This is a genomic window from Variovorax rhizosphaerae (genome assembly GCF_037889975.1).
Taxonomy (GTDB): Bacteria; Pseudomonadota; Gammaproteobacteria; order Burkholderiales; family Burkholderiaceae_C; genus Variovorax; species Variovorax rhizosphaerae.
The window spans coordinates 281588-510254 of record NZ_JBBKZT010000003.1 but is presented as its reverse complement, the minus strand read 5'-3'; the positions used below and the strand labels follow the sequence as shown (position 1 = coordinate 510254).

The window sequence follows — 228667 nt, the reverse complement described above, 5'->3', positions numbered from 1 at the left end:
GCCGGAGGCCGAGGAACGCGCGATCCAGCACATCACGCTGGCCGCGTACCACACGCTCGGCTGCCGCGGTTGGGGCCGTGCCGACCTGATGATCCGCGCCAGCGACCGCAAGCCGTTCCTGCTGGAGATGAACACCTCGCCGGGCATGACCAGCCACTCGCTGGTGCCGATGTCGGCGCGCGCAGCGGGCACGAGTTACGAGGACCTGTGCCTGCGTGTGCTGGCTTCGGCGGCACTGGACGCCACGGCGCAGCGGAGTGGCACGGAGTCGAGCGACGCCGGGCCGTCCCAAGGCGCGAGCGCCCCCTCGGGGGGCAGCGACGACGCGGCAGCGCGGAGCGTGGGGGCATAGGAAATCATGGCCGACAGCATCCCCGTTCCCTTCGACGTCAGGCTCATGAACATCACCGCGAACCTGGTGTTCGTGGTGTGTGCGCTCGTGCTGCTGGCGGCGGGAGCCTGGTGGGTCTTGCGCCAGCCCTTCTTCCCGTTGGCCGTGATCCGCGTGGATGGCCAGGTCACGCACAACAACGAGATCACCTTGCGCGCGAATGTCGCGCCGCAGCTGTCGGGCAACTTCTTCACTGTCGACCTGGGCAAGGCGCGCGCGGCCTTCGAGTCGGTGCCGTGGGTGCGCAAGGCCGTGGTGCGGCGCGAGTTCCCGAACCGCCTGCGCGCCACGCTGACCGAGCAGGTGCCGGTGGCGCACTGGGGTGACGAGGCATCGTCCAAGCTGGTCAACAACTTCGGCGAAGTCTTCGAAGCCAACGTGGCCGAGGTCGACGACGACCTGCCGCGGCTCGACGGCCCGATCGACCAGGCCGGGCAGGTGCTGGGCATGTACCGCGTGCTGGCGCCGATCTTCCAGCCCTACGAACTGCAGGTCGACGAACTGGAACTGTCGGGGCGCGGCAGCTGGAAGGCCGTGCTCAGCACCGGCGCCATCATCGAACTCGGCCGCGGCAATGCCGACCAGGTTGCGTTGCGCCTGCAGGTGTTCCTGAAATCCGTGACAGCCGTGGCCCAGCAATACGGCCGCAACCTGTCCTATGTCGAAGCCGCGGACCTGCGGCATCGGGATGCATATGCGCTGCGCATGCGCGGCGTCACCACGGTCGTCAACGATCCCAAGAAGACCGACCCCAAGAAGAAATAGGGAACCCGAGGACTATCCCATGCCCAAAGAATACAAAGACCTTGTCGTCGGACTCGATATCGGCACCGCGAAGGTGATGGTGGTCGTGGCCGAGGTGCTGCCCAATGGCGAACTGAAGCTGGCCGGCCTCGGCGTCGCGCCAAGCAATGGCCTGAAGCGCGGCGTGGTGGTGAACATCGACGCCACCGTGCAGAGCATCCAGCAGGCGCTGAAAGAAGCCGAGCTGATGGCCGACTGCAAGATCGCCCGTGTCTATACCGGCATCACCGGCAGCCACATCCGCGGCATCAATTCGAGCGGCATGGTGGCGGTGAAGGACAAGGAAGTCACGCCAGCCGACGTGGCCCGCGTGGTCGAGACGGCGCGCGCCATCAACATCTCCAGCGACCAACGCCTCCTGCTCGTGGAGCCGCAGGAATTCGTCATCGACGGCCAGGACGTGAAGGAGCCGATCGGCATGAGCGGCATGCGCCTGGAGGCGAAGGTGCACATCGTCACCGGCGCGCAGAGCGCGGCCGAGAACATCATCAAGTGCGTGCGCCGCTGCGGCCTGGAAGTGGACCAGCTCATGCTGAACCCCCTGGCCTCGGCGCAGGCGGTGCTGAGCGAGGACGAGCGCGAACTGGGCGTGTGCCTGGTCGACATCGGCGCCGGCACCACCGACGTGGCCATCTTCACCAACGGCGCGATCCGTCACACGGCCGTGATCCCGATCGCCGGCGACCTCATCACCAGCGACATCGCGATGGCCCTGCGCACGCCGACCAAGGACGCGGAAGACATCAAGGTCGAGAACGGTTTTGCCAAGCAACTGTTGGCAGACCCCGACACGCAGGTCGAAGTGCCCGGCCTCGGCGACCGCGGCCCGCGCATGCTGAGCAAGCAGGCGCTGGCCGGCGTGATCGAGCCGCGCATCGAGGAGATCTTCTCGCTGGTGCAGCAGGTGGTGCGGGAGTCGGGCTTCGAGGAGGTGCTGTCCTCCGGCGTGGTGCTGACCGGTGGCAGCGCCGTCATGCCCGGCATGGTCGAACTGGGCGAGGACATCTTCCTCAAGCCGGTGCGGCGCGGCATCCCCAAGTATTCGAGCGCGCTGTCGGACATGGTGGCCCAGCCCCGTGCCGCGACGGTGATGGGCCTGCTGGAAGAGGCCCGCTTCGCACGCATGCGCGGCTTCAAGGTCGCCCAGAAGAACGGGTCCGTCAAGACCGCGTTCGGGCGCTTCAAGGACTTCATCGTGGGGAACTTCTGATCATGTCCAAATGCACATTCAAGTCGAGGTGGCCATGCCAGCTCGACTTGATCGCCCGCGAGGGCCGCGCCGGGCGTGGCCCGCCATCGGGGGCCCTGAGCGCCGCGGGACGGCAGTTCCACCACGCACGCGCCGGGCCTCCTCGCCACTACAACGAGCGGTGGCGACGCACCGGCCCACCGCCTTAGGGAGTCAACCGGTCACTGTGTCAGTCATAAGAAATTCATTCACATAAACGGCAGCTGCAAACTTGAAGGAGTCAGAGATGACCATCGAAATGATCGAAATGGAAGAGTTCAACCAGGGCACGCAGATCAAGGTGATCGGCGTGGGAGGCGGCGGCGGCAACGCGGTCGCGCACATGATCGAACGCGGTGTGCAGGGCGTGCAGTTTTCCTGCGCCAACACCGATGCGCAGGCGCTGTCGCGCAGCAATGCGCCCAAGCTGATCCAGCTCGGCAACAACGGCCTGGGTGCGGGCGGCAAGCCGGACAAGGGCCGTGACGCGGCCGAGGCGGCCATCGACGAGATCCGCGCGGCCATCGATGGCGCGCACATGCTGTTCATCACCGCCGGCATGGGCGGCGGCACCGGCACCGGCGCGGCCCCGGTGATCGCACGCGTGGCCAAGGAGATGGGCATCCTGACCGTGGGCGTGGTCACCAAGCCCTTCGACTGGGAAGGCGGCAAGCGCATGAGCAACGCCGACACCGGTTTGGCCGAGCTGGAAGCGAACGTCGACTCGCTGATCGTCATCCTCAACGAGAAGCTGCTCGAGGTGCTGGGCGACGATGTGACTCAGGCCGAAGCGTTTGCGCATGCCAACGATGTGCTGAAGAACGCCGTCGGCGGCATCTCGGAAATCATCAACGAATACGGCGGCGTGAACGTCGACTTCGAAGACGTGCGCACCGTGATGGGCGAGCCCGGCAAGGCCATGATGGGCACGGCTGCGGCCAGCGGCCCGGACCGCGCCCGCATCGCCGCGGAACAAGCGGTGGCTTGCCCGCTGCTGGAAGGCATCGACCTGTCGGGCGCCAAGGGCGTGCTGGTGCTGGTGACGGCATCGAAGGCCTCGCTGAAGCTGGCCGAATCGAAGCTGGCGATGAACACCATCCGCGCCTACGCCTCGGCTGACGCGCACGTGATCTACGGCGCAGCCTACGACGAGAACCTCGGCGACGAGATGCGCGTGACCGTGGTCGCCACCGGCCTGTCGCGTCACGGTGTCAGCCGCAAGCCGGAACTCGTGGTGCACCGCACCGGCACCGACAACGTGGGCTTCAGCCTGCCGACGCTCGGCACGGGCGCGACCGGGCATGGCGGCCAACACGGCAACTCGAAGTACGACAACATGTCGGTGCCGAGCGTATGGCGCACCAACCGCACGATGGCGACGGCGAAGGTGGATGCACTGTCGTCGGGCGGCATGGAAGACATCGAGATCCCCGCCTTCCTCCGCCGCCAAGCTGATTGATGCGGCATAAAGCTACTGCGCGACCCGATCTCGCGCCTGTGCTGCTCGCCGTACCTGAGTACGGCTGCGCTGCTCGGCGCGACCTCGGGGCGCTCGCTACGCTTTCTCCCACATCAATCGGGCCGGGGTGGTTCCAGGCGGATCAGAAGCTCGGCCCGACCATGGGGCGCTCGCTACGCTCACTGCCACATCAGTCGGGCCGGGGTGTTGCCATGCTGATTTGCGGCTGCGCTGCTCGGCGCGACTTCGGGGCGCTCGCTGCGCTTTCTGCCGCATCAATCGGGTCGGGGTGGTGCCGTCAGTCCCGGGAGGGCGCATGTGGGCTATTGGCGCAATAGCTTGGCGGGTGGTGCGCGCGGCGCCGCCCGCTCCTAGAATCACGGGTGTGCTGCAACAACGAACTCTCAAGGCCATCACGCGCGCGGTCGGCGTGGGGCTTCACAGCGGGCAACGCGTCGAGCTGACGTTGCGTCCGGCGCCGGTGGACACCGGCATTGTTTTCCGTCGCGTCGACCTGCCCGAGCCGGTCGACATCGCGATGACGCCGGAGGCGGTGACCGACACGCGCCTGGCCTCGACCATTTCATCCGGTGGCGCCAAGGTGCAGACCATCGAACATCTGATGTCAGCCTGCGCCGGGCTTGGTATCGACAACCTGCGCATCGACATCACCGCAGATGAGGTGCCGATCCTCGACGGGTCGGCTTCTTCATTTGTTTTCCTTTTGCAAAGCGCGGGCATCGTGCTGCAGGCTGCGCCGCGGCGTTTCATCCGGGTGCTCAGCCCGATCGAGGTGCATGAGGGCAAGGACCACGATGCCAAGTGGGCGCGGCTCGATCCGTACCACGGCTACAAGCTCAGCTTCGAGATTGACTTCGACCACCGCGTGGTGAGTTCGACCGGGCAGCGCTTCGAGTTCGATCTGGGCAGCGGTTCCTACAGCCGCGACATCGCGAGGGCGCGGACTTTCGGCTTCACCAAGGAAGTCGAGTACATGCGCAGCAAGGGGCTCGCGCTGGGCGGCGGGCTCGACAACGCCGTGGTCATGGACGACACGAAAGTGCTCAACGCCGGCGGGCTGCGCTATGACGATGAGTTCGTCAAGCACAAGATCCTCGACGCGATGGGTGACCTCTACGTGGTCGGGCGCCCGCTGCTGGCCGCATACAGCGCATTCCGGTCGGGGCACGGCCTGAACAACAAGCTGCTGCGCGCTCTGATGGAGCAGCCCCACGCGTGGGAAATCGCGACCTTCGATGACGAACGGCGAGCCCCTGCCGGTTTCGCCGAGGTCGCGCGCGCCTGGTAGCGCCCGCTGCCAAACGATGCTTCTCTTTCGCTGGGCCATCCTGCTGTTGCTGCTGGTGGCTGGCGTGTCTTTCGCCTTCTATGCTGGCACGGGGCAGCTCAAGTACCGGCGCTTCGGCTGGATCGTCCTCAAGTGGACGCTGCTTGCGGCGTTCGGCTTCTTCGCGGTGCTGATTGCGGAGCGCGGGTTCTGATTCTTGCGTTGATCGATGGCCGTCGAATGCGGGCTTGACCGTGAGCGAAGGTCGCGAAGGTTCCGCGAAGCACGCGAAAGAAAACCGGAAGAGGGTCGAGGAAGCCAAAGGGCATCTTTCCCTTCTTTGCATTTTTTCGCGTCCTTCGCGAAACCTTCGCGTCCTCTGCGCACGGCCAAGTCCGATTCCGCATTCGACGACCGCCGCCCCGCGAAGGCCCGACTCCTATCAGGTTTCCACCACGCTATTCGCGTGACCGGCGACGCATGAAACCCGGGCGAGCAATGCCTGTTCGTGGGCACCCACGGAACCGGCTTTGCCGGGCCGTGGGGTGCGGCCGCCTTGAGGGGCTGAGGGCCGCGGCTCCAAGCCTGCCTGCGCAGGCTTGGACGGCCCGCAAGAGCAGCCGCCTCTGGCGGCCGCGCGGGCGCCGCAGGCGCGTTCGGGGGTGGGTGTCATTTCAGCGCGTGCGCCCCTGCCGGTATCCCCCGCCAGAGCCCTTCGTCACAGCCGCCCCCAGCCGCTCCATCGACTTCCCGACGTGCGCATGCGTGATCGCGATGCCGAGCGCATCGGCCGCATCGGCGCCGGGCAGTCCGGGCAGGTTCAACAGCCGCTTCACCATTTCCTGCACCTGTGCCTTGGCCGCGTTGCCGTGGCCGGCGACGGCCTGCTTCATCTGCAGCGCGGTGTATTCGGCCACGCTGAGCTTGTTGACCACCAGCGCCGTCAGGCAAGCGCCCCGTGCCTGGCCCAGCATCAGCGTGGACTGGGGATTGACGTTGACGAAGACGATCTCGACCGCCGCGGCGGTCGGCTGGTAGCGCTCGGCAATCTCGCCGATGCCGTCGAACAGCACCTTGAGCCGCAAGGCCAGTTCGCCGCCGACCATGTGCCTGGTGCTGATGGTGCCGCTGGCCACATAGTGCAGCGCATGGCCGTCTGCGTCGATCACGCCGAAGCCCGTGGTCTGCAAGCCGGGGTCGATGCCGAGGATTCTCATGCTATTGCCGGGCCGCAACCACGAAGACTGCGCTCCCTAGAACACACGAGACAAGGAGCCAGGAGACCGGCATGCCGTCAGACCCCGAAATACCAACGCACCGAATGAAAGAAGATCGGCGCCGCAAAACACAGCGCATCCACGCGGTCCAGCAAGCCAGCCGCCCCGGTCACGCCCACGCCCTTCTGGCCCCAATGCGGTATGCCGCGATCGCGCTTGAGCGCCTTCATCACCAGGTGCCCCATCGAGCCGGCCACGCAAGCGATCAAGGACATGGCCAGCGCCTGTCCGTACTTGAAGGGCGTGATGAAGGACATCAGGCCGCCCACCACGGTGCCGATGGCCATGCCGGCGCTCCAGCTGGCCCAGTTGAAGCTTCGGCTCACGTTCGGGGCAAAGGGTGGGCGCGACAGCCAGCGCTGCAACTTGCTGCTGCCTTCGGCCGGCGGATAGATGAAGTGCCGAGCGATCAGGTGCTGCGCCACCATGCAGCCCTGCACCACGAACACCAGGAAGAACACGAGGAAGGCGCTCTTGCCCTCGAAGCCCGGGAATGACAGCAGCAGCAAGGCCGGCACGTGGCTCATCCCGTAGACGCACACCATGATGCCCCATTGCAGCTTGGCATTGCGCTCGAGGAACTGGTTCGGGTCGTTGGCCAGCGCGCTGGCCGTGGGAATGGCCAGGAACACATAGACCGGGATGAACACGGTGAAGAGGTCGAAGCGCGCTGTGCCCACCAAGATGAATTGCAGCGGCAGCACCACGAAGAAGGCCAGGATCAGGCTGCGGTGGTCGCCGCGCCGCGTCGGCGACAGCGTGATGAACTCGCGCAGCGCAAGGAAGGCGAGCAATCCGAACAGGACGGTCGCGACGCCCGGTCCCAGCACCCAGCCGGTCCAGAACATGACTGCCATGCCCCAGCCAGTACGCAACAGCCGGCGGAAGTCGTTGAAGTCCTGCAGCCATGCTTCGCCGCGGGCATGGTTGCGGCGCTCCCGCAGGCCGATGATGAGGGTGCCGATGCTGACGATGGTCAGGAGGCCGAAGACGATGAGGAACAGGGCACCGACCTGTTGCCCCGGAGTCAGGCTGCGCAAGAAATGGTTCATTAACGGGGCTTCTCAAACATCGCGCAGCGCGAGCACGGCAGCACGGGCGCGTTCCAGGAACGGCCGGCGTTGCTCGCCGTCCTGCACCTGCATCGGCGCGCCGAAGGTGACGGAGCAGAGGATCGGCACCGGCACCACTTCGCCCTTTGGCATGACGCGCTGGATGTTGTCGATCCAGGCCGGGACCAGCACCACATCGGGGAACATCTTCGCGAGCGCATAGAGGCCCGACTTGAATTTCTGAGGCTCGCCGGTGTTGCCGCGCGTGCCTTCCGGAAAGATGATGATCGAGTCGCCGCTCTTCAACGCTTCGACGAGCGGCGCCAAGGGGTCGCTGCTGTCCAGCCCTGCGGCAGGCGCCGCGGCTGCTGCAGGTTCGGGGACTTGGGGCTCGGGCTCTGCCGGCACCAGCGGCAACTGGATCGCGGCGACAGGCTCCATCGATGGTTCGATCCGTTCGGGTGGTGGAGGAGGCGGCGAAGGTGGGGGAGGTGCGGCCGCCTGGCCGCGGTCCACATACACCGCATGAAACACCTCGGTCGTGATCCAGCGCTTGACCGGTGTGTTGGCCCAATAGTCGCGCGCGGCGATCGGCCGGGTGATCACGCGCAGCTCCTCGGGAAGCGCCGCCCAGATCATGACGATGTCGGCATGGCTCTGGTGATTGGCGAAGTAGATGCGCTGCTCCGCCTTGGGCGGACAACCATACCAACGTGCTTGCGAGCCGGTGAGCAAGCGCACCACGCCGAGCAATATCCATCCCACTATTTTTGCCAACATGGCTTCGATGATAAGCGGCGATGGCATGGACGACGACAGGGTTGATGCTGGCACGGGCTGTGAGATCATCTGACAATGAGTTCCGAAAAATAAATAGAAGTTCCGAAAAATGGAACTTCTCTGAAAGGCCCCCCATGCCACGCTTCCAACTCGCCTTGCTCACCATCGGCCAATCACCGCGTCCTGACATGACGCAGGCCATCCGCGACGCGTTGCCCGCGCATGTGGCGGTGAGCGAGCGCGGCTTGCTCGATGGGATGACGCGTGTCGAAGTCGAACAGCGCTTTGCGCCGCTCATCGGCAGCGCGCCGCTCATCACGCGGCTGCGCGACGGCAGCACGGTCGCGCTCGGCGCGGGGGCGGTCGAGTCGGCGCTTCAGTCGGCCATCGACGCGTGCGAGCTTGAAGGTGCCGACGCCATCGTGATCCTGTGCACCGGGCGGTTTCCTGCGTTGCGCGCGCGACGGGCGTGGCTGGTCGAGCCTGATCTCCTGGTGCCCGCCGTGGTCGCCAGCCTCGTCGGAGAAAAGATGCTGGGCATCCTGGCGCCGCTGCAGGAGCAGATCGGCATGGTCATGGAGAAGTGGGCGGAGCTGCCCGGTCGTTGCACCGCCGATGCGGCCTCGCCATACGGCCCGGACCAGGCCCTCGTCGAAGCGGCCATCCGCCTGCGCGAGCAGGGTGCCAGTGCGCTCGTGCTCGACTGCATGGGCTACAACGCCGCGCACAAGGCCACGCTGGAGCGGCACGAAATCGGACTGCCCGTGTTCGTGTCAGCCAGCGTGCTGGCCTCCGCGCTGGCCGTGCCTTTCTAGCCTTTCAACTGGCTGCGGCGTCGAAGCCGAGCCAATACGGATCACCCACCTGCTTGCCGACGCCGCATGCGGCATCGCGCACGATGACGCCGAAGCGCGCGATCAGCGCATCCGTCAGGTCGGCCACCGGCAGCGCGATGCCGATGCCGTAGACCTGCCCATGGGCCGAGTCGATCACCGCCGATGAGATGCCCGCCACGTTGTCGACGTATTCACCGCGAGACAGCGCCCAGCCCGTCGCACGCACTTGCGCCAAGCGCTCCAGCAGGTCCTTGCGCGTGCGCGGCACGTTGCCGCGGCGCAGTTCCATGCGCGGGCCGATCAGTGCGACCACCTCGGCGTCGCTGAGCCGGGCCAGCATCGCGCGGCCGATCGAACTCGCATAGGCCGGTGCGCGCGTGCCGGGCGGCGTGTAGATCTGCAGCACGCCGGAACCGGTGGAGGTGCGCATCTGGATGACCACGGAATCGGCCTGGTCCATCACGTTGAGGTAGCCCGTGTAGCCGGTCTTGGCCACCAGCGCCAGCAGGGCTTCTTCCAGCAGCGAGGCCGCGTTGCGCGAGGCGCGGAAGTGGTAGGACGCTTCCATGATCACGCTGCCCGGCCGGTAGGCGCGCGTCAGGGCGTCACGCTCGAGGAAGCCGTAGCTGGCCATCATGCTCAGCGTGCGCGAGGCCGAACTCTTCGGTTGGCCCAGTTCGTTGGCGACGTCCATCACCGTGATGTCGCGGCGCAGCCGCGCGATCAGCTTCAGGACGTCCATGGCATTGGCAAGGGTGCTCATCGTTCGCTTCCGTTTGGGTGCATCTTAGGGCCGGTTGCGGGCCAGCCCTCTTGACAGCCGCTCTGTGCATCCTATCATTCAGTTCTAGATTTTATATACAATTTCCAAAATATGGAACTACCTGGAAAAAGCCCATCATGCGGTCGAACAGCGTGACCGGGCTCAACGGCTCGTCGTTCGACAAGACAAGAGGAAACAAGCCATGGCCCTCGACATCACCGCGCCGGCCCGCGCGATTCACGACACTGAGCACGCGTCGGCTCACCCGAAGGCGTTGGCGCCCGCCAACCTGATCCTGACGGTGGTGCTGAGCATCTTCGGCGCCATCGTCGGCATCCAGATGCTGGCGAGCCTGGGCATCACGCCCAGCACGTCGCTGATCGGCGCGCTGGCCGCCATGACGCTGGCGCGCGTGCCGCTCGCGATGTTCCGCGGCTTCCGTTCGGTGCATTCGCAGAACCTGGCGCAGACCAGCATTTCGTCAGCCACCTTCGGCGCGGCCAACAGCCTGTTCCTGCCGATCGGCATTCCTTTCCTTTTCGGGCTGCCGAACATGGTGGTGCCGATGCTCATCGGCGTGAGCCTGGCGATGCTGCTCGATGCCTGGCTGCTCTATCGCATGTTCGATACGCCGGCCTTCCCGGCGAAGAACCCGTGGCCACTCGGCATCGCGGCGGCGGAAGCGATCAAGGCCGGCGACAGCGGCGGCAAGCAGGCCTGGCTGCTGCTCGGCGGACTGGGCACCGGCGTCGCGGGCGCGGTGTTCTCGCTGCCGATGTCGGCTTTCGGCGTGGCGCTGATCGGCGGCATGGGCGCGATGATCGCCTTCGGTCTCGGCCTGCTCACGCGTGGCTATTCGATGCCGATGACCGGCATCGACATTGCCAAGCTCTACGTGCCGCACGGCATGATGATCGGTGCCGGCATCGTCGCGCTGATCCAGGTGGGGCGCGTGGTCATGCAGAAGCGCAGTGCCGCGGCGAGCGCCTCGGAAGAACGGGATGCTGAGGGCGCCACCGCGCTCGGCCGCTCCCTGCGCCTGGGCAGCGTCGGCTACTTCGCCATCATGGCGCTGCTGACCTTCGGCACCGGCGTCTACACCGGCATGTCGCCGACGATGCTCGTGTGCTTCATGCTGTACGGCACCTTCGCGGCCTTCGTGCACGAGCTCATCGTCGGCATCGCGGCCATGCATTCGGGCTGGTTCCCGGCCTTCGCGGTGGCGTTGATCTCGCTGCTGATCGGCATCCTGATCGGCTTCCCGCCCGAGGCGCTGGTGGTGCTGGCCGGCTTCTCCGCCGCCACCGGCCCGGCCTTTGCCGACATGGGCTACGACCTCAAGGCCGGGCACCTGCTGCGCGGCGAGCATTCGGGCTCGGCCTTTGAACTGGAGGGCCGTCGCCAGCAGATGATCGCCGGCATGATCGGCTTCGTCGTCGCGATCGTGGTTGTGCTGTTCACCTACCAGATGTTCTTCGACAACCACCAGACGGCGCCGATCAACGCGGCCTACGTGGCGGCGATCAAGGCCGGCATCTCCTCCGAGACCGCGCGCAACCTGGTCCTCTGGGCCATTCCCGGCGCCATCCTGCAAACCATCGGCGGCTCGCGCCAGCAACTGGGCGTGCTGTTCGCCACCGGCCTGCTCATCGCGAGCCCGATGGCCGGCTGGATGGTTGCCATCGGCATTGCGTGCCGCCTGGCCGCACAGCGCCTGCTCGGCGCCAGCGCGCGCGAACAACTCGAGGTGTTCTCCGGCGGCGTGATTGCCGGTGACGCGCTCTACAGCTTCTTCTCCGGCGCGATCAAGAGCGTCCGCAAGTAACCCAAACCATCAAGGACACACGACCATGAAACGCAAGCTCAACAGCGAAGACCTCCACGCAGCCGTCTGGGGTGGCGCCATCCTCGGCGGCGGCGGCGGCGGCTTCATCGAGTCCGGTATGCGCAATGCGCGCTTGGCCCTGGAAGTCGGCACGCCCGAACTCTGGAGCGTCGACGAGTTCGGCGACGACGCGTACACCGCCACCGTCGCGATGGTCGGCGCGCCGGCCGCGCCGCATCCGCACGTGCGACCGGCCATGCTGCTGCGCGTGCTGGAGTTGCTGCAGGGTGCATTGCCCGCCGGCCGGCCGCTGGTCGCGCTGCACACCAACGAGAACGGTGCGGAGACCACGGTCAACGGCTGGTTCCAGGCGGCCATCACGGGCCTGCCGGTGATCGACCTGGCCTGCAACGGCCGCGCGCATCCCACCAGCCAGATGGGCGCGCTGGGCCTGCATGCCGAGTCGGGCTACCTGTCGGTGCAAGGCTACGCAGGCGGCGATGACAGCCGCTATGTCGAGGGCGTGGTCAGCGGCCGGCTCGACAAGACATCGGCCATGGTGCGCCGCGCCTCCGTCGAAGCCGGCGGCCTCGTGGCCGTCGCGCGCAACCCGGTCAGCGTCGGCTATGCGAAGCAGCATGGCGCGCCGGGTGCCATCAGCCATGCGATCGTGCTGGGCCGCCAGTACCTGGCCGGCGGCCTCGAAGCTGTCGCGGATTTCCTGGGTGGCCGCGTCGTCGCCGAAGGCACGGTGGTCGAGTACGGCTGCGAGCAGCAGGAAGGGCTGGACCTGGGTGTCGTGCGCCTCGACGACGCCGACGGCACCATGCTGCGCTTCATCAACGAGTACATGCTGCTCGACCAGGATGGCCAGCGCGTGGCCAGCTTCCCCGACCTGCTCATGACCTTCAACGAGGCCGGCGAGCCGATCGTGTCCGCGCATGTGCGCAAGGGTATGCGCATCCGCGTGCTGCTCGCGCCGGCCGCGCGCCTGCTGCTGTCGCGCACGATGTTCATGCCGGAGTTGTATCGGCCGCTGGAAGCCTCGCTCGGCGAGTCATTCGCGCCCGGTGCGCGGGAACCAGCGATCGCCTGAGCGATCAGGGCAAATCAGCCGATGGCATGCGCGCAACGATGGTGGCGCTGCGGCTCATGATGTAGGCGGAAGTCGGCCGGCGCTCGAAGAACTTCGGACTCGGCAGCATCACCGCCAGGCGCGCCGCTTCGTTGGCATTCAGCCGCGAGGCCGGCTTGTTGAAGTAGTGCCGTGATGCCGCCTCGGCGCCGAACACGCCTTCGCCCCATTCAACGTTGTTGAGGTAGATCTCGAGGATGCGCTGCTTGCTCAGCAGCAGTTCCAGCAGCGTCGCCAACACCAGCTCCTGGCCCTTGCGCAGCAGCGTGCGTTCGCCCGACAGCAACAGGTTCTTCGCGAGTTGCTGCGTGATGGTCGAGCCGCCGCGCAGCTTCGGCGGGCGCACCGGCTTGCCGCTGGCTGCCGCCTGTGCCGCGCGCTTGGCGGCGATCTCCTCGGCCTTGGCATTTCGCTGGCGGGCCTTCTCGATCGCCTCCCATTCCACGCCCTGGTGGTAGATGAACTCGCCATCTTCACTGGCGATGACGGCGCGTTTGAGCGTCTCGGAGATTTGCGCGTAGGGCACCCATTCCTGCTGCCACGCCTGCCCGCCGTTGGCGCGGCCATGCGTGGCAATCTGCCAGGCTTCGGAGCGCTGGAAGGCGGTCGATTCAGGGTTGATCACGGCCATGGCCGCGATGCGTGCGATGAAGAAGAGTTGCAGCGCAAGCCCTGCCGTCAACAGGCACAGCACCCAGCGGAACACGACGCGCATCGCCGGTCGTCAGCCCGAAACCAGCGCGCGCAACTCGGCCAGCACCTGCGCGGAAGGCGGCTGAACGCCGCGCCAGGTCGAGAAGGCTTCAGCCGCCTGCTCGACCAGCATGCCGAGGCCGTCGCGCGGCACGGCGCCGTTCTCGCGTGCCCAGTCCAGGAAACCTTGCGCAGCAGGCCCGTACATCATGTCGACCGCCAGCGCACCGGGCTTCAGCACGCTCGAAGCCACGGGCACGCCGCCGCCGCTGAGGCTCGACGCCGTGGCATTGACGACCACGTCGAAATTGCCGCTGACCGTGTCGAGTTCCTGCGCCTCGATCTCCGCATGGTGCGACAGGGCCAGCGCCGCATGCCGCTGCACCAGCGTCACCGCCTTGCCCAGCGTGCGATTGGCCACGACCACGCGCCGCGCACCGGCTTCGAGGAACGGCCCGAGCACGCCCGATGCACCGCCACCCGCACCGACCAACAACACGTCGCGGCCCTGCAGTTCGACGCCCGCATTGCGCGTGATGTCGTTCACCAGCCCGGCGCCGTCGGTGTTGTCGCCATGGATGCCGTCGTCGCGAAAGCTCAACAGGTTCACCGCTTGCGCCAGCGCGGCCCGCGGCGTCACATGCTGCGCCAGCGAAGCCGCATCGAACTTGAAGGGGACCGTGACATTGCAGCCGCGCGCCGTGCCCGCGGGATCGGCGCGGAAAGCGGCCACCGCCGCGGCAAAGCCGCCCAGCGGCACCAGGCGCTTGCCATAGTCCAGCACCTGGCTGGTCAGCTCGGCGAAGCGCATGTGAATCCACGGCGAGCGGCTGTGCTCGATCGGGTTGCCCATCACGCAGTACAGGTCCATGGCCTTCTCCCTTTGTCTCTTTTCGAAGTCGCGATGAGAAGCGCCGTCAGGGTGCCGAGGGCCGCGCCTCGAGCGTCTCGTCGCGGGTGAAACGAAAGCGCGAGGGCAGCACGATCTGGTCGGCCTGCCGGCGCATCGCGTCGGTGAACTTGCCGAAGTTGCCGATGCTGCGCACGATCGCCTGGGCACGCTTGTCGAGCACAGTGTTGCCCGAAGTCTCGACGATCTCGGCGCCGACCACGCTGCCGTCGAAGTTGATGGTGACCAGCATGGTCAGCGCGCCGTACAGCTTCTTGCCTGCCGCCTCGGGGAAGTTCTCGGTGCCGCGCGCCTCGATGCGCCGGCGCAGGGCATCGACATACATCGCATAGGCGGCCTCGCGCGTCGCGGGGCTGATGTAGCGTTTCTTGGGCCGCGCGTTCTCTTCATTGACGCGCTTCTCGATCTCGGCCAGCAGGATCAGCAACTGGCGGCGCTGTTCCTCGCGGTCGATGCTCTGGGCCGGGTCGCCCGAGTTGCGCGGATCGGGCAGGGGCATGGTGGCGAGTTGCTGCCGGATCTTCGCCAGCAGGAGCTGCTGCTGCGCCTGCATGGATTCGACCTGGCGCTGCGAATCCTCGGACGCGTCGCCCACCGCGGTGAAGGCCGAGGGTGGCAGCGGGCTGGTGGCCCGGCCCCGTTCAGCATCGCCGCCGCCGGCCAGCGAGCGCTGCGCGATGGCCTGCGCCTTGTCCGGCTTTTCATTGGTCGCCGCATTGACCAGGATGACTTCGAGCGCGGTCTCCTTGAATGCGCGGTCGAAGGCCTCGGGGTCGGCAAATCGCACCGCCAGCAACACCCCGTGGGCCAGGATCGAAATCCCCAGCGCAATCTGCAGGACGCTGAAGTCGCGCAGGTTCATGCGGGCACGTTGTCCGGCGTGGCCTCGCTGTCCGCCAGGTCCACGGCGATGGCGATCGGGCCGGCGACTTCCTCTTCGTCGCCGCCGTCATCCTCGATGGCTGCTGTATCGGGCGCGGCATCCAGGCGCGCCAGCACGGTGCCGTGCACGTCGAGCGCGATCTCGTCGATCTCGCCGAGCTTCACCCGTACATGCGCACCACGCTCCTGCTGCCCGGCCACCGGGAACACCAGCGGCAGGTTGTCGGCGCGCACCAGGGCACCGTTCGGAAAGTCCTTCATCACGGTCGCGTCCAGCTCGGTGATGCCGTTCTGCTGCAGGTACTTGAGCGTCCAGAAGCGCTCCATGCCGGCCTGGTAGCTGTTGTAGGTGCTATAGGCCGCGTCGAACCCGGAGAGGATCGAGAACAGGTCGGCGTCCTTCGGCTTGAAGGGCGCGGCCAGCGCGGCGGTCTTTCCGTGGCGCGCCGCCGCGATGATCTGCCACTGGTTGACCAGGTCGGTGTAGCGGCGCAGCGGCGAGGTGCTCCACGCATAGCTCTTGACGCCGATGCCCGCATGCGGCGCCGGCTTGGTACCCATGCGGACCTTGACGCCTGGCGCCAGGCTGGCCTGGCTGCGATAGAGGCCGGGCACGCCGAATTCGCCGAGCCAGCTGCCCCAGGTGCTGTTGGCCAGGATCATGGCCTCGGCCACGATCAGGTCCAGGGGGGCGCCGCGGCGGCGGGTGCTGATGCTGACCTTCTCTTCGCCGGAGGGCTCGCCGACGTTCCCCTCCAGACGGAAGTTGTAGTCGGGCCGGTTGAAGTTCTCGGGCTTGCCGCGCACGACTTCGCGCTGCGCCTTGAGGCTGCGCGCCAAACGGAACAGGAAGCTCAGCGGCTCGCGCAGTTGCGTCGCGACGGTCGGTGCATCGCCATTCGGCACGCTCGGGTCGGTCAGCCACTCCTCGCTGACGAAGGCATCGAGCTGGTCGTGGCGCAGGTTGGCGACGATCGGCACGCGCTCCAGCCTGGTCTCGGTGCCCTTCAGTGCCAGCGAAGCTTCATCGAAGGTCGCGTAGAGCGAGACGGCAGGGCAGTCGCGCCCTTCCTGCAAGGTGTACGCGTTGACGATGTCATCCGGCAGCATCGTGATCTTGTAGCCCGGCATGTAGACCGTCGACATGCGGTTGCGTGCCACCTGGTCGATCGCGCTGCCGGGCACCAGCGCCAGGCCGGGTGCCGCGATGTGGATGCCGACGACGACGGTGCCGCTGCCCAGGCCGCGCACGGACAGTGCGTCGTCGATCTCGGTGGTCTGCGAATCGTCGATCGAGAACGCCTGCACGCCTTCGGCCAGCGGCAGCGCATCGGTGATGGCGGGCGCCTGCAGGGCGGGGAAGGCCGTGCCCTTGGGGAAGTTCTCGAACAGGAAACGCTTCCAGTGGAACTGGTAGGCCGAATCGATCGCACCGGCGCGTTCCAGCAGTTCCAGCGGCGGGCGCTGCGAGGCGCGAGAGGCGTCGACCACGGCGCGGTACTCGGCAGCGTTCTTGTCGGGCTTGAAGAGAATCTTGTAGAGCTGGTCGCGCACCGGCGCCGGGCAGGTGCCTTCGACCAGTTGCTTTGCCCAATCTGCGATCTGCGCGGCGACCTGCTTCTTCTTCTCGATGGCAACCAGCGCCTGCTGCACGATCTCGGCGGGCGCCTTCTTGAACCGGCCCTTGCCGGCGCGGCGGAAGTAGTGGGGCGCCTCAAACAGCCCGAACAGCGCGGCGGCCTGCTGCGCCAGCGAGGGCCTGGCCTGGAAATAGTCGGCGGCCAGGTCGCCGAAGCCGAATTCGCCCTCGGGCGAAAACTCCCACGCCAAGTCGAGGTCCATGGTCGCAGCCAGGGCGCGCGCCTCGGCGATCAACTCGGAGGGGCTGGGCTTCTCGAAGCGCAGCACGATGTTGGCGGCCTTGACCTTGACGCGCTTCCCGGTGTCAAGTTCGACCTGTGCCGAGGCTTCCGCCTCCGACAGCACGCGTCCGCCAAGGTACTTGCCGGCTTCTTCAAACAATACAAACATGGTGACGATTGTCCCATGGGCCTGGGGCGTGAAAACCGAGGGCTTGTGCGCGGGGGACGGCGCAACCGGGAGGGTCGAGCCGCCGTGTTGTCCCGGGACGAGGTCGACTCGCAACGTCGTGGATTCCGGGCTGCCAGGGTTCCGAACTTTCGACCCGGGACCCTACAGGTTCAGGAACGCCATCACCTCGTCCAGGTGCGCCCGCTCGAAATCCGAGAGCGCATGGTCGCCCTTGCTCAGCAGCTTGACGCGGCTGCCGCTGTAGCGCGCCGACATCTCGCGCCAGTCCAGCACCTCGTCACCCTTTGCCACGATCGCGAAGCAGCGCTCGGGCCGCGGCAGCGCCCCCACCTCCAGTGCCTTCAGTTCGCCGATGTATTCGGGGCGGAAATGGAACTGCTGCGCCGGGTCATGCCACTGCGACTGCGTGCCGATGTGGCGCGCCAAGTCGCGCGCGGGGTCCACCGCGGGGTTCAGCAGAACGGTCGGACAGCGGGTCATCCCGGCCACGTAGGTCGCATAGAAGCCGCCGAGCGAGGAGCCCACCACCGCCATCGACTCGCGCGGCCAGGACGCGATGCCGCGCATGACCATGTCGATGGCCTCGCGCGGCGAGGGCGGCAGCTGTGGGCACCACCAGTGAACTTCCGGATGCGACGCGGCGATGCGGCGCGCCATCACTTGCGCCTTGGTCGAATTCGGAGACGAGCGGAAACCGTGCAAATACAGCAGGTGGGTCGTAGGGGGATGTCGCATGCTATTGAATTGATAGCGAATGTTGCAGGCTGTACGGCACTTCTGGCCGCTTCGTTCTTGAGGAGATGCCATCGTAGGGCGGTCGGGCTGATCCGGCAGGGACCGGCCTGGGGAGTTTGTAACAAGTGTCGAGGCACCCATTGCCACGAAGCATCCCTTGAATTTGCCATTCAACAATGTGTATTAACTGTTACTCGATTTATGCTCACTGCATGCCCGCCACCGAAACGACCCCGCCCTCGCCCCCGCCCTGGGGCGTCCTGGTCGTGGAAGACGATGCCCATGCCCGTGCCTTCTTCGAGGCGAGCGTGCGGCGAAGCCCCGGCCTGCAATGGCTGGGCGGCGCGCGCTCGGTGCGGGAGGCGCTGGATTGGCTCGATGGCGACGCCGTCGCCCCGGACGTGCTGCTGGTCGACCTCGGCCTGCCCGACGGCAGCGGACTCGACGTGATTTCGGCCGCCGTGGCCCGCTATCCGCACTGCGAGCCCCTGGTGATCTCGGTTTTTGGCGACGAGGACAGCGTGCTCGCGAGCATCGAGGCCGGCGCACTTGGTTACATCCACAAGGACGCCGCGCCCGAGGACATCGCCCTCACCATCCTCGAGATGAAGGCCGGCGCCTCGCCGATCTCGCCGATGATCGCGCGGCGGGTGCTGGCCCGCTACCGGCTGTTGCAGTCGAGCGGCCGACCTGAGCCTTGGGCGGCGCCCGCCACGACCGCGCAAGCCCCGACCGACGCCGCGCGTTCCCTGCTGTCGCGCCGCGAGCAGGAAGTGCTGACGCTGATCGCCCGCGGCTTCTCCTACGCGGAGATCGCGCGCCTGCAAGGCCTCAGCGTGCACACGGTGCAAACCCACATCAAGCACCTCTACGGCAAGCTGGCCGTGCATTCGAAGAACGAGGCGGTCTTCGAGGCGATGCGCCTTGGCCTGCTGCAGCACCCGGGCGCGGCCTGATGCGCGGCTGGCACGCCGCGGTCATCGGGCTGCTGCTGTGCTGGGCCTGCGTCTTCCCGGCCGCCGCGGCCGGCGCCGATGTCCTGGAACTGCGGCAGGGCAGCGTCATCACCACGGTCCATGGCCAGACCACGACGGCACCGTTGGAGCTTCCCTACAACTGGGACCACGAGCAGCGTGCGCAGCCCGGCATGGCCCGTTTCGAACTGCCGTTCACGCTGCCGCAACGACCCGACGGTCCCTGGGCGGTGTACATGCAGCGCGTCGGCAATACTTTCGAATTGCGCGTCAACGGCGAATCGCTGCGCGTGCACGGCGACCTGTCGCAGGGCAATGGTGCGGATTACGCGAAGTCGCCGAGGTCGCTGATGATCCCGGCCCAGTTGCTGCGCGCCGGCAGCAACGTCCTCGAAGTCCGCCTGCGGGCCGACACGGGCCGCCGCGCAGGCCTGTCGCCGATCCTGATCGGCCCCGCCGCCGACGTGCTGGCGGTCTTCAATGCCGCCTACGCCTCGCGTTTCACGGGTTCGGTCCTGCTCGTGGGCTTCAGCGTCGTCGTCGGGGCGATTGCGCTGGCCTTGTGGCTGACCCAATCCGACTACGCGGTGGCCGGTGGGCGCCGGCGCGAGGCGGTCTACTTCTGGGCCGCGCTGGCCGAATTCTGCTGGGCCCTGCGCGTCGCCGATGCCGCCATCGTCACGCCGCCGATCGGCTGGGTGGCATGGGGCACGTTGATGACCGCCTGTTATTCGGGCTGGGCCGTGGCGGCGATGCTGTTCTGCCACCATGTCGCGGGCTGGGACCGGCACCCTCGAATGCATTGGATGTGGCGCGCCATGGCCTTCATGTTCCTCGGCTCCATCGCCTGCTGCTGGTTCTCGCTGAGCCAGGCCGATCCGCGCTGGCTGACCGGGTGGCTGGCGCTGGAACTGGTCGGGGTGTTCGGCTACATCGGCGTGTTTGCCGCGGCCACGGTGCGACGTCCCGACACGGCACGGGTGCTGGTCGCTGCGGCTGCGGTGCTCACCGTGCTGGTCGCGCTGCGCGACTGGGCCGTGATCCGGCTCAGCGATACGTACGGCGAAACCACCTGGGTGCGCTATACCTCCGTGTTCTTCGGCATCGCATTGCTGGCGATCGTGCTCCAGCGCTTTCATGCGGCCAGCAAGCAGGCCAGGGAACTGCTCGGCACCCTGGCCGCCCGCGTGGCCGACCGCGAGCGCGAACTGGCCTCGACCTATGCCAAGCTCGAAGCGGCCAGCCGCGAACAGGCGCGCACGCACGAGCGCGAGCGCATCCTGCGCGACATGCACGACGGTGTCGGCTCGCACATCAGCGCGGCCATCCACCAACTGCAATCGGGTCAGGCTCGGCCGACAGAGTTGCTGCGCACGCTGCGCGATTCGCTGGACCAGCTCAAGCTGTCGATGGATGCCATCCACATGCCGCCCGGCGACGTGGGGGCGCTGCTGGCGGCCCTGCGTTACCGCCTCGAGCCGCGTCTGGCCGCGTCCAGCGTGGGACTGGAGTGGGCGGTGGACGAGATCGAGCCGGTGGCGCGGCTCGATGGGCCTGCCATGCGGCAACTGCAGTTCCTGCTGTTCGAGGTCATATCGAACGTCCTGCAGCACGCCGGCGCCTCAGTGTTGCGGATCGAGGCGGCGATGCACGAGGGTGTGCTGCGATTGCGTGCCGTCGACAACGGCCGCGGCTTCGACGCCAGCCAGCCGCCGCGCGCCTTGCGCCAGCGGGCGCAGGCCATTGGGGCGCAGCTGGCGCTGGAGAGCCAGCCGGGGCGGACGGTGGTGCAGTTGGTGTTTGTGTGAGGAAGGGCGAGCCGAATCGCCAGGAACTGGTCATGGCAGGCAGCTTTCCACGCTCGGTGTTTGCGGAGTCATTGGGAATGGAGAACAGGTCGAGAACAAGTTCCGCCAAAGACACAAGGAGATCAGCCATTGGCGCTCCGGCAAGCGAACTGATTCGCGAGGAAGTTGCACGTGCCTGCTACTGGTGCAGACTGTCTGTCAGGTGAACAGCGCGAGGAGTGCATAGAGGCCCGTCAGGAACCATCCGACAGTTCGCGCGGCCTCAGCACTCTCTTCGGGAATGGGGAACATCTCCGCTCGTCTCCACGCCCACATATTGAAGACCACCGAGAGGCACATCGCCCCAGCGACGGCGAGAAACGGTGTCGCCGTGGCGCCGAATGTTGCAATCAAGGCGATGGTGAATGTCAGGATGCCGCCCACGAGGATCCCGTTCGAAGTGCTCGCCAGCACATGGGACATGCCGCCACAAAGCTCGCATCGGGCAGGGGCGGCGCGACCCGACCAGCGCTTCGCCAACCCTGAAATGCCGGCGCTCCGGCAATGTGGACATGCATGCTTCATGGGAGAAAGATTTCCTGGAGTCGTTGCGTGCCGCAGCAGGGGGCAGGTTACCCGACCCTTCAGGATTGCTTGTAGAACAGCACCGTACGTTGCACACCCAAGCCCCGCGCACTGAACGCTTCCATGCCGAAGAAGTGCAAGCGCGACCCCGCAGCGTACTGCAGCTCGGGGCTGCTGACGCAATGCCTGTCGGTGGCCGACTCCGGCGAACAAGTGATCGTCACCTTGCGTGCTGTTGCAGCGACCGTCGTGCCGTCGTTGAAGCGCGCGCCCGGTCTGTTGTTGGCGACGTCAAAGGGCTCGAAGCCATAGGCGGTCACCGAACTTGGCGCGACGGCGCCCTGCGGCACCACCCATCCGTCCTGCCCGCCCGCGCTCAGGTCGAACACATTGGGTTGCGTCGCACTCGGTGCGCCGAACACCAGGCCGCCGTTGGCCGAAGTGCTGGCTGCCAGCTTCGAGCGCATCGCCGGCGTCAGGTCGACGATGGCGCTCTGGCGGATCTCGCCGATGGTTTGCGCCCGCGACAAGGTGCGCTCGTACTGGACGACGTTGGGCAGCGATGTGTCCGCATGGAAGAACTCGAACTTCCAGACGCCCTGGTCCGCCAGCTTGCTGATCTGCTCGTCGGTGTAGGCCGGGGTGACCTGGCCCAGGTCGGGCTCGCGCGTTTCGAGCTTGCCCGGCGTCGAGGGGTTCTCGTACACGCCGCGCAACTGGATCATGTTGTTGAGGACCGGCGTGCCGTCCGCCCGGGTCAGCACGAGGATGCTCAGCCCGGCCTGCGGCACCAGCGTCTGGGTGCTGCCCAGCGGCGAGGTCACGATCACTTTGGAGAACACCGACTTCCCGTTGACGACCCGGTTGCGGATCGGGAAGGCGTAGCCAGTGGTCAGGGCATTGAAGGCCGGCGAATTGAGGTAGTCGCGATAGGTCGTCTGCGGGCGCACGCTGGCCGTGTAGGCATGGCCATCGCCCACGAGCTTGAAGGTACCGTCCACCGCGCGCACGGTCAGGGTGCCGGTGCCGACGGCGCCCGAGACGTCGGTGCTGCGATAGCTCAGCGTGATGTCGCCGTTGGCGCGGAAGTATTCGAAGTTGCCGCGGTCCCACTTGCGGCCGGTCAGGTCGCCCCGGAACAGTGTCGTGAAGGTGCCGTTGCCGCTGGCATCGCGCCCCACGCGCAGGCCGCTGTTGAGGTAGTCGGCCGGGTTGTCGTTCAAGAACAGCGTGCGGCAGGCGCTGGCCACCACATCGGCGGGTCCGCCGGTGGCGGTGTCGGTGTCGTTGGCGGCGCGCAGGCGCTGTGACAGCGGCAGGCTGTAGCAGGCGTCCAGGCGCGCCATGAAGGCGTTGATCGACGCGGGCGTCGGCATCCCTGCAAAGGATGGCGCTGCGATGCCGGTGGAGAGCGTGGGAATCGTCGCGTCGTCGCTGCGGAACGCGACCGACACGGGTGCGTTTCCGGCGGATGACGGCCGGGTCTTGATGGTGAGTTCGATGTTGGCGCCCGTCGTGTCCGGACGCACGCTGACGGCGATTGCGTCCAGCACCTTGTCTTGCCTGGTGCCGTCGGCCTCGAAGGCGGTGCCGATCGGATCGAGGGTGCCTTCGCCCAGCGCAGCCAGGACAGGCTTCAGCGTCTCATTGAGCGCGCTGACTTGCTGTGCGATGCGCGCATCGGTGACCGCGTCGGCATTGGCCTGGATGGCAGCGGCGAGGTGGGTGGGGTTGCCATCCGGCGAAAGGCGCGACGCGATGACGGTGGTCAGCGGGGTGATGTTGGCAACGCCCCTGGTGCGGGCCGTGGTGCTCGCCAGTGTGGATTCGTCGCGCGAGGCCGTGATCGCCAGGGGTGCACGGGTGGCGTCGGGCAGTTCGCAGCGGTAGTTGCCGCCAGCGTTGGTCTTCGTGGTGCAAACGGTCGCGCCGGTCGCATCCACGATGGTGACCGTTGCGCCGTCGAAAGCGGCGCCAGTGGCGGCGGTTCCGGTGAGGGTGTTCGCGGTGTGCGTCACCGTGGTGGTCGGGGTGTCGCCGGTGGTGGTGGTCCCACCGGTGGACGTGCCTGCATTCGTGCCAGCGTTCGTGCCAGCGTTCGTGCCAGCGTTCGTACCCGTGTGGGTGCCTGAACTGGCGTCCCCGGTCGTGCCGGCGTTGGGGCCTGAATTCGCGCCCTCGATCGTGCCAGCGGTGGGGCCTGCATTCGTGCCCTCGAAAGTGCCCGCGTTGGTGCCTGCATTCGTGTCCTCGGCGGCGCCAGTCGGCGTGCTTGCCGTGGTTCCCTGTACAGGCAGGGCGAATCCGCTGCCTCCGCCACCACCGCCACCGCAGGCGGTCACTGAAACGGCCAAGGCCAAGGCGGACAAGTGTCCAATCGTTTTGTGGTTCATTATTCAACTCCCTTTTGACAAATGTATATTGGAGTTTCCTGAAGGTGAAGGGCCTTGGCCGGGCTTGCTTCGCCGTGGCGCGGCATCCGTCACGCACCCGCTCGCAAATTGATGGAGGCGCGGGATGCAACCCGTGCTGCGTTGCGGACTATTTGGCAGGTGGCCGGGGCGATAATCGGCGCCCCATGTCGGCCGTCTTCCAGCAACCCTCTCTCGCGCGCCGCATCGCGCCCATCTTCCAGGGCTTTGATGGCTACCTGGCCTTCGCCGTGCTGCTGCTGGGCGGCGCCGGGCTGGTGACGATGTATTCGTCCGGCTTCGACCACGGGTCGCGCTTCATGGACCACTCCCGCAACATGCTCCTGGCGGCGTTCATCATGTTCGTGGTGGCCCAGGTGCCGCCGCAGCGGCTCATGTCGTTTGCAGTGCCGCTCTACACGGTGGGCGTCGCGCTGCTGATCGCCGTGGCGGTATTCGGTATCACCAAGAAGGGCGCGAGGCGCTGGATCAACGTGGGTGTGGTCATCCAGCCGAGCGAAATCCTCAAGATCGCCATGCCGCTGATGCTGGCCTGGTGGTTCCAGCGCCGCGAAGGCCAGTTGCGGCCGCTCGATTTCATCGTGGCCACCGTGCTGCTGGGGATCCCGGTCGGCCTGATCATGAAGCAGCCCGACCTCGGCACCGCGCTGCTGGTTCTGGCGGCGGGTATGTCGGTGATCTTCTTCGCGGGACTGTCCTGGAAGCTCATCGTGCCGCCGGTGTTGATCGGCCTGATCGCGGTGGGGCTGATCGTCGGCTACGAATCGGCGCTGTGCGCCGACGGCTTCGACTGGCGCGTGCTGCATGACTACCAGAAGCAGCGAATATGCACGCTGCTCGACCCGACCAAGGACCCGCTCGGCAAGGGCTTCCACATCATCCAGGGGATGATCGCCATCGGCTCGGGCGGCATCGGCGGCAAGGGCTTCATGCAGGGCACGCAGACGCACCTGGAGTTCGTGCCGGAGCGCACCACCGACTTCATCTTCGCGGCCTATTCCGAGGAATTCGGCCTGGTCGGCAACGTGTTCCTGATCGTTTCCTTCGTCTTCCTGATCTTCCGCGGGCTGGCCATCGCGATGGACGCGCCCACGCTGTTTTCGCGCCTGCTGGCCGGCTCGGTGACCATGATCTTCTTCACCTATGCCTTCGTGAACATGGGCATGGTGAGCGGCATCCTGCCGGTGGTGGGCGTGCCCTTGCCCTTCATCAGCTATGGCGGCACCGCGATGGTCACGCTGGGCCTGGCGCTGGGCATCCTGATGTCGATCTCGCGGGCGCGGCGGCTCATGCAGTCCTGATGTCCCCGGCGCGATAGCCTCGGGCTCCGGCACCGGCTTCAATCGGTGCGCACGACAACGAATCCACGGAGACAAGACATGGCGTTCCTCATCGCCCGTGCCAGCGCGGGCATCGCACTGGCTGCGGCCACCGCATTCAGCATGGCCCAGACACCCCCCGCGCCGCTTTCGGCCATCGACAGCGACCCCGTCAAGCTCGGCTGGATGCAGGGCTCGCCGCCGCCGGCCGACAAGCAGGTCACCTTCCAGAACGGCGGCCAGTTCCCGCAGATCCGCTGGACCTTGCAGCACATGCGCGAGATCGTGCCCAGCCGCAACGTCTGGCGCGGCTCGGGCGCGGCCTTCGAGCTGCCGCGCGCCGAGCGCGACTGGTCCGGCTTCACTTTCACCGACGACCGCGGCCAGAAGGTCAACATCGACGCCTATGCCGAACGCAGCTACACCGATGCCATCGTCGTGCTGCACAAGGGCCGCGTGGTGCTGGAGCGCTACTGGAGCGGCATGACGCCGAACACGCCGCATGCGGTGTTCTCGGTGACCAAGTCGCTCACCGGCGTGCTCGCCTCGCAACTCATCGCCGAAGGCAAGCTCGACCCGAACGCGAAGGTGTCGAGCTACATCCGCGAACTGGCAGGCACCGCCTGGGACGACGCCACCGTGCAGCAGACGCTCGACATGACGGCCGGCGTCACGTTCCGCGAGGACTATGCCGACCCGACCTCCGAAGTCATCCAGTACGCGATGTCCTCCGGCCTGGTTCCGACACCGCCGACCTGGACCGGCCCACGCGACACCATCACCTTTCTGAAGACCCTGAAAAAGGAAGGCGAGCATGGCGCCGCCTTCTCGTACAAAACCGTGCATTCCGAGATCGTCGGTTGGCTGGTGCACCGCGTCACCGGCAAGCCCTTCTCGCAGAACCTCAGCGAGCGCATCTGGACGCGCATGGGCGCCGAGAACGATGCGTCGATCAACATCGACCGCCTCGGCTTCGAGTCGATGGGTTCCGGCTTCAACGCCACTGCGCGCGACCTCGCCCGCTTCGGCGAGATGCTGCGCAACGACGGGCAGGTCGGCGGCATTTTCAGCCGGCAGCAACTGGTCTCGAAAGCAGCCGTCGACATGATCCGCGCCGGCGGCGACCGCGAGAAGTTCAAGGCCGGCAACCAGGCGGCGCGGCCGGGCTACTCGTACCGCAACCAGTGGTGGATCCTGCACAACGCCGACGGCGCCTTCGAGGCCTCGGGCATCCACGGCCAGTACATCCACGTGAATCCGAAGGCCGAGGTGGTGATCGTGCGACTCGGCTCGACGCCCACTGCGGGGAACGGCCCGCTGCACGGCCTGCACATGCGCGCCTTCCAGGCCATCGCCGACACGGTGCGCTGACCCCACACCTCCACGGTGATCATCCGGGCGAGCAATAATCCCCCGATGATCTCCCGCGAACCCACCATCGAGCGCCTCGCCACGGCGCAAAGCCTCCTGCTCACGCCCTTCGGACTCGACGAGTCCCATCTGGCGCGCGCGCTGGCCGAGATCGCGGCGCACAAGGTCGACGACGCCGACCTCTACTTCCAGTACACGCGCAGCGAAGGCTGGAGCCTGGAAGAGGGCATCGTCAAGACGGGCAGCTTCAGCATCGACCAGGGCGTCGGCGTTCGCGCGGTCAGCGGCGAGAAGACGGCGTTTGCCTATTCGGACGACATTTCCGAGGCCTCGCTGCTGGATGCGGCGCGCACGGTCCGCTCGATTTCATCGGCGGGACGCTCGGCCCGCATCAAGGCGCCGACGCGCAAGATCGCGTCGAGCCGCTCGCTGTACAACGGCGTCGACCCGATCACCACGCTCGACAGCACCGCCAAGGTCGAACTGCTCGGCCGCGTCGAAAAGCTGGCCCGGGCGCGGGATCCGCTCGTGTCGCAAGTGATGGCCGGCCTCGCGAGCGAATACGACGTCGTACTGGTCGCTCGCGCGGATGGCACGCTGGCTGCAGACGTTCGCCCGCTGGTGCGCCTCTCCGTCACCGTCATCGCCGAACAGAATGGTCGCCGTGAAATGGGCTCCGGCGGCGGCGGCGGTCGCTTCGGCCTCGCGTACTTCGACGACGCCCACATCGCCGAATACGTCGAGCAGGCCGTCAGCGCCGCGCTCGTCAACCTCGAATCTCGCCCCGCGCCCGCCGGCGAGATGACCGTGGTCCTCGGCCCGGGTTGGCCCGGCATCCTGCTGCACGAAGCCATCGGTCACGGCCTCGAAGGCGACTTCAACCGCAAGGGTTCGAGCGCCTTCTCCGGCCGCATCGGCCAGCGCGTCGCGGCCAAGGGCGTGACGGTGCTCGACGACGGCACCATCGCCGACCGCCGCGGCTCTCTCAACGTCGACGACGAGGGCAATGCCAGCCAGCGCAACGTGCTCATCGAGGACGGCATCCTCAAGGGCTACATCCAGGACTCGCTCAATGCGCGTCTCATGAAGGTCAAGCCCACCGGCAACGGCCGCCGCGAAAGCTATGCCCACGTTCCGATGCCGCGCATGACCAACACCTACATGCTCGGCGGCGACAAGGACCCGAAGGAGATCGTCGCCAGCATCAAGAAGGGCCTCTACGCCACCAACTTCGGCGGCGGCCAGGTCGACATCACCAGCGGCAAGTTCGTGTTCTCGGCGAGCGAGGCCTACTGGGTGGAGAACGGCAAGATCCAGTACCCGGTCAAGGGCGCGACCATCGTCGGCAACGGCCCGGATGCGCTCACGCGCGTGACCATGATCGGCAACGACATGGCGCTGGACTCGGGCGTCGGCACCTGCGGCAAGGAAGGGCAGAGCGTGCCTGTCGGCGTGGGGCAACCGACGCTGCGCATCGATGGCCTCACGGTCGGCGGTACGGCCTGAACTGGCTCACCCCCAGGATGCACGCACTTCGTGTCGCTCCTCCAACCCCCTCGCCGGGGGCGATACCAGCGGCCTGGCAGAGCCAGATCCGCGGTATCCCACGAACAACTCTTGTGCTACATTCGCCACCCATGTCTTTGCGCGCAGCTTTCTTTTTTTCGTACTTTTGGTTCCGGATGTCCGGCGGCCCAGAGGCGAGCGCGTAGAACAAACGCACACCCCCCAAAGACCGCCGGCGCTCACGCCCCGGCGGTTTTTTTATGCCCATTCGATTTCAAACCAGGAGCTACACGATGACCTCTTCCAACGCCCCGTATGCCAACGTCGAAAAGACCAGCCAGACCGACGACGAACGCATCAAGGACATCAACGTGTTGCCCCCTCCTGAACATCTGATCCGCTTCTTCCCGATCCGCGGAACGCCGGTCGAGAAGCTGATCACCGGCACGCGTCGCGCGATCCACAACATCATGGCCGGCAAGGACGATCGGCTGCTGGTCATCATGGGCCCGTGCTCCATTCACGACCCGGCCGCAGCGCTCGACTACGCGCGCCGCCTCAAGGCCGAGCGAGAGAAGTACGCCGATTCTCTGGAAATCGTCATGCGCGTCTACTTCGAGAAGCCCCGTACCACCGTCGGCTGGAAGGGCCTGATCAACGACCCGTACCTCGACGAGAGCTTCCGCATCGACGAAGGCCTGCGCATCGCGCGCCAGTTGCTCATCGACATCAACCGCCTCGGCCTGCCGGCGGGCAGCGAATTCCTCGACGTGATCTCGCCGCAGTACATCGGCGACCTGATCGCCTGGGGCGCCATCGGCGCGCGCACCACCGAAAGCCAGGTGCACCGCGAACTGGCCTCGGGCCTGTCGGCGCCGATCGGCTTCAAGAACGGCACCGACGGCAACATCCGCATCGCCACCGACGCGATCCAGGCAGCGGCGCGCGGGCATCACTTCCTCTCGGTGCACAAGAACGGCCAGGTCGCGATCGTGCAGACCAACGGCAACAAGGACTGCCACGTCATCCTGCGTGGCGGCAAGGCGCCCAACTACGACGCGGCCAGCGTCGCCGAAGCCTGCAAGGATCTCGCAGCGGCCAAGCTGCCGCCCACGCTGATGGTCGACTGCAGCCATGCCAACAGTTCCAAGCAGCACCAGAAGCAGATCGACGTGGCAAAGGACATCGCCGCGCAGATCACCGGCGGCAGCAAGAGCGTGTTCGGCGTGATGATCGAGAGCCACCTGAATGCCGGCGCGCAGAAGTTCACGCCGGGCAAGGACAAGATCGCCGGTCTCGAATACGGCAAGAGCATCACCGATGCGTGCATCGGCTGGGACGATTCGGCGTCGGTGCTTGAAACGCTGTCGCAAGCTGTCAAGCAGCGCCGAGGCTGACGATCGCTAGGCCCACCAAAGTCATCCCCCGCTGACCGACGTCCGGGAGTTCAGATCAGGCCGGTGAATTCCGGCCCATGCTGGGCAAGCCGGGCGGCCTCCGCGCTCTCCGGCGGCATCAAGGCGAAGTCCGCGAAGTCGAAGCCGGGCGCGACCATGCAGGCGGCGAGGCTGTAGGCGGAAGTGCCGTCCGCAGCCAGTGGCCGGGCCGCCTGCCACTCGCCTGCGCGCACCACGTGTTGCGGGCGCCTGCCGTGGTCATCGACCGGCCCGACGTGCGTGCAGACCGGTGCCGTGCCGAGCGCCGAATCGCAGGTCCACAGGGCCAGCGTGGCGCCTTCGAGATGCACCCACACTTCATCCGACAGCACCCGGTGCCAGCGTGAGTGCTGGCCCGCCTCGAGCAGGAAGTAGATGCTGGTCAGCGCATGGCGCGGCGCGCGGCCGTCCGCTGGTGACACGCGATCGGACGAACGGAACACTTCGCGGTACCAGCCACCTTCGGGATGCGGCTGCAGCCCGAGCGCGTCGATCAGCTGCTGTGCGCGCACGACACGGCTTTCGCAAGCTGCAGCGCATCCAGAAGCTTTTCATGGATGCCGCCGAAGCCGCCGTTGCTCATGCACACGACATGGTCGCCCGGCCGTGCGGCGGCGATGACCTGGTCGACCAGGGACGCGATGGCGCCAGCCGTGTGCGCCCGCTCACCCATCGGCGCGAGCGCGGCAACAGCATCCCAACCGAGGCCGGCCGTATGGCAGAACGCGAGGTCGGCGTGCTCCAGGCTCCATGGCAATTGCGCGGCCATCGCGCCGAGCTTCATCGTGTTGCTGCGCGGCTCGAACACGGCCAGGATGCGGTCGGCGCTGCGGCCCCGAGCGTCGAGTTGGCGCCGCAAGCCATCGATGGTCGTGTGAATCGCGGTCGGATGGTGGGCGAAGTCATCGTAGACGGTGATCTCGCCGCCGTCGCGTCCGACGGTGCCCCGCAGTTCCATGCGCCGCCGCACGTTCCAAAACGAGGCCAGCGCCGCCGCGGACTCGGCCGGCGGCACGCCCAGGTGGTCGGCCGCTGCGATGGCTGCCAGGGCGTTCATCTGGTTGTGCAGGCCCGACAGTGCCCATCCCACGCGGCCGACGACCCGGCCTTGCCGCAGCACGTCAAAGGCGTCGTGCGTGCCGACGGCCTGCCATTCGCCGCCCGTGCCAAACCGCGCGAGTTCGCTCCAGCAGCCCTGGGCCAGCACGCGTCCCAGGCTTTCCTCAGTGGCATTGGCGACGACTCGGCCGGTGGACGGCACGGTGCGCAGCAGGTGATGGAACTGCCGTTCGATGGCGGCCAGGTCATCGAAGATGTCGGCGTGGTCGAACTCGAGGTTGTTGAGGACCGCGGTTCGCGGCCGGTAGTGGACGAATTTGCTGCGTTTGTCGAAGAAAGCGGTGTCGTACTCGTCTGCCTCGATCACGAAGGGGGCCCTGGCGCCCGCCCCACCCGCTCCGAGCCGCGCCGACACGCCAAAGTTCAGCGGCACGCCGCCGACAAGGAATCCGGGCGACCGCCCCGTGGCTTCGAGCACCCAGGCCAGCATCGAGGTCGTCGTGGTCTTGCCGTGCGTGCCGGCCACGGCCAGCACATGACGGCCCTGCAGCACGTGCTCGGCCAGCCACTGCGGACCGCTGGTGTAGGGCAGGCCGGCATCGAGGATCGCTTCCATGAGCGGGAACTTTGCGCCGCCGTTGTCCAGCCGCGCGCGGGAAACCACGTTGCCGACGACGAACATGTCTGGCCGCAGCGAGAGCTGGTCCGCGCCGAAGCCTTCGATCAGGTCGATGCCCAGAGCGCGCAACTGGTCGCTCATCGGCGGATAAACGCCGGCGTCGCAGCCGGTCACCTTGTGGCCGGCTTCGCGCGCGAGGGCTGCAACGCCACCCATGAACGTGCCGCAGATGCCGAGGATGTGAATGTGCATCGGTTGATTCTAGGGATGCGTCGAAGGGGCACTCCTGCGATGCCGCCTTCCGGGCAGAATGCCGTGATGGACATGTCCAAGCGTGAAATCGCCGCCGCCGCAGCGCGTCTCGTGGTCGAGGAGGGGCTCGAATACGGGCCCGCGAAGCGCCGCGCGCTGCGCGACCTCGGACTCCCGAATCGCACCGCATTGCCCAACAACGACGAGGTCGAGGCTGAAGTTCGCGACTACATCGCCCTTTACTGTGCCGACACCCAGCCCGGCGAGTTGCGTGCGCTGCGCGAACTGGCCCTCCTGTGGATGGAGCGGATGGCCCCCTTCAGGCCGCATGTGGGTGGCGCGGTGTGGCACGGTACTGCAACCCGGTTGTCCGATATCTACATCCAGCTTTTTTGCGACGATTCCAAGTCCGCCGAGATTTCGCTGATCGACCACCATGTCGACTACGAGCCGCGCATGGTCACTGGCTTCCATGGCGAGCAGGTCGAGGCCTTGAGCGTGCATGCACTCAGTCGCGCGCTCGGCGAAGAAATCGGCGTCCATCTGCTGGTCTACGACCTGGATGATTTGCGCGGCGCGCTCAAGCCCGACGCGCAAGGGCGAGCGCCGCGTGGTGATCTGACAGCGTTGCGCCGCCTCATCGAACAAGAAAGAGCGAGCAGGGAATGAGCGACAGTGCGAATCCGGTCCGTCGTCGATGGATCATCGGTGGCGTGGCGGTGGTGGCCGCAGCGGCCGGCGCCGGCGGTGCCTGGTGGAAAGAGCGTGCCGGTGCGTCAGGCACAAGCGTCCCGGTGGATGCGACGTTCTGGACCCGGCGTTTCGAGCGCCCGGAGGGTGGGGAAGTGGATTTCGCGACATTGCGCGGCAAACCGGTGCTGATCAATTTCTGGGCAACATGGTGTCCGCCCTGCGTCGAAGAGTTACCAATGGTTGATCGTTTCTTTCGCGATCAAGCTGCAAACGGCTGGCAAGTGATCGGCTTGGCCATCGATCAACCCAGTGCGGTGCGGAAGTTCCTGGCCCGCACGCCGGTTTCGTTCCCGATCGGCCTGGCCGGGCTGGAGGGTACGGAGCTCCTGCGCGAACTTGGCAACACGGGCGGTGGTCTTCCGTTCACAATGGTCGTCAATGCCGAGGGTGCGGTGGTGGCACGTAAGATGGGAAAACTCGAGCCAGCCGATCTCGATGCTTGGCGGCAGGCGCTGGTTCGCGGCTAGAATCCGGCCTAGAACGCGGCATTTGGCACTAAAAAGCTAATAATCGCCGATTTTCAGGCGAGTTGATACCTATGACCAGCACAGCTGGCGCTTGGAGGCCCATGGATCTTCGCAAACTAAAGACACTGATCGATCTCGTGTCTGAATCCAATATTTCCGAACTTGAGATCACCGAAGCCGAAGGCAAGGTTCGTATCGTCAAGGCTGGCACGTCGGCGCCGATGCAATACGTGCAGGCGCTTGCGGCTCCCCAGCAGGCCGCTTCCGCGCCGCCGCCCACCCAAGCTGTGGAAACGTCCGCACCGGCCGCCGTACCGACCTCGGCGCCGACGGGTCACACGGTCAAGTCTCCGATGGTGGGCACCTTCTACCGTTCGTCGAGCCCCGGCGCCCCGGCGTTCGTCGAGGTTGGCAGCCAGGTCAAGGAAGGCGAAACGATCTGCATCATCGAGGCCATGAAGATCCTCAACGAGATCGAGGCCGACAAGTCCGGCACGATCACGCAGATCCTCGGCGAGAACGGCCAGGCCGTCGAGTACGGCCAACCGCTGTTCATCATCGAGTAATCATGTTCAAGAAGATCCTGGTCGCCAATCGCGGCGTTCGCGCCTCGGCGCGGACGGCCGAAGGCCGGCAAATTGCCGTTGCACGCGCAGCGTGCGGGCGATGCAGCCGCGAGGTCAGCCATGTTTAAGAAGATCCTGGTCGCCAATCGCGGCGAAATCGCCCTGCGGATTCAGCGCGCCTGCAGCGAGATGGGCATCAAGGCCGTGATGGTCTATTCGGAAGCCGACCGCGAAGCCAAGTACGTCAAGCTGGCCCAGGAAGCGGTTTGCATCGGTCCGGCGCCGTCGTCGCAGAGCTACCTCAACATGCCGGCCATCATCTCGGCGGCCGAGGTGACGGATGCCGAGGCGATCCACCCGGGCTACGGCTTCCTGAGCGAGAACGCCAACTTTGCCGAGCGTGTCGAGCAGAGTGGCTTCCAGTTCATCGGACCCACGCCCGAGAACATCCGCACGATGGGCGACAAGGTCTCGGCCAAGCAGGCCATGATCAAGGCCGGCGTGCCTTGCGTGCCCGGCTCCGAGGGTGAACTTTCGGACGACGCCGCCACCAACAAGCGCATTGCGCGGGCGATCGGCTACCCGGTCATCATCAAGGCGGCCGGCGGTGGGGGCGGGCGCGGCATGCGCGTGGTCCATACCGAGGCGGCGCTGGTCAACGCGATCCAGATGACCAAGGCGGAGGCCGGCGCGGCGTTCAACAACGCGGCCGTCTACATGGAGAAGTTCCTCCAGAACCCGCGCCACATCGAAATCCAGGTTCTTGCCGACAAGTTCAAGAATGCGGTGTACCTTGGCGAACGCGACTGCTCGATGCAGCGCCGCCACCAGAAAGTGATCGAGGAGTCGCCCGCGCCTGGCATTCCGCGCAAGTTGATCGAGAAGATCGGCGAGCGTTGCGCCGCCGCCTGCAAGAAGATCGGCTACCGAGGCGCCGGCACCTTCGAGTTCCTTTATGAAGATGGCGAGTTCTATTTCATCGAGATGAACACGCGGGTGCAGGTCGAGCATCCGGTGACCGAATTCACCACCGGCATCGACATCGTCAAGACGCAGATCATGGTCGCGGCCGGGGAAAAGCTCCCCTTCACACAGCGCCAGATCGAAATGCGCGGTCATGCGATCGAGTGCCGCATCAACGCCGAGGACGCGTGGAAGTTCACCCCTTCGCCCGGTCGCATCACGATGTGGCATCCGCCCGGCGGTCCTGGGGTGCGCGTCGATTCGCACGTCTACACCAACTACTTCGTGCCGCCCAACTATGACTCGATGATTGGCAAGATCATCTGCTACGGCGACACACGTGAGCAGGCCATGGCACGGGTACGTACCGCCCTGAACGAGACGGTGGTCGAGGGCATCCAGACCAACATCCCGCTGCACCGCGAACTGATGGTGGACGCCAAGTTCATGGCAGGCGGAACCAACATCCACTATCTCGAAGAGTGGTTGGCAACGCACAAGCGCTGAGCGGCCCGGCCAGTGTTTGAACTTCGGTTGCTGGTTCCGGAAGACGGCGTCGAGAACGTCAGCGATGCGCTGGACGCGCTGGATGCGCTGAGCGTTTCCGTCGAGGACGCAGACGCGCAGACCGATGCGGAGCAGGCGCTGTTTGGCGAACCGGGTATGCCGCCGCCGAAAGACGGTTGGCTGCGCTCGCGCGTGATTGCGCTGTTCCTCAACGAGGCGGCGGCGCGGGAGGCTGCCGCCGTGCTGGAACTGCAGGACTTCTTCGAAGGTTGCAGCATCCTCGGCGTGGCGGACGTGCCGGAGCAAGACTGGGTGCGACTGACGCAATCGCAATTCGCGCCGGTCGAGATCACGCCCACATTCTGGATCGTGCCGACCTGGCATGAGCCGCCCGCGCAAGCGAAGCAAGTGATCCGCCTCGACCCGGGTCTGGCCTTCGGCACGGGTACGCATCCGACCACGCGCATGTGCCTGCGCTGGATCGCGGTCCACGGTCTCGCTGGCCAGCGTGTGCTGGACTATGGCTGCGGTTCCGGCATCCTCGCGATTGGCGCAGCCAAGTTCGGCGCGGCGCGCATCGACGCGGTCGACATCGACGAATCCGCCGTTGAATCGACGCGCCTCAATGCCGAGGCCAACGCCGTTCAGTTGAATGCGGGCCTTCCCGACACGGCTGAAGGACGCTACCAGACCGTGCTGGCCAATATCCTGGCGACACCGCTCAAGCTCTTGGCCCCCCTGCTGTGCAGTCATATCGCGCCCGGTGGCTCGCTGGTGCTGGCCGGTATTCTGGAGCGCCAGGCCGAGGAGTTGAAGGAAGCCTACGCGCCGTATGCGCGCTTGCAGGTCAGTGACAGCGAGGACGGCTGGATCCTGATGACCGCCACCGTCTAGTGCCTGCTCCACTGTGCAGCAGGCCAGGAGCGGTGTTGAACTGGCCTTGGCGCCTTGCCCCTGTCTGACGGGCCTGCCACCTACAATGCCCGCCCAATGAGTCTTGTCACCCGCTGTCCTTCCTGTGAAACCACCTTCAAAGTGGTTCGCGACCAGCTTCGAATATCGGATGGATGGGTGCGATGCGGTCGCTGCAGCCAGGTGTTCGATGCGACCCTCGACCTGCGCGACGCGCCGGATGCGGTCAGCTCACAGCCAGCCGCGGCCGGGGAAGTTGCGGCACCAGCGGCGATTGAAGCGCATGACGAACCGCTGGAGATCGACCTTCCGATCAAGGGGCTGGAGTTGCAGTTCGCGCGTATGGAACTGGCGCAGAAGAGTTTGGAAGCCAGGGTCGAATCAAGTCTGGAGCCAGACCGCGACTCTGGTACAGAGCCAGAGCCAGAGCCAGAGCCAGAGCCAGAGCCAGAGCAAGAGCAAGAGCAAGAGCAAGAGCAAGAGCAAGAGCCAGAGCAAGAGCAAGAGCAAGAGCAAGAGCAAGAGCAAGAGCAAGTTCCGGGGCCCAAGTCCCCCGATGCTGCAGCGCTCGCGCCGCACCCGGAGTGGCCGTCACTGGACCTGATCTCCGATCCACCATGGCCCGAGCCGATCTCCGCGCTGCCGACCGCTGATCCGCCGACTGCCGCGCCGCCGATCGAGCCCGTGCACGCATTGGCGCAGCACTCGCTCACCCGTTCCATCGAGGCCTTGGACGACTTCTCGGCCTTCGTCGGTCAATCCAGCAATGCGCAGCTGCAAAAGGCCTTGCGACAGGCTCGGATCGACGCCGTGCGCAATGCCCGCGCGCGTCGGGCAGCCGCAACGGCAACCCCCTTGGAAGAGGTGCCGCTTTCCTCGCCCATGGTGACCTCCGCCAGCATCATCGAAGCGCCTTGCGATCCGGCAGCGGCCCTGCCGCCGTTCGCGCGAACGCCCGCGGCGGCCCGAAGCGAGCGCGGGTCGGGTCGCTTTGTCAGCGTCGCGCTGATCCTCCTTGTCGCCGCGCTCCCGCTGCAATGGGCGCGCCACGAACGCGATGCGCTGGTCGCGCGCGAGCCTTCGCTGCGGCCTGCGCTTGAAGTGCTGTGCAAGCTCATGGCCTGCCAGATATCGCCGCTCCGACAGATCAGCGCGATCACCATCGACGGTGCCTCATTTGCCCAAGACAAGACCGGCGACGGCTATCGCCTCGACTTCACCCTCCGCAACAGCGCGACGATGCCGCTGGCCATGCCGGCGGTCGAACTGTCATTGCTCGACACGCAGGAGCGCACCACGTTGCGGCGCGTGCTGATGCCGGCCGACTTCGGCGCGCCCGCGGTGCTCGGCGCCAAGGCGGAGCACGCCGCATCATTGCCGCTTGCGCTCACCCGCCCCGACGCTGCCGGGCTGTCGCCGGTTGCCGGCTACCGGGTGCTGGCCTTCTATCCTTGAGAGGCTGAGCGTCTTTCCATCATGCCTGCTCATCGCGCCAAAAGGCCTCTGCTCGTCATTGCAAATGCTCGCCATGGCCCGAACCATGGCTGTGCCTTGCGCCTGAAGCGGATACCCTTTGGCGCACTGCACGGGCACCCTCGAAAAGCCCCAGCTTCTGATCTGAGCGCATCGCGCTTGTCGTTCCAACCCTTCCAACACCTTGGGGCTCCTACATGGCAGCAGTGATTTGCGGTTCCCTCGCGTTCGACACGATCATGAATTTCGAGGGACGGTTCGCCGACCAGATCCTCCCCGATCAGTTGCACATCCTGAACGTGTCCTTTCTCGTGCCCGGCCTGCGGCGCGACTTCGGCGGCTGCGCCGGCAACATCGCGTACAGCCTCAATGCGCTCGGCGGCAAGGCACTGCCGATGGCGACGGTGGGAAGCGATGGCGCCGCCTATGTCGCGCGGCTCGATGAATTGGGCGTCGGCACCGAGTTCATCCGCGCCGTTGACGATGCCTACACGGCGCAGGCGATGATCATGACCGACCGCGACAACAACCAGATCACGGCCTTCCATCCAGGCGCCATGCAGCAGGCGCACATCACGCACATCGCGGCACGCCCGGACCTGAAGATCGGCATCATCTCGCCCGATGGGCGCGACGGGATGCTGCAGCATGCCGAGCAGTTCAAGGTCGCCGGCATTCCCTTCGTCTTCGATCCGGGGCAAGGCTTGCCGATGTTCAATGGCGACGAACTGTCGCACTTCATCGAACAAGCCGACTGGGTCACGGTGAATGACTACGAAGGCAAGATGCTGAGCGAGCGCACTGGGTGGAGCAGTGCGGACATTTCGCGCCGCGTGCAAGGTCTGGTCGTCACGCTGGGCGCCGATGGATGCGAGGTCTGGATCGATGGGGTCATGTCGCATGTCCCGGCGGTCAAGCCGGCGGTCGTGGTGGATCCCACGGGCTGCGGCGATGCATGGCGTGGCGCGCTCCTGTTCGGCCTGGAGCAGGGTTGGCCGCTGGCCAAGTGCGCGGTGCTGGGCAACCAGATCGGCGCGCTCAAGGTTGCGCAGCGCGGCCCGCAGAACTACACGGTGGACCGCCAGCAGCTCGGCCTCTGACCGGCGGCGTCCCTCCCTGCCGGGAGCGGCACAGCATCGCCAGCAGTGCGGGGCCATGGGTGCTGCAGTGCGAGGGCCCTCCCGGTTTTTTCATGCACGACTATCTCATGCGACATTGCCTTCAAGCGCGCAGCGGCGTTGGATGGGCTTGTCATGCGACAGCACTGCCGCACTGCCGAACTGCCGAACTACCTATGGCGCTCCGCGTCGTACCGCGCTTGATTGCAAAGTCGTCTCAAGCACGAGAGAAATAGAAAAGCCCGACACCTCGCGATGCCGGGCTTCGCCGATCAGGGCCTCTGAATGACTCAGGGCTTGCTGGCCGTCGGGAACGGCCAGGCAGCTTGAGGATTCAGCGTCGTCTGTGCCGAAGGGGCAGGGGCGACGGCGGCCTTGGCGGGTGCTTTCGCAGCCTTCTTGGCGGCAGGCTTCTTCGCGGCTTTCTTGGCCGCAGCCTTCTTTGCAGGTGCCTTCTTGGCAGCGGCCTTCTTCGCCGGCGCCTTCTTCGCGGCGGCCTTCTTCGCAGGTGCCTTCTTGGCAGCGGCCTTCTTCGCCGGGGCCGCCTTCTTCGCGACGACCTTCTTTGCCGGTGCCTTCTTCGCGACGACCTTCTTGGCCGCGACCTTCTTTGCCGGTGCCTTCTTGGCCGCGACCTTCTTCGCCGGAGCCTTCTTCGCAGCGGCCTTCTTGGCCGGCGCTTTCTTTGCAGTTGCCATTTCTTTCTCCTTGATCAAGTTGAAAAATCAACCTCTTGAAGCACTCCGCGTCCGCTTGTGAACGTGAAGCGATTCATGGTGTTGGATATCAAGCTCCAGCACCATGAACACCGTCGCCTGTCAGTCGCCGCACTCTCTGGTGCGATGTGCGCCGATGGCAATTCTTGAATGCATTGTTGTTCTGTGAACGTCTCAATCCCAGGAAAGAGCACCACCCGACTGGTATTCGATCACGCGGGTTTCAAAGAAATTTCGCTCTTTCTTCAGGTCGATCATTTCGCTCATCCACGGGAACGGATTCTCTTCGTTCGGGAAGAGTGTCTCAAGGCCAATTTGCTGTGCACGCCGATTGGCGATGTAGCGCAGGTAGCCCTTGAACATGGATGCGTTCATGCCGAGCACGCCGCGGGGCATGGTGTCTTCGGCGTAGCGGTATTCGAGTTCGACGGCCTTGAGGAACAGGGCCTTGATCTCGGCCTTGAACTCTGCGGTCCAGAGGCCGGGGTTCTCGAGCTTCAACTGGTTGATCAGGTCGATGCCGAAGTTGCAGTGCATCGACTCGTCGCGCAGGATGTACTGGTACTGCTCGGCAGCACCGGTCATCTTGTTCTGGCGACCGAGCGCGAGGATCTGCGTGAAGCCGACGTAGAAGAACAGGCCTTCCATGAGGCAGGCGAAGACGATCAGCGACTTGAGCAGCGTCTGGTCGGTCTCGTGCGTGCCGGTGTGGAAGTGCGGGTCGCTGATGGCCTCGATGAAGGGGATCAGGAACTGGTCCTTCTCGCGGATCGACGGTACTTCGTTGTACGCGTTGAAGATCTCGCTTTCGTCCAGGCCCAACGACTCGACGATGTACTGGTAGGCGTGCGTGTGGATCGCTTCTTCAAAGGCCTGGCGCAGCAGGAACTGGCGGCACTCGGGTGCTGTGATGTGACGATAGGTGCCCAGCACGATGTTGTTGGCGGCCAGCGAGTCGGCGGTCACGAAGAAGCCGAGGTTGCGCTTGACGATGCGGCGCTCGTCTTCGGTGAGGCCGTTCGGGTCCTTCCACAACGCGATGTCGCGCGTCATGTTCACCTCTTGCGGCATCCAGTGGTTGGCACAGGTGGCGAGGTACTTTTCCCAGGCCCACTTGTACTTGAAGGGCACCAGCTGGTTGACGTCGGTCTGGCCGTTGATGATGCGCTTGTCTGCGGCACGAACGCGGCGGGCGGCGGGCACCGGGGTGGCAACAGTTGCTGCTGTCATGCGTGCCGGAATGCTTGCGCCGTCATCAAGCTTGCGTGATGCCGTCGCGGTGTGGACAGCGGCTTGGGGAATTTGCGGAGTCGGGACTTCCATCGAGCGGCCGGTTGGTGCGCCGTGATTCGTGGAGTGCTGCAAACCTTGTTGCATGTCCTTCGATGAGGAGGGCTTGACTTCTTCGTCCCAGGTCAACATAGAAAAATCCAGTGCTCAAATTATGTGAGCAACGATGTGATATGCAAAGTGCTCGTTCGCATCGCGCTTCAATTATCTTGTTCTTATGTTGCTCGCGAGCATCGACTTTTGTGAGTCGATGCCGCGCGTTTCACACAACGATTACTGACACGCTTCGCATGTCGGGTCATCGACACCGCAGAACGCGATGTCGGTGGCAGGGATCGCATTCATCTGCGCTTGCGCTGCGAGTGCCGCGGCTTCGAGTGCGCTCATCTTCGGCGTGGCATCGCCACCCGATGACACGGCGTTCAGGCGGCCCGATTGCACCGTCGATTTCTCGGCATGCGTGGCGCTCTGCGTGCGCAGGTAGTACGTGGTCTTGAGACCGCGCAGCCATGCGAGCTTGTACGTGTCGTCGAGCTTCTTGCCCGAGGCGCCGGCCATGTAGATGTTGAGCGACTGCGCCTGGTCGATCCACTTCTGGCGACGCGATGCAGCCTCGACCAACCACGTGGTCTCGACCTCGAAGGCGGTCGCATAGAGCGCCTTGATGTCTTGCGGCACGCGGTCGATCGGACGCAGCGAACCGTCGAAGTGCTTGAGGTCCATCACCATCACGTCGTCCCACAGGCCCAGGCGCTTGAGGTCTTGCACCAGGTAGTGGTTGATGACGGTGAATTCACCGGACAGGTTCGACTTGACCGACAGGTTGCCGAAGCAGGGTTCGATCGAGGCATCGACGCCGATGATGTTGGAGATGGTCGCGGTCGGTGCGATGGCCACGCAGTTGGAGTTGCGCATGCCGTCGGCCTTGATCTTCTGGCGCAGTGCGTCCCAGTCGAGCGTGGCCGAGCGGTCCACTTCGACATAGCCGCCACGTGCCTTCTCGAGCAGGTCGAGCGTGTCGATCGGCAGGATGCCCTTGTCCCACAGCGAGCCCTTGTAGCTCGAGTACTTGCCGCGTTCCTTGGCCAGTTCGGTCGAGGCCCAGTAGGCGTGGTAGCAGATGGCTTCCATCGACTCGTCGGCGAACTGCACGGCTTCTTGCGATGCATAGGGAATGCGAAGTTCGTACAGCGCGTCCTGGAATCCCATCAGGCCCAGGCCCACCGGACGGTGGCGCATGTTGGAGTCGCGCGCCTTCTTCACGGCGTAGTAGTTGATGTCGATCACGTTGTCGAGCATGCGCATCGCGGTCGAGATCGTGCGCTTGAGCTTGGCCTGGTCAAGGACCGAGCCGCCGGTCGAGCCGGCGGGTGCCGCCTTCAAGTGCTGCAGCAGGTTGACCGAGCCGAGGTTGCACACGGCGGTTTCGGTGTCGCTGGTGTTGAGCGTGATCTCGGTGCAGAGATTGGACGAATGCACGACGCCGGCGTGTTGCTGCGGCGAGCGCACGTTGCAGGCGTCCTTGAACGTGATCCAGGGATGGCCGGTCTCGAACAGCATCGTCAGCATCTTGCGCCACAGGTCGGTGGCCGGGATGGTGCGCGAGGGCTTGATGTCGCCGCGCGCGGCCTTCTCTTCGTAGGCGACGTAGGCCTTTTCGAATTCAGCCCCGAACAGGTCGTGCAGGTCGGGCACGTTGGAGGGCGAGAACAGCGTCCAGTTGCCCTTTTCCATCACGCGGCGCATGAACAGGTCGGGGATCCAGTTGGCCGTGTTCATGTCGTGCGTGCGGCGGCGGTCGTCGCCGGTGTTCTTGCGCAGTTCCAGGAACTCCTCGATGTCGAGGTGCCAGGTTTCGAGGTACGTGCAGACGGCGCCCTTGCGCTTGCCGCCCTGGTTCACCGCGACGGCGGTGTCGTTGACGACCTTGAGGAAAGGCACGACGCCTTGCGATTCGCCGTTGGTGCCCTTGATGTGGCTGCCGAGTGCGCGAACGCGGGTCCAGTCGTTGCCCAGGCCGCCGGCGAACTTCGACAGCAACGCGTTTTCCTTGATCGACTCGTAGATGCCGTCAAGGTCGTCGGGCACGGTCGTGAGGTAGCAGCTCGACAGTTGCGAGCGCAGCGTGCCACTGTTGAACAGCGTGGGCGTGCTCGACATGAAGTCGAAGGAGGACATCACTTCGTAGAACTCGATGGCGCGAGCTTCGCGGTCGATCTCGTTGAGCGCCAGGCCCATGGCCACGCGCATGAAGAAGGCTTGCGGCAGTTCGATGCGCGCCTTGCGCACGTGCAGGAAGTAGCGGTCGTACAGCGTCTGCAGGCCGAGGTAGTCGAACTTCAGGTCGCGTTCGGCCTTGAGTGCGCCGCCGAGCTTGACCAGGTCGTACTGCAGCAGCTTCTCGTCGAGCAGTTCGTTCTCGACGCCCTTCTTGATGAAGTGCGGGAAGTAGTCGGCGTAGGCGGTGGCGCGTTCGGCCGGCGCCACTTCGCGGCCCAGGATCTCGCGGAAGATCGTGTGCAGCAGCAGGCGGGCGGTGGCGAAGGTGTAGTCGGGGTCCTTCTCGATCAGCGTGCGGGCCGCCAGGATGGAAGCCTTGTAGACCTCGTCGAGCGGCACGCCGTCGTAGAGGTTACGCATCGTCTCGGCCTGGATCGGCGCGGCCGTGATGGTGGCGCCCAAGCCCTCGCAGGCCGATTCGATCAGGCCCTTGAGTTCGTTGATGTCGAGCGCGACGCGTTCGCCGCGGTCCAGCACATGCAGGGTGGGCACGACGGCTGCTGCTGCCGGCTCGTTCTGGCTGGCGCGCTCGCGCGTGCGGCGCTCGCGGTAGAGCACGTAAGCGCGGGCGACTTCATGGTGGCCGCCGCGCATCAGGCCGAGCTCGACCTGGTCCTGCACGTCTTCGATGTGGAAGGTGCCGCCGCCCGGACGTGAACGCACCATCGCGCGCACCACGGCCTGGGTCAATCCTTCGACCGTCTCGCGCACGCTGGCGGAAGCCGCGCCCTGGGTTCCATGCACGGCCAGGAAGGCTTTCATCATCGCGATGGCGATCTTGTTGGGCTCGAACGAGACCACCGCGCCGTTGCGGCGGATGATCTGGTAATGCGCGAGCGCATCCGCCGACAGCGGGCCGGCGACATCGCGCTTGCTGGCGCCGGCTTGGGTGAAGGACGAGGGGCGGGGCGTGGCGGGGGTGTTCAGTGCTGTCTGCATTCGGTTCCTCGGTTGGCGACTGTTGTTGTGGCGAGCGGCGCCTGGGGGCATGCGAGCCGGGCGTGCGCCGCAAGATTGTTAGAAGTTTGTAGCGGCGTTGATCCGGCCGAGGGGGCACTATATCTAGTGTCCCGGGGGCCTACAAGCCACTAGATGTAGTGCTTTTTGTGAATCTCAAGCGCCGCGTTGCACGGGTTTTTCGGCATCCTGCACCGGAGCGCCCGTGGTTGCTGGGCTACTTTCTCACGGTCCAGTATTGGTGCGGGTTGCGGGGCGATTTGGGCCTGCAGCCCGCATGGTTCCTGGACGCGGGCGGTGATTTTTGCTGCGCGATGGCCCTCGAACGCGGTCCATCGCCGCCGTCATCGCGATTGAGAAAATTCAGCGGACCATGGTGCTTTCAGGAAACATCGTGTGGGGCCAGGCCAATGCGCCTTGCAAGGCGCGCCAGTCGAAGCCGCTGCCCGGGTCCTGCTTGCGGCCCGGCGCGATGTGCTCATGGCCCGCGATGAAGGCCACCGGGTAGTGCTGTGCAAGGACCGGGCACAGGCTGGACAGGGTCTCGTACTGCGCTTCTTCGAAGGGCTGGCCTTCCAGGCCTTCGAGCTCGATGCCGATCGAGTCGTCGTTGCAGTTGTCGCGACCGCGCCAACTGGAGGCGCCGGCATGCCATGCGCGGTCGTCACAGCTCACGAACTGCCACAACTCGCCGTCGCGGCGCACGTAGAAGTGGCTGGAGACTGCCAGGCCGCGGATTCGGCCGAAGTACGGATCGGCGTCCCAGTCGAGCTGGTTGGTGAAGAGTTCCTGCACGTGATTGCCGCCATAGACACCGGGCGGCAGGCTGATCGAATGCAGCACGATGAGGTCGACCTGCGCGCCCGCGGGCCGGGGGCCGAAGTTCGGTGACTCCAGGCGTCGGGCGAATCGGTACCAGCCCGCCTGCCAGAGGCTGGCGTCCGATGCCGCATTCATCCGGCGTCGTCCAGCGTGCCAACGCCGCCGTCGTCGCCGTGCGGGGTGCTGATGCCGAGCCGGGCGATGCGGTAGCGGATCTGGCGCAGGCTCAGGCCGAGGCGCGCGGCTGCGGCGGTGCGGTTGAAGCCGCTTTCCTGCAGCGCACGGACCAGCACTTCACGCTCGTGCTGGTCGAGGTAGGACTGCAGGTCTGAAGGCATTGCGGGTCGTGGCGCCGGGCGTTCGCGCGCGGGTGGGGCCGCCACGGCCGTGGCGGGCAAGGGCAGGGCGGGCGCCTCGAGGGGCGCGAGACCGCTGCTCATGAAGTCCAGGTGCAGTTCGTCCCCGTCATTGAGCGCGACGGCGCGGTGCAGCAGGTTCTCGAGTTCGCGCACGTTGCCTTCGAGCGGATGGCCCGCGAGGCGCGTGATCACATCGGCGGTCAGGCGCGGCACCGGCATGCCGGCGTCCTGCGCGATACGCGACAGCAGCGCGTTGCACAGCGCAGGCAGGTCTTCGCGCCGATCGCGCAGCGGCGGCACCGCGATCTCGATCACATTCAGGCGGTAGAACAGGTCCTGCCGGAAGCGGCCGGCCTGCACTTCGGCATGCAGGTCCTTGTGGGTGGCGCTGACGATGCGCACGTCGACCGTGTCTTCCTGCGTGGACCCGATGGACCGCACGCTGCGCTCCTGGATCGCGCGCAGCAGCTTGGACTGCATGGCCAGCGGCAAGTCGCCGATCTCGTCCAGGAAGAGCGTGCCGCCGCGCGCCGCCTGGAAGTAGCCGTCGCGGTCGGCCGCGGAGCCGGTGTAGGAGCCCTTGCGCGCGCCGAAGAATTCAGCCTCGAGCAGGTTTTCGGGGATGGCGCCGCAATTCACCGCGACGAAGGGTCCGTCGCTGCGCTGGCTGCAGGCATGCACGGCGCGCGCGACCAGCTCCTTGCCGGTGCCCGACTCACCGCGCACCAGCACCGGCGCCATGCCGCGCGCGACCTTGGCGATGTGCGACTTGATGAGCCGCATCGGCTCCGATTCACCGACCAGGCGTTCGAGCGCCCGGTCGCCCAGTGTCGCGGTCGGCGGCAGGGTGCGGCTTTCGATGAGTGCGGACGGGATGGCCGCAGGGAGGGCTGCCTTGGCCACGTGGACGGCCACCTGCGGCTGGCGCTGCACGGCCGACGCCACCACCGCGCGGAACTGCTTGAGGTCGACCGGCTTGGTGAGGTAGTCGAAGGCGCCGGCCTTGAGCGCCTCGACGGCGTTCTCGGCCGAGCCGTAGGCGGTCATCACCACGCAGCGCTCGCCGCGCTGGGCCTTCTGGATGCGTTGGATGATTTCCATGCCGAGTCCGTCGGGCAGCCGCATGTCGGTGATCACCGCATCGAAGCGCCCGGCGTCGAGGTGCTCCCAGGCCTCCGACAAGCTGCCCGCCGCTTCGACGCGATAGCCCTCGCGCAGGAGGGTCAGTTCGTAGAGGGTGCGCAGGTCGGGTTCATCGTCGACGACCAGGATCTGCGCCGGCAGGACTGCGGTGGGGTGGTGGGTGCTCACGCCGCTATTGTGTCAGCCGCGTCTTTCGGCGGAGGCAAAGACGACGAAGAATTCGTTACCTTCCGGCCCGGCTGCAGAGAGCGCCCGACGCTCGTAGCCGATGGTGGCGCCGTGCCGCTCGCAGAGTTCGCGGCAGATGAACAGGCCCAGCCCGCTGGAGCGGCTTTCGGACGAGAAGAAGGGTTCGAACAGGTGCCGCTGCACCGCCGGCTCCAGCGGCATGCCGTCGCTCCACACCTGCAGGGTGGCGCGGCCGCGGGCGCCGGTCGCGGTCGTCACCTGGATCGAGCCGTCGCGATCGCCCGCATAGCGCGCCGCGTTGTCGAGCAGGTTGACCAGGATCCGGCGCAGGTGCTCGACTTCGAAGCGCACGTCGCGCCCGACGGCATCCAATGCCAGCAGCACGCCTTGGCGCCGGGTCTGGCGCACCCATTCCTCGGCCAGCGTGCGCACCGTGGTGTCCAGCGCGACCAGGTCGCCGAGCGGCAGCGAGCGTTGCTGCCGCGCGCGCGAGACGTCGAGCACGTCATCGACGATGCGTGCCAGGCGCTGCGCGTTCTGCTGCACCATGGCCGTGAGCTGGCGGTGCGAAGGATCGACCAGGTCCTCGCCGAGCAGGGCGCTCGCCTGGGTGATGGCGGCCAGCGGATTGCGGATCTCATGCGCCACCGCTGCCGACATGCGGCCCATGGCGGCCAGCTTCTCGGTGCGGATGCGCGCTTCCAGTTCGCGCAGATCCTGCAGGAACATGACGCACAGGCTGTCGATGCGCCGGTCGGTGGCCGGCGTCAGGCGGGTACGGACCCGCACTTCGCGCGGCGCGCCACCGACCTGCGCGATCGGCATCTCCTGGGATTGCGGCTGGCGCTGCGAGAAGGTTTCGTCGGCCAGCCCTGCCAGCGGTTGCCATGCCGGATGCGCAGCGAGTTCGAAAGGCAGCGCCATCGATGCCAGGCCCCGGCCCAATATCGCGTCGGCCGCCGGATTGGCCGAATGCACGCGGCCATCGGCATCAATCACCAGCACGCCCTCGCTCAGGGTTTCGATGACCAGTTCGTTCACCTGCGCATGCAACTGTGCGGTGCTGCGGCTGCGCAGGGCCTGCGCTTCCTCGCGCGCCAGCCGCAACGCCAATTGGTGCGCCAGCAGCGCCACCACGAACAGGCCGGTGCCTGTGAGTGCCGCCTGCAGGAAACGTGTCGACGGGTCGCCCGCATGATCGAGCCATTGCCAGCCCGCGTCGCCCAGCAGCAGCAGCGTGACCGCGGCCGTGGTGCCGAGGCCGACCGATGCAGTGCCCAGTACCGCTCCCATCAGCACCGGCAAGGCGAACAGGGGGGTGTAGTTGATGCTGCCCGGCAACTGCACCATCTGCAGCGCGGTAAAGGTGGCCAGGTCGATGCCGATCGAGGCCAGCCAGGCGCCACGGAAGCCGCGGATGGGTGGATGGAAGCGCACGTAGCGCGCAGCGCCGAGCACCGCGAGCAGGTAGAGGATGGAGACGATCAGTGCGGCCGGCGGGATGGCAGGACTGATGCCGACGCTCACGCCCTGCAGCATCACCAGCACGAGGGCCACGAAACTGCGCGCGGTCATGAAGCCGCGCCAGAGGCGCTGCAGCGCCGGGCTGTCGATGTGCGGCGCGGTGTCGAGGCTGCCCCATTCGCCGCCGGGCTCGCCGCGCGACCAGGGCGGCGGCGGGGTCATTCGGCCGCGGCCTGGCGGTGGGCGATGCTGCAATAGACGCCACCACCGGGCCCGGCGATGGCATCGCTGGCCGGCAGGTGCAGGCCGCAATGGGCGCAGCGCACCATCTCCTGCGGTTCACCCACGCGCCGAGGCGCGGCGGCCGGTTTGGCGGCGCGCGCGGCCTCTTCCATTTCCTCGGGGCGATTGCGACGCCAGAGCCAGATCGCCAGCGCCACGACGAACAGTACGATCAAGTACTTCATGCGACGCGGTCCAGCATCACTTCAAGCACGAAGCGCGAGCCCACATAGGCCAGCACCAGCAGCGCCGCGCCCGCGTAAAGCACGCGCCGCGCCGTGCGTCCGCGCCAGCCGACGCGTGCGCGCCCTGCCAGCAGCACCGCGAAGCAGAGCCAGGCCAGCACCGACAGCACGGTCTTGTGGTCCCACTTCCATGCGCGGCCATAAAGTGTCTCGCTGAAGAAGAAGCCGGCCAGCAGCGTGGCCGACAGCAGCGCGAAGCCGGCGGTGACGAAGCGGAAGGTCAGCCGCTCCAGCGTGAGCAGCGGCACGCCGGCCTCGGGGTCGTTGGCGCGGCGGATCTGTTTCTCGGCGCGCGTGATGAGCCAGGCATGCACCACCGCCGCCCCGAAGAGGCCGTAGGACGCAATGCCCAGCGCCAGGTGCAGCGGAAGCCACGGCGATGCGGACACATCGAGCGGCTTGCCCGGGAAGAAGGTGGCCACCAGCACCGTTGCGGCTGCCAGCACGGCCAGTGCGCGGCGCACGGTGAGTTGGGGGTACATGCGGCTCTCGATGCCATAGACCGTGAGCACCAGCCATGCCGTCACGGAGAGCGCCGGTCCCCAGTCGAAGCGGGGCTGCGCACCGGCCAGGCCTTGCACCAGCGCAATTGCGTGCAGCACCCACGCAAGGATGAGCAGCCATTGTGTGGCCGAGCGGCCGAGCCGGGAGGCCGCGACCGCGGTCACGCCATAGGCCGACGCAGCGACGATGCCCAGTGCCACGCCGAGCGGGGAGGGGCTCGCTAAAATCATCAGCCGAGTTTAATGCGCTGGAGATTGTTACCAGCCGCGGCATCGCCCTCGACGTGGCGGTCACTGTCCCTCGCCGGGTGCGGCACCGTGGGCCGGCTGGACCGGTCCAACGGCATTCCACGCAGCCAGCGGCTCGCCGATACTGCTCGGGTTTCTTTCGTCTTCCATCGGCCCGCGGCAGCGGGCAACAAGGCATCCCTTCATGGCCAACGCTCTCTCCGAAAAGTTCTCGCGCCTCGTCAAGCAGGTCAGCGGCCAGGCCCGCATCACCGAAGCCAACGTGCAGGACATGCTGCGCGAAGTGCGCATGGCGCTGCTGGAGGCCGACGTGGCCCTGCCGGTGGTGCGCGACTTCGTGGCACGCGTCAAGGAAAAGGCGCTGGGCCAGGAAGTGCTGGGCTCGCTGAAGCCCGGCCAGGCGCTGGTCGGCATCGTCAACCGCGAGCTGGCCGCGACCATGGGCGAGGGCGTCTCCGACATCAACCTCGCGGCGCAACCGCCGGCGGTGATCCTCATGGCCGGCCTGCAGGGCGCGGGCAAGACCACCACCACCGCCAAGCTGGCCAAGCACCTGATCGAGAAGCGCAAGAAGAAGGTGCTGACCGTGTCGGGCGACGTGTACCGCCCCGCGGCCATCGAGCAGCTGAAGACGGTGACGAAGCAGGCCGGCGCCGAATGGTTCCCGAGCACGCCCGACCAGAAGCCGCTCGACATCGCCCGCGCCGCCATAGACCACGCGCGCCGCCACTTCTTCGACGTGCTGCTGGTCGACACCGCCGGCCGCCTCGCGATCGACGAAGTGCTGATGACGGAAATCAAGCAACTGCATGCGGCGCTGAACCCGGTCGAGACGCTGTTCGTGGTCGACGCGATGCAGGGCCAGGACGCGGTCAACACCGCGAAGGCCTTCAAGGACGCACTGCCGCTGACCGGCATCATCCTGACCAAGACCGACGGCGATTCGCGCGGCGGTGCGGCGCTGTCGGTGCGGCAGGTGACCGGCGTGCCGATCAAGTTCGCCGGCACCAGCGAGAAGATCGACGGGCTGGAAGTGTTCGACGCCGAGCGCCATGCGGGCCGCATCCTCGGCATGGGGGACATCGTCGCGCTGGTCGAGCAGGTCACGGCCGGCGTCGACGTCGCGGTGGCGCAGAAGCTGGCCAACAAGGTCAAGAGCGGCGGCGGTTTCGACCTGGACGACTTCCTCGGCCAGTTGCAGCAGATGAAGCAGATGGGCGGCCTGTCCAGCATCATGGACAAGCTGCCCTCGCAGATGGCCGCCAAGGCGACCGAAGCCGACCTCACCCGTGCCGAGCGCGACATCCGCCGCAAGGAAGGCATCATCAACAGCATGACCCCGCTGGAGCGCCGCAAGCCTGAACTGCTGAAGGCCACGCGCAAGCGCCGCATCGCGGCTGGCGCCGGCGTGCAGGTCCAGGAGGTGAACCGGCTGCTCAACGAGTTCGAGCAGATGCAGGGGATGATGAAGAAGATGAAGGGCGGCGGCCTCATGAAGATGATGAAGCGCATGGGCGGCATGAAGGGCATGCCGGGCATGGGCGGGGGTGGCGGGCCGAAGCTGCCGTTCTAGCTAGGTCCGCCGCAATGCGCCTTCGGCGCTGCGGGCGGGGCCACCAAGGGTGCGCAGGCAGGCTTTGTCGCATTGAGGTCTGCACGTGGTAGACCGTGGGCGCCGCTGGACTGCGCCTGCGTGCGCGCACCATGAAAAAAGCCGGCCCAGGGCCGGCTTCTTGCGCTGTTGTCGTGCCTTCAGCGCATCAGGCGCCTGTCAGTGCAGGGCGTGCGAGGCGCACCGCATGCTTCCACGCGCGGCGCAGAACGGCAGGGGAGCGCGACTCTTCCGGGATCAGCAGGAAGCCACGTTCACGCAGGCTCGTTCCCAGGCCGATCTGGCTGGTCAACACCGTCAGCGGAATCGCCAGCAGCAGCGGCAGGCCGACGGGCATCAGCCACACCAGCGCGCTCGGATCGATCAGCGCAATGCCCAGGGCCAGCGCGCCAACGACCAGGCTCATCGGCGCCAGCGTCGAGGCTGCATCGCGCCACGGCACCGCAGCGGCTTCACGCGGAGGCGACTTCCAGTCCAGCTTGAGGCCGGTGAGGGCGACCACCACGAACAGCGAGTGGGCGATCATGCGGACCGGGGCCTGCACGATGGCGAGTGTGCTTTCGAGCGTGGCGCTCTTGACCAGGCCCCACAGGCCACCGTACTGGTGCTGCTCGCCGCGCATCATCACGGCTGCGATGCCGAGGACGCGGGGCAGGAACAGCAGGCACAGCGTCCAGACCCAGAGGCCGGCGAGTTCCGCGGGCAGCACGTCCCACTGGCCCAGCAGGCTGGTGCCGCTCAGCCAGAGCGCGGTGCCCAGGGTCAGGAAGGCCAGCCACAGCGGGGCCGAGACATAGGCCATGGTGCCGGTCACGAACATCGCGCGGTGCACCGGGTGGATGCCGGGCTCGGCCATCAGGCGGGCGTTTTGCAGGTTGCCCTGGCACCAGCGGCGGTCACGCGTCAGTTCGGCCAGCAGGTCCGGCGGTTGCTGCTCGTAGCTGCCGACCAGGTCGGACACCAGCCACACGTGGTAGCCGGCGCGGCGCATCAGCGCGGCTTCGACGAAGTCGTGCGACATGATGCCGCCCGACATGCCGCCGGTGCCCTTGATCGGGGCCAGCGCGCAATGGTCCATGAAGGGCTTGACGCGGATGATCGCGTTGTGACCCCAGTAGTGGGATTCGCCGAGTTGCCAGAACTGCATGCCGAGCGTGAACAGGCGGCCCGTCACGCGGGAGGCGAACTGCTGGGCGCGGGCGTGCAGCGTGATGTGGCCGATGGCTTGCGTCGCGGTCTGGATGATGCCGGCCGTGGGGTTGGCTTCCATCAGCTTGACCATCGAGCTCAGGCAGTCGCCGCTCATCACCGAGTCGGCGTCGAGCACGACCATGTAGCGGTAGTCCTTACCCCAGCGGCGGCAGAAGTCGGCGACGTTGCCGGCCTTGCGGTGCGTGCGGCGGGTGCGCAGGCGGTAGTAGACCTCGACCTGCGGCTGGCTCGGGTTGTTGGCCAGCGCGGCGCGCAGGTCTTCCCAGGCGGCGCGTTCGGCGGCGGCGGTTTCGGGGTTGTAGGTGTCGGACAGCACGAACACGTCGAAGTGCTTCGCGTTGCCGGTGGAGGCGACCGATTCGCAGGTGGCGCGCAGCCCGGCGAACACCGTGGCCACGTCCTCGTTGCAGATCGGCATGATGATCGCGGTGCGGGCTTCCGGGTTCATCGGATGGCCTGCGACCTGCTTGACCGACAGCGCATGCTTGTCGCCGCGCACGGAAACGTAGAAGCCCATGAGCGCGGTCACGAAGCCGGTGACGACCCAGCCTGACAGCAGCGCGTAGAGGCCGATCTGGCCGTATTCGAGCCAGACGTTGTCGTAGTCGGGCTGGATGTTGGCGAACAGCGTCGCGGCGATCACGGTGCTGAGCAGGGTCAGCGCCATGAAGGCGAGGCGGCGTTGTTCGGCGGCGCGTTGCCACGCTTCCTTCTTCTGCGCCGCGACGGGCGCCGAACGGCGCGCGCCACCGGCGCCGAGGCGCACAAGCATGGCGGTACCGATGCTGTTCCAGAAGCCGCGCCACGGCCGGGGCGCCATGGAACCGCGGTTCACCGGCGGGGCCGTGACCGAGTTCGGATGGCGCTCTTCGCGCAGCGGGCTGCGCGCCGGGGCGCTTTCAACCAGCGCCTGAAGTGTGCTCAGCTGTGAATAGTTGCTTGGCTTCATGTGTCGGCCTACCAGTGTTGCTTGGCCGAGCCAGGCGTGTCGCCAATTGCCGGAAAGCGCTTGAATACGCAATCAGGCGCCGCGCCGCTGGACGTGTCGTGGGCCGCGTGCGGATGGCCCGCGGCACGGGGGCGCAAGATCGAAACGCGTTTTTGACGGAGGCCGTCGCGCTGCGAACGCAGTGCGAAAGTGGGGCTGAGATGTGCAGTCATGCCAGTACAGGGGCAATACCTGTGCCAGCAGTGAAATCCCTTTGCACATCAACGACTTGCGTCGCTTTACATGGGGTTTACCCGAGATTTCGGGGCCGGAGGGGGTGAAAACCGTCGTTTTTGTCGCTGCACGGCGACAAGCCCGGCCACCCAATCTTGTAAAACCAATGAAATCAATGACTTAGGAGCGTCGCTCCTCGGCGACAGGCTCGCCGGAGCCGCCGCCGGCATCGGACTTGAAGAGGCCGGGCGTCAGCTCGTGCTTCTGCAGCAGACGGTAGAACTCGGTGCGGTTGCGGTCGGCCATGCGGGCCGCGTCAGCCACGTTGCCGTCGGTCAGTTTCAGCAGGCCCACCAGGTAGTCGCGCTCGAAGCGCTGCTTGGCTTCGGCATAGGTCTGGACCTCGACCGAGGGCACACGCAGCGCCCGCTGCACCAGCGACAGCGGGATCAGCGGCGAGGTCGACAGGGCGCACACCTGTTCCACCACGTTGAAGAGCTGGCGCACGTTGCCGGGCCACGCGGACGTCGTCAGGGCCTTGAGCGCTTCGGGCGCGAAACCGGACAGTCGCTTGCCGTATTTGGCCGACAGGCGGTTGAGGAAGTGGTTGGCGAGCAGGGGGATGTCTTCGCGCCGCGCGCTCAGCGGCGGCAGCGTGAGTGTCACGACATTGAGACGGTAATAGAGGTCTTCACGGAACTGGCCGGCCTCCATCGCGGCGTCCAGGTCGCGGTGGGTGGCGGAGATGATGCGCACGTCGACCGTGATCGACTGGCTGCCGCCGAGCGGCCGCACCGCGCGCTCCTGCAGCACGCGCAGCAGCTTGACTTGCAGGGCGGGCGGCATGTCGCCGATCTCGTCGAGCAGCAGGGTGCCGCCGTCGGCCTGCTGGAACAGACCCTTGTGATTGGACACGGCGTCGGTGAAGGCGCCCTTCATGTGGCCGAACAATTCGGACTCGAGCAGCGCCTCCGGAATGGCGCCGCAGTTGACGGCGACGAAGGGCTTTTCGGCGCGCGCGCTGGCGCGGTGAATGGCGCGGGCCAGCACTTCCTTGCCGGCGCCGCTGTCGCCGCGCAGCAGCACGCTGGCGTCGGACTTGGCGATCATGCGGGCCTCGGCCAGCACTTCGGCCATGCGGTTGCTGCGGCTGACGATCTCGGCACGCCAGCTTTCGTCGCTGCCCTTGCTGGGCAGGTGGACCGGGGCGCCGAGGGCCAGCGCCTGGCCGATCTTCTCGAGCAACTCGCGGGCTTCGTAGGGCTTGGTCAGGTAGGTGAAGACACCGCGGGCGGTGGCCTCGACCGCGTCGGGAATGGTGCCGTGGGCGGTCAGCAGGATCACGGGCAGCGAAGGATGGCGCTTGCGGATCTCGTCGAACAGCGCGAGGCCGTCCTTGCCGGGCAGGCGGACGTCGCTCAGCACCAGTTGCGGATGTTCGATCTCCAACTGCGTGAGCGCCGATTCGGCCGAGGTCACGGCCGTGACCTGGTAGCCGGCGGAGTTCAGCCGCATCGACAGCAGGCGCAGCATGTCGGGGTCGTCGTCGACGACAAGCAGGCGTGCACCGGGTGTCGTTGTATCGCTCATGGCGTGGGTCGGGTGGCTGGCGCGGCGGGCGGTTGGGTCGCGCTGGTGTTGGGGCGTCCGAAGCTGCGTTCAATGGCGCGCAGCGCTTCCATGCGGTCGGTCAACTGGTCGATGCGGCGCTGGCTTTCTTTCACCTGCTGCACCTGGCGGTCGCGGTCTTCTTCGACGCGGCGCTGTTCGTTGTAGCGCTGGACCAGTGCCCGGGCCAGGGGTTGCAGCGGTTGCGCCTCCACCGAAGGATTGCCGATGACGCGTTGCATCAGCGCGACGGCCCGCGCCAGGTCCGGCGGATTGCGTGTCTGCGCCAGTGCAATCGCCAGCTGCATCTGGCCCTGCGGGGAATCGGCGGGGTCGCCCAGGCGTGCGATCTCATTGCCCAGTTCGTTGCCGCCGAGGGGTCGGATGCGGTCGGCGTAGGCCAGTACCACGGCGCTGGGCGCAGGCGCGTCGGCGGGCGGCGGTGAGAGGCGCGCGGCCGGCGCCGCCGGGTCGACTTCGACCGGCGTCACGCGCGGCATCGGCGGCGGTGACGGCGGGGCAGGGACGGCAGGCTTCAGCACCGGCGGCAAGGTACAGCCGGCCAGCAGCAGAGGCAAGGCAAGCGCGGTCACCCGCGAGGTTCTGCGAACGAATTGGAACAACATGAACTGGGAAAGAGGGAAATCCGGGTCAGAAGGTGTGAATGAATCCGGCGTGTCCGAGCGGGCCGTCAAAACGCGTCCGATCAAGGCGCAAAGCACAGCCATGGCTTGAGCCATGGCGAGCATTTGCAACGCAGAGCGGGCGTGTTTTGGCGGGATGAGCGGACATGGCGGGTTCGTTCGCACCTTCTCATGCGGCGCGGGGTAGCTCGATGCGAAAACGTGCGCCGGGACCGTCGGGCAGCAGAGTGATATTGCCACCATGTGCAGCAATGTACTCCTGCACGATCGAAAGACCGATGCCCGTGCCTTTGACCGCATGCTGCGGCTGGCGTTCGCCACGGAAGAATGGCTCGAAGACGCGGTCGCGGTCGGCCGGCGCAATGCCCGGGCCGGCGTCGCTGATGTCGATGCGGGCCACGCCGGGCTCGTCCGACACCGCGATGGTGATGGTGCCGCCGCGCGTCGAGAAGCGGATCGCGTTCGACAGCAGGTTGGCAATGGCGGTGCCCAGCTTGACCGGGTCGACCGTGGCGGTGACAGGGTCGCCTTGCGCGCGGACCTTGAGGCCCTGGGCTTGCCACTGCAGGCGCTGCGCGTCGATCTGCTCCTCGATCAGCGGCAGCAGCGCGGTGCGCTCGCGCCGCAGTTCACGCGCCTCGAAGGCGGCCGCATTGAAGCGCAGCAGCGCCTCGATCTGGCTCTGCAAGGAAAGCGTGTTCTGCTGCAGGATCTGCGCGACCTCGCGCTGGGCCGGGTTGAGCGCACCGGTCACGCCGTCTTCCAGCAAGGAAACGCCTTCGCGCAGTGCGGCGAGCGGTGTCTTGAGTTCATGCGAGACATGTCGCAAGAAGCGCGCCTTGTCGGCGTCCAGTTCGGTCAGGCGCAGGCGCAGCCATTCAAGCTGCTGCGACACGCGCCGCACGTCGGCCGGGCCGCGGATATTGATCGGTTCGTCCAGCCGGTTTTGCCCCAGCCCGACGATGGCGCGTTCAATGCGCTTGAACGGCCGCGCCAGCCACACGCCGAAGGCCAGCGCCAGCGACACCGCCAGCGCACTGGCTGCCAGCACCTGGCGCATGAGCCGGTCGCCGGCGTTCTCGATGCGTTCGGCCAGCGCCTTGTTCTGCGTCTCGATCAGGTTCTGCGCCTGCTGCGCGATGGCGGTGTTGAATCCGTCCAGCTCGCGGAACTGCAGGGCCACGCTGTTCTCGCGCGCGAGCGAGGTGTCGCTGGGGCCGTCCATGAGGCCTTCGATCGCCGCGAGTTGAGCGCGCCAGCCGACCACCGCTTCGGCCGAGAGCCCGTTGTCGACCAGCTTGCCGACGACGACGGTGGCATCGCGCACCGCATCGTTGAAGCGGCGGCGCAGCATCGCGTCGTTGAGCACCAGTGACTGCCGGCCGGCGCGTTCCATGGCCGCGCTGCGTTCGGCCAGCGACTGGGCGCCGCCGGACAGCGCCAGGGCGCGCGCGGCTGCGTTGCGGCTTTCGGTCATCAGGGTCTCGTACTGGAACAGCGAGCGCAAGGCCACGCCCACCAGCAAGGCGGTGATGACGAGGAACGCGAACAGCAGCAGTTGCTGGAACGAGCCGCGGGAATGTTTGGAGTTCGGCATCAGGCGGCTTGCGCCCCGGGAGCGGTGGCTTGCGTGGTCATGTCGCCGCGGATCGGCACCTCGCCGCGCAGCGTGTAGGCCAGCGACCTGGTGATGCGCACGTCGATCATCTGGCCGACAAGGCGCGGGTCGCCGGCGAAGTTGACCACGCGGTTGCATTCGGTGCGTCCCATGAGTTCGGTCGCGTCCTTGCGCGAGGCGCCTTCGACCAGCACGCGCCGGGTCTGGCCAACCAGCGCCTGGCCGAAGCGCTTGACGTTCAGGTCGATCACGGCTTGCAACTCGTGCAGGCGCTTGAGCTTGACGGCGTGCGGCGTGTCGTCATGCAGCGCAGCGGCCGGGGTGCCGGGGCGCGGACTGAAGATGAAGCTGAAGCTGGCGTCGAAGTCGCAGTCATGGATCAGCTTCATCATCTTCGCGAAATCCTCGTCGGTCTCGCCTGGGAAGCCGACGATGAAGTCGCTGCTCAACGCCAGTTCCGGGCGGATCGCGCGCAGCTTGCGCACCGTGCTCTTGTATTCCATGGCCGTGTAGCCGCGCTTCATCGCCATGAGGATGCGGTCGCTGCCGTGCTGCACCGGCAGGTGCAGGTGCGAGACGAGTTGCGGCACCTTGGCGTAGGCCTCGATCAGGCGCGGCGTGAATTCGTTCGGATGGCTGGTGGTGTAGCGGATGCGCTCGATGCCGGGGATCTCGGCGATGTATTCGATGAGCAGCGCGAAGTCGGCGATCTCGGCGGTGTCGCCCATCTTGCCGCGGTAGGCATTCACGTTCTGGCCCAGCAGCGTGATCTCGCGCACGCCCTGGTCGGCCAGGCCCGCCACTTCGACGAGCACGTCGTCGAGCGGGCGATTCACTTCCTCGCCGCGGGTGTAGGGCACCACGCAATAGCTGCAGTACTTGGAACAGCCTTCCATGATCGACACGAAGGCCGTCGCGCCGTCGACGCGCGCCGGCGGCAGGTGGTCGAACTTCTCGATCTCGGGGAAGCTGATGTCGACCTGCGGCCGGCCGAGCGATTCGCGCTGGTTCAGCAGCTCGGGCAGGCGGTGCAAGGTCTGCGGGCCGAACACGATGTCGACGTAGGGCGCGCGGGCAATGATCGCGTCGCCTTCCTGGCTGGCAACGCAGCCGCCGACGCCGATCTTCACGCCCTTGGCCTTCAGGTGCTTGACGCGGCCGAGGTCGCTGAACACCTTCTCCTGCGCCTTCTCGCGCACCGAGCAGGTGTTGAACAGGATCAGGTCGGCCTCGTCGACGTCCTGCGTGGGTTCGTAGCCCTGGGCGGCGTTGAGCACATCGGCCATCTTGTCCGAGTCGTACTCGTTCATCTGGCAGCCGAAGGTCTTGATGAATACTTTCTTGGTCATGTTGTTTCCCTGGGAGCGCTGTGCATGGCGGGCTGGGTTGCACGCCGTGGAAGAAAAGATTCACGGAGGGCGCGATGAAGCCGGAGATGGAGCCGCGGAAAAAGGCCTCAGCCGGATCGCCGGCACTATTTTTTCAGCGGCATCTGCAAAACCCTTGCGCCCTCTGCGTTCAAGAGTCCCGGGATTCGGGCGCTACTGGCCGTACTTCGGCAACTGGTCGAAGGGCGTCTTGCCGTCGTCCGTCGGCCCCTTGGCAGACACGAAAGGCCAGAAGTTGAGGAAGGGCCGCTCGGCCGTTTCACGCTCGATGGAGGCTTCTTCCGGCGTCAGGATCCAGACCTGCGACACCAGTCCGGCCGGGTCGCGCGTGTAATTCACCAGGAACTTCTGGCCCTGGATGGCACCCACCATGACGAGCATGTTCTGCGGGCTGCGGATGCGGGCGCCGGGGGACAGGCGGTCGGGCTGGCCGTCGAGCACGACCTCGGGGGCATTGAGGATGAGCAGCTTGCCGCGCAGCGTGCCGGTCGGGAAATTGCGACCACCGACGACGGCCTCGGGCGAGACCTGGGCCTGGGCGGTGGTGGCCACAAGGCCGCCGGCAGCCGCCAAGGCAAGGGATAGCGCTATCAGGGTTTGAACTGTGGGAGATTTTTTGCAGCGATTCATGGGGTATATCCAGAGGCTGTGAAGCGGCGATTCTACCGAGGGGCCCCGAGGGAATTCCCCCGGGACTGGCGTGCATTCTTCGCAGGCGGGCTTGATCAATCCTTGCGCCGTCGTGGACGCCACCGCTCGGCTGCTGGTCCAATGGTGACTATTCGTAAACATTCTGGCGTTTTTTAATCGATGCTGGCGAAACCTTGCAAGTCGTTCCATGAATAAGAAAAATGTTGCCATCCTCGCCGGCGTGCTGGCTGTTGCCGCCACGGGTGGCTGGTGGTGGTCGGGCCACCGGCAGCAGGCCGGGGTCAAGACCGAAGGCAATGCGGCGCAAGTCGCCGCGCCGGCGCTGGTGACGCTGGCCGCCGCGCTGAAGCAGACCGTGCCGGTCACGGTGGAGGTCAACGGCAGCGTGGTGTCGCTCAACAGCGTCGACCTGCGCCCGCAGGTCACGAACACGGTGCGCGAGGTGCATGTGAAAGAGGGCCAGTTCGTGAAGGCCGGCCAGTTGCTGTTCACGCTCGACGACCGGCCGGACCAGGCCAACCTGGCCAAGGCCCGCGCGCAGCAGCAGAAGGACGAGGCCACGCTGGCCGACTACGAGCGCCAGTACCGGCGCGGCCAGGAAATGGTCGGGCAGGGCTTCATCGCCAAGAGCGCGGTGGACACGATCCTGTCGCAACTGGAAGCGCAGAAGGCCGCCATCGCCGCGGATCGCGCTGCCGTCCAGGCGGCGCAGGTAGCGCTGGGCTATGCGACGCTGCGTGCGCCGATCGCCGGTCGCCTCGGCGCGGTCAACATCTACCCCGGCAGCCTGGCGCAACCCGCGGTGCCGATGGTCACCATCACCCAGCTCGACCCGATCGCGGTGAGTTTCCCCGTGCCGGAAGGCCAGTTGCATGACCTGCTGGCGGCGGCGCGTGCGCAGACGCCGGTCGAGGCCGTGATCACCGGCCGCAAGAAGCCGCTGATGGGCGTGCTGAACTTCGTCGACAACACGGTGGACCCGCAGATCGGCACGGTGCGCGCCAAGGCCGTGTTCGACAACGAGGACCAGGCGCTGTGGCCCGGCCAGTTCGTCGCCACGCGCGTCACGGTGCGCACGCTGCGCGACGCCACGGTGGTGCCGGCCGCCGCGCTGATGATGCTGGGCGACGGCGTGTCGATCTATGTGGTCGACGCCGAGCAGAAGGCGACGCGGCGCCAGGTCAAGACCCAGTACACCTTCGGCACGCAGGTGGTGGTGACGGGGATCGAACCCGGCGAGCAGGTGGTGATCGAGGGCAAGCAGAACGTGCGACCTGGCGGCAAGGTGCGGGTCGAGAAGCCGGCCGCGCCCAAGGCGGCGCCGGGGGAGCCTTCGTCGGCGGTGTCGCCGGCGTCGCTGTCGTCGGGGCAGGCTCAAGTCGATGTGGCTTTGCCAGCTCGACTTGATCCCCCGCGGGGGGCGGGTCGGGCGGAGCCCGGCCGTGGGGGCTCGCAAGTCGATGTGGCTGTGCCAGCTCGACTTGATCCCCCGCAGGGGGCGCGCAGCGCGCAGCCGGGCGGCTCGGATGCTGTGCCCCCGCAGGTGAAGTCATGAATATCTCGGAGCTTTGCATCCGTCGTCCGGCGATGACGGTGCTGCTGTCCGCCGCGGTGGTGGTGATCGGCATCTTTGCGTACTTCAGCATCCCGGTGGCGGCCCTGCCGAGCTACAACACGCCGGTCATCAACGTCAATGCGCAACTGCCGGGCGCGAGCCCGGACACCATGGCCTCGTCGGTCGCGCTGCCGCTGGAAAAGCAGTTCTCGACCATCCCCGGCCTGCAGACCATCAGCTCGACCAACACGCAGGGCGTGACCTCGCTGACGCTGGAATTCGTAAGCACCCGCGACATCGACGCGGCCGCGGTCGACGTGCAGGCCGCGCTGTTGCGCGCGCAGCGCCAGCTTCCGGCCGAACTGACGCAGCTGCCCTCGTACCGCAAGGTCAACCCGGCCGATGCGCCGGTGCTGTTCATCTCGCTGCAGTCGGATTCGATGAACCCGACCGAGCTCAACGACTATGCCGAGAACCTGATCTCCCCCACGCTCTCGACCATCGACGGCGTGGCGCAGGTGGCGGTGTACGGGCGCAAGGCCTTCGCGGTGCGCATCAAGGCCGATGCCAACCTGCTGAACGCCCGCAACATCACGCTCGACGAACTGGCCAACGCGGTGCGGCTGGCCAATGCCAACACGCCGGTGGGCGTGCTCGACGGCCCGCGCCAGACGCTGACCATCCAGGCCAACGAGCAGATGCTCAAGGCCGCCGATTTCGCCCGCGTCATCGTCGGCCAGCGCAACGGTGCGCCGGTGCGGCTGGACGAGGTCGCGACCGTCGAGGACAGCTTCGAGTCGGTGAAGACGGGCAGCGCCTACAACGGCAAGGACAACATCACGCTGGCCGTGCAGCGCCAGCCCAATGCCAACACCGTGCAGGTGGTGGACGCCGTGCGCGCCTTCCTGCCGCGCTTCAAGGCCGAGCTGCCGCAGTCGGTGCAGATCGACATGGTCAACGACCGCTCGCTGTCGATCCGCGAGGCGGTGCATGACGTGCAGATCACGCTGATCGGCACCATCCTGCTGGTGGTGCTGGTGATCTTCCTGTTCCTGCACCGGCTGGTGGCCACGCTGATCCCGGCGGCGACGATCCCGATCTCGCTGATCGGCGCGGTGGCGCTGCTCTATGCCTTCGGCTACAGCCTCGACAACGTGTCGCTGCTGGGCATCACGCTGGCCGTGGGGCTGGTGGTGGACGACGCGATCGTGGTGCTCGAGAACATCATGCGCTACGTCGAGAAGGGCATGCCGCCGATGGCTGCGGCGCTGCGCGGCGCGCGCGAAGTGGGCTTCACCATCGTGTCGATCTCGATCTCGCTGGTGGCGGTGTTCATTCCGATCTTCTTCATGCCGGGTGTGATCGGCCTGCTGTTCCATGAGTTCGCGGTGGTGGTGGCGCTGGCGGTGCTGGTGTCGGCGATCGTGTCGCTGACGCTGGTGCCGATGCTCGCGAGCCGGCTGCTCAAGCAAGTCGACCACGCACCCGGCAAGCTCGACCATGAAGAGGTGCACCCCGAGCCCGGCACCGCCATCGGTCGCGCCTTCGAGCGCCTCTACCAGGCCACGCACGGCGGCTATATGCGCTCGCTGGACTGGACGCTGAAACACCGCCCGGTCATGCTGGGCGTGGCGGGCCTGACCTTCGTCGTCACCGCCTGGTTGTTCGTCACTATCCCGAAGGGCTTCTTCCCCGAGGAAGACATCGGCCAGATCCAGATCACGACCGAGGCTTCGGAGGACATCTCCTTCACCGCGATGAAGGCCTTGCAGGCGCGTGTGTCCGACGCGCTGCAGGCCGATCCGAACGTCGACTATGTGCTCTCCTTCGTGGGCGCCGGTGGCCCGACCGCCACGCAGAATGCCGGCCGCCTCTTCGCCGTGCTCAAGCCGCGGGCCCAACGCATGAAGATGCCCCAGGTGCTCGAATCACTGCGCAAGCGCTTCCGCGAGATCCCGGGCATCGCCGTCTACATGCAGCCGGTGCAGAACCTGCGCCTGGGCGGGCGCCAAAGCAAGGCGCGCTACCAATACACGCTGCAGAGCGTGAATGCGGGCGCCATGGGCGAATGGGCCGGCAAGATGATGGAACGCATGCGCGCCGACCCTGACTTCCGCGACGTCACCAGCGACTCGCAGAACCGCGGCCTGCAGGCCACGCTCGACATCGACCGCGACAAGGCCGGCGTGCTCGGCGTGCAGGTCGGCGACCTGCGCACTGCCCTCTACAACGCGTACGGCGACCGCCAGATCGGCAGCATCTACGGCGCCAGCAACACCTACCAGGTGATCTTGTCGGCCTCCGACAACGACCGTCAGTTCGAGCAGGACATTTCGCGGCTCTCGGTGCGCAACAAGGCCGGCCAACTGGTGCCGCTGACCGCGTTCACGACCGTGCGGCGCACCATCGGCCCCACCGCGGTCAACCACCAGGGCCAGTTGCAGGCCATCACGCTGTCCTTCAACCTCGCGCCCAATGTGCCGCTGGGCAACGCGACCGCGAAGATCGACCGCTTCAAGCAGGACATCAAGATGCCCGAGTCGATCATCACCAGCTACGGCGGCGATGCGGCGGTGTTCCAGAGCTCGCAAGGCAGCCAGGCCGTGCTGCTGATCCTGGCGGTGCTGGTGATCTACGTGCTGCTGGGCGTGCTGTACGAGAGCTACATCCATCCGCTCACGATCCTGGCGGGGCTGCCCTCGGCGGCGGTCGGCGCGCTGCTGTCGCTGAAGCTGTTCGGCTTCGACCTCACGCTGATCGCGACCATCGGCATCCTGCTCTTGATCGGCATCGTCAAGAAGAACGCGATCATGCTGATCGACTTCGCGCTCGACGCACAGCGCACCGAAGGCATGCGGCCGGTCGACGCGATCCGCGAGGCCTGCCGGCTGCGCTTCCGCCCGATCCTGATGACCACGCTGGCCGCGCTCATGGGCGCGCTGCCGTTGGCTTTGGGCCTCGGCGCGGGCGCCGAACTGAGGCAACCGCTGGGCGTGGCCGTGGTGGGCGGCTTGATCTTCTCGCAGGTGATCACGCTCTACATCACGCCGGCGATCTACCTGGCGCTGGACCGGTACAGCGGGACGGGGCCGTTGCTGAGCTTGCCGGGCGAGAGGCCGGCTGGCGCCGCCGCGACGCACGGGCAAACCGGAGCGGTGCCTCAATAGGTCAGTCAGCGCGCATCACATCGCAAGACCAAGGGCGAGCACCAGCGAAGCCTGTTCGTGGCCACTCGCGGAACCGGCTTTGCCGGGCCGCTGAGTGCGCCCCCTCGAGGGGCTGATATATGAGGGGCTGAGGACCGCGGCTCCCGACCTGCCTGCGCAGGCTTGGATGGGCCCGCAAGAGCAGAGCCGCCTCTGGTGGCGGCCCGGAACGCCGCAGGCGCTTCGGCTTCGGGCTGTCAGTGAGATCCGACAGGCCCCAGCAATCGCGGCGCCACGCTCGCCTGCAGCGGCGCGTTCACCGTCACCGGCTTGCTTCCCGCCGCCCGGTGCTGCTGCGCCGGCGTGCGGCCGGCCACCACCCTCAACACCCATTCGCTCACCACCGCCTGGAAGGTGCGCTGCGATGCCAGTGTGGTGATGCTGTGGTCGATATCCGCGATGAACTGGTAGTCGATGTGCTGGGCGTACGCCTCCGAGGCGAAGCGCCCCAGTTGGTCGCGGCCGCGGTCGCGTACGTGCTTCGTGCCGGTGTAGAGGAAGAACAGCGCGACGCCGCGGCCCACCAGTTCGGTCATCGAGCGGTGGAAGGTCGCCTCGGTTTCCTCCCGCGAGACGGCCCGCAGGAAGTTGACCGGTGCCGCCGCCACCGCGGCCTTGGTCGAGAACTTGCGATGCAGCCAGCGGAAGGACTTGCCGATCACGGCCGGGTTGGTTGGAGCGGCCAGGGCGCGGCGCAAGGTGAGTTCAAGCTGCGAGCGCCGAGTGGGAAACGCGTAGCTGTCGAACATCAGGATGCCGATGATGCGCGGGTCCACCATCGCGGCGGCCATGCCATTGCTCGAGCCGGAGCACAGGCCGATCACGATGAAGCGGCGGATGCCGAGCATGGTCTCGATGAGGTTCATCGCGGCCTGCAGGTCGAACACCACCTGCGTCATGTAGTGGTTGGCGCTGGCCGGTGCGCCGCTGTCGCCCAGGCCGGCCAGGTCGAAGCGGATGCTGCTGATGCCGTACTCCGTCGACATGTGCCGCGCCAGCTTGACGTTGGCACGGTGCGGGCCGACGCGGTGCGTGGCGCCCATGTTGAGCATGAGGCATGCGACAGGCGCCATGCGACCTTCCTCGCTCGGCGTCGTGACGAGGCCGACCAGGGAACTGTCGCCGCCAAAGAGAACCGGAGTTTCTTTCATGTCACTTTCCTACTTCCGCCAGCAGGCGCTGCACCGCTTCGGCAGGCACCATGGCATTGTGGGGATGCGGATCGGAGATCCATTCCATTGGGTGCTTGAAGGGCAGCAGGCGCAGCGGCATGTGCCGTGCAAGCTCCCCCTCGGCCCAGTGGCGGGTCGCGACGTCGTCTTCGCTCGCAAGAATCGTCGTCTGGTACAGCGCGGTCAGTCGCAGCGATGCGGCATCGAGCGCACCAAGCTGGCCGTGCAGCAGGGGCGAGACCTCGAAGCCGAGCAACTCGCCGGTGAAGGTTTCGGGCGGCTGGGCCAACTGCCGGCGCCACTCGGACTTGGGCACGACGAAGGAGCGCTCCAGCGCGTCCACATGCCGCTCCCGCAACTCCGTCAGGTAGGCCTTGCCATCGACGATCGGATCCCACAGCAGCAGTCGCGCGGGGTCGCAGCGCCCGCTTCGCGCGGCCATGACCGCCACCGCCGCGCCGAGCCGGGCACCGAGCCAGACCACGTTGGGCGCGTCGGTGAGTCGCACAAGTTCCTCGTGGGCCACGCAGACATCGCGGCGCCAGCCTTCGAGTTCGGCCTCGGATTCGTCGCCGGGCGAATCGCCGCTGCCGTAGTAGTCGAAGCGCAGCACCGAGACGCCGGAGCGCGCCAGGCGGTCCGCCAGCACCCGCACCAGGCGATGGGCGCGAATGGCCTCCTGGCCGAAGGGCGGGCAGATCAGCACCGCCGTTCCGCCCACGCGTTGAGCAGGGTGAAACAGGCCGAACAACTGGCGCGACGAAGGGCCGAACATGAGTGGAGTCATGCGCATGCCTCGCATTCTTCATGGGCACCGGCCTTGACGTTCAGCACCGTGGCCAGCGCCGCCACCGCGCCGTCGCCGCCGTCGGTGGAGACCAGCGCCAGGTGCATCGGGCCACCGTCCAGCGGCATTGCCACGTGCATCGGCACCGGCCGGATGCCGACGTGGAAGGAACGGGTGTCGAGCCCGAGGCCGACGCCGACGGCCTTGAGGCAGGCCTCCTTGCGCGTCCAGCAGCGGAAGAAGGCGAGGTCGTGCGCCGGCCCGGGCTCGATGGCCGCGAGGGCGGCCTGCTCGGCCTCGTCGAAGTAGTTGGCGGCGAGCGCATCGGCATCGGGCATGGGGCGCACGAGTTCGATGTCGACGCCGATCTCGGCGTGGTCGCTCAAGGCGATCAGGCCGACGCCCTGGCTGTGGCTCAGGTTGAAATGCACGCCGGTTGCGGTCTCCAGCCTCGGCTTGCCGAAGCGGCCGGCGGTGAAGCGCAACTGGGCCGCATGGCGGCGCGCCGGACCGGCCAAGGTCTGGCGCAGCGCGACGTGGGCGGCCTGGTAGCGGCTGCGGTCGCGCGGAAAGACGAAGCGGCGCGCCCGGTCGGCTTCGGCCTGCGACAAACCGCGCAGCGCGTCGGGCGCGGGCGGGGTGTCGAGGTCGACGCGCCAGAGCGCGCAAGCCAGTGCCGAGGGGAGTGCCGTGATGGACATGCCCAATCCTAGTTCTTGCGGCCCCAGCCGAGCACGCGGCCGAGCAAACCGCGCTTCACAGGCGCGCGTTCTGTGCCAAATGGCGCAGCCGCTGCCTCGATCGGCGTGCCCAACTCGGCCGAGGCGAGCTGGCCGAGGTTCTCGAACACGTACCGGCGCGGCTCGACCCGGAAGCCGAGCACCTGCTCGGCCTGCTGGACGATGCGCATCGCCTGCATCGATTCACCGCCGAGGTCGAAGAAGTTGTCGGTGCTGCGGATGTCGTTCACGTCGATGCCGAGCGTGCTGGCCCAGAGCTGCGCCAATTGCGCCTGCTCCGGCAACAGCAGCGGCTGCACGTTGCCGGGGGACGCCGTTGCCGGGGTTGCCGTGGGCCTGGCTTCCGCCGTGCCCTTGCCCATGCGTTGCAGCAGCGCAGCCGCGGCCGAATCGCCGGGTGCGGTGATGACTTCGAGCAGGCCGTGGGGCTGAGCGGCGGCTGCCCGCAGCACCTCGATGTAGCGGTCCCGGAATGCGGCCGCGGTGTCGCGACGGTAGATGTCGGCGTTGTAGACCACGGCGCCTTCCAGCCCCTGCGCCTTTTCCATCAGCCAGACGCCGAGGTCATCGGTGGCGCCGCGTTGCAGCAGGTGCATCTGCTTGTCTTGCAGGCCACCCAGGTCGCGCGGACGCTCGCGGGTGTCCTGGAACGAGAACAGCGACTGGTACAAGCCACCACCCTTGACGCGCGCCGCGAATTCCGGCTCGGCCACGAGACGCTCGAAGGGCACCTGCTGGTGGCCCATGACGCCCAGCAGCTCGCGCTTGACGTACTGCAGGAAGTCGCCGAGGTGCAGGCCCTGCTCGACCTCGAAGGCGAGCGGCAGCACGTTGTTGAAGAAGCCCATCACGTTTTCCAGCTCGGGCTGTTCGCGGCCGCGCACCGGCATCGCGATCGTGACGGCGTCGCCTTCGGTCACACGGCCAAGCATCGCGAGGTAGAGGGCGAGCGTCAGCATGTTGAGCGTCACGCCGTGTTCGAGCGCGACCTGGCGCAGGCGGTCGGCCAGCGTCCTGTCGATGCTGAGCCACTGCGTGCCGCCCTGGCCGCTCATGCCGGACTTGCGCGGCATGTCGGTCTTCAGCGCGTGCGGTGTCGGCGCATTGGCGAAGCGGGCCTTCCAGTAGCGCAGTTGCTCTTCGAATTCGGGTTGCTTGAGCCAGTTGCTGTACCAGGCGGCGAAGTCGCCGGCAGCCACCGTGAGCTCGGGCAGGCCGTGCGGCTCGCCCTTTACCATCGCGCTGTAGATGACGGCGAGTTCGCTTTGCAGCAGGTCGAAGGACCAGCCGTCCCAGACCAGATGATGCGGAACAAAGACGAAGGCATGGTCATCCGGCGCCAGCCGGAACAGCGCGGCATGGAACAGCGGCGCACGGCGGATGTCGATGGGCTGGTCGGCCAAGGTCTGCATGCGCTCGCCGAGTTCGGCTTCGCGCTGGTCGACCGGGATCGACTGGAGGTCGATGATCGGCAGGTCGAAAGCGATCGCAGGCTGAATGCGCTGCACCGCTTCACGCGTCGCGGGATCCACGCCGATGCTGGTGCGCATCGCGGGTTGGCGGCGAATGATTTCCTTGAGGGCGGCGGCGAACTTGACGGCATCGAGCGGTCCGGTGAAGCGGTGCGCCGAGGGCTGGTTGTAGACCGAGCGACCCGGATGCAGCTCTTCCAGGAAGCGGATGCGCTCCTGCATCGGCGTGAGCGGCGCGCTGGTGCGGCCGGGCTGGTGCGGGATCGACGTCACGGTCGCGCCGGCATCGAGCATCTCGGCGATGACGATGGCCAGTTGCTCGGTGGTCGGTGCCTCGAACAGCGTGCGCAGCGGCACCGTGATGCCGAAGGTCCGCCCGAGTTGCGTGGTGAGGCGCGCGGCCAGCAGCGAGTGGCCGCCGAGCGCGAAGAAGTCGTCGCGGATGCCGAGGCCGGGCAGGTTCAGCACCGTTTCCATGGCCTTCAGCACGGTCTGTTCGCGCTCGTTGCGCGGCATCACACGCTCGGAGGAATCGACGGCCGCGGTCTGCGGCGCAGGCAGCGACTTGCGGTCGATCTTGCCGTTGGGCAACTGCGGCAGCGCGTCCAGCGTGACCACGTGCTGCGGCAGCATGTACTGCGGCAGGTGGGCACGAAGGTGACGGTCGAAGGCGGCGGCGTCGAAAGTGGCGCCGGGGGTCAGCGCGAGATAGGCGACGAGGCGCACGTCGCCGGGGCGGTCCTCGCGGGTGATGACGACGCTGCGTGCCACGCCGGGGGCTTCGTTGGCGCGCGATTCGATCTCGCCCAATTCGATGCGGTAGCCGCGCACCTTCACCTGGAAGTCGAAGCGGCCCATGTGCTCCAGCAGGCCGTCGTTGCGCCAGCGGCCCTTGTCGCCGGTGCGGTAGATCAGCGTCTCCTGGCCGTCGATGAGCGTGGTGACGAACTTCTCGGCGGTGAGTTCGGGGCGATCGAAGTAGCCCAGCGTCACGCCGGTGCCGCTGATGCAGATCTCGCCGGGCACGCCGACCGGACAGGCCTGCAGCGCGCTGTCCAGGATCCAGATGCCGGTGTTGTCGATGGGCTGGCCGATCGACACGCCGCTCTTCCTGATCTGGTCACGGTCCATCTTCCAGACGGTGGACCAGACGGTGGTTTCAGTCGGACCGTAGACGTTCCAGACTTCGGCGCAGTTGTCGAGCAGCGCCAGGGCCAGGTCGGCCGGCACGCTCTCGCCACCGACCCAGCCGCAGATCTGCGGGCCGCCGGTCCATTGCGCATCGAGCAGCAGGCGCCACATGCCGGGCGTGGCTTGCAGGACGGAGACGTGCTCGGTCTCGAGCAGCGCGCGCAACTGGTTGCCGTCCATCGACACTTCGCGCGGCACCATGATGACCTCGGCGCCGGCGGTCAGCGGCAGCATGAGCTCGGCCACGGCGATGTCGAAGGACAGCGTGGTCACTGCCGCCAGGCGGTCGCGCGGGCCGATGCCGGGTGCGCGCTGCATGCTCTGGATCAGGTTGGCCACGGCGCGGTGCGGCACGACCACGCCCTTGGGCTTGCCGGTCGAGCCGGAGGTGTAGATGACGTAGGCCGGGTCTTCTTCCTGCGCATCGAGTGCGCTCGGCGCCAGGGCTGCGGCGCTGCCGGACTTCCATTCGCTGTCGGCGTCGATCTCGAACACGCGCTGGGCTGCATCGGCGCACCAGCTGCGTGGCGCGCCGGACAGCAGGGCGGACGTGACCAGCAGGCTCAGGCGGGCGTCCTCGGCGTAGTAGTCGAGGCGGGCCTTGGGGAAGGTCGGGTCGAGTGGCACATAGGCGGCGCCGGCCTTCAGGATGCCGATCAGCCCGATCATCATGTCGAAGCCGCGCTCGATGCACAGGCCGACCAGCTGGCCGCGGCCGACGCCGCGTGCGCGCAGGGCATGGGCGAGCTGGTTGGATTGCTCGTCCAGTTCGCGATAGCTCATGGTGCGTGCGCCAAAGCGGATCGCGCGGCGCTCCGGTTGCAGCGCCGCCATGCCGGTGAAGCCGGTGTGCATCAGCGCAGGAGCCGGCAATGCGGTGGGCTCCGGCTGCATCTCCACCAGCGCCTGCGTCTCGACCGTCGACACCAGGTTGATGCGCGACAGGTCCTGCTTCGGGTCCTGGGCAATCGAGCGCAGCAGGGTCTCGTAGATCGCGAGCCAATGGACGATCGTGGCTTCGTCGAACAGGTCGCTGTTGTATTGCGCCTCGATGCGCATGCCGCCCGCGACCGGGCTCAGGTTGACGAACAGCTCGAAGTTCTCGAAGGCGCGCGGAATGCTGCGTTGCTCCACCTCGAGGCCAGGGAAGCCGGCACTCGGCGTGGCATCGCCATCGACGTTGAACAGCACGCTCACCAGTGGCAGGCGGCTCGGGTCGCGGCGCACCGCCAGCTTGGTGAGCAGCGAGCCGTAGGTCAGGGTCTGGTGCTCGAAGCCGTCCATCAGCACGCTCGACGAGGCGCGGGCGAAGTCGGCGAAGGGCATCTTCGGATCGACCGCGAGGCGCAGCGGCAGCGTGTTGACGCAGTGGCCGACGAGCTTGGGCATGTCGCTGGCCAGCTGGCCGGCGGCGGCAATGCCGATCACCAGGTCGTCCTGGCCGGTCAGGCGATGCAGCAACGCGCCGAAGCCGCTGAACAGCGTGGCGAACAGGCTGACGCCCGTGCTGGAACCCACGCGGCGCAGGTCGGCGAGCAAGGCCGGATCGAGCAGGTGGTCGACGCGGCGCGAGCTGAAGGTGCGGACGGCGGGGCGCGGGCGATCGAGCGGCAACTCCAGCACCGGCAGGTTGCCGCCGCCGAAGCGGCCGAGCCAGTAGTTCACGTGCTCTTGCATGGCCGGGCTGGCGGCTTCGACGGCCTCCCAGGCCGCGTAGTCGCTGTAGCCGACGGCGGGGTCGAGGGCCGGACCTTCGCCGGTCTGCTCGGCATAGAGCTGCGGCAGTTCCTCGGCGATGACGCCCCAGGACCAGCCGTCGCAGATCGCATGGTGCGCGGTCAGCACGAGTTCATGTTCGGTGGCGCCCAGCTTGTAGAGTGCCGCGCGCAGCAGCGGGCCTAGCGTCAGCGGGAAGGGCTGGTGCATGGCGGCGGCATGTGCGGCGGCAAGGGTCTGCTGCCGAACCGACGCGTCGCTCGTGCTCAGGTCATGCTGCGCGAGGGCGAGCGGCGCGGCCTCGCCGATCACGAGTTGCGTGCCGTCGGTCGAGAAAGTGGCGCGCAGCGACTGGTGCCGCTGCACGAGTTGATCCAGTGCCAGGGACAGTGCCTGCACCTGCAGTGCACCGCGCAGCCGGAACACCATGGACTCGTTGTAGGCGAGCGAGGCTTCCGCACTCAGTTGGTCGCCGAGCCAGACTTCGCGCTGGGCTTCGGTGCTCGGAACGATGTGTTCGATCTGGCCCGATGCAAAGGGGTCGAATGCAACTGCGTCGTCGGCTTCAAATGCCATGCTGGTTTCACTCATGGTTGGATCTTGATGAACTTGCCCTGTGCGGCGGGATCGGGAATGAACCAGGCAGGCTGGCCGTCCTTGTCACGGCCCAGGCGAGCGTTGGGAACAGGCGGGTGCGCGGCGTCGAACTTTTGAACGGGGGCAGCGCGGCGGGGCAGGAACTCGGCCTCCTGCATCTCGGCGATGGATTCCTTGAACGCCGACTTGATGGTGGCGATGTCCTGCTGCGAATGCGCGGTCGTCATGAAGCAGGGGAAGTTGTCGAGGATGTGCACGCCGCGGCTGCGCATCATCGCGAACAGAAGGTCCTGCAGCGGATGGTCTTCCAGCCAGTGCACGCGCCACAGCGAGGCGAAGTAGCGGATTTCCAGCGGCGCGCCGACTTCGCGGCAGAAGGCCGTGAGCTCGTCGGCCATCGCGGCGGTGTGCAGGTTGAGTTGCGTCTGCAATGCGTTGCCCGCTTCCTTCAAGTGCAGCAGCGATGCCTTGCAAGCGGCGAGCGCCAGCGGATGCCGCACGAAGGTGCCGGCGAAGTAGGTCACGCCCACCGTCGGCACCGAGGCGTCGCCGTATTGCCAGCCGCCGCCGTCGAGCGCGTCCATGAACTCGCGCTTGCCGGCCACCACGCCGACCGGAAAGCCGCCGCCGATGACCTTGCCGTAGCAGGCCAGGTCGGCGCGGATGCCGAAGATCGCCTGCGCGCCGCCGAGATGCGAGCGGAAGCCGGTGATGACCTCGTCGAAGATCAGGCAGGTTTCGGATTTCTCGGTGATGGCGCGCACCTCGCGCAGGAACTCGCGCGGCTGGAAGTCGGGGCGGCGGCTCTGCACCGCCTCGCAGACCACGCAGGCCAGGTCGTCGGCGTTGGCGCGGATGAATTCGAGCGATTCGGGCGTGCCGTAGTCGAGCACGCGCACGTCGCCGAACATGCCTTGCATGACGCCGGGTGCGGCCGACATGCCCTTGGCGTTCTTGCCTGCGCGCACCAGCACTTCGTCGAAGGTGCCGTGGTAGGAGCCGGAGAACAGCACGATGGTGCTGCGGCCGGTGACGGTGCGCGCGATGCGGATCGCGGCCATCACCGATTCGGAGCCGGTGTTGCACAGCGCCGCGCGGTCGAAGCCGGTGAGTTCGCAGACCAGTTGCGCGACTTCGGCGGCGAGCGGGTGCTGCGGGCCGATCTCGTAGCCGAGGTCGAGTTGCTTCTTGACCGCGTCCTGCACGAAGTCGGGCTGCCAGCCGAACATGTTCATGCCGAAGCCGTTCAGCACGTCGACGTATTCATTGCCGTCGATGTCCCACATCCGCGAGCCCTTGGAGCGCTCGACCACGACCTGGTAGGTGATCTCCTTGGTGGCGGGACGGAAGCCGTTGACCACGCGCGGATCGGCCATGTGCGAGCGGTTGGCCTGGGTGAAGGCCTTGCTCTTGGCGGTGCGGTCGGTGTAGCGGCGCATGAAGGCGGCCAGCCGTGCGCGCTGGCGCTCGGTCGGGTCCTTGCTCTGCGTGTGGATGCGGGCAATGGCGCCAAAGGCCTTCTTGACGTCGTACTTGATCGGGCCTTGGGCTTCGGCGTCGGCGGGGTCGCTTGCGGTGGCGGTCGGTGCAGCGGTTGCCGCGACCGCTGCGGCGATGGGCGTTGCAGGTGCAACTGGCACGGCGGCCGCGACGGTGGGCGCCACCATGGGGGCGGCTTGCTGCGATACGCCCGAGAGCAACATCAGCTGCTGCTGCATGAGTTGTATCTGCTGGGCAATGACCTGCTGCATCAACGAGCCGCCTGCGGCCGGCATCGCCAGCGCTTGCAGCGGCATCGCCTGCATCGGCATGGCAGCCTGCGGCAGGAGTTGCGGCGCGGCGGCGGCCGGTTGCGTCGTCGCGGGTGCAGCGGCGACGGCAGGTGCCGCTGCGGGCGTCGCATCCGGCGGCAGGGTCACGTCGAGGAACTCACCGAGCGCGTCGAAGCTGCGATAGCTCTCCATCAACTGGCGGAAGCTCAGGTTGACCTTGAAGTGCTTCTTGACCTGCGTCGCAGCCTGGGTCAGCGTGAGGGAGTCCAGGCCCATTTCGACGAAGGGCGCGCCGCCGTCGGCACCGCCCATCTCGATGCCGGAAATCTCTTCGAACAGTTCGCGCAGGCGCGCAGTCAGGGCGGCGCGGCGCGCGGGGGCGGTTGTGGAGGCGGGGAGAACGGCAGTCATGGTCGGCTCCGGGAGGGGCTGTGAAAGAGGGGCGGCAAGGGGAGGTGTGGCAAATGCGGCAGGGGCGATGGCAAGCGCGGCGGACGGCGCGAGGGCGACAGCCGGAACGGGTGCCGCTGCAGCGATGTCGACCCAGAAGCGCTTGCGCTCGAAGGGATAGGTCGGGAGGCGAAGGCGCAGCTTGCGCGCGCGCTCGTCGAGTTTCAGGAGATCGATCTCGACGCCGGTGGCCCAGAGCCGGCCGGCGCCGAGCCGCCATGCGCCGCATTCGTCCGCAGGCTGGTCGCCCAGCAGCGCGATGGCGGGCGCGGGGAAGGACTTGGTCGCATGCTGGCGGACCAGCGTGGCGAGCGTGTTGCGCGGGCCGACTTCGATGAAGCTGGCATGTGGCACCTCGGCCATCACGCTGCGCACGGCCGGCGAGAAGCGGACGGCCTCGCGCAGGTGGCGGGCCCAGTAGCGCGGGTCGGTGGCTTCGGCGTCGGTCAGCAGGTGGCCGGTCAGCGTCGAGTAGATCGGCAGCGTGGGGGCCGAGAGCTTCACCTCGCGCACCAGCGCCTCGAAGGGCGCCACGGCTGCGTCCATCATGGACGAGTGGAAGGCATGCGAGGTCTGCAGCAGGCGCACCGCGACGCCTTCGGCTTCCAGCGTGGCGCGCAGCGTCTCGATGGCTTCGAAGGGGCCGGCGGCGACGCAGGCGGTCGGGCCGTTCTCGGCGGCGAGCGAAATGGCGGTCGGCAGGCGGGCTTCCAGGTCGGCGGCAGGCAGGCGAACGCTGAGCATCGCGCCGGCTGGCAGGGCCTGCATCAGCGCGCCGCGGCGTGCGACGAGCCGGGCCGCGTCTTCCAGTGACATCACGCCGGCCAACACGGCGGCTGCGAACTCACCGACGCTGTGGCCGATGAGCGCAGCCGGCTTCAGGCCGAGCGCGAGCAATTGGCGCGCAAGTGCATATTCCAGCGTGAACGTGGCTGGCTGGGTCACTGACGTCGGTGACAACGCAGCCGGGTCCGCTGACAACATGCGCTCGCGCATATCGAAACCGAGCGCGCCGTCGAAGGCGCGCAGGCATTCATCGAAGGCGGCGCGGAACACGGCATCGCCTTCGTACAGGCCCTGGCCCATGCGCGCGTACTGTGCGCCCTGGCCGGGGAACATCAACACGGGTTGCGGCACGGAGGCCGCGACGGTGGCGCTGGCGCGCATCGGGGAATCGGCTTTGCGCAGCGCGGTCACGGCTTGGGCGACGTCGCTGGCAACCACAACGGCGCGTTGCGCGAAAGCCTTGCGGCCGACGCGCAGCGTGTGGGACACGTCGGGCAGCGACATATCGGGGTGCGCGTCGAGGTGATCGGCCAGGCGCTGGATCGCGGCAGCCAACGCGGCAGGCGTGCGGGCGGAGACCTGCAGCAACTGCGGCAGCGACGATGCATCGGAAGGCGCCTGCAGCGGAGCCTCCTCGACGATCACATGCGCATTGGTGCCGCCCACGCCGAAGGCGCTGACGCCGGCACGGCGCGGTTGCTGAGTGCGCGGCCAGGCGGCGCGTTCATGCTGCACCTTGAAGGGCGTGGCGCTGAAGTCGATCGCTGGGTTCGGCGCGTCGTAGTGCAGCGAGGCCGGCAAGGTCTCGTTCTCGAGCGCCAGCACCGTCTTGATCAGGCCGCCGGCGCCGGCCGCCGTCACCATGTGGCCGACGTTGCTCTTGAGCGAGCCGATCGCGCTGAAGCCCAGGTCGCTGGTGTGGCGGGCGTAGGCCTGGCGCAGGCCTTCGACCTCGACCGGGTCGCCCATCGGCGTGGCCGTGCCGTGCGCCTCGACGTAGGAAATGCTGCGTGCATCGACGCCGGCTGAAGCCAGCGCCGCTGAGACGACCGCTGCCTGGCCCTTGACGCTGGGGGCGGTGAAGCTGGCCTTGGCGCCGCCGTCGTTGTTGACGGCCACGCCGCGCAGCACCGCATGGACAGTGTCGCCATCGGCGATCGCGTCCGACAGGCGCTTGAGCAGCACCACCGCCGCGCCATCGCTGAACACGGTGCCCCGGGCCTGCGCGCTGAAGCTGCGTGTATGGCCGTCGGGCGACAGCATCGAGCCCTCGTTGTACAAGTAGCCGCTGCGGGGCGGGCAGGTGACCGATGCGCCGCCCGCCAGCGCCATCCGGCATTGACCGTTGCGCAGCGCATGGAAGGCCTGGGCGACAGCCACCAGCGAGGTCGAGCAGGCGGTGTGCACTGCGACCGCCGGGCCGGTGAGGTTGAGCTTGTTCGCCACGCGGGTGGTGATGTAGTCCTTTTCGTTGGCCAGCATCACCTGGAAGTCGCCCACCGCTTCGATGAGGTCCGGCCGCGTGCTGACGTGGCGCTGGAAGTAGGTCGCGTTGTACATGCCGGCATAGACGCCGACCGGATCGGTGCATTGGTCCGGCGCATGGCCGGCGCGTTCGAGGGCTTCCCAGCAGAGTTCGAGGAACACGCGGTGCTGCGGGTCCGTGAGCTCGGCTTCCTTCGGGTTGATGCCGAAGAAGGCGGCGTCGAACATCTCGATGTCGTCGATCACGCCGCGTGCCCGCACATAGGACGGGTCGGCGCGAAGCGCGGCGCTGACGCCGGCATCGAGCGTGGCGTCGTCGAAGAAGCTGATGCTTTCGCGGCCTTCGACGAGGTTGCTCCAGAACTGCTCGACATCGGCGGCGCCGGGGACGCGGCAGGCCATGCCGATGACGGCGATAGGTTCTTCTGCTCCGCGCTGCGTTGCGGGCGCTGCGGCTTGTTGCGTGACCACGGGTGCATCACCCATTTCCGCAGCGATGGCCATGGGCGTCGGGTTCGTGAAGAACAGGTTGGCCGACAGCGACCGCGCGCTGTTGCGCTGCAGTTGCGCCAGCACCTTGAGTACCAGCAGCGAGTTGCCGCCGAGGTCGAAGAAGTTGTCGCGGCGGCCGATCGGTTCCAGGCCCAGCGCACTGCCAAACGCGGCGCAAACCTGGCGCTCTGCATCGCTGCGCGGCGCCTCGAAGGGCTGCGCGAGTTCGGGGCGTTGGCGGGTCGGCTCCGGCAGGGCGCGGCGGTCCAACTTGCCATTGGTCGTGACGGGCAGGCGGTCCAGCCAGACCTGCGCGGCCGGCACCATGACTTCGGGCAGGTGGGCGGCGATGTGGGCGCGCAATTCGCTCCATGGCACCGGTGCATCGCGTGCCACCAGGTAGGCCACGAGCCGGGTTTCGCCATTGGCGTCCGGACGCGGAACCACGGCACTGGCGCGCACGCCGGGATGGGTGTTGAGCGCAGTCTCGATCTCGCCGGTCTCGATGCGATGGCCGCGGATCTTGACCTGGCCGTCGGCGCGGCCGAGGAATTCGATGGTGCCGTCGGGCAGCCAGCGGGCCTGGTCGCCGGTGCGGTAGAGCCGGTCGCCGGGTGCGCCGAACGGGTCGGGCACGAAGCGCTCGGCCGTCAGGTCGGGGCGTTGCAGGTAGCCGCGCGCCAGGCCGCGTCCGCCGATGCAGAGTTCGCCGACGAAGCCGGCCGGCAGCAGGCCCATCGTGGGCGACAGCACGTGCAGCGTGGTGTCGGTGATCGGCTTGCCGATCGGCACGGAGCGTGCATCGGCCGGCAGGTCGCGCGGAATGCGGTGCGTCGCGGCAAAGGTCGTGCACTCGGTCGGGCCGTAGCCATTGATCAGCGTCAGGTCGGGCAGGGCGGCCATGGCGCGGCGCACATGAGCCACCGAGAGGGCCTCGCCGCCGGCCAGCAACTGGCGCAAGCCGGAAAGATGGGCGGGGTTGTCGTCGACCACGGCATTGAACAGCGCGGCCGTGAGCCAGGCGGTCTTGACGCCGTGGCTGCCGATGGTGCGGGCGAGGCCGGCGCCAGTAGGCATGTCCTCGTCGTGCACGACGCAGCAGCCGCCATTGAGCAAGGGGCCCCAGATCTCCAGCGTCGAGGCGTCGAAGCCGAGCGGAGCGGCATGCAGCATCGGCTCGTCGGCGCGCAGGTCTACATACTTCGCGTCGACGACCAGGCGCAGGATCGAGCGGTGGCAGATCTCGATGCCCTTGGGCACGCCGGTCGAGCCCGAGGTGTACATGACATAGGCGCGGGCATCGCCATCGACCGCGACGGGCTGCAGCGGCGCGAGCGTGGCCGCATCGGATTGCGCATCGTCCAGCCACAGCGTCACGAGCCCGGCCGGTACGGCTGCAGCTTGCGTGTGCTCGCTGACCAGCACCTTCACGCCGGCATCGCCCAGCATGAAAGCGAGGCGCTCGGCCGGGAAATCGGGTTGCAACGGCACATACGCGGCGCCAGCCTTGAGGATGCCCAGCAATGCGGCGATAGCGTCGGGCGAGCGCCCGAGCATCACGCCGACGGCATCGCCAGGGCGAACGGCTTGCGATTGCAACTGGCGGGCAATCCAGTCGGCGCGGCGGTCCAGTTCGGCATAGCTCATCGACTTGCTGGCGCCGATCACGGCCCTGCGGTCGGCGGCCCTGGTCGCTTGCTTGGCGAACAGGCCATGCACCGTCAGGGCGGGGTCGCTGTCAGAGACTGGGGCGTTCCACTCGCGCAGCATGCGATGGCGGTCGGCAGGCATCACGGCGGGCACCTGGCCCAGCGGTGCATCCAGGTCGGCCAGCAAGGCGCTCGTCGTTGCTGCCAGTGTGGCCAGCAAGTGCGCAGCGGAGGCGGGGTCGATCTGGCCCGCGGGCGCGACCAGGCGCAGTGCGTGCTGGTGTCCCTCCACCCGCAGTTGGCCCTCGGCGGCGGCATCTGAGGCGGCGGTGCCGGCCCAGGCAAAGGCCGCATCGCTCAGGCTGCCGTCCTGCCGCGCGGCATCCACCCTGGCGATCCATTCGCGGCAAGTGCCGTGAAGTCCCGCGGGCGCCGCGTCGAGCCAAAGCTTGTGCAACAACAACCATGCAGCGGCTTGGGGTGCGTCGGGCAGCCAGCCGGAATTGTCGGCTGCGACCCGAAGCCGCTCAGTGAGGGCGGCGTCCAGCGAGTGATCCAGTTCGAACCGGCCTGCGTGGGCTGCGGCTGTTCCACCCACCGGCGCGAACATTCCGAGCAGGGCTCCGCCGAACTGTGCGCTTGTCACGAATTCCTGTTGCATGGTCATGGTTCGAATCGCTATCGATGGGTTGACTGCTGAGCAGGCAGACCTCGCGCCACTTGCTGAAATAGAGGAAACATGATGTTTCTAATTGTGCAAAGTAGTTCGAAAGCGTGCATTGTGGACCTGACTCCGATCTTGCCTCTTGCAGGCGTGAGGAACATTGACCAAATGGGCTGACCGAAAGGCCTATTGCGCTGCCAGAATCGCTACAAAAAATATGCAATCGGTTGCGATTGAGGTGTTGACATATAAAAGTCTTGGCATATGCAAACGATTTTGCGCTCGATTGTGTCGCTTGAATACGAAAAGCCACATACGCGGGTTCGCAGACCCGGTAAAAGTTACGCAAAGCCAGGAAATCGCGGACTTCAGGGGGTGTTTTCGTCCAGTGCGTCGCCCGCCAGGTGCGTGGTATCGCTCCACCCCACGAGCGTGAAGCCCTCCGGAGTCCAGAGCAGGCGGTTGACGGCGGCGTTGCCCAGTTGCCAAGTGCGTGGTGCCTGCAATTCCTGGCGGGTGGCGGCGCGGTAGAGCACGTCCATGACGCCGCCATGGGCCACCAGCACGACCAGGTTGCCGGGATGGCGTGCCGCGATGGCGGTGGCGGTGGCGATGACGCGGTCGCGGAAGACGACCAGGGACTCGCCGCCCTCCGGCGCGAACGCTGTGTCTCGGGTGCGCCAGAGCCGTGCCTGCTCGGGCATCTCGGCCTCGATCAAGGCGAAGGTCTTGCCCTCGAAATGGCCAAAGCCGCGCTCCCGCAGGCCGACATCGCTGACGATGTCAATGCCATGCGGCGCGGCCACGGCCCGCGCAGTCTGCCAGGCGCGGCTCAGATCGCTGGCATACACGGCAGCGATCGGCTCGCTCGCCAGGGCCTCGCCGAGGCGCTTGGCCTGCCAGGCGCCGGTGGCGTTCAGGGGGATGTCGAGCTGGCCCTGCAGTCGTGCGTCGACATTCCAGGTGGTTTCTCCGTGGCGAACAGCGATGACTCGGGTGACATCCATCGGGTCGAGCTTAGGGCTTGTTCACTCCGACCAAGGGAGGGCTGGGGGAAAGGCAACGCAAACCACAGGGCGCTTCCCGTTCAAGGCCGTGGCTGCAGAGGAATATTGACAAGCCGCTCGCCCGGTGGCGCATTCGGGAATCCTTGCAGGGCCGCATCGAACATGACGGCGAGGATCACGCCGCTGGAGGCGTAGGGGCCGTCGTTGCGGGCCCGCGTCTCGTAGACCACTTGGCCCGATTTCAGGTCGCGCAGCACGACGCCCACTTCACGTTCGTACCAAGGATTGGCTGCCGGTGGGAAGAACGCGGACCCGTACCACCCGCCTCCGTACCAGCCACCGCCGTACCAGCCACGCCCGTAGCGCGGGCCGTAGTAGCCATAACCGTAGCCCGGCCCCCAGCCCGGTCCCCAACCGGGTCCATAGAGCCACGGATCGGCCCAAGGCGAGAGCGTCGCAGCGACACGCGCCGTGACCTGGGCGGTATAGACCGGGCGGGCGTCGTCTTTCTGCAGCCCGACGCGCGCGAGCGCCGCGCCGGCCATGCTTTCCAGCTGCGATTGCTGCGGCTCGGCCGCCTGCTGCGACGGCAGGCGCTCGAAGCGGTAAGTGGCGCCGGCCGGCACGGCGTCCAGCTTGGAGTAACTCCTGACGTTGCTGTCGACCACCCAGGTGGAGGCGCAGCCAGACAGGCTTGCGATCAGGATGAGGACTGCCAGCAGGCGTTGCATGAGCGTCTCCTAGACCATTCGCAGGACCCCCGTGCCCGGGAACGCCGGGGTCGGAAGCTCGGGCGGGTCGAAGGCCTTGTCGCCATCCTCGTCGGCCACGCCCGTCGCCTTGAGACCCTTGAAGTCGTGCAGTGTTCCGTCGAGCAGGTGCGAGGGGACCACGTTCTGCAGCGAGGTGAACATGTTCTCCACGCGGCCGGGGTACTTCCTGTCCCATTCGCGCAACATCTCGCCGACCTGCTTGCGCTGCAGGTTCTCCTGGCTGCCGCACAGGGTGCAGGGAATGATCGGGAATTCGCGGTGCTGGGCCCAGCGGACGAGGTCCTTTTCCGCCACATAGGCGAGCGGGCGGACCACGATGTGCTTGCCGTCGTCGCTCACCAGCTTGGGCGGCATGCTCTTCAACTTGCCGGCGAAGAACATGTTGAGGAAGAAGGTCTGCAGCATGTCGTCGCGGTGGTGGCCGAGCGCGACCTTGGTGGCGCCCAGTTCGTCCGCCACGCGGTAGAGAATGCCGCGCCGCAGCCGGCTGCACAGGCCGCAGGTGGTCTTGCCCTCTGGGATGACGCGCTTGACGATGCTGTAGGTGTCCTGGTTCTCGATGTGGAAGGCCACGCCGAGTTCGCTGAGGTACTTGGGCAGCACCTCTTCGGGAAAGCCGGGCTGCTTCTGGTCGAGGTTGACCGCGACCAGGTCGAAGTGGATCGGGGCGCGGGCCTTCAGCTTCAGCAGGATGTCGAGCATCGCGTAGCTGTCCTTGCCGCCCGAGACGCAGACCATGACCTTGTCGCCTTCCTCGATCATGTTGTAGTCGACGATGGCCTGGCCGACCTGGCGGCACAGGCGCTTCTCCAGCTTGTGGGTTTCTCGTTCGATCTTGAGGGAGGTGGCGGGTGCGACCTCGTCGATCCAGATGGCGCTCATGTCATTTGCTCCGGAATACTTCGACCCCGACCGCATCGCAGTCCGGGTACACATCGGGTTTGGCGGTGGACACGCGGGCGGCGTGCACCTTGGGATGGGCCAGCATGGCCGCAAGGAGGTCGTCGCACAACGTCTCCTGCAACTGCACGTGGCCCTTGCTCACGCGCGTGGCGATGGTCCGGCGGATGAAGTCGTAGTCGACCACTTCGTCCAGTTCGTCCGCCTTCGGCGTGGAAAGTTCCAGCGGCACATAGAGGTCGACGTTGATGATGACGCGCTGCTCGGCGGTCTTCTCGAAGTCATGCACGCCGATGTTGATCCACACCTCGTAGTCGCGCAGGAACACACGCCGGCACGAGAGCAACAGGGGATCGAGGGCGGCAAAGGTCACGGGGTGGCTTTCAGGAGGTCGTCGACCACGAACATGATGTCGCGCTCGGTCGGTACGAGGTGCTGGCCGTTGTCGACGCAGAGGGTGGTGCCGGTCACGCTGGGCGTGCCGGCGAGGAAGACGCAGGTCCGGGCGACGTCGGCGGGGTCGATCGGGCGGCGCAGCAGGTTGGCGCGCGCGGCCTTCTCGAAGTTGGTGGTGTTCTGCGGGCCGCTGGTGAACAGGATGCCCGGCGCCACACCGCACACGCGCACGGCGGGCGCGAGCGCCTGTGCCTGCAGGGCCACGGCGCGTTCCAGCGCGAGCTTGGACACGGTGTAGGAGAAATAGTCGGGGTTCAGGTTGAACACCTTCTGGTCCAGGATGTGGATGGCGCAGCGGTCGGCACCGTCGGCGGGTTGCCGGGCCAGCAGGCGCGCGAAGGACAGCGGCGCGACCAGGTTCACGCCCCACTGCTTCATCGCGGCATCGGGGTCGAAATCGAGCGCTGTATCGGGGTCGAAGGCAGAGGCGTTGTTGACGATGCAATGGAGCGGCCCGCTTGCCGCGATGTGCGCGATCAGTGCCTCGCGCGCTGGTTCGCTCGTGATGTCGGCCTCGATGGCCTCGGCCGCGTGGCCCTCTTCGCGCAGTCGCGCGCAGAGCGCCTCGGCGGCATTGCGCGACGCGCGGTAGTGGCACCACACGCGCCAGCCCGCCTGCGCGAAGGCCGTGCAGACGGCGGCGCCGAGCCGCTGTCCACCGCCTGTCACGAGCACGCCCGGAGCCGTTGTTGCCATGCTGATAGATTCCCGTTCCATGAAATTGGAGCCCGGCGCAGAACGCGCCCATCCGTTGACCCGGATTATCGACGCCACGCTTGCCCGCTCGGGCGGCTGGCTGCCCTTCGACCGGTTCATGGCGATGGCCCTGTATGCGCCCGGCCTCGGCTACTACGCCAACGACAGCCGCAAGTTCGGCCAGATGCCCGACTCCGGCAGCGACTTCGTCACCGCGCCCGAGATGACCCCGCTGTTCGGCCAGGCGCTGGCCGTGCAGGTGGCCGAGGCGCTGGAGAAGACCGGCACCGACGTGGTGTGGGAGTTCGGTGCCGGCTCCGGCGCGCTGGCGGCGCAATTGCTCGATGCGCTCGATGCGATGGGGCGGCGCGTGAAGCGCTACCGCATCGTCGACCTGTCCGGCAGCCTGCGTGCGCGCCAGCGCCTCACGCTCGACCGCTTCGGCGACCGTGTCGAATGGCTCAGCGCCTTGCCCGACAAGATGCAGGGCGTCGTCGTCGGCAACGAGGTGCTCGACGCGATGCCGGTGCAGCTGCTGGTGCGCGTGCAGGGCCGGTGGTTCGAGCGCGGCGTGGTCGCGCACGGCGACGGCTGGGCCTGGGAAGACCGCCCGACCGAGCTGCGCCCGCCCGTCGAGCCCGAAGGCCCGCAGGACTACCTGACCGAGATCCATCCGCAGGCCGAGGCCTTCATCGCCACGCTGGCCGACCGCCTGACGCAGGGCGCGGCCTTCTTCCTCGACTACGGATTCCCCGAGGCGGAGTACTACCATCCGCAGCGCCACATGGGCACGGTGATGTGCCACAAGGCGCACCAGGCCGACCCCGATCCGCTGGCCGACCTGGGCGCCAAGGACATCACCGCGCATGTCAATTTCACCGGCATCGCGCTGGCCGGCCAGGACGCCGGGCTGCATGTGCTCGGCTACTGCAACCAGGCGCGCTTCCTCATCAACTGCGGGCTGGCGTCGAAGATGGAGCAGGCCCCGCTGGCGCAGCGCACCCTGGCTGCGCGGCTCATCCATGAGCATGAGATGGGGGAGTTGTTCAAGGTGATCGGCTTTGCGGCCGGTGAGCCTTGGGAGGCGATCGGCTTTGCGGAGGGCGATCGGTCGCACACGCTCTGACACGACTTCGCAATCAACCGCATGACTGCGCTGGATCGCCTTGCCGTGCTACAGCACTGTCTGCGGCGCTCCGCCTTGTTCTGCGATGGATTGCAAAGTCGTAGGGAGCGGCGGGTGCTCAGTGTTGCCTTAGCGCGCGCAGTTCCTCGCGCAGGAAATCGCCCGCATCGCGCACTGACCCATCCGCCGTCCTGACCTTGTAGGGCTTGCGCGTCAACTCGGAGCGCGAGCCGCAGCGCTCGATGAAGTCTTCCGCGTCGATGAGTTCGACCTTGAAGTACTTGTACTTGCTGCGCAGGTGCTTGGCCGCCTCGGCCGCGTTGTGGTCGCTGCCGTTGCGCACGAACACCAGGTCGGTGCGCGTCTCCACGCGCTGGATCAGGGCCAGGATGATCTGGTCTTCCTTCGGTGGTGGGGTGGCGCCGGCAATGCCCGCGAGACCCGCCATGGCGACCAGCAGCACCAGCGCAAACGTCATGCTGCGCAGGCGGGTGCGAAGGATCAGTCTCATGCCGACTCCTGGTGCAGCACACTTCCCGCGGGCCCTCGTGGCGGGCGCTGGGCGGATGCGTCGAATGCTAGGCGGCGCGCGCGGACCCTGTCAATTCAGGGCGGCTCGGTTCTAATCGACGCCTGTCCTGTTTTCGAGAAGTCATGAGCTCCAGATCCCCCGACGAATCCTTGCGTGTGGCGCAGGCGCTCGCCGATGCGGCGGCGGCCGAGTCGATGAAGTGGTTTCGCACCCCGCTCGACGTCATCACCAAGGCCGATGAAAGCCCGGTGACGCTGGCCGACCGCGCAGCCGAGACCGCCATGCGCGACATCCTGGCCACGCATCGTCCAGCCGATGGCATCTATGGCGAGGAGCACGGCCTGGAGCGGCTCGATGCCGACAGCGTCTGGGTGCTCGACCCGATCGACGGCACGCGCAGCTTCATCACCGGCTCGCCGCTGTGGGGCACGTTGATCGGCCTGCTGGAGAGCCCGCAGGGCCGGGCTTCGCCGGTCCCGCCCCCAATGGGGGATCGCGTCGAGACGGCAAAGCCACATCGACTCGAAGGCGGACGCATCACGCTCGGCATGATCGACATGCCGGTGCTCGGCGAGCGCTGGATCGGCCAGGCCGGCAAGGGCGCCACGCGCAACGGCCAGTCCGTGCGCGTGAGCACCGTGAGCGAGGTGGGCAAGGCCCGCATCGTCAGCACCTCGCCGGACATCTTCGGCCCGGCCGATTGGCAGGCTTTCGACCGGCTGAGCCGTGCCTGCGCGATGCGGCGCTTCGGTGGCGACTGCTACGGCTACGCGCAGTTGGCCGGCGGCACCATCGACCTGGTGGTGGAGGCCGGCCTGCAGCCCTACGACTACCTCGGCCCGGCCGGCTTGATCGAAGCCGCGGGCGGCGTCATCACGGACTGGAGCGGCCAGCCGCTCGGCTTGCAATCCGATGGCCGCGTGATCGCCGCGGCGACGCCCGCTTTGCACCGCGCCGCGCTGGCGTTGCTGAACGCATGAGCGGCCCGCCACCAGGAATCGCATGATCCGCTGGCTCATCGTCGTCGTGCTCGCCTTGCTGCTGATGAGCGGGCTGACCGAGTGGCTGCGCCGGCATGGGTTCGGGCGGTTGCCCGGCGACTTCGAGTTCAAGGCTTTGGGGCGACACTGGCAGTTGCCCATCGGGAGCACCCTGGTGCTCAGCTTGATTGCCGCGCTGATCGCGCGCTGGATATGACCACAAGGACAGAGACTTCATGAGAGCCTGCGTAGACATCGGCGGCACCAAGATTGCCGTCAGCCTGGCCGCCGACGGCGAAATGCTGGACGGCAGTGCGCGCCCCTTGCTCGGCCGCCGCAGCGAACCCACGGCCAAGACCGGCGACAACCTGGCCGTGTCGCGCCAGATCCTGCGCATGGTCGACGAGGTGTGTGCGGAGCAAGGCATCACGCCCGACGCGGTGCGGCGTGCCGGCGTGTCGGCGGCCGGCCCGTTCGTGATCGACGGGGGTGGCATTTCGCTGGCCACGCCCAACATCTGCGGCGGCATCGCCGGGCCGGCGCGCGGCCTGCCCAACGACTGGATGACGGCGCCCATCGAGGGGCCGCTGCGCGGCCGCTTCGACGTGGTGCGGGTGGAGAACGATGCGGTCGGCGCGCTGGAGGCGGAACGGCGCTGGGGCGCGCTCAAGGGCGCGGACCACTGCGCCTATGTCACATGGAGTACCGGCATCGGCGTGGGGATTTGCGTCGACGGCCATGTGTTGCGCGGAAAGAACGGCAATGCCGGCCACGCAGGCCATACCTTCGTGGCCGACGACGACAGCAACGCCTTGTGCGGTTGCGGCAATGTGGGCGATGTCGAAGGGCTGGTCGCGGGCAATTCGATTGCACGGCGCTATGGCCAGCCCGCGGAGGTGCTCTTCCCGGCCGCTGTGGCGGGCGACGCCGCGGCGCGGGCTCGGGTCGACGCGTTGTGTCGCGTGATGGGCCGCATGCTCTACAACCTGATCGCCACGCTCGACCTGCAACGCATCAGCCTGGGCGGCAGTGTGTTCTGGAACAACAGGGCATTCCTGTTGCCGCGCCTGCAGGCTGAAGTCACGGGCAAGCTGCCGTCGTTGACCGAAGGCGTCACGCTCGTGCCTGCCGGCTTGGCCGACAAGGTGGGTGACTACGCGGCGCTCGCCCTCCTGGATTGAACGGGGATTGAGACGGTCGAGGACTTCCTAAAGGGATCGGTGTCCGCAGTGGAAAGCTCAGGACCTTCTCAAAGGAACATGCCGCCGCTCGCCTGGATGCGCTGACCCGTGATCCACCGGTTGCCCGGCTGCAGCAGCATCGATATCGCGCCGCCGATATCGTCCGGCAGACCCACGCGGCCCATTGCGGTCTGCGAGGCGACCATCTTGTTCACCTGCGCGTTGTCGCGCACCACGCCGCCGCCGAAGTCGGTCTCGATGGCACCCGGCGCGACCACGTTGACCGCGATGCCGCGCGGGCCCAGTTCCTTCGCGAGGTAGCGCGTCAGCACCTCGATGCCGCCCTTCATCGACGCATAGGCCGCCTTGCCCGGCAGCGTGAAGCGCGCGAGGCCGGTGGAGATGTTGACGATGCGGCCACCGTCGGCGAGCAGCGGCAGCAAGGCCTGCGTGAGGAAGAACGGGCCCTTCAGGTGGATGTTCATCATCGCGTCAAACTGCGCCTCGGTCGTGTCCGCGAAGCTCGCGTCCAGGCCGGTGCCGGCGTTGTTGACCAGGTGGTCGAAGCGCTCGCGCTGCCAGGTCGTGCGCAGCGCGTCGGCGACCGATGCGGCGAAGGCCGCGAAGCTGGCGCTGTTCGCCGTGTCGAGTGGCAATGCGACGGCGCGGCGGCCCAGCGCCTCGATCTGCTTTACGAGGTCGCGCGCTTCCTCGGCGCCGCTGCGGTAGGTGAAGATCAGGTCGCTGCCTTGCTCGGCAAGGTGCAGGGCGGTGTTCTTGCCGAGGCCGCGGCTGGCGCCGGTGATGAGTGCGATGGGGGTGGTCATGTCGATGTCCTTTGGGTTGCAGTGTGGATGGACTGAACTCTAATATTGAACAATCGATCGATAAACCAGCGTATCCTGACTTAATAGTTCTTTTTAAATGAACAATCGATGGACATCGCCCTGCTGCAAACCTTCGTGAAGGTGGCCGAACTTGGCAGCTTCACCCGTGCCGCCGAACAACTCGGCCTGCCGAAATCACGCGTGTCCGCCAGCGTGCAGCAGCTTGAGGCGCAGCTCGGTACGCGCCTCCTGCACCGGACCACCCGCACCGTGCGCATGACGCCCGACGGCGAGCAGTTCCTCGAGCGGGCCCAGGCGCTGCTGGCCGATGCGGAAGAACTGCGCACGCTGTTCCAGCAGGCGCCCAGCAGCCTGCGCGGCCGCGTGCGCGTCGACCTGCCGACCGGGCTGGCGCGCGGCGTGGTGATCCCGCGCCTGCCGGAATTCCTGGCCGCGCACCCGCAGCTGGAGATCGAACTGAGCACGACCGACCGGCGCGTGGACCTGGTGCACGAAGGCTTCGACTGCGTGCTGCGCATCGGCCAGTTGCAGGATTCGGGGCTGGTCGCGCGGCGGCTCGGCCAGCTTGTACAGGGCAATTACGCGAGCCCGGCTTACCTCGCGCAGTTCGGCACGCCGCACACGCTGGAAGACCTGGCGCGCCATCGCCTGGTGCGCTGGGCGCCGACGCTGGGCGGCGCCGCGGCCGGCTGGGAATACCACGATGGCGAGCGCTACCGCCTGCTGGAGATGCCCGGCGTGATCACCGTCAACCACACCGATGCGTACCAGGCCGCATGCCTCGCCGGCCTGGGCATCATCCAGGCGCCATGCACCGGCGCCGTGGCGGCGTTGGCGGCGGGGCTGCTCGTGGAGGTGATGCCGGGGTTCACGGCGCAGCCGATGCCCGTGTCGCTGGTCTATCCGAACCGGCGCAATCTCTCGAAGCGCGTGCAAGCGCTGATGGACTGGCTCGCCAACGTGCTGACGCCCCATCTCGACCCCGGTTGAGGCGCGCTCAATCCGTGACCTGTATCGTCTCCGCCAGCGCCGCGAGAAAGGCGCTGCGCCACCAATGCACGTCGTGCTCCCGAATGCGCTGCAACAGCTTCTGGTGCCGGTGCCGCCGTTCCTCCAGCGGCATCTGCAGCGCCTGTTGCATGACCTCGGCCGTTCCGTGCGTGTCGTAGGGATTGACCAGCAGCGCTTCCTTCATCTGTTCGGCCGCGCCCGCGAAGCGCGACAGCACCAGCACGCCCGGATCGGCCGGGTCCTGCGCGGCCACGTATTCCTTGGCGACCAGGTTCATGCCGTCGCGCAGCGGCGTCACCAGACCGACCGCCGCCGCGCGGCACAGCCCCGGCACGCGCTTGCGAGCCACCATGCGGTGGATGTAGCGCACCGGCATCCAGTCGAGTTCGCCGAAGTCGCCGTTGATGGCACCGCACATCGATTCCAGTTCGCGCCGTATGTCGGCGTAGGCATCGACGTTCTCTCGCGTGGGCGAGGCAATCTGGATCAGCGTGGCGCTGCGCCGGTTCTCCGGGTAGTGGGCCAGCAGTTCGCGAAAAGCGTGGACCCGATGCGGGATGCCCTTGGAATAGTCGAGCCGGTCGATGCCGAGCATCAGCCGCCGCTGCGAGTACTCGCGCTTCATCGTCTGGTACATCTCCTGCGCATCCTTGGCATGCGTGAGTTGCAGGAACTCGTCCACATCGATGCCAATGGGAAACGCGCTGCAGCGCACCGATTGCCCGTAGGCGCGGTACATGTCACCGGGGAGCGCCGTGCCGTGTGCCTCGTTGAGCACATAGCGCTCGAAGTGCTCCCGGTCCTGGCGCGATTGCAGCCCGATGAGGTCGTAGGCGAACAGCGAGCGCATCAGCCACTCGTGCTGCGGGATGGCCGCCATGATGATCTGCGGCGGCAGCGGAATGTGCAGGAAGAAGCCGATGCGCTGGCGGCAACCCATCGCGCGCAGCTCGGCCGCCAGCGGGATCAGGTGGTAGTCGTGCACCCAGATGACATCGTCGGGCTTGAGCAGCGGCAGCAGCTTGCGCGCGAACAACTGGTTCACGCGCCGGTAGCCGCCGATGAAGCCGGCGTTGAAGTGCGCCAGGTCGAGCCGGTTGTGGAACACCGGCCAGAGCACGTCATTGCTGTAGCCGAGGTAGTAGCTGTCGTGGTCGTCGCGGCTCAGGTCGATGGTGGCCAGCGTGACCTTGCCGGCCTGCTGGCGATGCAGTTCGCCCTCGCCCGAGGGGCCGCCTTCGATGACCGCGCCGCTCCAGCCGAACCAGAGGCCGCCACTTTGATTGAGCGACTCGCCCAGCGCGACCGCCAGCCCGCCCGCCGCCGGCTTGCGCGGGTCGGCCACGCGGTTGGAGATCACGACGAGCCGACTCATGCGTTGCGACCTTCGTCCGCGGCGCCCGGTGCTTGCGGCGCCGCGGTGTCAGGTCGATGCGGCATTGCCAATTCGGTTTGATCCCCCTGGGGACTCAACAGGTCGCGTGCCTGAAGCAGCCACTCGAACACAGCCCGCGGCGATTCGAGCCGGTGCGTGGCAAGGCTCGGCCCGCTGCCGACCTTGATCGCGATGCCGCCGCGTGGCTGCACGACGGCGAAGCCGGTCTCGTCGGTGGTGTCGTCGCCGGCGAACACCGGCACGCGGCCGGCAAAGGGCGCTTCCCGCATGAAGGCGTCGATGGCCACGCCCTTGTTGATGCCGGCCGGCTTCACCTCGAACACGAACTTGCCATGGAGCATTTCCAACTGCGGCTGGTGGGCAATGATGGCCCACAGCGCGTCGCGGCAGACGGCTTCAAGGTCGGGCGCCAGGCGATAGTGCAGCGCGACGGCGGCGTGCTTGCGTTCGACCAGCAGCCCGGGGTGCGCGCCGGCGAGCTTGTTGGCCACGTCGAGCACCGCATCCAGGTCCGGCGACTTCTGCTCCTGCATGTGGCCGGTCGCATCGCGTCGCTGGACGCCGTGCTCACCGGCGGCCGGCAGGCGCAGCGGCGCCAGGAAACGGTCGAGCGCGTCGATCTGCCGGCCCGAGACGACGGCCACCGCGCCGCCGAACAGGGTGTGCAGGTCGCCCAGCAGCGCGACCAGCTCGGGCGGAACCTCGATCGCCTCGGGCGTTTCGGCAAGCGCGACGAGCGTGCCGTCGAAGTCGAGGAAGAGGGCTGCGTCGGGGGAGAGTTGGGGCGGGGCGGTCATCAACCGGGCAGGTTAACAGCCCGCCACAATTTTGCGCGTCGGTCAATGCCGCGATCGAAGTGGGGCTGCGGCAGGGGCCGCGGCCCCTTCTGATCGCATTCACCGCGCTGTCATGGTGCATCGCCGTGCGCCCTCTTGCGGTTGCGCTGCGTCGGGATGTTCATGGCCCGGGGATCATTGCGCCCCGCAGAGGAATCCCGTGCAGCCGGTGGCCTTCTTGTATTCAGAGAGGCCGGTGCCACTCGTCGAGAGGGTGCGAGCGAAAAGCACATAGCCCGTGCGGGCCTCGACGTTTGCCGCCGCGGCCGAGATGCCATCGTCGAATGAATTCGCCGACTGCGTGAACTCGAAGGTGGCCGATTGCGAAATGTCCTTGACGTACACGGTCACGCCGACCACCACCACGGGAGAGCCGAAAACGGTATGCAGCAGAAATCCGCTGGCGCCTTCAAATCTGTACTGTTGCACGTTGCCGCCACGCGTTACGTAGGGTGTGGCACCGATCTTGTAGCTGTAAATGGCCGGACTCGCGGAGTCCTTGCGGTAGATGTTGACCCTCGTGACTTTGCCTGTGAAGTTGGGACTGTCGGCATAGAACCCGTTCGCGCCTTGCGCATTGGCTTGCTCTACGAAAGCCGCGGCATCGTCTCGCGTCCACGCCTCGAGCGCGGCCCGGGTTGGCGGAGTCGGAAGGGGAGGACTCGTCTTCTGCAAGATCGTGTACGTGAAAGTCGACGTGGAGCGGGTGTCCTTGCGATAGAAGGTGTCGTCGCCCTTGTCGGTGACGCGCATGAATCCTCGCGCGCCCTGTGCGTTGAGCTGGGCTTGCCACGCAGCGGCATCCGTGGCCGTCGGCAGCGACTCGTAGACGTAGGTTGTATTGCTGTCCTTGACGTAGCCGGCGTTGAGGAATTCGCTGTTGCGGAAACCTCGCGCGCCCTGTGCGTTGAGCTGGTCCAGGTATTCAGCGTTGGTGCTCGCGACCCGGAGTGCCTCGTAGACCGGGGTGAGTGCTTCGGGGGTGGGCGTAGTGGGTGCGGTGGGTGCGGTGGGCTCAGGCGTCACCTCGACCGGACCCGGCCCAGGTGTCACCGCCACGGGTTCCGGCGCAGGCGTCGCCGGGGTCGAACCCGTCGGGGAGGTCGCCACCGCGATCGGCAGTCCGGCAAACCCGTTCCCGCCGCCACCACCGCCGCATGCGGACAGCGCCACGGCGGACGCCGCGACCCAGAGTCGAAATTTCATGCGTGTCTCCCTGAATGTTGTGCATGGCCCGCCGCACCTCGGCCCGCGGCGGAAGCGGAGTGTGGCACGGGCCGCAACATGCGCCAAGCGGCACGTGGGGCCGACTCGCATCAGGTGGAATCGTGACAAGAAAAAAGCCCCCGGGCAGTGCCAGGGGGCTTGATTCCGGGCCTGCCGAACCCGGGTTCGGCAAGCTTCCAGAAGGAGAGGATCAGGGACAGGATCAGCGGCGTGCGGCGCCGGGCGTGGCGTCGGCATCCATCATGTCCGCGCAGTTCGCCGGCAGCCAGTAGGTCGAGCCCGCCAGGTCGTCCTTGTCGAACAACACCTTGTACTGGCAGGTCACGGGGGACCCGGTCGAACGGAAGTTGAACACGAAGTCCCACTCGACGACGTTGAACAGCCCCTCGTTGAAATGCGGCGTCCCCACCAGGTCGATGATCTGGTCCTTGGTCATGCCCGGCTGGACTTGCCGCAGGTTGGTCGTGTTCGGCCAGGTGCCACCCTTGCGCCAGGCTTGCTGCGCATCAGGGAACTTCAGTTCCGCTGCCGAGCGGCCGTCGGCTGCGACCCCGCGACTGACGTGAGAGGTGGCGCATCCCTGCAAGAGCAATGCCGCTGCTGTTGCCAGCACGTAACCGGCGCGTCGAATGTTTCGAGTCTTCATTTTTTCACTCCTTACCACTGGAATCCGGCACCGGCGGCGATGCCGGCCTTGCCACGCGTGTTCACCGTGCCGCTGAGCTTGACGATCCAGCGGCTGTTGTCCGACAGCTTCGAGATGCCGACCGCCACCGCGGCCTGGCCGTCGAATGCGCCCACGCCTGCAGACATCATGCTTTTGCCTGGCAGGATGGACTGGGGCAGGTTGGCCATCGCCATGGCGCCTGCGGTGCCCGCGCTCGCATCCTTCGTCGCGCGGTCGAGGTTCGCCTGCACCTGGCTGACACGTGCGTCGGTGTACTGGTTGGCGCTGGCGATACCGGCATTCAACTGGTTCACGTTGACGGCATCGGTACCGGCCACACCCGCCGCGACGTTGTGCACGGCCGTCGGAGCGCCGCCCGCCTCGCCGCCCAGGCTCACGCTGTTGTAGTTGACGGTGCCATCCTGGTTCTTTTCGTACTTGACCGCGGTGGCCTGGCCTGCCCTCAGTTGGGCCACGTTGACCGCATCGGTGTCGTCCGTGCCGGCGCCGACGTTGGTGATCTTGTTGCCAGCCACATCAAGCCCGCCCTTGAGCGTGGTGGCGCCCGCGACGTTCAGCGTGCCGCCGACGTTGACTGCACCCGTCGTGGTCACCGAACTGAAGGAAGGCGCATCCGCCATCTGGATCTGGACCTCGTTGCCGACCACGACCGTCTTCAGGTTGGCGCCGCTGTAGGTGCCGGTGTTGCCGGCGAAGGTGATCGGCGTGTTGCCCAGCGTGGTCACGGTGTTGCCGAGATTGGTCACGTTGGTGTTGGTCGCGTTCAGCTGGCTGCCGTTGACGGCGTCCGTGCTGGTCGGGCTGAGCGTGCCGGCGGCGACGTTGGTGACCTTGGTCGGGCCGCTGCCTGCCGGGTTGAGCGACACGCTGTTGTAGTTCGGGCTGCCGTCCGGGTTCGTGTCGTACTGGACCGCGGTGGCGTTCGCAGCGGCGGTGGCGGCCTGGCTGACAGCCTTCAACTGGGCGACGTTGACACCATCGGTGTCCATCGCGCCGGCGGACACGCCGGTCATGCGGCGGTTGCCGATGTTGACTTCACTGGTGGCGATGCCGCCGACCAGATAGCCAGCCGTTCCGAGCGTGCTGCCATCGGCCACCGAACCGGCACCGAGGGCCACGCTGTTGACAGCGCTGGCGGTCGCGCCACGGCCCAGGGCCAGGGCGTCGGCGGCCGAGCTGGTCGCGCCGTAGCCGACGGCCGTCGATCCCGGTGCCTTCGCATAAGAGTCGATCTGCGGCAGGCCTGCTTCGTTGGTGCGCACATAGCGGATGCCCATGCCGTTGACATCGGTGTACGCGTTGCTGGTGTCGCCGGCCACGTTGGTGATGGCGTTGCCCATGTTCGTCAGCGCCGTGTTGGTCGCGTTCAACTGACTGCCGTTGACGGCGTCCGTGCTGGTCGGGCTGAGCGCGCCGGCGGCCACGTTGGAGATCTTCGTCGGGCCGGAGCCTGCCGGGTTCAGCGAGATGCTGTTGTAGTTGGTGCTGCCGTCCGGGTTGGTGTCGTACTTGACCGAGCTGGCGGTGGCGGCTGCGGTGGCGGCGTTCATCTGTCCCACGTTCACGCCGTCGGTGTTGGCCGTGCCGGCTGCCACGTTGGTGATCTTGTTTCCAGCCATGTCCAGGCCGCCATTGAGCGTGGTCGGGCCGGCGACGGTGAGCGGGCCGCCCACGTTGACGGCACCGGTGGTGCTCAGCGAGCTGAACGCAGGTGCGTCCGCCATCTGGATCTGCACTTCGTTGCCGACCACGGTGGTCTTCAGGTTGGCACCGCTGTAGGTGCCGGCCGTGGTGGCGGCGCCGGTGATCTGCAGCGTTTCACCCAGCTTGCGATCGACGCTGCCGGTGTTGCCGGCGAAGGTGATCGGCGTGTTGCCCAGCGTGGTCACGGTGTCGCCGAGATTGGTCACCGTGTTGCCCAGGTTGGTCACGTTGGTGTTGGTCGCGTTCAGCTGGCTGCCGTTGACGGCGTCCGTGCTGGTGGCGCTGAGCGTGCCGGCTGCGACGTTGCTGACCTTGGTCGGGCCGCTGCCGCCGGGGTTGAGCGACACGCTGTTGTAGTTGATGCTGCCGTCAGGGTTGGTGTCGTACTTGACGCCAGCCGCCGCCGTGTTTGTCACACTGGTGTTGAGTGCCGACAGTGCATCGCCCACGTTGTTCTGGCTGGTCGAGCCGGCGACGTTGCCGCCCTGGTTGATGTTGTTGATCGTGTAGCTGGGCGCCGAAATGGCGCCGGTGCTGTTGTCGTAAGTGGATCCACCCCCCAGGGCTGCAGCGGTGGTTGTACCTTGCGCGTCAACGCCCTGGACCACGGAATACAGCTGGGATCCGTTGATGGCGTCCGTGCTCTTGGACGAGATGACGCCCGCCGCGACGTTCTGGATTTGGCGCTTGTAGTCGTAGTACCCGCCGCCGAGCGACAGCACGCCGTCTGCGGGGTCGGCGATCCCGGCGGCCGTTGCGCCATAGAGCGCAGTGACGCCGGTGTTCGGGGCTGCAGTGACGGACCGCGAACCGAGCGCGATATCGTTGGCGTTGCCTGCCGACGCGCTGTAGCCCAGCGCCGTGGCGGCTTGCCCCGCTGCGCGGGTGTCATAGCCGAATGTCGAGGCATTCGTCCCCGTGGCACGGCTGCCGTATCCGAACGACGACGCACCGCTGGTGGCCGTGGACTGGCTGCCGGCGGCCGTGCTCGCTCCTCCTCCGTCCAATACCTTGGCGGCATAGCCAAATGCGATGTCACCGGAATAGGTCGTACCGGTGCCGGAGTCGGCACCAACGCCAATGGCGATGCTGCCGTTGCCGGTGGAGTTGCTGGCCGCGCCCATGGCGAGGGAGAACTGATTCGTGGCCTTTGCGCCGTTGCCCAGCGCAAGACTGCCGCTGCCGCTCGAGTTGGTGCCATTGCCGATGGCGAAGGCGCTCTGACCGGTCGACGCGGCATTGTTGCCGATGGCAACGCCGTTCAGATTCGTCGCCTTGGCATTGGCACCGAGGGCCACACTGTTGATCGCGCTGGCGGTGGTGTCGCGGCCCAACGCCAGGGCGTTGGCGGCCGAGCTGGTCGCGTTGTAGCCGACGGCCGTCGATCCCGGTGCCTGCGCATAGGCGTCGAGTTGCGGCAGGCCTGCTTCATTGGTGCGGACGTAACGGATGCCCATGCCTTTGGCATTGGTATACGTGGTGCTGGTGTCGCCCGCCAGGTTGGTGACCGCGTTGCCGAGGTTGGTCACGTTCGCGTTGGTCGCGTTCAACTGGCTGCCGTTGACCGCATCGGTGCTGGTCGGGCTGAGGTTGCCGGCGGCCACGTTCGACACCTTGGTCGGGCCGCTGCCTGCCGGATTGAGCGACACGCTGTTGTAGTTGACGCTGCCGTCGGGGTTGGTGTCGTACTTGACGGCACTTGCCGCCGTGTTCGCCACGTTGTTGTTCAGGGCCGTCAACGCGTCACCCACGTTGTTCTGCGTGGTCGGACCGGTGTTGTTGCCGGCCGTGTTGATGTTGTTGATCGTGTAGCTGGGCGCCGAGACGGTACCCGTGGTGTTGTCGTAGGTGCTGCCGCCGCCGAGTGCCGATGCCGTGCTGGTGCCCACGGCGTCGACGCCCTTGACCACCGAGTTCAGCTGGGAGCCGTTGATCGCGTCGGTGCTGGTTGCCGAGATGACGCCTGCCGCGACGTTCTGGATTTGCCGCTCGTTGCCCAAGGTGCCGACGGAGACGGTGCCCGATGCAGCTTTGGCGATGCCTGCGGCGGTTGCTCCGTATTGGGCCGTTGTACCGGTGTTGGGGGCAGCGGTCGTGGAGCCGCTACCGAGCGCCACGTCGTTGTCGTTGCCGGCAGTCGTATTGGCGCCAAAGGCCACCGAGCGATTGCCCGTTGCAATGGACTGACGGCCGAATGCTGAAGCGAGATCTCCAGTAGCCTGAGAGAAATAGCCGAACGCGGCAGATCTGTTGCCGCTTGCAATTGCATTGACACCAAAGGCGGTAGATGCCGGTCCGGTGGCCTGTGAGTAACTGCCGAAGGCCATTGCAGGCGTCCCACCACCTCCGCCGCTGGCCTTGGCGGCGATCCCGACAGCAAGGTCATTTTCATTTTGGGCGCTGGCCGCGGTGCCGATCGCGACTGTGTTGACCGCATTCGCGATGGATCTTGCACCCAGCGCCAAGCTTTCTGCTCCGAGAGACTTGGCGCCGACGCCAATTGCACTGGAACTGTTGCCCGCGGCGCTGGTCGCGCTATCGCCAACCTGGAAATGATTTGTGTAGATCGTGGTCGTCGAATTGGTATATGCAGCGTCGCCCAGCGTGATATTCGACGCGTTCGGCGTGTCGGCACTGCCGACGAAGTAATTGCGAATGGGCTGGCCCGCGCCGCCGCCGCGCAAGACCATGTTTTCGCCGGAGCCGCCTGAATCGGAGTTGGCCGTGAACGTCAGGCCTCTGCCCGAATCCGACTGGCAAGCCATGGCGCCGCCGGTGTTCGTGCACAACAGCGACTGCGCTTGTGTGTCCGGTGTGAGGGCGAATACGCCAGTCAGCGCCGCGATCATGGCGGTGACGCGCGGCTTGGCCATCACGCCGCCACCGCGGCTGGATTTCCCGCGCGGCGTTGCTGTTTCGCTGACGGCGACCCATGCGCCGACCTTGTCATTCCAGATGCTTTTGAACGTCTTGTTCATTTCTTCAACCTAAGTTTGATTTGCCCTCAATGGGGACCATGTGAATGAGTTTTTTGCCGCGGGGCGGACACAACAGATGAATTGAAAGGGCTGGCCTTTACAGTGGTGGCAACGATCATTCGCGTGGGATTCATTGGGCCATCGGCGGAACTTTCCGAATGCAGGCCGCCTCCGGATTCGCGCATCGAATCGTCTTTGCAGGGCCGCAGAAATTTCTGCACCCTTTGATCGCGCAAGGAAATTTCCCCATTGGCCATTCCCTCGCGTGAAGGAATTGGCAAAAACGGAAATGGGCCGCGCGTTGGCGCGCGTGCTGGCGGCGGTTGGCGGGCGGGGTGACGCGGCAGTCCGGACTGCCGGCGTCAATGGCGCTATGTCAGCCGAGCGCCCGGGTCACTGCGGCAATGCGCGCGCGCCGGATGGCGGCGCCGATCCCGGGGCCGGAGTTCCCCGCCAGTTGTGCCTGGTGCGCGATGGCATCGGTGGCAACGGCCAGAGTGGCCGACAGCGCCGCGCGCAGGCGCTGGCCGGCCGGGCCTGTTCCGGTGAGCCCGCAGCACTCGCAAGCGAGCAGGAGCTGCTCGAAACGCGCCGGCTTCCGGAGGGCGTCGCAGCGTTCGAGCAGGGCGACGATGTCGGCGGCGCCCAGCGACGTGCTCGTCTCCATGGCCCGGCCCTCGCGGGCGAACAGCAGCGCCAGGTCACGTTCGTCGGTCGGCGCGCGCAGGCGTTCGCACACGCCGCGCACTGAGGGTGCGGACAGCTCCCACGTGAGGCAGCCGAAGCGAACGGGCAACGGAGCTTGCAGCTGCGCCGCCCTGTCGATGGATTGAAGCCGGCCAGCGCCGGTGTCGACCCCGGGCAGCAGCCTTTGCGTCGCGCCACATTCGTTCAGCACGTCGAACATCCGCGACGGCATCGCCTCCATCAGGCCGCGCGCCAGTTCCTGCCACACGCGCTCCGGCACCAGTGCGTCGACCTCGCCGGCCTCGACCATGCCGCGCATCAGCGCCATCGTCTCCGGGGCGACGCTGAACTCGTGGAAGCGTGCGGCAAAACGCGCCACGCGCAGGATGCGCACCGGGTCTTCACGGAAGGCGTCGGTCACATGGCGCAGCACCTTGTCGCGCAGGTCGCGCTGGCCGTGGAAGGGGTCGATCAGCGCGCCGGTGTCGGTGACCCTTGCATCGGCCAGTTCAGCCGGCAGGGCGATCGCGTTGATGGTGAGGTCGCGCCGCGCCAGGTCTTCCTCGATGGTGACCTCGGGCGAGGCATGGATGGTGAAGCCCCGGTAGCCCGGGGCGCTCTTGCGTTCGGTGCGGGCCAGTGCATGCTCCTCACGCGTTTTCGGGTGCAGGAACACGGGAAAGTCGCGACCCACCGGGAGGTACCCGCGCGCCACCATCTGCTCGGGTGTGGCACCGACCACCAGCCAGTCGCGGTCGGCCACCGGCAGGCCGAGCAGGCGGTCGCGCAGCGCGCCGCCCACCAGATAGGTCCTCATACCAGATGTCATCCGACCGAGTGTAGGGGTGGGTTGTTTGCAATTTGAGACAATGTAGGTCGTTCTGGCACCAATGTGGTGCGAATCTTTTGAGCCCTCTCTGGTCGAACTGGCTTGGCCATCTCGACGCACTCCCCATCGGGGAGCCGGCTGGCACTGCCTGGCCCCGGGCTCGCAACCACGCGAAATCTCAAGGAGGATTCCCATGAAGAAAAAAACACTGCGCGCGCTCGCCGTCTCGGCCGGGCTTCTGTCCGGCAGCGCCATGGCGCAAAAGGCTGGCGACTGGGTCGTCGGCGCGGGCTGGATGCACCTGGCGCCCCAGGATTCGAGCCAGCCCCTGACGCTCACCTCACCCGTCCCGGCCGTTGTGCCCGGCTCCGGCGCGCGCGTCACGGATTCGGACACGCTGGGCCTGACGGCGATGTATTTCATCGACAGCCACTGGGCCGTCGAAGGCGTGGTCGGCGTGCCGCCCAAATTCAAGCTCTACGGCACCGGCACGCTGGAAACGGTGGGCCAGATCGGCGAAGCGCGCCAATGGAGCCCGACGGTCCTCGGCAAGTACTACTTCAACGACGGCGATGCGAAGTTCCGTCCGTATGTCGGCCTCGGCGCGACCTACGTCTGGTATTCCAACGTGAACCTCACGCCGAGCCTGCAGGGCGCGATGGGCAAGCTGCTGCACGCGCCGGCCGGCGCCACGGTGACAACGGCCAAGCTGGACGGCACCTTCGCGCCGGTGGCGAACGTCGGCGTGGCGTACCAGTTCGACCCGCACTGGGGCCTGTCGGCTTCGGTCTCCTACATCCCCTTGAAGACCACGGCCAAGCTGACAACCACGACGGTCGCCGGCTTCCCGGTGGCCACGAGCCAGTCGAAGCTGACCTTGAACCCGGTCGTGCCGTACGTGGCAGTGACCTACAAGTTCTGAGGCTCGCTCAGCGCTTGATCCGGTACGGCTCGTCGAACGCGACGAAGTCGTGCTCGACCAGCGCGGCGTCGATCCATGCCTTGACGCCGGGCAAGGCCTCGACGCGCTTCAAGTAAGCCGCGATGTCCGCCGGCACCGGCAGGGCATAGCGCGTGAGCCGCATCACCACCGGCGCGTAGTACGCGTCGGCGATGCTGAAGCGGCCGAACAGCATGCCGTCGGCATGGCTGGCCGCATGGTCGGCGAGCAGTTCACTCCACATCGAGATGATGCGCGCGACGTTGTCGCGCACACCGGCGTTGTCGCGCCAGATGATCGCGCCTTGCTCCGCCATGTCGGCCTCGATGTTCATGACGCAGGCCGAGCGCAGTGCGCCGAAACCGGCGTGCATCTCGGCGCAGATGCTGCGCGCGCGGGCGCGTTGCTTGCGATCGGCCGGCCAGAGCTGCGCCTCGGGGCAGGTCTCGGCCAGGTATTCGGCGATCGCCAGCGTGTCCCAGATGGCCAGGCCGTCATCGACCAACACCGGCACCGTGGCGTTCGGGTTGAGCGGGAGCATGGTGCGCTTGAAGACCGAGCCCTCGCCGAAGGAGTCGAACTTGACCATCACCTCCTCGAACGCGATGCCGGCCTGCTTCATCAGCACCCATGGCCGCATCGACCACGACGAATAGTTCTTGTTGCCCACGTACAGCTGGCGCATGGCTTGGACCTTTCCAATTTTTCGGAGCCCGCGATGCTAGCGCCTTGGCGTGCTCGCGTTGATGACGAAAAGCGGGCGGATTGATGCGTGCCGCTGCGACATCCTGTCGTACGACCTTGCCATCAAGCACAGAACAAGGCGGAGCGCCGCAGACAGTGCCGCAGCACGAGGCGGCCCCACGCAGTCATGCGCTTGATGGCGAGGTCGTATCAGGGGCTGCGCGTGTCCTTCGGCGCATCGTGCGGGTCGTCCTTCTCGGGCGGCACGCCCCGCACCCGCTCGATCACGCTGACGACATGGGGCACCAGCGCCAGCACCGCCAGCGCGAGCACCGCGCTCGACACGGCGGTCGTCTCGCGCCCGAGCCCGCAGGCCATGCCGATGGCCGCCGTCATCCAGAGCCCGGCGGCGGTGGTCAGCCCCTGCACCTGCTGCTCGTCCTTGCCCTGCTTGAGGATGGTGCCGGCGCAGAGAAATCCGACGCCGGCGACCAGCCCCTGGATCACGCGGCTGATGTCGGACGGGTCCATGCCGGTCTGCAACGGAATCAGCACGAACATCGCCGAGCCGATCGCCACCAGCATGTGCGTGCGCACCCCGGCCGCCTTGCCCTTTTCCTCGCGTTCGAAGCCCAGCACGAAGCCGAGCAATGCCGCGAGCGTCAGCCGCACCGCGATGCGCGTGAACTGCGCGAGATCCGGCACGTCCGAGAACTCGGCCGCGACGGTCTCGGAGATGGTGGTCCAGTGTGATGAGGCCATGGCCTCACGACTCTAGCCATCGGGGAGCCGGCTGGCTGTAGGAGCGAGGCGTTTCAGCGGCGCGTTGCGCCGTAGCGGTCGGCGGGCTCTCTGTGCCCGTTCGACAGCTCACACCTTCTCAGGGGAGGTCCTTGTTCGGCTCCGGAATCGCGGCGTCACGCGGCCCGACGCTGCCGAGCCGCGCCTTCAGCGATTGCGGCTTGCCCGTGATGATGGCGGCGTAGTTGGTGGTGTTGGCCAGCACCTTCTTCACGTAGTCGCGGGTCTCGGTAAAGGGCACGTTCTCGGCCCAGATCGCCGCTTCCATCACCGGCCCGTTGCGCCAGCTACGCGGGCGGCCCGGGCCGGCGTTGTAGGCAGCAGCCGCCAACGGCATCGAGCCGTCGAAGTCGTCCAGCGCCAGCTTCAGGTAGCTGGTGCCGATGACGATGTTGGTCTCGCGGTCGTTGATCTGGCTGGGCGTGAAGCCGGCCAGGCCGATCTTGTTGGCGGTCCACTTGGCGGTCGCCGGCATCACCTGCATCAGGCCCGAGGCGCCGACGCCCGAGCGCGCATCCATGATGAAGCGGCTTTCCTGGCGGATCAGGCCGTAGACATAGGCGGGGTCCAGCCCGATGTCGGCGCTTTTGCGCAGCACCGTGTCGTGGAAGGGCATCGGGAAGCGCTGCTCGGCATCGATCACGCCCTTGGTGCGCTCGCTGGTGTTGATGCAGCGGTCCCACACCTCGCGCTGGCAGGCGTAGTCGGCCGCGGCCAGCAGGGCGCGGTCGTCCATGCCGCCCTTGTCGTGCAGGTTGGTGGCGTAGTTCCACTCGCGCGTGCCCTCGGCGCGCAGGCCCATCGAGATGGCGTAGAGGCCGCGAACGAGGGAAGGGTTGCCGGCGGCGCTGCGTTTCTCCTCGGCGGTCAGCGGTGCGGGCCGCGTCGGCATGATGGTGCGCTGGCCGATTTCCTCCAGCGCCAGCATCTCGTAGAAGCCGCGCGTACCGGCGATGCTTTCGTACAGGCGTCGCGCTTCGGCGCGGCGGTCGTCGCCGCCGATGGCTTGCAAGGATCGGGCGCGCCAATACGCCCAAGTCGGGTCTTGCTGCGCCTCCGGGCTCATGGCGGCGGTGGCGGCCTGGACTTCCTTCCAGTTGCCCATGCGCAATGCGGCCCGGGTCTTCCAGCCGAGCATGTCGTCGCTGAGGTCGCCGTTCTTCGTCACGTTGTCGAAGTAGCCCATCGCTTGTGGCGAAAGCTTGCCCGCGGCCTGCTTGCCGATGACGCCCCAGACCCAGTTGCGCTCCTCGGGCGAGAGCATCGCGCTCCAGCGATCCTGCAGCAGCGAAGCGGCCTGGTCCGGGTCCGCCACGGCAATGCGGATGAGTGCCAGCACCACGATTTCCCGACGTGCCTTGCCCGCGACCGGACCGCTCTTGATCAGGTACTTGGCCGCGCCGGCGTTCATCTCGTCGAACTGCGGCACGGCGTCCGGAGATGCGATGAGCACAGCGCCGCGCGCTGCCCCCGGGCGATTGGCCTCGACCGCCAGCCGAGCCTTCTTCCAGGCGTCGTTCGGCGACATCATGCGGGCCGACACGAGGCGGTCGGCAGCTGTTGCGCAGCCATCGTCGGATTCGCGCTGCGCGAACCAGGTGCGTCGCACTTCGTCCGCCTGCGCCGCGGTGGGCAAGCCGCCGGCGCGCAGCATGTCGACCAGCACGGCGTAGCAACGCACCTGCCCGTCGTCGCGCATGCGGTAGCCGTCGTGCATCGAGGCGAAGGCGTCCCAGTCGCGGCGCTGGCCGAGCAGCAGCAGCCAGTCGTTGCGCAGGCGGTCTTCCTGATAAGTACCGGCGTAGCGCGTTAAAAAATCCTGCACTTCCTGGGGGCTCGCTTCCTGCAGGCGGGCTTTCAGTTCCCAATAGGCGGCCCAGGGTTCGAGGATGTGGCCGCGTGCCTGTGGCAGCAGGGCACTGAGCCGGGCCTTGTCGCCGCGCTGCGAGGCCTGCTTCATCTGCAGCAGGACATCGTCGTTCTGGTTGCTTTGCGCGCTCGCTGGCTGCGACAGAGTCGTTGCAGCCAGAACAAGAATGGAGAGGAAGGTACTCGTGGGTGCCAAAATGCTTCGGAACTGCATCGGGGGATTATGGACAAGTCAAACGGCGCCGACACCTCGGCCACTGCCAGTTTTCTCAAGCGACAGCTGCGTAATGCACTGATCGAGCAACGCCTCGCGCTGCCCGACCGTGAAGAGCGCGCCGACTTGCTGCAGCGCGTGATGCGCATATGGCTGGTCGGCCGGCCCGACACGGTGATCGGCGCGTACTGGCCGATCAAGGGCGAGTTCGACCCGCTGCCGGCGCTGCACCGCTGGAAGGAAGACGGCGAATTGCAGGGCGCACCCCAGCCGCGGCAGATCGGCCTGCCGGTGATGAATCGCCAGCACAAGACGCTGACCTTTCATTCCTGGTATCCCGGCTGCCCGATGGAGCACGATGCCTTCGACATTCCCAAGCCCAAGGACACGATGTTGATCGTGCCCACGCTGCTGTTCGTGCCCTGCCTGGGCTACAGCGCGGGAGGCTACCGGCTCGGCTACGGCGGCGGCTTCTACGACCGCACGCTGGCGACGCTGCAGCCGAAGCCGTTCACGGTGGGGCTCGGCTTCACGCAGGGCTTCCTGGACGACTTCGAGCCCGAGGCACACGACGTGCCGCTCGACGCCATCCTCAATGACAACGGCGTGGTCTGGCCGATCGGCTGAGAAGGTGTAGATATTTCTACTGCGGCCACCGATCTCGGGTCTGCGGTGTTGGCTCCGGCATGACAAGCGCTTCGCGCAGTTGTCAGCCTCGCCGCAACTTCGTTGTCACTGCACGTAAGTGCAGTTCCGCTCCGCAAACCGGCCTCCCGGCTGGCGCCCTCGCTACGAAATCTTCACACCTTCTGAGACGGCGGAGGCTCAGTCGAGCCGCGCCCCTGACGCCTTGACCATCCGCGCCCACACCGGCATGTCCCGCTTGTAGGACGCGGCAAAGGCCTCGGGCGTACCGGCCGAGACGGTAAAACCCATGGTGGCCACGCGCTGCGCGATGTCGGGTGCCTCGAAGATGGCCTGCACCTCGCTCGACAGCCGCTGCACGATTTCGCGCGGCGTCTTGGCGGGCGCACCCATGCCGATGAAACCGACGATCTGGTAGACCTCGTCGGTCAGGCCCTGCTCGAGGATCGTCGGCGTGTTCGGCAGGATCGGCATGCGCTTGGTGCCGGTCACGCCGATCAGCTTGAGCTTGCCCGTGTCGGCATGCGGCTTGGCGTTGAGCGCGCTGGCGAAGGCCATCTGGATCTGGCCGCCGATCAGGTCCTGGATCATCGCGGCCTCGCCCTTGTAGGCGGCGTGTGCCATGTCACCGTCCGCGGCCTGGCTCATGTGGGCGCCCGCCATGTGGGCGTAGGAGCCGTTGCCCCACGAACCGTACGAGAGCTTGCCCTTGTTGCTCGCGATGTACTTCATCAGTTCCGGCATCGTGCTGGCGGGAATCGAGGGGTGCACCGCCAGCGTCACCGGCGCCACCGCGATCTGCGAGACCAGCGCCAGGTCGCGTTGCGGGTTGTAAGGCAGGTTCTCGTAGAGGAACTGGTTGGTCAGCATCGACGTGGTGAGCGCCACCAGCAGCGTGTAGCCGTCGGGCGCGGCCTTGGCCACGGCATCGGTGCCGACGATGCCGCCCGCGCCGCCCTTGTTGTCGATGATCACGGGTTGGCCCAGGCGCGCCGTGAGCTTGTCCCCGACGATGCGGCCGATGTTGTCGGTCGCGCCGCCGGGCGGGTAGGGGACCACGATGCGGATGGGGCGGGATGGCCAGGCCTGCGCGTGGGCCGCGGGAAGCAGCAGCGTGGCCGCGGCGCCTGCGGCGAGGGCCAGGCATTGGCGGCGCGTGGGCGCCGAATGTGGGTTCGAAAGCGTCATGTCTCCTCCTTGGTTTGTAGGCCGATTGTCTGGCTGGACACGCAGCCAGACAACCTGGCTCAAGAAGGGTCAATCGATGAAATCGACAGTGTCCGGGTCAGGCACCTCGCCGATGGTCTCGCGCGTGATGGCGGCCTGCGCCTGCAGCCAGTCGCAGAAGGCCTTGATCTCGGCGCGCTGCGCGCCGCGCGGGCCGAGCAGCAGCCAGTAGGCCATCGGTGAGTCCATGCGGTGTTGCGGCAGCACTTCCACCAGGTCGCCATTGGCCAGGCTCTCGGCGATGAGGGAACTGCGCGCCAGCACCAGCCCCTGGCCTGTCAACGCGGCCTGCACCATTTGGTAGGCATAGTTGAAGTAGAGCCAGCGCGGCGGCTGCTCGCGGGTCAGGCCGGCGGTTTCGAACCAGCGGCGCCAGGTCAGCCATTCCAGGTGCGTGCGGTGCGCGTCGCCGGCCTCGATCAGCGTGAAGTTCACCATGTCGGCGGGCTTGCGGATGGGCGGGCTGCTCTTGATGAGCCAGGGGCTGGCCACCGGCGTGAGCGTCTCGCCGAACAGGCGCAGCGCGCCCGGCGGCATGCTGCTGGCCGGGCCGTAGCGCAGCGCGATGTCCACGTCCGCCATGTCGAGGTCCATGGCCACGTCGCTGGCGTCGATTCGGATGTCGATGTCGGGGTTGTCGCGCTGGAAGGCTTCGAGCCGCGGGATCAGCCACATCGATGCGAAGGAAGCAAAGGTGGTGAGCGACACGCTCTTGCGTCCCGCGCTCTGGCGGATCTGCCGCACCGCGCCGTCGATGCGCGGCAGTGACTGCTGCACGGCAAGCAACAGTTGCGCGCCGGCACTGGTGAGTTCCACTGCGCGCGTGTGTCGCAGGAACAGTCCGACGCCAACCTCTTCTTCCAGCGACTGGATCTGCCGGCTCACGGCCGATTGGGTGAGCGCCATCTCTTCAGCGGCGGCGCGGAAGTTCAGGTGCCGGGCCACCGCCTCGAAGGCACGCAGGTGGCCTGCCGAGATGGGGCGGGAGCGCAGGTGGGTCTGGGAATACTGCACGGCGATTGATGCGAAAACGGAATCATTAGCCTACCTCGTATTCATTGGACTGCCAACGGGGCAAGACGGATCATTCATTCCCGAATCGCGATCTTGCGAATTTCGGCAACCACTCAGGAGTCCGCCATGTCCACCGCCGTCTGCACCTCGTCCACGTCCGTATCGCTGCCCGTTCGCCCGGCCACCGTGCCGGCCGCGACGCGTCGCGGTGCGTGGCAGATTGACGCCGGCCAGGCGATCAGCCTGAAGGCCTCATCCAACAGCGTCATGCGCATCAAGCAAGGCCGCGTCTGGGTCACGCTGGATGCCAACCGCGCACATGCCAGCGAAGACCTGGTGCTCGCCCCCGGCGAGTCCCTGAAGATCGCCGCCGGCGAGCGCCTCGTGATGGAGCCGTGGGACGGCTTCGGCGCCACCTACACATGGGACGCCGCCTGAATCCAGGCCCACGAAGGTATGGAGATTTCGCAGCGAGGGCGCCGAGGTCGGGTTGAGGAGCGGAGCCGTACTGAAGTACGGTGAGCACCGCAGACCCGAGATCGGTGGCCGCAGTAGAAAGATTCACACCTTCGTCAGGAAACGTCGTAGCCGGGTCGCAGCTGCAGGAAGCGTGCGAGCGCTTCGTTGCCGTCGAGCCGGTCCAGGTCCGGGAAGTCGGCCTCCGGATCGACCAGGCCCATGTCGAAGCGTGGATAGCGACGCTCGACGAGCGGGCCTTCATAGACCACCCGAATGTCCGAGTGCCGCGGGTCGTCACTGATGCGGTCCATGAGCCGCACGGTGGCGTCGCGCGGTCCTTCGAAGTGGTGGCAGAAGCGATAGCCGTCGAAGACCAGCAAGCCCGTGACGCCGCGCTGCGCGTTTCGCGCGCGTGCGTGCGCCACGATGGTGCCCACTACGGTCGGTGATATCCCCGCTGCGAGCTTGCTGCAATAGAGAATCTCGTGGAGGGCTTGGTTCGCGGGCGGCATGAGAGTCGGGGAGTCTAGGGAGCAATTCACAATCCTTAAATGTGAAATGACATATGGTCGCGCCCGATTCCGGGTTCACGGCCTATAGTCCCCCGGTGAAACTCGAGGACTACGCCGCGCCTGTCTACCCCCCGCATTGCACGCATCCGTGCGAGGCGTGCGGGTTGCGCGCCAGTCCGGCGTTCACGCCGGTATCCATGGAGGAACTCCTGGCCATCCAGTCGTTTCGCCAGGGCGATCGGGTGGTGCAGGCGGGTCAGCCGGTCATCGAGGAGTTCCGTGCGAGCCCGAAGCTCTTCACGCTGTATTCGGGTTGGGCGTTCCGCTTCAAGACGCTGAGCGACGGCCGGCGACAAATCCTCAGTTTCCTGCTGCCGGGTGATTTCATTGGCGTGCAGGACGAGTTTGCGGATGGCCAGACGCACGGCGTGGAGGCGGCGACGGTGGTCACGCTGTGTGTATTCCCGCGGGACAAGCTATGGCCCTTGTTCAATAGCCAGCCACGGCTCGGCTATGACATCACCTGGCTCGCCGCGCGCGAAGAAAAGATGGTCGACGACAATCTCGTGACCGCGGGCCGCCGCAATGCCGCCGAACGCGTCGCGATGCTGCTCATGCACCTGTATCGCCGCGCGGAGCGCGCGGGGATGGAGCGTGACGGCTGGGTCGAGTTTCCATTCAACCAGCAGCACATTGCCGATGCGATCGGCCTGTCACTGGTCCACACCAACAAGACATTGCGGCGCCTCCAGCAGCTCGGACTGCACATGTTCGACAATGGCTGGCTGCGTATCCTTGACCCGAAGGCGCTCGAAGCCCTCGGCGACTATTTCGAACGGCCCTTGCGGCCGACTCCACTGATCTGAAAGCGTTTCCGTCCTCCATGAATCTCAAAGCCCGTTTGCGCCAGGTGTTGGCGGTCGGCGGTATCGAAACGCTCGGGGTGGTCTTCGCAGGCATTGCCGGACTGCTCATTGTCAATGTGTTGCCCAAGGAGCAGTACGCCCAATACACCTTCCTGGTCGCCGCTTCGAACCTGATGCTGGGCATCAGCGATCTCGGCCTCGCGCATTGCGTGTTGCCGGTCATTGGCACGCGCGCCGGCGAGAAATCGTGGGTGGTCGGTGTCTGCAACCAGATCTTCAGCTGGCGATGGGTGATGCTGTCTGCAGGCATGTTGGTGGTGGGGCCCTACTGGTTCTACAACACGCACAGCCGGGGGTGGATCGAGCCGGCATACCTGATCGGCTCGGCGCTGTACTTCGCCATCGTCGTGATGCAACTGCGCGAGCACCTCTCCAATACGGTCGCCGTGGTCCTCGGCCATATCTCCGCCATCAACCGCATCGCCGCGATGGCCCTGGCAACCCGCCTGGTTCTGATCGGCGCGGTGCTGCTGCTTCCGGTGACGGACTGGTCGGTCACGGGCGTGCTGGCGGCCACCGCGGCCTCCGGCCTGGTGGCGGTGGTGATGTACCGCCGCGCGTTGCGAAAGCTGGAGGTGCCCGAGGTCCGGCTCGATGCAGCCGATCGAAAGAAAGTCGACCAGCACGCGCTGAAGATCTTCCTGCCCTTGCTGGCGCCCGGAGTCTTTCTTCATGTCCAGGGCGTGGCCACCGTGCTGCTGGCGTCGATGTTCGGATCGACCGAACTTCTGGCCGAGGTGGGTGCGTTCGGCCGGCTGGCGATCGTGCTGATCGTGGTGGACCGTGTGACCAACGTGCTGCTTTTCCCGGTGCTGGCGCGTGCGCCGCAGGGGCCGAGGCTCGGTCGGATCGTGCTGCTCGTGCACGCTGCGTACCTGGGTGCGATGGTGCTGATGTTGTTGAGCGCCATCTACGGCGGGCGCTTTTGGATCATGTTGCTCGGCGCGAAATACCACGACCTCGAGCCCCTGGTGTGGATGATGATTCTCTCGGCCGTCCTGATCAATGCCGCCGGATTTGCGTTCCGCACGCTGGCAGTGCGGGGCCTCACGGCCAAGCAGAGCTACATCGTTCCTGTCGTGCTGACGGTACAGGTTCTCTACTTCTGGGTGTTTGGCGTGCACACCCTGGAGGCGGTGCTGGGCTTCAACATCGCCACCAGCCTTGCCAACTTCGCGGTGCAGTACCTGCTGCTGGGCACGCGACTTTCGCATCTGCGCACGGATCAGGAAGCCGCGAGCTGACGCACGTCGTTCTCGTAGTCGCGCAGCCGTCGCGCGGCGCGTTCGCGTTGGGCCGTGGTTGTGGCGTTGTGCAGGATGGCGAGGTTGCGGCAACCCTCCACCCACATGGCCTGCTGGTAGTCGCGCCAGGGCCCGGGCGGCGGATGGGCGGTGCGCTGCACATACCCGTTCAGTGCGGCCTGGGCCTCGGCCTGCGAAGGCTGGCTGGCGCGGAGTCCGCGCAGAAGGGCCAGCGCCTCCTGTTGTCGTGCGCGGCGCTGGGCATCGATCCGCTTGGCATTGAAGGCTGATTGCGCGATGAGTCGCCGCAGCAGGTCGCGCTGCGACTTGTCGAGCGGTCCGTAGAAGTCTTCGGTTCGGTCGAGCATCTGGTCGAAGCGCTTGTCCTGCTGCTCGTCCAGGCTGAGGGCAATCCAGTCCTTGCGCCACGCTTCGTTGACCTTGGCGTACTTGCGCTGCAGGTGCTGGAATTGGTCATCGTCAAGGCTCAGCGCCAGCGTCGCGCCCGGCGCCTCGGCACGCACCGCGAAAGCCAGCAGGCGGTCGCGGATCTCGTCGCTGAAGGCACACACCTGCTCCGGCGTGAGCGTGTCCGGCGCCAGTACCTGGGCCTTTTGCAGCAGGGTGATGAACTTGGGCAACTCGTTGCGCCGGTGCCAGTCCAGCAGTTGCGCCAACTCCTCGCGCACGCGCGGCGACTGGGTGGCGTCCAGGTCGACATAGCCGTCGAGCCACCACCATGTCACGGTCGGCAGGTTGTTGTAGGCCAGCTTGACCGAACTGCAGGCGCACAACAGCGCGACCCCGAGCACGGCGACGATAATCCGCGCCAACTTCCAGCATTGATCGAGCGAGCAAGCACGCATGACAGATTTTTCCCAGGATAACGACGAGCCGGTCGACATCGTCGTCATGGCGGCCGGCAAGGGCACGCGCATGAAGAGCAGTTGGCCCAAAGTGTTGCATCGTTTGGCAGGCCGTGCACTGGCGCTGCATGTGCTGGACACGGCGGCGCGGCTGCACGCACGCCGCGTGGTGGTGGTCACCGGCCACGGCGCCAATGAAGTCGAGGCCGCGCTGGCGGATGCGCCCTGTGCGCCGGTCTTTGCGCGCCAGATGCCTCAACTCGGCACCGGCCATGCGGTGCAGCAGGCGGCGCCGCTGCTGCCGGACGACGGCATCGTGGTCGTGCTGTCGGGCGACGTGCCGCTGATTCGCGAGGACACCCTGCGCGCGTTGATCGCGGCCTGCGCCGGGCGCCGGCTGGCGCTGCTGACCATCGACTTCGAGAACCCGAGCGGCTACGGCCGCATCCTGCGCGACGGTGATGCGGTGCAGGCCATCGTCGAGCAGAAGGATGCGACCGAGGCGCAGCGCGCCATCAAGGAGGTCTACAGCGGCGTGATGGCGGTTCCGGCGCGGCTGCTCAAGCCCTGGCTGGCGCGGCTGGACAACCGCAATGCGCAGGGCGAGTTCTACCTGACCGACATCGTGCGCATGGCCACGCTGGATGGCGTGCCGGTGGTGGCGCATCGCACCGATGACCACCTGCAGGTCACCGGCGTCAACGATCCGGCCCAGCTTGCGGGGCTGGAGCGTGCGTGGCAGCGCCGCCTGGCCGATGCGCTGATGGCGCAAGGTGTGCGGCTGGCCGACCCGGCGCGCTTCGACGTGCGCGGCACGCTGGTGTGCGAGGCCGACGTGGAGATCGATGTCAACTGCGTCTTCGAAGGCGCGGTGTCATTGGGTGCCGGCGTGACGATCGGCGCCAACTGCGTGATTGCCAATGCGCGCATCGAGACCGGCGCGGTGATCCATCCGTTCACCCACATCGATGGCGAGAAGGCCGGAGTGACGGTCGGCGAGGGCTCGCGCATCGGGCCGTTCGCGCGGCTGCGTCCGGGTGCACGCCTGGGTGCGGAGGTGCACATCGGCAACTTCGTCGAGGTCAAGAATTCCACGCTCGAAGCGGGTGCCAAGGCCAATCACCTGGCCTACCTGGGCGACGCCACGGTGGGCGCACGTGTGAACTACGGGGCGGGCAGCATCACCGCCAACTATGACGGCGCCAACAAGCACCGCACCATCATTGGCGATGACGTGCACGTGGGCAGCAACTGCGTGCTGGTGGCGCCAGTGACCATCGGCGCCGGTGGCACGGTGGGCGGCGGCTCGACGGTGACCAAGTCGACCGCGCCGGGCGCGCTCACGATCGGGCGCACCAAGCAAGTCAGCTTTGCCGACTGGAAGCGGCCTGTGAAGGCCCCCAAGGCGTAATTCGCCCACTCCGGGTGCGCCTCCGGCGCCGGGGCGGCCGCCAGCGGTGGCTGCGCTCGGTGGCCGTCCAAGCCTGCGCAGGCAGGCTCAAGGCCATCAAAGCCTGCGCAGGCAGGCTCGCAGGCGCGGCCGGCAGCCCCTCAAAGGTTCGCACCCAGCGACCTGGCGATGCCGGTACCGCGGGTGCCCACGAACTGATTTTCGCGATCGCGCTAGTGCTTTTCTGGCGCCCCAAGCGGTACCGTGGGCGCGAACTTCGAGCGCTTCAGTGAGAAGTACGCCTTGACATTGCGCACGTTGGCGTCCGCCGTGAAAAGCCGCTGCTGCAGCGCCAGGTAGTCCGGCATGTCGCGCGCCGCCACGATCAGCACGAAGTCGGGGCCGGGAGATACGCGATAGCACTGCTGCACCGCGTCGTCGGGCGCCACGCGCGCCTCGAACGCATCGAGCGCCTCGCTGCCTTGGCGATCCAATGAAATCTCCACCACCGCCTGCAGCCCATGGCCGCGCAAAGGCGCGAGCTTGTCGGGGGAGAGCAGGGCGATTTCGCGCTCGATCAACCCGGCCGCACGGAGCCGCTGCACGCGGCGCAGGCAGGTGGGCGGGGAGAGATGGAGGTCGCTTGCGAGTTGCTGGTTGGTGCGCGACGCATCGCGTTGCAAGGCATCCAGCAGGCGGAGGTCGGTCGGGTCGAGCAAGAGGGGGTCCATGTGGGTTTGATCGGAGTGCTGCGTTGCGCGTCAGGTCTTGCAGGGCTGGATGGGGTTCGAACTGCGCGTTGCCTGCATGGCGCGGGGGTGTGACTTTCAACGCGATTCGCGTGGCTTTGTGAGGTCTCGCAGGTGCGCGAATGAAATTATCTTCCACTGGTAACAAAATATCAGACTAAATAATCAATACAAGCATGATTTGAAATTTTAATTCATATTTTAATAAATATTGGAATATTCAATCCAGACGAGGCGCCTACCATTTGCACCTCTGGTCACTCTTCATCAAGGCAGATCTCTATGTGCGGCATCGTCGGCGCGGCATCCCATCGCAACATCGTCCCGGTCCTGGTCCAGGGCCTCCAGCGGCTTGAATACCGCGGCTATGACTCCTGCGGCGTGGCCGTGCATTCGGGCGGCCTGACGCGGGCACGGACCACGTCGCGCGTGGCCGACTTGCTGACCCAGGTGCATGACGACCATGTCGAAGGCCTGACCGGCATTGCCCACACGCGCTGGGCCACCCACGGCGCGCCAGCGGTGCACAACGCCCATCCGCACTTCAGCCATGGTGCAGGCGAGGGCGCGGAAAGCGCACGCCCGGCCCGCATCGCGCTGGTCCACAACGGCATCATCGAGAACCACGAGTCGCTGCGCGCTGCGCTGCAGGCCAAGGGCTACGTCTTTCTCAGCCAGACCGACACCGAGGTCATCGCCCACCTGATCGACAGCCTCTACGACGGTGACCTGTTCGAGGCGGTCAAGGCCGCGGTGCTGCAACTGCATGGCGCTTATGCGATTGCGGTGATCTGCCGCGACGAGCCGCAACGCGTTGTCGGCGCGCGCGCCGGTTCGCCGCTGATCCTGGGCGTGGGCAAGGACGGCACCGAGAACTTCCTGGCCAGCGACGCGATGGCGCTGGCCGGCGTGACCGACCAGATCGTCTACCTCGACGAAGGCGACGTGATCGACCTGCAGCCTGGCAAGTACTGGATCGTCGACCGGGCGCACAAGCCGGTCACGCGCACGGTGCGCACCGTGCAGGCGCACAGCGGCGCGGCCGAGTTGGGCCCATACCGCCACTACATGCAGAAGGAGATCTTCGAGCAACCGCGTGCCATCGCCGACACGCTCGAAGGCGTGGTGGGCATCGCGCCGGAACTGTTCGACGGCGTGACCAACGACGGCAGCACCGGTGCCAGCGCGCACCGCGTGTTCAAGGAGATCGACAAGGTCCTGATCCTGGCCTGCGGCACCAGCTACTACAGCGGCTGCACGGCCAAGTACTGGCTCGAGAGCATCGCGAAGGTTCCGACGCAAGTGGAGATCGCGAGCGAATACCGTTATCGCGACTCCGTGCCCGACCCGAAGACGCTGGTCGTGACGATCACGCAATCCGGCGAGACCGCTGACACGCTGGCCGCGCTGAAGCATGCGCGCAGCCTGGGGATGGAGCAAACGCTGACGATCTGCAACGTGGCCACCAGCGCGATGGTGCGCGAATGCAAGCTGGCCTACATCACGCGGGCCGGCGTCGAGATCGGCGTGGCCTCGACCAAGGCCTTCACGACGCAACTCGCGGGCCTGTTCCTGCTGACGCTGGCGCTGGCGCAAGCCAAGGGGCGGCTCAGCGATGCGGACGAAGCGCAGTACCTGCAGGAGATGCGGCACCTGCCGGTCGCGCTGCAGTCGGTGCTGGCGCTGGAGCCGCAGCTCATCAGCTGGTCGGAGGACTTTGCGCGCAAGGAAAACGCGCTGTTCCTCGGCCGCGGTTTGCACTACCCGATCGCGCTGGAAGGCGCGCTCAAGCTCAAGGAAGTGACGTACATCCACGCGGAGGCATACGCTGCGGGCGAGCTGAAGCATGGCCCGTTGGCGCTGGTGACCAGCGAGATGCCGGTCGTGACCGTCGCGCCGAACGACGCACTTCTGGAGAAGCTCAAGAGCAACCTGCAGGAAGTGCGGGCGCGGGGCGGCGTGTTGTACGTGCTGGCCGACGGCGACACGAAGATCGAGAGCAGCGAAGGCGTGCACGTCATCCGCATGCCGGAGCACTACGGCGTGTTGTCGCCGCTGCTGCATGTGGTGTCATTGCAGCTGCTGGCGTATCACACGGCGTGTGCGCGCGGGACGGATGTGGACAAGCCGCGCAACCTTGCCAAGAGCGTCACGGTGGAGTGAGCCCGGTGCCGGCAGTCCGTGTCGTCGTCCAAGCCCGTGACCAGTTGGGCGAAACGCCGCTGTGGTGTCCGCGCAGCGAAAAAATCTGGTGGATCGACATCGAGCGTCCCCGACTGCAGTCCTTCGATGAACACACCGGTCAGCACGAGGTCCACCGCTTCGACAGCACCTTCCTGGGAAGCCTTGCCTTGCACCGTCGGGGCGGATTCGTCGTGGCGCTCGACAACAGCCTGCATCGCTTCGACCCCGCCAACGCGTCGCTGGAGCACATCGTCGACGTGGAGCCCGCTGGCAAGGGCACGCGACTGAACGACGGCCGATGCGACCGCCGCGGCCGCCTGTGGATCGGCACCATGGACGCCGCCATCCAGCAGCCGCTGGGCAGCTTCTATCGCGTGTCGCCTTCCGGGTCCGTGCAATGGCTGTTCGACGACATCATCGTGACGAATTCGGTGGCCACGTCGCCCGATGACCGCACGCTCTACATGTCCGACACGCGGCGCTTCAAGATCTGGGCCTTTGACCTGGATCCGGACGAGGGCGTGCTGACGAACCGCCGTGTCTTCGCCGACTACTCGAATGACAAAGGGCGACCCGACGGCGCCGTGGTGGACAGCGACGGATGCCTGTGGAACGCCGTGTTTGCAGGACATCGGGTGATCCGCTACACGCCCGCCGGCAAGGTCGATCGGGTGATCGAACTGCCGGTGACCCACCCCACGTGCGTGTGCTTTGGCGGGCCGGAACTGCGCACCCTCTACATCACGACGGCCACGAAGATGATCACGCCCGCGGTGCTGGCCAACGAACCTCTCGCCGGTGCCTTGCTGGCGGTCGAGGTGGGCGTCCAGGGCCTGCCGGAACCGATGTTCGGTTCGTGAGGCTCAGCGGCCGACTCTCGCAGCGCGCCGCTTGACGGCTACGTTGCCCCACGTTCCGACATTCGCCGACTTCAGCAGCGCCGACGAATTCCCGGACACCTTCAGCTCCTCCGCCGCCGACAGCAAGGCCGGCCCGAACTGCACCATGCGCTTGAGCGTGAGCCGCGCCGACGGGCCGGCAATGATGACCACGCCCGTGGTCTGCTCGTTCACGCGCTGGATGGGCGCCGCCATGGAACTCATGCCGGGCGCATAGGCATCCTGGATGATGCTGAAGCGCCGCTTGCGGTGCTCTTCAAGCACCTTCAGCAGCGCCTTCATGCTGGTCGGCGCATTGGGGCCGAAGTCCTTCGGCTCGCCGATGCCCTGGCGCGATACGTATTCGATGGCCACGTCTTCCGGCAAGGTCATGAGCCAGGCCTGCCCCGCTGCGCTGCATGACAGTCGCAGGTCGATGCCCATGTCCGGGTCATAGAGCAGGCCGGACTTGGCGCCCTGCGCCTTGGCGACGAGGGTGAGCCGGTCGCCGTCCACGATGGCCAGACGCACCAGTTCGCCGGTGGCCTTGGCCAGACGGTCGATCACCGGCTGGGCGATGTCGAGCACGCCGGACTTGCTCAGGAAGCTGAGGCCCATCGACGCCATCTTGGTGGTGAGCGCGTAGTCGCCGCGTTGCGGCATCTGGCGCACATAGCCGTAGCGGATGAGTTCCTGCAAGGCGCGGTGGCAGCCGCTGCGCACCTGGTTGAGGTCGGTGGCGATCTGGACCAGCGCCACGCCGTCGGGGTAGTCCGTCAGGTATTCGAGGATGTCAAGCGATTTCTCGAGTGCTCCGCTCATGGCGTCTTTCCGCAGTGATTCATTCAAATTTTGAATGATATGGAAAAGTTGAATGGCATTCAACTTTCTGAGATCATCCGGCGCATTCAACAGCAGGCGATGCAGGAACACGGATGGCTTTACCTGGAAATGCGGCACTCGCCATGTGGTGGGACATGGCGCCCGAGATGCGCTCGGAGTTCGAGCACTGGCACTCGCACGAGCACTTTCCGGAGCGCCTGGCCATTCCGGGTTTTCGCCGCAGTTCCCGCTGGACCAGCGCGACCGGCGGCGAGGGCATCTTCGTGATGTACGAGCTGGAGAGCTACGAGGTGCTGTCCTCGCGCGGCTATCTGGCGAGCCTCAACGCACCCAGCCCGTGGTCCACGAAGATGATGCCGCACCACCGCAACATGGTGCGGTGCCAGTCGCGCGTGCTGGCATCGCGCGGCGGCGCGGTGGCGCGGCAGGCGTTGACCGTGCGCATGTCGCCCGCGCCCGGCCGTAGCGAGGACCTTCGCGCATCGCTGCGCGTGCTGACCGACTCATTGCCACAGCAGCCCGGACTCACCGGCGCGCACCTGCTGCAGCACGAGACGCCACCCATCGCGCAGACCACCGAGCAGAAGATTCGCGGCGGCGACCAGGTGGGCGACTGGGTTTTCGTCGCCATGGGCTACGAAGCGGCGGCGCTGGACGCGCTGGCGCAAATGGAACTGTCGGAAGCGTCGCTGGTCGCGCAGGGCGCTGTGCCGGGCGCCATCAGCGGCCGTTATGCGTTGTCGTATTCGGCCATTCCCGGCGACATGCAATAGATGCCTCGCAAACATTTCCCCAACGGCCTGAACGGCCTTCTTCGTGCAGACAGGAGACATCCCATGAAAAAAATCTTCTTCACCATCGCCGCGCTCGTTGCGGCCTGTGCCTGCGTCACGGCGCAGGCCCAGGAGCAGACCATTCGCTTCGGCCACGTCGTGCAGGCGGGCCATCCCATCTCGCTGGCCACGCAGAAGCTTGCGGAGATCGTCGCTGCCAAGAGCGGCGGCCGCATGAAAATCCAGGAACTGGGCGGCGGTTCGGTCGGCGGCGAGCAGCAACAGTTGAGCGCCGTGCAAGGCGGGGTGCAAGACATGACGCTGCCCTCGGCCACCGTGATGGGCGCGGTGGTCAAGGAGTTCACGCTGTTCGACGTGCCCTTTTCCTTCAGCAAGGCCGAGCAGGTCGATGCGCTGGTGGCGAGTCCCTTCGGCCAGGCGCTGATGGCCAAGCTGCCGGAGAAGGGCCTGGTGGGCCTGGGCTTCTGGGAAACGGGCTTTCGCAACTTCACCAACAGCAAGAGGCCCATCGTCAATGTCGAGGACCTGAAGGGCTTGAAGCTGCGCGTGATTCCGAACCCGCTCTTCATCGAGAGCTTCAGCGCGCTGGGCACCAACCCCGTGCCGATGCCTTTCCCCGAGCTGTACGGCGCACTGGAATCCAAGGCGATGGACGCTCAGGAGAACCCCTTCAGCGTAGTGCTGACCAGCAAGTTCTACGAAGTGCAGAAGTACATGAGCGTGACCAACCACGTGTACACGGCCAATCCCGTGGTCGTCAGCAAGAAGGTGTGGGACAAGATGTCGCCCGCCGACCAGAAGGTCCTCCAGGAGGCGGTGGCCGAAGCCGGCGCCTACCAGCGCAAGCTCAGCCGCGACGCATCGTCGGGTGCACGCAAGGAACTGGAAGCCAAGGGCATGCTCATCAACGATGTGCCGCAGGCCACGCTGACGAAGATGCGCGAACTGACCAAGCCGGTGGCGGAGAAGTTCGCGGCGTCCTATGACCCGGCGCTGGTGCAGAGCTACCGGACCGAACTGGCCAAGGTGCAGGCCGCGATCCAGTAGCCTGTCGCTGCAGGCGCTTGCGCCATGAGGGGTTCACCAGCGTGCCTGAACCGAACCTGGAAGCCACGCACGACGTGGGGCTTCAATCCATGGGTGGGGCACGCGTGCTACCTTTGCGCTCGATGAATCGACGACACCTCTTCCTGCTGGCCGGCCTGACGCCGGCCTTTGCGTTTGTGGCCTGTGGAAAGGGCAAACCTTCTCTTGCTCCGCTGAAGTCCGATGCGCGTGTGCTGGCGCTGGGCGACAGCCTGACCGCGGGCTACGGCGCCTCGCCAGAGCAGGCGTGGCCATCGGTCCTGGCGCCATTGACCGGTTGGCAGATCGACAACCAAGGCGTGAATGGCGACACCTCGGCGGGTGCGCTGGAGCGCCTTCCGGCATTGCTCGCTGCCAGCAGCTACGACGCGGTCCTGGTGGGCATCGGCGGCAATGACATGCTGCGCGGTGTGTCGCCGCAGGCGACGAGGGAGAACGTGGCCGCCATCGTTCGCGCCGCGCTTGCGCACACGAAATACGTCGCGCTGATCGCCACGCCGGCACCGGACGCACTGCGGGCAACGGTCGGATCGTTGAGCGATGCCGGCTTCTACAAGGACGTGGCATCCGCCGAGAAGGTGCTCCTGATTCCGGACGTGTACTCCACCGTCTTGTCGGATGCGGCGTTGCGGTCGGACCGCATTCATGCCAATGCGCAGGGCTATGCCGCGATCGCGCAGAAGCTTGCCGACAAGCTCAAGGCCGCGGGCTGGCGCTGAGTTGCGGAGGGGCCGCCCCTCCGCAGGGGAGTGGTGTGCCTCAGGCGCCGAGACGCGCTGTGGCCGCGCACGCCCATTGCGACCGCCGCGGTGAACTTCGCGCTCGGCGGCGAGCCGATGATGAAGCAGTCGCGCAAGCCGGAGATCATGGCCGACGCGGCCGACGCGATCTTCTGCAAGCCGTCGCGCGAGTACACCGGCGGGTTCATGCTGGACGACACGGTGCTGGGCGAGGAGGGCGTGACGGACTTCGATGTCTACCGCAACGACCCGTCGAGCAAGCTGCTGGTGGATCCTTTCGTGGATCCGGGTGCGCCGATGCCCAAGGGTTCGAGTTTCGAGGCGGGGCGCTGATCGCCCTCGGCGATGGCCATCGAGGGGTCGGCGGGAGATACTGAATCCACCCATTCCTCAGTTCGAAAGTTGCCATGAAGTCCTATCAGACATTGACGCTCGCGCACGACAACGGCGTGCTGTGGCTCACGCTCAACCGGCCCGACCAGCTCAATGCCTTCACGGTGCAGATGGCACGTGAGCTGATCGATGTGTTTGGCGCGATCAACGATGACGATGCGGTGCGTGTCGTCATCGTGACCGGTGCGGGCCGCGCGTTCTGCGCCGGCATGGACCTGACGCGCGAAGGCAATGTCTTCGGCCTCGATGAAAGCCTGTCGCCGACGCTGACCGACCTGGAAGGCGACAAGTTCGATGCGCCCGCCATCGTCAATGGCTTCCGCGATCTCGGCGGACAGGTCGCAATGGCGATCCTGGCGTGCAGGAAGCCTGTCATCGCTGCGATCAACGGGCCGGCCGTCGGCATCGGGGCGACGATGACCTTGTCGATGGATATCCGCATCGCTTCCGACAAGGCCCGCATCGGCTTCGTCTTCGGCCGCGTGGGGATCGTGCCCGAGGCGTGTTCGACCTGGCTGCTCCCCAAGCTGGTGGGCATCTCGAAGGCCCTGGAGTGGCTGTACCGAGCCGATGTGTTCGACGCCGAGGAGGGGTGCGAGGGCGGCTTGATCCATTCCGTCGTGCCTGCGGACCAGTTGCGCGCCGCAGCAGAAAAGATGGCGCGCAGCTTCATCGACGACAAGTCGGCGGTGTCGGCCGCCTTGATCCGCCAGATGATCTATCGCAGCGCGGGCCAGCCCGATCCGCTGCTGCCGCACAAGATCGAATCGCTGGGGATGTTCCATGCCAGCCAGCGCGATGGCAAGGAAGGCGTCGCCGCATTCCTGGAACGGCGTCCGCCGCAATTCAAGGGCAAGCCGTCGACGGACATGCCGGCGTTTTACCCGTGGTGGTGACGGCCATGCGTTTCTGCCTTGCGGGTGCCCTCGTCGCGATGCCGCTGATGGCGTGCCTGTGGGGTTGCGCCTCTTCGAACACTGAGGCCCGCCAGGACGTCGTCACCGTCGCGCTCTCAGGCACCGGCATGAACGCCGGCCAGAGCGGCAGGGCCGTGCTGGTGCCACGCGATGACGTGACACAGGTTTCCATCCAGGTGAGCGGCCTGAGCGTGGGCGTGACCTTGCCGGTCCACTTGTACACCTATGTCTTTGCCGGCCGATGCGGCAACCTGGGTGCGAAGCCGATTTACGACTTGACCCGCAACGTGCGGGTCACCGGCATCGGCGGCCAGAGCGCGATGTCGAACAGGGGGCCATTCAACCTCGCGAACACCGCGCCGGTGCCCATCGCGCAACTCAAGGGCTCGCCGCATGCGCTGGTGGTGCGCACCAGCCCGGCCGATGCGAGCGTCGACGTGTTCTGCGGGAACCTGTAGTGGCTTGCTGCAGCCTCCAGGCTCACTTGAGCGACAAGCCCAGCAAATCCAGCGTGGTCTTCTCGCGCTTCATGCTGTCCACCGCGAACGCCTGGTAGTCCTTGGGACTGCGGTAGTCGGGCTCCATGTCGTACTTGGCCAGGACCTCCTTGAATTCGCGCGTTTCCATGGCCTGCTTGAACGCGGCATGAAGCTTCGCGGCAATCGCAGGGTCCAGTCCCTTGGGCGCGACCAGGCCCCAGGGCGAGGTCTGGACGATGTTCACGCCACTCTCCTTGAGGGTCGGTACGTCGGGATAGCGCGCCATCCGCTTGGCCCCCCAGACCGCGATCAAGCGAAGCTTTCCCGAATCGACGAACGGAACGAAAGCGGAGGTCTCCGCGGCCGCATCGACCTGGCCTCCGACGACGGCTTGCAAGGAGTCGGCCGAGCCTTTGTACGGAATGTGGTTGAGCTGGATGCCGAACTGCCGGGACACCTGCTCCATGGTGAGATGGTTCGTCGTGGCGATCCCGGGGCTGCTGTAGCTCAGCTGCCCGGGCCGGGCCTTTGCCTGGTCCACGAAGTCCTTCAGGTTCTTGATGGGCGAACTCGCCGGAACCACGATCCCGAACGCGTAGCCGGTCAGGCCGATGATGTAGGTGAGATCCTTGGCGGGATCCCACTTGAGCTCGGTCGTGTAGGGAATCCGGTAGACGTTGGCGGGGGCGATCGCCAGGGTGTAGCCATCCGCCGGCGAGGCTTGCAGGTTCTGCGCGGGGATGACGCCGCCTGCGCCAGGCTTGTTCTCGATGATCACGGGCTGCTTCAGGATGCCGCCGACTTTCTCGGCGAGTACACGCATGGGGCCGTCGGTCGACCCGCCGGGAGCGAATCCGATCATGATCTTGATGGGTCGTGACGGATAGGCCTCCGCTTTTTCCTCGGCATGGGCTGGCAGGTGGAGGGCCAGTGCGAACAGGCCGATGGCGGAAAGCGCCTTGGGGATACGGGGGAACTTCAATGCAGTCTCCTGATGTGAATGACGGGGTGGATACGCAGACGACGTTGGCTACGTCTTTGCTGGAGCCGTTCTCGCGAGCTCCTTCAACGTGTTCTTGAGAACCTTCCCGTTCGGCGCAGACGGAAGGGCTTCCATGAACCGGATGTCGGTGGGTTGCTTGTAGGGAGACAGGCTGTCGCGCAAGTACTCGCGCAGCGCGCGCATGTCGATGTCCGCGCCGGCCTTGGTCTCGAGGAACGCGACGATCTCTTCGTTGTGATGGGCTTCCCTTCCGACGACAGCGGACTGCACGACGCCGGGGTAGGCGTTCAACACCTGCTCCACTTCGAGCGGGTAGACGTTGAAGCCGGACCGGATGATCAGTTCCTTGGTCCTGCCCGATATGAACAACGCACCTTCCGCATCGATGTTCGCCATGTCGCCGGTGTTGAACCAGCCGTTCGGGTCCAGGACCGAGGAAGTCAGCGCCGCATTCCTGTAGTAGCCCTTCATCACGCCAGGTCCGCGCACATGCAGTTCGCCGGTCACCCCGCATGGAACCTCGGCGCCATCTGCGTTCACGACGCGAAGCTCGACACCCGGAATGGCCGGCCCGACGGAGCAGTCCGTCCTCGGTGCCTCGAGTCGGGTCTGGGCAATCGTGGGTGCCGTCTCGGTCAAGCCGTAGCCGTTCTGCAATGGAAGCTTGAATGCGCGCTCGATGTCCGCCTTCAGGCTGGGCGTCAGGGGGGAGCCTGCGACGCTGATGAGGCGAAGTTGCGGAGCGACAAGCGCCATGCCATTCGCGCGCGTCCATTCGAGAACCCGGGCGAAGAGGGCCGGCACACCGGTGAAGATCGTGACGCGATCTTCGGCCAGCGCACGCAGCGTGCTTTGCGGCGCAAAGCGTGGCTCGAGAATCAGCGTGGCGCCGCTGCAGATCGCCCCCAGGAACTGGGTCGACAGGCCCACGACATGGGCCATCGGCAGGACGCCATAGATGACGTCATCCGGTGTCAGGCGCCTCACGTCCCGCGCCGACTGCGCCACGAACATGAGGTTGGCATGCGTGAGCATGACGCCCTTGGGAGAGCCCGTGGTCCCGGACGTGTAGACCATGGCGGCCACTTGCTGTGCGGGGTCCGGAAAGCAGGGTTCCGCTGTCACGTTCGACGCCTGCGCGCCGATCGCAATGTCGCCCAGGTCGCTCGGCAGATCGGTCGCGCCGTGCCTTTGCGAGTGCGAGCGCGCATCTTCAGAAACGTGACAAAGGTAGAGAACCCGTCGTGCCCCTGAATGTTCGATGAACTGGTCGATCTCACGCCCGGACAGGCGCGCATTGACGACGATCGTCCATGCATCGAGCTTGGAGAGTGCCAGGAACAGGACGCACAAGGCGACGCAGTTCTCCCCGACGATGAGGACGCGGTCGCCAGGTCGGACGCCGGCTTGCGCCAACCTGTTGGCCATGTCGTCGGACTTCTGTTCCAAGGCCCCATAGCTCAGCGACAGCGTCGCGTCGCGCAACGCAAGCGCGTCGGGCTGGCTTGCAAGCCACGGTGCCAGGAGGTGATGCACGCGGTTCGGCGACTGATGGTTGACGGGTTCCATTCGACTTTCCTTCGATGTCTGGATGACGTGGAAGTCTATGGAACAACGTATGCAAACCGCGATTTCGCAAAACTGCACTGCAGAACAGTAGCTGCGCGTTTACCCTAGGATTTTGAGCCGCATGCTGCGACGGAATGCGCCCGACTGCCTGCTCAACGGTCGCAGTCGCGGTACAGACTGATGGCCAATTTCGCTCGTACGATCGGCTGCAATGCAGTCAGCGATCCAAGTTCACACGCCGACGTCCGAAGAGAATCCATCCCGCTGATGCTGTTCTGCATTGCAGAACTGCGAATCGGCCCATTTTGATCATTCGGGCCGCCGGGCACCCAGAATGCGGACTCCAACCTAAAGGAGCTCTATGAGTCAAAAGAAAGCGATCCTCGTGATTGGCGCTGGCGATGCGACAGGGGGTGCCATCGCCAAGCGCTTTGCCCGGGAGGGATACGTGGCGTGTGTGACGCGGCGCCAGGCGGACAAGCTCGCACCCCTGGTGGATGAGATCAAGGCAGCCGGCGGCGAAGCCCACGCCTTCGGCAGCGACGCGCGCAAGGAAGAAGAAATGGTCGCGCTCATCGAACAGATCGAGCGGGACATCGCGCCCATCGAAGTGGCCGTCTTCAACATCGGCGCCAACGTCCGCTTCGGCATCACCGAGACCACTGCCCGCGTCTACTACAAGGTCTGGGAGATGGCCTGCTTCGGTGGCTTCCTCATGGGCCGTGAAACGGCGAAGGTCATGCTCCCGCGCGGTCGAGGGACGATCATCTTCACGGGTGCAACCGCCAGCCTGCGTGGGCGCGAAGGTTTCGCCGCTTTCTCCGGGGCGAAGCAGGCCCTGCGCGCGCTCGCCCAAAGCATGGCGCGAGAACTCTGGCCCAAAGGCATCCACGTCGCGCATCCCGTAATCGACGGTGCCATCGACACGGAGTTCATCCGGACGAATTTCCCTCAACGCTACGAGATGAAGGACCAGGGCGGCATCCTCAATCCCGACAGCATCGCCGATGCGTACTGGCAGATCCACCAGCAACCCCGCGATGCCTGGACCCATGAAACCGAGCTGCGTCCGTGGATGGAGGCCTGGTGATGAAAACCGTGAACGTGCAGTTTCTCTTCGACTTCGGCAGCCCCAATGCCTATCTTTGCCACAAGGTATTGCCGGGCCTGGCTTCTCGCACCGGTCAGAAGGTGGCGTACGTGCCGATCCTTCTCGGCGGGCTCTTCAAGCTGACCAACAACCGTTCGCCGGCCGAAGCGTTCGCGCAGGTCGCCAACAAGCGCGCCTATGACGCGTTGGAGGTGCGCCGGTTCGTGGCCAGGCATGGACTGGTCGACTTCAAGCCGAACACCTTCTTTCCGGTTAACACGCTCCTGATCATGCGCGGCGCCGTCGCAGCCGGGAAGCTCGGGTGCTTCGAGCGCTACGTCGACACCGTCTTTGCGTGCATGTGGGAGCAAAGCTTGAACATGGCCGACGTCGATGTCGTGAGTGCGTCACTCACCCGTGCGGGTCTCGACGCCCAGGCCATCCTCGCTGCAACGCGGGACGAGGATGTCAAGGCGCGCCTCCTTTCGAACACGCAGGACGCTCACGACCATGGCGCATTCGGTTCGCCAACGTTCCTGGTGGGCGAGGAAATCTTCTTTGGCAAGGATCGGCTGCGTGAAGTCGAGGAAGAGATCCTCAGCCGACTCGCGAACGGAGAGACATCATGAAGACCAGGATCACGGAACTGTTCGGGATCGAGCACCCCATCATCCAGGGCGGGATGCACTTCGTCGGGCTTGCGGAACTCGCCTCCGCAGTTTCAAACGCGGGCGGGTTGGGCATCCTCACCGGCCTCACGCAACGGACACCCGAACTGCTCGCCAGGGAGATCGCGCGTTGCAAGGAGATGACGGACAAGCCCTTCGGCGTCAACCTGACCTTCCTTCCGACCTTCTCCTCGCCGCCTTACGCGGAGTACATCGCCGCCATCGTCGAGGGCGGCGTGCGAATCGTGGAAACGGCCGGCAGGAGTCCGGAGCTGTACATGCCCATCCTGAAACAGGCCGGCATCAAGGTGATCCACAAGTGCACGTCGGTCAGGCACTCGCTGAAAGCCCAGCAGATCGGATGCGACGCGGTCAGTGTCGATGGCTTCGAATGCGGCGGGCATCCTGGGGAAGACGACATCCCGAACATGATTCTTCTGCCACGGGCTGCCGACGAACTCACGATTCCCTTCGTTGCTTCCGGCGGAATGGCCGACGGCAGGAGCCTGGTCGCCGCCCTGGCGCTGGGTGCGGACGGCATCAACATGGGAACGCGATTCCTCGTGACGCAGGAGGCGCCGGTCCACGAGAACGTGAAGCAGGCCATCGTCCGGGCATCCGAGCTCGACACGCGCCTTGTCATGCGACCGCTTCGCAACACCGAACGGGTGCTGAAGAACGGCGGCGTGGACGCCTTGCTGGCGATCGAGCGCGAGAAGGGGGACCAGCTCGCAATCGCTGATATCAGCGACTATCTCGGTGGCGTGTACAAGAAGGTGATGGTCGATGGCGAGATGGATGCGGGGGCCTGGAGTTGTGGCCTGGTCGCAGGACTCATCAACGATGTGCCGACCGCCGGTGAACTCGTCGAGAGGATCATGCGCGAGGCCAGGAGTTTGATTTCCGGGCGGCTTTCAAGTCTCTTGTGCGGCGAGCTTGAGACGGCGCCCGCTTGATACCAGGAGAGGAAGCTGGTTCTCTGATTGGCGCGGATTTCTCGCACGCCCCTCGTATGCACCAGGACAATGAGACATGCCAACAGAAACTGCTCGCACCCCACGAAACGCGGCCCTTGGCGCGACGCCCACCGGCGCCAAGGAAGACCGCCATTTCGTGACGGCACTGGCCAGGGGCCTGCAAGTCCTTCAATGCTTCAAATCCGGTGAAGAGCGTCTCGGGAACCAGGAACTGTCCGAGCGATGCTCGCTGCCCAAATCCACCGTGACGCGGCTGACGTACACCTTGACCAAGCTGGGCTTCTTGCACCATGTCGAGGAGTCAGGTCGGTATCGCCTGGGCATGTCGACGCTGAAGCTCGGCGGCACGACGCTCGCCCGGCTTGATGTCAAGGAGATCGGGCGCCCGCTGATGCAGGAACTGGCGAACAGCACCGGAAGCATGATCGCTCTGGGCATGCGCGACGGCATGTCGATGCTCTACATCGAGACCTGTCGAAGCCAATCGTTCGTCACGCTCAATCTCAACCTGGGGTCGCGAATTCCGCTGGTGACGACGGCCATGGGGCGCGCATGCCTTGCCGCGATGCGGCCCAGTGCGCGCAAGGCCGTGGAAGAGCGCATACGAGCGATGGACCCTGCCGCCTGGCCTGAAATTGAATCGGGCATCCACGCTGCGATCGGCGAACTGGAAGAGCTGGGTTGCTGCACTTCCTTTGGCGATTGGAAAGACGAGGTCCATGCCATCGCTGCCCCTCTCAAGATCGGCAAGGGGATGCCTCTGATGGTGCTGAGCGCCTCGGGGCCCTCACAAACGATGGCGGCCGAAGTGTTCATGCGGGATGTACGCCCCCGGTTGCTGGCGACGGTGCGAGAGATCGAAAGGCACTTCACGGCGAATGCCGCTTGAGGCGTTGAGGAATGGCGACCCGGCGGGCAGCGAAAAAGGACCGAAGCAGCTGCGCCTGCTGCCACCAGGACATGAGCACATCTGTTGCGACGTCGGCTTCAACAACGTGGCGCGAGGCCTTGTCATTTCTCCGAGTCGTCAGGCAAGCGCATGCGCTCCATGAACTGCCGCCGCTCGCGCTTCTGGGAGTCGGTTCCCGAGCACGCCATCCTTCACCGTGCGGCTGCACCGGCATGACGGTTCGTTTCAGCGCGCTGCCGACGAAAAGCTCCGCGACGCGGAGGGCGATCACTGCCTCACCTGCCAATCGCGTCCGCTGTCGGACCTGACCCTCGATGCGCCCACCGTGCCCGCCACGCCGCGGCAGCGCGTGGTGCAGGCTGGTGCGCGCGTCGCGGACGTCCAACGCCCGACCGGCGACGCGGCCATCGTGAAGCTCCCGTTGCCGGCAGGATCGGGCTTCGCGTTTCGCCTCGGGCAATACGCCGAAGTGGTGATGCGCGACGGCCAGCGCCGCAGCTATGCGATGGCCAACCGACCCGACGAGGAAGGGTTCATCGAATGGCACGTCCGCCGCGTGCCCAACGGGCGTTTTTCCGAACATGCCCACGCCAAGCTCAAGGCACGCGACCTGCTACGTTGAGTCTGGCGCTCACAAATTGCCGGAAAGTTCGAAATACGGAACCACTTTTCCTGATCTCGAATCTAGTATTCCGTCATGAGCACCACACATGACACTCGGATGCATGCCCTCCAAGCCCGAAAAATCGCCGGCGCCCTGGGCGCCGAACTCACCGGCCTCGATCTCGCCGAGGGCCTCGATGCCACGCAGGCCTCTCAGGTCCGCGAGGCACTGCTGGAGCACCAGGTCATCTTCATCCGCAACCAGGACCTGACCCCTCGGCAGTTCATGCGTTTCGCGGAAGCGATGGGCGAGCCGATCGAGTATCCGTTCGTGAGCGGCATCGAAGGCTACCCCTGCATCATCGAAGTCAAGAAGCTCGAGCATGAGCGGGTCAACTTCGGCGGCGTTTGGCATTCCGACACGACCTATCTCGAGGAGCCGCCGATGGGCTCCATGCTGCTGGCCCGCGAGATTCCGCCATACGGCGGCGACACCCTGTTCGCCAACCAGTACCTGGCCTACGAGACGCTCTCGGCCGAGATGAAGCGCATCGTCGATCCGCTGATCGGCATCTCCTCCTCGGCCCAGGCAGACGTCAGCAAGACCCGCGAAGATCGCATCAAGAGCGATGGCAAGTCGGACAAGGCGCAGCAGTTCACCGCAGAGCACCCGGTGGTGCGCACGCACCCCGAGACCGGGCGCAAGGCCTTGTACGTGAACGCGGCGCACACGGCCGGCTTCAAGGGCATGACCGATGCCGAGAGCAAGCCCTTGTTGCAGTTCCTGTTCCAGCACCAGGTCAAGCCCGAGTTCACCTGCAGGTTCGCGTGGGAAGCGAATTCCATTGCGTTCTGGGACAACCGTTGCACGCAACACAACCCGGTCAACGACTATCACGGCTTTCGCCGGGTGATGCAGCGCATCACGCTCAAGGGCGACCGGCCGAGGTAGCCGGCGCGAGCGGCTTGCAGGCGGTCTATTCGAGCTGGATGTCAGCCGCCTTGACCAGCGCATCCCAGCGCGCTTCCTCCGCCACGATGTGCGCACCGACCTGCGCCGGCGTCTGGGGTTTGGAGAGCTCCACGCCGCCGACCGATTTCACCTTGCTGTAGAAGGCTTCGCTCACGACCACCTTGTTGGCCGCGGCGTTCAGCCTGGCCTGCGTGTCGGCCGGCATCTGCTTCGGCCCCACGAGCACGAAGTTGACCGTGGCCTTGAAGTTGCGCATGCCGCCTTCTTCCATCGTCGGCAGCTCAGGATAGGCCGGGTCGCGCTTGTCGGACGCGAGGCCGAAGGTCTTGAGCTTGCCGCTGCGCACGAATTCCATCGAGCCCGTGGGCAGGAAGGCGTAGGTGATGCGGTCGCTGACCAGATCCATCTGGACCTGGTTGCCTCCCTTGTACGGCACATGCAGGGTCTTGACGCCGATCTCCTTGTTGAACATCTCGGCCATCAGGTGGATGGGCGTGGAGATGCCCGACGAGCCGTACGAATACTTCGACGGATCGGCCTTCAGCATCGCCACGAACTCCTTGAGATTCGTCGCCGGCACGCTGGGCGACGCGACCAGGATGAAGCCGATGGTCATGACGTCGGAGACGGGCGCGAAGTCACGCAATGCGGTGTAGGGCAGCTTGCTCAACAGCGAAGGCGCGACCACCGCGGGCAGGTTGGCGAACAGCAAGGTGTAGCCATCGGCCGGCGCGCGCGCGACGAAGGCGCCCGCCACCGTCTGGCTCGCGCCGGGCTTGTTGTCGATGATGACCGGCGTGCCGAGTGCGGCGCCGAAGTCGTCCGCGAAAGCGCGTGCAACCACATCGGTCGGGCTGCCGGCGGCGAAGGGCACAACGATGCTGATGGCCTTGTTCGGGAAGCCCTCCGCCTGTGCTGCGGTGGACAAGGCCAGCAAGGCGAAGGAGCCTGCGAGGCCACGAATGAAAGCTCTCTTGCTCGGCATGGGGAAGTGCATGTTGTCTCCGGAGAAGTTGTTGGCGTTTGTCTCTTCTTCAGGATAGGAGTCGCTTGCGCGGGTGCCCATAGGGCTGCGCGCCGGAGTTTCATCGCATGAACTTCTCGACCGCGGCTCAGCCCACGATCTGTTCGAGCAGCGAGGGATTCGGCGCGAACTCGCCCTTCTCGATGCGCTTGATGATGTCGTTGACCTGGCGGTGACACGTCACGTCGACACCAACTTCCGCCCCGCGCCGTGCCACCAGCCCGTTGATGTAGTCGGTCTCGGTGCGGCGACCCTTGCGGATGTCCTGTCCCATCGAAGGCCGTTGCGCGTCGCTGCGGGAGTTCGCGACCTCCATGATCATCCGGGTGATCGCCTCGCGCGCGGCGGCATCGTCTTCGGCGCGCGCGAGCAGGTCCAGGTCGAGCCCGCCGACGGGCTCCAGCGACAGGCCCAGCGCGCGGCCCACGCGCACGCACGAGCTGCCCAGCCGGATGGTCAGGTCGCGCGCCATGTCGTTGGTGTCGCGCTGCTTCCCGGTCATGCCGGTCAGCGCGCAGACGCCGTTGCGCATCGCGTTGATGGTCAGCTTCGACCAGCGCTCGCCCCAGAGATTCGGCGTGACCTTGCAGGTGTCGCAATGCGACAGCAGTCCGGCGATCATTTCTGCGCGCGGCGTGATCTGCCCGTGCAGTTCGCCGATGCGAATGCCGGCTTTCTTGTCGTCGCCGAGCGGCGAGTTGCGCACGATGCGCCCCGGCTCGACCAACTCCGCAGCCAGCGCGCTCACGGAGCAGCCCAGCGTTCGCTCCCAGCCGGCAATCGCGGCGATCGCGTGTTCGTTGATTCCGTTCTGCAGCGACACCACGCATCCCGTCGGCGTGAGATACGGCAGGATCATTTGCGTGGCCCATCCGGTGTCGTAGGCCTTCACGGCGATGAAGGCCACGTCGAAGGGCTGCTCCCGGACGAGTTGCGGCACGTCGCCGATGTGCAGTACGCGCACCGGCGTCTCCACCGAGCCGGCCCCGTTCATGCCCTCGACCTTCAGGCCCTTCTCTCGCATGTGCACGACGTGCTCCGGCCATGCGTCCACGAAGGTGGTGTCCACGCCCGCTCGGGTCATGTGGGCCCCAACGTAGCCACCGACCGCGCCGGCTCCGACGATGCATACCCTTGTCATTTGATCGCTTCCTTACAGGTTGAACTTGCGTGCATCGGCGGCGAGTGCCTCCGCGGCTTCGAACAGTTGCGCGCGCAACTCTGGCAGCCGCTCCTCGGGGTAGAGCTCGGGCGTGCCCAGCAGGCACAAAGCTGCGATCGCGTCCCCGTCCACGCCGCGCAGCGGCGTGCCGAACGCGTGCACGCCTGGAACGACGTCGCCGAGGTTCACGCCGAAGCCATGCCGGTCGGATCGCTCGCGTAGCTTCTGCAGTGCTGCGAGGCGGCCGGTGCCGCAGCGCGCGATCTCCTGTGCGACGTTCTCGCGCAGCACCGCACGTGCCGCGTCGGCCGGGAGCGTCTGCAGGATCGCCACGCCGCCCGCGGCGGTGAAAAGCGGCCGGCGATTGCCCGGGTACAGCACCGATCCGGACAACGCGATCGTGCCCGCGCGCACGCTGCAGACGTATTCATTGCCGCTGCGCAACAGCAGCACCGCGATGCCACCCAAGCGGCACGCGAAAGCATTCACCGCGACTTCGGCGCGGCGCTGGAACTGGAGATGGTCGGGCAGCGCGAGGCCCAGCTCGAACATCAGCGGGCCGGGCAGGTAATGGCGATCGCTTGTGCGCTGCGCCACGAGTCGTTCTTCCACGAGGAACGCGAGCATGCGGTGCACGGTGGCCCGGTCGAGATTGCAGGCGGCTGAGAGGTCCGACAGGCGCCAGCCGAACTGCGGCCGCGAGGCCACCATGCGCATCACCTTGATGACGCGGCCGAGGCTGCGCGTGCCGGGGCGTTCTACGTCTTGCGGGGCGGGGCGCTGGTGCAGCAGAGCGTCGAGATCCATGATGGCGTTCCTTGGGAAGTGCGTTCAGGCATCGAAGCCGTAGAGCCGACGCGGGTTGTCGACGAGGATCTTCTGCAGCGTGGCGGCATCGGGCGCCCACGATTCGAGGGCGTTCAATGTCTCGCCGAGGTCGACCTCGAACGGCGGGCACACGTCGGTGGCATTCGGCCGCGCGCCCGGCTGCGGGTGCGGCCAGTCGCTGCCCCACAGCATGCGATCCGGGTTGCAGTCGATCAGCAGCCGGGTCAGAGGCGCCAGGCTTTGAAGTGCATCGGGGCGCGCGCAGCGATAAGGCGCGGAGAGCTTCACATAGGCGCGTCCGCTCTCCACGAGCTTCAGCACTTCGACCAGTCCTTCCTGCTGCAGGCCAAGTCGCGCCTGCGCACCTGCGTAGTGGTCGAACACCAGCGGCACCGGCAAGTTGCCGAGCATGTCCGCGCACGCGCCGAGTAGCGGCAAGCTCGCATAGAGCTGCACATGCCAGCCGAGCGGCGCCACTCGCGCGACCGTGCGGCGCAGCCACGCGGTCGCCTTGTGCGCATCCCGCTCGCTATCGACCTCGAGGTTGACCCGCACACCCCGGACGCCGGCGGCGGCCATCCCGGCCAGTTCCGCATCGGAGGTGTCATCGTCGATCACCGCGACGCCGCGGGCGCGGCCCGGGCCCAACGTACGCAGCGCATGCAAGGTGGCGGCGTTGTCGGGCCCGTACACGCTGGGTTGGACGATCACGACGCGTTCGATGCCCAGCGCGTCGTGCAAGGCGGTCAACGTTTCGATCGATGCAGGCGGCGGCGTGTACCGGCGCGCGGCCCAGAGTGGGAACTTCGCCTCGTCCAGGAAGACGTGCGTGTGGCAATCGCATGCGCCGGGTGGCAGGTGCGGGGAGCGCTTCATGTGTCGGGGATTCACGCTCACCGTGGCGAGCGGCCTGTTGTTGTCTCTGCCCAGACCATAGCGGCTCACCCCCGGGTGAGCGCGCCGGTGCCACCCGCAAGTTTCATGGGTTGAACTTTTCCCCCTTCAGAGCGGCACGCTGGCTTCCTTCAAGACGCGCAACACGAAGCTCGACTTGCTGTGCCGGATGCCAGGGATCTTGTAGAGCTTCTCGCGCAGCAGCCGCTCGTAGTCGCGCGTGTCGCGCACCGCGATGCGGATGTAGTAGTCGTAGTCGCCCGACACCAGGTAGGCCTCCTGGATCTCGGGAATGGTGGCCAGCACGCGACCGAACTCGTAGAGCGTCTCGTCCGTGTGGCTCTCCAGCGTGAGCTGCACGATGACGAAGTCGTTGTAGCCGAGCTTGGCGGGGTCGAGATCGACCGTGTAGCGCTTGATCACGCCCTGCGTCTCCAGCTTCTTGATGCGCGTCCAGCAACTGGTGGGCGAGAGGCCGACCATCGCGCCGATCTCCTGCAGCGTGTGGCGCGAGTCCTCGCGCAGCACGCGCAGGATGGCGAGATCGATCGGGTCCGTGGATTCTTCGGCTGGATTGAGTATTTGGCGATTGGTTTTCATCATTCAGCCCAAATGAGACGGAAATATGAAGCCTATTCTGCGCCGAAGACCGAAGAATAGGGACATGGAACTCCTCGCACCCGAACGTCTTTCCCCGGCCCAGCCGGCCCGCCTGCGCAACGGCGCCGTCGCCCTGCTCGACACCCTGATCGAATGCGGCGTCGACACCATCTTCGGCTACCCCGGCGGCGCCGCACTGCCGCTCTATGACGCACTGCATGGCGAGCCTCGGCTGCGCCATGTGCTGGTGCGGCACGAGCAGGCGGCGGTGCATGCGGCGGAGGGTTATGCGCGCACGACGGGTCGCGTCGGCGTGGTGCTGGTGACTTCCGGTCCGGGCGTCGGTAACACCATCACAGGCTTGCTCGATGCCATGAGCGACTCGGTGCCGGTGCTGTGCATCAGCGGGCAGGTCGCCACCGCGGTGATCGGTACCAACGCGTTCCAGGAGAGCGATGCGCTCGGCATGTCGCGGCCCGTGACCAAGTGGAACCACCAGGCGCGCGTGGCCGACGAGATCCCGAACGTGATCCGCAAGGCGCTCGACATCGCCGCCTCGGGCCGGCCGGGGCCGGTGCTGGTCGATGTGCCGAAGGATGTGCAACTCACGCCCTTGCGCCATTCGCCAGCCGTAGTTGCAAAGCGTTCGCGCACGCTCCGCGCCAGCATGCCGCCGGCCGTCTCGTTGCAACGCGCAGCCGACCTGCTCTCCACGGCACGCCGGCCAGTGCTCTACGGCGGCGGGGGCCTGGTGAACTCCGGCGCGTCGGCATGCGAAGCCTTCACGCGGCTCGTGCAAAAACTCGACGCACCCTGCACGCTGACGCTGATGGGCCTCGGTGCCTTCCCCGCATCCGACCCGCGCTTCATCGGCATGCTCGGCATGCACGGCGCGCTGGAGGCCAACCTCGCGATGAATGAGGCCGACCTGGTGGTTTGCGTCGGCGCGCGCTTCGACGATCGCGTCACCGGCAAGCTCGACGAGTTCTGCCCGCACGCGCGCAAGATCCACATCGACATCGATCCGAGCAGCATCAACAAGGTGGTGAAAGTCGATGTGCCGATGGTCGGCGATTGCGGCGCCGTGCTCGATGCATTGCTCGCGATGCCGCAGCTCGACAGCCTCGCGCCACAGCGTCTCGCGCCCTGGTGGCAACGCATCGATCGCTGGCGCAGCGAGCGCTGCTTCGACTTCGCGCCGCGCGAGGGCGAGATCCTGCCGCAGCAATTGATGAGCACATTGCAGCAGGCCGTGCAGGGGCGCGACGCGATCGTCTCCACCGATGTCGGCCAGCACCAGATGTGGGCCGCGCAGTACCTGCGCTTCGAGCGGCCCGGTCGCTGGCTCACCTCGGGCGGTGCCGGCACGATGGGCTACGGCCTGCCAGCGGCCATCGGCGCGCAGATCGCGCATCCGGACGCGTTGGTCGTCTGCGTGAGTGGCGACGCCTCGGTGCTCATGAACATCCAGGAACTGTCCACGGCCGCGCAACACCGCACTCCCGTGAAGCTGGTGCTGTCGAACAACGGCTACATGGGCATGGTGCGCCAGTGGCAGGAGCTCAATCACGGCAATCGCCTGAGCCACAGCTGGAACGAGGCGCTGCCGGATTTCGTGGCGCTGGCGAAGGCCTTCGGATGGGGTGCGCGGCGCGTGTCCGATCCTGCCGAGCTGGAAGAAGCACTGGCCGAATGCCTTGCGTACGACGGGCCGTTCTTCCTCGATGTGCAGGTCGCGGCGCAGGAGAACTGCTTTCCGATGATGCCCTCGGGGCATGGCCATCACCGCGTGATGCTGGCCAAGGACCGCTGGTACGAAGAAAAGACCTAACGCCTCTCGAACTCGCCGAACGTCGCAAACAACAAAGCCCTGCGCAATGGCGCAGGGCTCTTCATTTTGTCGAATGGGGAGCAGACGGCTCAGTGGTCGTCGAAGGCCGCGTCGATCTCTTCGATGTTCTTCATCGCGGCATAGCTGGCCGCAGCGCCACCCAGGTCCCAGATGGCCTCGCCGCGCTCGATCGCCTTCGCCATGTCTTCTTCCCTGCGCATGCGCGCGAGTGCGCCCGCGACGACCTTTGGAGCTTCTTGTCGAGCAACGCAGATCACGCCGTCCCCATCCGCCACGATCAGGTCGCCGGGGTTCACCGTCACGCCATCGCAGACGATGGGCGCGTTGACCATGCCGTGACCGCATTTCTCCGAGTGGATCGATCGCACCTGCGTGGCCCAGACCGCGCAACCCAGCGCCTCGACCGTGTCGGTGTCGCGCGCGCTGCCTTGCACCACCACTCCCGCGAGCCCTTTCTTCATCGCGTAGCGCGTCGCCATGTCGCCCCATTGCGCGCCGGCGTTCTCGCCATCGACCACCACGACCAGCACGTCGCCGGGCTGCGCCAAGTAGAGCGCGCGATGCATCATGAGGTTGTCACCCGGGGCGCAGAAAGCCGTCACCGCGGGACCGGCAATCCTGCGGCCCTTCTGCAGCGGACGCATGCGGCTGGACATCAATCCGCCGCTTCCGTTCAGCCAGGCGGCCTCGTGCAGATCCGACACCGTGGCTTCGAGCGCTTGCGCGCAAAGCTCGGCATCGACACGGTTCACGCGCAAATAGACCTTGGAACTGTTCAAGGTGCCTTGCTCCTTCAGTGGGGCACGCAGTGCGCGTCGGCGGAGAGGCGGAAGGTGGTCCGCTTCATCAGGCGCGGCTGGTCGACGCTCATCTCGTCGCGGCGGTGCATGGTGCAGCCGTTGTCCCAGAACATCAGGTCGCCGTTGCGAACCTTGTGGCGGTAGACGAAGGCCGGATTGCCGCCGGCCTTGAACAGCACAGGCAGCACACGCGCGTTCTCCTCCTCGCTCAGCCCATCGATGGACACCAGCGTGGTCGGGTCCGCATAGAGTGCCTTGCGGCCCGTCACGGGGTGGGTCAGCACGACGGGGTGCTGCACCGGTGGCAGGGCGGCCATCTTCTTGCCCTGTTCGGTGTTCTTCAGTTCCGGCGCATTCAGGATCGCGAAGCGCTTGGCGTAGTGGTAGGTCCCGGTGCGGCCATCGACCAGCGCCTTGAGGTCGGCCGGCAAGCTGTCCCATGCGGCATATTGGTCCGCCCAGTAGATGTCGCCGCCGCCCTTGGGCACTTCGACGCCGTACAGGATGGCGCCCGTTGCGGGACGGCCGATGAAGGTCTGGTCCGAATGCCAGTCCACGTCGTCCCCACCCGCGAAGCCGCCGACGAAGCGGCCATCGGCATAGCGCAGCGTGCTGAAGTAGATGATCTCTTCGTGGTACGGCGACTGGATGTCCTTGCGGTTGGCCGTCTCGCACTTTCCGAACAGGCCGGTGAAGCGCACCTGGTCGGCTTCCTCCAGGCATTGGCGCGGGAAGATGATCAGCGGCGAGGTCTGCCAGAGCTCACGGATCCGCTCGATCGCATCGGGGTCGTCCATGATCTCGTCGATGCGTTCATCGATCTCGATGGCGAAGTCGGAGTGCAGCGCGCGAACTTTCAAATCGGTGGTGGTGGCGGACATGGTGTGTCTCCTTGGAGGGTGTTGGCTGTTAGCGTGGTTGAGTGCAGGTTTTGAAGGTGTGAAGATTCCGTAGCGAGGGCGCCGAGGTCGGGTTCGCGGCGCGGAACCGCACTCCCGTGCGGTGAGCACCGCGGACCCGAGATCGGTGGCCGCAGTAGAAATATTCACACCTTCAATCGGCTTTCATGTTGGCGGTGCGGATCGTCGTGGCGGCATTGGTGCGCTCCGAGCGCAACCAGGCCACGAGCTGGTTGTGATCCATCGGCGGTGCAGGCTCGAAGCCGAGGTCCTGCAGCGCCTTCGCCGTCTCCGGCAGCGCGAGGATCTTGCGCATCTCCGTCGCGAGCCGGTCACGGATCTCGACCGGAATCCCGCGCGGCGCCATCAACGCGTTCCACGCGACGATGTTGAAGCCGTCGAGCCCCTGCTGGGAAACGGTCTTGAGATCGGGCAGCGCGCTCATCGGCTTGGCGGAGGTCACGGCGAGCGGCTTGATCTTCCCGAACTGCGCACGCGAGGCTGCGACGGTGTCGATCAGCACCGGCACCTGGTCGCCGAGCAAGGCGGTCATGGCCTCGCCCGAACCCTTGTACTTGATCGCGAACAGCGGCACCTTCTGCAGCTTGATCGTCTCCAGCACCAGTTGCGCGGTCACGCTCGGCACCGCGACGTCGATCTTGTCCGGCCTTGTCCTGGCCATCTGGATGAGCTCGGACAGGGAATTGATGTTGGCCGACGGGTTCACCGAGATGACCATCGGGATGAAGGCCGTGGCCGCGATCGGATCGAAGTCCTTCTCGGCGTCGAAGCCCGTGTTGTCGTAGAGCGCAGGATTCAGCGCGTGCGTTCCGGAGGCGCCCATGATGAGCGTGTAGCCGTCGGGCGTGGCGCGCGCGGCATACGCCGTTCCGATGTTGCCGAACGCGCCGGCGCGGTTCTCGACCACCACGCCTTGGTTGAGCGCGCCGGACAGCTTGGCGGCGAAGTAGCGCGTCGCGATGTCGGTGCTCTGGCCCGGCGGATAGGCCACGATGATGCGCAGCGGCTTGTCGGGATATCCGTCCGCGAGGGCGGTGCCCATGCACATCAAGGCCATCGGTATCGCGGCAAGCCAGCGCTTGAAACCGGAAGAAATCATCGTTGTCTCCTTATCGTTGGAATGTGCTGTTCGACGGCGGCCCGGTTCAGCTCGGAACCCCATTCGGGGCCGGCGCCCTCGACGCGCAAGTAGCGTTCGTCGAGCGCGTCGAACGAACTGCAGCCGATCTGCGCCATGACCATGTCGATCTCGTTGCGCACGATCTGGAGCGCGCGTGCGATGCCCCGTGCACCACCGGCGGCCGCGCCGAACAGCGTGGGCCGCCCGAAGGTCGCGAAGCGCGCGCCCAGGCAGCGCGCGATGACGATGTCGGAGCCGCGCCGCACCCCGCTGTCCAGCATCAGTTCGACCTTGTCGCCGACGGCCGCGCGAATGGCCGGCAGCATCTCCAGCGGCGAAGGCGCCACGTCGAGTTGGCGTCCGCCGTGGTTGGAGACGATGAGCGCGTCGACGCCCATGGCCGCGGCCTGGCGCGCATCTTCAGGGTGCAGCAGGCCCTTCACAACGAGCGGGCCGTTCCACTCGGCGCGAATGCGTTCCAGCGTCTGCCACTTGATCATCGGCGCGGGCGTCAGCGTGCCGTACAGGTCAGCCACTTCGGCGGCCGATGCGCCTGCGCGGCCGTAGGGCGCCCAGTTGCTCATCATCGGGATCCCGCCGGTGCGCAGGTAGCGCAGCACCCAGGCCGGATGGCCGAGCGCTTCGAGCACCACGGGCGGCGTCATGCGGAACGGGCGCGAGAAACCGTTGCGGCGATTGCGCTCGCGGTTCGAGTTGACGGGCACGTCGACCGACACCACCAGCGTGCTCACGCCGACGTCGCGTGCGCGCTTCACGAGGTCGGTGTTGATGCGCTCGTCGCGCGTGCCGTAGATCTGGAACCAGACATGATCGGGCGCGAGCTTGGCGACCGCTTCGACCGAGGCATTGCTGGCGCTCGAAAGAAGGAAAGGAATGTTGGCAGCCTTGGCCGCCTGGGCGAGCAGTTCGTCGGCGCCCGGATAGAACAGGCCGGCCAGGCCGGTCGGCGAAATGCCGAAGGGGCTGGCATAGCGACGGCCCAGCAGTTCGGTCGACTGGTCGCGCGTGGACACGTCGACGAGGTAGCGCGGCACCAGCTGGTAATGGCGAAAGGCCTCGCGATTGCGCCGCATGCAGTCTTCGTCGTCGACGCCGCCATCGATGAAATCGAAGGCGATGCGCGGGAGCTTGCGCCGGGCCATCAGCCGCAGATCCTCGAGGTTGACGGCGCGGTCGACGTTCATGTGTTCTCGTTCAGAAGGTGTCTCTGATTTCGAGAATATCGACCGTCCTCTGGGCTGCCCATAGGGCCCGGCATCCGAGTTTCAATATGTGAACTTCTCGGTGCAGCCTCTTTTTCTAGTCGGGCGATGCCACCTTCATGACCGAGCCGAGCAACTGCCGCGCATCGCCTTCCACGGCTTCTGCGACCTCGGTCAGCAACTTTCGGATCTCCGGGATGCGCGCCTCGCTGAGTTGCTCGGGCAGGCCGGTGAGGCACACCGCCGCGACCGCATGACCGTTGTCGCCACAGACCGGCACTGCGAACGCATGCACGCCGGGCGCCACGTCGCCGAGGTTGACGCCGAAGCCGTGGCGCCGCGAGCGTTCGCGCATCTTGCGCAGCGCCTCCAGGCGTCCAGGGCCGCGTGTCACCGTTTCCTGTTGCACGTTGTCATGCAGGATGTCCTCGGCTTCCAGGGACGGCAGCGTCTGCAGGATCGCCACGCCGCCGACCGATGTGAACAAGGGCCGCCGCGTACCCACATGCACCATGAGGCCGCGCAGTTCGAGCTCGCCCTCACGCACCGCGCAGACGTACTCGTTGCCGCTGCGCAGGATCATCCACGCGATGGACTCGGTCTGGGCGGCGAACCTGGCAAGGCGACGCTCGCAGGCCTGCTGGAAGGCGGCATGGCCGGGCAGCGACAGGCTGAGCTCGAAGAGCATCGGGCCGGGAAAGTAGTGCTTGTCCGCCGGGCGTTGCTGCACGAAGCGCTCGCGCACCAGGCACGTCAGGACACGGTGCGCCGTGCCCTTGTCGATATCGCAGCGTGCGGCGAGATCCGACAGGCGCCAGCCGAATTCGCCGCGTGCAGCGAGTTCACGCAGGATGCGCAGCGCGCGTTCGATGCTCTGGGTGCCGCTGCGTTCCGGGGCTTGCGTCTTGCGCGGGGTTTTCACGATTTGAACCTGAACATTCCTGAGCAAGAACCGGTGTTCTATATTTCGAAATTGACCGAACAAGGATTGTCCATGACCGCAGCCGCCAGCGTCGTCTCCGTAGAACGCGTCATCGACATCTTCGAAGCCTTCCAGGCCAGCCAGCGACCCCTCTCGCTGACCGACCTGGCCGAAGCGGTGAACATTCCGAAGAGCACCTGCCACGCGATCGTCGCGACGCTCACCGCGCGCGGGTACCTGTATTCGCTGGCCCGGCCGCGCTCGCTCTATCCGACCCAACGCATGTTCGATGTGGCGCGCGACATCCTCGACAAGGATCCGTTCGTGGAGCGTCTCACGCCCATGCTGGAGCGGCTGCGCGACAGTTCGCGCGAGACGGTGATTCTCGGCAAGCGCCAAGGCGACACCGTGGTCTACCTGCAGGTGGCCGAAAGCGCGCACTCGATCCGCTACTCGGCGCGCCCGGGTGACATCAAGCCGCTGCATTCGAGTTCGATCGGCAAGGCCTTGCTGGGCTCGCTCAAGGAGCCGGAGCTGCGTGCATGGTTCGAGGGCAGGACACTGCCTGCTGTGACCACCGCGACGATCACCGATCCCGGCCTGCTCATCGCAGACATCCTGAAGAGCCGCCGGGCCGGCTATTTCCAGACGCGCGGAGAGAACGTCAGCGACGTGTGGGCCGTGGCCGCCTTCTTTGCCGTCCACAACGAGACCCTCGCCATCGCGGTGGCCGGGCCGAGGCATCGCATGGAAGGCAGCCTCGCGGATTGCGCCCAGTTGCTTGTCGCAACCTGCAGCCTCATTTCGCGCGAGTTCTAGTCCGAGGCGGGGCAGGACTCGCCCGAGTCGAGGCTGGGATCAGGAAGCCACCGCCTCAGGCAGCGTGCGCCTTGCCTATTTGCTTGGCGCCGGAACGGTCGTGACGGTTTCCCGGATCACGCCGCCGCCCATCACGCTGCCGCTCGTCGTGGTGGACCCGCTCCCCGTGCCCTGCATGCGTGCCTCGCAGTCGGCCCTCTCGCTGGCGGGCAAGGCCTGGCAGCGCGCCGACGCATTCTGGTCGGCCGCTGCGGCGCCCGGTTGCGTCAGGCCGCCGCGCGCGGCTTCCTGGCGGGCTGCTCCCGCCTCGCGCAGACAGGCTGCAGTGTCCTGGCGCGCATCGCAATTGGCCGCTTTGGGGGTCTGAGACCAGGCCGCGCCAGCGCTGAGAACGCCGGCAAACATGAACAACACCGAGGCTGCGGACGAGCGAATAGTTTTCAATTGGATCTCCTTGGATTGCCGGTCCAGCATGCGCCAATCCCCATGGCTGGCTGTCAGCGCGAGACGCGACTTCCGGGAGGTGTTCGGCGGGTGTCGGGCACCGGCACGCCGAAGTGCGGAGGGCGTTGCTGGTGCCTGACTAAAGCGTCTCGCGCGCCTCGAAGCCTTCGAAGGCTGTTTCCGGCGCAGGTGCGTTGTCCACGTCCACGCGCTCCACGCGCGCATCCCGCGGGCCGTGACGGGCCCATGCGATGAGCGCATCGACGCCCGCGACGTCGCCCGAGACGACGGCCTCCACCGCGCCATCGCGCCGATTGCGCACCCAGCCTTGCACGCCCAACCGCTCGGCGGCCTGGACCATGGACCAGCGATAGCCCACGCCCTGGACCAGGCCTTGCACGGTGAGGCGCCTGTGGACGGTGGTCATGCGGGTCCGAATGGTCCGGCCTTCTGGCGCATCTGATGCAGCACCGCGGTCCTCAAGCCGGTGCCGGGCACTGCGGTCTGCGTGCGGGCGGAAAGGGAGCCGAAGGCGGTTGCAGTGCAGGGGCGCCAGCCACTGGCGCATCGCTGACCAGTGCCTGCACCCGCGCGGCCAGCTGCGTCCGGTTGTCCACCCGCAGCTTGCGAAACGCATTCGCCAGATGAAAGCGAACGGTCGGCAGGCCCACGGCCATGCGCTTGGCAATGAGCTTGTCGGGGCAGCCGGAGAGCACCAGCGACGCAGCCTCCGCCTCGCGCATGCTGAGCGCGGACTTGCGCTGCAGCAATTCCGTCACGCTCTCGCAGGCCGCGGGCGACATCAGCGGTTCGGTCTCCCAGCGCAGGCGTGCCAGCGCCGCGGCGAAGGCGGGCTCGACCATGCGCAGCGCATCGATCTCGTTCGCATCGAAGTTGCCGCGTTCGCGCTGCCGCCAGATGCGCATGTCGCCGGTGCAGGCGCCCTGCGAGAACACATACAGGTTGACGCCCCAGTGCATGTGGTCGCGCGCCAGGAAGTCGTTGAAGAACTCGGTGCGCGACAGGTCGCTCTGGCACAGGATCTGGGTCGCCAGCGTGGGATGGCGGCGCTCCATCATCGGGAAGGTCAGCGGGTCGATGAAGCGGTAGTACTCGTCCCAGGTGCGCAGGTTGTCCAGCGACATGTTGACCGCCTTGACGCGGTCGAAGCGGTGGGTGGCGGTGTTGAAGGTGAAGGAGACGTAGGTGTCGGCCTGCAGCAGGTCCAGCATGGGCAAGGCGAGGTCGCCGCGCAGTGCATCGGCGTCGGTCGCCTCGGCCAGCAGGCGCATGACATCACCGAGCGCGCGGGTCTGCGACGTGTTGAGGTGCATGGTGTGGTTGAAGCAAGGACCGTGCGGGGGACGTGTCTGGCGGCCATGCTAGTCCTGGCCACCGCTGCGGGAATCGGTGGCGACCCCTATCAATCGTGATAGGTGTGCGGCAAGTTGCCGATTCCTACGATGCGTTGCACATCCGGAGAAAAGCATGAACCTGACCCAAGCGGGCGTCGTCGAATTGCGGCGCCAGATCCAGCAGCGATCCGTGACCAGCGCGGCGCTTGTCGAGGCGCTGATCGAACGAACGCAGGCGCAGGCCGCGCTCAACGGCTACGTGGCCTTTGACGCCGATGCCTTGCGTGCGCAGGCCCGTACCGCCGACGAGCGCATCGCGGCGGGGGAAGACTTGCCGTTGCTGGGCGTGCCGATCGCGCTCAAGGACAACATCGATTCCGTCGGGCTGCCGAGTTCCGCCGGCACCGGTGCGCTGAAGGGCAAGGAGCCCAGCGAAGACGCCGAAGTGGTGCGCCGCCTGCGCGCGGCCGGGGCGCTCATCGCGGGCAAGGCGAACATGCATGAGTTGGCCTTTGGCATCACCAACAACAACGCCGTCACCGGCGCGGCGCACAACCCGTGGGATGCGACGCGCATTCCGGGGGGCAGCAGCGGCGGTTCCGGCGTGGTGGTGGCGGCAGGGTGGGTGCCGGCGGCGCTTGGCACGGACACGGGCGGATCGGTGCGCGTTCCTGCCGCGCTGTGCGGCCTCGTGGGGTTCCGGCCGACGGTGGGGCGGGTGTCCGGGCGGGGCATTGCGCCGATCTCCACCACGCGCGACACGGCCGGGCCGATCGCCCGTAGCGTCGCGGATTGCGCCTTGCTGGACAGCGTGCTCGCCGGCGACAGCGAGCCACTCGCGACGGTGCCGCTCAAGGGCGTGAGGCTGGGGCTGCCCAAGCCGTATTGGGAAGCGATCGAACCTGGCGTGCGCGAGGTCATGGATGCGGCGCTCGATCGCCTGCGCGCCGCCGGCGTCGAGTTCGTCGAGCTGCCGATGCCCAAGTTGTTCGAACTGGCCGGCGGTGTCGGATTCCCGGTCGCCTTGTTCGAGTTCGTGCGCGACATGACGGACTACCTGCGCTATGCGAATCGCGGCATCGACTTCAGGCAACTGGTCGAGGGCGTCGGCAGCCCCGATGTCTCCGGACTTGCCCAGTCGCTGCTCGGCGCTGGCGCTGTGCCCGAGGGCGTCTATCAAGAGGCGCTGAAGACGCGCGTCCAGTTGCAGGCGCTCTATGCCGACACCTTCTCGTCCGCCGGCGTGCAGGCCTTGCTGTTCCCGACCACGCCCCTGACGGCCGCGCCGATCGGGCAGGACGAGACCGTGCTGTTCAACGGCCAGCAAAGCCCGACCTTCACCACCTTCATCCGCAACACTGACCCCGGCAGCAACGCCGGCATCCCCGGCGTCTCGTTGCCGGCCGGCCTGTCCGCCGGCCTGCCGGTGGGACTGGCGCTGGACGGGCCGGCCGGCAGCGACCGCGCCTTGCTCGCGCTCGCTGCGGCCATCGAAGCTGTGTTGCCGCCCCTGCCATCCGCCCCCTGGCAACGCTGATCGCCCCGTATTCACAACATCACCACGGAGGAGCTCCCATGGACCGTCGTACCTTTCTTCATGGCGCAGCCGCCGCCGCGGCGGCCATCACCGCGCCGGCCGTGCGCGCCGCATCGCCGCTGAAGGTGGCCGTGATGCTGCCCCTGAGCGGACCCGCCGGCCTGTTCGGACCATCATCCAAGGCTTGCACGGAGCTGGCCGTGGAGACCCTCAACGCCCGCGGCGGCGTGCTCGGCCGCACGCTGGAAGTGGCCTTCGGCGATGCCGGCCTGCCGCCTGCGGAGGCCTCGCAGGCGGCGCTCAAGCTCTGGAAAGGCGGCGGTGCGCAGGTGGTGATCGGCATGCATGACAGTGCGGTGCGCGGCGCGCTGGTCGGCCTGTTCAAGGGCCAGGTGCCGTACTTCTACACGCCGGTCTACGAAGGCGGCGAATGCGCCAAGGGCACCTACGTGAACGGCGAGACGCCGGCGCAGCAACTCGCGCCCGTCATCCCGTGGATCGCCACGGAACGCAAGCCGAAGAAGTGGTACATGATCGGCAACGACTACATCTGGGGCCGCAACACCAACGCCGCCGCCAAGGACTACATCACCAAGACCGGCGCGCAGGTGGTGGGCGACGAGTACCTTCCCTTCACCGTCGACAACTTCGATTCGAGCCTGACCCGCATTCGCGACAGCGGCGCCGATGCGGTGCTGGTGTCGCTGGTGGGCGGTGCATCGGTGACCTTCAACAAGGCCTTCGCGAGCTTCGGTCTGGCGGACAAGGCGCTGCGCCTGGGCACGTTGCTGGAGGAGAACACGCTGGCTGGCATCGGCCTCGCCAACGCGAAAAACCTCTATTCGAGCGCCGGCTATTTCGCCAACATCCAGACGCCCGCGGCCAAGGCTTTCTCGGATGCGTACTTCAAGAAGTTCGGCCCGCAGGCGCCGGCGCTCAACGGGCTGGCTGAGTCGGTGTATGAAGGCTTCCTGATGCTGGAGGCGATCGCCGCCAAGGCCAAGTCGCTCGACGTGGCCAAGATGGACCCGGCCAGCGAAGGCGCCAGCTACAACGGTCCTCGCGGCGCCGTCATGATGCGTTCGCGGCATGTGGAGCAGGACATCTACGTGGCGGATGTGGACGACAAGGGCTTCCGCGTCGTCAAGACCTTCCCGCGTGTCGCTTCGGGGCAGGTCTGCAAAGTCTGAAGCGATGGATTCGAGCTGGCTGCTGCACGGCCTGAACCTCCTCTACGCGCTCTCGACGCTGGCGCTCACGACGCTGGGCCTGGCGGTGGTCTTCGGCCTGCTCGGCGTCATGAACATGGCGCATGGCGAGTTCGTGATGCTCGGCGCTTATGCGGTGGTGACGGTGCAGTCCTGGGGCTGGCCGATCGCGACCGCGATGCCCCTGGCCATCGTCGCGTGCGGGCTGCTCGGCTATGTGGTGGAGCGCTGGCTGATCCGGCCGCTGTATGCGCGGCCCTTCGACACGCTGCTGGCCACCTGGGGCCTGGCGATGGTGCTGCGCAAGCTGGTCGAGGCGGGGTACGGGCGAGGCTATCGCAACATCGAGAGCAACCTGTCGATGCCGGTCACGCTGGGCGGCGTGCAGTACCCGGGGTACCGGCTGGCGCTGATCGGCTTCGCGATCGTCGTGATGATCGCGCTGGCGCTCTGGTATCGGCGCAGCGCCATGGGGCTGCGCGTGCGCGCGATGACGGGCAATCCGCTCTTGGCGCAGGCGCTTGGCATCGACACGCGGCGGCTGGCTTCGCAGACCTTCGTGATCGGCGTTGTGCTGGCCGGTGCGGCCGGCGTGTTGCTGGCGCCGCTGGTGCGCATCGAGCCCGGCATCGGCGTGGACTACCTGCTGGATTCCTTCTTCGTTCTCGTGGTGGGCGGCTTGGGCACGTTGGGCGGTTTTGGCGGTGGCGTGGGGCTGATCGGCGGCACCCAGTCGATCGTCAGCAGCCTGGTCGGCCAGACCAGCGGCTATGCGGCGGTGCTGATCCTGTCGATGCTCTTTCTGTGGCTGAAGCCGAATGGACTCCTTGGACGCCGCTGAACTCACGCGCACGGCCGAATCGCGCACCAGCCTCCGCAAGTGGCGCATGCCCGCCGTCGAGCCTGTGTTGCTGGCGATCGCACTGGTGGCGCTGCCGTTCCTCACGAACGATTTCGTCGCGTACCAGATCGCGCTCTTCCTCATCTACGGCATCGCGACCCAGGGTGTCGCGTTGTGCTGGGGACGGCTGGGCTTCCTGCCGCTGGGGCATGCGCTTTTCTTCGGGCTCGGCGCCTATCTGACTGGCGGCGTGCTCAAGGCGGCGCAGCAGCAGCCGGGCTGGTGGCTCGCGCTGCCGCTGGCGTTGCTGCTGCCTGCGGCGCTGGCCTTTGTCGTGGCGCGGCTCGTGTTCGCGCGCAGCCATCGCAGCGGGCCCTTCTTCTCGCTTATCACGCTGGCCATGACGATGCTGGGCTTCCTCGCCGCACAGCAGTGGAGCGCCGTCACCGGCGGCTTCAATGGCATGGCCGACATTCCGGAGTTTCCGGGGACCGACCGCTACGGCACCTACTACTGGATCGTGGCCGCGTGCGCCGTCGCCAGCACGATGCTGCTCGGCATCGCATTGCGCCGGCCGCTTGGCCTGCTGTGGAGCGCGGTGGCGCAGAACGAAGACCGGCTGCAGCTGTTCGGCTACGCGACGGACCGCATCAAGGCCTTTGCCTTCGCCTGCTCCGCGCTGCTGGCGGCCGGGGCGGGTGCGTTGTTCGCCATGCACCAGGGCATCGTCACGCCGCTCACGATGGGCTTCGTGCTGTCGACAGAGTTCGTGATCTGGGCGGCGGTCGGCGGCAAGGCGAGCCCGCTGGGTGGGCTGCTCGGCGCCGTGTTCGTCGGCTACGCGTCCTCCGAGTTGCGCGACCACTTCGCTTACTGGGAAGTGCTGGTCGGCGCGATCTTCATCGCGGTGGTGCGCTTCCTGCCCGAAGGGCTGGCCGGGCTGGGAAAGCGGCTGAACCTGGGTCGCTTCGACGCGGCGTCCGTGGTGCCGTCAACTGCGCCGCCCGTCGACAGGCGAGTTCAGGACATCGGCCTGGCCTTCGAGGAGGTCGAGGTTTCGCAAGGCGGCGTGCGGATCCTCGGCGGTCTTTCGCTCAGCTTGCAGGGCGCGGGCTTGCGCTGCGTGATCGGGCCCAACGGCGCGGGCAAGACCTCTGCCTTCAACGTGATGACCGGGCGCCTGCCGCTGCGCGCAGGCCGCATCGTGCTGGATGGCGTCGACATCTCCGGTGCATCGGCATGGCGCGTGGCGCGGCGGGGCGTCGGGCGCAAGCTGCAGATTCCCTCGGTCTTTCCCGAACTGAGCGTGAGCCAGAACCTGGACATCGCCTTGTGGGCCGGCCGGCTCGGTCCGGCGGCGTCTTTGAAGCGAGCGCCACTGGGCTGGACCAGTGGTTTGCGCAACGAGTTGCTGGACCTCTTCCCCGCCTTGCGCGACCAACTGGACCACCGCGCGGGCAGCCTGTCGCAAGGGCATCGCCAGGCGCTGGAATTCGTGATGACCGTGCTGCCCCAGCCGCGGCTGGTCCTGCTCGATGAACCCTGCGCAGGCCTGTCGCCCGCGGAGACGCACCACATGATCGAGGCGATCAAGACCGTCGTCGGCAGGCTGGGCGCGGCCGCGCTGGTCATCGAGCACGACATCAGCGCGGTGGCTTCGATCGGCGGCGACGTGTACGTGCTGCACCAGGGGCGCCTGCTGGCGCAGGGGACGCTGGTGCAGATCCAGGCCGACCCGGCGGTTCGGGCGGTGTATGCGGGAGCGAGGAAATGAGCGCAGCGCCGGGCCGCTTCGAGCGCGCTCGCCTCAACGCGAGACGAGGGCGTGCAGTGCCAGGCGCGGAGGCCGTGAAGTGAGCGCAGCGAAACCGTTGCTGCAATTCAACGACATCGTGTGCGGCTACGGTGACGCCATGGTGCTGCGCGGCCTGAGCGGCGCAGTCGCCGGCGGCCGTGTGCTCGGCGTGCTGGGCCGCAATGGCGTCGGCAAGACCACGCTGATGCGGGCGCTTGCGGGCTTCCTGCCGCTGCGCCAGGGCGCCGTCAGCCTGGGCGGTCGCGACCTTGCACGCGTGCTGCCGCACCAGCGGCTGGCGCTCGGCATGGCCTACGCGCCGCAGGAAGACATCGTCTTCGGCGACCTCAGCGTCGAGGAAAACCTCTGGCTGCACCTGCCCGATCGCAACCCCGATCGCTATGCCGCCTGCCTCGAACTGTTCTCGCGCCTGGTCGAGCGCATGAACCAGCGCGCCGGATCGCTGAGCGGCGGCGAGCGCAAGCTGCTGTCCTTCACGCGGACCCTTGGATTGCGCGCGGCGCTCAGCATCCTCGACGAGCCCAGCGAGGGCGTCCAGCCGGAGAACATCGATCGCATGGCTCAACTCGTGCGCGCACGCAAGGCGCAGGGCGCGGCCTTCGTGATCGTCGAGCAGAACCTGGCCTTCCTGCAGGCCGTGGCGGACGACCTCATCGCCATCGACCACGGTGAATGCCTGCTCGCCGGCGAGGCCGCCACCTTTTCGCGGGAGACCCTGGAGGCGCACCTGATGGTGTGAGGACGTGTATTCGCGGAAGATGCACGCCCACCTCCCCCACCTCCCAAGGAGCCTCGGATGATCTATGAATTGCGGATCTACCGCACGCTGCCGGGCCGCATGCCCAACCTGCTGGCCCGGTTCAACGATCACACGGTTCACATCTGGGCGCGGCTCGGCATCCAGCCGGTCGGCTTCTGGACCACGCTGGTCGGCGATTCGGAACTGAACGTGCTGACCTACCTGGTCGCGTGGGAGTCGCTGGCGGATCGCGAGGCGAAGTGGCCGGTGTTCCTGGCCGATGCCGAATGGCTCCGCGTGAGGGCCGAAAGCGAGAAGGACGGACCGATCGTCGCCAACATCACCAATGAATTGCTGACGCCGACGAAGTTCTCGAAGTTGCAGTAGCCGTATCCGGTCAGGCGGAAGCGCGCCCCGTGACCCATTGCCGGATGGCGCCCACCTTCGATCGATCGGGCGTGCAGGAGCCGATCGGCCGCTTGCGGTAGAGCGCGCGCTCCTCCTCCGGCACCTGCTTGAGCGCGCCCAGGTTCTGTTCGCTGCAGGCCCACACGCTCGACACCACGAAATGGCCAGGCAGGGCGTTCGGCTTCGACCGGATGCGGACGTTGATGGCGCCGGTGCCGCCCATCGCCTCGGCACTCTCCGTGGCTTGCAGTTGGCCACCGCCGAGGATGGCGACGCGGCGCGCGAAGGCGAAGTTGAAGGCCTGGATTTTCCGGCGAACTCAGTTGACCGGCGTCACCGTCTCGCGGATCACGCCGCCGCCCAGCACGCTGCCCTCGACACTGCTCACGCCCGTGCCAGTCACGCGTTGCTCGCAGGCGAGGCGTTCAGCCGGCGGCTGTAACTGGCAACGGGCCAGGGCGTTCTGCTCGTAGGACGCCGGCGCGGCGCTGGTCAGGCCGTTGCGGCGCGCTTCCTCGCGCGCTGCACCGGCTTCACGGATGCAGGCGGCGCGGTCTTGCTGGATCGTGTTGCAAACGGCCAGTTCATTCTGGTAACGGGCGTCGGAACCCGGGCCTCTGGCCGGCGGCGCGGCGAAGGCGGCGGCGCTGGCGAGCGTGGTCGTGATGGCCAGCGCCAGGAAACGGGTGCGAAGAACGGTTGCAGTCATGAAAACACTCCTGTTGTGGGGCCCGACCCCAGGTCGAACCGGTGCGCGAAGCATCGCTTGCGCACCGCCGGATCACTGTCGGACGAGGCGCTCCACAACGGGCACAGACGCGGTAAAGACCGTCGGAAAAATCCTGCGTGTCGGTCAGCCGGCCGCGATGCGCTTGGCCAGGTGCGCCAGCGCTTCCTCCACCTGATCGACCAGGATCAGCGACAAGTCGCCCGGCTGCAGCCGTTCCAGCGCCAGGTCGATGGCGATGAACTCACCCCGGATTTCCTCGATGTGCCGCGTCCGCCCCGCGCCCACCAGGCCCTGCCGCAGCAGTGCCATCACCTCGCCATCGGCACGCCCGCGCTGGGCCGCGTCCTGGTAGAGGATCACGTCGTCGAAGGCCTCGCCGAGGATGGCGGTCTGGTCGCGGATGTCGCTGTCGCGCCGGTCGCCCGCGCCGCTGATGACCACCGAGCGCGTCTTGGCCGGCATGGTGTCGACGGCGGCCACCAAGGCCTTCATGGCGTCGGTGTTGTGGCCGTAGTCGGCGATCACGGTCGCGCCGCGGTATTCCATGACGTTGAAGCGCCCGGGCACGCCGGCCGCGTCGTTCTTGAAGCTGGCCAGGCCGCCGCGGATGGTGTCCCAGTCCATGCCGATGGACCATGCCGCGCCCACTGCCGCCATCACGTTCTCGACCTGGAAGGGCAGCGTGCCGTTGCGGGTGATCGGCACGTCGCGCAGCGGCACGCGCTCGCGCCACGAGCCCTCGGCGGCCACCAGCGTGTCCTGGTCGACATAGACGGTGCGCTTGCCCTGCGCGCGGTGCGTGGCCATCACCGGATGCTGCCGGTCGGCCGTGAAGAAGACGATGCTGCCGGGGCAACCGGCCGCCATCGCCGCCACGTTGGGATCGGCCGCGTTCAGCACCGCATAGCCCTTGGGCGCCACGTTGCGCACGATCACGCGCTTGAGCACGGCTAGGTCTTCCACCGTGGTGATGTAGTTGAGGCCGAGGTGGTCGCCGCTGCCGACGTTCGTCACCACGGCCACCTGGCAGCGGTCGAAGCCGAGGCCTTCGCGCAGCACGCCGCCGCGCGCCACCTCGAACACCGCCGCATCCACGTCAGGATGCAGCAGCACGTTGCGTGCGCTCTTGGGGCCGCTGCAGTCGCCGCTGTCGGTCTGCCGGCCATCGACGTAGACGCCGTCGGTGTTGGTCATGCCGGTGCGCAGGCCGCTGGAGGCGAGCAGGTGGTTGATGAGGCGCGCGGTGGTGGTCTTGCCATTGGTGCCGGTCACGGCGATGACGGGGATGCGCCCGTTGTCGCCGGGCGCGAACATGGTGTTGATGATCGCCTCGCCGACCGCGCGGCCACGGCCGAACGATGGCGAGATGTGCATGCGCAGGCCCGGCGCCGCATTGACCTCGACCACGCCGCCATGCTGCTCTTCCAGCGGCGTCAGCACGTTCTCGCAGACCATGTCGACGCCGCAGATGTGCAGGCCGACCATCTGCGCCGCGTCGACCGCGCGCGCCGCGATCTCGGGGTGCACGGTGTCGGTCACGTCGGTGGCGCTGCCGCCGGTCGAGAGGTTGGCGTTGTTGCGCAAGACGACGCGCTGGCCGCGCGTGGGCACGCTGTCGGGCGTCAGGCCCTGGGCCTCCAGCCGGCCGACCGCGATGTCGTCGAGCCGGATCTTGGTGAGCGAGGTGGCATGGCCTTCGCCGCGCCGCGGGTCGAGGTTCACCGTTGCGACAAGCTGGCGCACCGTGGACACGCCATCGCCGATCACTTGCGGCGGATCGCGGCGTGCGGCGGCCACGAGCTTGTCGCCGACGACAAGCAGGCGGAAGTCGAAGCCGGGCAGGAATTTCTCGACCATGACCTCGCCGTACTCGGCCGCCGAAGCGAAGGCCGCATCGAGCTGTTCGCGCGAAGTGATGTTCACCGTCACGCCCTTGCCCTGGTTGCCGTCCTGCGGCTTCACCACCACCGGCAAGCCGACGTCCTGCGCGGCCGCCCAGGCGTCGTCCGGGTCGTTCACGGGCCGGCCCAGCGGCACCGGCACGCCGGCCGCGTTGAGCAGTTGCTTGGTGAGTTCCTTGTCCTGCGCGATCGATTCGGCGACGCCGCTGGTGCTGTCGATCTCGGCGGCCTGGATGCGCCGTTGCTTGGAGCCCCAGCCGAACTGCACCAGGCTGCCGCTGGTGAGGCGCCGGTACGGAATGCCGCGCGCCACCGCCGCATCGACGATGGAGCCGGTGCTGGGCCCGAGGCGCTCCGACTCGTCGAGATCGCGCAATTCGGCCACTGCGGCCTTGGCATCGAAGGCGGTGTCGTCGAGCGCGGCCTGGATCAATTGCTCGGCCTGCTTGAAGGCGAGCCGGCCCACCGCTTCTTCAGAGTACTGCACGGCGACCTGGTAGATGCCCGCTTCGGTGGTCGGCGCGGTGTGGCCGAAGCTCACCTGGCAGCCGGCTTGCGTCTGCAGGGCGATGGCCGCGTTCTCCATCACATGCGCCAGGGCCAGCGGATGGCCGAGCACGATCGGATGCAGTTCGCCGATGTCCGGGAACAGGGCGCGCAGGCGGGCTTCGAAACCGGGGAGTTTCTCGATCGCGTTTTCGTCGCCCGGACAGGCCACGATGGCTTCGATGGCGGTGTGGCGGCTCCAGAGGTTCGGGCCGCGCAGGGCGCGAGTGCGTGTGACTTCCATGGGGTCAGGCGTGTTGTTTTTCTTGAGGGAAAGCGGACTGCGACAGTTGCAGCGATGCGAGCGCGGCTTGCAGGTCGGATTCGAAGGCTTCGACGCCGGCGCCGATCAGGTTGAGCGGAATGCCCAGCGCCCATGCTGCGGCCACGGCGGCCAGCAGGCTGTCGATGCTCACGCCGACGTGGGTGGCGCGCCACAGGGTCAGGCGACCCAGGCCGGGCAGGAAGGATTCACTGCTGCCATTGGCGAGCACGACGCGGTCCTGCCGCACGATGACCGACTTGCCACCCGCCTCGCGGTGCGCGGCGAGCGATTCGGCGCCGGCATCGGCGGCGTAGAGGATCACGGCGCCATCGCACAGCGGCGCAAGCCCGGCCACGCGTGGATCGGCCGCGTTCAGCACGGCGGTGCCCTCGGGCAGCACCACGTCGACTTGCGTGCGCAGCACCTTGACCATCTGGTCGCTCTCGGTGATGTCGTACTCGGCCAGCGTCTCGGCGCCTTCGAGGTCGGTCACGATGCCGATCTGGCAGCGGTCGTAGGCCAGGCCGTCGCGCAGGATGGTCCCGGCGCCGCTTTCGATCACCACGGCTTGCACGGCGCGATTGACCAGCAGACGGTGCCCGGCTTCCCAGTTGGCGCTGTCGCGTGCGTCGACACGGCGCCGCGCGAGGAACAAACCGTCGCGGCAAGCGAGTCCGGTATGGCGTCCGCCGAGGTCGATCAGCCAAGCGACCAGGCGTGCCAGAACAGCGGTGTCCTGCGAGCCGGTGACGCCGACGACCGGGATGCGGCCGGGCGCATCGTCCGGAAAAAGGTGGTCGCAGATCGCGCGGCCTACCGGGCGCGGCGAGCCGACGGCCGGCTTCAGGTGCATCAGCAGCCCGGGACCGGCATTGACTTCGACGATGGCGCCGCCTTGCGCGGCCAGGGGGCGCGAGATGTCCTGCGCGACCATGTCAATGCCGGCGATGTCCAGGCCGACCACGCGCGCCGCCAGTGAGGCCGCATGTGCGACTTCCGGATGAACCTGGTCGGTGCAGTCGACTCCGAGGTTGCCATTGCGCTGGATGACAACCACCTGCCCCGCCTGGGGCACGGACTTCACATCGAGCTTCTGCCGCTGCAGTTCAAGCAGCAGCTTGGAGTCGGTGTTGACGTCGATGTAGTCGAGCGGGTATTCCTCTTCCACGCCGCGGCGCGGGTCGCTGTTGAGCTGGCTGTCGATCAGCGAAGTCACATTGGCTTGGCCATCGCCGGTCACCGTGATGACCTCGCCACGCGCAGCCGCCACGACCTGCCCGCCGACCACCAGCAGCCGATGCTCGGAGCCGCGGATGAATCGCTCGACCATCACGTCGCTGCCCTCCGGCTCGGCCACCGCGAAAGCGGCCTCGACTTCCTCGCGCGTGGTGAGTTCGAGCGACACGCCGCGGCCGTGGTTGGCGTCCGACGGCTTCACGACCACTGGCAGCCCGATGTCTTCCGCGGCCTCCCAGGCTTCCGCCGCATCGGCCACGACCTGGCCTTCCGGCACCGGCACGCCGCAGCTGGCGAGCAGGGACTTGGTCAGTTCCTTGTCACTGGCGATCGATTCGCCGATGGCGCTGGTGTAGTCCGTCTCGGCCGTCCAGATGCGCTGCTGCGCGGAGCCGTAGCCCAGCTGAACCAGGTTGCCGCTGTTCAGCCGCATGTGCGGGATGCCACGGTCCGTGGCTGCGCCGACGATGCAGGCGGTGCTCGGGCCGAGGTAGCAGTCCTCGACCTTGCCCTTGACCACGTCGACGCAGGCTTGCACATCGGCGGCGCCGAACGCGTCGTTGTTGATCGCGGCCATCAGGAGGCGATGACCTTCGGCCAGCGCGGCGCGCGCCACTTCCTCGTCACGCGCACGGAACACCATGCGGTAGACGCCGGTCTTCGACGTGCTGCGGGTCTGGCCGAAGCCGGTCGGCATGCCGGCCAGGTTGAGCAGCTCGATCACCACATGCTCCAGCACGTGGCCGGCCCAGGTGCCTTCGACCAGTCGCTGGATGAAGCCGCCGCGTTCGCCCACACCGCAGTGGTGCTCGATGAGTGCGGGCAGCAATGCGGTCAGGCGGTCGGTGAAGCCCGGGATCAGGTTGGAAGGAAAGTCTTCCAATCGGCCCAGATCAAGCCACACTTCGAGCACGGGGCGGTAGGTCCAGAGATTGGGGCCGCGCAGGTAGCGGATGCGAGGCAGCTGGATGTCGTCGAAACGGGTCATGAAAACGTTCGATGTGTTGGATCTGTTGCGGGGCCGCCGTCAGGCACGGGCACCGCGATGGGTCAGAATTGGCGCCCATCTGGCGCCATGATGCGGCCTGCTGCGGGCCAGGGATACGAAACCACAATGCAACATCACGATCCAGTCGATACCCCGGAGGGCGAAGCAGGAGCGGCCTTGAAAAGTCGGCTCACAGCCGCGGAAAACGTTCTGGCCACGCTCACGGTTGACCTCGACGGCGAGCTTCGCTTCGGCAATGGCCTGCTTGCGCTGACCGATTCACGCCTGCTCGCACGCGACCCCGATGGTAGCTGGCGCGAGTGGGCTCTGGCCAACGCCGGCCAGGTACTCCTTTTGACTGACCATGCCGGTGTCGGCACGCTCGACTTCCTCGACGACAGCGCGCTGTTAGGTCGTTGGCGCTACACGCTGGCGCACCAGGTCGCCGCGCTGCGCCTGCTCAAGCTGTTCGAGCAACGCGCCGCCAGCGCCGCGCAAGTGAGTGCCGCGGCTGCCGAAGCCGCCGAGCGCGACGACATCGCCGCCGGCGAGACCGAGGCGCAGAAGCCGCCATCGACCTGGGTCCTGTTGCGGCTGGGGCGCTTTGCCAAGCCCTATCGCAAGCAGCTCATCACCGGCTTCCTGCTGACGCTGGCATCGACCGCGGCCACGCTGGTGCCGCCCTACCTGACCATCCCGCTGATGGACGACATCCTGATTCCGTTCCAGAACGGGCAGCAGATCGCCGTGGGCAAGGTGGTGATGTTCCTGAGCGCACTGCTGTTGTCGGCGCTCGCCGGCTGGGCGCTGGGCTGGGCGCGCACCTACCTGCTGGCGTTGGTGTCGGAACGCATCGGCGCCGACTTGCGCACCACCACCTACGAGCACCTGCTGACGCTTCCGTTGGACTACTTTGGTGGCAAGCGCACGGGCGACCTGATGGCACGCATCGGCTCGGAAACCGACCGCATCAACGTTTTCCTCTCGTTGCATGCGCTGGACTTCCTGACCGATGTGCTGATGATCGCGATGACCGCCGTCATCCTGGTGTCGATCAACCCGCTGCTGGCCGTGGTCACGCTGGTGCCGCTGCCTTTCATCGCCTGGATGATCCACGTCGTGCGCGACCGCCTGCGCACCGGCTTCGAGAAGATTGACCGGGTGTGGAGCGAGGTCACCAACGTGCTGGCCGACACCATTCCCGGCATCCGCGTGGTCAAGGCCTTCGCGCAGGAAAAGCGCGAGGCCGACCGTTTTCGCGAGGCCAACAAGTACAACCTGCAGGTCAACGACAAGCTCAACAAGACCTGGTCGCTGTTCACGCCGAGTGTGTCGCTGCTGACCGAGATCGGGCTGCTGGTGGTCTGGGGCTTCGGCATCTGGCAGGTGGCACGCGGCAGCATCACGGTGGGTGTGCTGACGGCCTTCATCGCGTACATCGGGCGCTTCTACACGCGGCTGGATTCGATGAGCCGCATCGTCTCGGTCACGCAGAAGGCCGCCGCCGGGGCCAAGCGCATCTTCGACATCCTCGACCATGTGAGCAACGTGCCGGAGCCGGCGAATCCAGTGAAGGTCGACAGGATCAAGGGGCAGATCGAGATGAAGGGGCTGGGCTTCCGCTACGGCTCGCGTGCGGTGATTCGCGACCTGGACCTGGTGATCGAGCCCGGCGAGATGATCGGGCTGGTAGGGCACAGCGGTTCCGGCAAGAGCACGCTGGTCAACCTGATCTGCCGCTTCTACGACGTGACCGATGGGGCGATCAAGGTCGATGGCACGGACATCCGACGCTTTGCGGTGGCGGACTATCGGCGGCATGTGGGGCTGGTGCTGCAGGAGCCTTTCCTGTTCTTCGGCACCATCGCGCAGAACATCGCCTACGGCAAGCCGGACGCGACGCGCGAGGAGATCGTCGCGGCGGCGCGCGCGGCCCATGCGCATGACTTCATCCTGCGGCTGGCGCACGGCTATGACTCTTTGGTGGGTGAGCGCGGGCAGGGCCTCTCAGGCGGCGAGCGGCAGCGCATCAGCATTGCGCGTGCGTTGCTGATCGACCCGCGCATCCTGATCCTCGACGAGGCCACCTCGGCGGTGGACACCGAGACGGAGAAGGAAATCCAGAAGGCGCTGGACAACCTGGTGAAGGGCCGCACCACCATCGCGATCGCGCACCGTTTGTCGACGCTGCGCAAGGCCGATCGGCTGGTGGTGATGGACCGCGGCGAGGTCGTCGAGGTCGGGCCGCATGACGCGTTGATGGAAAAGCAGGGCGCCTATTGGCGGCTGTACCAGGCGCAGCTTCGGCAGGCGGATGACGAAGAAGAGGCGCAGGAACAGCGCAGCGAAGTCTCCGCCGTGCTGCACACGCACGCTGCGCATCCGGCGGGGCAGGCATGAGCTCAAACATGCACATTCAGATCGAACGCGATGCCTTCGGCCGTCTGGTGCTGATCGACATGGATGGCGAGCGCCATGTCGGCATCGTGCCGGTGCGCGCCTTTCCGCTGACCGCACCGGACCACGGCATCTCGCTGGTCGGCAGCGACGGCCGCGAGCAGGTTTGGGTCGACAACATCGATGACCTGCCGGCCGACGCGCGCACGTTGCTGCAGCAGGACCTGGCCGCACGCGACTTCGCGCCGACGCTGATGAAGCTGCACCGTGTGTCCAGCTTCGGCGTGCCGAGCACCTGGCACATCTCCACCGACCGCGGCGAGACCAGCTTCGTGCTGAAGGCGGAGGAAGACATCCGCCGGCTCGAAGGCGGCGCATTGCTCATCGGCAGCGCGCAGGGCGTGCAGTTCCGGATTGCCGATGTGAAGGCGCTGGACCGGGCTTCGAAGAAGTTGCTGGAGCGGTTCCTGTAAATCCGGAATCGGACTTCCGGACGCAGAGGACGCGAAGGTTTCGCGAAGGACGCAAAAGGACTTCCGAAAAAATCCTCTCTGGCTTCTTTCGCGACCTTCGTATTTCTTCGCGCCCTTCGCATGCGGTCAAGCCCGCATCGGGCCGCTTGCGGCCAGCCCGACCCGACTTACTCCGCCTCGATCCCCGCCGACTTCACGACCTTCTGCCACTTGGCCAGGTCGGACTTGATCAGCGCCGCGTACTCCTGCGGCGTGCCGCCCTGGATCTCGATGCCCGCGGCTTCCAGCTTGCTGCGCACGTCGGGCATCTTCAGGGCCGCGTTGATCTCGGCATTGAGCTTGTTGACGATCGCCTTGGGCGTGCCCGCCGGCGCGAGGAAGCCGCCGTTGGTGTTGGCGTCGTAGCCCTTGAGGCCCGCCTCCTCCGCGGTTGGCACATCCGGCAGTGACGACGAGCGCTTGCGGGTGGTCACGGCGAGCGCGCGGACATTGCCGCCCTTCACCTGCGACTGGATGGCGCTGACCGTGTCGATGTAGAGCGCGGTGCGTCCGGCGATCAGGTCCGGCTGGGCGGCGGAAGAACCCTTGTAAGGCACCAGCAGCATCTGCGTACCGCTCGCCAGGCGGAACATCTCGGCGGCCATCTCCTGCGCGCTGCCGCGGCCCGAGGTCGCGACCTTGGCCTGGTCCGGATGGGCCTTCATCCACGCGATGAACTCGGGCAGGGTCTTGGCCGGGATCTGCGGATAGATCGCGAAGACCAGCGGCACCTCGTGCGTGTAGACGATCGGCTCGAAGCTCTTCTCCGGGTCCCAGCCCAGGTTCTTGAACAGGAACTTGTTGGTGTTGTGGCTGCCGCCGACGATGCCGATGGTGTAGCCGTCGGGCGGTGACTTGGCGAGGGCATCGGTGCCGAGGTTGTTGGAGGCACCGGGCTTGTTCTCGACGACCACGGGTTGGCCCAGCGAATGCGTGAGCTTTTCGCCGACGACACGCGCAATGGTGTCGATGGCGCCGCCCGGTGGGGCGGGCACGATGATCTTGATGGGGCGCGTAGGGTAGTCCTGTGCAGATGCCATCGTTGGCGCCACGACGAGGGCCGCGGACAGGGTCACAAGCTTGAACAGTGATTTGAGTTGCATGGTGGAAGTCTCCTCTTGGGGTGGATGGGTGGTGGTGCTCAGCCGCGCCCGACGAAGGGCATGGCGCTGGCCATCACGGTCATGTTCAGCACGTTGGCCGCGAGCGGCAGCGCGGCGATGTGGCGCACCGCGTTGGCCACGTGGGTCGCGTCCATCATGGGTTCGGGCGCGGTGCTGCCGTTGGCCTGCAGCACGCCGCGGGTCATGCGTTCGGACAACTCGGTGAGCGCATTGCCGATGTCGATCTGGCTGGCCACGATGTTGAAGGCGCGGCCGTCCAGGGCCAGCGCCTTGGTGATGCCGCTGACCGCGTGCTTGCTCGCGGTGTAGGGGGCGGTGAAAGGACGCGGTGTGTGCGCCGAGATCGAGCCGTTGTTGATGATCCGGCCGCCTTGCGGCGACTGGCGGCGCATGAGCCCGAAGGCCGCCCGCGCGCACAGGAACACGCCGGTCACGTTGGTGTTGATGACGTTGAACCACTTGTCCAGCGGCAGTTCGTCCATCGGCACGGCCGGGGCGTTCACGCCGGCGTTGTTGAACAGCAGGTCGAGCCGGCCGAAGCTGCGCTCGATGGTGTCGAACAGTGCCTGCACGCTGGCCGGGTCGGTCACGTCCGTGGGCACGGCCAGTGCCTGCTGGCCGTTGCGCCCGGCCTCGGCGGCCAGCGCCTGCAAGGGCTCGGCGCGGCGGCCTGCGAGCACGACGGTCCAGCCATCGTCCAGCAGGCCGAGCGCGACGGCGCGTCCGATGCCGCTGCCTGCGCCGGTGACCAGCGCGATTCTTGTCGAGGGGGTGGCGTTCAAGAAGTTGTCTCCAGTGATGGTTGATGTTGGATGAGGGCGTTGCCCACGGTCATCGAGAACTCGCCGATGCCCGACACGCCCCCGCTGACGACGTCGCCGGGTTGCAAGGAACCGACACCCACGGGCGTGCCGGTGAAGACCAGGTCGCCGGGCGCGAGCGTCACCGACCGCGACAGCATGGCCACCAGTTCGGACACCGGCCACAGCAGGTCAACCACATCGGCACGCTGCCGTTCGATGCCGTTGACCGTGAGCCAGACCGCGCCTTGTCGGGGATGTCCGCAGTCGGCCACGGGCACGATCGGCGAGCAGGGCGCCGAGCGATCAAAGGCCTTGGCAGGCTCCCAGGGGCCGCCCACGCGCTTGGCTTGCTGCTGCAGGTCGCGCCGCGTGAGGTCCAGTCCTGCGGCATAGCCCCAGATGTGGTGCACCTCGACCTGCGTCGGATCGATGTCCCGGCCGCCGCGTCCGATGGCGACGACCAACTCGATCTCGTGGCAGAAGTCGCTGGTGTCGGGCGGATAGGGCAGGGCGCCGTGAGCCGGCACTACCGCGTTAGAAGGCTTCATGAACCATGCGGGCATGTCGCGCGGTGCGGGCTCGTTTGCGTCCCATCGGTAGTTGCGACCGATGCAGTACACGCGGCCCACCGGGAAGTGCGATGCGCTGCCCACCACGGCCAGGGTGGTCGGCTCCGGTGCGGGGAAGACGAGAACCGTCATGAGGCACTCATTGGGCGAGCTGCGCGCAGCGTGCGAGCCATTCGGGGTGGCCGGGTGGCGGTCATTGGGTAACCTCCGCGCTGCGCGCTGCGGTGCGAGCGCCTTCGGGCGGCCGGGCGGCGCTCATGTCGTCAGGCTCATCGACGGACGTTCGCCGGCCAGGGCCTGCGCCAGGCTGTCGAGCACCATCTCGGCCATCGCGGTCCGGGTCTCCCAGGTGGCGCTGGCGCGGTGAGCCTGGAGCGTAACGCTGTCGGACTGGCGCAGCGCCGTGGGAACGCGGGGTTCATCGACGAACACGTCCAGCCCAGCGCCGGCAATGCGGCCGGCGGCCAGCGCTTCCGTCAGGTCCGCCTCGTTGACGAGCCGGCCACGGGCCACGTTGACAAGGAAGCCGCGCGGGCCGAGCGCGTCCAGCACGGCCGCGTTGACGATGCCTTCGGCCTTGTCCGCCGCCGCGCACAGCACCAGCGCATCGGACTCGCGCGCCAGTTCGACCAGGTCGGGCACGAAGCGGTGCGGCACGTCATCCATCGCGCGAAGGTCGGTGTAGCTGATCGGGCAGCCGAAGGCGGCGGCGCGCACCGCGACTGCACGACCCACGCGTCCCATGCCGACGATGCCGACGCGCATGCCGCTGAAGCGCCGCGCGAGCGGGATGGCGCTGGGCTGTGGGCGAAGCTCCCATTCGCCGTCGCGCACGAAGCGGTCGCCGGCGCACAGGTTGCGGCAGGCGGCGATCAACAGGCCGATGGCCAGGTCGGCCACGTCCTCGGTCAGCGCACCCAGCGTCGCGGTGACGGGCACCCCGCGTCCACGGCAATAAGCCAGGTCCACTGCGTCGGTGCCGACGCCATTGACGGCCACGACCTTGATGCCGGGCAACTGCTCCAGCATCGCCCGCGAGATGCCGGTGTGCCCGCCGGTGATCACGGCTTCGATGGAGGCGCCGTGTTCGCGCAGCCAGGCTTCCGGGTCGGCGACCTCGAAGTGCTTGTGGACGGTATAGAGCGATGCGAGCTTGTCGTTGATCGCGGGGATCAGGATCGGATTGAGTTGGAGGACGCTGGGTTTCATGTCTGTCTCGTGGGGTGTCGGGGTGAGCGCATGGTACGAATACATTGATGAAATCGTCAATATTGATGTATAAAATCAATATAAATTGGCTTCTCGACCGCAAGACATGGCTTCCTGGATCTCGATGGACGAGGCGTGCCGCCTCCTCGGCGTGCGCCCGCAAACGGTGTACGCGTACGTGAGCCGCGGCAAGCTGGAAGTCGCGCCCGATCCGGCCGATTCGCGCCGCAGCCTTTACCGCGCGGAGGATGTCGCCGGCCTGGCCAAGCGCAAGCAGGCCGGCCGCAAGCACGAGACGCTGGCCGCCAACACGCTGTTCGGCGCGGAGCCCAGCGTGCCGACCGCCTTGTGCGCCTTCGTTCGCGGCCGGCCGTACTACCGGGGGCAGGATGCGGTGGGCCTGGCCCGGTCGGCGAGCCTCGAGGAGGTTGCTCGACTTCTATGGGCCGCCGAGCAAACCGTCGAGTTCTCCTGCGCGACACCGTTGCGCACACGCACGCCCGGGCGAGAAGCCGCGTTCACTGCGCTGGCCAGCTTGGCGGCCACTGGCCATTCCACGCGCGGACGCCTGACCCGGGTGCTGCACGCCGAGTGCCAAGACCTGGTCGGCCGGGTGGCCCACGCGTTCGGCGCCCGGCAGGGCAGCGAACCGCTGCACCTGCGCTTCGCCCAAGGATGGAAGCAAACGACCGAGGTGGCGGAATTGCTGCGAACGGCCATGGTCCTGCTGGTCGATCACGAGCTGACGAGTTCGGCCTTTGTCGCGCGCATCGCGGCTTCCACCGGCGCCTCCTTGCCGGCCTGCCTGCTGGCCGGATTGACCACGCTGTCGGGCCCCTTGCACGGCGATGCTTCGGGCCGCGTGCAAGCGCTGTTCAGCGAGGTGGAGCGACTCGGTGAAGACCAGGTGCTGGCCCACTACCTGTCGACCGGCCTGCCCCTGGCCGGCTTCGGCCACCACCTCTATCCCGATGGCGATCCGCGCGCAGCGGCCTTGCTGGCCCTGTTCGAGCCGCCGGACGCGATCGCGCGATTTGTGCGGAAGGTGACGGAGCAGACCGGCATGCAGCCCAACATCGACGTGGCCCTGGCCGCGCTGGTGGCGCACCATCGGTTGCCGGCCGATGCGGCCTTCGGCCTGTTCGCCACGGCGCGCAGCGTCGGGCTGCTGGCGCATGGGCTGGAACAGCTGGGCGAGACACAGGTGATTCGTCCGCGTGGGCGCTATGTGGGACCGGTGCCGGAGCCGGAGATGCCGCAGGGGTTTCGTCCGTAGCCGTTTCTTGCGTCCCTTTCAATCACTTTGTGGATGCGATCAAAATCGATAGACTGCATCACTTTCATAAAAGTGCATCAACCATGCGAACCACGATCACGCTTGAAGATGATGCGTTCGGCCTTGCGCAAAGCTATGCGCAGGCGCGAGCGCTCAAGTTGGGCCAAGCCATCTCCGAATTGATCCGACGCGGTAGCGGCGAACGCCTCCCCATGCGCAAGGTGGCGGGCGCCTGGGTCTTTGATCTTCCGGCTGACACTCCCAAGGTGACCGAGCGCCAAGTCAAGAACTTGCTGGACGAGTCGCCTTGAGTTACTTGCTGGACGCGAATGCGCTGATCGCCTTGGGTTGGCCGGCGCACGAACATCACGAGCGGATGATCCGCTGGTTCAAGTCCCACGCCCGGCAAGGGTGGTCGACTTGTGCGCTGACCCAGGGGGCCTTCCTGCGTGTCATCTGCCAGCCGGCGTTTGCTGGTCGACTCGTGGAAGTCGGTGAAGTGGCGGAACTCCTCGCGCGAAACACCGCCCATCCTCGTCACCAGTTCCTGCCGCTGGATTTCGGGTTCGAAGAGGTGCTTGGCCATTGCACGGGCGGGGTGCGTGGGCATCGCCAGATCACGGATGCCTGGTTGCTGACGCTCGCCGCAAGGAACGGTGTCAAGTTGCTGACCTTCGATACTGCGATCTCTCAATTGCTTGCCACGGTCGTCGAGCGGGAGCGATACCTGAGCGTGCCGGCGTAGGTCGCGCGTGCATCAACGCAAGCCGAGTCCGCGCAGCACGTCGTAGCAGGCGCCCATCGTGTGATAGTCGGTCTTGCCGGCAGGGCTCTTGTGGTCTGACAGCGCGCGGTTGTCGTTGCCGCGCTTGAAGTACCAGGCGCCGTGCTCGTGGTCGATCATGTGGACCCAGCTGTATGTCCAGATGCGGTCGTACCAGTCCCAGTGGGCCGGCTCGCCGGTGCGCACGGCCATCAATGCCGCGGCGGCGAGGCTTTCGGCCTGCACCCAGAAGTACTTCTCGCCATCGCACACCTGGCCATCGGGGGCGCTGCCGTAGACGAGGCCCCCGTGCACATCGTCCCAGCCGCGCTGCATGGCGGTGTCGAAGAAATGGCGGGCGGTGGGCAGCAGCCATGCGGGGCGGCGGTCCTCCGACAGGCGGGCTTCCAGTTGCAGCAGCAACTTGGTCCATTCGGTGAGGTGGCCGATCTGGTAGCCCCAGGGGCGGAAGATGTTGGTGTTGTCGTGGCGGTTGTAGTCCCAGTCGACGGACCAGTCGCTGCGGTAGTGCTCCCAGACCAGGCCGCCAGCCAGCGTGGCCTGGCGTTGGGCGATGTGCTCGGCCAGCGACACGGCGCGTGCCAGGAAGGCTTCGTTGCCGGTCGCTTCGTGTGCCGCGAGCATCGCTTCGCAGCCGTGCATGTTGGCGTTCTGGCCGCGGTAGTTGCTGAGTTGCCAGTTGGGGGTTGCGTCGTCGGCGTAGAGGCCGTGGGCCGGCTCCCAGAAGCGTTGCTCCATCAGGGCAAAGGTTGCATCCAGCCCGGCGCGTGCTTCGCTCGCACCCGCCATCAATGCATGCGCGTGGGCCAGCAGCACGAAGGCCAGGCCGTAGCAATGCTGGGTGCCGTCCTTCAAGCTGGCGCGTTGACCGTCCCAGTCGACGATCCAGGCATAGCCGCCTTGTGGCTGGGCATGGGCCTGCTGCAGGAAGCGCAGGCCATGGCGCACGGCGTCCAGGTCGTCCGGACGCTCAGCAGCGCCGAACTGCCGCAATGCCATCGCATGGTTGAACACGAAGCGCGTGCTGCTGACCAGATGCCGCGAGCGCGTGTCGAACACATGGCCGTCGTCGCGGAAGTAGTGGAAGAAGCCGCCGCTCGGATCGATGTCGCGACCGTCGTAGAAGGCCAGCGTGTGGCGGATGTGGTCCTGCAGGAAGGCGGGTGAAAGGAAGTCTGGCATGTCTTGGCCGGGATGTGTCTGGCGCCAGTGTCCCCGAATCGCCGCACGGCGAACACCGGCGCGGCACGATGCTGCGAAACTGCACGCGACCGCAGCGTTTCATCGGGAGCTTCAACCATGCACACCACCGCACTCGTCCTGTTCTCCGGCGGCCAGGATTCCACCACTTGCCTCGCGCAGGCGCTGTCGAAGTACGAGCGCGTCGAGACGCTGGGCTTCGACTACGGCCAGCGCCATCACATCGAGATGGACGCGCGCCGCGTGGTGCTCGCCAACCTGGGCGAGCGCTTCCCGCAATGGGCGCCGCGCATGGGCGAGGACCATGTGCTCACGCTGGCGGCCCTGCAGCAACTCGGCGGTTCCTCGCTCACCGACGAAGTCGCCTTCGCGATGCAGGCGGACGGCCTGCCCAACACCTTCGTGCCAGGTCGCAACCTGCTGTTCCTCACGCTGGCCGGCGCGCTGGCCTATCGACGCGGCCTGCAGGTGATCGTCATCGGCGTCTGCGAGACCGACTTCTCCGGCTACCCCGACTGCCGCGACGACACCATGAAGGCGATGCAGATCGCGCTGTCGCTGGGGCTGGAACGCAGGCTGCTGATCGAGACGCCGCTGATGTGGATCGACAAGGCCAACACCTGGGCGCTGGCGCATGCGCTCGGCGGCCCGGCACTGGTCGACCTGATCATCGAGGACACGCACACCTGCTACCTCGGCGACCGCGTGCATCGCAACGCCTGGGGCTACGGTTGCGGCACCTGCCCGGCTTGCGATCTGCGCCTGCGAGGTTGGGCGCGCTATTCGGAACGCGCGGCGAACGCGTCGTCCAGCCCATAGTCGCGCTCGACCTTGCAGATGCGCGTCTTGTAATCGCTGTACCAGGTGCTGCGGCCGGTTTGCTGCGCGTGCAGGTGCTCGGCATTCGCCTTCCACGCACGGATCGATTCGAGGTCGCGCCAGTAGCTCACCGTGATGCCGAGCCCCTCGCGTGCCGACTCGATGCCGAGGTAGCCCGACTGCTGTCTCGCCAACGCGTCCATGCGCTCGGCCATGGCGCCGTAGCCGTTGTCGCCGTCGGTGCGCAACGAAGTGAAGATGACCGCGTAGTAGGGCGGCTCGGGAGTGTTCGCGATGGTCACGCTCGTGCTCCCTGTGTGACCAGACGATAACGCGACGCGTCGCCTTCGCCCTGCGGCGCGAGCACCCAACGTTGGCGATGGTGGTCGCCGACGGCCGCTCGGTGGGCGATCGAGACCATCGCGCCGCCGGCTTGCTGCACCGTCGCGGCCAGCCGCTGGTACAGCGTGCGTTCGGCCTCGGCATCGAGCGCGCTCGTGGCCTCGTCGGCGAACAGCCACGCCGGTTTCTTCAGCAGCACGCGCGCGATTGCCAGACGCTGCTGCTCGCCGCCGGAAAGCTTCTGGCTCCAGGCATCGCTGTCGTCCAGCCGGCTCGCCAATTGCGGCAGCAGGGCATCGTCGAGCGCCTTGCGCAAGGCCTCGTCGCTGTAGTCGGCGGCGGGATTCGGATAGGCCAGCGCATCACGCAAGGTGCCGTCCGGCACATAGGGCCGCTGCGGAATGAACATCGCGTTGTCCGGCACATTCACATGCCCGCGCGCAAACGGCCAGATGCCGGCGAAGGCGCGGAACAAGGTCGACTTGCCGCTGCCCGACGGACCTTGCAGCAGCACGCTGTCGCCCGGCTGCACGCTGAGCGCGGCATTGGCCAATAGTTGCGTGCCGTTGGGCAGTGCGACGCTGAGATCGTCGGTGTGCAGCGAAGTCGCGCCTTGTTCGCGGGCCAGCGCTTCGTTGGTGGTCGAGTGCGCGCGCATGGCGTCGTCGAAAGTGGTCAGCCGGTCGGCGGTGGCGCGCCAGACGGCGACGCGGTCGTAGTTGTCGACGAACCAGGAGAGCGCATCCTGCACCGTGTTGAAAGTGCGCGAGACCTGCATCAGCTCGCCGAACTGGATCGCACCGCTGAAGAAGCGCGGCGCGGCCAGGAAGAAGGGGAACACCACCGACAACTGCGCGAACGAAGCGGTGAAGGCCACCAGGTTCTTCTGCTGCTTGATCAGCGACAGGTAGTTGCGCAGCACGCTGCCAAAGCGCATGTCGAGCTGGCCGTGCTCGACCTTCTCGCCGCGGTCGAGTGCGATCGCCTCGCTGTTCTCGCGCACCCGGATCAGGTGGTGCCGGAAGTCGGCCTCGTAGCGCTGCTGGTTGAAGTTGAGACGGATCAGCGGACGCCCGACGAAGTGCGTGAGGGTCGTGCCGACCACGCAATAGATCACCGCCACCCAGACCATGTAGCCCGAGATGGTGAAGTCATGGCCGGCGAGCGCGAACGAGATCGGGCCTGACAGGCTCCACAGGATGCCGATGAAAGTCACCAGCGTCACGACCGAGTTCAGGATGCCCATCGACAGCGTCACCGTGTAGTCGGTGAAGAGCTGCATGTCTTCCTGCAGGCGCTGGTCGGGGTTGTCGGCGGTGGCCAGGCCGTTGCCAGCGCCGGCTGCCGCCGTGTAGCGCGCGAGTTCCAGCCGGTAGAAAGTGCGGTTCGCGAGCCAGCGCTTCATGTAGCTGCGCGTCATCCAGGCACGCCAGCGCATTTGCAACAGTTGCGTGAGGTAGTACTTGAGAACCGACACCAGGACGCCGCCCATCGCCAGGTAGGTGAAGCGCAACAGTTGCTGCCAGAACACCGCCTGGTCCTTGGCCTGCAGCGCGTCATAGAAGACGCGGCTCCAGTCGTTGATCAGCACCGTGACGTAGACCGTTCCGAGGTTCAGCGCGATCACCGCGAGGAACAGCGCGCGTGCCTTCCATTTTTCCTCGGACTTGAAGTACGGCGCCGCGAGCCGGCCGATGCGGCGCAAGGCGCCGAGCATCGAGGTGGAAGGGGTGGGGGAAGGAGCAGTTGTAGTGGCTGTGGAAGACATGGACCGCCATCGTTGTGTGCACGCGGGTACGTGCGATGGCGGTCATCCTAGCGGGGGCTTCAGCGGCTGTCTTAGGCGTCGCTGAAGCAGAAGGTGTGAATCTCTACTGCGACCACCGATCTCGGGCCTGCGGTGTTGGCCCCGGCATGACAAGCGCTTCGCGCAGTTGTCAGCCTCTGCCGCAACTTCGTGTCACCGCACGAGAGTGCGGTTCCGCGCCGCAGACCCGACCTCGGTGCCCTCGCTGCGAAATCTTCACGCCTTCTTCAGTCAGCTTTAGGCTTGGGCAACACCAGCGCGGATCCGGGCGCAAGCAAGCCGGTGCGCGTGTACGTCATCAGCTTGTCGCGCGTGTCCACGATGTCGAGATTGCGCATCGTCAGTTGGCCGATCCGGTCCTGCGGCGAGAACGCGCCTTCGACCTTTTCCATGCTCAGCCGCTCGGGCTTGTAGGTGAGGTTCGGCGAATCGGTGTTCAGCAGCGAGTAGTCGTTGCCGCGGCGCAGCTCCAGCGTCACCTCGCCGGTGACGGCGCTCGCCACCCAGCGCTGTGCCGTCTCGCGCAGCATGATCGCCTGCGGGTCGAACCAGCGGCCCTGGTACAGCAGGCGGCCGAGCTTCAGGCCGTTCATGCGGTACTGCTCGATGGTGTCCTCATTGTGGATGCCGGTGACCAGGCGCTCGTAGGCGATGTGCAGCAGTGCCAGGCCGGGGGCCTCGTAGATGCCGCGGCTCTTGGCCTCGATGATGCGGTTCTCGATCTGGTCGCTCATGCCCAGGCCGTGACGGCCGCCGATGCGGTTGGCTTCCATCATCAGGTCGACTGAATTGGCGAAGGTCTTGCCGTTCAACGCGACCGGCATGCCTTCCTCGAAGCGCACGGTCACTTCCTCCGCCTTCACGACCACGTCGTCTTTCCAGAAGGCCACGCCCATGATCGGGTTGACGATCTTGATGCCGCTGTTGAGGTGCTCCAGGTCCTTCGCCTCGTGCGTGGCGCCGAGCATGTTGGAGTCGGTGGAGTAGGCCTTCTCGGCCGACATCTTGTAGCCGAAGCCGTGCTGCGTCATGAACGCCGACATCTCGGCGCGGCCGCCCAGTTCGTCGATGAACAGCTGGTCCAGCCAGGGCTTGTAGATGCGCAGCGATGGGTTGGTCAGCAGGCCGTAGCGGTAGAAGCGCTCGATGTCGTTGCCCTTGTAGGTGCTGCCGTCGCCCCAGATGTTGACGTCGTCTTCCTTCATCGCCGCCACCAGCATCGTGCCGGTCACGGCGCGGCCGATCGGCGTGGTGTTGAAGTAGGTGATGCCGGCCGTCGAGATGTGGAAGGCGCCGGCCTGCAGGGCGGCGATGCCTTCGGCCACGAGCTGGCTGCGGCAGTCGATCAGGCGGGCTTGCTTTGCGCCGTATTCCATCGCCTTGCGCGGGATCTCGTCGTAATCCGGCTCGTCGGGCTGGCCCAGGTTGGCGGTGTAGGCGTAGGGCACGGCGCCCTTTTGCTTCATCCAGAGCAGCGCCGCGCTGGTGTCGAGGCCGCCGGAGAACGCGATGCCGACCTTCTGGCCGACGGGAATGGATTGGAGGATGGTGGACATGGGCAGATGTGGGCTCCATTGAGCCGTTGTGGGCCGTGCGACCACGGCGCAGTGGGAAAAATCGGGAACCGCGTATTTTCTGCGCTTTTTGGGGCGCTGCCGAAAACGCGACGTCCGGGTTAGCGCACGTTGCTGATCCCGCTCGCCACATGCCCCGACGGCACATGCCGCGCCGCGGAGTTGACATGCCCGGTCTGGTCGTCGAAGAAGAAGTCCGGCTCGAACTCCCGCAGGAATTCGCCCTTGGCCAGCCCGCCTAGGAACATCGCCTCGTCGACCTTGATGTTCCAGTTCATCAGCGTGCGGATCGCGCGTTCGTGCGCCGGGGCGCTGCGTGCCGTCACCAGCGCGGTACGGATGCGCATGTTCGCGTTGCCGGCCTTCTGCAACCGGTGCAACGCGGCCAGCAGCGGCTTGAACGGGCCACCCGGCAGCGGCAGCGTGGCCTTGCTCAGCTCGTGCGCCTGGAACGCATCCAGCCCCTCGGCCTGGAACACGCGCTCCGCCTCGTCGCTGAACAGCACGGCATCTCCGTCGAAGGCGATGCGGACTTCATTCGGCCAAGCGTCACTGGCCTTTACCGATTCGACCAGCACCCGCGCCGCCGGAAAGCCCGCGTTCAACGCCTCGCGCACATCCTCCGCATTGACCGACAGGAACAGGTGCGCTCCCAGCGGCCGCAGGTAGCCGTACGGCGGCCGCCCCTGCGTGAACACGCCGCGCTGCAGCTTGATGCCCGCTGCGCCGCCGGAGCGGAACACGCGCATACCCGACACCGGGTCGTTGCGCGAGAGGATCACGACTTCGACACGCTCGTTGCCGTCGTCGTTGAAGCGCAGCAGCTTCTGCACCAACTGATACGCGATGCCCGGTTGCGCCGGCACGTCCAGCCGCTCGAACTGCAGCCGCATGTAGCCCTCGGAATCACCCGACTCGAACAGCCGGTTCTCTTCCTCGAGATTGAACAGTGCGCGCGATGAAATCGCTACGACCAGCTTGTCGCCAAGGCTTGCAGGCATGTCAGGTCACTTCACGAACTGGTTGAGCTGGATGATCGGCATCAGCACCGCCAGCACGATCAGCATCACGACTGCGCCCATCGCCACGATCAGCAGCGGCTCCAGGATCGTCGCCAGGTGCATCGCGCGGCGCTGCACGTCGGCGCCGAGCTGGTTGGCTGCGCGCTGCAGCATTTGCGGCAGTTGTCCGGTCTGTTCGCCGAGCCGCGCGAACATCGGCACGATGCCCGGAAAGCGCTTCTTCTGCGCCAGCGCCGAGGCCAGCGGCGCACCCTCGCGCACCAGCACGAGCGCATCGAGCGCGTCGGCGCGCATCGCGTGGTTGCCGAGCGTTTCCGCCGCCGCCTGCAAGGCGCGCAGGATCGGCACGCCAGCCATCGCCAGCATCGCCAGCGTGCTGGCAAAGCGCGCCGCGTTGTAGCCGCGTGACAGCTTGCCGACCAGCGGCAGCTTCAGCCATGCGGCATCGAACTTCAGTCGAAAGGCGGGCCGGGCCAGCGCCACCCGCACGCCGATGCCGATCAGCACCAGCGCGATCAGCATCATCCAGCCGTAGTCGCGCACGAAGCCACTGATGGCCAGCATGGCCGAGGTCAGCACTGGCAGCGCGCGCTTGGTGCCGGCGAACACGTTGGCCACCTGCGGCACCACGTAGGTCACGAGGAAGGTCACGATCAGGATGGCCACCAGCGTCACGATGGCCGGATAGAGCGCGGCGCCCACCAGCTTCTGCTGCAGGGCCTGCCGTTGCTCCAGGTCGTCGGCCAGCCGTTCGAGCACCAGGCCGAGGTTGCCGGTCTGCTCGCCGGCACTGATCACCGACGAATAGATCAGCGAGAACTCGCGCGGATGGCGGGCCAGTGCGCGCCCGAAGGACGAACCCGCATTCACTTCGGCCCGTAGCGACGCGTTGAGATTGCGCTCCGGCTCCGTTTCCGATTCCTCGGTCAGCGCCGTGAGCGCGCGTTCCAGCGTGAGGCCGGAAGACACCAGCCCGGCCAGTTGCCGCGTCCACACGGCCAGCCCGCTGGCGCTGAACGCCCGCGCGCCGCCGAACCAGCGTGACCATCCGGAGGGGCTGGACGAGCCGGCGGCGCCCTGGTTGGCAACGGACGTCACCTCGATCGGGATCAGCTTCTGGGCGCGAAGCAGCCCACGCGCCGCGCGCGCGGTGTCGGCCTCCAGGACGCCCTTGCGGGACTGTCCCTGAGGGTCTATGGCTTCGAAGGAATAGGCGGGCATGGTCGTTGTCGGCAAAATGCGCGAAGCCGCATTGTCGATGCTTGGCACACCCCGGCGCTTCGCAATGCCCCTGCAACCGCGATCCAAGGAGTATTTGTCATGTTGCTTCGATCCCTCGCTGGCGCCGCCCTGCTCGGCACGCTCTCGCTGGCGGCGCATGCCCAGGAGACATTCGACGGATTCCTCTGCTGCAATCTGCGAACGGACGGCAGCTGGATGAGCGACGCCAACTACGCCGAAAGCGGTAAACGCATCGTCCCCGCCGGCACGCCGGTCCGCGTCACCGGCTACGGCCGCCAGCGCGTGCTGGTGGAGATCAACGGCGCCAAGCAGGCCATCGGCAACGACTACAGCCGCGACCTCGACCTGCCTACCTTTGCGAAGCGCTGGGTGGTCAAGGACGACCCCAACGCCAAGATCGCCAGCTACCCGCCGAAGATCCGCGAAGCCATCAAGTCCGCCCGCATCACCAAGGGCATGACGCGCGAACAGGTCGCCATGGCCGTCGGCTGGCCGATCACCAGCGAGAACCCGAACCTCGACGTCGCGCTCTGGCGCATGTGGATCAGCAGCTTTGGCGGGTACAGCGTCATGTTCGACAAGGCCGGCAAGGTGACCGGCGTGGATACGGACCCGCAGACGAAGGTGCTTGTGTACGTGGATTGATTGCGTGCGCTGGATGCGCTCCTGAATCCGGACACCCGGCCGCGAAGGACGCGAAGGTTCCGCGAAGGACGCGAAAGAAGCCAAGAAAGGAAATCAAGAAATCTTCTTGGTATTCGTTTTGCGTCCTTCGCGGAACCTTCGCGTCCTCTGCGTACGGCACCCGATCCCGAATCCAGCAGCCGTCAGTCCCGCGTCACCCGCATTAGCTCCGCCCGCGACGTGATCCCCGCCTGCACCAACCTCTCGCCGTCTTCGCGCATCGAGCGCAGGCCAGCCTTCTCGGCCGCCACGAACAACTGGCTTTCCGCCGCGCGGTTGTGGATCAGCGATTGCACGACCTCGTCGGCCACCAGCAGTTCGAAGATGCCGGTGCGGCCTTGGTAGCCGGTCTGGCCGCAGGATTCGCAACCGGTCCCGCTGCACACTTGGCATACCTTGCGCACCAGCCGCTGGGCCAGCACGCCGAGCAGCGACGAGCTCAGCAGGAAAGGCTCCACCCCCATGTCCGTGAGCCGCGTCACGGCACTCACCGAATCGTTGGTGTGTAGCGTCGCCAGCACCAGGTGACCGGTGAGCGAAGCCTGGATGGCGATCTGCGCGGTCTCGAAGTCGCGGATCTCGCCGATCATGATCACGTCCGGGTCCTGCCGCAGGATCGCACGCAGCGCCTTCGCGAAGGTCAGGTCGATCTTCGCGTTGACCTGTGTCTGGCCGACGCCGCCCAGCTCGTATTCGATCGGGTCTTCCACAGTCATGATGTTGCTGCGCGCCGCGTCGAGCCGGCCCAGTGCTGCATAGAGCGTGGTGGTCTTGCCCGAGCCGGTCGGCCCCGTCACCAGGATGATCCCGTGCGGCTGCCCGATCAGGTTCTCGAAGCGCGACAGCGTGTCGCCCTGCATGCCGACCGCCTCCAGCGTGAGCTTGCTCTCCGACTTGTCGAGCAGCCGCAGCACCGCGCGTTCACCATGCGCCGAAGGCAGCGTCGATACCCGCACGTCGACCGCGCGCGTGCCGATGCGCAAGCTGATGCGCCCGTCCTGCGGCAGCCGTTTCTCGGCGATATCGAGGTCGGCCATGATCTTCAGCCGCGAGATCAGCGCCGCATGCAGCGCACGGTTGGGTTGCACCACCTCGCGCAGCGTGCCGTCGATGCGAAAGCGCACCGAGGACGTGCGCTCATAAGGTTCGATGTGGATGTCGCTGGCGCCGTCGCGCGCGGCCTGCGTCAGCAGCGCGTTCAACATGCGGATGATCGGCGCGTCGCCGGCGTTCTCCAGCAGGTCTTCCACCGCGGGGAGTTCCTGCATCATGCGCGCCAGGTCGACATCGCTCTGCACCTCGCTGACCACGGCTGCTGCGCTCGATTCCCCCTGCGCGTAAGCCGCGCTGATGCGCTGCGCCAGCTCATGCGGCGCCAGCGGCTCGAAGGCCGTCACCGTGTACTTGCGCACCACTTCGCCGAGCGCGCTGCGCGGCGGGTTCTGCGGCATCCACAGCGTGGTGTGCCCGTCGTCGCCTTGCTCCAGCAACAGTTGCTGGCTGCGTGCGAACGCGTATGGGAGGGGGTAGCGCATGCCGGGCTCGTTCCGTTGGGCGCCCTATGGCAGTTCGCGCGCGGAAGCCGGGTCGGACGTGGGCGGCAGCGCGCCCCTGAGCGGACCGCTGTCCAGTCGGCGACCGTCGTAGGGTGCCAGGGGCGGCGGCACCAGTCGCGTGCCTTCGATGCGCTGGTCCGCCGGGATCTGGGGCGTCGGCGTCGTGGCATTCAGCGGCGGGACGATGGCCGACTGGTCGATCGAGTTCAGCGGCAGGCTGGGTTGGGGCTGGTTGCCCAGCTGCAGCGCGCGGATGGTGTTGTAGCGGTCGGCAGAGAACGCGTCCGTGCTCGCCGCGTCGCGCATCACCACGGGCCGCAGGAAGACCATCAGGTTGGTCTTGTTGCGGGTGCGCTGCTCGCTCTTGAACAGGCTGCCGAGGATCGGTATATCGCCCGCCAGCGGAACCTTGTCGGTGGCGGCGGAATAGTCGTCCTGCAACATGCCGCCGAGCATCACGACGCTGCCGTCTTCCACCAGCACGTTCGACTCGATGCTGCGCTTGTTGGTGGTGGGTCCGTTCGGGTCCAGGCGGGTGGACTGGTCGACGCTCGACACTTCCTGGAAGACCTGCAGCCTGATCGTGCCGCTCTCGTTGATCTGTGGCCGCACGCGCATCGTCAGGCCGACGTCCTTGCGTTCCACCGTGGTGAACGGGTTGACGGTCGAGTTGATGCCGTTGGTGTTTGCATACTGGCCGGTAGGAAAGGGCACGTTCTGGCCGACCACGATCTTGGCTTCCTCGTTGTCGAGCGTCAGCAGGTTGGGCGTCGACAGCACATTGCCCGCGCCATCGCTGGCCAGGAAGCTCGCGATGAAGCCCAGGATGTACTGGCCCGCGGTCATGTGCGCCACGCCGAGATTGAGACCGCGGCTCAGCGTGGTCAGTGCCGCTGTCGTCGGTGGATTGGTGGCCAGGGCGGCGGAGAGCGCCAGGATGTTGGCGCCGGCCAGGCTGGAATTGGTGCCGATCACGCCCACGTTGGTGTCGCCTTTCTTGCCCAGCGCGCTTTGCCACTGCACGCCGAACTGGGCCGCCTTGGTCGCGTTGACCTCGACGATCAGGGCCTCGATCATGACCTGCGCGCGCCGCCCGTCGAGCCGGTCGACCACCGCGCGGATCTGCCGGTATTGCGGCTCGGACGCGGTGATGATCAGCGAATTGGTGGCCGGGTCGGCCTGGATCTGGCCGCCCGTCGAGGGCTGGTTGGCATTGTTCAGCGGCGAGGTGGCCGGCGTCGCACCCTGCTGGGTGCCGGTCTGGCCGCTCGTTGGATTGAGCGCGGCCGAACCCGCACCGGTGAGCCCGCCGCCCCCGCGCGCCTCGCTCGCCGTGGCGGCGCGCAAGGTGGTCGCGAGCTTCACCGCATCGGCGTTCTTCAGGTAGATCACGTAGATGTTGCCGGCGGCACCGTTGCTCGTGTCGATCGGTGCGCGGTCGAGCCGGTCGACCAGCGTGCGCACCAGTTGCGCCCGCGCCGGGTTGGCGGCCCGCAGGATCAGCGAGTTGCTGCGCGGTTCCGCGATCAGCGTGGTGCGAAAGGCCGTGTCCGCAGCGCCGGGCGCCAGGCCGGCGGCGCCGCCCACGCTCGCGCTGCCGCCGTCGACGAGGCGCTGCACCAGCGGCACCAGGTCGGTCGCCACCGAATGCTTGAGCGGAATGACCTCGATGTCCGACGCATTCGGCACGTCCAGCGCCGCGATGATGCGACCGAGCCGGCGCATGTTGTCGGCATAGTCGGTGATCACCAGCGAGTTGTTGCCAGCGTTCACGTTGATCGTGTTGTTCGGCGGGATCAGCGGCCGCAGCACCGGCAGCAGGTTGTTCGGCGATTCGTAGTTGAGGCGGAACACCTGCGTCACGATCGAGCTTCCGCCGGCACGGGCCGTGGCGCTGGTCGACGTGGTCACGTTGCTGGCCAGCAGCTTGGCATCCGCTTCCGGCACCACCTTGTAGAGCCCATCGGTCTCGACCACCGCAAAGCCCTGCAGCCGCAGCGCCGCGGCAAACTGGTTGAAGGCGGTGGCGGGCGCGATGGCGCGGTCGGTCTGCAGCGTGACGGTGCCCTTCACCCGCGGGTCGACCACCACGTCGCGCCCGGTCACCACGGCCATCGTGCGGGCCACCGATTCGATCTCGGCATTGGTGAAGTTCAGCGTGATCGGTTCGCCGCGCCTGGGCGCATCGGGGTTCAGCGCTTGTTGCTGCGCGAACGCGGCCGGCATGCAGGTGGCGAACAGCAAATGCGCCGCGAGTGCGACGATGCCGATGCGAGCGCCGTGTCGGAACGGGTGCTTCATGGTTGGATCAACCCAGTGTAATGAGCGAGCGTGCGCCATCGCGCCGCCCGATGATGTTCAGGAGATTGGAGAGCGCGTCCTCGCGCCCCGGCGCGGCACGGGCTTCACCGTCGAAGCGCAGCGCGCGGCCGTTCCACCGGCCGCTGCCGCTCAGTTCCAGGCTGCCTTCCTGCGTGGCGAGGAGCAGTGTGGCTTGCGCACCGCCTTCCATCGTCAGGCGGTAAGTTCCGAGCGGCTTGAGCGTCGACAGTGCCGTCGAGATGTCCATGGCATTGAGCGCGGCACGCCCGCTCAATGCAAGTTGAGGCCCGCTCCAGCGCATCGAGAAGGCTTGCGTGGAGATGTCGAGCATGCCCTCGGGCTTGAGCGAGTTCCACGGGGCGCCGAGGCCGGTCAGCATCGCGGCTGGCCAGCGTGACTGGCCGTCGCGCCAAGCCAGCTCCAGGCCGTCGCTGTGCGGCAGGGCATCGAATTCAAGCGGCTTGGCCGCGCAGCAGGGCACCGTGAGCGCGGCCCGTACGCCATTCCACGCAGGGCGCAGCCGCCAGTCGACGGTGCCCGGCAGCGACACCGGCTGGGCGCCGCCCGGGCCGCTGGCAAACACCACGCCGGCGGTGCCGTTCCATACCGTGCCTTGCGCGTTCACCAACAGCAGGCGCCCGTTGGTGGCCTCGCGCAGCGCCTGCGCCAGCCAGCGTGCGGGCGCATAGGCTGCCAGCGCCGCCAGCCCACCCAGCAGCGCGCCCAGCATGGCCCAGCGCCAGGCTCGGGCTGGGCGTGCGGGAAGGGCGTTGGCGCGGGCGATCATCGGTGGCGTCAGCGCGGGGCGGCGGGCAAGGTCATGACCAGCGTGCCGTCCCAGCGCGGGCGGGTGTCGTCGGGCGTGGTGGCCGGGGCGTTGCCCGCGGCGGCCCTGAGGCCGGGCTGCAACGGGCCGCCGCGGGCTCCGGGCGTGGACGGCAGGCCGGGCAGCGCCGACGTCGAGGAAGCCGAAGGCGCGGCCGCGGCACGCGTCAGGTGCGCCTCGCGCGGCACCGCGCGCGCATTGTTGCGAGCTTGTGCCAGCCACTCGGCCAGTACGTCGGGCGGCGCGGCACGCATCATCACATTGGCCGCATCGCCCGCATTGACGACCTGTGCGCTGGCGCCCAGCGACTGGCGCACGGAAGTCTCCAAGGCGCGCAGCGACTCGTCGCGGTTGGCGCGCGGCTGCGCCTGCAGTGCCTGGGCTTGCGCCTGCAGCGTGCTCATCCGCTGCAATTCGACGTCGAGGCGCTTGTGCTCTTCGCGCGCGGCCGTCAGCGTGCGCAAGGCCGGTGCCAGCGCCACCCACCACACCAGCGCCAACAGCACCAGTGTCACCGCGGTCGCCACCAGCCGGCGCTCGCGCGTTTCCATGGCGGCCCAACGCGCCTGCAGGGTTTCACGGAACGTCATCGACGGACCTCCGCTTGCACCAGCAGCAAGTCGCCTTCGCTGCGCGCCGTGTAGCCGCGCGTGGTGATCGTGTTCATCAACGTGGCGACTTCCGTGGCTGAAAGATTGAGTCCGCGCAGACGCAACTGGCCAGCGCTGTAGTCGAGCGCGGTCGGCACCCGGCCGGGTGGCAGGCTCGCGCCGAGGACGGCCAGCATCGGCTCCAGGTCGAGCGCCGCCACACCGCCGGTGGCCTGCTGCAGCGCCGCCACTTCGCTCGCCATCTGCAGTGGCGCATCGAGCACCACCTTCACCGAAGGAAAGGTCTGCAGCAGGATCGCGTTGATCCTGCTGCGCTTGGCCTCGAGCGCATTGCGCTCCTTCCAGGCCCACGCATTGAGGCCGACCAGTTGCGCCAGCACCAGCACCACCGCACCCCAGCGGGCGGCGCGCCATTGGGGCGCATGGCGCAGCGCATGCCACAACGCGCCGACCTTCTTCCCGGCACGTGCGCGGCCACTGCTGGCCAGGTCGAACTGGGCCAGGTCCCACGAGGTGCGCGCCGCCTGCAGCCAGCGCTCGGGCGTCTGGGCGATCGGCAGGCGCTGGCCGAGCAAGGCTTCCGCCTGGGCCGCGACCGCGGGTTCCGCACTGGCCACGGCGGTGTCGAGCGGGGCGCCGCCGACCAGTGTCAGGCTGGCGGTGTTCAGCGGCAGTGTTGCCACGCCGTTGGCATCGCAAACCGTGAGTTGCGCCGACTCGGGCTCGCCGGTGGCGAACAGCATGGCCGGCGCATCAGCGGGCTGGGGCGCGAACTCGGGGACGATGCGCGTCACGCGCCGCCCGGCGGATTCAAGCGCCTGCACTGCCGCCCGCAGTTCGATGCGATGGCTGGCTGCGATCCACACGGTCGCGCCGGGCTTGGCGCCCGGTTCCAGCGCGAAGTGCAGGGACTCGGGCTCGTCCAGCAAGCGGTCTTCGAGCAGGCCGTCAAGGAGCGCGCGCAGGCGCGCCGCGCCGCCGAGGTTGCCCGGCGGCAAGGCCACGGCGTGCCATGACAGTGCGGCGCCCGGCACCAGCAGGGTGACATCGTTGCCGGCGGGCAACAGCGCCAGCGGCGCGCTGCCGTGCGAGAGCAGCGTGCGCCCGTCGTCGGCCGCCAGCGCCCAGCCGTGCTCGACGCCGCCATGGGCGCGCGACAACGGTGGGCAAACGATCAGTTCAGGCATGGTCGATCAGGAAAGAGGGGGGCCATTGTAGAAGGCCATCCCGGAGTCGCTACTTTTTTGATAGCGCGGGGTGCAGGCAGGACGGGCACTTCACAAAAGTATTACAAGATAGACGGCGACTGGCGGCTGATCAACGCGTGGCACCGGCCAGCGTTGCGCCTGCGCCACGCTCGCGCCACAACACGACGACGACCTTCCCATCCCGTTGAAGCAGCGAGTGTTCCTCGACGAAGGTGTTGTCGAGCCGCAACTTGCCTTCGACCTCGAAGAAGCGCGTCTTGAAGTCGTGACGTTGCGGGTTGAATGCATTGGCCTGGTCGCGCACGACATCGCCATCCGGCGGGATCTTGGTGAATGGCTTCAGCGTGCGTCGCGCCACGTCCTGCTTGGCTTCGGCCAGTTCCTTCTCGGGCACGCTGGCATAGATGGCTTCCGCACTGGCGGTATTGATGTTGAGCGGCGTGCTCACCGGCAGCACCGTGACATAGGGCTGTAGCGCGGCCACTGTTTGCGGCGAGAGCCCGAACCAGACCAGTTGCGACGTGCGAACCGGCATCAGCGGAGCGTTGGGCGCCGGGGTGCCGTCGCTTGCCGAGGTGGTCGTGGTCACTGTGGTGGTGGTCGTCGTTGTCGCGGGTGCCGCAGGCGTGGTGGCCGTGCCGGTCGTCGTGCCGGTGGTGGCGGTCGTGGGGGTTGTTGGCGTCGTGGTCGTTATCGTCGTGATCCCGACCATCGCGCGCTGCACGCCATTCGCGAGCAGGTCCACCTCGCCGCCCGGCAGGCCAAGCAGGGCGAACAGCTTCTTGAACGAAGCCACCGCAGCCGGGTCGGGCTTGTTGTTGGCGCCCATCAGGTTCATCACGTTGAGCTTCGATTGCGCATCCACGATGCGACCCGACAGAAGTGCATCGGGCAGGCCTTCGAGCATGGCGCTCGAGACGTTCTTCTCGGCCGCCAGGAAGCTCGACAGCCGGGCTTCCTCCAGCGGAAAAGCCCACGGCTCGGTCAGGGTGTCCGGCCCGCCGGTGTTGAAATCTGCCCGCAGGATCAGGCGCGACCAGTCGAGCGCGCCGATCAGGATCCAGGCCGACTGCACGCGCGCGCGCTCGGCCTGCTCCACCTCGACCGCGCGCCACTGCTGCCACAAGGCCGCCGTGGCGAGGGTGGCCACCAGCGTCACGGTCAGCATCGCGGCCAGCAGCGCCGCACCGGCCTGGCGCATCTTCGTCGGCGCAGCGTGTCTTTGCGAGCGTGGGAGGAGGGGGCGCGGCGTCATGATGGCTTCTGGATGCTCGAGGAAGGCCGTACCCAGTCGCGCGACAGCAGGCCGGTCAGCGCCGGGCCGGGCGGCAGGTTCAGCACCAGCCGCACGCCGTCGGGCAAGGCGTTGGCGCCGGTGAACGCATCGGCGCCCACGGCGGGGCTCCACATGTCGTTGCGGAAATAGTAGATCTGCCAGCTGTCGACCGGCATCAAGCTCACGTCGACGCCGCGCGTGGCGGACTGTGCCATGTCGCCTTGCGACCACGCGGCAGCGTCGGACCAGGCCGCCTGCCATTCGTCGCGCCGCGTCAGCGGGGCGGATTGCCAGCGGCTCCAATGGCTGCCATTGGCACCGGTGCGCAGCGTCCACGCGACCACGTAGACGACTGGCCGCAGTTCGTCGCTGCCGCGCCGTGTGATGCGCAACAGCCGGCCATCCCAGTCGATGGTGCTGGTGCCGGAGAGCTTGGTCATCGCATCGAGGTCCGCAGTCCATTGGGACAGCGTGGTCTGCAGCGTCAGCACCGCATCGCCGCGGACCCGGTTGTGCTCTTGCGCGCGCGCCATGCCGTCGATGCCGCGCCAGCTCATCAGCGCCAGCATCGCCATGACGAAGATGGCCACCATCAGCTCGATCAGCGTGAAACCGCGTTGGCGGTTCATGGCAACTTCTCCGTAAGGCCGCCCCAACAGGCATTTGGCGAAACGCGAGCAAGCCCATTCGGGGGCACGCGCGGAACCGGCTTCGCCGGGCCGCAGGGTGCGCCCCCTTGAGTCGATGTGGCTTTGCCATCTCGACTCAATCCCCCGCGGGGGGCGGGCCGGCACGGCCCTAGGGGCTCTTGAGGGGCTGAGGGCCGCGGCTCCAGGCCTGCCTGCGCAGGCTTGGACGGCCCGCACGAGCAGCCCCCTCTGCTGGCCGCCTGTGGCGCCGCTGGCGCATTCGGGGGTGGTCATCTAGTACCGGCCGACCACGGTCGACACGCGCAGCACCGGCGCGTCCTGCGCGTCGCGCACCTGCACGTCGACGCGGCGAAAGTCGGGGTTCAGCGTCGCGGTGGTCGACACGCCGACGTTGAAGTTGTTGCCGGCCTGCGTGCACACCAATGCGCTGTCGCCCACCGCCGGCATCGCGCGCGCGAGCCGCACCTTGGCCAACTCGTTCTCGGCGCAGATCTGGGCCAGCATCACGTCGGACTGCCGCTGCGCGTTGCGGGTCAGCGCGCTGCTGGCCTGCGAGCCGGCCATCAGGGCAATCGCGACGATGCCGAGAGCGACCAGCACCTCGATCAGCGTGAATCCGCGATCGGCCGGGCGGACCCTGCGTTGCCCGCGCCGGGCATGTGCGCGTCCTCGCAGCCCCCACGCGACGCACTGCGTCTCCTTGCGGCCCCCCGAAGGAGCGCCAGCTTGCCTGGGGCGGCCCGCTGCTGCGCTCACGGCGAAACCACCGCAAACGGCCGCAGCCCGTCGGTCGCGATGCGAAGGCTGCGTGCGGGTGGGCCCTCGGTCGTCAGCACGACCTGCTGCGCCGCGATGATCGGATCGGGTCCGAGCAGCAGCGCACGGGTGCTGCGCCCGTCGGCGGTGGAGGGTTGTGCGATGACGCCGTCCTGGAGCCACGTGCCCGGCAGCGCGTTGGGCGGCAGGCCATCGAAAGTGAAGCCTTCGGGGGTCGAGCGCCAGCGCACCGTCGCGCCGCTGGCGCGCGATTGGGCACGCGCCGCGTCGAGCAGCACCGCCAGGCGTTCGCCTTCGCGTTCGAGCGAAGTCTGCCCGCTGTCCCGTATCGCAAAGCCGACGCCGGCCGTGGCGATCGCGATGATGGCGATCACCACGATCAACTCGAGCAGGGTGAAGCCACGCGCGTGGCGGGAGGGGCGGCGACGATTTGCAACGCAAAAGATCGCCCAGGCCCGGGACGGGTGCTCCGCGGAGGACTGGATCCGGGCCTTCCCGGCCCTATTGCCAGCTGCCGATGTCGGCATTGTTGCCTTCGCCGCCCGGCTGGCCGTCGGCGCCGAACGAGAACACGTCGATCTCGCCCTTGATGCCAGGGTTCAGGTACTGGTAGGGCTTGCCCCAGGGGTCGTTGGGAAGCTTGTCGATGTTCGGCTTCCAGTTGGGTGCCGCGGGGCCGGTGGTGGGCTGCACCACCAGCGCCGGCAGGCCCTGTTCGGCGGTGGGGTAGCGCTGGTTGTCGAGCCGGTAGCGCTTGAGCGCCTGCATCAGGTTGGCGATGTCGGTCCGGGCGCTCTGCACGCGGGCTTCGTCGACGCGGCCGATGACGTTGGGCACGATCAGCGCGGCCAGCACGCCGATGATGACCAGCACCACCATCAGTTCGATGAGCGTGAAGCCGCGTTGCAGGGAGGCACGCATTGGGCGGGGCGAAGATGTCATGGAGGAGTCGGGCTTGGTTCGTGCGGCGCTGCATGATAATCCGCCCACATGTCGGCCCCGTCCACCCTCCAGGCTCCATTTGCCACTTCTTCGCGCTGGCCGGTCGTCATCGCCACGCTGTTCCTGTGGGCACTGGCCGCCGCCAGCATCGTGTTCTGGGGCCTGCGCCTCGCCGCCCCGGCCGACACGGCGCCGCCGCCCGCGGTGGCCAGTGCTCCCGTGGCGGTGGATCCGGCCTCGGTCGGGCGCTTCCTGGGCGCCGTCAACACACCGGTCGCCGCTGTGGCCACGCCCGACGCAGCGAGCCGCTTCGTGCTGCAAGGCGTGATTGCCGACACCGATGGCCAGGGTGCCGCGCTGATTGCCGTCGACGGCAAGCCGGCGAGACCGTTCCGCGTGGGCGCCAGCATCGGCGACAGCTACGTGCTGCAGTCGGTCGGCGCGCGCGCCGCATCGCTGGGCGCAGGCGCGCGGGGACCGGTCGCCTTCACGCTGAAGCTGCCCGATCGCCCGATGGCCATCCCTGGCGTTGCCGGCCCGGCGAGCCCCGCCTCCACCGCGCCCGGCAGCTTCGCGAATCCAGCGAACCCCATCGGTTACCCGAATCCCGGCAACCCCGCCGGCTTCGGGAACCCTGCCGGTCCCGTCCGCGGCCCCTGAGTCAGGCGGATCATGGTCGCCTGCCCGGACGGGCGGCGACCGTGATTTCTCAAGCCTTCAGGAACAACTGGTAGACCGGATTCGCCGTCTCCTCGACGTACGGATAACCCAGCGTCCGCAGGAACTCGTCAAACGTCGCATGGTCGGCCACTGGCACCTGCACGCCAACCAGGATGCGACCGTAGTCGGCGCCCTGGTTGCGATAGTGGAACAGGCTGATGTTCCAGTTCGGCTGCATCAGGCTCAGGAACTTCAGCAGCGCACCCGGCCGCTCCGGAAAGACGAAGCGCAACAGCCGCTCGTCATGCGCCAGTCCGGTGCGCCCGCCCACCATGTGGCGGATGTGTTCCTTCGCCAATTCGTCATGCGTCAGGTCGAGCGCGCCGAAGCCGTGTTCGACGAAGGTGTTGGCGATCGTCGTCGACTCGCCGCGCGCCGAGGTGGTGAGGCCGACGAAGACATGGGCCTTGGCCGTGTCGCTGATGCGGTAGTTGAATTCGGTCACGTTGCGCGATGCGCCGGGCAATTCGCCGACCAGTTCGCAGAAGCGGCGGAAGCTGCCGCGCTCCTCCGGGATCGTCACCGCGAACAGCGCCTCGCGCTCCTCGCCGACCTCGGCGCGCTCGGCAACGAAGCGCAGCCGGTCGAAGTTCATATTGGCGCCGCAGAGGATCGCCGCATAGGTTTCGCCGCGCGTGCCGTGCTGCTCCACGTACTGCTTGATCGCCGCAACGGCCAGCGCCCCGGCCGGCTCGACGATGCTGCGGGTGTCGACGAAGATGTCCTTGATGCCGGCGCACACGGCATCGGTGTCGACGGTCATGAATTCGTCGACCAGGTCGCTTGCAATGCGGAAGGTCTCCTCGCCGACCAGCTTGACGGCGGTGCCATCGGAGAACAGGCCCACATCGGGCAGCGTGACGCGCTCCTTCGCGCTCACCGATTGCATCATGGCGTCGGAGTCGTTCATCTGCACGCCGATCACCTTGATCTCCGGGCGCACCGCCTTGATGTAGTTGGCCACGCCGGAGATCAATCCGCCGCCGCCGATGGCGACGAAGACCGCGTCGAGCCGGCCCTGGTGCTGCCGCAGGATTTCCATGGCAATGGTGCCCTGGCCGGCGATCACGTCCGGGTCATCGAAGGGGTGCACGAAGGTAAGGCCTTGCGCGGCCTGCAATTCGAGCGCGTGGCCGTAGGCGTCGGAATAGCTTTCGCCGGACAGCACGACATCGCCGCCGAGTGCGCGCACGGCGTCGACCTTGAGCTGCGGCGTGGTCACCGGCATCACGATCACGGCGCGCGTGCCGAGCGTTCGCGCACTGAGCGCGACGCCCTGCGCATGGTTGCCGGCCGAGGCGCAGATCACGCCCTTGCCCAATTGCTCCGCGCTCAGGTGGGCCATCTTGTTGTAGGCGCCGCGCAGCTTGAAGCTGAACACCGCCTGCTGGTCTTCGCGCTTGAGCAGCACCGTGTTGCCCAGGCGAATGCCCAGGGCACGCGCCGGTTCGAGCGCGGATTCCACGGCCACGTCGTAGACGCGGGCGGTGAGGATTTTCTTGAGGTAGTCGGCGGGGGTGAGCGGGCTGGGCATAGGGCCGCGATCATAGGGCCCGTCGCGGGAGCCTCCTCGGCGCATGGCTTGGCGCATAAAAAAGCCCCGAGTCTTGCGACTCGGGGCTAAATCCACCAATTGGGAGGGTGGAGGAGACAACCGGGGCACAACCATTGGTTGCGCGTTGAAATAAAGTATATCGGTTGTTTGTTGCAACGCAACAAGCAATAGTGTTTTTCCCCACACAACTGGTGATCGCGTGAGTTTTTGCGCAATCGCCTCAATCGGAGCCTGCGAATCGATGGAATGCACAGTCAGTTGGACCGGCGCGGCCGGGACCCGGTCGCCGATGGGCTTTGTTGCCGAGACCGGCAGCGGCCATGTCCTGGCCATGGACGGCGCCCCGGACGAAGCGAAGCCGGAGAACGGCGGTCGCAACCAGGCGCCGCGGCCGATGGAGACCTTGCTGGCCGGCACCGGCGGCTGCACCGCCTACGACGTGGTGCTGATCCTCAAGCGTGGCCGGCACAACGTCGACCGCTGCAGCGTCAAGCTCACCACCGAGCGTGCGGAGAAGGACCCGAAGGTCTTCACGAAGATCCACATGCACTTCACCGTGGCCGGCAAGGGCATCCCCGAGGCCGCCGTGGCCCGTGCCATCGCGCTGAGCCATGACACGTATTGCTCCGCCACCATCATGCTTGGCAAGACCGCCGAGATCACGACCAGCTTCGAATTGATCGAGAGCTGACGAAGGCGTGAATCCTTCTGCTGCAAACGCCGATCCGGGGCCTCCGGTGTCGACTCCGGCGTGACAAGCGCCTTGTGTCCCTGAATTCGTCGTCACCTTGCTGGACGGGCTCCGCCTTGACCCGACTTTGCGGCCTTCGCCATGAAATCTTCACGCCTTCCTGGCCAGAGGGGACGGATCGTGGGGGCCCGAGTCTCGTGCGGGTGTCGTCGAAAGGCAAAGTCACATTGACTTGAAGGCGTGCGGCCGCTTCAGATGCGGTGCGCGACGGTCGTCATGACCCGGGCGGCAAGCTGCATCGCCGCGCGGGCCGGCGCCGGCAGGTCGCGTGCGCCGGCGCTGCGGGCCTGGGCACCGTGGCGCGCTTCGTCATCCTTCATCTGCGCCACGACCGCACGCGAGGCGGTGTCGGCCGCGGGGATGCGGTCCAGATGCCCATCGAGATGCGCTTCGACCTGGCGCTCCGTCTCGGCAACAAAGCCGAGGCTCAAGGCATCGCCGCCCAGCCGCCCGGCCACCAGCCCCAGTCCGAACGCCCCCGCATACCAGAGAGGATTCAGCAGCGAGGCCCGGGCGCCCAGGTCGTCCAGACGCTGCTGCGTCCAGGCGAGATGGTCGGTTTCTTCATGCGCCGCCTCCAATAGTTGGCTGCGCAAGGCGGGATCGCGCGCGACGGCGGCCTGTGCCGTGTAGAGCGCCTGGGCGCAGATCTCGCCGACATGGTTGACGCGCATCAACGCACCCACCTCGCGACGCTCGGCGGCCGTCAGGGGCCCCGGCGGGTTTGCGGGGGGCGGCGCGGGCCGCGTCGCGTGGGGGCGGGTGAACAAGGTGCGCAGGGCCGCATCCGCCGCAATCAGGAGGGGGTCGAGTGAACGGGTCATGACGCCATTGGAACGCAACTTGCCAGGCGTTGATGCCGGCCTCCTGATCGTTTCACATCATGAACTGGACGGCACCCTGCGGCTTTGTTGCACTGGTGCAACGAAACGCCGGACCCTTCCGCGATTTAGGATGAATTCTTTTGCCCTGATGCGGCGCGTCTGGTGCAATAGCGACAACTTCCCAAAAGGAGGTTGGCCCGGGGTCCGGTGGGAGCACAGAAAAGTGCCCAGTCACGGTGAGCCCTCTGCACCGGAGCCCTATGTTTAACCTTGGAGAAACTTGCAATGAAAAAATCCCTAGTTGCTCTGGCTGCCCTGGCTGTCGCTGGCGCTGCCTCGGCTCAGTCGTCTGTCACCCTGTTCGGCGTGGTTGACGCCGCTGTCAGCTATTACCAAACCACGAGCAAATTCATCGGCAACGCCGGCACGCCCCTGGTCAACTTTGTTGGCGGTCCTGATCTGAAGCAAAGCCAGACGCTGCTGTCCAACGGTGCCTACAACTCGAGCCGCATCGGCTTCCGTGGCACGGAAGACCTGGGCGGTGGCCTGGCAGCAAGCTTCTGGCTCGAATCGCCGATCACCAACGACGACGGCGCCGTCGGTGCTGCGAGCTTCACGCGTCGCTCGACCGTGAGCCTGTCGGGTGGTTTCGGTGAATTGCGTCTGGGTCGTGACTACACGCCGACGTTCTGGAACGACACCGTGTTCGATCCGTTCGGCACCAACGGCGTTGGTACCAACCTGATCTTCACGATGAACGCCGGTCCGCGTAGCATCGTTGCCAACCCCGCCGGTGGCGTCGCGCTCAACCGTGGCCTGTTCTCGAATACGCAAAACGTTCGCGCCAGCAACTCGATCGGCTACTTCCTGCCGCCGAACCTGGGTGGCTTCTACGGTCAAGTCCAGTACGCATTGAACGAAGCCGTCAAGTACGATGGCGCTACCGCTTGCACGCTGTCCGCTGCTGGCGTTGCCAGCTTCGGTTGCGCCCCGAACGTGCTGAACAGCCAACGCACTGGCCGCTATGTCGGTGGCCGCTTCGGTTACGCGAACGGCGGTCTGGACGTTGCTGCGTCCTACGGCCAAAGCACCACGGGCGACGACTTCTACGCTGGCACGACCACCAACGTCAAGATCGGCAACCTCGGCGCTTCGTATGACTTCGGCGTTGTCAAGCTGTTCGGCGAAATCTCGCAAACCAAGAACGACATCAAGCAAGACCCGGTTTACATTGCCCAGTTCGGCAGCGGCTCCTACAAGGGTCAAGGCTTCCTGGTTGGCGCCACCGTGCCGGTCGGTCCTGGCCTGATCCGCGTGTCGTACTCGTCGGTCAAGGTGAAGTACACGTCGGCCCCGACGCTGGCTGCGTTCTCGCTGTTCACGGTCGCAGAAGACCCGAAGGCTGACAAGTTCGCCGTCGGCTACGTGCACAACCTGTCGAAGCGCACGGCCCTGTACGCAACGGCTGCGTTCATCAAGAACAAGAACGGCGCGAACCTGAACGCCAACAACTCGTTCTCCGGCAACAGCCCGCAGTTCACGAACACGTTCCTGCTGGCTCCGGGCGGCAGCTACCAAGCCGACAAGGCTTACGGCTACGACTTCGGTATCCGTCACGCTTTCTGATCTGACGCTGGCTCGCGCCAGTTGAAGTTGAAAGACTCGAAAAGCCACTCGATGAAAGTCGAGTGGCTTTTTTTATGGTTAACGCTCTCCCGGGCACGCGGATTGCCCTGCTATCGTTGGTAACAGGTAGTTTCTCGATGCTTGTATTTGTACTCCGCCGCCTTATCCAGGCCGTGATCGTGATGGTCGCGGTGGCTTTCATCGCGTTCCTGCTGTTCCAGTACGTGGGGGACCCGGTGGTCTTCCTGCTGGGGCAGGACGCCAAGCCGGAACAGATCCAGCAGCTGCGCATCGACTTGGGGCTCGACCAGCCCTTCGTCGTGCAGTTCTGGCACTTCATCGTCAACGCTGCGCAGGGCGAGTTCGGCCTGAGCTTGCGCCAGGGTGCGAAGGTGTCGCGCTTGATCGGGGAGCGGCTGCCAGCAACACTGGAACTGTCGGTGCTGGCGGCTTTGTTGGCGCTGGCCGTGGGCTTGCCCATGGGCGTGTATGCCGCCTTGCGGCGCGGCTCGGTGGGCAGCCAGTCGGTGATGGCGCTTTCCCTGCTGGGCGTGTCGCTGCCGACCTTTCTCATCGGCATCCTGATGATCCTGGTGTTCTCGGTCTGGCTTGGCTGGTTGCCGAGCTTCGGGCGTGGAGAGGTCGTCAAGCTGGGCTGGTGGAGCAGTGGCCTGTTCACGCGTGACGGCTGGAGCCACCTGGTGCTGCCGACGGTGACGCTGGCCATCTTCCAACTCACGCTAATCATGCGGCTGGTGCGCTCCGAGATGCTGGAGGTGCTGCGCACCGACTACATCAAGTTCGCCCGGGCGCGCGGCCTGTCGAATCGCGCGATTCATTTCGGGCATGCCTTGCGCAACACGATGGTGCCGGTCATCACCATCACGGGGCTACAGTTGGGCTCGCTGATTGCGTTCGCGATCATCACCGAGAAGGTGTTCCAGTGGCCCGGCATGGGCCTGCTGTTCATCGAGGCCGTGACCTTCGCCGACATCCCGATCATGTCGGCCTATCTCTGCCTCATCGCATTGATTTTCGTGACGATCAATCTGGTGGTCGATCTGCTGTATTTCGCGGTGGATCCGAGGCTGCGGGTTTCCACCACTGGAGGGCATTGATGGGGCCGGTACGTTGGCAGGTGGCGGGAAGGGCGTTTGCGCACATTGCGCGCTTTCATCCAGAGATCACGGCATTGCGTCGCGACCTGCACGCGCATCCGGAACTGGGTTTCGAGGAGGTCTACACCGCCGCGCGTGTGCAGGAGTCGTTGAGGGCCTGCGGTGTCGACGAGATTCACACGGGCATCGGCAAGACCGGCGTGGTCGGCGTGATCCGTGGGCGCTCCACGGCGAGCCGCCGCATGATCGGCCTGCGCGCCGACATGGACGCGCTGCCGATGTGCGAGGACAACGGCTTCGACTGGCGCTCGGCCAAGAAGGGCTTGATGCATGGCTGCGGTCATGACGGACACACGGCGATGCTGGTGGGGGCGGCGCGTTACCTGGCGGAGACGCGTAACTTCGACGGCACGGCAGTCCTGATCTTCCAGCCCGGCGAGGAAGGCTTTGCCGGCGCCCGCGTGATGATCGAGGACGGGCTGTTCGATCGCTTTCCGGTGCAGTCGGTGTTTGCCATGCACAACTGGCCGGGGATGCAGCCCGGCACGATCGGGCTGAACAACGGGGCGATGATGGCGGCGGCGGATCGCATCACCATCGAAGTGACGGGCAAGGGCGGGCATGGCGCGCATGCGTACCAGACGATCGATCCGGTGCTGGTGTCGGCGCACATCATCACGGCGGTGCAGAGCATCGTCTCGCGCAACGTGCGGCCGATCGACGCGGCGGTGATCAGCATCTGCGCGGTGCAGGCTGGCGACCTGGGCGCGATGAGCGTGGTGCCGGGCAAGGCGACGCTCGTGGGCACAGTGCGTACCTTCAGCGACGTGGTGCAGAAGCAGGTCGAGCGGCGGCTGGCGGAAATGTGTGGTGCAGTTGCCTCGGGTTTTGGCGCCACCGCGACGGTGCGCTTCGAGCACATCTATCCGGCGACCATCAACACGGCCACGGAGGCGCTGTTTGCGGGCGACGTGGCGCAGGGGCTGGTAGGCGCGCGCAATGTCGAGCGCAACATGGAGCCGAGCATGGGCGCCGAGGACTTCTCCTTCATGCTGCAGAAGAAGCCTGGCGCCTACCTGCGCATCGGCCAGGGCGCGAAGGACGGCGCCTTCCTGCACAACAGCCGCTACGACTTCAACGACGAGATCCTGCCGCTCGGCGCCGCCATGCACGCGAGTCTGGTCGAGCAGGGCATGCCCTTGCAAGTCACCGCCGTGCCCAAGGAAAACGCCAAGGCGCGCGCCTTGCAATAGACCGCATCATTGGGCTGACTGCCACATCGGCCGCACGCTTGCGCCGCGTTCCACCTACGAGTTTCTGTTCCAACCCACCGAGGAGTGTCTTTCATGAGTCTCAAGTCCAAAGCGCTGACGGCCGCTGTCCTGGCGATGCTGGGCGCGACGAGTCTGCTGGCCAATGCACAGACCATCCGCATTGCCAACCAGGGCGATGCGCTTTCGCTGGACCCGCACTCGCTCAACGAGTCGCTGCAGCTCAGCACCGATGCGAATGCCTACGAACCGCTGGTCGGACGCAACAAGGACCTGAGCCTGGCGCCCTTGCTGGCCACGAGCTGGAAGCAGAGCTCGCCCACGGTCTGGACTTTCGAACTGCGCAAGAACGTCAAGTTTCACGATGGCACGCCCTTCACCGCGGATGACGTGATCTTCAGTTTTGCGCGTGCGGCGGGCGAGGGCTCGGACGTGAAGACCAACACTGCCGACATCAAGGAAGTGCGAAAGGTCAACGACTTCGCGATCGAGATCGAGACCAAGGGCCCGTTCCCGATCCTGCCGGACGTGATCTCGCAGCTCATGATCATGAGCAAGAAGTGGTGCGAGGAGAACAAGGCGACGATGCCGGTCGACCGCCGCAAGGGCATCGAGAACACGGCCTCGTTCAAGGCCAACGGCACCGGGCCGTTCCGCGTGCGCGAGCGCCAGCCGAACGTGCGAACGGTGTTCACGCGCAACCCCACCTACTGGGGCAAGATCGAAGGCAACGTGCAGGAAGTGATCTTCACGCCGATCTCGAATCCGGCGACGCGCGTGGCGGCCCTGCTCTCCGGCGAGATCGACGTGATGGAACCGGTGCCGGTGCAGGACATCGAGCGCATCAACAAGAGCGCCAATGCACGCGTGATCAGCGGGCCCGAGCTGCGCACGATCTTCCTCGGCATGGACCAGAAGCGCGACGAGTTGCTCTACTCCAGCGTGAAGGGCAAGAACCCGTTCAAGGACAAGCGCGTGCGCCAGGCCTTCTACCAGGCGATCGACATCGTGGGCATCCAGAAGACGGTGATGCGCGGCGCCTCGCGCCCGACGGGCTTGATGGTGGGCCCGGGCATCAACGGTTGGACGGAGGCGCAGGACAAGCGGCCTTCGTACGACGTGGAAGCTGCCAAGAAGCTGTTGGCCGAGGCGGGCTACCCGAACGGCTTCGAAGTGACGATGAATTGCCCGAATGACCGCTACGTGAACGACAGCCAGATCTGTCAGAGCGTGGCGGCCAACCTGGCGAAGATCGGCGTGAAGATCAACCTGGCGGCCGAGACCAAGGGCACCTACTTCCCGAAGATCCTGCGGCGCGACACCAGCTTCTACATGCTGGGCTGGACGCCCACCACCTACGACTCGCACAACGCGTTGAGCGCGTTGATGTCCTGTCCGGACGACAAGACCGGCACGGGGCAGTTCAACTTGGGCGCGTACTGCAACCCGAAGGTGGACGAACTGACCAAGAAGATCCAGTCCGAGACCGACAAGCCCAAGCGCGACGCGATGATCAAGGATGCGTTTGCGCTGCACACCGACGACATCGGCCACCTGCCGCTGCACCAGCAGACGCTGGCATGGGGCGTGAGCAAGAAGGTGGAACTGACGCAGATGGCGGACAACTACATGCCGTACAAGTGGATGAGCATCAAGCAGGTCGCCCCATAGGCCGGCGCTCTGCGTGCGCTTCTCCGACCCCCTGCCGGGGGGGCGATACCACAGGCCCGGCCAAGCCGGTTCCTCGGTGTCCTGGCATTTGATTTGTGAAGTTGTTGAAGGGTGGGCGCGAACCTTGCGGTGAGTGGTTGAGATCCAAGATGAAAAAAACATTGTTCCGCTGGTTCGACGGGGATGTGGGCTACAGCTTTCGCCATTCGCCGATGGCGATCGCCGCCGCGGTGGTCGCGTTCATCTGCATCTTCTGCGCGGTGTTCGCGGGCTGGGTGGCGCCGCATGATCCCTACGACCTCGCGACGCTTGAACTGGGCGATGCGCGCAAGCCGCCGGTGTGGATGGAAGAGGGCACGTCCAAGTACCTGCTGGGCACGGACGAGCAAGGGCGCGACATCCTGTCGGCGCTGATGTATGGCTCGCGGGTGTCGCTGGTGGTCGGCTTCGTGTCGGTGCTGCTGTCGATGCTGATCGGCGTGACGCTCGGGTTGCTGGCGGGCTTTCGGGGTGGCTGGCTGGATTCCTTCCTGATGCGGCTTTGCGATGTGGTGCTGTCCTTTCCCGCGATCCTGGTGGCGTTGCTGATCGCGGGCGTGGGACGGGCGCTGTTCCCGAACGCGCCCAATTCGGTAGCCTTCGGCGTGCTGATCCTGGCGATCTCGCTGACGAAATGGGTGGACTACGCGCGCACGGTGCGCGGCTCCACGCTGGTGGAGCGGAACAAGGAATATGTGCAGGCGGCGCGCGTCACGGGTGTGTCGTCGATGCGCATCATGAGGAAGCACGTGCTGCCGAATGTGCTGGGACCGGTGTTCGTGATCGCGACGGTGCAGGTCGCCACCGCGATCATCACCGAGGCCACGTTGTCCTTCCTGGGCGTGGGTGTGCCGCCAACGTCGCCGTCGCTGGGCACGCTGATCAGCAACGGCAACCAGTTCCTGTTCAGCGGCGAATGGTGGGGCGTGGTGTTTCCCGGCGTGATGCTGGTGCTGATCGCGCTGAGCGTGAACCTGCTGGGCGACTGGCTGCGCGATGCGCTGAACCCGAGGTTGGGATGATGAAGCAGCCGCTGTTGCAGGTGCAGAACCTGGTGGTCGAGTTCCCGGGGCGGCGTGGCACGCTGCGCGCGCTCGACGACATTTCCTTTTCGATCGCGCCGGGGGAGATCCTGGGTGTGGTGGGTGAATCGGGTGCGGGCAAGTCGCTCACTGGTGCGGCCATCATCGGCCTGCTGGAGCCGCCGGGCCGTATTGCGAGCGGGCAGATCCTGCTGCAGGGCGAGCGCATCGACAACCTCGATCATTCGAAGATGCGGCACATTCGCGGCCGGCGCATCGGCGCGATCTTCCAGGACCCGCTGACTTCGCTGAACCCGCTCTACACGATCGGGCGGCAGCTCACCGAGACCATCCGCACCCACTTGCCGGTGACCGAGGCCGAGGCGCGCAAGCGGGCCATCGGGCTGCTGGAGGACACGGGCATTCCGGGTGCTGCGCAACGCATCGACCACTATCCGCACCAGTTCTCGGGCGGCATGCGGCAGCGCGTGGTGATTGCGCTGGCGCTGGCGGCGGAGCCGATGCTGATCGTGGCGGACGAGCCGACCACCGCGCTCGACGTGTCGATCCAAGCGCAGATCATCACGCTGCTCAAGCGCCTGTGCCACGAGCGCGGCGCGGCCGTGATGCTGATCACGCACGACATGGGTGTGATCGCGGAGACCTGCGACCGCGTGGCCGTGCTGTATGCGGGGCGCGTGGCGGAGATCGGGCCGGTGCATGAGGTGATCCATGCGCCGGCGCATCCCTACACCGGCGGGCTGATGGCGGCGATTCCGGACATGACGATCGAGCGCGAGCGGCTGAACCAGATCGATGGGGCGATGCCGCGGCTCAATGCGATTCCCGACGGTTGCGCGTACAACCCGCGGTGTCCGCGTGCGTTCGAGCGCTGCATGCGCGAGCGGCCTGAACTCCTTGAGGCGGGTGCGACGCGGGCGGCTTGCTGGCTGCACGATGCAGCGCAAGGTGCGGGAGTCGTCGCGTGAGCGCCGCTCGGCCGTTAAGAAGGCGCTCGCATCGCAGCGCGCAGCGCGGAGGTTTCCTGATGCCCGCCGCTCGGCCGTTCCGAAGGCGCTCGCACCGCAGCGCGCAGCGCGGAGGTTTCCTGATGCCCGCCGCCCGGGCGCTCCGAAGGCGCTCGCACCGCGGCGCGCAGCGCGGAGGCTTCCCGGTGAATCCGAGCCGTGCACCGGCGGACACTCGCCCCGAAATGCAATTCATCGAGGTCGCGCAATGACTTCCACCGTCGTCGAACACATCGACCTTGACGTGCCGCCCGAGAACAAGCCTCTCGTCGTGGCCCATGACATCGCCCGGACATTCGATGTGTCCGCGCCGTGGCTCAACCGCGTGATCGAGCGCCAGCCGCGGCTGCTGCTGCATGCGGTCGATGGCGTCAGCTTCACGATTCCGCGCGGGCAGACGCTAGCGCTGGTTGGCGAATCCGGTTGCGGCAAGAGCACCGTGGCGCGCGTGCTGGTCGGGCTCTACAAGCCGAGCCGCGGGCACGTCCACTTCGCGGGCAAGGATGTGCACGAGACCTTTGCGTCGCCGCAAGGGCGCGCGCTGCGCCAGCACATCCAGATGATCTTCCAGGACCCGTATGCGAGCCTGAATCCGCGCTGGAAGGTGGAGGGCATCGTCGGCGAGCCGCTGCTGGAGCACGGCCTGGTGACGGAGAAGGGTGCGCTGCGCGACCGCGTGGGCGAATTGCTGAAGTCGGTGGGGCTGAGCCCGCACGACATGGTGAAGTACCCGCACCAGTTCTCGGGCGGGCAACGCCAGCGCATCTCGATCGCGCGTGCGCTCGCGACCGCGCCGGAGTTCCTGGTGTGCGATGAGCCCACCAGCGCGCTCGACGTGAGCGTGCAGGCCCAGGTGCTCAACATCATGAAGGACCTGCAGCGCGAGCGCGGGCTGACCTACCTCTTCATCTCGCACAACCTCGCCGTGGTGCGCCATGTGAGCGACCAGGTGGGGGTGATGTACCTGGGCCGCCTTGTGGAGGTAGCCGAAAAGCGCACGCTGTTCGCTACGCCGCGGCACCCTTACACGCGCATGCTGCTCGACGCGATCCCGCAGATGCACGCGACGGGCCGTGCGCGCACGCCGGTGCAGGGCGAGGTGCCGAACCCGCTGTCACCGCCGACGGGGTGCGCCTTTCATCCGCGCTGTCCGCATGCTAATGCGCGGTGTTCGGCGGAGCGGCCGAAGCTGCAGACCTTCGAGGGGACTCAGGTGGCGTGCCATGCCGTGGAGGAGGGGCGGATTTAAGTCCCTTTGAATTCGGACTTGGCCGTACGCGAAGGACGCGAAGGTTCCGCGAAGGACGCAAAAGGATTCAAGAAGAAGAAATCTGAAAAGAAGAAATCAGGCTTCCATCTTTTGGTTTCTTTCGCGTCCTTCGCGTGACCTTCGCGTCCTCTGCGTACGGATGTCCGATCCCGAATCAAGAGGCTACTGCTCCTCACCCCAGGCAAACCCGTCACGCGCAATCATCGCGCTCGACGCACTCGGCCCCCACGTACCCGCCGCATACGGACGTGGCCCACCGTCCATGCCCCAGCTGTCGATCAGCGGTTCGACCCAGTGCCAGGCGGCCTCCTGTTCATCGCTGCGCACGAACAGGTTCAAGCGCCCGTCGATCACGTCGAGCAGCAGGCGTTCGTAGGCGCCGACGCGCTCGGTGCCGAAGCGCTTGTCGAAGTCGAGGTCCAACTGGACCGGCGCCAGCGGCAGCATGCCGCCGCGCACTCCCGCCTTGGTGGTCACGCGCTGGTCTTGCGCTTGTGCGAGCAGGTGCAGTTCGAGGCCGTCCTTCGGCTGCAGGTTGATCACCAGCTTGTTCGCCACTCCGGCGGGTGTGCGGAAGATGGCATGCGGCGCGGGGCGGAAGTTGATCTCGATGCGTGCATCACGCGAGGCCAGGCGCTTGCCGGTGCGGATGTAGATGGGCACGCCGGCCCAGCGCCAGTTCTCGATTTCGGCGCGCAGGGCGACGAAGGTCTCGGTGCGGCTGTCGGGGTCGACGCCGGGCTCTTCCCTGTACCCCGGCACGCGTTCACCGTATGCGGTGCCGGCGGTGTACTGGCCGCGCACGGCATGCAGGCCGAGCGAGTCGGGCGTCCAGCGCTTCAGCGAGCGCAGCACCTTCAGCTTTTCGTCGCGGATCGCGTCGGCATGCGCGTTGATCGGTGGCTCCATGGCGATCGCGCAGACCAGTTGCAGCGCATGGTTCTGCACCATGTCGCGCAGGGCACCGGTCTGGTCGTAGAAGGCGCCGCGCTTCTCGACGCCGAGGTCTTCGGCGATGGTGATCTGGATGTTGGCGATATGTTCGCGGCGCCACATCGGTTCGAACAGCGCATTGCCGAAGCGCATCGCGAACAGGTTCTGCACCGAGGGCTTGCCGAGGTAGTGGTCGATGCGGAAGACCTGGTTTTCCTTCAGCACCTTGCCGACGGCCTCGTTGATGGCGCGGTTCGATGCGAGGTCATGGCCCAGCGGCTTCTCGAGCACCACGCGCGTCTTCGGGCCGTTCAGGCCGGCGACGGCGATCTGCTCGACGGTCTGCGTGAAAAGTGCCGGTGCCGTTGCAACATACATGATGATGCTGTCGGCATCGCGCGACTTCAGCATGTCGGCGAGGCGCGCGTAGTCGGCCAGTTTCGACAGGTCGAGGCGCAGGTAGTGCAGCATCGATGCGAACGCCTTGAACTCTTCTTCGGTCGGGCGCTTGGCGCCATCGACCGCCTTGAAGCGCGACTGGATCAGCTCGCGGTACTGGTCGTCCGACAGGTCGTCGCGCGCCACACCGATGATGCGGCCGCCGGCGGGAAGGCTGCCGTGGCGGAAGGCCTGGAACAACGCCGGCATCAGCTTGCGCCATGCCAGGTCACCGGTGCCGCCGAACAGAACGAGATCGAAACTCATGAGGTTTTCCGTGTGGTGGGGAAGCCAATACTTGAGGTCGACTTTAATGGTAGTTGTACGGATGACTGATACGTTGACGCGCTACTAAGCTGGATTTACGCCAGGGGAGGCGCATCTCTTTGCAAAGTTATTCATCATATGAAAAAGCTCCTGTTCACGGTCGCGCTGTTGGGCGTGACTTCCATGGCTTCGGCCCAGCAGGTCAACGTCATCTGCTCGGTGCAGGCCGACTGGTGCAACATGATCGCGACCGTGTATGCGCGCACCACCGGCGTCAAGATCAACCTTGCACTCAAGGGCTCGGGCGAGGCGCTGGCGCAGCTCATTGCGGAGAAGGAGAACCCGAAGACCGACGTGTGGTTCGGCGGCACGGGCGATCCGCACCTGCAGGCGGCTGAACTGGGCCTGACGCTGGAATACAAATCGCCTTCGCTGTCGCAGCTCTATCCGTGGGCGCAGGAGCAGGCGCAGCAGTCGGGGTACAAGACGGTGGGCATCTATTCGGGGCCGCTCGGCTTCGGCTACAACACCGAGCTGATCAAGAAGAAAAAGCTCGACATCCCGAAGAGCTGGGCCGACCTGCTGAAGCCCGAGTACAAGGGCGACATCCAGGTGGCGAACCCCGCATCGAGCGGCACGGCCTACACGATGATCGCGACGTTGGTGCAACTGATGGGCGAGGAGAAGGCCTTCGACTACCTCAAGGGCCTGCACAAGAACGTCGGCCAGTACACCCGCACCGGCGTCGGGCCGATCAAGGCGGTGGCGCGCGGCGAGACGGCGGTGTCGATCAGCTTCATCCACGACGCGCCGCAGGAGAAGATGCAGGGCTTTCCGGTCGAGACGGTGACGCCATCGGAAGGCACCGGCGCGGAGATCGGCTCGATGAGCGTCGTGAAGGGTGCGCGCAACCTGGCCGAGGCGAAGAAGTTCTATGAATGGGCGCTGACACCGCAGGCGCAGACCTTCGGCGCCAATGCCAAGCAGTACCAGTTGCCGTCGAACAAGGCCACGCCCGTCGATGCCAACGTGCCCGACTTCAAGAAGATCAAGATGATCAACTACGACTACGCGAAGTACGGCAAGAGCGAGGAGCGCCGGCGCCTCATCGGGCGCTGGGAGAAGGAAGTCAACTCGCTGCCGCGATAGACAGGCATCGGCCTTGTGACGCGCAAGCCCAACGCCGCGATCGCCTTCTGCGTTGCGGCGGGCCTCGTCGGCTATCTGCTGCTGCCCTGGTATGCGATCCAGGATACAAGCTGGTATGAAGCCTTGCCGCGCATCTTCAGCGATGGGGATGCGGCGAATGGGTTGTTGCAGGGGTTGCTGCAGGGGCGTGGCTGGTTGCTGGCGGGTTTGGCCGGGCTCGTGCTTTGTGGCGTCGGTGCGATGTCTGCGCCTGGGCGTGCGCAAGGACGATGGTTGCTCGTCGGTGGGCTGATCGGCGCGCTTGGGTTGGCGGTGACCGGCTTCACCATCGGCGCGCGTGGGTGGAGCGTGGCGGCGCTCAATGGAGCGTTCGGCGAGTTGTCGGTCAACCAGTTCGGCATCGGGGCTGGGGGCTTCGTGGCGATTGCGGCGCTGGTGTTGCTGTTCGCGTTTGGCCTGGCTCGGCTGGGGTACTTCAAGGGCGACTTGTTCGTTGCGGGCGCGGTGATCGGCTGCGGTGTGACGATGGCGCTGTTCATCGCCTATCCCGTCAGCAAGGCGCTGTCGGGGGCGTTCTTCGACGAGGACGGCAAGTGGTCGCTGGCGGCGTTTGCGGCGCGTGTCTTCACGGAAAGGATCTGGGGTCTCGGCTGCGTTGCGGGCGGCGTGCGCTGTGGCGTGGCGTGGAACACACTGGTGCTGGCCTTGCTCACTGCCGCCGGTACGACCTTGCTCGGCACGCTGATGGCGCTGATGGCGGAGCGCGGCGGCAAGCGTTGGCAGACGCCGTTGCGTGTGCTGGCGTTGCTGCCGATCATCACGCCGCCGTTTGTGGTGGGGCTGGGGCTGATCCTGCTGTTCGGGCGCGCGGGGGTGGTCAACCAGTTGCTTGAGTCCGCCTTCGGCATCGAACCGACGCGCTGGTTCTACGGCATGCAGGGCGTGCTGGTGGCGCAGTTGTTCGCCTTCACGCCGATTGCTTTCATGATCATGCGCGGCGTGGTGCAGGGCATCGCACCGAGCATGGAAGAGGCCGCGCAGATGCTGCATGCGGACCGGCGCCAGACCTTCTTCACGGTCACGCTGCCGCTGATGAAGCCGGGGCTGGCAAATGCCTTCCTGGTCGGCTTCATCGAGAGCATCGCGGACTTCGGCAATCCAGTGGTGGTGGGCGGGCAGTTCTCGGTGCTGTCGACGGACATCTTCTTTGCGATCGTCGGCGCGCAGTACGACCAGGGGCGGGCGGCATCGCTGGCCTGGGTGCTGACGATCTTTGCGCTCGGCGTGTTCGCCTTGCAGCGCAGCGTGCTCGGCAAGAAGAATTACACGACGGTGAGCGGCAAGGGAGATTCGGGCATTGCGATGGCTTTGCCGGATGGCGTGCGGCGCACTGTGTATGCCATTGCGTTTCCTTGGATCGTGTTCACGCTGGTGGTGTACCTCTTCGCCTTTGCGGGTGGCTTCGTGCAGACCTGGGGGCGTGACTACAGCCTGACCTTGAACCACTTCAGGACGGCGTTTTCGCTGGAGTGGGGGCAGTTCGGGCTGGTGTGGGCGGGCACGGCGTGGAACTCGCTGATCACCACGCTGAAGTTGGCGGGCATCTCGGCGCCGATCACGGCGGCGCTGGGCCTGCTGATTGCCTGGCTGCTGGCGCGCAACGAGTTCAAGGGGCAGGGGGTCTTCGAGTTCGGTGCGCTGCTGGCGTTTGCGATTCCGGGCACGGTGCTGGGGGTGAGCTACATCCTGGCGTTCAACGTACCGCCCTTCGAGTTGACGGGCACGGGGCTGATCATCGTTCTGTGCTTCATGTTCCGCAACCTGCCGGTGGGTGTGCGGGCGGGCACGGCGGCGTTCAAGCAACTGGATCGGTCGCTGGATGAAGCGTCATTGATGCTGCGCGCGTCGACCTCGCAGACGCTGTTCCGTGTCGTGCTGCCGCTGCTGAAGCCGGCACTGGTGGCGGCGCTGGTCTACAGCTTCGTGCGCGCGATGACGACGGTGAGCGCGGTGATCTTCCTGGTGACGGCCGAGAACGAACTGGCGACCACGTACATCATCGGGCGTGTGGGCAATGGCGACTATGGCGTGGCGCTGGCGTACTGCACGGTCCTGATCGTGCTGATGTCGGCGGCGATCGCGCTGATCCAGTTCGTGGTGGGCGAGCGCAAGCTGGGGCGGCGCAGGGCTGTGCCGGTGCCTGTGGTGGCGCAGTAGGAATACGGACTTCCGTACGCAGAGGACGCGAAGGTTACGCGAGGGGCGCGAAAGGAATGCCAAAAAAACGATGAAGTCTTCCTTGGTTTTCTTTTGCATCCTTCGCGGAACCTTGCGTCCTTTGTGTAGGGTCAAGTCCGAATCTGGAGTTTGTCTTCATGAGCAACGGCATCGAATTTCGCAACGTCACCAAGCGCTACGGCACAGACCCGTCGGCGCCGCTGGCGGTGAAGGGCATCAGCTTCGAGGTACCGGTGGGGACGTTGACCACGATCCTGGGGCCGTCGGGCTGCGGCAAGACGACCACCTTGCGCATGATCGCGGGACTGGAGTCGCCGACTTCGGGCGCGATCCTCATGGGTGGGCGCGACGTGACGACGCTGGGGCCGGCCGAGCGCAACGTGAGCATGATGTTCCAGAGCTATGCGCTGTTCCCGCACATGAACGTGATCGAGAACGTGGGCTATGGGCTGAAGATGAGCGGCGTGAAGAAGGACGAGATCGCACGCCGCGCGCGGGAGACGCTTGCGAGCGTGGGCCTTGTGGATTTCGACGAGCGCTTGCCGAGCGAGTTGTCGGGCGGGCAGCAGCAGCGCGTGGCGCTGGCGCGCGCGCTGGTGCTGGAGCCGGCCGTGCTGCTGTTCGACGAGCCGCTGTCGAACCTCGACGCGCGCCTGCGCCGCGAGATGCGCGAGGAGATCCGTGGATTGCAGCAGCGCTTGGGACTCACGGTGGCGTATGTGACCCATGACCAGAGCGAAGCGCTCGCGGTGAGCGACCAGATCATCGTGATGGACCACGGCGTGATTGCGCAGACCGGCACGCCGGAGCAACTCTACAGTCGGCCGGAGAGCGAGTTCGTCGCAGGCTTCATGGGGGAGGCGTCGGTGTTCCCGGCGACGGCGCAGGCGGATGGGCGGGTGGTGCTCGGGCCGCTGCTGTTGGCGCCGCGTCACTCTGCGACGCCGGGGCCCGTGAAGGTTGCGGTGCGCCCGGAGGCCTGGGTGATCGGCGAGCCGGCTGGTCTGCCCGCCACGCTGCGCAAGGCCGCGTATCTGGGTGGCTACTACGAGTATGGATTCGACACCGCGCTGGGGCCGGTGTTCGTGGTGTCGACCGACCTGGCGCGCAAGTTCGGCGTGGGGGCGGAGACGACGCTGACGCTGGGCACGCACGGGGTGTCCGTGGTGCCCGTTGGAGGCTGAGACCTCCAACGCTTCGGCGCAGGACAAGGAAGCCGGTCAGCCCCCGCGTCCTGAACTGCAGCGTCCGATCAAGCAATCCCAAGAGCGCGTCGGGGAATGACCCAGGAATTGTTCGGTTTGCTATTGGCGCCCAGTACCGGGTACGACAAGAGCAGGCCGATCGCACGGCGGACGTTCACCTTCCTTGCAAGGCAGGTAGCGGTCGGGCTGCCGCATCTTTGCGGAGGGTGCGTGCAGTTCGCGCGTGGGCATCGACTCAGCCCGTGCTGCGGCAGACGCGGCGAGGGCCTCGCGGTTAACCTTGGCCATGAGCGCCCGGTACTCAGCCTCCGGGATGTACTTTTTGGCCATCGCCTCTGCCTGTGCGCCCTCCAGGCGCGCGGGTCCCTTGTCCGGGATACTGGCGTTGAAGTAACTGCAGTCCAGCAAAAGGACGGTGGCGCTCTGCACACCGGTATCCGAGATCGTCAAGGACGTGTAGAAAGTGCAGGTCTGTCCCCACGAGTCTTTGAACTTGTGCTTGATCATCACCTCTCTTATGTATGCATCAGCTTGCGTGGTGCCAAGGAGCAGCGCGCAAGCCAGAAGAATATGGGGTGCAGCAGCCTTAAGTCGTCTCATGATGTCCTCCCGTGACATTGTTGTAGTGCTGCAAAGTTCTCAGAATCGCGCGTTGCACGCCATCGTGACAAACCCGGTCGGACGAAACCCGAGGTGCTCCTTCGTTGTCGCGAAGCCAGGCAATGCGGGGCGTCTATCGCCGCATATCGATCACAGTCCGCCCACGCACCTTGCCTTCCAGCGTACGGTCCAGCCATTCCGGCAGGTCTTCCAGCCCGATCACATGCGCAATCTTCGCCAGGTGCGCGGGCCGGTATTCGTTCGCCATCTTCTGCCACACCACTTCGCGCAGCGGCATCGGCGAGTTGGCATTGATGCCGAGCAGACTCACACCACGCAGGATGAAGGGCAGCACGGTGGTGTTGAGTTCCGCGCCGCCGGCGTTGCCGAAGGCCGCGATGACGCCGCCGGGCAGGGCGGTCCGCGTGAGCCAGGCCAACGTGTCGCCGCCGACCGAATCGACTGCGCCGGCCCATTGGCCCTTCTCCAGCGGCTTGGGCTTCGCTTGCGGGTCGATTCGGCCGATGACCTCGCTGGCGCCAAGTGACTGCAAATACGGCACGGCCTCGGGCTTGCCGCTCATCGCGGTGACCTTGTAGCCGCGCCGCGAGAGCATGTCGATGGCGACGCTGGCCACACCGCCCGTCGCGCCGGTGACCAACACCGGGCCTTGCTCGGGCGCCAGGCCGTTGAGTTCCATCAGGTGCAGCGAGTAGCCCGCGGTGTAGCCGGCCGCGCCCAGCACGGCGGCATCGAACAGGCTGAAGCCGTTCGGAATGCGCATGCACCAGTCGCCCGACACGCGCGCCCTCTGCGCATGCCCGCCGTCATGGTCGACGCCGATGCCGAAGCCATGCACCACCACTTCGTCGCCGGCCTTCCAGCGTGCGTCCTCTGACTCCAGCACCGTGCCGGTCAGGTCGATGCCGCCGATGCGCGGCCAGGTGCGGATGATGCCGTTGAGCCCCTTGGAGGCCAGCGCGTCCTTGTAGTTGATGCTGGAGTACGCGACCTCGATGAGGACATCGCCCGGGCTCAGGTCAGACGTTGTGAGTTCGCAGAGGCTGCGCACCGGCGCGGTCTCACCGGCCAGCAGGCGAAGGGCTTTGAAGTGTTGTGACATGGGGATGGTTTCGAGTGAGAGGAGGTCAGGCGCGCAGGTCGCCCTTGAGGATTCGCCGCGCCAGCGTGGCGCGGTGCAGTTCGGTGGCGCCGTCGTAGATGCGGAAGGGCCGCAGTTCGTTGAAGATCAGGGCCACCGGCGTGTCTTCCGACATGCCCAGCGCGCCCATCATCTGCGCAGCGCGGTCGGCCACGCGAAAGACCGCCTCGGACACGAAGACCTTGGTCATCGCCGATTCGTGCCGCACCGATTCGCCCGCGTCCATGAGCGCGGCGGTGTGCCAGGTCATGAGGCGGCAGGCATGCAGGTCGATGTGCGAGTCGGCCACCATCGCCTGGATCTGCTGCTGGTCGGCCAGCCGTTCGCCAAAGGAGCTGCGCTTGTTGACGTAGTCCTGCGCGATGCTCATGGCGCGCGAGGCGCGTCCGATGTAGCGCATGCAATGCGACAGCCTTGCCGGCTCCAGGCGCAACTGCGCATCGGCCAGGCCCTGGCCCACTTCGCCGAGTACCGCGACGTCGTCGACCTCGCAGTTGTCGAGCCGGATCTCGCCGTGCCCGCCGATCTGGAAGCCGCCCAGGCCGGGGATGTTGCGCACCAGCCGGTAGCCGGGGTTGTCGGTGTCCACGATGAAAGTGGTCGCGCCTTCGTCGGTCTGGGCCAGCACGAGCGCAAAGGCCGCGCCGACCGCGCCGCTGATGAACCACTTGTGGCCGTCGATGACCCAGCCCCCGCCCGGACGCCGCCGTGCGCGTGTGCGCAGCATCGACGGGTCGGAGCCCGCGCCGGGGGCGGGCTCGGTCATGGCGAAGCAGGAGCGTATGTCGCCGCGGATCAGCGGGGCGAGGTATTGGTCCTTCTGCGCCGTCGTGCCATGACGCAGCAGGTTGATCATGTTGGGCTGGTCGGGCGGCGCGCAGTTCATCGCACCGGGCGCCAGGAAGCTGCGGCCGGCTTCTTCCAGCACCACCGCGCGCTCGCGCCAGCTGAGCCCGAGGCCGCCCAGTTCCACCGGCACTTGCGGCGCGTAGATGCCGGCTTCGCGGGCCAGCGGGCGCAGCGTGCGCATCGCTTCGTCCAGCGCCTCGACGTCATGCGCAAGCGCGGGGCTTTCGCGCGGAATGCACTCGCGCTCGACGAATTCGCGCACCCGGTCGCGCAGCTCGACCATGCGGCCGGTCAGCGCGAAGGGGTTGGCGTCCTGGGTCATTCGAGGACGGCGCCGGTGGACTTGACCAGGGCGCCCCACTTCTTCGTCTCGGCCTGGATGAACTGGGCGAACTGCTCCGGCGTGGTGCCGGCCGGCTCTGCGCCCAGGTCGATCATGCGTTTCTGCACGTCGGGCATGGCCAGCACCTTGACCACGGCGGCATGCAGCTTGTCGATGACGGGGCGCGGCGTGCCGGCGGGCGCCATCAGGCCCTTCCAGGCCGTCACCACGTAGCCCGGCAGGCCGGCTTCGGAGACGGTCGGCGTGTCGGGCGCCGCCGTGGCGCGTCGCTCGCTGGCCAAGGCCAGCCCGTTCAACTTGCCGGCTTTCACGTGCGGCATGTACGCCGGCATGTTGTCGATGGCGACGGTCACGTTGCCGGCCAGCAGGTCGGTGATGGCGGGGGCGGTGCCCTTGTACGGCACATGCACCATCTTCAGCCCGGCCATCTGGTTCATGAGTTCGCCGGCCAGGTGCGCGGGCGAGCCGTTGCCGGGCGAAGCGAAGGTCACCTTGTCGGGGTTGGCCTTGGCATAGGTGATGAATTCCGGCAGGGTCTTCACGCCGATGCCGGGCGTGACCACCATCAGGTTGTGCTCGTTCTGTATGAGCGAGACCGGCGCGAGGTCCTTGATGGGGTCGAAGGGCATCTTGCGGTAGAGCGCGGGGTTGATGACGATCTGCGCGGTCGATGCCATGAGCAGGGTGTAGCCGTCGGCGGGGGCGCGTGCGACCGCCTCGGCGCCGATGTTGCCGCCGGCGCCGGCGCGGTTCTCCACGATGATGGGTTGCTTGAGCTCGGTGCCGAGCTTGTCGGCCATCAGGCGCGCCACGATGTCGGCCGAGCCGCCCGGTGCGAAGCCGACGATGATCCTGATCGGCTTGCTGGGGTAGGGGTCCTGCGCGAGCGCAAGGCCGGAGGAGGCCAGCAGCGTGGTGGCGAAGGCGGCGATCAGGGTTCTGCGGTGCATGTGGCTTGTCTCTTTCTGTGATGGATGCTTTGGCTGGCGGATGCGACTGTGCCCGGCTGCAACTGCATTCGGGGCTGGGTCATCCCCTGATGTCGTGCCCTGCCGCCGCGTAGGTGCGGCGCGCGATGTTGAGCTGGTGGATCTGGCTGGTGCCCTCGTACAGGCGGAACAGTCGCACGTCGCGGTAGAAGCGCTCGATGCTGTTGTCGGCGATGAAGCCGTAGCCGCCCAGCATCTGCACGCAGCGGTCGGCCACGCGGCCGCACATTTCCGAGGCGAAGTACTTGCACATCGAAGCCTCCATCGTCACGTCCAGGCCCTGGTCGCGCTTGCGTGCGGTCTCCAGTACCAATGCGCGTGCGGCGTGGATCTCGGTCTGGCAGTCGGCCACCAGTGCCTGCACCAGCTGGAAGGCGCCCACGGGCTGGCCGAATTGCTGGCGGTTGGCGGTGTGCGCGACGGCATCGTCCAGCATGCGGATGGCCGGGCCGATGCACAGCGCGGCGAGGTGGATGCGCTGCTTGTTCAGCACCCGCATCGCGATCCGGAAGCCCTCGCCCTCGGCGCCGATGCGCTGGCTGACGGGCACGCGGCAGTTGTCGAAGTGCACCTCGGACACGGGCGAGCCGGCCTGTCCCATCTTGGCGTACGGGGTGCCGGTGCTGAGCCCCGGCGTGGTGCGCTCGACCAGGAAGGCCGACACGCCCGCCGCGCCGGGCTTGGACTTGTCGGTGCGCGCCATCACGGTGAACAGGCCGGCGATGGGTGCGTTGGTGATGAAGCACTTGGTGCCGTTGAGCACGTAGTGGTCGCCGTCGAGGATGGCGGTGGACTGCAGCGCTACCGCGTCCGAGCCGGCGCCGGGCTCGGTGAGGGCGAAGCAGCCGGTGAGTTCGCCCGAGGCCATCGACGGCAGGTAGCGGCGCTTCTGCTCCTCGTTGCCATCGACGACCAACGCTTCGGAGCCGATGCCGGTGTTGGTGCCGACGCGTGCGCGGAAGGCCACCGAGCACTGCGACAGCTCCATGGCCGCGCAGACCAGTTCCTCGGTCGTCATGCCGGCGCCGCCGTAGGCCTCGGGGATCGAGTAGCCGAACAGGCCTTGCTCGGCCATCGCGGCGACCAAGTCGGCCGGCACTTCGTCGTTGCGGGCCACCTCGGCCTCGCGCGGCATCAGGCGCTCGCGGCAGAAGCGGCGCAGGTTGGCGAGGTAGGTCTCGAAGCCCTGGGGGTCACGGATCACGGGGTGTCTCCTGTTGATGCCGCCATCGGGTGCGCACGGCTGGGAGGCAGTCTAGGGATGGCCGCGTTTCGCCGGTACGCTTGTTTTGCTAGATTAAACAGATGCCTCCCGCCCCGGCCGAGCGCCCGCACCAGATGTTCGCCACCAGCCTGGCCAACGGGCTGCGTCTGCTGGCCAGCTTCGAGATGAGCGAGCCGGCGCTGGGCAACCGTGAGCTGGCGGAACGCACCGGGCTTTCCAAGGCCTCGGTCTCGCGGTTGACCTACACGCTGTGCGAACTGGGTTTCCTCAAGTACGACGCGCAGGCCCGGCGCTATCGGTTGGGGTCTGCGACGCTGGCCGCCGGCTATCCATTGCTGGCCAGCCTGTCGATTCGCCAAGTGGCGCGGCCCTTCATGCAGGCGCTGGCGAGCGAGGCGGGTGGCTCGGTGTCGCTGGGGCTGCGCGACCGCACCCACATGGTCTATGTCGAGACCTGTCGGGGGCACGACGGCATCGCCTTCCGGCCGGATATCGGCGGCGCCATGCCGGTCTGGGCCACCTCGATCGGCCGCGCCTGGCTGGCCGGTGCGGCGCCTGAATTGCGCGAGGAGATGCTGCACCGAATCCGCACTGAACATGCTGCCGCGTGGAAGGCGCAACGTGGCGCGGTGCTCGCCGAACTGGAGGCGTTTCCGGAGCGGGGCTTTTGCCTTGGCCTCGGCGACTGGCAGAAGGACGTGCATGCGGTCGGCGTGCCGATGCGTGTGCCCGTCGATGGCGAAACGATGGTCTTCAACTGCGGCGTGCCGGCCGTGCAACTCGGCCCCCGCACGCTGGAGACGGTCATCGGCCCGCGCCTCGTGCGCATGGTGCGCGAGGTGGAGCAGGCCTGGCTTGCGGGGGCCGTTACCCCATGAACGCTTCCACGAACGCCGCTGCGCAGGACAAGCAGTTCGCCAACACCCTCGCGCGCGGGCTGGAGCTGCTGATGTGCTTCACGCCGGAGCAAAGCGTGCTGGGCAACAAGGAGTTCGTTGCGCGCACCGGGCTGGACAAGGCGACCGTCTCGCGCCTGGCCTACACGCTGGCGCAGCTCGGCTACCTGCGCCACGACAAGGCGCTCGGCAAGTACCGCCTCGGCGCGCCGGTGCTGTCGATGGGCTATCCGCTGCTGGCCAGCATGAACTTGCGCCAGCTCGTGCGCCCGATGATCAAGCGGCTGGCCGACGAGGTGCGCGGCATGGTCGGCATCAGCATCCGCGATCGCACCAGCATGGTCTACATGGAGACCTGCCGCTCCGAAGAGGACAGCGCGCCGCCCATCGACATCGGCGCCGCCTTCCCGATCATGGTCAGCGCCAACGGCCGCGCCTGGCTGGCCCGCGCCGCGCCCGAGGAGCGCGACAAGGCGCTCAACCAGATCAAGGCGCTCTATCCCAAGCTGCATGCCGAGCGCATCGCGGAAGTGCGGCAGGCGTTGCGTGATTTCGGGCAACTCGGCTATTGCACCAGTCCGGGCATCCTGCGGCCGGACCGGCTGGCGCTGGCGGTGCCGATGGCGCGGCCGGTGAACGCGGAGATCGTGGTGTTCAACTGCACCGTGGCGCTGCGGGGGCGGCCTGTGCCGCCGTTGCGGGCAGAGCTTGCGGGGCGGCTGGTGACGTTGGTGCGCGAGGTGGAGGCGGCCGTGTTCGGGGCGTCTGTGGATTGAAATCGCCTCGATGTGCACGCTTTCCCGTGAACGTGTCCTGCTCGATGTGCACGAGCGCATGTTGTCATCGGACCCGTTGCCTTGTCACCGTCATCGGTGACACACCCAGCCACAGCCGGGCCGGGCGCACTGTCAGATCACGCCGTCCGCCTCCAGCGCCCGCAACTCGTCATCGCTCACACCCATTCCGGAGAACACCGCCCGGTTGTGCTCGCCCGTCGCCGGCCCGGTGCGTGGTGCGTCTCCGCTGGCGCCTGAAAAGCGCGGCACGATGCACGGCGCGGGCACGCTGCCGAGTTGCTCGTCCGGCAGTCGGATGATGGCCTCGCGTGCCTGGAAGTGCGGGTCGTCCAGAACGTCGTCGATGCCGTAGACCTTGCTGAACGGCACCTCGTGCCGCTGCAGCGCAGCCGAGAGCGATGCGAAGTCCAGCGTGCCGCACCAAGCGGAAACCAGGCCGTCGATCTCGTCAAGATTTCGCACGCGCGCCGGGTTGGTGGCAAAGCGCGGGTCGGCCGGCAACTCGGGTCGGCCCATGGCCTCGCAGATGCGGCGAAAGATGGCGTCCGATGAGCCGACCACCGTCACCCACACGCCGTCCGCGCTCTTATACATGTTGGATGGCGCGGTGTACGTGGCCCGCGAACCCGCGCGCTGGCGCACCTGTCCCAGTTGCTCGAACTCGACCGCCAGCGTCTCCAGCACGCGCATCAGCGCTTCGGTCGCGGACAGGTCGATCTCGCGTCCTGCGCGTTCTGGGTGCTGGCGCATCTCCACCATCGCCGACGCGATCGCGAAGGCGCCGAACAGGCCCGCCACCGCATCGCCGACCGGATAGTTCATGTGCTGCGGGCTGCCATCGGCCTCGCCGGTGAGATGCGCGAAGCCGCTCATCGCCTCGAAGATGCGCGCGAAGCCCGGCCGGCCGGCATAAGGCCCCGTCTGCCCGAAGCCGGTGAGCCGCAGCACCGTGAGCCGCGGATTGGCCGCATGCAGCGTCTCCATGTCCAGGCCCCAGCGGTCCAAGGTGCCGGTGCGGAAGTTCTCGACCAGCACATCGAACTGCGGTAAGAGGCGCAGGAACAACTCGCGGCCCTGGGGCTTCCGCACGTCCAGCGAGATGCCGCGCTTGCCGCGATTGGTCACCTTCCAGTGCAGGGCGTGCTCATTTTTCACCGGCGCCAGGCCGCGCAGCGCGTCGCTGCCGTCGGGCAGTTCCAGCTTGACCACGTCCGCGCCCAGGTCGGCGCACAGCGTGGCGGAAAACGGCGCGGCGATCACCGTGGCCATGTCGAGGATGCGGACGCCGGCCAAGGGGCCGGAGCGGGGGAGGGTGGTGCTGTTCATGGGTGCGAGCATCCCGCACCTACCCAGCACGCTACAACGCCAGTTTTGGCATGTTAATCACCGGTACCGTTGCCGCGGTCGCGCGCCGCAACGTCGGAGCGGCAGCGCCAAAGTCAAGCAGCCGCGATCTCCAGCACAGGCCGCGCCTGCCCGGTGCGAACCACCTTGTCCACATCGAAGCCCAGCGTGCGGGCGTATTCGAGTTCGGCCTCGATCGTTGCCGCGTCCAGTTGCGGTGCGCGCGACAGCACCCAGAGGTAGTCGCGGTTCGGCGTGCCGACCAGTGCCACCTTGTAGTCGCGGTCGAGCTTGAGGATCCAGTAGTCGCCCCACACCATCGGCAGCCAGGACAGCCATTCGGGTGCAAAGCGCACTTCCAGGCGGCCAGCGCCGGGCTGCCCCGCCACCGGAACGACGCGCGCCGTGCCGATCGATTCATCGACCGTGCCATCGGCCATCTCGCAGCGATTGCGCACTTCGACCGTGCCATCGTCGCGCAGCGAATATTCCGCGGTGACCGGGCCATCGCAGTTCTTCTCGAAGCGGTTGGGCAGGCGGGCCTGTTCGTGCCACAGGCCGGCGTAGCGGATCAAATCAACGGGAGCGACCACCTGCAGCGGCGCGCGCATCAGCGGCGCACCGTCGGCCGGCCCGGCCGGCAGGGCGATACGCGCCTTGCGCGCCTGGTTGAACGCGTAGAGGGTCAGCGCGCCGCCCACGCAAAACGCAGCGGCCAGCGTGCCGATGGATGAACTGGTGTACTGGTCATCGAAGGCTGCGGGCGTGACGGACTCAGGCGCCCGGCGGCGCGCGGAACGGTATGACATGGGGTGGCTCCTCGGAAGTCGAAGCTCTCATGTTGCGCGCCTGCGCCGCGAGGGCCGTCAGCGGTGGACCACAGCCGATGTCGGCGCGCTGGCCGCAAACGACGACCCGCAATCCGCCGGAAAGCGCAGGGACACGGGCATGAACGTACATGCCGACTGCATACGGAGGTTTCATAATGCCCCGATGAACCAACTCGATGCCCTCCGCCAATGGACCACCGTGGTCGCCGACTCCGGTGATTTCAAGCAACTCAGCGCCTCCAAGCCGCAGGATGCGACGACCAATCCGTCGCTGATCCTCAAGGCGGTGCAGAAGCCGGAATACCGGCCGCTGCTCGACGAGTCGGTCAAGAAGCATGCGGGCAAGCCGATCGACGAGGTCATCGACCGCCTGCTGGTGCGCTTCGGCACCGAGATCCTCACGCTGATCCCGGGCCGCGTGTCCACCGAAGTCGATGCGCGCATTTCCTTCGACACCGCCGCCACCATCGCCCGCGCCGAGCGCATCGTCGCGATGTACCGCGCCGAAGGCATCGACACCGAGAAGCGCCTGCTGGTGAAGGTGGCTTCGACCTGGGAAGGCATCCAGGCCGCCAGGGCGCTGGAGCAGAAGGGCATCCATACCAACCTGACGCTGCTGTTCTCCTTCGCGCAGGCGGTGGCCTGCGGCGAGGCGGGCGTCAAGCTGATCTCGCCTTTCGTCGGCCGCATCTACGACTGGTACAAAAAGTCGGCCGGTGCCAAATGGGACGAAGCCGCCAGTGCCGGCGCCAACGATCCCGGCGTGAAGTCGGTGACCGAGATCTTCAACTACTACAAGCGCAACGACATCCAGACCGAGGTGATGGGCGCGAGCTTCCGCAACACCGGCCAGATCGCCGCGCTGGCGGGCTGCGACCTGCTGACGATCAGCCCCGAACTGCTGGCCGAACTGGCCGCGAGTGACGCCCCGCTGGCCCATGCGCTCGATGCCAAGGCCGCCAAGTCGCTCGACATTCCCAAGCAGAGCTTCGACGAAGCGAGCTTCCGTTTCGCGCTGAACGAAGACGCGATGGCCACCGAGAAGTTGGCCGAGGGCATCCGCGCGTTTGCCGCCGATGCGGTCAAGCTCGAAAAGCTCATGGGTGCCGCATGAGCGCGGCGCTTCGGTGTGACAAGGCCCCGTCGTGGGCCAAGCTGCAAGCGCACTACGACAGCAAGGGCCGCAGCCTCGACCTGCGCGAAGCCTTCGCCAGCGACGCCGGCCGCTTCACCGCGCTGAGCCAGGAAGCCCCCCACGTCTTCGGCGACCTGTCGAAGAACCTCATCGACGCGCCCACCGAGGCGTTGCTGATGACGCTGGCCCGCGAATGCGGCCTGGAAGCCCACCGCGCCGCGATGTTCGCCGGCGAGCACATCAACAACACCGAAGACCGCGCCGTGCTGCACACGCTGCTGCGCGCGCCGGCCGATGCATCGAGCACCGACGACAAGCTGCGCGACGTGCACACCACGCTCGACGCGATGCTCAAGTACGCCGACCAGGTGCGCGCCGACCACACCATCACCGACGTGGTCAACATCGGCATCGGCGGCTCCGACCTCGGCCCGCAGATGGCGGTGCTGGCGCTGGAGGCATTCGTCGCGCGCGGCAAGCGCTTCCACTTCGTCTCCAACGTCGACGGCCACGAACTGGCAGGCGTGCTCAAGGGCCTCGCGCCGGAGCACACGATGTTCCTCATCGCGTCGAAGACCTTCACCACGGCCGAGACGATGACCAATGCGATCTCGGCCAAGCGCTGGTTCGAGCAGTCCAGTCGGCTCGACGTGTCGAAGCACTTCGCCGCCCTCACCACCAACGTCAAGGCGGCCAAGGACTTCGGCATCGACACCACCTTCGGCTTCTGGGACTGGGTGGGCGGGCGCTATTCGCTGTGGTCGGCCATCGGCCTGCCGATCGCGCTGGCGATCGGCTCGGACGGCTTCCGCCGCCTGCTGGCCGGCGCCCATGCGATGGACGAGCACTTCCGCACCGCGCCGCTGGAGCAGAACCTGCCGGTGCGCCTCGGCCTGCTCGACGTCTGGTATCGCAACTTCCACCGTTTCACGAGCCGCAGCATCGCGCCGTACCACAGCGCATTGAAGCGCGTCCCGGCCTACCTGCAGCAGCTCGAAATGGAAAGCAACGGCAAGCAGGTCGATGCCGATGGACAGCCGCTGCCTTACGGTACTTCACCCGTGTTGTGGGGCGAGCCCGGCACCAACGGCCAGCATGCCTACTTCCAGATGCTGCACCAGGGCACCGACGTCACGCCGCTCGAATTCGTGGCCGTGCGCGATGCCTCGCACGACCTCGAAGGGCATCACAACAAGCTGCTGGCCAATGCGTTGGCGCAGGCCCAGGCGCTGATGCAGGGCAAGGCCGATGCGGGCGGCCACAAGAACTTCCCGGGCAACCGGCCGAGCACCTTCTTCGTGTTCGAGAAGCTCACGCCGGAAGCGCTCGGCGCCTTCCTCGCGATGTACGAGCACCGCGTGTTCACCAGCGGCGCGCTGTGGGGCATCAACAGCTTCGACCAGTGGGGCGTGGAGCTGGGGAAGGTGCTGGCGAAGGACATCGAGCCGCGGCTGGCTTCGGGTGACACGAGTGGGCTGGATGCGTCGACGGCCGGCCTCTTGGAGCGCCTCCGGCCCGTCTGAGCGGGACAGTTCGGCCTTGCGCTTGCCATGTCCTCGAATTCCATTCGCGCCGGCTCCATCCTCTTCATTTCCGCTCGGCAAAAAGGCCTGATGTCTCGCTCTGCTGCACAGCAGGTCGAGCATTGGGCGCGACTTGGAGAATCAACGGAGGATGCCGGCCAGTTTGTATCGCAGAGGGTCTCCATCTTGCCGAACCAGAATTCCTCCAAGGCTACGGGCGAAACGACCGAGCAACAGCTCTGGCAATTGAAGCGGGCAAATCAAGCGCGCGATCTGGAGAATGTGCACCTGGTCGCATCCCCGGCGAGCGCATGAGCTGGTTCTCGGGCGGCAGGGCCAAGGCGACGAAGCTGGTCGACTCGCCGTACTGATTTCAAACCTGGGGCCGACATGGTGCTGGTCGGTGCCGAGCTGTGGCGGCGGGTGGGACCGTGCTGATCCCTTTGGTCGGCATCATCGTGTTGATTTACTTCCGGGTGCAGTCGGGTTCCAACGAGGCCAACGCGCACGGCGAACTCCTGGCCTGACCGACTGCCTTCACTGAACCAAGGGCCGCACTGCGGTCCTTTATTCATGGTCGCGCAATGTCCTTCTGTTACATCCTGAATTGCACTGATTAGGGATTTCACTAGGCAATCAGTGCATCACGGTATCAATCGATACGAACCAAGTACCAAGCACGCATGAGTGTGTCTCCAGAATTCGGGTCAGGCGCCGTGGGGGCCGCCCAACCCAAACTGGAGACAAACCATGAAGCGATTCATCAAGACCGGCCTTGTCGTTGCGCTGGCCAGCGCCGGGCTCGCCCAGGCTGCGACAGAACTGGTCATCGCCACCGTCAACAACGGCCACATGATCGAGATGCAGAAGCTGACGCCGGTCTTCGAGAAGGCCAACCCGGACATCAAGCTCAAGTGGGTCACGCTGGAAGAGGGCACCTTGCGCCAGCGCGTGACGACCGACATCGCCACCAAGGGCGGCCAGTTCGACGTGATGACCATCGGCCTGTATGAAGCGCCGATCTGGTCCAAGAAGGGCTGGCTCAAGCCCATCGCCACCGACGCCGCCTACGACGTGGACGACATCCTGCCCGCCATCCGCAGCGGCCTGTCGATGGACGGCAAGCTGTACGCCGCGCCCTTCTACGGCGAGAGCTCGATGCTCATGTACCGCAAGGACCTGGCCGACAAGGCCGGCATCAAGATCCCCGACCAACCGACCTGGGCGCAGGTCAAGGAATTCGCCGACAAGGCCAACGACCCGAAGGCAGGCGTCTATGGCATGTGCCTGCGTGGCAAGCCGGGCTGGGGCGACAACATGGCCTTCCTGACCACGCTGGTCAACACCAACGGCGGCCAGTGGTTCGACATGAAGTGGCAGCCGCAGATCGATACCAAGCCGTGGAAGGACGCGATCACCTTCTACGTCGACATCATGAAGAAGAACGGCCCGCCCGGCGCGTCGGCCAACAGCTTCAACGAGAACCTGGCGCTGTTCAACGAAGGCAAGTGCGCGATGTGGGTCGATGCGACCATCGCCGCTTCCTTCATCTCCGATCCCAAGCAGTCGAAGGTCGCCGACAAGGTGGCCTACGCACAGGCACCGGTTGCTGTCACGCCCAAGGGTGCGAACTGGCTGTGGTCGTGGAACCTCGCGATCCCGGCCAGTTCCACCAAGGACGATGCGGCGCAGAAGTTCATCAAGTGGGCCACGTCCAAGGACTACATCCAGCTGGTCGCCAAGGAAACCGGCTGGAACACGGTGCCCACCGGCACGCGCAAGTCGACCTATGCCAACCCCGAGTTCCAGAAGGTCGCGAAGTTCGCCGATGCCGAGAAGAAGGCGATCGACTCGGCCAACCCGAACGACAGCACGCTGCCCAAGTCGCCGTACGTGGGCGTGCAGTACGCGGCTATTCCCGAGTTCCAAGCCATCGGCGTGGCCGTGGGCCAGCAGATGAGCGCGGCGCTGTCGGGCAAGGTCACGGTGGAGCAGGCGCTGAAGACATCGCAGACAGCGGCCGAGCGTGAGATGAAGAAGGGCGGCTACTACAAGTAGCGTCTTTTCCCTCTCCCCCGCGGGGAGAGGGCCAGGGTGAGGGGGCTGCGCGTGGCTTTGGCCAACGCGGGGTGACCCTCACCCCAACCCTCTCCCGCGAGCGTGAGAGGGAGTCACAACAGCCAGAGGGACCCAACAATGACAAGACTCCTGCCCCGGGCGCTGATGGCGCCGGCCGTGATCACGCTGCTGGCGTGGTCGATCGTGCCACTCGTGATGACGCTGTACTTCTCCTTCGTGACGTACAACCTCATGCAACCCGGCGACCGGCCCTTCGCCGGCCTCGAGAACTTCCACTACTTCATCACCGACCCCGACTTCTGGCCGGCCGTGGCCAACACCATGACGCTGATCGGCAGCGTCATCCTGATCACGGTGATCTTCGGCGTGCTGCTGGCCTTGCTGGTCAACGAGCCCTTTCCGGGACGCGGCATCGTGCGGGTGCTGCTGATCTCGCCCTTCTTCGTCATGCCGACGGTGAACGCGCTGCTGTGGAAGCACATGATGATGAACCCGATCTACGGCGTGCTGGCCGACCTGTGGCGCTTCTTCGGTGCCGAGCCGGTCGACTGGCTGACCGACCTGCCGTTGTTCTCCGTGATCATCATGGTTGCCTGGCAATGGTTGCCGTTTGCATGCCTGATCTTCATCACCTCGCTGCAGTCGCTGGACCGTGAGCAGATGGAAGCGGCGCGCATGGACGGTGCCAATTCCTTCCAGCGCTTCTTCTACCTCACGGTGCCCCACCTGGGCCGGCCGATGGCAGTCGTGATCATGATCGAGATGATCTTCTTGCTCAGCGTGTTCGCGGAGATCGCCATCACCACCAATGGCGGGCCGGGCAACGAGAGCACCAACCTCACCTACATGATCTTCAAGCAGTCGCTGATGAACTTCGACGTGGGCGTGGCTTCGGCGGGTGCGCTGTTCGCGGTGATCCTGGCGAACATCGTGGCGGCCTTCCTCGTGCGCATCATCGGCAAGAACCTGGACTGAGGGAGTACAAACATCATGCAACCCAATCCCCTGTTCACCGTCCTGCGCACCCTTGGCGCATGGGGCGCGGCACTGTTGCTGTTCTTCCCGCTGGGCTGGCTGTTCCTCACCGCGTTCAAGACCGAACTGCAGGCCATCCACGTGCCGCCGCTCTTCATCTTCGAGCCGACCATGGAGAACTTCAGCGAAGTGCAGCGCCGCAGCGACTACCTGCTCTATGCGAAGAACTCGATCATCACCAGCGTGGGCTCGACCATCCTGGGTCTCTTGATCGCGGCGCCCGCCGCCTACTCGATGGCCTTCTTCCGCACCAAGCGGACGCGCGACATCCTCATGTGGATGCTGTCGACCAAGATGATGCCGGCCGTCGGCGCGCTGGTGCCGATCTACGTGCTGGCGCAGACCGCTGGCATGCTGGATTCGATCCCGGCGCTGATCATCGTGTTCACGCTGTCGAACCTGCCGATCATGGTCTGGATGCTCTACACGAGCTACAAGGACATCCCCAACGAGATCCTCGAAGCGGCGCGCATGGACGGCGCCAGCATCTGGACCGAGTTCCGCCACGTGGTGATGCCGCTGTCGGTGGGTGGCCTCGCATCCTGCGGCCTGCTGTGCCTGGTGCTGAGTTGGAACGAGGCCTTCTGGGCATTGAACCTGGTGTCGGCCAAGGCGGGCACGCTGGCCACGCTGATCTCGCAGTACTCCAGCCCTGAAGGATTGTTCTGGGCCAAGTTGTCGGCTGCGTCATTGATGGCCATTGCGCCCATCGTGGTGTTCGGCTGGTTCTCGCAAAAGCAACTCGTCCAAGGCCTCACCTTCGGCGCCGTCAAGTAAAGAAACCAAGGAGAGACACACATGGCCTACCTCGAACTCCGCAACATCAAGAAGAGCTTCGGCGACGCGCACATCATCAAGGGCGTCAACCTCGAGATCAACAAGGGCGAGTTCATCGTCTTCGTCGGGCCTTCGGGCTGCGGCAAGTCGACGCTGCTACGCCTCATCGCCGGGCTGGAGCCCACCACCAGCGGGCAACTGATGCTCGACGGCCGCGACATCACCAACCTCGCGTCCGGCAAGCGCGACCTGGCGATGGTGTTCCAGAGCTACGCGCTGTACCCGCACATGAGCGTGGCCGACAACATGTCCTTCGCGCTCAAGCTGGCCAACGTGCCCAAGGACGAGATCAAGAAGAAGGTCGACTACGCCGCGAAGCAGCTGAACCTCACGCAGTACCTGGACCGCACGCCCAAGGAACTGTCCGGCGGCCAGCGCCAACGCGTGGCCATCGGACGGGCCATCGTGCGTGCGCCCAAGGTGTTCCTGTTCGACGAGCCCTTGTCCAACCTCGATGCGGCCCTGCGCGGCAACACGCGGGTCGAGATCCACAAGCTGCACGTCTCGCTCGGCGCCACGAGCATCTACGTGACGCACGACCAGGTCGAGGCCATGACGCTGGCCGACCGCGTGGTGGTGCTGAAGGACGGGCTGATCGAACAGGTCGGCACGCCGATGGAGCTGTACGACCATCCGGTCAACAAGTTCGTCGCGCAGTTCATCGGCATGCCGTCGATGAACATGGTGCCGGCGGCGGCCATACCGAGCTTCTCGGCGGCGACGGGCGGCAGGCTGCCGAGCGATGGCTTTCTCGGCGTGCGGCCCGAAGGCCTGCAGGTGCATCCGGGCGTCGGCGCGGGCGTGCCGGGCAAGGTCGACCTGATCGAGGCGCTGGGTTCCGACACGCTGATCCATGTGGACGTGGGCGGCGTCCCGCTGATCGCGCGGCAGAACGAACGCACGCCACTGCGCATCGGCGATGACGTCGGCGTCGAACTCGATCCGAGGGTGTTGCACCTGTTCAATCACGAAGGCCAGGCGGTCGCTGCGTGATGGCCCTCGCACCCGTTCCGGACTGCACGTCCGTCATCCTCCACCTGGGCCTCGGCTCCTTCCACCGTGCGCACCAGGCCGTCTATGTGCAGGCGCTGCGCGATACCGGCGACAAGGCCTATGCGATTTCCGCCGCCAACCTGCGGCCGGACATGCCCGAGGTACTCGCCGCGCTGCGCGCGCAAGGCGGCGCCTACACCCTGGAAACAGTGTCGCCCGCCGGCGAATACCGCTACCAGCGCATCGAGTCGATCCGCGAGGTGTTGCCCTATGAGGCCGACCTTGCGAGCGTGATCGCGCGTGGCGCCGATCCGGCCACGCGCATCATCTCCTTCACCGTGACGGAAGCCGGCTACTACCTCGATGCCAAGGACAAGCTGGACCTGTCCTTCGCCGACTTGGCCGCCGACATCGAGCGCGCACGCAATGGCGAGCCGGGCAGCACGATCTACGGCGCGGTCTGCGCAATCCTGCGCGCGCGCAAGACCGGCGGCGGCGGCGCGGTCACGCTGCTCAATTGCGACAACCTTCGCCACAACGGCGACCGCTTCCGCAAGGGGCTGCTCGATTTCATCGAGCGCAGCGGCGACGTCTCGCTGCAGGCCTGGGTGCAGATCAACACGACCTGCCCCAACGCGATGGTCGACCGCATCACGCCGCGTCCGCCGCCGGAATTGCGCGAGCGCGTGCTGAAGGCCACCGGCCACGCCGACGCCGCGCCGATCACCGGCGAGAGCTTCATCCAGTGGGTCATCGAGGACAACTTCATCGGCGGGCGGCGGCCGGCGTGGGAGCGTGTCGGCGTGGAGATGGTGGAGTCGGTCCAGCCTTATGAAGAGGCCAAGATCCGCCTGCTCAACGCCACCCACAGCTGCATCGCCTGGGCCGGCACCTTGATCGGCCTGCAGTTCATCCACGAGGGCACGCACACGCCGGCCGTACGCAAGATGGCCTTCGACTACGTCACCGACGACGTCATCCCTTGCCTGAGCCGGCCCGGCACGCCGAGCCCGGTCGACCTGCCTGCGTACCGCGACGTGGTGCTGGACCGCTTCGGCAATCCGTCCATCCGCGACACGAACCAGCGCGTGGCGATGGACGGCTTCTCCAAGATCCCCGGCTTCATCGCGCCCACGGTGCGCGAGCGCCTTTCACGCAACGAGAGCATCGACAGCGTGGCCATGTTGCCGGCGCTGTTCCTCGCCTTCCTGCAGCGCTGGCACCGCGGCGAAATCCCGTACACCTACCAGGACCAGGTCATGGACCCGGCGGTCGGCCATGCGATCTGCGAGGCCGAGGACCCGGTGGCGGCTTTCTGCGCCGACACGTCGTTGTGGGGACCGCTGGCCGGTGATACTCGGCTGGTTGACGCCGTGCGTAGCGCCGGCGTTCGTGTCCAGGCTTTTGTGGCGTCCACAGCGCCCTCGCAACCTGGAAAAAGCAGTTGACCGCGCTGAACCCTTGGAGAAGCAGCATGGATCTTGACGCTTTTGACCTCCATCACGTTCCCTGTGGGAGTGAGAGCGCTATGCACCCGATTGCGCCGCGCTCGACGCGCCATGCGGCGTTGCTCGGCCTTGCGGGCATCAGCCCGCCGCGTTCTCGCGCCTTGCCTGGCACGCCGATCGCGGCACACTCGGGCGCATCCAACTGCTTTCTCCAGGTTGACTGATATGCGAATCGCACTGGCGGGCGAGGCCCTGATCGACTTCACTTGCAGCTCGGGCCTGAGCTTCGAGGGCCACGAGGGCGGGGCGCTGACCAACAGCGCCATCGCCGCCGCGCGGTTGGGTCAGGCAACTGGCTTCATCACGCAGCTGTCGACCGACATGTTCGGCGAGCGCCTGCTGCAGCACCTGCAGGGCAACGGCGTCGACACGCAGTTCGTGCTGCGCAGCGCGGCGCCGTCCACGCTGGCCTTCGTCGCGCGCACGCCCACCACCAACCACTACGCCTTCTATACCAAGGGCACCGCCGATACGCTGTGGGCGCCGGAGGAGTTGCCCGCGTTGCCCGACAGTTGCCGCTTCCTGCATTTCGGCGGCATCTCCATCCTCACCGACCCGGCTGCCACGCGCATCACCGAGATGGTCGAGGCGCAGCGCGGCAAGCGCATCGTGCTGTTCGACCCGAACGTGCGCCCCAGCCTGATCCCCGACATGGACGCGTACCGCGCCAAGCAGCCGCGCTGGCTGGCCGCGAGCGACGTGCTCAAGTTCAGCGATGAAGACGCGGCCTACCTGGCGCCGGGCAAGAGCCTGGCCGAAGCGGCTGCGATGTTCCTGGCGCCGCATGCATCCGGCGGGCAGGGGCCGCGCGCCGTGGTCGTCACGCGAGGTGGTGACAGTGCTGGCGTGTACCGCGCAGGCCAGGCAGTGCTGGAGGTGAAGCCGCCGAAGATCACCGTGGCCGACACCATCGGCGCAGGCGACACCTTCGCCGCCGGCATCTCGGTGGCGCTGCTGGAGCAGGGCGTCGAACATGCAGCGCAACTCGACGCACTGTCCGACGACGCATGGCGCGAGGTACTGCGCTTCGCCGCCACCGCCGCGGCGCTCAACTGCACCCGCGAGGGCTGCGACCCGCCAACCCGCGCGGAGCTGCAAGCCGCGCTGCTGAAATGAAGACCACCCCCGAATGCGCCTTCGGCGCTCCCCCTCAAGGGGGCGCACCCGGTGGCCCGGCGAAGCCGGTTCCACGGGTGCCCACGAATGGGCACTGCCACGCTCGCCTTTGGCCTTGTGAGGCGCATGCGGCGTGCCACGTCATGGAGCATTGACATGCCAACCACACGCTCACGCCAAACCCCGCGCCAACGCCAACCCGAACTGGAGCATGACTTCGCCCGCCATCCCGCGCTCGGCTATGAAAAGCCCGAGGAGGTGGGCTGGGTCCGCTGCCTTGCCCACGGCTACCCGAGCCAGCTGGCGCGCTGGCACTGCCATGACGAATACGAGCTGCACCTGATCACCGCCACCTCTGGCAAGGCCTTCGTCGGCGACTGGATCGGCCCGTTCCAGCCCGGCCACCTGGTGCTGTGCGGGCCGCGCCTGCCGCACAACTGGATCTCGCTCGACGCGCCTGCCGATGGCGTCAGCGCGCGTGACCTGGTGGTCCAGTTCCGGCATGAGCCCTTTGCGCAGGCAGCTGCGGAGATCCCGGAAATCGCCGAAGTCATGCAACTGCTGGAACGCGCGCGCCGCGGCGTCGAGTTCTTTGGCCTGTCGGAGCGTGCCGAGCGTCATTTCCACGCCGTCAAGGCTGCGCGCGGGTTGCGCCGCCTGGGTGCTTTCTGCGACTACCTGGCCGACCTCGCCGAATGCACCGACTACCGACTCTTGTCCAGCGTGCAGATCAAGGGTGCCGAGGGCGATGCCGAGGGCGACCAGATCAACGCCATCGTCAACCGCATCACCGACAACGTGGCGGAGCCCATCGCCATGGCCGAGGTGGCCGCCGAACTCGGCATGAGCGAAAGCCGCTTCAGCCGCTTCTTCCGCAAGTCCACCGGCAACAGCTTCACCGATTTCGTCAACCAGGTCCGCATCAACAACGCCTGCCACTTGCTGATGCAGACCGACCACTACGTGACCGACATCTGCTACCAGGTCGGCTTCAACAACGTCGCCAACTTCAACCGCCGCTTCCTCGAAATCAAGGGCATGACCCCCAGCGAATTCCGCCGCCAAGCGGACAGCCGCTTTGGCGGGGCGCACTGAGGCTCGATTTCGGACATCCCGAAAGCGGACATACGTACGCAGAGGACGCGAAGGTTTCGCGAAGGACGCGAAGAAGACAGAAAGATCTGGATGCCTTCTTCGGTTTCCTTTTGCGTCCTTCGCGGAATCTTCGCGTCCTTCGCGGCCGGTACCCGCACTCATCTCGCTCAATACCCTGACCCACCATGTACCTCGGACTTGACCTCGGCACCTCCGAACTGAAGGCGCTGCTGCTCGCCGACGACCATCGCATCGTCGGTGTCGCACGCTCGGCGCTGACCGTCAGCCGGCCGCAACCGCTGTGGTCGGAGCAAGCGCCTGCGCAATGGTGGGAGGCGCTCGAAGAAGTGATGCGGCAACTGCACGAGGCGCATGCCGAAGCGCTGGCGGCAGTGCGCGCAATCGGGCTCTCGGGGCAGATGCACGGCGCGGTACTGCTCGACGACAAGGACGAAGTGCTGCGCCCCGCCATCCTCTGGAACGACGGACGCAGCGCCATGCAATGCGAGCAACTCACTGCAGCTGTTCCGCGACTCGGTGAAATCGCCGGCAACCTCGCGATGCCCGGTTTCACCGCGCCCAAACTGCTGTGGGTGCGCGAGCACGAACCGGACCTGTTCGCCCGCACACGCCGCGTCCTGCTGCCCAAGGACTGGCTGCGCCTGATGCTCAGCGGCGAGGCCGTGAGCGACATGTCCGACGCCTCCGGCACGCTGTGGCTCGATGTCGGCAAGCGCGACTGGTCCGACGAACTGCTGGCCGCCACTGGCCTCGCGCGCGCCCACATGCCGCGCCTGGTCGAAGGCAGCGAAGCCTCTGCGACGCTGAAGCCGGAACTCGCCGCGCGCTGGGGCATGGCGCGCAACGTGCGCATCGCCGGTGGCGCCGGCGACAACGCGGCGAGTGCGGTCGGCATGGGTCTGGTCGCGCCGGGCGAAGGCTTCGTTTCACTGGGCACGTCAGGCGTGATCTTCGTGTCGGGCGCGGCCTTCTCGCCCAATCCGTCGCAGGCCGTGCACGCCTTCTGCCACGCACTCCCGGGTCGCTGGCACCAGATGTCCGTGATGCTTTCGGCGGCCAGTGCCGTGAGCTGGGCGTCGTGCACCTTCGGCTTCGGCGACGAGGCGAGCCTGTTGGCGGCTGCGGCCACGCTGGCGCCGGACGCGTGCCAACGCGCGCCGATCTTCTTGCCCTACCTGTCCGGCGAACGCTCGCCGCACAACAACGCGCAGGCCCAAGGTGTCCTGTTCGGCCTCACGCAGGCCCATACGCCCGCCGACATCGCGTACGCAGTCGTCGAGGGCGTGAGCTTCGGCTTGCGCGACGGCCTCGACACACTGGAGCGCCTGACCGGAGACCTGTCGCTGGTCGGCGGCGGTGCGCGCAGTGCGTGGTGGGCTCAACTGCTGGCCGACATCCTCGAAGTGCCGCTGGCGCTGGGCGAGGGGGGCGAGGCGGGCGGCGCGCTCGGCGCCGCGCGGCTGGGCTGGCTGGCGGACGGCGGCGACGTCGCGACGGTTTGCCTGCGGCCGGCGCTCAAGCAGCGCTTCGTGCCCAATGCTTCGCTCGCCGCAGCGCATGCCGAACGACGCGTACGCTTTCGCGCCCTTTACAAGGTGCTCGAACCCCACTTCTGATCGGTCGGGCCGCGCATCCTACGAGTCGATGCGGCTTCGGCCCGGCTTCAGGCCCCGTTCTTCACCAACACCGGCTTCACCGAATAACGATCAGGGAAAAGCTTCCGAAGGTTGTCGATTTTCGGCAGGTCGTTGTAGACGATGTACTCGTTGGTCGGATGCAGCGTCAGGTAGTCCTGGTGATACGCCTCGGCCGGGTAGAAGCGCTTCTGCAATTCGATGGTGGTCACCATCGGCTTGCTGCCGAAGGTCTTCGCCTGCGTCAGTTGCGCGATGTAGGCCTGCGCGATGCGCGCCTGCTCGACGTTCTGCGCAAAGATGGTCGAGCGGTATTGGGTGCCGGTGTCCGGGCCTTGCCGGTTCAATTGCGTCGGGTCGTGGGCGACGGAAAAGTAGATCTGCAGCAGCCGCGCAAAGCTGACCTGGCGCGGGTCGTAGCTGATGCGCACCGATTCGGCGTGGCCGGTACGGCCGGAGCCGATCGTTTCATAGTTCGCCGTGCTTTCGTCGCCGCCCGCATAGCCCGAGACGGCATTGGTCACGCCCTTGACGTGCTGGAACACCCCCTGCACGCCCCAGAAGCAACCGCCCGCGAGCACGGCCGTGGCGGTTGTGTCGCCGGTCGCCGGGTCGGTCGACGGCGCGGGCACGACGACGGCCGCTTCCGCGGCGTGGCCCGGTGAGTGGAGCCAGAGCGCGCCAGCCGCCATCAAGGCAGTCGCGGCGAGCATCGATCGGCGTGTGGCGAATGAAGAGCTTTGGGTTTTCATGATGACGGTGGCGCTGGAGAAGACGACCCCGCCAGTGTCCTTGAACGCGCGGCCATTGCCCATGGCAGGGTCATCCAACGGCCGAACGAGCCGCCGCCGAAGCGACCCGCACAGGCAAAAAAAAGAGGCCGCCGAAGCGACCTCTTTCCATTTTTTGCGAGACACCCGCGAACCGGCCAGGCCGGACCTCAGGTGCCAGCAGCGGGCAATTACATGCCCATGCCGCCCATGCCGCCCATGCCACCCATGTCGGGCATGCCGCCGCCAGCGCCGGCTTCGTCCTTCGGTGCGTCGGCGACCATGGCTTCGGTCGTCAACAGCAGCGAGGAGACCGAAGCTGCGTTTTGCAGCGCGGTGCGGGTGACCTTCGTCGGGTCCAGGATGCCCAGTTCGAGCATGTCGCCGTACGTGTCGTTCGCAGCGTTGAAGCCGAAGTTGCCCTTGCCGGCCAACACGGCGTTCACCACCACCGAGGCTTCGCCGCCGGCGTTGTTCACGATTTCGCGCAGGGGCGCTTCGATGGCCTTGAGCACCAGCTTGATGCCGGCTTCCTGGTCGGCGTTGTCGCCCTTGACCGAGTCGCCCACAGCTTGCTTGGCACGCAGCAGCGCCACGCCGCCGCCAGCAACGACGCCTTCTTCCACTGCAGCGCGGGTGGCGTGCAGGGCGTCTTCGACGCGAGCCTTCTTTTCCTTCATTTCGACTTCGGTGGCAGCGCCAACCTTGATCACGGCAACACCGCCGGCCAGCTTGGCCACGCGCTCTTGCAGCTTTTCACGGTCGTAGTCGCTGGTCGCTTCTTCGATCTGGACGCGCACTTGCTTGACGCGGGCTTCGATGTCACCCGCAGCGCCAGCGCCGTCGATGATGATCGTGTTTTCCTTGCCCACTTCGATGCGCGCGGCTTGGCCGAGGTCGGCCAGCGTGACCTTCTCGAGCGTCAGGCCGACTTCTTCAGCGATGACCTTGCCGCCCGTCAGGATGGCGATGTCTTCCAGCATGGCCTTGCGGCGGTCGCCGAAGCCAGGCGCCTTGACAGCCACGACCTTCAGGATGCCGCGGATCGTGTTCACGACCAGGGTAGCCAGGGCTTCGCCCTCGACTTCTTCGGCAATGATCAGCAGCGGACGGCCAGCCTTGGCGACTTGTTCCAGCGTCGGGAGCAGGTCACGGATGTTGCTGATCTTCTTGTCGAAGAGCAGGACAAACGGGTTTTCCAGGATCGCCGATTGCTTTTCCGGGTTGTTGATGAAGTAGGGCGACAGGTAGCCGCGGTCGAATTGCATGCCTTCGACGACGTCGAGTTCGCTGTCCAGCGACTTGCCGTCTTCCACGGTGATCACGCCTTCCTTGCCGACCTTGTCCATCGCGTCAGCGATGAGTTGGCCGATGGTTTCGTCGCTGTTGGCCGAGATGGAGCCGACTTGCGCGATTTCCTTGGAGGTGGTGGTGGCCTTCGAAGCCTTCTTCAGCTCGGCGACCAGGGCCGTGACAGCCTTGTCGATGCCGCGCTTCAGGTCCATCGGGTTCATGCCCGCTGCGACCAGCTTGAAGCCTTCGCGAACGATGGCTTGTGCCAGGACCGTGGCGGTCGTGGTGCCGTCACCCGCGTTGTCGCTGGTCTTGGAGGCCACTTCCTTCACGAGCTGGGCACCCATGTTCTGCAGCTTGTCCTTGAGTTCGATTTCCTTGGCGACGGACACACCGTCCTTGGTCACCGTAGGGGCGCCGAACGAACGCTCGAGCACCACGTTGCGGCCCTTGGGGCCCAGGGTCACTTTGACTGCGTTGGCCAGGATGTTGACACCCTCGACCATGCGTGCGCGGGCTTCGCCGCCGAAGACTACGTCTTTTGCTGCCATGTTGATTCTCCGAATTCAGTTAAATGAGTGGATGAAGAGAAGTGCTTACTTCTCGACGACCGCAAACAGGTCGTCTTCCTTCATGACCAAGAGCTCGTCGCCATCGACCTTGACGGTCTGGCCGCTGTACTTGCCGAACAGGACACGGTCGCCCACCTTGACGCTCATCGCGCCCAGGTCGCCCTTGTCGTTCTTCTTGCCAGGACCGACGGCCAGCACTTCGCCTTGATCGGGCTTTTCTGCGGCGTTGTCGGGGATCACGATGCCCGAGGCGGTCTTGGTTTCGCTTTCAATGCGCTTGACGATCACGCGATCGTGCAAAGGACGAAGTTTCAATTGCATCTCCTGAAGATATGAGAAACGGGGTTGAATCCGGGCGCCAGCGAGGTTGCCGGCTGCCGATCGACCCAAGGCGGTGCTGTTAGCACTCGGCTTGAGCGAGTGCTAATGATAAGGGCATTTTTTGCGGTTTCAAGGGCCGTCAGGGGCTTTCACGCGCTTTGTGCCGGTGGGCAGGTCGAGCGGCTGCGGCCGTCGGCACGTGCACGAGCGCCGCTTTGCTACGTGGTGAAGGCCCCTGTGCGTGGATAGGACACGCCGGCCAATCCCGGGATCGGCACGTCCTCGGGCTTCGTCCCGGTAGCGAGCTGGCCAATCACGTAGGACGCCACGACGCTGGACAGCAGTTGCGTCGGATCCTCCATGACGAAGCGCAGCCGTGCGACGAAGCTCCACAAGTCCTCGGCGCTCGCGGGGCGCGGGGGGACGGCCACGGTGCGCGTCGCCGGCGTGGCGACGCAGTCGGCACACTCGGCCGGCGCTAAGCGCGGATAGCCCGGGAACATGCGGGCGGCGAGTTTGGTGCGCGCATAGGTCGTCGCCCACAGGCCGCGCAGCCTGGCCTCGCTTGCCGCCCAGTCGGCGGGTTGGGTCGAGGTCGGCGCCGTCGGGATGATGAACATGCGATCCTGCCGTACGGCCCCGCGCGAAGCGACGACGAGCGTGTCCACGAGGTGGTTCGTACACCGGGTCAACGCCGCGGTCGCCCCGCCGTTGCCAGCGGTCAGCACCACGAGCGCGCGGGTCCAGTCCATCTTGAGCCCGCGCAGGAACGAGAGTGAACTCTGCGTACCGTTCAGGGCCGTCAGGCAGAAGGTGGCGAGCATCACGTGGTCGAGGGGCACCGGGAAGCGCTCGCTCCGGACCTCCAGGACGTCGCTCACGAGCGCGTCGAACGTGCGCCTCGAGGGATCGCTCTCCAGGGCCGCGAGGTAGGCCAGCGCGAGATCGCACGCATAGGCAACCATGCGCTGGATGCCCTCGAGGTGCGGCGCCCACGAGGGCACGCCAATGTCCGCCCAGAAAGCGACGGTGTTGGCCTTTTGCGCGGCGGCGACCTGCGCGGAGAGCCGCTGCGCGTCCCCTTGCCAGGTGGCGTTGCCTGCCTCCGCCATGGCAACGATCGAGCCCAGTGCCGGGCCGAGGTGCGAAATCCCCGCCAATTCATTGAAGCCCTTGGTGCCGAATCGGGTGTCCAGCAGTTCCGGCGGCTGCCCGTCGCCGCGAAAGAGCGCGATCGCCGTGCCGGTGACAAGGACGAGCGGCGCGGAAGCGACCTCGGCCGCCACTTGCTGCGAGAGGTGCCCGCCGATGCTGTCGCCTTGGCCCACATAGGCCGTGAAGAGTTGCAGGAAAGGGGACGGTGCGTCCATTCGGCGAGGATCTCATTGATCCGGTGCTGTCGCGGTAACGAGGTGAAATCCGGGAAGCCAATCTGCCGTCTGGTGCCCCGCTCCCTCTCCGTGGCATGATCGCCGAGCGCTCCCCCTACCCGGTAGAAAGGCAGTGCTCATGATCGACAGACGCGGATGGGCCATGGCGGCATGTGTGGTGATCGCTCTGGGGATGCCGCGGGTCGGCGCAGCGCAATCCGACGAGCAGATCCGGCGCGTCGGCTTCCTGTCGGGAGGCCCCCGACCCCCCGATGGCGCCGTTCCGGCACCGTTGCGAAATGCACTGGACACGGCCATCGGCGCCGATGGAAAGCGAATCACCTATGAAGGCCGCTGGTCCCAGGGCCGTCCCGAGAAATTGCCGGGGCTGGCCGCGGAGTTGATCGCGCTCAAGGTCGACGCCATCGTGACGGTGGGCGGTCCTCCGGCGGCGGTGGCCAAGCAGGCCACGAAGACGGTCCCGGTGGTCGTCATCAACGCGGGCGATGTGGTCGAAACGGGTTTGGTGTCCAGCCTAGCGCGTCCGGGCGGCAACATCACCGGCATCGACGACCCGGCGGCGGTCCTGAGTGCCAAGCGGCTGGAGTTCGTGAAGGAACTCGTTCCACGCGCCCAGCATGTGGCCGTGCTCTGGAACGCCAGCGACAGCGCCATGACACTGCGCTTCCACTCGATCGAGAAAGCCGCGCCGGTGCTCGGCGTGTCGATCGACCCGTTGCCCGTGCGCGAGCCGGACGACTTCAATGTCGCGCTGGCCGCGATGAACCAGGCGCGGCCGGACGCCGTGATGATGATCACCGACGCCCTCACGATCCTGAATCGCCAGCGGGTGATCGACTACGCGGCCATGCAGCGCCTCCCGGCGGTCTACGAATATGCCGCCGAAGTCCGCGCGGGTGGCCTGCTCTCGTACGGCGCGGACGCTGCCGAGATCATGGCGCTGGCGGCGGACTACGTGTACCGCATCATCAAGGGCGCCAAGCCCGCCGACCTGCCCGTGGCGCAACCCAAGCGCTACCACCTGACGATCAACATGGCGACGGCCAGGAGCCTCGGCCTTTCGATTCCGGCGTCGCTGCTGCTGCGCGCGGACGAAGTGATTCCTTAAGTTTCCTCGCCAGGCGTCCAGTCCGGGCTGTAGCCGCCGAGCGTGGGGTGGTACATCTCGTCGCCCGTGTGCTGCGTAAATTCGACGTTGAGCCGATCCTCGCGCAGCCCCAACACTTCGATGCAGTGGCCGCACAGCGCTTTGGCAAGCGCCATTCTCAATTCGGGCGGCCGTCCCTTGCGAATGTCCAGCATCATCAGCGAGACGGGAACGGGCGGGCCTTCCGGGTCAGGAATCCGCCAGAGGCCGCCTTCGCCGAGTTCGCGAATCGCGACGCTGATGCGACGGATGTCCACAGACATCATCTCGGCGTAGGTGCGGCACATTTGATCCGCGAGGCGTTGCTTGAGGGCGCTGGGGTAGTGGTCGTTGACGTCCAATTGAAGATACGGCACGGCAGGCTCCAGTTTCTTGATCAGGGGTGTGGTGACGCGCAAGCTCGCACGACTCAGCCGACCACCGGCCCCAGTGTGTCGTCGAGCGCCGCCTTGATGTCCGCGATGAGATCCGCCGAATCCTCCAGGCCG

Annotated in this window: 201 protein-coding genes (2 of these 201 cut by a window edge); 92 read left to right on the top strand and 109 right to left on the bottom strand. The window is 66.6% G+C overall.

Annotation, left to right across the window (positions count from 1 at the left end):
• From WKW82_RS08930 to WKW82_RS08905, 6 genes are all read left to right on the top strand, one after another.
• On the top strand, positions 1 to 352 hold the final stretch of the coding sequence (locus tag WKW82_RS08930) for a D-alanine--D-alanine ligase (RefSeq protein WP_422823448.1). 710 nt of this gene lie to the left of the window's left edge; 352 of the gene's 1062 nt are visible here — the last part of the coding sequence; the start codon falls outside the window, past its left edge; it ends in the stop codon at positions 350 to 352.
• A 6-nt stretch (positions 353 to 358) separates the two neighbouring features.
• A complete protein-coding gene (locus tag WKW82_RS08925) occupies positions 359 to 1156 on the top strand; it encodes a cell division protein FtsQ/DivIB (protein ID WP_340341913.1) in 798 nt (265 codons plus the stop codon).
• Positions 1157 to 1175: 19 nt separating this feature from the next.
• Positions 1176 to 2405, top strand: a complete 1230-nt coding sequence (gene ftsA, locus WKW82_RS08920; RefSeq protein WP_340341912.1) for a cell division protein FtsA — start codon at positions 1176 to 1178, stop codon at positions 2403 to 2405.
• A 265-nt stretch (positions 2406 to 2670) separates the two neighbouring features.
• Complete coding sequence (gene ftsZ / locus WKW82_RS08915; protein WP_340341911.1) at positions 2671 to 3882, top strand: cell division protein FtsZ; 1212 nt, start codon at positions 2671 to 2673, stop codon at positions 3880 to 3882.
• Between the two features lie 385 nt (positions 3883 to 4267).
• Complete coding sequence (lpxC, locus tag WKW82_RS08910; protein WP_340341910.1) at positions 4268 to 5191, top strand: UDP-3-O-acyl-N-acetylglucosamine deacetylase; 924 nt, start codon at positions 4268 to 4270, stop codon at positions 5189 to 5191.
• A 16-nt stretch (positions 5192 to 5207) separates the two neighbouring features.
• Entirely contained in the window at positions 5208 to 5384 is a 177-nt protein-coding gene (locus tag WKW82_RS08905) for a hypothetical protein (protein WP_340341909.1), read from the top strand.
• A 460-nt stretch (positions 5385 to 5844) separates the two neighbouring features.
• Here the strand turns inward: WKW82_RS08905 and ruvC are convergent, their stop codons facing one another.
• The 3 genes from ruvC to WKW82_RS08890 all read right to left on the bottom strand — a co-directional run bounded on the left by ruvC (position 5845) and on the right by WKW82_RS08890 (position 8279).
• On the bottom strand, positions 5845 to 6387 hold the full coding sequence (gene ruvC / locus WKW82_RS08900) for a crossover junction endodeoxyribonuclease RuvC (RefSeq protein ID WP_340341908.1): 543 nt from the start codon (positions 6385 to 6387) through the stop codon (positions 5845 to 5847).
• 77 nt (positions 6388 to 6464) lie between these two features.
• Positions 6465 to 7499, bottom strand: coding sequence for a phosphatidate cytidylyltransferase (locus tag WKW82_RS08895; RefSeq protein ID WP_340341907.1), 1035 nt, complete (start codon positions 7497 to 7499; stop codon positions 6465 to 6467).
• A gap of 12 nt (positions 7500 to 7511) precedes the next feature.
• Positions 7512 to 8279, bottom strand: coding sequence for a lysophospholipid acyltransferase family protein (locus WKW82_RS08890; protein ID WP_340341906.1), 768 nt, complete (start codon positions 8277 to 8279; stop codon positions 7512 to 7514).
• Between the two features lie 134 nt (positions 8280 to 8413).
• On the opposite strand from WKW82_RS08890, the gene WKW82_RS08885 reads away from it, so the two are divergent.
• On the top strand, positions 8414 to 9094 hold the full coding sequence (locus WKW82_RS08885; protein WP_340341905.1) for an AroM family protein: 681 nt from the start codon (positions 8414 to 8416) through the stop codon (positions 9092 to 9094).
• A gap of 4 nt (positions 9095 to 9098) precedes the next feature.
• Here the strand turns inward: WKW82_RS08885 and WKW82_RS08880 are convergent, their stop codons facing one another.
• Positions 9099 to 9878 carry an IclR family transcriptional regulator gene (locus WKW82_RS08880; RefSeq protein WP_340341904.1) on the bottom strand — a complete coding sequence of 260 codons (780 nt, stop codon included), beginning with the start codon at positions 9876 to 9878 and terminating at the stop codon, positions 9099 to 9101.
• A gap of 202 nt (positions 9879 to 10080) precedes the next feature.
• Here WKW82_RS08880 and WKW82_RS08875 point away from each other — a divergent pair, with 202 nt between their 5' ends.
• Positions 10081 to 11703 carry an OPT/YSL family transporter gene (locus WKW82_RS08875; protein WP_340341903.1) on the top strand — a complete coding sequence of 541 codons (1623 nt, stop codon included), beginning with the start codon at positions 10081 to 10083 and terminating at the stop codon, positions 11701 to 11703.
• A gap of 25 nt (positions 11704 to 11728) precedes the next feature.
• Positions 11729 to 12799, top strand: coding sequence for an S-methyl thiohydantoin desulfurase domain-containing protein (locus tag WKW82_RS08870; protein WP_340341902.1), 1071 nt, complete (start codon positions 11729 to 11731; stop codon positions 12797 to 12799).
• Between the two features lie 4 nt (positions 12800 to 12803).
• Here the strand turns inward: WKW82_RS08870 and mtgA are convergent, their stop codons facing one another.
• From mtgA to WKW82_RS08845, 5 genes are all read right to left on the bottom strand, one after another.
• Entirely contained in the window at positions 12804 to 13553 is a 750-nt protein-coding gene (gene mtgA / locus WKW82_RS08865; RefSeq protein ID WP_340341901.1) for a monofunctional biosynthetic peptidoglycan transglycosylase, read from the bottom strand.
• Between the two features lie 9 nt (positions 13554 to 13562).
• Positions 13563 to 14402, bottom strand: coding sequence for a shikimate dehydrogenase (aroE, locus tag WKW82_RS08860; RefSeq protein ID WP_340341900.1), 840 nt, complete (start codon positions 14400 to 14402; stop codon positions 13563 to 13565).
• Between the two features lie 46 nt (positions 14403 to 14448).
• Positions 14449 to 15303 (bottom strand): energy transducer TonB, encoded by an 855-nt coding sequence (locus WKW82_RS08855; RefSeq protein WP_340341899.1) that lies wholly within the window; start codon positions 15301 to 15303, stop codon positions 14449 to 14451.
• Positions 15300 to 17354 carry a ribonuclease catalytic domain-containing protein gene (locus tag WKW82_RS08850; protein WP_340341898.1) on the bottom strand — a complete coding sequence of 685 codons (2055 nt, stop codon included), beginning with the start codon at positions 17352 to 17354 and terminating at the stop codon, positions 15300 to 15302. The genes WKW82_RS08855 and WKW82_RS08850 overlap by 4 nt, the downstream gene beginning before the upstream one ends.
• 162 nt (positions 17355 to 17516) lie before the next feature.
• The gene (locus tag WKW82_RS08845; protein ID WP_340341897.1) at positions 17517 to 18110 is read right to left on the bottom strand and encodes a YqiA/YcfP family alpha/beta fold hydrolase; all 594 of its coding nucleotides are present in this window, start codon (positions 18108 to 18110) and stop codon (positions 17517 to 17519) included.
• Positions 18111 to 18322: 212 nt separating this feature from the next.
• Here WKW82_RS08845 and WKW82_RS08840 point away from each other — a divergent pair, with 212 nt between their 5' ends.
• Both WKW82_RS08840 and WKW82_RS08835 read left to right on the top strand, forming a co-directional pair.
• Positions 18323 to 19066: a response regulator gene (locus tag WKW82_RS08840; protein WP_340341896.1), complete on the top strand. Its 744-nt coding sequence runs from the start codon at positions 18323 to 18325 to the stop codon at positions 19064 to 19066.
• On the top strand, positions 19066 to 20892 hold the full coding sequence (locus tag WKW82_RS08835) for a sensor histidine kinase (protein ID WP_340341895.1): 1827 nt from the start codon (positions 19066 to 19068) through the stop codon (positions 20890 to 20892). The genes WKW82_RS08840 and WKW82_RS08835 overlap by 1 nt, the downstream gene beginning before the upstream one ends.
• Before the next feature lie 198 nt (positions 20893 to 21090).
• On the opposite strand, the gene WKW82_RS08830 is transcribed toward WKW82_RS08835, so the two are convergent.
• The gene (locus tag WKW82_RS08830; RefSeq protein ID WP_340341894.1) at positions 21091 to 21354 is read right to left on the bottom strand and encodes a hypothetical protein; all 264 of its coding nucleotides are present in this window, start codon (positions 21352 to 21354) and stop codon (positions 21091 to 21093) included.
• Positions 21355 to 21515: 161 nt separating this feature from the next.
• Positions 21516 to 23849 (bottom strand): carboxypeptidase regulatory-like domain-containing protein, encoded by a 2334-nt coding sequence (locus WKW82_RS08825; RefSeq protein WP_340341893.1) that lies wholly within the window; start codon positions 23847 to 23849, stop codon positions 21516 to 21518.
• A gap of 185 nt (positions 23850 to 24034) precedes the next feature.
• On the opposite strand from WKW82_RS08825, the gene rodA reads away from it, so the two are divergent.
• From rodA to WKW82_RS08805, 4 genes are all read left to right on the top strand, one after another.
• Positions 24035 to 25189: a rod shape-determining protein RodA gene (gene rodA / locus WKW82_RS08820; protein ID WP_340341892.1), complete on the top strand. Its 1155-nt coding sequence runs from the start codon at positions 24035 to 24037 to the stop codon at positions 25187 to 25189.
• 78 nt (positions 25190 to 25267) lie between these two features.
• The gene (locus WKW82_RS08815) at positions 25268 to 26578 is read left to right on the top strand and encodes a serine hydrolase domain-containing protein (RefSeq protein WP_340341891.1); all 1311 of its coding nucleotides are present in this window, start codon (positions 25268 to 25270) and stop codon (positions 26576 to 26578) included.
• Positions 26579 to 26623: 45 nt separating this feature from the next.
• A complete protein-coding gene (gene tldD / locus WKW82_RS08810; protein ID WP_340341890.1) occupies positions 26624 to 28084 on the top strand; it encodes a metalloprotease TldD in 1461 nt (486 codons plus the stop codon).
• A gap of 293 nt (positions 28085 to 28377) precedes the next feature.
• Positions 28378 to 29481: a 3-deoxy-7-phosphoheptulonate synthase gene (locus tag WKW82_RS08805; protein ID WP_340341889.1), complete on the top strand. Its 1104-nt coding sequence runs from the start codon at positions 28378 to 28380 to the stop codon at positions 29479 to 29481.
• A 50-nt stretch (positions 29482 to 29531) separates the two neighbouring features.
• Here WKW82_RS08805 and WKW82_RS08800 read toward each other — a convergent pair whose 3' ends face one another.
• Entirely contained in the window at positions 29532 to 30032 is a 501-nt protein-coding gene (locus WKW82_RS08800; RefSeq protein WP_340341888.1) for a cupin domain-containing protein, read from the bottom strand.
• The gene (gene mpl, locus WKW82_RS08795; RefSeq protein WP_340341887.1) at positions 30014 to 31450 is read right to left on the bottom strand and encodes a UDP-N-acetylmuramate:L-alanyl-gamma-D-glutamyl-meso-diaminopimelate ligase; all 1437 of its coding nucleotides are present in this window, start codon (positions 31448 to 31450) and stop codon (positions 30014 to 30016) included. Before mpl ends, WKW82_RS08800 begins: the two co-directional genes overlap by 19 nt.
• Positions 31451 to 31516: 66 nt before the next feature.
• Between mpl and WKW82_RS08790 the strand changes: the two genes are divergently transcribed.
• The 8 genes from WKW82_RS08790 to WKW82_RS08755 all read left to right on the top strand — a co-directional run bounded on the left by WKW82_RS08790 (position 31517) and on the right by WKW82_RS08755 (position 38191).
• Positions 31517 to 32119 carry a hypothetical protein gene (locus WKW82_RS08790; protein ID WP_340341987.1) on the top strand — a complete coding sequence of 201 codons (603 nt, stop codon included), beginning with the start codon at positions 31517 to 31519 and terminating at the stop codon, positions 32117 to 32119.
• Complete coding sequence (locus WKW82_RS08785) at positions 32116 to 32670, top strand: TlpA family protein disulfide reductase (protein WP_340341886.1); 555 nt, start codon at positions 32116 to 32118, stop codon at positions 32668 to 32670. The genes WKW82_RS08790 and WKW82_RS08785 overlap by 4 nt, the downstream gene beginning before the upstream one ends.
• Positions 32671 to 32771: 101 nt before the next feature.
• The gene (gene accB / locus WKW82_RS08780) at positions 32772 to 33236 is read left to right on the top strand and encodes an acetyl-CoA carboxylase biotin carboxyl carrier protein (protein ID WP_340341885.1); all 465 of its coding nucleotides are present in this window, start codon (positions 32772 to 32774) and stop codon (positions 33234 to 33236) included.
• Between the two features lie 2 nt (positions 33237 to 33238).
• Positions 33239 to 33364 carry a hypothetical protein gene (locus WKW82_RS08775; RefSeq protein WP_340341884.1) on the top strand — a complete coding sequence of 42 codons (126 nt, stop codon included), beginning with the start codon at positions 33239 to 33241 and terminating at the stop codon, positions 33362 to 33364.
• Positions 33357 to 34706, top strand: coding sequence for an acetyl-CoA carboxylase biotin carboxylase subunit (gene accC, locus WKW82_RS08770; RefSeq protein WP_340341883.1), 1350 nt, complete (start codon positions 33357 to 33359; stop codon positions 34704 to 34706). The genes WKW82_RS08775 and accC overlap by 8 nt, the downstream gene beginning before the upstream one ends.
• A 12-nt stretch (positions 34707 to 34718) precedes the next feature.
• Positions 34719 to 35600 carry a 50S ribosomal protein L11 methyltransferase gene (gene prmA, locus WKW82_RS08765; RefSeq protein ID WP_340341882.1) on the top strand — a complete coding sequence of 294 codons (882 nt, stop codon included), beginning with the start codon at positions 34719 to 34721 and terminating at the stop codon, positions 35598 to 35600.
• A 96-nt stretch (positions 35601 to 35696) separates the two neighbouring features.
• Entirely contained in the window at positions 35697 to 37073 is a 1377-nt protein-coding gene (locus WKW82_RS08760) for a zinc-ribbon and DUF3426 domain-containing protein (RefSeq protein WP_422823447.1), read from the top strand.
• Between the two features lie 215 nt (positions 37074 to 37288).
• Entirely contained in the window at positions 37289 to 38191 is a 903-nt protein-coding gene (locus WKW82_RS08755; RefSeq protein ID WP_340341880.1) for a carbohydrate kinase family protein, read from the top strand.
• A 308-nt stretch (positions 38192 to 38499) separates the two neighbouring features.
• Here WKW82_RS08755 and WKW82_RS08750 read toward each other — a convergent pair whose 3' ends face one another.
• The 8 genes from WKW82_RS08750 to WKW82_RS08715 all read right to left on the bottom strand — a co-directional run bounded on the left by WKW82_RS08750 (position 38500) and on the right by WKW82_RS08715 (position 48690).
• A complete protein-coding gene (locus tag WKW82_RS08750; RefSeq protein WP_340341879.1) occupies positions 38500 to 38907 on the bottom strand; it encodes a histone H1-like DNA-binding protein in 408 nt (135 codons plus the stop codon).
• A gap of 192 nt (positions 38908 to 39099) precedes the next feature.
• Positions 39100 to 40347, bottom strand: coding sequence for a ribonucleotide-diphosphate reductase subunit beta (locus WKW82_RS08745; RefSeq protein WP_340341878.1), 1248 nt, complete (start codon positions 40345 to 40347; stop codon positions 39100 to 39102).
• A gap of 141 nt (positions 40348 to 40488) precedes the next feature.
• Positions 40489 to 43434 (bottom strand): ribonucleoside-diphosphate reductase subunit alpha, encoded by a 2946-nt coding sequence (locus WKW82_RS08740; RefSeq protein WP_340341877.1) that lies wholly within the window; start codon positions 43432 to 43434, stop codon positions 40489 to 40491.
• A gap of 381 nt (positions 43435 to 43815) precedes the next feature.
• Positions 43816 to 44409 (bottom strand): 1,6-anhydro-N-acetylmuramyl-L-alanine amidase AmpD, encoded by a 594-nt coding sequence (gene ampD, locus WKW82_RS08735; RefSeq protein ID WP_340341876.1) that lies wholly within the window; start codon positions 44407 to 44409, stop codon positions 43816 to 43818.
• Entirely contained in the window at positions 44406 to 45944 is a 1539-nt protein-coding gene (locus WKW82_RS08730) for a sigma-54-dependent transcriptional regulator (protein WP_340341875.1), read from the bottom strand. Before WKW82_RS08730 ends, ampD begins: the two co-directional genes overlap by 4 nt.
• Before the next feature lie 12 nt (positions 45945 to 45956).
• On the bottom strand, positions 45957 to 47651 hold the full coding sequence (locus WKW82_RS08725; protein ID WP_340341874.1) for a two-component system sensor histidine kinase NtrB: 1695 nt from the start codon (positions 47649 to 47651) through the stop codon (positions 45957 to 45959).
• A complete protein-coding gene (locus tag WKW82_RS08720; protein WP_340341873.1) occupies positions 47648 to 47896 on the bottom strand; it encodes a PP0621 family protein in 249 nt (82 codons plus the stop codon). Before WKW82_RS08720 ends, WKW82_RS08725 begins: the two co-directional genes overlap by 4 nt.
• Positions 47893 to 48690 carry a cytochrome C assembly family protein gene (locus WKW82_RS08715; protein ID WP_340341872.1) on the bottom strand — a complete coding sequence of 266 codons (798 nt, stop codon included), beginning with the start codon at positions 48688 to 48690 and terminating at the stop codon, positions 47893 to 47895. The genes WKW82_RS08720 and WKW82_RS08715 overlap by 4 nt, the downstream gene beginning before the upstream one ends.
• 202 nt (positions 48691 to 48892) lie before the next feature.
• Here WKW82_RS08715 and ffh point away from each other — a divergent pair, with 202 nt between their 5' ends.
• On the top strand, positions 48893 to 50281 hold the full coding sequence (ffh, locus tag WKW82_RS08710; RefSeq protein WP_340341871.1) for a signal recognition particle protein: 1389 nt from the start codon (positions 48893 to 48895) through the stop codon (positions 50279 to 50281).
• Between the two features lie 187 nt (positions 50282 to 50468).
• On the opposite strand, the gene mdoH is transcribed toward ffh, so the two are convergent.
• The 6 genes from mdoH to WKW82_RS08680 form a co-directional block, all read right to left on the bottom strand.
• Positions 50469 to 52481, bottom strand: coding sequence for a glucans biosynthesis glucosyltransferase MdoH (gene mdoH, locus WKW82_RS08705; RefSeq protein ID WP_340341870.1), 2013 nt, complete (start codon positions 52479 to 52481; stop codon positions 50469 to 50471).
• Positions 52482 to 52874: 393 nt separating this feature from the next.
• Positions 52875 to 54284 (bottom strand): sigma 54-interacting transcriptional regulator, encoded by a 1410-nt coding sequence (locus WKW82_RS08700; RefSeq protein ID WP_340341869.1) that lies wholly within the window; start codon positions 54282 to 54284, stop codon positions 52875 to 52877.
• Complete coding sequence (locus WKW82_RS08695; RefSeq protein ID WP_340341868.1) at positions 54281 to 54895, bottom strand: hypothetical protein; 615 nt, start codon at positions 54893 to 54895, stop codon at positions 54281 to 54283. The genes WKW82_RS08700 and WKW82_RS08695 overlap by 4 nt, the downstream gene beginning before the upstream one ends.
• A gap of 220 nt (positions 54896 to 55115) precedes the next feature.
• Positions 55116 to 56543 (bottom strand): sensor histidine kinase, encoded by a 1428-nt coding sequence (locus WKW82_RS08690; protein ID WP_340341867.1) that lies wholly within the window; start codon positions 56541 to 56543, stop codon positions 55116 to 55118.
• Entirely contained in the window at positions 56543 to 57913 is a 1371-nt protein-coding gene (miaB, locus tag WKW82_RS08685; RefSeq protein ID WP_340341866.1) for a tRNA (N6-isopentenyl adenosine(37)-C2)-methylthiotransferase MiaB, read from the bottom strand. The genes WKW82_RS08690 and miaB overlap by 1 nt, the downstream gene beginning before the upstream one ends.
• Before the next feature lie 192 nt (positions 57914 to 58105).
• Positions 58106 to 58504, bottom strand: a complete 399-nt coding sequence (locus WKW82_RS08680; RefSeq protein WP_340341865.1) for a hypothetical protein — start codon at positions 58502 to 58504, stop codon at positions 58106 to 58108.
• 286 nt (positions 58505 to 58790) lie between these two features.
• Here WKW82_RS08680 and WKW82_RS08675 point away from each other — a divergent pair, with 286 nt between their 5' ends.
• Together WKW82_RS08675 and WKW82_RS08670 are read left to right on the top strand one after the other, a co-directional pair.
• Positions 58791 to 60158: an efflux RND transporter periplasmic adaptor subunit gene (locus WKW82_RS08675; protein WP_340341864.1), complete on the top strand. Its 1368-nt coding sequence runs from the start codon at positions 58791 to 58793 to the stop codon at positions 60156 to 60158.
• Complete coding sequence (locus WKW82_RS08670) at positions 60155 to 63325, top strand: efflux RND transporter permease subunit (protein ID WP_340341863.1); 3171 nt, start codon at positions 60155 to 60157, stop codon at positions 63323 to 63325. The genes WKW82_RS08675 and WKW82_RS08670 overlap by 4 nt, the downstream gene beginning before the upstream one ends.
• A gap of 236 nt (positions 63326 to 63561) precedes the next feature.
• Here the strand turns inward: WKW82_RS08670 and WKW82_RS08665 are convergent, their stop codons facing one another.
• The 10 genes from WKW82_RS08665 to WKW82_RS08620 all read right to left on the bottom strand — a co-directional run bounded on the left by WKW82_RS08665 (position 63562) and on the right by WKW82_RS08620 (position 82169).
• Entirely contained in the window at positions 63562 to 64515 is a 954-nt protein-coding gene (locus WKW82_RS08665) for an alpha/beta hydrolase family protein (protein WP_340341862.1), read from the bottom strand.
• A gap of 1 nt (position 64516) precedes the next feature.
• Positions 64517 to 65329 carry a serine aminopeptidase domain-containing protein gene (locus tag WKW82_RS08660; protein ID WP_340341861.1) on the bottom strand — a complete coding sequence of 271 codons (813 nt, stop codon included), beginning with the start codon at positions 65327 to 65329 and terminating at the stop codon, positions 64517 to 64519.
• Positions 65320 to 66024 carry a 4'-phosphopantetheinyl transferase family protein gene (locus WKW82_RS08655; RefSeq protein WP_340341860.1) on the bottom strand — a complete coding sequence of 235 codons (705 nt, stop codon included), beginning with the start codon at positions 66022 to 66024 and terminating at the stop codon, positions 65320 to 65322. Before WKW82_RS08655 ends, WKW82_RS08660 begins: the two co-directional genes overlap by 10 nt.
• An 8-nt stretch (positions 66025 to 66032) precedes the next feature.
• Positions 66033 to 71033 carry an amino acid adenylation domain-containing protein gene (locus tag WKW82_RS08650; protein ID WP_340341859.1) on the bottom strand — a complete coding sequence of 1667 codons (5001 nt, stop codon included), beginning with the start codon at positions 71031 to 71033 and terminating at the stop codon, positions 66033 to 66035.
• On the bottom strand, positions 71030 to 78340 hold the full coding sequence (locus WKW82_RS08645) for an amino acid adenylation domain-containing protein (RefSeq protein WP_340341858.1): 7311 nt from the start codon (positions 78338 to 78340) through the stop codon (positions 71030 to 71032). Before WKW82_RS08645 ends, WKW82_RS08650 begins: the two co-directional genes overlap by 4 nt.
• A 365-nt stretch (positions 78341 to 78705) precedes the next feature.
• Entirely contained in the window at positions 78706 to 79344 is a 639-nt protein-coding gene (locus WKW82_RS08640) for a histidine phosphatase family protein (RefSeq protein WP_340341857.1), read from the bottom strand.
• An 80-nt stretch (positions 79345 to 79424) separates the two neighbouring features.
• A complete protein-coding gene (locus WKW82_RS08635; RefSeq protein ID WP_340341856.1) occupies positions 79425 to 80075 on the bottom strand; it encodes a DUF4136 domain-containing protein in 651 nt (216 codons plus the stop codon).
• Positions 80076 to 80084: 9 nt separating this feature from the next.
• Positions 80085 to 80999 (bottom strand): tRNA 2-thiocytidine(32) synthetase TtcA, encoded by a 915-nt coding sequence (gene ttcA, locus WKW82_RS08630; RefSeq protein ID WP_340341855.1) that lies wholly within the window; start codon positions 80997 to 80999, stop codon positions 80085 to 80087.
• 1 nt (position 81000) lies between these two features.
• Positions 81001 to 81390, bottom strand: a complete 390-nt coding sequence (locus WKW82_RS08625) for a dihydroneopterin aldolase (RefSeq protein WP_340341854.1) — start codon at positions 81388 to 81390, stop codon at positions 81001 to 81003.
• Positions 81387 to 82169, bottom strand: a complete 783-nt coding sequence (locus WKW82_RS08620) for an SDR family oxidoreductase (RefSeq protein WP_340341853.1) — start codon at positions 82167 to 82169, stop codon at positions 81387 to 81389. The genes WKW82_RS08625 and WKW82_RS08620 overlap by 4 nt, the downstream gene beginning before the upstream one ends.
• Positions 82170 to 82188: 19 nt before the next feature.
• Between WKW82_RS08620 and WKW82_RS08615 the strand changes: the two genes are divergently transcribed.
• Positions 82189 to 83295: a class I SAM-dependent methyltransferase gene (locus tag WKW82_RS08615; protein WP_340341852.1), complete on the top strand. Its 1107-nt coding sequence runs from the start codon at positions 82189 to 82191 to the stop codon at positions 83293 to 83295.
• A gap of 118 nt (positions 83296 to 83413) precedes the next feature.
• Here the strand turns inward: WKW82_RS08615 and WKW82_RS08610 are convergent, their stop codons facing one another.
• Complete coding sequence (locus tag WKW82_RS08610) at positions 83414 to 83806, bottom strand: DUF5329 family protein (RefSeq protein ID WP_340341851.1); 393 nt, start codon at positions 83804 to 83806, stop codon at positions 83414 to 83416.
• A gap of 143 nt (positions 83807 to 83949) precedes the next feature.
• Between WKW82_RS08610 and WKW82_RS08605 the strand changes: the two genes are divergently transcribed.
• Genes WKW82_RS08605 through WKW82_RS08595 form a run of 3 tightly spaced genes read left to right on the top strand, consistent with a single transcriptional unit; the run spans position 83950 to position 85988 of the window.
• Positions 83950 to 84807 (top strand): inositol monophosphatase family protein, encoded by an 858-nt coding sequence (locus WKW82_RS08605; RefSeq protein WP_340341850.1) that lies wholly within the window; start codon positions 83950 to 83952, stop codon positions 84805 to 84807.
• 22 nt (positions 84808 to 84829) lie between these two features.
• Positions 84830 to 85024: a DUF2905 domain-containing protein gene (locus tag WKW82_RS08600; RefSeq protein ID WP_340341849.1), complete on the top strand. Its 195-nt coding sequence runs from the start codon at positions 84830 to 84832 to the stop codon at positions 85022 to 85024.
• Between the two features lie 19 nt (positions 85025 to 85043).
• Positions 85044 to 85988 carry an ROK family protein gene (locus WKW82_RS08595; RefSeq protein WP_340341848.1) on the top strand — a complete coding sequence of 315 codons (945 nt, stop codon included), beginning with the start codon at positions 85044 to 85046 and terminating at the stop codon, positions 85986 to 85988.
• A gap of 68 nt (positions 85989 to 86056) precedes the next feature.
• Here the strand turns inward: WKW82_RS08595 and WKW82_RS08590 are convergent, their stop codons facing one another.
• Positions 86057 to 86815, bottom strand: coding sequence for an SDR family NAD(P)-dependent oxidoreductase (locus WKW82_RS08590; RefSeq protein ID WP_340341847.1), 759 nt, complete (start codon positions 86813 to 86815; stop codon positions 86057 to 86059).
• Between the two features lie 108 nt (positions 86816 to 86923).
• Between WKW82_RS08590 and WKW82_RS08585 the strand changes: the two genes are divergently transcribed.
• Entirely contained in the window at positions 86924 to 87826 is a 903-nt protein-coding gene (locus tag WKW82_RS08585) for a LysR family transcriptional regulator (RefSeq protein WP_340341846.1), read from the top strand.
• A gap of 7 nt (positions 87827 to 87833) precedes the next feature.
• Here WKW82_RS08585 and otsA read toward each other — a convergent pair whose 3' ends face one another.
• From otsA to WKW82_RS08555, 6 genes are all read right to left on the bottom strand, one after another.
• The gene (gene otsA / locus WKW82_RS08580; RefSeq protein ID WP_340341845.1) at positions 87834 to 89222 is read right to left on the bottom strand and encodes an alpha,alpha-trehalose-phosphate synthase (UDP-forming); all 1389 of its coding nucleotides are present in this window, start codon (positions 89220 to 89222) and stop codon (positions 87834 to 87836) included.
• Positions 89219 to 90040 (bottom strand): trehalose-phosphatase, encoded by an 822-nt coding sequence (gene otsB, locus WKW82_RS08575; protein WP_340341844.1) that lies wholly within the window; start codon positions 90038 to 90040, stop codon positions 89219 to 89221. The genes otsA and otsB overlap by 4 nt, the downstream gene beginning before the upstream one ends.
• A gap of 174 nt (positions 90041 to 90214) precedes the next feature.
• The gene (locus WKW82_RS08570) at positions 90215 to 91285 is read right to left on the bottom strand and encodes a hypothetical protein (protein ID WP_340341843.1); all 1071 of its coding nucleotides are present in this window, start codon (positions 91283 to 91285) and stop codon (positions 90215 to 90217) included.
• Positions 91286 to 91508: 223 nt separating this feature from the next.
• Positions 91509 to 91952, bottom strand: coding sequence for an outer membrane protein assembly factor BamE (locus WKW82_RS08565; RefSeq protein ID WP_340341842.1), 444 nt, complete (start codon positions 91950 to 91952; stop codon positions 91509 to 91511).
• An 11-nt stretch (positions 91953 to 91963) separates the two neighbouring features.
• The gene (locus WKW82_RS08560) at positions 91964 to 96676 is read right to left on the bottom strand and encodes a beta strand repeat-containing protein (RefSeq protein ID WP_340341841.1); all 4713 of its coding nucleotides are present in this window, start codon (positions 96674 to 96676) and stop codon (positions 91964 to 91966) included.
• Between the two features lie 376 nt (positions 96677 to 97052).
• On the bottom strand, positions 97053 to 98180 hold the full coding sequence (locus WKW82_RS08555) for a tRNA nucleotidyltransferase/poly(A) polymerase-related protein (protein WP_340341840.1): 1128 nt from the start codon (positions 98178 to 98180) through the stop codon (positions 97053 to 97055).
• Positions 98181 to 98385: 205 nt separating this feature from the next.
• On the opposite strand from WKW82_RS08555, the gene WKW82_RS08550 reads away from it, so the two are divergent.
• Positions 98386 to 99114 carry an OmpW/AlkL family protein gene (locus tag WKW82_RS08550; protein ID WP_340341839.1) on the top strand — a complete coding sequence of 243 codons (729 nt, stop codon included), beginning with the start codon at positions 98386 to 98388 and terminating at the stop codon, positions 99112 to 99114.
• Positions 99115 to 99121: 7 nt separating this feature from the next.
• Here WKW82_RS08550 and WKW82_RS08545 read toward each other — a convergent pair whose 3' ends face one another.
• The 3 genes from WKW82_RS08545 to WKW82_RS08535 form a co-directional block, all read right to left on the bottom strand.
• The gene (locus tag WKW82_RS08545; protein WP_340341838.1) at positions 99122 to 99817 is read right to left on the bottom strand and encodes a glutathione S-transferase family protein; all 696 of its coding nucleotides are present in this window, start codon (positions 99815 to 99817) and stop codon (positions 99122 to 99124) included.
• 209 nt (positions 99818 to 100026) lie between these two features.
• Complete coding sequence (locus tag WKW82_RS08540) at positions 100027 to 100578, bottom strand: MgtC/SapB family protein (RefSeq protein WP_340341837.1); 552 nt, start codon at positions 100576 to 100578, stop codon at positions 100027 to 100029.
• A gap of 118 nt (positions 100579 to 100696) precedes the next feature.
• On the bottom strand, positions 100697 to 102700 hold the full coding sequence (locus WKW82_RS08535) for a lytic transglycosylase domain-containing protein (RefSeq protein ID WP_340341836.1): 2004 nt from the start codon (positions 102698 to 102700) through the stop codon (positions 100697 to 100699).
• A gap of 9 nt (positions 102701 to 102709) precedes the next feature.
• On the opposite strand from WKW82_RS08535, the gene WKW82_RS08530 reads away from it, so the two are divergent.
• A complete protein-coding gene (locus WKW82_RS08530; RefSeq protein ID WP_340341835.1) occupies positions 102710 to 103327 on the top strand; it encodes a 5-formyltetrahydrofolate cyclo-ligase in 618 nt (205 codons plus the stop codon).
• A gap of 198 nt (positions 103328 to 103525) precedes the next feature.
• Here the strand turns inward: WKW82_RS08530 and WKW82_RS08525 are convergent, their stop codons facing one another.
• Positions 103526 to 104533 carry a Bug family tripartite tricarboxylate transporter substrate binding protein gene (locus WKW82_RS08525; protein WP_340341834.1) on the bottom strand — a complete coding sequence of 336 codons (1008 nt, stop codon included), beginning with the start codon at positions 104531 to 104533 and terminating at the stop codon, positions 103526 to 103528.
• 69 nt (positions 104534 to 104602) lie between these two features.
• Positions 104603 to 105586 carry a LysR substrate-binding domain-containing protein gene (locus WKW82_RS08520; protein WP_340341833.1) on the bottom strand — a complete coding sequence of 328 codons (984 nt, stop codon included), beginning with the start codon at positions 105584 to 105586 and terminating at the stop codon, positions 104603 to 104605.
• A 126-nt stretch (positions 105587 to 105712) separates the two neighbouring features.
• Here WKW82_RS08520 and WKW82_RS08515 point away from each other — a divergent pair, with 126 nt between their 5' ends.
• A complete protein-coding gene (locus WKW82_RS08515; protein ID WP_340341832.1) occupies positions 105713 to 106024 on the top strand; it encodes a DUF2917 domain-containing protein in 312 nt (103 codons plus the stop codon).
• Positions 106025 to 106158: 134 nt separating this feature from the next.
• On the opposite strand, the gene WKW82_RS08510 is transcribed toward WKW82_RS08515, so the two are convergent.
• A complete protein-coding gene (locus WKW82_RS08510; protein ID WP_340341831.1) occupies positions 106159 to 106557 on the bottom strand; it encodes a BLUF domain-containing protein in 399 nt (132 codons plus the stop codon).
• A 197-nt stretch (positions 106558 to 106754) separates the two neighbouring features.
• Here WKW82_RS08510 and WKW82_RS08505 point away from each other — a divergent pair, with 197 nt between their 5' ends.
• Together WKW82_RS08505 and WKW82_RS08500 are read left to right on the top strand one after the other, a co-directional pair.
• A complete protein-coding gene (locus WKW82_RS08505; RefSeq protein WP_340341986.1) occupies positions 106755 to 107423 on the top strand; it encodes a Crp/Fnr family transcriptional regulator in 669 nt (222 codons plus the stop codon).
• 17 nt (positions 107424 to 107440) lie between these two features.
• Positions 107441 to 108727 carry a polysaccharide biosynthesis protein gene (locus WKW82_RS08500; protein WP_340341830.1) on the top strand — a complete coding sequence of 429 codons (1287 nt, stop codon included), beginning with the start codon at positions 107441 to 107443 and terminating at the stop codon, positions 108725 to 108727.
• Here the strand turns inward: WKW82_RS08500 and WKW82_RS08495 are convergent.
• Positions 108709 to 109593, bottom strand: coding sequence for a DUF6279 family lipoprotein (locus WKW82_RS08495; RefSeq protein ID WP_340341829.1), 885 nt, complete (start codon positions 109591 to 109593; stop codon positions 108709 to 108711). The genes WKW82_RS08500 and WKW82_RS08495 overlap by 19 nt on opposite strands.
• On the opposite strand from WKW82_RS08495, the gene glmU reads away from it, so the two are divergent.
• Positions 109592 to 111004, top strand: a complete 1413-nt coding sequence (gene glmU, locus WKW82_RS08490) for a bifunctional UDP-N-acetylglucosamine diphosphorylase/glucosamine-1-phosphate N-acetyltransferase GlmU (RefSeq protein WP_340341828.1) — start codon at positions 109592 to 109594, stop codon at positions 111002 to 111004. The two genes, WKW82_RS08495 and glmU, sit on opposite strands and share 2 nt — an antisense overlap.
• Positions 111005 to 111216: 212 nt before the next feature.
• Here glmU and WKW82_RS08485 read toward each other — a convergent pair whose 3' ends face one another.
• Positions 111217 to 111714: an Lrp/AsnC family transcriptional regulator gene (locus WKW82_RS08485; RefSeq protein ID WP_340341827.1), complete on the bottom strand. Its 498-nt coding sequence runs from the start codon at positions 111712 to 111714 to the stop codon at positions 111217 to 111219.
• 300 nt (positions 111715 to 112014) lie between these two features.
• Here WKW82_RS08485 and glmS point away from each other — a divergent pair, with 300 nt between their 5' ends.
• On the top strand, positions 112015 to 113895 hold the full coding sequence (gene glmS, locus WKW82_RS08480) for a glutamine--fructose-6-phosphate transaminase (isomerizing) (RefSeq protein WP_340341826.1): 1881 nt from the start codon (positions 112015 to 112017) through the stop codon (positions 113893 to 113895).
• Positions 113896 to 113900: 5 nt separating this feature from the next.
• Positions 113901 to 114776: an SMP-30/gluconolactonase/LRE family protein gene (locus tag WKW82_RS08475; RefSeq protein ID WP_340341825.1), complete on the top strand. Its 876-nt coding sequence runs from the start codon at positions 113901 to 113903 to the stop codon at positions 114774 to 114776.
• Positions 114777 to 114779: 3 nt separating this feature from the next.
• Here the strand turns inward: WKW82_RS08475 and WKW82_RS08470 are convergent, their stop codons facing one another.
• The gene (locus WKW82_RS08470) at positions 114780 to 115616 is read right to left on the bottom strand and encodes an IclR family transcriptional regulator (RefSeq protein WP_340341824.1); all 837 of its coding nucleotides are present in this window, start codon (positions 115614 to 115616) and stop codon (positions 114780 to 114782) included.
• A gap of 113 nt (positions 115617 to 115729) precedes the next feature.
• On the opposite strand from WKW82_RS08470, the gene WKW82_RS08465 reads away from it, so the two are divergent.
• The 6 genes from WKW82_RS08465 to WKW82_RS08440 all read left to right on the top strand — a co-directional run bounded on the left by WKW82_RS08465 (position 115730) and on the right by WKW82_RS08440 (position 120025).
• Entirely contained in the window at positions 115730 to 116410 is a 681-nt protein-coding gene (locus WKW82_RS08465; RefSeq protein WP_340341823.1) for a hypothetical protein, read from the top strand.
• 63 nt (positions 116411 to 116473) lie between these two features.
• Positions 116474 to 117478, top strand: a complete 1005-nt coding sequence (locus WKW82_RS08460) for a TRAP transporter substrate-binding protein (RefSeq protein WP_340341822.1) — start codon at positions 116474 to 116476, stop codon at positions 117476 to 117478.
• 41 nt (positions 117479 to 117519) lie between these two features.
• A complete protein-coding gene (locus WKW82_RS08455) occupies positions 117520 to 118236 on the top strand; it encodes a GDSL-type esterase/lipase family protein (protein ID WP_340341821.1) in 717 nt (238 codons plus the stop codon).
• A gap of 90 nt (positions 118237 to 118326) precedes the next feature.
• Positions 118327 to 118590: a Rossmann-fold NAD(P)-binding domain-containing protein gene (locus WKW82_RS08450; protein WP_340341820.1), complete on the top strand. Its 264-nt coding sequence runs from the start codon at positions 118327 to 118329 to the stop codon at positions 118588 to 118590.
• 74 nt (positions 118591 to 118664) lie between these two features.
• Complete coding sequence (locus WKW82_RS08445; RefSeq protein WP_340341819.1) at positions 118665 to 119546, top strand: crotonase/enoyl-CoA hydratase family protein; 882 nt, start codon at positions 118665 to 118667, stop codon at positions 119544 to 119546.
• A 5-nt stretch (positions 119547 to 119551) separates the two neighbouring features.
• Positions 119552 to 120025 (top strand): hypothetical protein, encoded by a 474-nt coding sequence (locus tag WKW82_RS08440; RefSeq protein ID WP_340341818.1) that lies wholly within the window; start codon positions 119552 to 119554, stop codon positions 120023 to 120025.
• Positions 120026 to 120047: 22 nt separating this feature from the next.
• Here WKW82_RS08440 and WKW82_RS08435 read toward each other — a convergent pair whose 3' ends face one another.
• Together WKW82_RS08435 and WKW82_RS08430 are read right to left on the bottom strand one after the other, a co-directional pair.
• Positions 120048 to 121028 carry a Bug family tripartite tricarboxylate transporter substrate binding protein gene (locus tag WKW82_RS08435; RefSeq protein ID WP_340341817.1) on the bottom strand — a complete coding sequence of 327 codons (981 nt, stop codon included), beginning with the start codon at positions 121026 to 121028 and terminating at the stop codon, positions 120048 to 120050.
• Between the two features lie 48 nt (positions 121029 to 121076).
• A complete protein-coding gene (locus WKW82_RS08430; protein WP_340341816.1) occupies positions 121077 to 122618 on the bottom strand; it encodes a class I adenylate-forming enzyme family protein in 1542 nt (513 codons plus the stop codon).
• 361 nt (positions 122619 to 122979) lie between these two features.
• Here WKW82_RS08430 and WKW82_RS08425 point away from each other — a divergent pair, with 361 nt between their 5' ends.
• The 6 genes from WKW82_RS08425 (at position 122980) to WKW82_RS08400 (ending at position 127818) form a co-directional block, all read left to right on the top strand.
• Positions 122980 to 123708 (top strand): SDR family oxidoreductase, encoded by a 729-nt coding sequence (locus WKW82_RS08425; protein ID WP_340341815.1) that lies wholly within the window; start codon positions 122980 to 122982, stop codon positions 123706 to 123708.
• A complete protein-coding gene (locus tag WKW82_RS08420; RefSeq protein ID WP_340341814.1) occupies positions 123708 to 124337 on the top strand; it encodes a 2-hydroxychromene-2-carboxylate isomerase in 630 nt (209 codons plus the stop codon). Before WKW82_RS08425 ends, WKW82_RS08420 begins: the two co-directional genes overlap by 1 nt.
• Positions 124334 to 125332 (top strand): NAD(P)H-dependent flavin oxidoreductase, encoded by a 999-nt coding sequence (locus tag WKW82_RS08415; RefSeq protein WP_340341813.1) that lies wholly within the window; start codon positions 124334 to 124336, stop codon positions 125330 to 125332. Before WKW82_RS08420 ends, WKW82_RS08415 begins: the two co-directional genes overlap by 4 nt.
• A gap of 157 nt (positions 125333 to 125489) precedes the next feature.
• Positions 125490 to 126242 carry an IclR family transcriptional regulator gene (locus WKW82_RS08410; RefSeq protein WP_340341812.1) on the top strand — a complete coding sequence of 251 codons (753 nt, stop codon included), beginning with the start codon at positions 125490 to 125492 and terminating at the stop codon, positions 126240 to 126242.
• A 217-nt stretch (positions 126243 to 126459) separates the two neighbouring features.
• The gene (locus WKW82_RS08405; RefSeq protein WP_340341811.1) at positions 126460 to 126885 is read left to right on the top strand and encodes an FAD-binding oxidoreductase; all 426 of its coding nucleotides are present in this window, start codon (positions 126460 to 126462) and stop codon (positions 126883 to 126885) included.
• A 75-nt stretch (positions 126886 to 126960) separates the two neighbouring features.
• Positions 126961 to 127818: a TauD/TfdA dioxygenase family protein gene (locus WKW82_RS08400; RefSeq protein ID WP_340341810.1), complete on the top strand. Its 858-nt coding sequence runs from the start codon at positions 126961 to 126963 to the stop codon at positions 127816 to 127818.
• A gap of 25 nt (positions 127819 to 127843) precedes the next feature.
• Here the strand turns inward: WKW82_RS08400 and WKW82_RS08395 are convergent, their stop codons facing one another.
• The 5 genes from WKW82_RS08395 to WKW82_RS08375 all read right to left on the bottom strand — a co-directional run bounded on the left by WKW82_RS08395 (position 127844) and on the right by WKW82_RS08375 (position 132347).
• Positions 127844 to 128836, bottom strand: a complete 993-nt coding sequence (locus WKW82_RS08395; protein ID WP_340341809.1) for a Bug family tripartite tricarboxylate transporter substrate binding protein — start codon at positions 128834 to 128836, stop codon at positions 127844 to 127846.
• 115 nt (positions 128837 to 128951) lie between these two features.
• Positions 128952 to 130004 (bottom strand): ketopantoate reductase family protein, encoded by a 1053-nt coding sequence (locus WKW82_RS08390; protein WP_340341808.1) that lies wholly within the window; start codon positions 130002 to 130004, stop codon positions 128952 to 128954.
• Positions 130005 to 130016: 12 nt separating this feature from the next.
• On the bottom strand, positions 130017 to 130832 hold the full coding sequence (locus WKW82_RS08385) for an IclR family transcriptional regulator (protein ID WP_340341807.1): 816 nt from the start codon (positions 130830 to 130832) through the stop codon (positions 130017 to 130019).
• Positions 130833 to 130856: 24 nt separating this feature from the next.
• Positions 130857 to 131729 carry an amidohydrolase family protein gene (locus WKW82_RS08380; RefSeq protein WP_340341806.1) on the bottom strand — a complete coding sequence of 291 codons (873 nt, stop codon included), beginning with the start codon at positions 131727 to 131729 and terminating at the stop codon, positions 130857 to 130859.
• 126 nt (positions 131730 to 131855) lie between these two features.
• Positions 131856 to 132347, bottom strand: a complete 492-nt coding sequence (locus tag WKW82_RS08375) for an Lrp/AsnC family transcriptional regulator (protein ID WP_340341805.1) — start codon at positions 132345 to 132347, stop codon at positions 131856 to 131858.
• A 64-nt stretch (positions 132348 to 132411) separates the two neighbouring features.
• Here WKW82_RS08375 and ilvB point away from each other — a divergent pair, with 64 nt between their 5' ends.
• Complete coding sequence (gene ilvB, locus WKW82_RS08370) at positions 132412 to 134178, top strand: biosynthetic-type acetolactate synthase large subunit (RefSeq protein WP_340341804.1); 1767 nt, start codon at positions 132412 to 132414, stop codon at positions 134176 to 134178.
• A gap of 89 nt (positions 134179 to 134267) precedes the next feature.
• On the opposite strand, the gene WKW82_RS08365 is transcribed toward ilvB, so the two are convergent.
• From WKW82_RS08365 to WKW82_RS08345, 5 genes are all read right to left on the bottom strand, one after another.
• Positions 134268 to 134978, bottom strand: coding sequence for an RraA family protein (locus WKW82_RS08365; RefSeq protein ID WP_340341803.1), 711 nt, complete (start codon positions 134976 to 134978; stop codon positions 134268 to 134270).
• 14 nt (positions 134979 to 134992) lie between these two features.
• On the bottom strand, positions 134993 to 135880 hold the full coding sequence (locus WKW82_RS08360; protein ID WP_340341802.1) for a TauD/TfdA dioxygenase family protein: 888 nt from the start codon (positions 135878 to 135880) through the stop codon (positions 134993 to 134995).
• 172 nt (positions 135881 to 136052) lie between these two features.
• A complete protein-coding gene (locus WKW82_RS08355) occupies positions 136053 to 137018 on the bottom strand; it encodes a Bug family tripartite tricarboxylate transporter substrate binding protein (protein WP_340341801.1) in 966 nt (321 codons plus the stop codon).
• Positions 137015 to 138244 carry an alpha-hydroxy acid oxidase gene (locus tag WKW82_RS08350; RefSeq protein ID WP_340341800.1) on the bottom strand — a complete coding sequence of 410 codons (1230 nt, stop codon included), beginning with the start codon at positions 138242 to 138244 and terminating at the stop codon, positions 137015 to 137017. The genes WKW82_RS08355 and WKW82_RS08350 overlap by 4 nt, the downstream gene beginning before the upstream one ends.
• Positions 138245 to 138359: 115 nt before the next feature.
• Positions 138360 to 139184 carry an IclR family transcriptional regulator gene (locus WKW82_RS08345; RefSeq protein WP_340341799.1) on the bottom strand — a complete coding sequence of 275 codons (825 nt, stop codon included), beginning with the start codon at positions 139182 to 139184 and terminating at the stop codon, positions 138360 to 138362.
• A 72-nt stretch (positions 139185 to 139256) separates the two neighbouring features.
• On the opposite strand from WKW82_RS08345, the gene WKW82_RS08340 reads away from it, so the two are divergent.
• Positions 139257 to 140003, top strand: a complete 747-nt coding sequence (locus WKW82_RS08340; protein WP_340341798.1) for an IclR family transcriptional regulator — start codon at positions 139257 to 139259, stop codon at positions 140001 to 140003.
• A 75-nt stretch (positions 140004 to 140078) separates the two neighbouring features.
• Here WKW82_RS08340 and WKW82_RS08335 read toward each other — a convergent pair whose 3' ends face one another.
• The 3 genes from WKW82_RS08335 to WKW82_RS08325 form a co-directional block, all read right to left on the bottom strand.
• Positions 140079 to 140477: a hypothetical protein gene (locus tag WKW82_RS08335; protein ID WP_340341797.1), complete on the bottom strand. Its 399-nt coding sequence runs from the start codon at positions 140475 to 140477 to the stop codon at positions 140079 to 140081.
• A 109-nt stretch (positions 140478 to 140586) separates the two neighbouring features.
• Complete coding sequence (locus WKW82_RS08330; RefSeq protein ID WP_340341796.1) at positions 140587 to 140874, bottom strand: acylphosphatase; 288 nt, start codon at positions 140872 to 140874, stop codon at positions 140587 to 140589.
• 52 nt (positions 140875 to 140926) lie between these two features.
• Positions 140927 to 141781: a helix-turn-helix transcriptional regulator gene (locus WKW82_RS08325; RefSeq protein WP_340341795.1), complete on the bottom strand. Its 855-nt coding sequence runs from the start codon at positions 141779 to 141781 to the stop codon at positions 140927 to 140929.
• 154 nt (positions 141782 to 141935) lie between these two features.
• On the opposite strand from WKW82_RS08325, the gene iaaH reads away from it, so the two are divergent.
• The 6 genes from iaaH (at position 141936) to WKW82_RS08295 (ending at position 148330) form a co-directional block, all read left to right on the top strand.
• Positions 141936 to 143339: an indoleacetamide hydrolase gene (gene iaaH / locus WKW82_RS08320; RefSeq protein ID WP_340341794.1), complete on the top strand. Its 1404-nt coding sequence runs from the start codon at positions 141936 to 141938 to the stop codon at positions 143337 to 143339.
• 38 nt (positions 143340 to 143377) lie between these two features.
• A complete protein-coding gene (locus WKW82_RS08315; RefSeq protein WP_340341793.1) occupies positions 143378 to 144529 on the top strand; it encodes a substrate-binding domain-containing protein in 1152 nt (383 codons plus the stop codon).
• Between the two features lie 4 nt (positions 144530 to 144533).
• Positions 144534 to 145388, top strand: coding sequence for a branched-chain amino acid ABC transporter permease (locus tag WKW82_RS08310; protein WP_340341792.1), 855 nt, complete (start codon positions 144534 to 144536; stop codon positions 145386 to 145388).
• The gene (locus tag WKW82_RS08305; protein ID WP_340341791.1) at positions 145366 to 147162 is read left to right on the top strand and encodes a branched-chain amino acid ABC transporter ATP-binding protein/permease; all 1797 of its coding nucleotides are present in this window, start codon (positions 145366 to 145368) and stop codon (positions 147160 to 147162) included. Before WKW82_RS08310 ends, WKW82_RS08305 begins: the two co-directional genes overlap by 23 nt.
• Positions 147163 to 147241: 79 nt before the next feature.
• Complete coding sequence (locus tag WKW82_RS08300) at positions 147242 to 147943, top strand: ABC transporter ATP-binding protein (protein ID WP_340341790.1); 702 nt, start codon at positions 147242 to 147244, stop codon at positions 147941 to 147943.
• A 57-nt stretch (positions 147944 to 148000) separates the two neighbouring features.
• On the top strand, positions 148001 to 148330 hold the full coding sequence (locus tag WKW82_RS08295; protein WP_340341789.1) for an NIPSNAP family protein: 330 nt from the start codon (positions 148001 to 148003) through the stop codon (positions 148328 to 148330).
• Positions 148331 to 148340: 10 nt separating this feature from the next.
• Here WKW82_RS08295 and WKW82_RS08290 read toward each other — a convergent pair whose 3' ends face one another.
• The 4 genes from WKW82_RS08290 to WKW82_RS08275 form a co-directional block, all read right to left on the bottom strand.
• Positions 148341 to 148574: a hypothetical protein gene (locus WKW82_RS08290; protein ID WP_340341788.1), complete on the bottom strand. Its 234-nt coding sequence runs from the start codon at positions 148572 to 148574 to the stop codon at positions 148341 to 148343.
• 96 nt (positions 148575 to 148670) lie between these two features.
• Positions 148671 to 149060 (bottom strand): hypothetical protein, encoded by a 390-nt coding sequence (locus tag WKW82_RS08285; RefSeq protein ID WP_340341787.1) that lies wholly within the window; start codon positions 149058 to 149060, stop codon positions 148671 to 148673.
• A 144-nt stretch (positions 149061 to 149204) separates the two neighbouring features.
• On the bottom strand, positions 149205 to 151772 hold the full coding sequence (cphA, locus tag WKW82_RS08280) for a cyanophycin synthetase (protein ID WP_340341786.1): 2568 nt from the start codon (positions 151770 to 151772) through the stop codon (positions 149205 to 149207).
• 4 nt (positions 151773 to 151776) lie between these two features.
• Positions 151777 to 154017 carry a cyanophycin synthetase gene (locus tag WKW82_RS08275; protein WP_340341785.1) on the bottom strand — a complete coding sequence of 747 codons (2241 nt, stop codon included), beginning with the start codon at positions 154015 to 154017 and terminating at the stop codon, positions 151777 to 151779.
• Between the two features lie 126 nt (positions 154018 to 154143).
• Between WKW82_RS08275 and WKW82_RS08270 the strand changes: the two genes are divergently transcribed.
• Positions 154144 to 156417 (top strand): cyanophycin metabolism-associated ABC transporter, encoded by a 2274-nt coding sequence (locus tag WKW82_RS08270; protein ID WP_340341784.1) that lies wholly within the window; start codon positions 154144 to 154146, stop codon positions 156415 to 156417.
• 8 nt (positions 156418 to 156425) lie between these two features.
• Positions 156426 to 156887, top strand: coding sequence for a cyanophycin metabolism-associated DUF1854 family protein (locus WKW82_RS08265; RefSeq protein ID WP_340341783.1), 462 nt, complete (start codon positions 156426 to 156428; stop codon positions 156885 to 156887).
• Positions 156888 to 157054: 167 nt separating this feature from the next.
• On the opposite strand, the gene WKW82_RS08260 is transcribed toward WKW82_RS08265, so the two are convergent.
• From WKW82_RS08260 to WKW82_RS08245, 4 genes are all read right to left on the bottom strand, one after another.
• Complete coding sequence (locus tag WKW82_RS08260; RefSeq protein ID WP_340341782.1) at positions 157055 to 158029, bottom strand: Bug family tripartite tricarboxylate transporter substrate binding protein; 975 nt, start codon at positions 158027 to 158029, stop codon at positions 157055 to 157057.
• A gap of 38 nt (positions 158030 to 158067) precedes the next feature.
• Positions 158068 to 158832: an SDR family oxidoreductase gene (locus tag WKW82_RS08255; protein ID WP_340341781.1), complete on the bottom strand. Its 765-nt coding sequence runs from the start codon at positions 158830 to 158832 to the stop codon at positions 158068 to 158070.
• Complete coding sequence (locus WKW82_RS08250; RefSeq protein ID WP_340341780.1) at positions 158829 to 159554, bottom strand: fumarylacetoacetate hydrolase family protein; 726 nt, start codon at positions 159552 to 159554, stop codon at positions 158829 to 158831. Before WKW82_RS08250 ends, WKW82_RS08255 begins: the two co-directional genes overlap by 4 nt.
• A 123-nt stretch (positions 159555 to 159677) precedes the next feature.
• On the bottom strand, positions 159678 to 160631 hold the full coding sequence (locus tag WKW82_RS08245) for a 2-hydroxyacid dehydrogenase (protein ID WP_340341779.1): 954 nt from the start codon (positions 160629 to 160631) through the stop codon (positions 159678 to 159680).
• A 106-nt stretch (positions 160632 to 160737) separates the two neighbouring features.
• Here WKW82_RS08245 and WKW82_RS08240 point away from each other — a divergent pair, with 106 nt between their 5' ends.
• The 3 genes from WKW82_RS08240 to WKW82_RS08230 are packed head-to-tail and all read left to right on the top strand — an operon-like array spanning position 160738 to position 162652.
• Positions 160738 to 161907: a citrate synthase family protein gene (locus tag WKW82_RS08240; RefSeq protein ID WP_340341778.1), complete on the top strand. Its 1170-nt coding sequence runs from the start codon at positions 160738 to 160740 to the stop codon at positions 161905 to 161907.
• Positions 161908 to 161936: 29 nt separating this feature from the next.
• Positions 161937 to 162218 (top strand): hypothetical protein, encoded by a 282-nt coding sequence (locus WKW82_RS08235; RefSeq protein WP_340341777.1) that lies wholly within the window; start codon positions 161937 to 161939, stop codon positions 162216 to 162218.
• Positions 162215 to 162652 (top strand): TA system VapC family ribonuclease toxin, encoded by a 438-nt coding sequence (locus WKW82_RS08230; RefSeq protein ID WP_340341776.1) that lies wholly within the window; start codon positions 162215 to 162217, stop codon positions 162650 to 162652. Before WKW82_RS08235 ends, WKW82_RS08230 begins: the two co-directional genes overlap by 4 nt.
• Before the next feature lie 12 nt (positions 162653 to 162664).
• Here WKW82_RS08230 and WKW82_RS08225 read toward each other — a convergent pair whose 3' ends face one another.
• Complete coding sequence (locus WKW82_RS08225) at positions 162665 to 163873, bottom strand: AGE family epimerase/isomerase (protein WP_340341775.1); 1209 nt, start codon at positions 163871 to 163873, stop codon at positions 162665 to 162667.
• 117 nt (positions 163874 to 163990) lie between these two features.
• Between WKW82_RS08225 and queC the strand changes: the two genes are divergently transcribed.
• A complete protein-coding gene (queC, locus tag WKW82_RS08220) occupies positions 163991 to 164710 on the top strand; it encodes a 7-cyano-7-deazaguanine synthase QueC (protein ID WP_340341774.1) in 720 nt (239 codons plus the stop codon).
• Here queC and WKW82_RS08215 read toward each other — a convergent pair.
• From WKW82_RS08215 to gspF, 5 genes are all read right to left on the bottom strand, one after another.
• Positions 164671 to 165012: an antibiotic biosynthesis monooxygenase family protein gene (locus tag WKW82_RS08215; protein WP_340341773.1), complete on the bottom strand. Its 342-nt coding sequence runs from the start codon at positions 165010 to 165012 to the stop codon at positions 164671 to 164673. The genes queC and WKW82_RS08215 overlap by 40 nt on opposite strands.
• Entirely contained in the window at positions 165009 to 166820 is a 1812-nt protein-coding gene (locus WKW82_RS08210) for an ABC transporter ATP-binding protein/permease (RefSeq protein ID WP_422823442.1), read from the bottom strand. The genes WKW82_RS08215 and WKW82_RS08210 overlap by 4 nt, the downstream gene beginning before the upstream one ends.
• 266 nt (positions 166821 to 167086) lie before the next feature.
• A complete protein-coding gene (argG, locus tag WKW82_RS08205) occupies positions 167087 to 168415 on the bottom strand; it encodes an argininosuccinate synthase (RefSeq protein ID WP_340341772.1) in 1329 nt (442 codons plus the stop codon).
• A 119-nt stretch (positions 168416 to 168534) separates the two neighbouring features.
• Positions 168535 to 169434 carry a 5'-nucleotidase gene (locus WKW82_RS08200; RefSeq protein ID WP_340341771.1) on the bottom strand — a complete coding sequence of 300 codons (900 nt, stop codon included), beginning with the start codon at positions 169432 to 169434 and terminating at the stop codon, positions 168535 to 168537.
• Positions 169435 to 169440: 6 nt separating this feature from the next.
• Positions 169441 to 170676: a type II secretion system inner membrane protein GspF gene (gspF, locus tag WKW82_RS08195; RefSeq protein ID WP_340341770.1), complete on the bottom strand. Its 1236-nt coding sequence runs from the start codon at positions 170674 to 170676 to the stop codon at positions 169441 to 169443.
• A gap of 99 nt (positions 170677 to 170775) precedes the next feature.
• Here gspF and WKW82_RS08190 point away from each other — a divergent pair, with 99 nt between their 5' ends.
• The gene (locus WKW82_RS08190; RefSeq protein WP_340341769.1) at positions 170776 to 171342 is read left to right on the top strand and encodes a hypothetical protein; all 567 of its coding nucleotides are present in this window, start codon (positions 170776 to 170778) and stop codon (positions 171340 to 171342) included.
• A gap of 182 nt (positions 171343 to 171524) precedes the next feature.
• On the opposite strand, the gene WKW82_RS08185 is transcribed toward WKW82_RS08190, so the two are convergent.
• From WKW82_RS08185 to gspG, 10 genes are all read right to left on the bottom strand, one after another.
• The gene (locus WKW82_RS08185) at positions 171525 to 172916 is read right to left on the bottom strand and encodes a GspE/PulE family protein (RefSeq protein ID WP_340341768.1); all 1392 of its coding nucleotides are present in this window, start codon (positions 172914 to 172916) and stop codon (positions 171525 to 171527) included.
• A gap of 24 nt (positions 172917 to 172940) precedes the next feature.
• Positions 172941 to 175238, bottom strand: a complete 2298-nt coding sequence (gspD, locus tag WKW82_RS08180) for a type II secretion system secretin GspD (RefSeq protein ID WP_340341767.1) — start codon at positions 175236 to 175238, stop codon at positions 172941 to 172943.
• A gap of 7 nt (positions 175239 to 175245) precedes the next feature.
• A complete protein-coding gene (gene gspN / locus WKW82_RS08175; RefSeq protein ID WP_340341766.1) occupies positions 175246 to 176046 on the bottom strand; it encodes a type II secretion system protein N in 801 nt (266 codons plus the stop codon).
• 8 nt (positions 176047 to 176054) lie between these two features.
• On the bottom strand, positions 176055 to 176675 hold the full coding sequence (gspM, locus tag WKW82_RS08170) for a type II secretion system protein GspM (RefSeq protein ID WP_340341765.1): 621 nt from the start codon (positions 176673 to 176675) through the stop codon (positions 176055 to 176057).
• Positions 176672 to 177883: a type II secretion system protein GspL gene (gspL, locus tag WKW82_RS08165; protein WP_340341764.1), complete on the bottom strand. Its 1212-nt coding sequence runs from the start codon at positions 177881 to 177883 to the stop codon at positions 176672 to 176674. Before gspL ends, gspM begins: the two co-directional genes overlap by 4 nt.
• 130 nt (positions 177884 to 178013) lie before the next feature.
• Positions 178014 to 179105: a type II secretion system minor pseudopilin GspK gene (gene gspK, locus WKW82_RS08160; protein ID WP_340341763.1), complete on the bottom strand. Its 1092-nt coding sequence runs from the start codon at positions 179103 to 179105 to the stop codon at positions 178014 to 178016.
• A 50-nt stretch (positions 179106 to 179155) separates the two neighbouring features.
• Positions 179156 to 179809, bottom strand: a complete 654-nt coding sequence (locus WKW82_RS08155) for a PulJ/GspJ family protein (RefSeq protein ID WP_340341762.1) — start codon at positions 179807 to 179809, stop codon at positions 179156 to 179158.
• A gap of 294 nt (positions 179810 to 180103) precedes the next feature.
• Complete coding sequence (gspI, locus tag WKW82_RS08150) at positions 180104 to 180505, bottom strand: type II secretion system minor pseudopilin GspI (protein WP_340341984.1); 402 nt, start codon at positions 180503 to 180505, stop codon at positions 180104 to 180106.
• Between the two features lie 77 nt (positions 180506 to 180582).
• Positions 180583 to 181134: a prepilin-type N-terminal cleavage/methylation domain-containing protein gene (locus WKW82_RS08145; RefSeq protein WP_340341761.1), complete on the bottom strand. Its 552-nt coding sequence runs from the start codon at positions 181132 to 181134 to the stop codon at positions 180583 to 180585.
• Positions 181109 to 181528 (bottom strand): type II secretion system major pseudopilin GspG, encoded by a 420-nt coding sequence (gene gspG / locus WKW82_RS08140; RefSeq protein WP_340341760.1) that lies wholly within the window; start codon positions 181526 to 181528, stop codon positions 181109 to 181111. The genes WKW82_RS08145 and gspG overlap by 26 nt, the downstream gene beginning before the upstream one ends.
• Before the next feature lie 69 nt (positions 181529 to 181597).
• On the opposite strand from gspG, the gene WKW82_RS08135 reads away from it, so the two are divergent.
• A complete protein-coding gene (locus WKW82_RS08135; RefSeq protein WP_340341759.1) occupies positions 181598 to 182209 on the top strand; it encodes a type II secretion system protein N in 612 nt (203 codons plus the stop codon).
• 49 nt (positions 182210 to 182258) lie between these two features.
• Here WKW82_RS08135 and ilvA read toward each other — a convergent pair whose 3' ends face one another.
• Positions 182259 to 183803 (bottom strand): threonine ammonia-lyase, biosynthetic, encoded by a 1545-nt coding sequence (ilvA, locus tag WKW82_RS08130; RefSeq protein ID WP_340341758.1) that lies wholly within the window; start codon positions 183801 to 183803, stop codon positions 182259 to 182261.
• A gap of 262 nt (positions 183804 to 184065) precedes the next feature.
• Between ilvA and WKW82_RS08125 the strand changes: the two genes are divergently transcribed.
• Positions 184066 to 184515 carry an OsmC family protein gene (locus WKW82_RS08125; protein WP_340341757.1) on the top strand — a complete coding sequence of 150 codons (450 nt, stop codon included), beginning with the start codon at positions 184066 to 184068 and terminating at the stop codon, positions 184513 to 184515.
• A 251-nt stretch (positions 184516 to 184766) separates the two neighbouring features.
• Here WKW82_RS08125 and coq7 read toward each other — a convergent pair whose 3' ends face one another.
• Complete coding sequence (gene coq7, locus WKW82_RS08120) at positions 184767 to 185399, bottom strand: 2-polyprenyl-3-methyl-6-methoxy-1,4-benzoquinone monooxygenase (protein ID WP_340341756.1); 633 nt, start codon at positions 185397 to 185399, stop codon at positions 184767 to 184769.
• Positions 185400 to 185684: 285 nt separating this feature from the next.
• Between coq7 and WKW82_RS08115 the strand changes: the two genes are divergently transcribed.
• From WKW82_RS08115 to WKW82_RS08085, 7 genes are all read left to right on the top strand, one after another.
• Positions 185685 to 187025 carry a porin gene (locus WKW82_RS08115; protein WP_340341755.1) on the top strand — a complete coding sequence of 447 codons (1341 nt, stop codon included), beginning with the start codon at positions 185685 to 185687 and terminating at the stop codon, positions 187023 to 187025.
• 137 nt (positions 187026 to 187162) lie between these two features.
• The gene (locus WKW82_RS08110; RefSeq protein WP_340341754.1) at positions 187163 to 188143 is read left to right on the top strand and encodes an ABC transporter permease; all 981 of its coding nucleotides are present in this window, start codon (positions 187163 to 187165) and stop codon (positions 188141 to 188143) included.
• On the top strand, positions 188143 to 189396 hold the full coding sequence (locus tag WKW82_RS08105; RefSeq protein ID WP_340341753.1) for a M20 aminoacylase family protein: 1254 nt from the start codon (positions 188143 to 188145) through the stop codon (positions 189394 to 189396). The genes WKW82_RS08110 and WKW82_RS08105 overlap by 1 nt, the downstream gene beginning before the upstream one ends.
• A 93-nt stretch (positions 189397 to 189489) precedes the next feature.
• Positions 189490 to 191085, top strand: coding sequence for an ABC transporter substrate-binding protein (locus WKW82_RS08100; protein WP_340341752.1), 1596 nt, complete (start codon positions 189490 to 189492; stop codon positions 191083 to 191085).
• Between the two features lie 149 nt (positions 191086 to 191234).
• On the top strand, positions 191235 to 192146 hold the full coding sequence (locus WKW82_RS08095) for an ABC transporter permease (protein ID WP_340341751.1): 912 nt from the start codon (positions 191235 to 191237) through the stop codon (positions 192144 to 192146).
• Positions 192146 to 193135 (top strand): ABC transporter ATP-binding protein, encoded by a 990-nt coding sequence (locus WKW82_RS08090; RefSeq protein WP_340341750.1) that lies wholly within the window; start codon positions 192146 to 192148, stop codon positions 193133 to 193135. The genes WKW82_RS08095 and WKW82_RS08090 overlap by 1 nt, the downstream gene beginning before the upstream one ends.
• A gap of 247 nt (positions 193136 to 193382) precedes the next feature.
• Complete coding sequence (locus WKW82_RS08085) at positions 193383 to 194423, top strand: ABC transporter ATP-binding protein (RefSeq protein WP_340341749.1); 1041 nt, start codon at positions 193383 to 193385, stop codon at positions 194421 to 194423.
• Positions 194424 to 194606: 183 nt separating this feature from the next.
• On the opposite strand, the gene zwf is transcribed toward WKW82_RS08085, so the two are convergent.
• A complete protein-coding gene (gene zwf, locus WKW82_RS08080) occupies positions 194607 to 196082 on the bottom strand; it encodes a glucose-6-phosphate dehydrogenase (protein ID WP_340341748.1) in 1476 nt (491 codons plus the stop codon).
• Between the two features lie 138 nt (positions 196083 to 196220).
• On the opposite strand from zwf, the gene WKW82_RS08075 reads away from it, so the two are divergent.
• The 3 genes from WKW82_RS08075 to WKW82_RS08065 all read left to right on the top strand — a co-directional run bounded on the left by WKW82_RS08075 (position 196221) and on the right by WKW82_RS08065 (position 200653).
• Positions 196221 to 197231: an ABC transporter substrate-binding protein gene (locus WKW82_RS08075; protein ID WP_340341747.1), complete on the top strand. Its 1011-nt coding sequence runs from the start codon at positions 196221 to 196223 to the stop codon at positions 197229 to 197231.
• Between the two features lie 15 nt (positions 197232 to 197246).
• Positions 197247 to 199448: an ABC transporter permease gene (locus tag WKW82_RS08070; protein ID WP_340341746.1), complete on the top strand. Its 2202-nt coding sequence runs from the start codon at positions 197247 to 197249 to the stop codon at positions 199446 to 199448.
• Between the two features lie 158 nt (positions 199449 to 199606).
• Positions 199607 to 200653, top strand: coding sequence for an ABC transporter ATP-binding protein (locus WKW82_RS08065; protein WP_340341745.1), 1047 nt, complete (start codon positions 199607 to 199609; stop codon positions 200651 to 200653).
• Between the two features lie 120 nt (positions 200654 to 200773).
• Here the strand turns inward: WKW82_RS08065 and WKW82_RS08060 are convergent, their stop codons facing one another.
• The 5 genes from WKW82_RS08060 to WKW82_RS08040 all read right to left on the bottom strand — a co-directional run bounded on the left by WKW82_RS08060 (position 200774) and on the right by WKW82_RS08040 (position 205821).
• Positions 200774 to 201274: a hypothetical protein gene (locus WKW82_RS08060; RefSeq protein WP_340341744.1), complete on the bottom strand. Its 501-nt coding sequence runs from the start codon at positions 201272 to 201274 to the stop codon at positions 200774 to 200776.
• Between the two features lie 133 nt (positions 201275 to 201407).
• The gene (locus WKW82_RS08055) at positions 201408 to 202397 is read right to left on the bottom strand and encodes an oxidoreductase (protein ID WP_340341743.1); all 990 of its coding nucleotides are present in this window, start codon (positions 202395 to 202397) and stop codon (positions 201408 to 201410) included.
• 25 nt (positions 202398 to 202422) lie between these two features.
• The gene (locus WKW82_RS08050; protein WP_340341742.1) at positions 202423 to 203607 is read right to left on the bottom strand and encodes an acyl-CoA dehydrogenase family protein; all 1185 of its coding nucleotides are present in this window, start codon (positions 203605 to 203607) and stop codon (positions 202423 to 202425) included.
• Positions 203604 to 204578, bottom strand: a complete 975-nt coding sequence (locus WKW82_RS08045; RefSeq protein WP_340341741.1) for a Bug family tripartite tricarboxylate transporter substrate binding protein — start codon at positions 204576 to 204578, stop codon at positions 203604 to 203606. The genes WKW82_RS08050 and WKW82_RS08045 overlap by 4 nt, the downstream gene beginning before the upstream one ends.
• Positions 204579 to 204657: 79 nt before the next feature.
• A complete protein-coding gene (locus WKW82_RS08040; RefSeq protein ID WP_340341740.1) occupies positions 204658 to 205821 on the bottom strand; it encodes an acyl-CoA dehydrogenase family protein in 1164 nt (387 codons plus the stop codon).
• A gap of 101 nt (positions 205822 to 205922) precedes the next feature.
• Here WKW82_RS08040 and WKW82_RS08035 point away from each other — a divergent pair, with 101 nt between their 5' ends.
• Together WKW82_RS08035 and WKW82_RS08030 are read left to right on the top strand one after the other, a co-directional pair.
• Positions 205923 to 206720, top strand: a complete 798-nt coding sequence (locus WKW82_RS08035) for an IclR family transcriptional regulator (protein ID WP_340341739.1) — start codon at positions 205923 to 205925, stop codon at positions 206718 to 206720.
• On the top strand, positions 206717 to 207514 hold the full coding sequence (locus WKW82_RS08030) for an IclR family transcriptional regulator (RefSeq protein ID WP_340341738.1): 798 nt from the start codon (positions 206717 to 206719) through the stop codon (positions 207512 to 207514). Before WKW82_RS08035 ends, WKW82_RS08030 begins: the two co-directional genes overlap by 4 nt.
• A 132-nt stretch (positions 207515 to 207646) precedes the next feature.
• On the opposite strand, the gene WKW82_RS08025 is transcribed toward WKW82_RS08030, so the two are convergent.
• Together WKW82_RS08025 and WKW82_RS08020 are read right to left on the bottom strand one after the other, a co-directional pair.
• Complete coding sequence (locus WKW82_RS08025; RefSeq protein ID WP_340341737.1) at positions 207647 to 208861, bottom strand: CaiB/BaiF CoA transferase family protein; 1215 nt, start codon at positions 208859 to 208861, stop codon at positions 207647 to 207649.
• Between the two features lie 113 nt (positions 208862 to 208974).
• Entirely contained in the window at positions 208975 to 209688 is a 714-nt protein-coding gene (locus WKW82_RS08020; RefSeq protein ID WP_340341736.1) for a lipocalin family protein, read from the bottom strand.
• 184 nt (positions 209689 to 209872) lie between these two features.
• On the opposite strand from WKW82_RS08020, the gene tal reads away from it, so the two are divergent.
• The 11 genes from tal to xylB all read left to right on the top strand — a co-directional run bounded on the left by tal (position 209873) and on the right by xylB (position 222667).
• Positions 209873 to 210823 (top strand): transaldolase, encoded by a 951-nt coding sequence (tal, locus tag WKW82_RS08015; protein WP_340341735.1) that lies wholly within the window; start codon positions 209873 to 209875, stop codon positions 210821 to 210823.
• Positions 210820 to 212367 (top strand): glucose-6-phosphate isomerase, encoded by a 1548-nt coding sequence (gene pgi / locus WKW82_RS08010; protein WP_340341734.1) that lies wholly within the window; start codon positions 210820 to 210822, stop codon positions 212365 to 212367. Before tal ends, pgi begins: the two co-directional genes overlap by 4 nt.
• A gap of 27 nt (positions 212368 to 212394) precedes the next feature.
• Complete coding sequence (locus WKW82_RS08005) at positions 212395 to 212682, top strand: TA system antitoxin ParD family protein (RefSeq protein ID WP_340341733.1); 288 nt, start codon at positions 212395 to 212397, stop codon at positions 212680 to 212682.
• A 435-nt stretch (positions 212683 to 213117) separates the two neighbouring features.
• Positions 213118 to 214425, top strand: coding sequence for an ABC transporter substrate-binding protein (locus WKW82_RS08000; protein ID WP_340341732.1), 1308 nt, complete (start codon positions 213118 to 213120; stop codon positions 214423 to 214425).
• A gap of 138 nt (positions 214426 to 214563) precedes the next feature.
• Complete coding sequence (locus tag WKW82_RS07995) at positions 214564 to 215421, top strand: carbohydrate ABC transporter permease (RefSeq protein WP_340341058.1); 858 nt, start codon at positions 214564 to 214566, stop codon at positions 215419 to 215421.
• A 15-nt stretch (positions 215422 to 215436) separates the two neighbouring features.
• Positions 215437 to 216258 (top strand): carbohydrate ABC transporter permease, encoded by an 822-nt coding sequence (locus tag WKW82_RS07990; protein ID WP_340341731.1) that lies wholly within the window; start codon positions 215437 to 215439, stop codon positions 216256 to 216258.
• A 21-nt stretch (positions 216259 to 216279) separates the two neighbouring features.
• Positions 216280 to 217311: an ABC transporter ATP-binding protein gene (locus tag WKW82_RS07985; protein ID WP_340341730.1), complete on the top strand. Its 1032-nt coding sequence runs from the start codon at positions 216280 to 216282 to the stop codon at positions 217309 to 217311.
• Complete coding sequence (gene dalD, locus WKW82_RS07980; protein ID WP_340341729.1) at positions 217311 to 218759, top strand: D-arabinitol 4-dehydrogenase; 1449 nt, start codon at positions 217311 to 217313, stop codon at positions 218757 to 218759. Before WKW82_RS07985 ends, dalD begins: the two co-directional genes overlap by 1 nt.
• A 225-nt stretch (positions 218760 to 218984) precedes the next feature.
• Positions 218985 to 219935 (top strand): carbohydrate kinase family protein, encoded by a 951-nt coding sequence (locus WKW82_RS07975; protein WP_340341728.1) that lies wholly within the window; start codon positions 218985 to 218987, stop codon positions 219933 to 219935.
• A gap of 156 nt (positions 219936 to 220091) precedes the next feature.
• A complete protein-coding gene (locus tag WKW82_RS07970) occupies positions 220092 to 221030 on the top strand; it encodes an AraC family transcriptional regulator (RefSeq protein WP_340341727.1) in 939 nt (312 codons plus the stop codon).
• Between the two features lie 185 nt (positions 221031 to 221215).
• The gene (gene xylB / locus WKW82_RS07965; RefSeq protein ID WP_340341726.1) at positions 221216 to 222667 is read left to right on the top strand and encodes a xylulokinase; all 1452 of its coding nucleotides are present in this window, start codon (positions 221216 to 221218) and stop codon (positions 222665 to 222667) included.
• 47 nt (positions 222668 to 222714) lie between these two features.
• Here the strand turns inward: xylB and msrA are convergent, their stop codons facing one another.
• The 4 genes from msrA to WKW82_RS07945 form a co-directional block, all read right to left on the bottom strand.
• On the bottom strand, positions 222715 to 223398 hold the full coding sequence (msrA, locus tag WKW82_RS07960; protein WP_422823446.1) for a peptide-methionine (S)-S-oxide reductase MsrA: 684 nt from the start codon (positions 223396 to 223398) through the stop codon (positions 222715 to 222717).
• Positions 223399 to 223646: 248 nt separating this feature from the next.
• On the bottom strand, positions 223647 to 225299 hold the full coding sequence (gene groL, locus WKW82_RS07955) for a chaperonin GroEL (protein ID WP_340341725.1): 1653 nt from the start codon (positions 225297 to 225299) through the stop codon (positions 223647 to 223649).
• A gap of 45 nt (positions 225300 to 225344) precedes the next feature.
• Positions 225345 to 225635, bottom strand: a complete 291-nt coding sequence (gene groES / locus WKW82_RS07950; protein ID WP_340341724.1) for a co-chaperone GroES — start codon at positions 225633 to 225635, stop codon at positions 225345 to 225347.
• A 224-nt stretch (positions 225636 to 225859) separates the two neighbouring features.
• A complete protein-coding gene (locus tag WKW82_RS07945) occupies positions 225860 to 227011 on the bottom strand; it encodes a DUF5624 domain-containing protein (protein WP_340341723.1) in 1152 nt (383 codons plus the stop codon).
• A gap of 139 nt (positions 227012 to 227150) precedes the next feature.
• Here WKW82_RS07945 and WKW82_RS07940 point away from each other — a divergent pair, with 139 nt between their 5' ends.
• Positions 227151 to 228140 carry an ABC transporter substrate-binding protein gene (locus WKW82_RS07940; protein ID WP_340341722.1) on the top strand — a complete coding sequence of 330 codons (990 nt, stop codon included), beginning with the start codon at positions 227151 to 227153 and terminating at the stop codon, positions 228138 to 228140.
• Here the strand turns inward: WKW82_RS07940 and WKW82_RS07935 are convergent.
• Together WKW82_RS07935 and WKW82_RS07930 are read right to left on the bottom strand one after the other, a co-directional pair.
• Positions 228137 to 228535: a tautomerase gene (locus WKW82_RS07935; protein ID WP_340341982.1), complete on the bottom strand. Its 399-nt coding sequence runs from the start codon at positions 228533 to 228535 to the stop codon at positions 228137 to 228139. The two genes, WKW82_RS07940 and WKW82_RS07935, sit on opposite strands and share 4 nt — an antisense overlap.
• A gap of 53 nt (positions 228536 to 228588) precedes the next feature.
• Positions 228589 to 228667, bottom strand: partial view of a trans-sulfuration enzyme family protein gene (locus tag WKW82_RS07930; protein ID WP_340341721.1) — the end only. It continues 1157 nt past the right edge of the window; 79 of the gene's 1236 nt are visible here — the last part of the coding sequence; the start codon falls outside the window, past its right edge — the gene reads right to left on this strand; its stop codon occupies positions 228589 to 228591.

Bases quoted from the DNA above. Each gene is read 5' to 3' on its own strand.
- WKW82_RS08925 (WP_340341913.1), top strand. From the start codon at position 359: ATGGCCGACAGCATCCCCGTTCCCTTCGACGTCAGGCTCATGAACATC.
- ftsA (WP_340341912.1), top strand. From the start codon at position 1,176: ATGCCCAAAGAATACAAAGACCTTGTCGTCGGACTCGATATCGGCACC.
- ftsZ (WP_340341911.1), top strand. From the start codon at position 2,671: ATGACCATCGAAATGATCGAAATGGAAGAGTTCAACCAGGGCACGCAG.
- WKW82_RS08905 (WP_340341909.1), top strand. From the start codon at position 5,208: ATGCTTCTCTTTCGCTGGGCCATCCTGCTGTTGCTGCTGGTGGCTGGC.
- ruvC (WP_340341908.1), bottom strand. From the start codon at position 6,387: ATGAGAATCCTCGGCATCGACCCCGGCTTGCAGACCACGGGCTTCGGC.
- WKW82_RS08895 (WP_340341907.1), bottom strand. From the start codon at position 7,499: ATGAACCATTTCTTGCGCAGCCTGACTCCGGGGCAACAGGTCGGTGCC.
- WKW82_RS08890 (WP_340341906.1), bottom strand. From the start codon at position 8,279: ATGTTGGCAAAAATAGTGGGATGGATATTGCTCGGCGTGGTGCGCTTG.
- WKW82_RS08885 (WP_340341905.1), top strand. From the start codon at position 8,414: ATGCCACGCTTCCAACTCGCCTTGCTCACCATCGGCCAATCACCGCGT.
- WKW82_RS08880 (WP_340341904.1), bottom strand. From the start codon at position 9,878: ATGAGCACCCTTGCCAATGCCATGGACGTCCTGAAGCTGATCGCGCGG.
- WKW82_RS08875 (WP_340341903.1), top strand. From the start codon at position 10,081: ATGGCCCTCGACATCACCGCGCCGGCCCGCGCGATTCACGACACTGAG.
- WKW82_RS08870 (WP_340341902.1), top strand. From the start codon at position 11,729: ATGAAACGCAAGCTCAACAGCGAAGACCTCCACGCAGCCGTCTGGGGT.
- mtgA (WP_340341901.1), bottom strand. From the start codon at position 13,553: ATGCGCGTCGTGTTCCGCTGGGTGCTGTGCCTGTTGACGGCAGGGCTT.
- aroE (WP_340341900.1), bottom strand. From the start codon at position 14,402: ATGGACCTGTACTGCGTGATGGGCAACCCGATCGAGCACAGCCGCTCG.
- WKW82_RS08855 (WP_340341899.1), bottom strand. From the start codon at position 15,303: ATGAACCTGCGCGACTTCAGCGTCCTGCAGATTGCGCTGGGGATTTCG.
- WKW82_RS08850 (WP_340341898.1), bottom strand. From the start codon at position 17,354: ATGTTTGTATTGTTTGAAGAAGCCGGCAAGTACCTTGGCGGACGCGTG.
- WKW82_RS08845 (WP_340341897.1), bottom strand. From the start codon at position 18,110: ATGCGACATCCCCCTACGACCCACCTGCTGTATTTGCACGGTTTCCGC.
- WKW82_RS08840 (WP_340341896.1), top strand. From the start codon at position 18,323: ATGCCCGCCACCGAAACGACCCCGCCCTCGCCCCCGCCCTGGGGCGTC.
- WKW82_RS08835 (WP_340341895.1), top strand. From the start codon at position 19,066: ATGCGCGGCTGGCACGCCGCGGTCATCGGGCTGCTGCTGTGCTGGGCC.
- WKW82_RS08830 (WP_340341894.1), bottom strand. From the start codon at position 21,354: ATGTCCCATGTGCTGGCGAGCACTTCGAACGGGATCCTCGTGGGCGGC.
- WKW82_RS08825 (WP_340341893.1), bottom strand. From the start codon at position 23,849: ATGAACCACAAAACGATTGGACACTTGTCCGCCTTGGCCTTGGCCGTT.
- rodA (WP_340341892.1), top strand. From the start codon at position 24,035: ATGTCGGCCGTCTTCCAGCAACCCTCTCTCGCGCGCCGCATCGCGCCC.
- WKW82_RS08815 (WP_340341891.1), top strand. From the start codon at position 25,268: ATGGCGTTCCTCATCGCCCGTGCCAGCGCGGGCATCGCACTGGCTGCG.
- tldD (WP_340341890.1), top strand. From the start codon at position 26,624: ATGATCTCCCGCGAACCCACCATCGAGCGCCTCGCCACGGCGCAAAGC.
- WKW82_RS08805 (WP_340341889.1), top strand. From the start codon at position 28,378: ATGACCTCTTCCAACGCCCCGTATGCCAACGTCGAAAAGACCAGCCAG.
- mpl (WP_340341887.1), bottom strand. From the start codon at position 31,450: ATGCACATTCACATCCTCGGCATCTGCGGCACGTTCATGGGTGGCGTT.
- WKW82_RS08790 (WP_340341987.1), top strand. From the start codon at position 31,517: ATGGACATGTCCAAGCGTGAAATCGCCGCCGCCGCAGCGCGTCTCGTG.
- WKW82_RS08785 (WP_340341886.1), top strand. From the start codon at position 32,116: ATGAGCGACAGTGCGAATCCGGTCCGTCGTCGATGGATCATCGGTGGC.
- accB (WP_340341885.1), top strand. From the start codon at position 32,772: ATGGATCTTCGCAAACTAAAGACACTGATCGATCTCGTGTCTGAATCC.
- WKW82_RS08775 (WP_340341884.1), top strand. From the start codon at position 33,239: ATGTTCAAGAAGATCCTGGTCGCCAATCGCGGCGTTCGCGCCTCGGCG.
- accC (WP_340341883.1), top strand. From the start codon at position 33,357: ATGTTTAAGAAGATCCTGGTCGCCAATCGCGGCGAAATCGCCCTGCGG.
- WKW82_RS08760 (WP_422823447.1), top strand. From the start codon at position 35,697: ATGAGTCTTGTCACCCGCTGTCCTTCCTGTGAAACCACCTTCAAAGTG.
- WKW82_RS08755 (WP_340341880.1), top strand. From the start codon at position 37,289: ATGGCAGCAGTGATTTGCGGTTCCCTCGCGTTCGACACGATCATGAAT.
- WKW82_RS08750 (WP_340341879.1), bottom strand. From the start codon at position 38,907: ATGGCAACTGCAAAGAAAGCGCCGGCCAAGAAGGCCGCTGCGAAGAAG.
- WKW82_RS08745 (WP_340341878.1), bottom strand. From the start codon at position 40,347: ATGTTGACCTGGGACGAAGAAGTCAAGCCCTCCTCATCGAAGGACATG.
- WKW82_RS08740 (WP_340341877.1), bottom strand. From the start codon at position 43,434: ATGCAGACAGCACTGAACACCCCCGCCACGCCCCGCCCCTCGTCCTTC.
- ampD (WP_340341876.1), bottom strand. From the start codon at position 44,409: ATGAATGCGGCATCGGACGCCAGCCTCTGGCAGGCGGGCTGGTACCGA.
- WKW82_RS08725 (WP_340341874.1), bottom strand. From the start codon at position 47,651: ATGACCCCGCCGCCGCCCTGGTCGCGCGGCGAGCCCGGCGGCGAATGG.
- WKW82_RS08720 (WP_340341873.1), bottom strand. From the start codon at position 47,896: ATGAAGTACTTGATCGTACTGTTCGTCGTGGCGCTGGCGATCTGGCTC.
- WKW82_RS08715 (WP_340341872.1), bottom strand. From the start codon at position 48,690: ATGATTTTAGCGAGCCCCTCCCCGCTCGGCGTGGCACTGGGCATCGTC.
- ffh (WP_340341871.1), top strand. From the start codon at position 48,893: ATGGCCAACGCTCTCTCCGAAAAGTTCTCGCGCCTCGTCAAGCAGGTC.
- mdoH (WP_340341870.1), bottom strand. From the start codon at position 52,481: ATGAAGCCAAGCAACTATTCACAGCTGAGCACACTTCAGGCGCTGGTT.
- WKW82_RS08700 (WP_340341869.1), bottom strand. From the start codon at position 54,284: ATGAGCGATACAACGACACCCGGTGCACGCCTGCTTGTCGTCGACGAC.
- WKW82_RS08690 (WP_340341867.1), bottom strand. From the start codon at position 56,543: ATGCCGAACTCCAAACATTCCCGCGGCTCGTTCCAGCAACTGCTGCTG.
- miaB (WP_340341866.1), bottom strand. From the start codon at position 57,913: ATGACCAAGAAAGTATTCATCAAGACCTTCGGCTGCCAGATGAACGAG.
- WKW82_RS08675 (WP_340341864.1), top strand. From the start codon at position 58,791: ATGAATAAGAAAAATGTTGCCATCCTCGCCGGCGTGCTGGCTGTTGCC.
- WKW82_RS08670 (WP_340341863.1), top strand. From the start codon at position 60,155: ATGAATATCTCGGAGCTTTGCATCCGTCGTCCGGCGATGACGGTGCTG.
- WKW82_RS08665 (WP_340341862.1), bottom strand. From the start codon at position 64,515: ATGAAAGAAACTCCGGTTCTCTTTGGCGGCGACAGTTCCCTGGTCGGC.
- WKW82_RS08660 (WP_340341861.1), bottom strand. From the start codon at position 65,329: ATGCGCATGACTCCACTCATGTTCGGCCCTTCGTCGCGCCAGTTGTTC.
- WKW82_RS08655 (WP_340341860.1), bottom strand. From the start codon at position 66,024: ATGTCCATCACGGCACTCCCCTCGGCACTGGCTTGCGCGCTCTGGCGC.
- WKW82_RS08650 (WP_340341859.1), bottom strand. From the start codon at position 71,033: ATGAGTGAAACCAGCATGGCATTTGAAGCCGACGACGCAGTTGCATTC.
- WKW82_RS08645 (WP_340341858.1), bottom strand. From the start codon at position 78,340: ATGACCATGCAACAGGAATTCGTGACAAGCGCACAGTTCGGCGGAGCC.
- WKW82_RS08640 (WP_340341857.1), bottom strand. From the start codon at position 79,344: ATGGATGTCACCCGAGTCATCGCTGTTCGCCACGGAGAAACCACCTGG.
- WKW82_RS08635 (WP_340341856.1), bottom strand. From the start codon at position 80,075: ATGCAACGCCTGCTGGCAGTCCTCATCCTGATCGCAAGCCTGTCTGGC.
- ttcA (WP_340341855.1), bottom strand. From the start codon at position 80,999: ATGAGCGCCATCTGGATCGACGAGGTCGCACCCGCCACCTCCCTCAAG.
- WKW82_RS08620 (WP_340341853.1), bottom strand. From the start codon at position 82,169: ATGGCAACAACGGCTCCGGGCGTGCTCGTGACAGGCGGTGGACAGCGG.
- WKW82_RS08615 (WP_340341852.1), top strand. From the start codon at position 82,189: ATGAAATTGGAGCCCGGCGCAGAACGCGCCCATCCGTTGACCCGGATT.
- WKW82_RS08610 (WP_340341851.1), bottom strand. From the start codon at position 83,806: ATGAGACTGATCCTTCGCACCCGCCTGCGCAGCATGACGTTTGCGCTG.
- WKW82_RS08605 (WP_340341850.1), top strand. From the start codon at position 83,950: ATGAGCTCCAGATCCCCCGACGAATCCTTGCGTGTGGCGCAGGCGCTC.
- WKW82_RS08600 (WP_340341849.1), top strand. From the start codon at position 84,830: ATGATCCGCTGGCTCATCGTCGTCGTGCTCGCCTTGCTGCTGATGAGC.
- WKW82_RS08595 (WP_340341848.1), top strand. From the start codon at position 85,044: ATGAGAGCCTGCGTAGACATCGGCGGCACCAAGATTGCCGTCAGCCTG.
- WKW82_RS08590 (WP_340341847.1), bottom strand. From the start codon at position 86,815: ATGACCACCCCCATCGCACTCATCACCGGCGCCAGCCGCGGCCTCGGC.
- WKW82_RS08585 (WP_340341846.1), top strand. From the start codon at position 86,924: ATGGACATCGCCCTGCTGCAAACCTTCGTGAAGGTGGCCGAACTTGGC.
- otsA (WP_340341845.1), bottom strand. From the start codon at position 89,222: ATGAGTCGGCTCGTCGTGATCTCCAACCGCGTGGCCGACCCGCGCAAG.
- otsB (WP_340341844.1), bottom strand. From the start codon at position 90,040: ATGACCGCCCCGCCCCAACTCTCCCCCGACGCAGCCCTCTTCCTCGAC.
- WKW82_RS08570 (WP_340341843.1), bottom strand. From the start codon at position 91,285: ATGAAATTTCGACTCTGGGTCGCGGCGTCCGCCGTGGCGCTGTCCGCA.
- WKW82_RS08565 (WP_340341842.1), bottom strand. From the start codon at position 91,952: ATGAAGACTCGAAACATTCGACGCGCCGGTTACGTGCTGGCAACAGCA.
- WKW82_RS08560 (WP_340341841.1), bottom strand. From the start codon at position 96,676: ATGAACAAGACGTTCAAAAGCATCTGGAATGACAAGGTCGGCGCATGG.
- WKW82_RS08555 (WP_340341840.1), bottom strand. From the start codon at position 98,180: ATGAGGACCTATCTGGTGGGCGGCGCGCTGCGCGACCGCCTGCTCGGC.
- WKW82_RS08550 (WP_340341839.1), top strand. From the start codon at position 98,386: ATGAAGAAAAAAACACTGCGCGCGCTCGCCGTCTCGGCCGGGCTTCTG.
- WKW82_RS08545 (WP_340341838.1), bottom strand. From the start codon at position 99,817: ATGCGCCAGCTGTACGTGGGCAACAAGAACTATTCGTCGTGGTCGATG.
- WKW82_RS08540 (WP_340341837.1), bottom strand. From the start codon at position 100,578: ATGGCCTCATCACACTGGACCACCATCTCCGAGACCGTCGCGGCCGAG.
- WKW82_RS08535 (WP_340341836.1), bottom strand. From the start codon at position 102,700: ATGCAGTTCCGAAGCATTTTGGCACCCACGAGTACCTTCCTCTCCATT.
- WKW82_RS08530 (WP_340341835.1), top strand. From the start codon at position 102,710: ATGGACAAGTCAAACGGCGCCGACACCTCGGCCACTGCCAGTTTTCTC.
- WKW82_RS08525 (WP_340341834.1), bottom strand. From the start codon at position 104,533: ATGACGCTTTCGAACCCACATTCGGCGCCCACGCGCCGCCAATGCCTG.
- WKW82_RS08515 (WP_340341832.1), top strand. From the start codon at position 105,713: ATGTCCACCGCCGTCTGCACCTCGTCCACGTCCGTATCGCTGCCCGTT.
- WKW82_RS08510 (WP_340341831.1), bottom strand. From the start codon at position 106,557: ATGCCGCCCGCGAACCAAGCCCTCCACGAGATTCTCTATTGCAGCAAG.
- WKW82_RS08505 (WP_340341986.1), top strand. From the start codon at position 106,755: ATGGAGGAACTCCTGGCCATCCAGTCGTTTCGCCAGGGCGATCGGGTG.
- WKW82_RS08500 (WP_340341830.1), top strand. From the start codon at position 107,441: ATGAATCTCAAAGCCCGTTTGCGCCAGGTGTTGGCGGTCGGCGGTATC.
- glmU (WP_340341828.1), top strand. From the start codon at position 109,592: ATGACAGATTTTTCCCAGGATAACGACGAGCCGGTCGACATCGTCGTC.
- WKW82_RS08495 (WP_340341829.1), bottom strand. From the start codon at position 109,593: ATGCGTGCTTGCTCGCTCGATCAATGCTGGAAGTTGGCGCGGATTATC.
- WKW82_RS08485 (WP_340341827.1), bottom strand. From the start codon at position 111,714: ATGGACCCCCTCTTGCTCGACCCGACCGACCTCCGCCTGCTGGATGCC.
- glmS (WP_340341826.1), top strand. From the start codon at position 112,015: ATGTGCGGCATCGTCGGCGCGGCATCCCATCGCAACATCGTCCCGGTC.
- WKW82_RS08470 (WP_340341824.1), bottom strand. From the start codon at position 115,616: ATGAGCGGAGCACTCGAGAAATCGCTTGACATCCTCGAATACCTGACG.
- WKW82_RS08465 (WP_340341823.1), top strand. From the start codon at position 115,730: ATGGCTTTACCTGGAAATGCGGCACTCGCCATGTGGTGGGACATGGCG.
- WKW82_RS08460 (WP_340341822.1), top strand. From the start codon at position 116,474: ATGAAAAAAATCTTCTTCACCATCGCCGCGCTCGTTGCGGCCTGTGCC.
- WKW82_RS08445 (WP_340341819.1), top strand. From the start codon at position 118,665: ATGAAGTCCTATCAGACATTGACGCTCGCGCACGACAACGGCGTGCTG.
- WKW82_RS08440 (WP_340341818.1), top strand. From the start codon at position 119,552: ATGCGTTTCTGCCTTGCGGGTGCCCTCGTCGCGATGCCGCTGATGGCG.
- WKW82_RS08430 (WP_340341816.1), bottom strand. From the start codon at position 122,618: ATGGAACCCGTCAACCATCAGTCGCCGAACCGCGTGCATCACCTCCTG.
- WKW82_RS08425 (WP_340341815.1), top strand. From the start codon at position 122,980: ATGAGTCAAAAGAAAGCGATCCTCGTGATTGGCGCTGGCGATGCGACA.
- WKW82_RS08420 (WP_340341814.1), top strand. From the start codon at position 123,708: ATGAAAACCGTGAACGTGCAGTTTCTCTTCGACTTCGGCAGCCCCAAT.
- WKW82_RS08415 (WP_340341813.1), top strand. From the start codon at position 124,334: ATGAAGACCAGGATCACGGAACTGTTCGGGATCGAGCACCCCATCATC.
- WKW82_RS08400 (WP_340341810.1), top strand. From the start codon at position 126,961: ATGAGCACCACACATGACACTCGGATGCATGCCCTCCAAGCCCGAAAA.
- WKW82_RS08395 (WP_340341809.1), bottom strand. From the start codon at position 128,836: ATGCACTTCCCCATGCCGAGCAAGAGAGCTTTCATTCGTGGCCTCGCA.
- WKW82_RS08390 (WP_340341808.1), bottom strand. From the start codon at position 130,004: ATGACAAGGGTATGCATCGTCGGAGCCGGCGCGGTCGGTGGCTACGTT.
- WKW82_RS08385 (WP_340341807.1), bottom strand. From the start codon at position 130,832: ATGGATCTCGACGCTCTGCTGCACCAGCGCCCCGCCCCGCAAGACGTA.
- WKW82_RS08380 (WP_340341806.1), bottom strand. From the start codon at position 131,729: ATGAAGCGCTCCCCGCACCTGCCACCCGGCGCATGCGATTGCCACACG.
- WKW82_RS08375 (WP_340341805.1), bottom strand. From the start codon at position 132,347: ATGAAAACCAATCGCCAAATACTCAATCCAGCCGAAGAATCCACGGAC.
- ilvB (WP_340341804.1), top strand. From the start codon at position 132,412: ATGGAACTCCTCGCACCCGAACGTCTTTCCCCGGCCCAGCCGGCCCGC.
- WKW82_RS08360 (WP_340341802.1), bottom strand. From the start codon at position 135,880: ATGTCCGCCACCACCACCGATTTGAAAGTTCGCGCGCTGCACTCCGAC.
- WKW82_RS08355 (WP_340341801.1), bottom strand. From the start codon at position 137,018: ATGATTTCTTCCGGTTTCAAGCGCTGGCTTGCCGCGATACCGATGGCC.
- WKW82_RS08350 (WP_340341800.1), bottom strand. From the start codon at position 138,244: ATGAACGTCGACCGCGCCGTCAACCTCGAGGATCTGCGGCTGATGGCC.
- WKW82_RS08340 (WP_340341798.1), top strand. From the start codon at position 139,257: ATGACCGCAGCCGCCAGCGTCGTCTCCGTAGAACGCGTCATCGACATC.
- WKW82_RS08335 (WP_340341797.1), bottom strand. From the start codon at position 140,477: ATGCTGGACCGGCAATCCAAGGAGATCCAATTGAAAACTATTCGCTCG.
- WKW82_RS08330 (WP_340341796.1), bottom strand. From the start codon at position 140,874: ATGACCACCGTCCACAGGCGCCTCACCGTGCAAGGCCTGGTCCAGGGC.
- WKW82_RS08325 (WP_340341795.1), bottom strand. From the start codon at position 141,781: ATGCACCTCAACACGTCGCAGACCCGCGCGCTCGGTGATGTCATGCGC.
- iaaH (WP_340341794.1), top strand. From the start codon at position 141,936: ATGAACCTGACCCAAGCGGGCGTCGTCGAATTGCGGCGCCAGATCCAG.
- WKW82_RS08315 (WP_340341793.1), top strand. From the start codon at position 143,378: ATGGACCGTCGTACCTTTCTTCATGGCGCAGCCGCCGCCGCGGCGGCC.
- WKW82_RS08310 (WP_340341792.1), top strand. From the start codon at position 144,534: ATGGATTCGAGCTGGCTGCTGCACGGCCTGAACCTCCTCTACGCGCTC.
- WKW82_RS08305 (WP_340341791.1), top strand. From the start codon at position 145,366: ATGGACTCCTTGGACGCCGCTGAACTCACGCGCACGGCCGAATCGCGC.
- WKW82_RS08295 (WP_340341789.1), top strand. From the start codon at position 148,001: ATGATCTATGAATTGCGGATCTACCGCACGCTGCCGGGCCGCATGCCC.
- WKW82_RS08290 (WP_340341788.1), bottom strand. From the start codon at position 148,574: ATGGGCGGCACCGGCGCCATCAACGTCCGCATCCGGTCGAAGCCGAAC.
- WKW82_RS08285 (WP_340341787.1), bottom strand. From the start codon at position 149,060: ATGACTGCAACCGTTCTTCGCACCCGTTTCCTGGCGCTGGCCATCACG.
- cphA (WP_340341786.1), bottom strand. From the start codon at position 151,772: ATGGAAGTCACACGCACTCGCGCCCTGCGCGGCCCGAACCTCTGGAGC.
- WKW82_RS08275 (WP_340341785.1), bottom strand. From the start codon at position 154,017: ATGACCCGTTTCGACGACATCCAGCTGCCTCGCATCCGCTACCTGCGC.
- WKW82_RS08270 (WP_340341784.1), top strand. From the start codon at position 154,144: ATGCAACATCACGATCCAGTCGATACCCCGGAGGGCGAAGCAGGAGCG.
- WKW82_RS08265 (WP_340341783.1), top strand. From the start codon at position 156,426: ATGCACATTCAGATCGAACGCGATGCCTTCGGCCGTCTGGTGCTGATC.
- WKW82_RS08260 (WP_340341782.1), bottom strand. From the start codon at position 158,029: ATGCAACTCAAATCACTGTTCAAGCTTGTGACCCTGTCCGCGGCCCTC.
- WKW82_RS08250 (WP_340341780.1), bottom strand. From the start codon at position 159,554: ATGACGGTTCTCGTCTTCCCCGCACCGGAGCCGACCACCCTGGCCGTG.
- WKW82_RS08245 (WP_340341779.1), bottom strand. From the start codon at position 160,631: ATGAAACCCAGCGTCCTCCAACTCAATCCGATCCTGATCCCCGCGATC.
- WKW82_RS08240 (WP_340341778.1), top strand. From the start codon at position 160,738: ATGGCTTCCTGGATCTCGATGGACGAGGCGTGCCGCCTCCTCGGCGTG.
- WKW82_RS08225 (WP_340341775.1), bottom strand. From the start codon at position 163,873: ATGCCAGACTTCCTTTCACCCGCCTTCCTGCAGGACCACATCCGCCAC.
- queC (WP_340341774.1), top strand. From the start codon at position 163,991: ATGCACACCACCGCACTCGTCCTGTTCTCCGGCGGCCAGGATTCCACC.
- WKW82_RS08210 (WP_422823442.1), bottom strand. From the start codon at position 166,820: ATGTCTTCCACAGCCACTACAACTGCTCCTTCCCCCACCCCTTCCACC.
- argG (WP_340341772.1), bottom strand. From the start codon at position 168,415: ATGTCCACCATCCTCCAATCCATTCCCGTCGGCCAGAAGGTCGGCATC.
- WKW82_RS08200 (WP_340341771.1), bottom strand. From the start codon at position 169,434: ATGCCTGCAAGCCTTGGCGACAAGCTGGTCGTAGCGATTTCATCGCGC.
- gspF (WP_340341770.1), bottom strand. From the start codon at position 170,676: ATGCCCGCCTATTCCTTCGAAGCCATAGACCCTCAGGGACAGTCCCGC.
- WKW82_RS08190 (WP_340341769.1), top strand. From the start codon at position 170,776: ATGTTGCTTCGATCCCTCGCTGGCGCCGCCCTGCTCGGCACGCTCTCG.
- WKW82_RS08185 (WP_340341768.1), bottom strand. From the start codon at position 172,916: ATGCGCTACCCCCTCCCATACGCGTTCGCACGCAGCCAGCAACTGTTG.
- gspD (WP_340341767.1), bottom strand. From the start codon at position 175,238: ATGAAGCACCCGTTCCGACACGGCGCTCGCATCGGCATCGTCGCACTC.
- gspN (WP_340341766.1), bottom strand. From the start codon at position 176,046: ATGATCGCCCGCGCCAACGCCCTTCCCGCACGCCCAGCCCGAGCCTGG.
- gspM (WP_340341765.1), bottom strand. From the start codon at position 176,675: ATGACGTTCCGTGAAACCCTGCAGGCGCGTTGGGCCGCCATGGAAACG.
- gspL (WP_340341764.1), bottom strand. From the start codon at position 177,883: ATGCCTGAACTGATCGTTTGCCCACCGTTGTCGCGCGCCCATGGCGGC.
- gspK (WP_340341763.1), bottom strand. From the start codon at position 179,105: ATGCGCCAGGCCGGTGCGGCGCTGCTGGCCGCGATGCTGACCGTGACG.
- WKW82_RS08155 (WP_340341762.1), bottom strand. From the start codon at position 179,809: ATGAACCGCCAACGCGGTTTCACGCTGATCGAGCTGATGGTGGCCATC.
- WKW82_RS08145 (WP_340341761.1), bottom strand. From the start codon at position 181,134: ATGCCGACATCGGCAGCTGGCAATAGGGCCGGGAAGGCCCGGATCCAG.
- gspG (WP_340341760.1), bottom strand. From the start codon at position 181,528: ATGCGTGCCTCCCTGCAACGCGGCTTCACGCTCATCGAACTGATGGTG.
- WKW82_RS08135 (WP_340341759.1), top strand. From the start codon at position 181,598: ATGTCGGCCCCGTCCACCCTCCAGGCTCCATTTGCCACTTCTTCGCGC.
- ilvA (WP_340341758.1), bottom strand. From the start codon at position 183,803: ATGCCCAGCCCGCTCACCCCCGCCGACTACCTCAAGAAAATCCTCACC.
- WKW82_RS08125 (WP_340341757.1), top strand. From the start codon at position 184,066: ATGGAATGCACAGTCAGTTGGACCGGCGCGGCCGGGACCCGGTCGCCG.
- coq7 (WP_340341756.1), bottom strand. From the start codon at position 185,399: ATGACCCGTTCACTCGACCCCCTCCTGATTGCGGCGGATGCGGCCCTG.
- WKW82_RS08115 (WP_340341755.1), top strand. From the start codon at position 185,685: ATGAAAAAATCCCTAGTTGCTCTGGCTGCCCTGGCTGTCGCTGGCGCT.
- WKW82_RS08110 (WP_340341754.1), top strand. From the start codon at position 187,163: ATGCTTGTATTTGTACTCCGCCGCCTTATCCAGGCCGTGATCGTGATG.
- WKW82_RS08105 (WP_340341753.1), top strand. From the start codon at position 188,143: ATGGGGCCGGTACGTTGGCAGGTGGCGGGAAGGGCGTTTGCGCACATT.
- WKW82_RS08100 (WP_340341752.1), top strand. From the start codon at position 189,490: ATGAGTCTCAAGTCCAAAGCGCTGACGGCCGCTGTCCTGGCGATGCTG.
- WKW82_RS08095 (WP_340341751.1), top strand. From the start codon at position 191,235: ATGAAAAAAACATTGTTCCGCTGGTTCGACGGGGATGTGGGCTACAGC.
- WKW82_RS08090 (WP_340341750.1), top strand. From the start codon at position 192,146: ATGAAGCAGCCGCTGTTGCAGGTGCAGAACCTGGTGGTCGAGTTCCCG.
- WKW82_RS08085 (WP_340341749.1), top strand. From the start codon at position 193,383: ATGACTTCCACCGTCGTCGAACACATCGACCTTGACGTGCCGCCCGAG.
- zwf (WP_340341748.1), bottom strand. From the start codon at position 196,082: ATGAGTTTCGATCTCGTTCTGTTCGGCGGCACCGGTGACCTGGCATGG.
- WKW82_RS08075 (WP_340341747.1), top strand. From the start codon at position 196,221: ATGAAAAAGCTCCTGTTCACGGTCGCGCTGTTGGGCGTGACTTCCATG.
- WKW82_RS08065 (WP_340341745.1), top strand. From the start codon at position 199,607: ATGAGCAACGGCATCGAATTTCGCAACGTCACCAAGCGCTACGGCACA.
- WKW82_RS08060 (WP_340341744.1), bottom strand. From the start codon at position 201,274: ATGAGACGACTTAAGGCTGCTGCACCCCATATTCTTCTGGCTTGCGCG.
- WKW82_RS08055 (WP_340341743.1), bottom strand. From the start codon at position 202,397: ATGTCACAACACTTCAAAGCCCTTCGCCTGCTGGCCGGTGAGACCGCG.
- WKW82_RS08050 (WP_340341742.1), bottom strand. From the start codon at position 203,607: ATGACCCAGGACGCCAACCCCTTCGCGCTGACCGGCCGCATGGTCGAG.
- WKW82_RS08045 (WP_340341741.1), bottom strand. From the start codon at position 204,578: ATGCACCGCAGAACCCTGATCGCCGCCTTCGCCACCACGCTGCTGGCC.
- WKW82_RS08035 (WP_340341739.1), top strand. From the start codon at position 205,923: ATGCCTCCCGCCCCGGCCGAGCGCCCGCACCAGATGTTCGCCACCAGC.
- WKW82_RS08030 (WP_340341738.1), top strand. From the start codon at position 206,717: ATGAACGCTTCCACGAACGCCGCTGCGCAGGACAAGCAGTTCGCCAAC.
- WKW82_RS08025 (WP_340341737.1), bottom strand. From the start codon at position 208,861: ATGAACAGCACCACCCTCCCCCGCTCCGGCCCCTTGGCCGGCGTCCGC.
- WKW82_RS08020 (WP_340341736.1), bottom strand. From the start codon at position 209,688: ATGTCATACCGTTCCGCGCGCCGCCGGGCGCCTGAGTCCGTCACGCCC.
- tal (WP_340341735.1), top strand. From the start codon at position 209,873: ATGAACCAACTCGATGCCCTCCGCCAATGGACCACCGTGGTCGCCGAC.
- pgi (WP_340341734.1), top strand. From the start codon at position 210,820: ATGAGCGCGGCGCTTCGGTGTGACAAGGCCCCGTCGTGGGCCAAGCTG.
- WKW82_RS08005 (WP_340341733.1), top strand. From the start codon at position 212,395: ATGTCCTCGAATTCCATTCGCGCCGGCTCCATCCTCTTCATTTCCGCT.
- WKW82_RS08000 (WP_340341732.1), top strand. From the start codon at position 213,118: ATGAAGCGATTCATCAAGACCGGCCTTGTCGTTGCGCTGGCCAGCGCC.
- WKW82_RS07995 (WP_340341058.1), top strand. From the start codon at position 214,564: ATGACAAGACTCCTGCCCCGGGCGCTGATGGCGCCGGCCGTGATCACG.
- WKW82_RS07990 (WP_340341731.1), top strand. From the start codon at position 215,437: ATGCAACCCAATCCCCTGTTCACCGTCCTGCGCACCCTTGGCGCATGG.
- WKW82_RS07985 (WP_340341730.1), top strand. From the start codon at position 216,280: ATGGCCTACCTCGAACTCCGCAACATCAAGAAGAGCTTCGGCGACGCG.
- dalD (WP_340341729.1), top strand. From the start codon at position 217,311: ATGGCCCTCGCACCCGTTCCGGACTGCACGTCCGTCATCCTCCACCTG.
- WKW82_RS07975 (WP_340341728.1), top strand. From the start codon at position 218,985: ATGCGAATCGCACTGGCGGGCGAGGCCCTGATCGACTTCACTTGCAGC.
- WKW82_RS07970 (WP_340341727.1), top strand. From the start codon at position 220,092: ATGCCAACCACACGCTCACGCCAAACCCCGCGCCAACGCCAACCCGAA.
- xylB (WP_340341726.1), top strand. From the start codon at position 221,216: ATGTACCTCGGACTTGACCTCGGCACCTCCGAACTGAAGGCGCTGCTG.
- msrA (WP_422823446.1), bottom strand. From the start codon at position 223,398: ATGCTCGCCGCGACTGCCTTGATGGCGGCTGGCGCGCTCTGGCTCCAC.
- groL (WP_340341725.1), bottom strand. From the start codon at position 225,299: ATGGCAGCAAAAGACGTAGTCTTCGGCGGCGAAGCCCGCGCACGCATG.
- WKW82_RS07945 (WP_340341723.1), bottom strand. From the start codon at position 227,011: ATGGACGCACCGTCCCCTTTCCTGCAACTCTTCACGGCCTATGTGGGC.
- WKW82_RS07940 (WP_340341722.1), top strand. From the start codon at position 227,151: ATGATCGACAGACGCGGATGGGCCATGGCGGCATGTGTGGTGATCGCT.